The organism is Erythrobacter sp. RANMB8 (assembly GCF_056848235.1).
The window spans coordinates 164,140-394,825 of sequence record NZ_JBREHG010000001.1; the positions used below are offsets into that span (position 1 = coordinate 164,140).

Annotated in this window: 170 protein-coding genes (1 of these 170 cut by a window edge); 90 read left to right on the top strand and 80 right to left on the bottom strand. The window is 66.6% G+C overall.

Annotated elements, in window-relative coordinates; genetic code table 11:
• The 11 genes from ACU0AG_RS00880 to ACU0AG_RS00930 all read right to left on the bottom strand — a co-directional run.
• A protein-coding gene (locus tag ACU0AG_RS00880) for a UDP-N-acetylmuramoyl-tripeptide--D-alanyl-D-alanine ligase (RefSeq protein ID WP_482780368.1) crosses the window boundary here: on the bottom strand, positions 1 to 83 show its 5' portion. The gene continues 1,393 nt to the left of window position 1, outside the view; 83 of the gene's 1,476 nt are visible here — the first part of the coding sequence; it begins with the start codon at positions 81 to 83; the stop codon falls past the left edge of the window.
• Positions 84 to 1,559 carry a UDP-N-acetylmuramoyl-L-alanyl-D-glutamate--2,6-diaminopimelate ligase gene (locus ACU0AG_RS00885; RefSeq protein WP_482780369.1) on the bottom strand — a complete coding sequence of 492 codons (1,476 nt, stop codon included), beginning with the start codon at positions 1,557 to 1,559 and terminating at the stop codon, positions 84 to 86.
• The gene (locus ACU0AG_RS00890) at positions 1,559 to 3,274 is read right to left on the bottom strand and encodes a peptidoglycan D,D-transpeptidase FtsI family protein (protein ID WP_482780779.1); all 1,716 of its coding nucleotides are present in this window, start codon (positions 3,272 to 3,274) and stop codon (positions 1,559 to 1,561) included. The genes ACU0AG_RS00885 and ACU0AG_RS00890 overlap by 1 nt, the downstream gene beginning before the upstream one ends.
• Before the next feature lie 5 nt (positions 3,275 to 3,279).
• The gene (locus ACU0AG_RS00895; protein ID WP_482780370.1) at positions 3,280 to 3,828 is read right to left on the bottom strand and encodes a hypothetical protein; all 549 of its coding nucleotides are present in this window, start codon (positions 3,826 to 3,828) and stop codon (positions 3,280 to 3,282) included.
• A complete protein-coding gene (rsmH, locus tag ACU0AG_RS00900; RefSeq protein ID WP_482780371.1) occupies positions 3,825 to 4,769 on the bottom strand; it encodes a 16S rRNA (cytosine(1402)-N(4))-methyltransferase RsmH in 945 nt (314 codons plus the stop codon). Before rsmH ends, ACU0AG_RS00895 begins: the two co-directional genes overlap by 4 nt.
• Positions 4,769 to 5,263 carry a division/cell wall cluster transcriptional repressor MraZ gene (locus ACU0AG_RS00905; RefSeq protein WP_482780372.1) on the bottom strand — a complete coding sequence of 165 codons (495 nt, stop codon included), beginning with the start codon at positions 5,261 to 5,263 and terminating at the stop codon, positions 4,769 to 4,771. Before ACU0AG_RS00905 ends, rsmH begins: the two co-directional genes overlap by 1 nt.
• A 383-nt stretch (positions 5,264 to 5,646) precedes the next feature.
• Complete coding sequence (locus ACU0AG_RS00910) at positions 5,647 to 6,414, bottom strand: hypothetical protein (RefSeq protein WP_482780373.1); 768 nt, start codon at positions 6,412 to 6,414, stop codon at positions 5,647 to 5,649.
• The gene (locus ACU0AG_RS00915) at positions 6,395 to 6,796 is read right to left on the bottom strand and encodes a hypothetical protein (RefSeq protein WP_482780374.1); all 402 of its coding nucleotides are present in this window, start codon (positions 6,794 to 6,796) and stop codon (positions 6,395 to 6,397) included. The genes ACU0AG_RS00910 and ACU0AG_RS00915 overlap by 20 nt, the downstream gene beginning before the upstream one ends.
• Before the next feature lie 32 nt (positions 6,797 to 6,828).
• Positions 6,829 to 7,845: a cysteine synthase A gene (locus ACU0AG_RS00920; protein ID WP_482780375.1), complete on the bottom strand. Its 1,017-nt coding sequence runs from the start codon at positions 7,843 to 7,845 to the stop codon at positions 6,829 to 6,831.
• A 175-nt stretch (positions 7,846 to 8,020) separates the two neighbouring features.
• Entirely contained in the window at positions 8,021 to 8,389 is a 369-nt protein-coding gene (locus ACU0AG_RS00925; protein WP_482780376.1) for a DUF1905 domain-containing protein, read from the bottom strand.
• 22 nt (positions 8,390 to 8,411) lie between these two features.
• Entirely contained in the window at positions 8,412 to 8,729 is a 318-nt protein-coding gene (locus ACU0AG_RS00930) for a 2Fe-2S iron-sulfur cluster-binding protein (protein WP_482780377.1), read from the bottom strand.
• A 108-nt stretch (positions 8,730 to 8,837) separates the two neighbouring features.
• Between ACU0AG_RS00930 and ACU0AG_RS00935 the strand changes: the two genes are divergently transcribed.
• Complete coding sequence (locus ACU0AG_RS00935; protein ID WP_482780378.1) at positions 8,838 to 9,455, top strand: DNA-3-methyladenine glycosylase family protein; 618 nt, start codon at positions 8,838 to 8,840, stop codon at positions 9,453 to 9,455.
• Between the two features lie 8 nt (positions 9,456 to 9,463).
• Here ACU0AG_RS00935 and ACU0AG_RS00940 read toward each other — a convergent pair whose 3' ends face one another.
• Genes ACU0AG_RS00940 through ACU0AG_RS00950 form a run of 3 tightly spaced genes read right to left on the bottom strand, consistent with a single transcriptional unit; the run spans position 9,464 to position 11,288 of the window.
• Entirely contained in the window at positions 9,464 to 9,871 is a 408-nt protein-coding gene (locus ACU0AG_RS00940) for a c-type cytochrome (protein ID WP_482780379.1), read from the bottom strand.
• On the bottom strand, positions 9,868 to 10,359 hold the full coding sequence (locus tag ACU0AG_RS00945; protein ID WP_482780380.1) for a group I truncated hemoglobin: 492 nt from the start codon (positions 10,357 to 10,359) through the stop codon (positions 9,868 to 9,870). The genes ACU0AG_RS00940 and ACU0AG_RS00945 overlap by 4 nt, the downstream gene beginning before the upstream one ends.
• A 26-nt stretch (positions 10,360 to 10,385) precedes the next feature.
• Positions 10,386 to 11,288: a DUF3034 family protein gene (locus ACU0AG_RS00950; protein ID WP_482780381.1), complete on the bottom strand. Its 903-nt coding sequence runs from the start codon at positions 11,286 to 11,288 to the stop codon at positions 10,386 to 10,388.
• A gap of 412 nt (positions 11,289 to 11,700) precedes the next feature.
• Between ACU0AG_RS00950 and ACU0AG_RS00955 the strand changes: the two genes are divergently transcribed.
• Entirely contained in the window at positions 11,701 to 12,513 is an 813-nt protein-coding gene (locus tag ACU0AG_RS00955; protein ID WP_482780382.1) for an SDR family oxidoreductase, read from the top strand.
• A gap of 115 nt (positions 12,514 to 12,628) precedes the next feature.
• Here the strand turns inward: ACU0AG_RS00955 and ACU0AG_RS00960 are convergent, their stop codons facing one another.
• The gene (locus tag ACU0AG_RS00960; RefSeq protein WP_482780383.1) at positions 12,629 to 12,934 is read right to left on the bottom strand and encodes a 4a-hydroxytetrahydrobiopterin dehydratase; all 306 of its coding nucleotides are present in this window, start codon (positions 12,932 to 12,934) and stop codon (positions 12,629 to 12,631) included.
• A gap of 68 nt (positions 12,935 to 13,002) precedes the next feature.
• Here ACU0AG_RS00960 and ccmA point away from each other — a divergent pair, with 68 nt between their 5' ends.
• The 3 genes from ccmA to ACU0AG_RS00975 all read left to right on the top strand — a co-directional run bounded on the left by ccmA (position 13,003) and on the right by ACU0AG_RS00975 (position 14,683).
• A complete protein-coding gene (gene ccmA / locus ACU0AG_RS00965; RefSeq protein ID WP_482780384.1) occupies positions 13,003 to 13,623 on the top strand; it encodes a heme ABC exporter ATP-binding protein CcmA in 621 nt (206 codons plus the stop codon).
• Positions 13,620 to 14,270 (top strand): heme exporter protein CcmB, encoded by a 651-nt coding sequence (locus ACU0AG_RS00970; protein ID WP_482780385.1) that lies wholly within the window; start codon positions 13,620 to 13,622, stop codon positions 14,268 to 14,270. The genes ccmA and ACU0AG_RS00970 overlap by 4 nt, the downstream gene beginning before the upstream one ends.
• 113 nt (positions 14,271 to 14,383) lie before the next feature.
• Positions 14,384 to 14,683 carry a GIY-YIG nuclease family protein gene (locus ACU0AG_RS00975; protein WP_482780386.1) on the top strand — a complete coding sequence of 100 codons (300 nt, stop codon included), beginning with the start codon at positions 14,384 to 14,386 and terminating at the stop codon, positions 14,681 to 14,683.
• Positions 14,684 to 14,791: 108 nt separating this feature from the next.
• On the opposite strand, the gene map is transcribed toward ACU0AG_RS00975, so the two are convergent.
• Together map and ACU0AG_RS00985 are read right to left on the bottom strand one after the other, a co-directional pair.
• Entirely contained in the window at positions 14,792 to 15,619 is an 828-nt protein-coding gene (gene map / locus ACU0AG_RS00980; RefSeq protein WP_482780387.1) for a type I methionyl aminopeptidase, read from the bottom strand.
• A 33-nt stretch (positions 15,620 to 15,652) separates the two neighbouring features.
• Positions 15,653 to 16,453 carry a PdaC/SigV domain-containing protein gene (locus ACU0AG_RS00985; RefSeq protein ID WP_482780388.1) on the bottom strand — a complete coding sequence of 267 codons (801 nt, stop codon included), beginning with the start codon at positions 16,451 to 16,453 and terminating at the stop codon, positions 15,653 to 15,655.
• A 187-nt stretch (positions 16,454 to 16,640) separates the two neighbouring features.
• On the opposite strand from ACU0AG_RS00985, the gene ACU0AG_RS00990 reads away from it, so the two are divergent.
• The 5 genes from ACU0AG_RS00990 to glnA all read left to right on the top strand — a co-directional run bounded on the left by ACU0AG_RS00990 (position 16,641) and on the right by glnA (position 21,465).
• The gene (locus ACU0AG_RS00990; RefSeq protein WP_482780389.1) at positions 16,641 to 18,026 is read left to right on the top strand and encodes a leucyl aminopeptidase family protein; all 1,386 of its coding nucleotides are present in this window, start codon (positions 16,641 to 16,643) and stop codon (positions 18,024 to 18,026) included.
• A gap of 92 nt (positions 18,027 to 18,118) precedes the next feature.
• Entirely contained in the window at positions 18,119 to 18,481 is a 363-nt protein-coding gene (locus ACU0AG_RS00995) for a hypothetical protein (protein ID WP_482780390.1), read from the top strand.
• Between the two features lie 4 nt (positions 18,482 to 18,485).
• The gene (gene argC / locus ACU0AG_RS01000) at positions 18,486 to 19,415 is read left to right on the top strand and encodes an N-acetyl-gamma-glutamyl-phosphate reductase (protein WP_482780391.1); all 930 of its coding nucleotides are present in this window, start codon (positions 18,486 to 18,488) and stop codon (positions 19,413 to 19,415) included.
• 233 nt (positions 19,416 to 19,648) lie between these two features.
• Positions 19,649 to 19,987 carry a P-II family nitrogen regulator gene (locus ACU0AG_RS01005; protein ID WP_054119870.1) on the top strand — a complete coding sequence of 113 codons (339 nt, stop codon included), beginning with the start codon at positions 19,649 to 19,651 and terminating at the stop codon, positions 19,985 to 19,987.
• Positions 19,988 to 20,055: 68 nt separating this feature from the next.
• Positions 20,056 to 21,465: a type I glutamate--ammonia ligase gene (gene glnA, locus ACU0AG_RS01010; RefSeq protein WP_482780392.1), complete on the top strand. Its 1,410-nt coding sequence runs from the start codon at positions 20,056 to 20,058 to the stop codon at positions 21,463 to 21,465.
• Between the two features lie 60 nt (positions 21,466 to 21,525).
• Here glnA and ACU0AG_RS01015 read toward each other — a convergent pair whose 3' ends face one another.
• Positions 21,526 to 22,539 (bottom strand): hypothetical protein, encoded by a 1,014-nt coding sequence (locus ACU0AG_RS01015; RefSeq protein WP_482780393.1) that lies wholly within the window; start codon positions 22,537 to 22,539, stop codon positions 21,526 to 21,528.
• Between the two features lie 216 nt (positions 22,540 to 22,755).
• Here ACU0AG_RS01015 and ACU0AG_RS01020 point away from each other — a divergent pair, with 216 nt between their 5' ends.
• From ACU0AG_RS01020 to ACU0AG_RS01030, 3 genes are all read left to right on the top strand, one after another.
• Positions 22,756 to 23,715 carry a calcium/sodium antiporter gene (locus ACU0AG_RS01020; protein ID WP_482780394.1) on the top strand — a complete coding sequence of 320 codons (960 nt, stop codon included), beginning with the start codon at positions 22,756 to 22,758 and terminating at the stop codon, positions 23,713 to 23,715.
• 127 nt (positions 23,716 to 23,842) lie between these two features.
• Positions 23,843 to 27,181: an autotransporter domain-containing protein gene (locus ACU0AG_RS01025; protein ID WP_482780395.1), complete on the top strand. Its 3,339-nt coding sequence runs from the start codon at positions 23,843 to 23,845 to the stop codon at positions 27,179 to 27,181.
• Positions 27,182 to 27,323: 142 nt separating this feature from the next.
• Positions 27,324 to 27,914 carry a lysozyme gene (locus ACU0AG_RS01030; protein ID WP_482780396.1) on the top strand — a complete coding sequence of 197 codons (591 nt, stop codon included), beginning with the start codon at positions 27,324 to 27,326 and terminating at the stop codon, positions 27,912 to 27,914.
• Positions 27,915 to 27,992: 78 nt separating this feature from the next.
• Here ACU0AG_RS01030 and ACU0AG_RS01035 read toward each other — a convergent pair whose 3' ends face one another.
• The 4 genes from ACU0AG_RS01035 to ACU0AG_RS01050 all read right to left on the bottom strand — a co-directional run bounded on the left by ACU0AG_RS01035 (position 27,993) and on the right by ACU0AG_RS01050 (position 36,872).
• Positions 27,993 to 32,213: a translocation/assembly module TamB domain-containing protein gene (locus tag ACU0AG_RS01035; protein WP_482780397.1), complete on the bottom strand. Its 4,221-nt coding sequence runs from the start codon at positions 32,211 to 32,213 to the stop codon at positions 27,993 to 27,995.
• Positions 32,213 to 34,486: an autotransporter assembly complex protein TamA gene (locus tag ACU0AG_RS01040; protein WP_482780398.1), complete on the bottom strand. Its 2,274-nt coding sequence runs from the start codon at positions 34,484 to 34,486 to the stop codon at positions 32,213 to 32,215. Before ACU0AG_RS01040 ends, ACU0AG_RS01035 begins: the two co-directional genes overlap by 1 nt.
• A complete protein-coding gene (locus ACU0AG_RS01045; RefSeq protein ID WP_482780399.1) occupies positions 34,455 to 35,300 on the bottom strand; it encodes an arginyltransferase in 846 nt (281 codons plus the stop codon). Before ACU0AG_RS01045 ends, ACU0AG_RS01040 begins: the two co-directional genes overlap by 32 nt.
• A 309-nt stretch (positions 35,301 to 35,609) precedes the next feature.
• The gene (locus ACU0AG_RS01050; protein WP_482780400.1) at positions 35,610 to 36,872 is read right to left on the bottom strand and encodes a threonine ammonia-lyase; all 1,263 of its coding nucleotides are present in this window, start codon (positions 36,870 to 36,872) and stop codon (positions 35,610 to 35,612) included.
• Between the two features lie 139 nt (positions 36,873 to 37,011).
• Between ACU0AG_RS01050 and ACU0AG_RS01055 the strand changes: the two genes are divergently transcribed.
• Positions 37,012 to 38,667, top strand: a complete 1,656-nt coding sequence (locus tag ACU0AG_RS01055) for an amidohydrolase (RefSeq protein ID WP_482780401.1) — start codon at positions 37,012 to 37,014, stop codon at positions 38,665 to 38,667.
• A 16-nt stretch (positions 38,668 to 38,683) separates the two neighbouring features.
• Here ACU0AG_RS01055 and tatC read toward each other — a convergent pair whose 3' ends face one another.
• The 9 genes from tatC to ACU0AG_RS01100 all read right to left on the bottom strand — a co-directional run bounded on the left by tatC (position 38,684) and on the right by ACU0AG_RS01100 (position 46,096).
• A complete protein-coding gene (tatC, locus tag ACU0AG_RS01060; RefSeq protein ID WP_482780402.1) occupies positions 38,684 to 39,478 on the bottom strand; it encodes a twin-arginine translocase subunit TatC in 795 nt (264 codons plus the stop codon).
• Positions 39,465 to 39,818 (bottom strand): Sec-independent protein translocase protein TatB, encoded by a 354-nt coding sequence (gene tatB, locus ACU0AG_RS01065; protein ID WP_482780403.1) that lies wholly within the window; start codon positions 39,816 to 39,818, stop codon positions 39,465 to 39,467. The genes tatC and tatB overlap by 14 nt, the downstream gene beginning before the upstream one ends.
• A gap of 36 nt (positions 39,819 to 39,854) precedes the next feature.
• Positions 39,855 to 40,094: a twin-arginine translocase TatA/TatE family subunit gene (tatA, locus tag ACU0AG_RS01070; RefSeq protein WP_482780404.1), complete on the bottom strand. Its 240-nt coding sequence runs from the start codon at positions 40,092 to 40,094 to the stop codon at positions 39,855 to 39,857.
• Between the two features lie 77 nt (positions 40,095 to 40,171).
• On the bottom strand, positions 40,172 to 40,816 hold the full coding sequence (scpB, locus tag ACU0AG_RS01075; protein ID WP_482780405.1) for an SMC-Scp complex subunit ScpB: 645 nt from the start codon (positions 40,814 to 40,816) through the stop codon (positions 40,172 to 40,174).
• Complete coding sequence (locus tag ACU0AG_RS01080; protein WP_482780780.1) at positions 40,813 to 41,592, bottom strand: segregation and condensation protein A; 780 nt, start codon at positions 41,590 to 41,592, stop codon at positions 40,813 to 40,815. Before ACU0AG_RS01080 ends, scpB begins: the two co-directional genes overlap by 4 nt.
• A gap of 38 nt (positions 41,593 to 41,630) precedes the next feature.
• Positions 41,631 to 42,665, bottom strand: coding sequence for a beta-N-acetylhexosaminidase (nagZ, locus tag ACU0AG_RS01085; protein ID WP_482780406.1), 1,035 nt, complete (start codon positions 42,663 to 42,665; stop codon positions 41,631 to 41,633).
• Between the two features lie 82 nt (positions 42,666 to 42,747).
• On the bottom strand, positions 42,748 to 43,458 hold the full coding sequence (locus ACU0AG_RS01090; protein WP_482780407.1) for an SPOR domain-containing protein: 711 nt from the start codon (positions 43,456 to 43,458) through the stop codon (positions 42,748 to 42,750).
• A 21-nt stretch (positions 43,459 to 43,479) separates the two neighbouring features.
• Positions 43,480 to 45,228 (bottom strand): arginine--tRNA ligase, encoded by a 1,749-nt coding sequence (argS, locus tag ACU0AG_RS01095; protein ID WP_482780408.1) that lies wholly within the window; start codon positions 45,226 to 45,228, stop codon positions 43,480 to 43,482.
• Between the two features lie 217 nt (positions 45,229 to 45,445).
• A complete protein-coding gene (locus ACU0AG_RS01100; RefSeq protein WP_482780409.1) occupies positions 45,446 to 46,096 on the bottom strand; it encodes a hypothetical protein in 651 nt (216 codons plus the stop codon).
• A 73-nt stretch (positions 46,097 to 46,169) separates the two neighbouring features.
• Here ACU0AG_RS01100 and ispH point away from each other — a divergent pair, with 73 nt between their 5' ends.
• From ispH to rnhA, 3 genes are read left to right on the top strand one after another with little or no spacing between them, the layout of a single operon-like run.
• Positions 46,170 to 47,147: a 4-hydroxy-3-methylbut-2-enyl diphosphate reductase gene (ispH, locus tag ACU0AG_RS01105; protein ID WP_482780410.1), complete on the top strand. Its 978-nt coding sequence runs from the start codon at positions 46,170 to 46,172 to the stop codon at positions 47,145 to 47,147.
• 16 nt (positions 47,148 to 47,163) lie between these two features.
• Entirely contained in the window at positions 47,164 to 48,135 is a 972-nt protein-coding gene (gene thrB, locus ACU0AG_RS01110) for a homoserine kinase (RefSeq protein WP_482780411.1), read from the top strand.
• Positions 48,136 to 48,162: 27 nt separating this feature from the next.
• Positions 48,163 to 48,621, top strand: a complete 459-nt coding sequence (rnhA, locus tag ACU0AG_RS01115) for a ribonuclease HI (protein ID WP_482780412.1) — start codon at positions 48,163 to 48,165, stop codon at positions 48,619 to 48,621.
• Positions 48,622 to 48,735: 114 nt separating this feature from the next.
• On the opposite strand, the gene ACU0AG_RS01120 is transcribed toward rnhA, so the two are convergent.
• From ACU0AG_RS01120 to ACU0AG_RS01130, 3 genes are all read right to left on the bottom strand, one after another.
• Positions 48,736 to 48,912: a YegP family protein gene (locus ACU0AG_RS01120; protein WP_081095341.1), complete on the bottom strand. Its 177-nt coding sequence runs from the start codon at positions 48,910 to 48,912 to the stop codon at positions 48,736 to 48,738.
• 64 nt (positions 48,913 to 48,976) lie between these two features.
• Entirely contained in the window at positions 48,977 to 50,092 is a 1,116-nt protein-coding gene (locus ACU0AG_RS01125; RefSeq protein ID WP_482780413.1) for an NAD(P)/FAD-dependent oxidoreductase, read from the bottom strand.
• Positions 50,089 to 51,054 carry an alpha/beta fold hydrolase gene (locus ACU0AG_RS01130; RefSeq protein ID WP_482780414.1) on the bottom strand — a complete coding sequence of 322 codons (966 nt, stop codon included), beginning with the start codon at positions 51,052 to 51,054 and terminating at the stop codon, positions 50,089 to 50,091. Before ACU0AG_RS01130 ends, ACU0AG_RS01125 begins: the two co-directional genes overlap by 4 nt.
• Positions 51,055 to 51,175: 121 nt before the next feature.
• On the opposite strand from ACU0AG_RS01130, the gene ACU0AG_RS01135 reads away from it, so the two are divergent.
• From ACU0AG_RS01135 to ACU0AG_RS01165, 7 genes are all read left to right on the top strand, one after another.
• A complete protein-coding gene (locus ACU0AG_RS01135; RefSeq protein WP_482780415.1) occupies positions 51,176 to 51,664 on the top strand; it encodes an A24 family peptidase in 489 nt (162 codons plus the stop codon).
• Positions 51,665 to 51,752: 88 nt separating this feature from the next.
• Positions 51,753 to 52,868, top strand: coding sequence for a Flp pilus assembly protein CpaB (gene cpaB, locus ACU0AG_RS01140; protein WP_482780416.1), 1,116 nt, complete (start codon positions 51,753 to 51,755; stop codon positions 52,866 to 52,868).
• Positions 52,869 to 52,935: 67 nt separating this feature from the next.
• Positions 52,936 to 54,588: a type II and III secretion system protein family protein gene (locus ACU0AG_RS01145; RefSeq protein WP_482780417.1), complete on the top strand. Its 1,653-nt coding sequence runs from the start codon at positions 52,936 to 52,938 to the stop codon at positions 54,586 to 54,588.
• Between the two features lie 19 nt (positions 54,589 to 54,607).
• Positions 54,608 to 55,324, top strand: a complete 717-nt coding sequence (locus ACU0AG_RS01150; RefSeq protein WP_482780418.1) for a CpaD family pilus assembly protein — start codon at positions 54,608 to 54,610, stop codon at positions 55,322 to 55,324.
• A 3-nt stretch (positions 55,325 to 55,327) separates the two neighbouring features.
• Positions 55,328 to 56,608, top strand: coding sequence for a pilus assembly protein CpaE (locus tag ACU0AG_RS01155; protein WP_482780419.1), 1,281 nt, complete (start codon positions 55,328 to 55,330; stop codon positions 56,606 to 56,608).
• A gap of 91 nt (positions 56,609 to 56,699) precedes the next feature.
• Positions 56,700 to 57,671, top strand: a complete 972-nt coding sequence (locus tag ACU0AG_RS01160) for a type II secretion system F family protein (protein ID WP_482780420.1) — start codon at positions 56,700 to 56,702, stop codon at positions 57,669 to 57,671.
• An 18-nt stretch (positions 57,672 to 57,689) separates the two neighbouring features.
• Complete coding sequence (locus tag ACU0AG_RS01165; RefSeq protein ID WP_482780421.1) at positions 57,690 to 58,688, top strand: type II secretion system F family protein; 999 nt, start codon at positions 57,690 to 57,692, stop codon at positions 58,686 to 58,688.
• Between the two features lie 16 nt (positions 58,689 to 58,704).
• Here the strand turns inward: ACU0AG_RS01165 and ACU0AG_RS01170 are convergent, their stop codons facing one another.
• The 4 genes from ACU0AG_RS01170 to ACU0AG_RS01185 all read right to left on the bottom strand — a co-directional run bounded on the left by ACU0AG_RS01170 (position 58,705) and on the right by ACU0AG_RS01185 (position 62,250).
• Positions 58,705 to 59,166 carry a MarR family winged helix-turn-helix transcriptional regulator gene (locus tag ACU0AG_RS01170; protein ID WP_482780422.1) on the bottom strand — a complete coding sequence of 154 codons (462 nt, stop codon included), beginning with the start codon at positions 59,164 to 59,166 and terminating at the stop codon, positions 58,705 to 58,707.
• Entirely contained in the window at positions 59,159 to 60,031 is an 873-nt protein-coding gene (locus ACU0AG_RS01175) for a crotonase/enoyl-CoA hydratase family protein (protein ID WP_482780423.1), read from the bottom strand. Before ACU0AG_RS01175 ends, ACU0AG_RS01170 begins: the two co-directional genes overlap by 8 nt.
• A gap of 235 nt (positions 60,032 to 60,266) precedes the next feature.
• Positions 60,267 to 61,052, bottom strand: coding sequence for an SDR family NAD(P)-dependent oxidoreductase (locus tag ACU0AG_RS01180; protein ID WP_482780424.1), 786 nt, complete (start codon positions 61,050 to 61,052; stop codon positions 60,267 to 60,269).
• A gap of 25 nt (positions 61,053 to 61,077) precedes the next feature.
• Positions 61,078 to 62,250: an acetyl-CoA C-acetyltransferase gene (locus ACU0AG_RS01185; protein ID WP_482780425.1), complete on the bottom strand. Its 1,173-nt coding sequence runs from the start codon at positions 62,248 to 62,250 to the stop codon at positions 61,078 to 61,080.
• 338 nt (positions 62,251 to 62,588) lie between these two features.
• On the opposite strand from ACU0AG_RS01185, the gene ACU0AG_RS01190 reads away from it, so the two are divergent.
• The 6 genes from ACU0AG_RS01190 (at position 62,589) to ACU0AG_RS01215 (ending at position 72,244) form a co-directional block, all read left to right on the top strand.
• A complete protein-coding gene (locus ACU0AG_RS01190) occupies positions 62,589 to 65,708 on the top strand; it encodes a TonB-dependent receptor domain-containing protein (RefSeq protein WP_482780426.1) in 3,120 nt (1,039 codons plus the stop codon).
• A 70-nt stretch (positions 65,709 to 65,778) separates the two neighbouring features.
• On the top strand, positions 65,779 to 67,293 hold the full coding sequence (locus ACU0AG_RS01195; protein WP_482780427.1) for a putative 2OG-Fe(II) oxygenase: 1,515 nt from the start codon (positions 65,779 to 65,781) through the stop codon (positions 67,291 to 67,293).
• Positions 67,294 to 67,297: 4 nt separating this feature from the next.
• On the top strand, positions 67,298 to 69,166 hold the full coding sequence (locus ACU0AG_RS01200) for a tetratricopeptide repeat-containing sulfotransferase family protein (RefSeq protein ID WP_482780428.1): 1,869 nt from the start codon (positions 67,298 to 67,300) through the stop codon (positions 69,164 to 69,166).
• Between the two features lie 89 nt (positions 69,167 to 69,255).
• On the top strand, positions 69,256 to 69,807 hold the full coding sequence (locus tag ACU0AG_RS01205) for a hypothetical protein (protein WP_482780429.1): 552 nt from the start codon (positions 69,256 to 69,258) through the stop codon (positions 69,805 to 69,807).
• Between the two features lie 16 nt (positions 69,808 to 69,823).
• Entirely contained in the window at positions 69,824 to 70,555 is a 732-nt protein-coding gene (locus ACU0AG_RS01210) for a 2OG-Fe(II) oxygenase (RefSeq protein ID WP_482780430.1), read from the top strand.
• Between the two features lie 6 nt (positions 70,556 to 70,561).
• The gene (locus ACU0AG_RS01215; RefSeq protein WP_482780431.1) at positions 70,562 to 72,244 is read left to right on the top strand and encodes a tetratricopeptide repeat protein; all 1,683 of its coding nucleotides are present in this window, start codon (positions 70,562 to 70,564) and stop codon (positions 72,242 to 72,244) included.
• An 82-nt stretch (positions 72,245 to 72,326) separates the two neighbouring features.
• Here the strand turns inward: ACU0AG_RS01215 and ACU0AG_RS01220 are convergent, their stop codons facing one another.
• Positions 72,327 to 75,341: a TonB-dependent receptor domain-containing protein gene (locus ACU0AG_RS01220; protein ID WP_482780432.1), complete on the bottom strand. Its 3,015-nt coding sequence runs from the start codon at positions 75,339 to 75,341 to the stop codon at positions 72,327 to 72,329.
• Between the two features lie 232 nt (positions 75,342 to 75,573).
• Between ACU0AG_RS01220 and ACU0AG_RS01225 the strand changes: the two genes are divergently transcribed.
• A complete protein-coding gene (locus ACU0AG_RS01225) occupies positions 75,574 to 76,143 on the top strand; it encodes a hypothetical protein (protein ID WP_482780433.1) in 570 nt (189 codons plus the stop codon).
• Positions 76,144 to 76,213: 70 nt separating this feature from the next.
• Here ACU0AG_RS01225 and ACU0AG_RS01230 read toward each other — a convergent pair whose 3' ends face one another.
• The 3 genes from ACU0AG_RS01230 to clpB all read right to left on the bottom strand — a co-directional run bounded on the left by ACU0AG_RS01230 (position 76,214) and on the right by clpB (position 84,726).
• Positions 76,214 to 78,208: an alpha/beta hydrolase family protein gene (locus tag ACU0AG_RS01230; RefSeq protein ID WP_482780434.1), complete on the bottom strand. Its 1,995-nt coding sequence runs from the start codon at positions 78,206 to 78,208 to the stop codon at positions 76,214 to 76,216.
• 144 nt (positions 78,209 to 78,352) lie between these two features.
• Positions 78,353 to 81,787 (bottom strand): TonB-dependent receptor domain-containing protein, encoded by a 3,435-nt coding sequence (locus ACU0AG_RS01235; protein ID WP_482780435.1) that lies wholly within the window; start codon positions 81,785 to 81,787, stop codon positions 78,353 to 78,355.
• Positions 81,788 to 82,149: 362 nt separating this feature from the next.
• Entirely contained in the window at positions 82,150 to 84,726 is a 2,577-nt protein-coding gene (gene clpB / locus ACU0AG_RS01240) for an ATP-dependent chaperone ClpB (RefSeq protein WP_482780436.1), read from the bottom strand.
• Positions 84,727 to 84,928: 202 nt separating this feature from the next.
• On the opposite strand from clpB, the gene ACU0AG_RS01245 reads away from it, so the two are divergent.
• The 6 genes from ACU0AG_RS01245 to ACU0AG_RS01270 all read left to right on the top strand — a co-directional run bounded on the left by ACU0AG_RS01245 (position 84,929) and on the right by ACU0AG_RS01270 (position 96,360).
• Complete coding sequence (locus tag ACU0AG_RS01245; RefSeq protein WP_482780437.1) at positions 84,929 to 87,139, top strand: acylase; 2,211 nt, start codon at positions 84,929 to 84,931, stop codon at positions 87,137 to 87,139.
• A gap of 45 nt (positions 87,140 to 87,184) precedes the next feature.
• Positions 87,185 to 90,034, top strand: coding sequence for a M16 family metallopeptidase (locus ACU0AG_RS01250; protein WP_482780438.1), 2,850 nt, complete (start codon positions 87,185 to 87,187; stop codon positions 90,032 to 90,034).
• Between the two features lie 116 nt (positions 90,035 to 90,150).
• A complete protein-coding gene (locus tag ACU0AG_RS01255) occupies positions 90,151 to 90,450 on the top strand; it encodes a lipocalin/fatty acid-binding family protein (protein ID WP_482780439.1) in 300 nt (99 codons plus the stop codon).
• A 152-nt stretch (positions 90,451 to 90,602) separates the two neighbouring features.
• Positions 90,603 to 91,043: an META domain-containing protein gene (locus tag ACU0AG_RS01260; protein WP_482780440.1), complete on the top strand. Its 441-nt coding sequence runs from the start codon at positions 90,603 to 90,605 to the stop codon at positions 91,041 to 91,043.
• Positions 91,044 to 91,175: 132 nt separating this feature from the next.
• Positions 91,176 to 92,846, top strand: a complete 1,671-nt coding sequence (locus ACU0AG_RS01265) for an MFS transporter (protein WP_482780441.1) — start codon at positions 91,176 to 91,178, stop codon at positions 92,844 to 92,846.
• A gap of 124 nt (positions 92,847 to 92,970) precedes the next feature.
• Positions 92,971 to 96,360 carry a hybrid sensor histidine kinase/response regulator gene (locus ACU0AG_RS01270; RefSeq protein WP_482780442.1) on the top strand — a complete coding sequence of 1,130 codons (3,390 nt, stop codon included), beginning with the start codon at positions 92,971 to 92,973 and terminating at the stop codon, positions 96,358 to 96,360.
• Here ACU0AG_RS01270 and ACU0AG_RS01275 read toward each other — a convergent pair.
• Positions 96,330 to 96,968: a LuxR C-terminal-related transcriptional regulator gene (locus ACU0AG_RS01275; protein WP_482780443.1), complete on the bottom strand. Its 639-nt coding sequence runs from the start codon at positions 96,966 to 96,968 to the stop codon at positions 96,330 to 96,332. The two genes, ACU0AG_RS01270 and ACU0AG_RS01275, sit on opposite strands and share 31 nt — an antisense overlap.
• Before the next feature lie 7 nt (positions 96,969 to 96,975).
• Positions 96,976 to 98,907: an acetate--CoA ligase gene (acs, locus tag ACU0AG_RS01280; RefSeq protein ID WP_482780444.1), complete on the bottom strand. Its 1,932-nt coding sequence runs from the start codon at positions 98,905 to 98,907 to the stop codon at positions 96,976 to 96,978.
• Between the two features lie 144 nt (positions 98,908 to 99,051).
• Here acs and ACU0AG_RS01285 point away from each other — a divergent pair, with 144 nt between their 5' ends.
• Entirely contained in the window at positions 99,052 to 100,491 is a 1,440-nt protein-coding gene (locus tag ACU0AG_RS01285; RefSeq protein ID WP_482780445.1) for a DcaP family trimeric outer membrane transporter, read from the top strand.
• A gap of 182 nt (positions 100,492 to 100,673) precedes the next feature.
• Here the strand turns inward: ACU0AG_RS01285 and ACU0AG_RS01290 are convergent, their stop codons facing one another.
• Positions 100,674 to 101,351: an OmpW/AlkL family protein gene (locus ACU0AG_RS01290; protein ID WP_482780446.1), complete on the bottom strand. Its 678-nt coding sequence runs from the start codon at positions 101,349 to 101,351 to the stop codon at positions 100,674 to 100,676.
• A gap of 147 nt (positions 101,352 to 101,498) precedes the next feature.
• Here ACU0AG_RS01290 and ACU0AG_RS01295 point away from each other — a divergent pair, with 147 nt between their 5' ends.
• From ACU0AG_RS01295 to ACU0AG_RS01355, 13 genes are all read left to right on the top strand, one after another.
• A complete protein-coding gene (locus ACU0AG_RS01295; RefSeq protein ID WP_482780447.1) occupies positions 101,499 to 102,242 on the top strand; it encodes a Crp/Fnr family transcriptional regulator in 744 nt (247 codons plus the stop codon).
• Between the two features lie 76 nt (positions 102,243 to 102,318).
• A complete protein-coding gene (gene ccoN / locus ACU0AG_RS01300; RefSeq protein WP_482780448.1) occupies positions 102,319 to 103,986 on the top strand; it encodes a cytochrome-c oxidase, cbb3-type subunit I in 1,668 nt (555 codons plus the stop codon).
• Between the two features lie 24 nt (positions 103,987 to 104,010).
• A complete protein-coding gene (gene ccoO / locus ACU0AG_RS01305; protein WP_482780449.1) occupies positions 104,011 to 104,775 on the top strand; it encodes a cytochrome-c oxidase, cbb3-type subunit II in 765 nt (254 codons plus the stop codon).
• Positions 104,772 to 104,936, top strand: coding sequence for a cbb3-type cytochrome oxidase subunit 3 (locus ACU0AG_RS01310; protein WP_482780450.1), 165 nt, complete (start codon positions 104,772 to 104,774; stop codon positions 104,934 to 104,936). The genes ccoO and ACU0AG_RS01310 overlap by 4 nt, the downstream gene beginning before the upstream one ends.
• Positions 104,926 to 105,864 (top strand): cytochrome-c oxidase, cbb3-type subunit III, encoded by a 939-nt coding sequence (ccoP, locus tag ACU0AG_RS01315; RefSeq protein ID WP_482780451.1) that lies wholly within the window; start codon positions 104,926 to 104,928, stop codon positions 105,862 to 105,864. The genes ACU0AG_RS01310 and ccoP overlap by 11 nt, the downstream gene beginning before the upstream one ends.
• A 127-nt stretch (positions 105,865 to 105,991) precedes the next feature.
• Positions 105,992 to 107,419, top strand: coding sequence for a cytochrome c oxidase accessory protein CcoG (gene ccoG, locus ACU0AG_RS01320; RefSeq protein ID WP_482780781.1), 1,428 nt, complete (start codon positions 105,992 to 105,994; stop codon positions 107,417 to 107,419).
• Positions 107,419 to 107,871 carry a FixH family protein gene (locus ACU0AG_RS01325; protein ID WP_482780452.1) on the top strand — a complete coding sequence of 151 codons (453 nt, stop codon included), beginning with the start codon at positions 107,419 to 107,421 and terminating at the stop codon, positions 107,869 to 107,871. The genes ccoG and ACU0AG_RS01325 overlap by 1 nt, the downstream gene beginning before the upstream one ends.
• Positions 107,868 to 109,994, top strand: a complete 2,127-nt coding sequence (locus tag ACU0AG_RS01330; RefSeq protein ID WP_482780453.1) for a heavy metal translocating P-type ATPase — start codon at positions 107,868 to 107,870, stop codon at positions 109,992 to 109,994. Before ACU0AG_RS01325 ends, ACU0AG_RS01330 begins: the two co-directional genes overlap by 4 nt.
• Entirely contained in the window at positions 109,991 to 110,152 is a 162-nt protein-coding gene (gene ccoS, locus ACU0AG_RS01335) for a cbb3-type cytochrome oxidase assembly protein CcoS (RefSeq protein WP_482780454.1), read from the top strand. The genes ACU0AG_RS01330 and ccoS overlap by 4 nt, the downstream gene beginning before the upstream one ends.
• A complete protein-coding gene (locus ACU0AG_RS01340) occupies positions 110,149 to 110,379 on the top strand; it encodes a hypothetical protein (RefSeq protein ID WP_482780455.1) in 231 nt (76 codons plus the stop codon). Before ccoS ends, ACU0AG_RS01340 begins: the two co-directional genes overlap by 4 nt.
• A 25-nt stretch (positions 110,380 to 110,404) precedes the next feature.
• Positions 110,405 to 111,715 (top strand): radical SAM protein, encoded by a 1,311-nt coding sequence (locus ACU0AG_RS01345; protein WP_482780456.1) that lies wholly within the window; start codon positions 110,405 to 110,407, stop codon positions 111,713 to 111,715.
• A 105-nt stretch (positions 111,716 to 111,820) separates the two neighbouring features.
• Positions 111,821 to 113,188, top strand: coding sequence for an NADP-specific glutamate dehydrogenase (gene gdhA / locus ACU0AG_RS01350; protein WP_482780457.1), 1,368 nt, complete (start codon positions 111,821 to 111,823; stop codon positions 113,186 to 113,188).
• Between the two features lie 152 nt (positions 113,189 to 113,340).
• Positions 113,341 to 114,357 carry a phosphatase PAP2 family protein gene (locus ACU0AG_RS01355; protein WP_482780458.1) on the top strand — a complete coding sequence of 339 codons (1,017 nt, stop codon included), beginning with the start codon at positions 113,341 to 113,343 and terminating at the stop codon, positions 114,355 to 114,357.
• A gap of 3 nt (positions 114,358 to 114,360) precedes the next feature.
• Here ACU0AG_RS01355 and ACU0AG_RS01360 read toward each other — a convergent pair whose 3' ends face one another.
• On the bottom strand, positions 114,361 to 115,308 hold the full coding sequence (locus ACU0AG_RS01360; protein ID WP_482780459.1) for a tetratricopeptide repeat protein: 948 nt from the start codon (positions 115,306 to 115,308) through the stop codon (positions 114,361 to 114,363).
• 110 nt (positions 115,309 to 115,418) lie between these two features.
• Between ACU0AG_RS01360 and ACU0AG_RS01365 the strand changes: the two genes are divergently transcribed.
• The 4 genes from ACU0AG_RS01365 to ACU0AG_RS01380 are packed head-to-tail and all read left to right on the top strand — an operon-like array spanning position 115,419 to position 121,429.
• Positions 115,419 to 117,872: a cyclic nucleotide-binding domain-containing protein gene (locus ACU0AG_RS01365; RefSeq protein ID WP_482780460.1), complete on the top strand. Its 2,454-nt coding sequence runs from the start codon at positions 115,419 to 115,421 to the stop codon at positions 117,870 to 117,872.
• A complete protein-coding gene (locus ACU0AG_RS01370) occupies positions 117,872 to 118,732 on the top strand; it encodes a hypothetical protein (RefSeq protein ID WP_482780461.1) in 861 nt (286 codons plus the stop codon). The genes ACU0AG_RS01365 and ACU0AG_RS01370 overlap by 1 nt, the downstream gene beginning before the upstream one ends.
• 10 nt (positions 118,733 to 118,742) lie before the next feature.
• Positions 118,743 to 120,539 (top strand): cytochrome c3 family protein, encoded by a 1,797-nt coding sequence (locus ACU0AG_RS01375; RefSeq protein WP_482780462.1) that lies wholly within the window; start codon positions 118,743 to 118,745, stop codon positions 120,537 to 120,539.
• A 2-nt stretch (positions 120,540 to 120,541) separates the two neighbouring features.
• Complete coding sequence (locus tag ACU0AG_RS01380) at positions 120,542 to 121,429, top strand: phosphodiesterase (RefSeq protein ID WP_482780463.1); 888 nt, start codon at positions 120,542 to 120,544, stop codon at positions 121,427 to 121,429.
• Between the two features lie 4 nt (positions 121,430 to 121,433).
• On the opposite strand, the gene ACU0AG_RS01385 is transcribed toward ACU0AG_RS01380, so the two are convergent.
• From ACU0AG_RS01385 to ACU0AG_RS01430, 10 genes are all read right to left on the bottom strand, one after another.
• Complete coding sequence (locus tag ACU0AG_RS01385; protein ID WP_482780464.1) at positions 121,434 to 125,561, bottom strand: LVIVD repeat-containing protein; 4,128 nt, start codon at positions 125,559 to 125,561, stop codon at positions 121,434 to 121,436.
• Positions 125,561 to 127,417, bottom strand: coding sequence for a hypothetical protein (locus tag ACU0AG_RS01390; protein ID WP_482780465.1), 1,857 nt, complete (start codon positions 127,415 to 127,417; stop codon positions 125,561 to 125,563). Before ACU0AG_RS01390 ends, ACU0AG_RS01385 begins: the two co-directional genes overlap by 1 nt.
• Positions 127,418 to 129,379: a heme-binding protein gene (locus ACU0AG_RS01395; RefSeq protein WP_482780466.1), complete on the bottom strand. Its 1,962-nt coding sequence runs from the start codon at positions 129,377 to 129,379 to the stop codon at positions 127,418 to 127,420. It abuts the gene before it with no gap.
• Between the two features lie 2 nt (positions 129,380 to 129,381).
• Positions 129,382 to 130,767: a multiheme c-type cytochrome gene (locus tag ACU0AG_RS01400; protein WP_482780467.1), complete on the bottom strand. Its 1,386-nt coding sequence runs from the start codon at positions 130,765 to 130,767 to the stop codon at positions 129,382 to 129,384.
• A gap of 115 nt (positions 130,768 to 130,882) precedes the next feature.
• A complete protein-coding gene (locus ACU0AG_RS01405; protein ID WP_482780468.1) occupies positions 130,883 to 131,629 on the bottom strand; it encodes a hypothetical protein in 747 nt (248 codons plus the stop codon).
• Positions 131,616 to 133,670 (bottom strand): CHASE2 domain-containing protein, encoded by a 2,055-nt coding sequence (locus ACU0AG_RS01410; RefSeq protein ID WP_482780469.1) that lies wholly within the window; start codon positions 133,668 to 133,670, stop codon positions 131,616 to 131,618. Before ACU0AG_RS01410 ends, ACU0AG_RS01405 begins: the two co-directional genes overlap by 14 nt.
• Before the next feature lie 8 nt (positions 133,671 to 133,678).
• Positions 133,679 to 136,723, bottom strand: a complete 3,045-nt coding sequence (locus ACU0AG_RS01415) for a CHAT domain-containing protein (protein WP_482780470.1) — start codon at positions 136,721 to 136,723, stop codon at positions 133,679 to 133,681.
• A gap of 1 nt (position 136,724) precedes the next feature.
• Positions 136,725 to 142,976, bottom strand: coding sequence for a beta strand repeat-containing protein (locus ACU0AG_RS01420; protein ID WP_482780471.1), 6,252 nt, complete (start codon positions 142,974 to 142,976; stop codon positions 136,725 to 136,727).
• Positions 142,977 to 143,007: 31 nt separating this feature from the next.
• On the bottom strand, positions 143,008 to 144,831 hold the full coding sequence (locus ACU0AG_RS01425) for a ShlB/FhaC/HecB family hemolysin secretion/activation protein (RefSeq protein ID WP_482780472.1): 1,824 nt from the start codon (positions 144,829 to 144,831) through the stop codon (positions 143,008 to 143,010).
• Positions 144,832 to 145,083: 252 nt separating this feature from the next.
• Positions 145,084 to 145,941, bottom strand: coding sequence for a hypothetical protein (locus ACU0AG_RS01430; protein ID WP_482780473.1), 858 nt, complete (start codon positions 145,939 to 145,941; stop codon positions 145,084 to 145,086).
• A 159-nt stretch (positions 145,942 to 146,100) separates the two neighbouring features.
• On the opposite strand from ACU0AG_RS01430, the gene ACU0AG_RS01435 reads away from it, so the two are divergent.
• The 4 genes from ACU0AG_RS01435 (at position 146,101) to ACU0AG_RS01450 (ending at position 152,820) form a co-directional block, all read left to right on the top strand.
• Positions 146,101 to 146,751: a DUF1826 domain-containing protein gene (locus ACU0AG_RS01435; protein ID WP_482780474.1), complete on the top strand. Its 651-nt coding sequence runs from the start codon at positions 146,101 to 146,103 to the stop codon at positions 146,749 to 146,751.
• Positions 146,752 to 146,840: 89 nt separating this feature from the next.
• Complete coding sequence (locus tag ACU0AG_RS01440; protein WP_482780475.1) at positions 146,841 to 148,979, top strand: S46 family peptidase; 2,139 nt, start codon at positions 146,841 to 146,843, stop codon at positions 148,977 to 148,979.
• A gap of 86 nt (positions 148,980 to 149,065) precedes the next feature.
• Complete coding sequence (locus tag ACU0AG_RS01445; RefSeq protein WP_482780476.1) at positions 149,066 to 150,061, top strand: glucokinase; 996 nt, start codon at positions 149,066 to 149,068, stop codon at positions 150,059 to 150,061.
• Positions 150,058 to 152,820 carry a phosphoenolpyruvate carboxylase gene (locus ACU0AG_RS01450; protein WP_482780477.1) on the top strand — a complete coding sequence of 921 codons (2,763 nt, stop codon included), beginning with the start codon at positions 150,058 to 150,060 and terminating at the stop codon, positions 152,818 to 152,820. Before ACU0AG_RS01445 ends, ACU0AG_RS01450 begins: the two co-directional genes overlap by 4 nt.
• 207 nt (positions 152,821 to 153,027) lie before the next feature.
• Here ACU0AG_RS01450 and ACU0AG_RS01455 read toward each other — a convergent pair whose 3' ends face one another.
• Positions 153,028 to 154,053: a LacI family DNA-binding transcriptional regulator gene (locus ACU0AG_RS01455; protein ID WP_482780478.1), complete on the bottom strand. Its 1,026-nt coding sequence runs from the start codon at positions 154,051 to 154,053 to the stop codon at positions 153,028 to 153,030.
• Positions 154,054 to 154,204: 151 nt separating this feature from the next.
• On the opposite strand from ACU0AG_RS01455, the gene ACU0AG_RS01460 reads away from it, so the two are divergent.
• From ACU0AG_RS01460 to eda, 4 genes are all read left to right on the top strand, one after another.
• The gene (locus tag ACU0AG_RS01460; protein ID WP_482780479.1) at positions 154,205 to 155,494 is read left to right on the top strand and encodes a sugar MFS transporter; all 1,290 of its coding nucleotides are present in this window, start codon (positions 154,205 to 154,207) and stop codon (positions 155,492 to 155,494) included.
• A 225-nt stretch (positions 155,495 to 155,719) separates the two neighbouring features.
• The gene (zwf, locus tag ACU0AG_RS01465) at positions 155,720 to 157,159 is read left to right on the top strand and encodes a glucose-6-phosphate dehydrogenase (RefSeq protein WP_482780480.1); all 1,440 of its coding nucleotides are present in this window, start codon (positions 155,720 to 155,722) and stop codon (positions 157,157 to 157,159) included.
• Positions 157,152 to 158,954 (top strand): phosphogluconate dehydratase, encoded by a 1,803-nt coding sequence (edd, locus tag ACU0AG_RS01470; protein WP_482780481.1) that lies wholly within the window; start codon positions 157,152 to 157,154, stop codon positions 158,952 to 158,954. The genes zwf and edd overlap by 8 nt, the downstream gene beginning before the upstream one ends.
• Positions 158,955 to 158,956: 2 nt before the next feature.
• On the top strand, positions 158,957 to 159,568 hold the full coding sequence (gene eda, locus ACU0AG_RS01475) for a bifunctional 4-hydroxy-2-oxoglutarate aldolase/2-dehydro-3-deoxy-phosphogluconate aldolase (protein WP_482780482.1): 612 nt from the start codon (positions 158,957 to 158,959) through the stop codon (positions 159,566 to 159,568).
• 93 nt (positions 159,569 to 159,661) lie between these two features.
• Here the strand turns inward: eda and ACU0AG_RS01480 are convergent, their stop codons facing one another.
• From ACU0AG_RS01480 to ACU0AG_RS01495, 4 genes are all read right to left on the bottom strand, one after another.
• Positions 159,662 to 160,573 carry an alpha/beta hydrolase gene (locus ACU0AG_RS01480; RefSeq protein WP_482780483.1) on the bottom strand — a complete coding sequence of 304 codons (912 nt, stop codon included), beginning with the start codon at positions 160,571 to 160,573 and terminating at the stop codon, positions 159,662 to 159,664.
• A 53-nt stretch (positions 160,574 to 160,626) separates the two neighbouring features.
• Complete coding sequence (locus tag ACU0AG_RS01485; protein WP_482780484.1) at positions 160,627 to 161,490, bottom strand: ROK family protein; 864 nt, start codon at positions 161,488 to 161,490, stop codon at positions 160,627 to 160,629.
• Positions 161,490 to 162,575 (bottom strand): glycoside hydrolase family 68 protein, encoded by a 1,086-nt coding sequence (locus ACU0AG_RS01490; protein ID WP_482780485.1) that lies wholly within the window; start codon positions 162,573 to 162,575, stop codon positions 161,490 to 161,492. The genes ACU0AG_RS01485 and ACU0AG_RS01490 overlap by 1 nt, the downstream gene beginning before the upstream one ends.
• Positions 162,576 to 162,671: 96 nt before the next feature.
• Positions 162,672 to 165,137 (bottom strand): TonB-dependent receptor domain-containing protein, encoded by a 2,466-nt coding sequence (locus tag ACU0AG_RS01495; protein ID WP_482780486.1) that lies wholly within the window; start codon positions 165,135 to 165,137, stop codon positions 162,672 to 162,674.
• A 177-nt stretch (positions 165,138 to 165,314) separates the two neighbouring features.
• On the opposite strand from ACU0AG_RS01495, the gene ACU0AG_RS01500 reads away from it, so the two are divergent.
• The 7 genes from ACU0AG_RS01500 to ACU0AG_RS01530 all read left to right on the top strand — a co-directional run bounded on the left by ACU0AG_RS01500 (position 165,315) and on the right by ACU0AG_RS01530 (position 172,796).
• Positions 165,315 to 166,643, top strand: coding sequence for an MFS transporter (locus ACU0AG_RS01500; RefSeq protein ID WP_482780487.1), 1,329 nt, complete (start codon positions 165,315 to 165,317; stop codon positions 166,641 to 166,643).
• 8 nt (positions 166,644 to 166,651) lie between these two features.
• On the top strand, positions 166,652 to 167,674 hold the full coding sequence (locus tag ACU0AG_RS01505) for a LacI family DNA-binding transcriptional regulator (protein WP_482780488.1): 1,023 nt from the start codon (positions 166,652 to 166,654) through the stop codon (positions 167,672 to 167,674).
• A gap of 101 nt (positions 167,675 to 167,775) precedes the next feature.
• A complete protein-coding gene (locus tag ACU0AG_RS01510) occupies positions 167,776 to 168,729 on the top strand; it encodes a hypothetical protein (protein ID WP_482780489.1) in 954 nt (317 codons plus the stop codon).
• The gene (locus tag ACU0AG_RS01515) at positions 168,726 to 169,601 is read left to right on the top strand and encodes a HesA/MoeB/ThiF family protein (RefSeq protein WP_482780490.1); all 876 of its coding nucleotides are present in this window, start codon (positions 168,726 to 168,728) and stop codon (positions 169,599 to 169,601) included. The genes ACU0AG_RS01510 and ACU0AG_RS01515 overlap by 4 nt, the downstream gene beginning before the upstream one ends.
• Positions 169,598 to 170,734, top strand: a complete 1,137-nt coding sequence (locus tag ACU0AG_RS01520) for a hypothetical protein (RefSeq protein ID WP_482780491.1) — start codon at positions 169,598 to 169,600, stop codon at positions 170,732 to 170,734. The genes ACU0AG_RS01515 and ACU0AG_RS01520 overlap by 4 nt, the downstream gene beginning before the upstream one ends.
• Positions 170,731 to 171,822, top strand: coding sequence for a GNAT family N-acetyltransferase (locus tag ACU0AG_RS01525; protein WP_482780492.1), 1,092 nt, complete (start codon positions 170,731 to 170,733; stop codon positions 171,820 to 171,822). Before ACU0AG_RS01520 ends, ACU0AG_RS01525 begins: the two co-directional genes overlap by 4 nt.
• Positions 171,819 to 172,796, top strand: a complete 978-nt coding sequence (locus tag ACU0AG_RS01530; RefSeq protein WP_482780493.1) for a hypothetical protein — start codon at positions 171,819 to 171,821, stop codon at positions 172,794 to 172,796. The genes ACU0AG_RS01525 and ACU0AG_RS01530 overlap by 4 nt, the downstream gene beginning before the upstream one ends.
• Here ACU0AG_RS01530 and ACU0AG_RS01535 read toward each other — a convergent pair.
• The gene (locus ACU0AG_RS01535) at positions 172,793 to 175,081 is read right to left on the bottom strand and encodes a putative bifunctional diguanylate cyclase/phosphodiesterase (protein WP_482780494.1); all 2,289 of its coding nucleotides are present in this window, start codon (positions 175,079 to 175,081) and stop codon (positions 172,793 to 172,795) included. The genes ACU0AG_RS01530 and ACU0AG_RS01535 overlap by 4 nt on opposite strands.
• Positions 175,082 to 175,162: 81 nt before the next feature.
• The gene (locus ACU0AG_RS01540; protein WP_482780495.1) at positions 175,163 to 176,923 is read right to left on the bottom strand and encodes a FecR domain-containing protein; all 1,761 of its coding nucleotides are present in this window, start codon (positions 176,921 to 176,923) and stop codon (positions 175,163 to 175,165) included.
• A gap of 171 nt (positions 176,924 to 177,094) precedes the next feature.
• Between ACU0AG_RS01540 and ACU0AG_RS01545 the strand changes: the two genes are divergently transcribed.
• The 3 genes from ACU0AG_RS01545 (at position 177,095) to ACU0AG_RS01555 (ending at position 180,938) form a co-directional block, all read left to right on the top strand.
• Complete coding sequence (locus ACU0AG_RS01545) at positions 177,095 to 178,708, top strand: ShlB/FhaC/HecB family hemolysin secretion/activation protein (RefSeq protein WP_482780496.1); 1,614 nt, start codon at positions 177,095 to 177,097, stop codon at positions 178,706 to 178,708.
• An 18-nt stretch (positions 178,709 to 178,726) separates the two neighbouring features.
• Positions 178,727 to 178,987: a hypothetical protein gene (locus tag ACU0AG_RS01550; RefSeq protein WP_482780497.1), complete on the top strand. Its 261-nt coding sequence runs from the start codon at positions 178,727 to 178,729 to the stop codon at positions 178,985 to 178,987.
• 172 nt (positions 178,988 to 179,159) lie between these two features.
• Positions 179,160 to 180,938 (top strand): DEAD/DEAH box helicase, encoded by a 1,779-nt coding sequence (locus tag ACU0AG_RS01555; protein ID WP_482780498.1) that lies wholly within the window; start codon positions 179,160 to 179,162, stop codon positions 180,936 to 180,938.
• A 6-nt stretch (positions 180,939 to 180,944) separates the two neighbouring features.
• On the opposite strand, the gene ACU0AG_RS01560 is transcribed toward ACU0AG_RS01555, so the two are convergent.
• Complete coding sequence (locus ACU0AG_RS01560; RefSeq protein ID WP_482780499.1) at positions 180,945 to 182,414, bottom strand: porin; 1,470 nt, start codon at positions 182,412 to 182,414, stop codon at positions 180,945 to 180,947.
• Positions 182,415 to 182,619: 205 nt separating this feature from the next.
• Here ACU0AG_RS01560 and ACU0AG_RS01565 point away from each other — a divergent pair, with 205 nt between their 5' ends.
• Both ACU0AG_RS01565 and ACU0AG_RS01570 read left to right on the top strand, forming a co-directional pair.
• Complete coding sequence (locus tag ACU0AG_RS01565; protein ID WP_482780500.1) at positions 182,620 to 183,027, top strand: low affinity iron permease family protein; 408 nt, start codon at positions 182,620 to 182,622, stop codon at positions 183,025 to 183,027.
• Between the two features lie 4 nt (positions 183,028 to 183,031).
• Positions 183,032 to 183,643: a LysE family translocator gene (locus tag ACU0AG_RS01570; protein WP_482780501.1), complete on the top strand. Its 612-nt coding sequence runs from the start codon at positions 183,032 to 183,034 to the stop codon at positions 183,641 to 183,643.
• A gap of 66 nt (positions 183,644 to 183,709) precedes the next feature.
• Here ACU0AG_RS01570 and ACU0AG_RS01575 read toward each other — a convergent pair whose 3' ends face one another.
• The 7 genes from ACU0AG_RS01575 to ACU0AG_RS01605 form a co-directional block, all read right to left on the bottom strand.
• The gene (locus ACU0AG_RS01575) at positions 183,710 to 186,343 is read right to left on the bottom strand and encodes a TonB-dependent receptor plug domain-containing protein (protein ID WP_482780502.1); all 2,634 of its coding nucleotides are present in this window, start codon (positions 186,341 to 186,343) and stop codon (positions 183,710 to 183,712) included.
• A 177-nt stretch (positions 186,344 to 186,520) separates the two neighbouring features.
• On the bottom strand, positions 186,521 to 187,651 hold the full coding sequence (locus tag ACU0AG_RS01580; RefSeq protein ID WP_482780503.1) for an acyl-CoA dehydrogenase family protein: 1,131 nt from the start codon (positions 187,649 to 187,651) through the stop codon (positions 186,521 to 186,523).
• A gap of 22 nt (positions 187,652 to 187,673) precedes the next feature.
• The gene (locus ACU0AG_RS01585; RefSeq protein ID WP_482780504.1) at positions 187,674 to 188,867 is read right to left on the bottom strand and encodes an acyl-CoA dehydrogenase family protein; all 1,194 of its coding nucleotides are present in this window, start codon (positions 188,865 to 188,867) and stop codon (positions 187,674 to 187,676) included.
• 283 nt (positions 188,868 to 189,150) lie between these two features.
• Positions 189,151 to 190,236, bottom strand: a complete 1,086-nt coding sequence (locus tag ACU0AG_RS01590; protein WP_482780505.1) for an LLM class flavin-dependent oxidoreductase — start codon at positions 190,234 to 190,236, stop codon at positions 189,151 to 189,153.
• Between the two features lie 46 nt (positions 190,237 to 190,282).
• Entirely contained in the window at positions 190,283 to 191,197 is a 915-nt protein-coding gene (locus tag ACU0AG_RS01595) for an aldo/keto reductase (protein ID WP_482780506.1), read from the bottom strand.
• Between the two features lie 2 nt (positions 191,198 to 191,199).
• Positions 191,200 to 192,204, bottom strand: a complete 1,005-nt coding sequence (locus tag ACU0AG_RS01600; protein WP_482780507.1) for a LacI family DNA-binding transcriptional regulator — start codon at positions 192,202 to 192,204, stop codon at positions 191,200 to 191,202.
• A complete protein-coding gene (locus tag ACU0AG_RS01605; RefSeq protein WP_482780508.1) occupies positions 192,201 to 194,189 on the bottom strand; it encodes an alpha-glucosidase in 1,989 nt (662 codons plus the stop codon). Before ACU0AG_RS01605 ends, ACU0AG_RS01600 begins: the two co-directional genes overlap by 4 nt.
• A gap of 150 nt (positions 194,190 to 194,339) precedes the next feature.
• Here ACU0AG_RS01605 and ACU0AG_RS01610 point away from each other — a divergent pair, with 150 nt between their 5' ends.
• The 8 genes from ACU0AG_RS01610 (at position 194,340) to ACU0AG_RS01645 (ending at position 203,441) form a co-directional block, all read left to right on the top strand.
• Positions 194,340 to 196,649, top strand: a complete 2,310-nt coding sequence (locus ACU0AG_RS01610; protein ID WP_482780782.1) for a TonB-dependent receptor — start codon at positions 194,340 to 194,342, stop codon at positions 196,647 to 196,649.
• Between the two features lie 97 nt (positions 196,650 to 196,746).
• Complete coding sequence (locus ACU0AG_RS01615) at positions 196,747 to 198,009, top strand: MFS transporter (RefSeq protein WP_482780509.1); 1,263 nt, start codon at positions 196,747 to 196,749, stop codon at positions 198,007 to 198,009.
• 115 nt (positions 198,010 to 198,124) lie between these two features.
• Entirely contained in the window at positions 198,125 to 199,219 is a 1,095-nt protein-coding gene (locus ACU0AG_RS01620; protein ID WP_482780510.1) for a YeiH family protein, read from the top strand.
• A complete protein-coding gene (locus ACU0AG_RS01625; protein WP_482780783.1) occupies positions 199,216 to 200,712 on the top strand; it encodes a glycerol-3-phosphate dehydrogenase in 1,497 nt (498 codons plus the stop codon). Before ACU0AG_RS01620 ends, ACU0AG_RS01625 begins: the two co-directional genes overlap by 4 nt.
• Positions 200,709 to 201,281, top strand: coding sequence for an NADPH-dependent FMN reductase (locus tag ACU0AG_RS01630; protein WP_482780511.1), 573 nt, complete (start codon positions 200,709 to 200,711; stop codon positions 201,279 to 201,281). The genes ACU0AG_RS01625 and ACU0AG_RS01630 overlap by 4 nt, the downstream gene beginning before the upstream one ends.
• Positions 201,278 to 201,895 carry a 3,4-dihydroxy-2-butanone-4-phosphate synthase gene (locus tag ACU0AG_RS01635; RefSeq protein ID WP_482780512.1) on the top strand — a complete coding sequence of 206 codons (618 nt, stop codon included), beginning with the start codon at positions 201,278 to 201,280 and terminating at the stop codon, positions 201,893 to 201,895. Before ACU0AG_RS01630 ends, ACU0AG_RS01635 begins: the two co-directional genes overlap by 4 nt.
• On the top strand, positions 201,892 to 203,118 hold the full coding sequence (locus ACU0AG_RS01640) for a molybdopterin-dependent oxidoreductase (protein WP_482780513.1): 1,227 nt from the start codon (positions 201,892 to 201,894) through the stop codon (positions 203,116 to 203,118). Before ACU0AG_RS01635 ends, ACU0AG_RS01640 begins: the two co-directional genes overlap by 4 nt.
• Positions 203,115 to 203,441, top strand: a complete 327-nt coding sequence (locus ACU0AG_RS01645) for a cytochrome c (protein ID WP_482780514.1) — start codon at positions 203,115 to 203,117, stop codon at positions 203,439 to 203,441. Before ACU0AG_RS01640 ends, ACU0AG_RS01645 begins: the two co-directional genes overlap by 4 nt.
• Before the next feature lie 226 nt (positions 203,442 to 203,667).
• Here ACU0AG_RS01645 and ACU0AG_RS01650 read toward each other — a convergent pair whose 3' ends face one another.
• The 8 genes from ACU0AG_RS01650 to ACU0AG_RS01685 form a co-directional block, all read right to left on the bottom strand.
• Positions 203,668 to 206,706: a TonB-dependent receptor gene (locus ACU0AG_RS01650; protein ID WP_482780515.1), complete on the bottom strand. Its 3,039-nt coding sequence runs from the start codon at positions 206,704 to 206,706 to the stop codon at positions 203,668 to 203,670.
• Between the two features lie 97 nt (positions 206,707 to 206,803).
• On the bottom strand, positions 206,804 to 207,877 hold the full coding sequence (locus tag ACU0AG_RS01655; protein WP_482780516.1) for an Rv3169 family protein: 1,074 nt from the start codon (positions 207,875 to 207,877) through the stop codon (positions 206,804 to 206,806).
• On the bottom strand, positions 207,878 to 208,927 hold the full coding sequence (locus ACU0AG_RS01660) for a phosphotransferase family protein (RefSeq protein WP_482780517.1): 1,050 nt from the start codon (positions 208,925 to 208,927) through the stop codon (positions 207,878 to 207,880). It lies immediately after the preceding gene.
• Positions 208,928 to 209,013: 86 nt separating this feature from the next.
• Entirely contained in the window at positions 209,014 to 212,802 is a 3,789-nt protein-coding gene (locus ACU0AG_RS01665; RefSeq protein ID WP_482780518.1) for a DUF4132 domain-containing protein, read from the bottom strand.
• 46 nt (positions 212,803 to 212,848) lie between these two features.
• Positions 212,849 to 214,027, bottom strand: a complete 1,179-nt coding sequence (locus ACU0AG_RS01670; RefSeq protein WP_482780519.1) for a M14 family metallopeptidase — start codon at positions 214,025 to 214,027, stop codon at positions 212,849 to 212,851.
• A 13-nt stretch (positions 214,028 to 214,040) separates the two neighbouring features.
• On the bottom strand, positions 214,041 to 217,094 hold the full coding sequence (locus tag ACU0AG_RS01675; RefSeq protein ID WP_482780520.1) for a TonB-dependent receptor domain-containing protein: 3,054 nt from the start codon (positions 217,092 to 217,094) through the stop codon (positions 214,041 to 214,043).
• Between the two features lie 2 nt (positions 217,095 to 217,096).
• Positions 217,097 to 218,050 carry an alpha/beta hydrolase gene (locus tag ACU0AG_RS01680; RefSeq protein ID WP_482780521.1) on the bottom strand — a complete coding sequence of 318 codons (954 nt, stop codon included), beginning with the start codon at positions 218,048 to 218,050 and terminating at the stop codon, positions 217,097 to 217,099.
• On the bottom strand, positions 218,047 to 219,435 hold the full coding sequence (locus tag ACU0AG_RS01685; RefSeq protein WP_482780522.1) for a dicarboxylate/amino acid:cation symporter: 1,389 nt from the start codon (positions 219,433 to 219,435) through the stop codon (positions 218,047 to 218,049). Before ACU0AG_RS01685 ends, ACU0AG_RS01680 begins: the two co-directional genes overlap by 4 nt.
• 207 nt (positions 219,436 to 219,642) lie before the next feature.
• On the opposite strand from ACU0AG_RS01685, the gene ACU0AG_RS01690 reads away from it, so the two are divergent.
• The 7 genes from ACU0AG_RS01690 to ACU0AG_RS01720 all read left to right on the top strand — a co-directional run bounded on the left by ACU0AG_RS01690 (position 219,643) and on the right by ACU0AG_RS01720 (position 228,189).
• Positions 219,643 to 221,346, top strand: a complete 1,704-nt coding sequence (locus tag ACU0AG_RS01690; protein WP_482780523.1) for a sensor histidine kinase — start codon at positions 219,643 to 219,645, stop codon at positions 221,344 to 221,346.
• Positions 221,343 to 222,698 carry a sigma-54-dependent transcriptional regulator gene (locus ACU0AG_RS01695; protein ID WP_482780524.1) on the top strand — a complete coding sequence of 452 codons (1,356 nt, stop codon included), beginning with the start codon at positions 221,343 to 221,345 and terminating at the stop codon, positions 222,696 to 222,698. The genes ACU0AG_RS01690 and ACU0AG_RS01695 overlap by 4 nt, the downstream gene beginning before the upstream one ends.
• Positions 222,699 to 222,773: 75 nt before the next feature.
• Positions 222,774 to 224,504 (top strand): copper resistance system multicopper oxidase, encoded by a 1,731-nt coding sequence (locus ACU0AG_RS01700; RefSeq protein ID WP_482780525.1) that lies wholly within the window; start codon positions 222,774 to 222,776, stop codon positions 224,502 to 224,504.
• Entirely contained in the window at positions 224,501 to 225,403 is a 903-nt protein-coding gene (locus tag ACU0AG_RS01705; RefSeq protein ID WP_482780526.1) for a copper resistance protein B, read from the top strand. Before ACU0AG_RS01700 ends, ACU0AG_RS01705 begins: the two co-directional genes overlap by 4 nt.
• Before the next feature lie 23 nt (positions 225,404 to 225,426).
• A complete protein-coding gene (locus tag ACU0AG_RS01710) occupies positions 225,427 to 225,813 on the top strand; it encodes a copper resistance protein CopC (RefSeq protein WP_482780527.1) in 387 nt (128 codons plus the stop codon).
• A gap of 113 nt (positions 225,814 to 225,926) precedes the next feature.
• The gene (locus ACU0AG_RS01715) at positions 225,927 to 227,081 is read left to right on the top strand and encodes a tetratricopeptide repeat protein (protein WP_482780528.1); all 1,155 of its coding nucleotides are present in this window, start codon (positions 225,927 to 225,929) and stop codon (positions 227,079 to 227,081) included.
• Positions 227,082 to 227,094: 13 nt separating this feature from the next.
• Entirely contained in the window at positions 227,095 to 228,189 is a 1,095-nt protein-coding gene (locus ACU0AG_RS01720) for a tetratricopeptide repeat protein (protein ID WP_482780529.1), read from the top strand.
• A gap of 45 nt (positions 228,190 to 228,234) precedes the next feature.
• Here the strand turns inward: ACU0AG_RS01720 and ACU0AG_RS01725 are convergent, their stop codons facing one another.
• A complete protein-coding gene (locus ACU0AG_RS01725; protein ID WP_482780530.1) occupies positions 228,235 to 230,646 on the bottom strand; it encodes a S9 family peptidase in 2,412 nt (803 codons plus the stop codon).
• Between the last annotated feature and the right edge of the window lie 40 nt (positions 230,647 to 230,686).

Sequence of the window (230,686 nt, forward strand, 5' to 3'; positions counted from 1 at the left end):
GCGCTCCACAGCGCCATCGGCAGGGTGTCGCGGGTGGTGACCGGCCAGGCGTGCAGCATCGGATGGGCGATGGCCATGTTCATCTAGCACTGCCCTCCGGCGCATTCACGCGCCACTTCGACATCGTCGAAAGCTTCGATCCGCATGTTCTCTCCAGACCCGAATATCTGACCCTGCTCGTGGCCTTTCCCGGCGATCAGCACAATGTCCGCCGCCCCGGCTTCCCCAATTGCGGCAGCAATCGCGGCGCGGCGGCCCTCTACCTCGCGGGTGTTCGGCCCTGCCCCTGCCATGATCGCGGCGCGGATGGCGGCGGGGTTTTCGCTGCGGGGGTTATCGTCGGTGACGATGGCGATATCGGCGGCCTGCGCGGCGACGGCGCCCATCTGTGGACGCTTGCCCGCATCGCGGTCTCCGCCCGCGCCGAACACCACGATCAGCCGGCCTCCGGGCGCCACATGCGGGCGCAGCGCGGCAATCGCCGCCTCCAGCGCATCGGGGGTGTGGGCGTAATCGACATAGGCCGGCGCGCCCGCCTGATTGAGCGCTGCCCGCTCCAGCCGGCCGCGCACGGGTTGCAGGCGGGTGAGCGCATCGAACACGGCCGAAGGCGCAACGCCGGTCGCCAGCGCAAGGCCTGCCGCAACCAGCGCATTGGCCGCCTGATAGGCCCCGATCAGCGGCAGGCTGACCTTGCGGCTCTCGCCTTCATAGCCGATGTGAAGAACCTGTCCCAACTGTCCGGGTTCACGCGAAACCAGCCGCAGGAAGCTGCCGCCCTCGCCCACGGTGCGCACATCGAGGCCTCGAGCGGTGGCGGTCGCGATCGCCTTTGCCGTCCATTCCGACCCGTCGCCCGCATCATGGATCACCGCAGGCGAGCCGGGGGCGGCGACTTCGGTGAACAGCCGCATCTTGGCGGCGAAATAGGCGTCCATCGTGCCGTGATAATCGAGGTGATCGCGGCTGAAATTGGTGAAGGCCGCCGCGGCCAGCGCCGGTCCCTCGCCGCGATACTGGTCAAGCCCGTGGCTCGATGCCTCGTAGGCAACGTGGCTTACACCCTCGCGCGCAAGGCCCGCCATGTTGGCGAGGAAGGTGACGATATCGGGGGTGGTCAGCCCGGTCGAAACCGAACCGTCGGGCGTGGTCACGCCCAGCGTGCCGATGCTGGCCGCCCGCTCGCCCGCCATGCGCCAGATCTGGCGCGTCATTTCGACTGTGGAGGTCTTGCCGTTGGTGCCGGTCACCGCAACGATGGTGGCAGGGTAAGGAGAAAAGAAGCCCGCGGCGAGGCGCGCAAAGGCGCGTCGGGGGGTGACGTCGGAAATGTGCAGCGCACCTTCGACGCGGGCTTCAGGGCGGGCGACGACGGCAACCGCGCCCGCGGCTATGGCGGGGCGGATGAAGTCCTCGCCATTGACGGTGGCGCCCTGAAAGGCGCCGAAGATGGTTCCGGGGGCAACCTTGCGGTGATCGATGGCAAAGCCGGTCACAGGCGTGTCGCCCGCGCCACTTGCATCCATGCCCGCGAGGGCGAGAAGATCAGCCAGCCGCATCAGTGCTTGTCCACCAGATAACGCAGATCGGAGATATCGACATCGCGGCTCTCGTCGGGCTGCACGCCCAGCATCGGCCCGATGCGCGGCACCAGCTTGCCCACCACCGGCGCGGCGGTGTAGCCCGCCGTGCGCTGGAAGCTGCTGGCGACAGTGCCCTTCGGCTCGTCGAGCACCACCACCACCACATAGCGCGGCGCATCGAGCGGGAAGGCCGCCGCGAAGGAGGATACCAGCGCGGTCTTGTTGTAGCCCCCGGCGGTCGCCTTTTCGGCCGAACCGGTCTTGCCACCCACGCGGTAGCCGGGCGCATCGGCCTGCTTGCCGGTGCCGTAGAGCGAAATCATCCGCAGCATCTGCCGCATCCGGTGCGAGGTCGATTCCTTGAACACCCGCCGCCCGCGCGGCACATCGACCGGATCGAGCTTCATCAGGGTCGCCGGACGCCAGATCCCGCCATTGACCATCGCGGCATAGGCGCTGGCGAGATGCAGCGGGGTCACGGCGAGGCCGTGGCCATAGCTGACCGTCATGTTGGTCACGCGGCTCCATTCGCCCTTGGGCCAGATCGGCTTTCCGCGTGCGGGCAGTTCGATATAGGGGCGGCTGTCCATGCCGAGGTCCATCATCGTGCGGCGCAGACGTTCGGGGCCGAGTTCGTCGGCCACCCGCGCAGTGACGGTGTTGGAGGAATAGACCAGCGCCTGCGGCACATTGAGAGTGGCGCCCTTGGGCTTGAGATCCTTGATCGTGCGGCGGGCGACTTCGACCGGTGCGGCGTTCCACGGCTTCGAAAGATCGCGCACCACGCCCGCATCGATCGCGGCGGCGATGCTGATCGGCTTGAAGGTGGAACCGAGTTCGTAAACCCCGTTGGTGACGCGGTTGAACACGTTCTTGGCCCCGCTGGCACCGGCGGTGTTGGGATCGAATTCGGGCAGGGAAGCCAGCGCCATCACCTCGCCGGTATCGGCATCGAGCACCACGCCCGCCGCGCCCAGCGCGTTGGTCGCCAGCATCCCGCGCCGCAGTTCATCCTCCAGCGCGCCCTGCACCCGCACATCAATGGCGAGCGCCACCGGCTCGGCCCGCCTGACCGGATCGCTGAGCCGCGCTTCGAGCACCTGCTCCATCCCGATCTTGCCGCCTTCATCCTCGACCACATAGCCCAGCACATGCGCAGCCAGCGTGCCCTGCGGGTAATAGCGATCGGTCTCACGCGGGATTTCGAGCGCGATTTCGCCGAGCGCGAAGACCCGGTTCGCCTCTTCCGGCAGCAGACGGCGGCGCAGGTAGCCCGAACGGCCCGAGGCCAGGCGGCGGGCCATGCGCGCTTCGTCGATATCGGGGAAGATCGCTTTCAGCTCGCGCGCGACCTCTTCCGCAGAGCGCACCAGCGGGCTGCCATTGTCGCCCATCGCCTTGGGGTTGAACCACATGGCATAGGCGGGGAAGGCCCGTGCAAGCGGTGCGCCGTTGCGATCGGTAATCTCGCCGCGCGGGGGCAGCAGGGCATCCTGCAGGCTGGTGCGCTCCGGCGCGTTGCCGCCAAAGCCGAGCGAGACAATCCGCAGCAAGGCCAGCAGCGTCACCACCGCAAAGCCCAGCGCCACCACCAGCAGCCGCAGCCTTGCGGTCAGCAGCAGCTCGGCCCGCAGCTGCACCAGACGGACACGGCCTGCCGGGATCGAGGGGACAGCCGCGTGGGCCGCCATCCCGTTCATTCGCCAGCCCCCGGCATCGCGGCGGCGGCGGTCTGGGCCCGCGCCGGACGGATCGGGGAGGCTTCGATCAGGAAGTCACCGAAGGCATCGCTGAACACCTCGCCTGCGTCCTTTTCGCTCGATGTCGAAGCCAGCGTCACCGTCGCGCCCGAAACGGGCGAGCGCATCGGCGCGGCAGGCGCAGCAGCAGCGGCGGTATCGCTGGCATCGGCGCGGGCCAGCCGGATCGGCGAAGGCGCACCGGGCGCGGGCAGCTGGCCAAGGCTCGCCAGCTGGCGCTCGCCATCGAGGAACTGGCCGGCACGCGGCGCCTCGTAACCGAACTCGACGCTGTTCCACGCGGCCAGCTGGCGCTGGCTGGCGCGGGTCTGGAACTCGGTTTCCAGCAGGATCGTCTCGCGCTGCAAGGCGATCACCTGCCGTTCGGCCAGCAGCACCTCGCTTTTCACGGCGTGCACCTTGAAGCTGAGGATCACCACCAGCGCAAAGCAGATCGCAAGCACTGCCATCCACCCCAGCGAACGGGCCTGACTGCTGCTCATCATGCGGCTTGGCTCCTTGGCTGGGCGCCGGTGCGGATCGCGTGGCGCAGGGTGGACGAACGGGCGCGGGGGTTGCGGGCGATTTCGGCTTCGGTCGGGCGGATGCCCTTGGATACCTGCGCAAACGCGGGCGGCGGGCCGGGGATTTCGCCGGGCAGATGGCGCGATACGGCGCGCCCTGCGCCCGATGCCTCGCGCAGGAAGTGCTTCACGATCCGGTCTTCAAGGCTGTGGAAGCTGACCACCGCCAGCACCCCGCCCTCGGCCAGCAGCGCCTCGGCCGCGGCAAGACCGGCTTCCAGCTCGCCCAGTTCGTCGTTCACATGGATGCGCACGGCCTGGAATGTGCGGGTGGCGGGGTCTTTCTTGTCGTGCGGCTTGTGGCCCAGCGCACGGCGCACCACGCGGGCAAGTTCCCCCGTGGTCGCCAGCGGGCGTGCGGCAACGATGGCGCGGGCGACGCGGCGCGACTGGCGTTCCTCGCCATAGCGGTAAAGCACGTTGGCGATGGCTTCCTCGTCAGCGGTGTTGAGGAAATCCGCCGCGCTCTCGCCCGACTGGCTCATACGCATGTCGAGCGGGCCGTCGTGCATGAAGGCGAAACCCCGATCACCCTGATCGAGCTGCATCGAGGACACGCCGATATCCATCACCACCGCATCGACCGTGGTCACGCCCGCCGCCGCCAGTTCGGCGCGCATCTGCGAAAAGCGCGCCGGGTGCAGGGTCAGGCGGCCATCGTAACGCGCAACCATCACCTGCCCGGCGGCGATCGCGTCGGGATCGCGGTCGAAAGCGTGGACGGTCGCGCCCGCATCGAGCAGCGCGGCGGTGTATCCGCCCGCACCGAAGGTGGCATCGACGATGGTCATGCCGGGGCGCGGGGCAATCGCGGCGATCACTTCATCGAGCAGCACGGGGATATGCGGGGCTTCGGGCGTCATCACGCGGCCCCCTTCTTTGCGGCGGCGATCAGCTTGGCACAGGCGGCCTGTGCACCCTTCCACGCGGCATCCATCCGGCCCAGTTCATCAGGGTTCCAGACGAAGAAGAAATCGCCCGCGCCCTGGAAGTAGAGGCCATCACCCACCTTGCCGAGATCGCGCAGGTGTTCGGGCATGACGAAGCGGCCACTGTCGTCGAAGGGCAGCTGTTCGAAGCCGAACAATTGCTGGGCGCGCACATCGCGGTCGAAGTTCGCATCGGCCAGACGGATGGCGCGCTCTTCCTCGCGTTCGAGCTGTTCGGAGAGCTTTTCGGTGCGCGACAGGCCGAAGCCGATCAGGCAGTCGAAGCGGTCATGCGCGGCAAGGCACAGGATGCGGTTGCCGCCGGAGCTTTCCTTCACCGCCTTGCGGAAGGCGGGCGGCAGGACAAAGCGGCCCTTGTCGCCGGCTGGCGAGTAGGCTTGTCCGCTATATCCTCCAAAAGCAGACACGTGCCTGCGATCCCCTCATGCCCCGCCGATCTTCCCCGCGAAGACCGCTCGATCAGCAGACATGCCTTCCCCGTCTCCGGCAGCGCGCAAGCGAGGCCGGTGCGCCGACCCCACCAGCCGGACACGCATGCAAACAGGCATATCTGATGGACCCCGTTATTATCGGGGAAGGCACGGGGATGCTAGGGAAATTTCGGGGAATTTACGGGAAAACTTGCTAAAAATCTGAATCTCTTGAATTTTCTGTCTATAAGCACGAACACCTAGGCTGCGGCGGGCCGGCGGAATCGGCCTGTCCGGAGCGGCAAAACGGGCGAATTCCCGTGATTTCCCGCAGCCCCGGCGACTCCGAGTCCCCCGCTTCCCGCATTTTCCCGTGCCCGTCAGTTGAGGCTGGCGACGAGCAGCGCGCGCAAGGTTTCCCCGCCCTCGCCCGCCAGTTCGGGGTGTTCGAACACGGCAGCATCGGCGACAAGCGTGACCTTGCCCTTGCCCACCCGGCAGGTGGCGACCGCCCCACCGGCCAGCAGCGCGCACACGGCCGCAGCGGGATCGGTGATCGTGATCGTCCCTGCCAGCGCCAGCGGCAGCTGCGCCTTGCCCAGCGCGGCGCGCTTCACCGCGGCATCCTGCGCCTCGTCAAAGGCGACTGCCAGCCCCCAGCGCGCCACCACCGGCGGGATCAGCGCGGAATCGACCGGGCGACGCGGATCGCCCAGCGGCGCTTCGTATTCGCCCGTCAGCGCCGGATCGAGCACCAGCAGCAGCCGTCCCCCGCCGCGCACCCACTGATCGAGCGCGACGTTATCGGCCGGCGAAAGCCCGCGCGGCTGGATCACCGCCAGTCGTTCCAGCCCCGCCAGCGGATCGGTGTCGGGCGCATCGGGGGACAGCGCGGGAACGGGCGAGAGCGTGTCGAGCGGTTGCAGGGTGTAACGCGCCTCGATCACCCCGCGCTGCCATGGCGGCGGGCGGCGTCCGGCGGCCAGATCGGCAATCTGCGCATTATCCGCCCAGTAAAGCGGCAGGCTGGTCATCAACCCCAGCGGATAGCGCTCGCCCGGATCGGCGGCTGGCGGCGCATCGGGAGAGCATCCCGCCAGCGCCAGCAGACCGCAAGCCAGCGCCAGCCTATTGCGCGGGCGCGGCATTGCCTGCGGGGCGCGGCGGCGGCGGCAGATCGAGCGGGGCGGGCGACGGCGAAGGGCTGGGTTCGGCGGCAATATCGGGCACCACGCCCGCATCGGCGAGCGGGTTGGCCTGCGAGGGGGCAGGCGAAGGCTCGGTCGTCGGCGCGGCTTCGGGCACGGCAGCCTCGTCGGTCAGATCGGCCTGGCTGCCGATGATGCTCGCCAGCCCCACCAGCAGCACCATTGATCCGATCCCGAACAGGCCGATCTGGATGCGCTGCACCGCTTCGGCGCGCCCGGCATCGGGGGGCGTCATCCCCTCGCCTGCACTGGCGCTGGCACCGGCGCTGTCAGGGGTCGTGCTGTCGGGGTCGGCGGGGCCGAACAGGCTGCGCTGGTTCATGCGCCTCAGGCGATCCATCAGCGAAGGGCCGCTCATGCGCCCGCCGCCAGCCAGTCGAACACCGGCAGGCCCTTGGCCGCCAGCCATTCGGGGTTGTAGAGCGTCGAGAGGTAACGGAAGCCGGTGTCGCACAGGATCGTCACCACCTGCGGATTGGGGCGCCCTTCGGCCACCAGCTCGCGGCCCAGCATCACCGCGCCCGCCACGTTGATCCCCGATGACAGGCCGAGGCACAGCCCCTCCTCGCGCAGCAGACGGGCGACCCAGCCGAGGCCTTCCTCGTCCGAGATGCGGTATTGCGTGTCGATCGCCGCGCCTTCGAGGTTGGCGGTGATGCGCCCCTGCCCGATGCCTTCGGCGACCGATGATCCTTCGGCCTTCAGCTCGCCATGGGCATAATAGTTATACAGTGCTGCGCCGTGCGGATCGGTGAGCGCGATGCGGATGTTCTCGTCGAAGGCCTTGAGGCCAAGACCCACACCCGCAATCGTCCCGCCGGTGCCCGCCGCGCAGGTGAAGCCATCCACCCGGCCGCCCAGCTGTTCCCAGATTTCAGGCGCGGTGCCTTCGATATGGGCGCGGCGGTTGGCGATATTGTCGAACTGGTTGGCCCACACCGCGCCCGGCGTTTCCTGCGCGATGCGGCGCGAAGTGTGGACGAAGTGGCCTGCGTCGGCAAACTTGGTCGGCGGCACCAGCACCAGCTCGGCGCCCAGCGCCCGCAGCGTGTCCATCTTTTCCTTGGACTGGTTGTCGGGCATGACGATGATGGTCTTGTAGCCGCGCGCATTCGCCACCAGCGCGATGCCGATGCCGGTGTTGCCGGCCGTGCCTTCGACCACCGTGCCGCCCGGCTGCAAATCGCCACTCGCCTCGGCATCACGGATGATCCACAGCGCGGCGCGATCCTTCACCGAGGAGCCGGGGTTGGCGAATTCGCACTTGCCATAGATGTCGCAGCCAGCCGCTGCACTGGGTCCGGCGAGCCGCACCATCGGCGTGTTGCCGATCAGCGCGAGCGTATCGCCAAAGGGGCGGGTGATGTTCATGGGGGATGAATTAGGCGCTCTGCCAGCGCGGGGCAACGGCGAAGGTGACGTCACGCTGGCCCTTCCCTCGTCATTGCGAGGAGCCGCAGGCGACGTGGCAATCCATGGATCGCTGGTGCACAATGCGGAAGGCCAGTCCATGGATTGCTTCGCCTGCGGCTCGCAATGACGAAACCTAGGCAAGACCGAGAATGACCTCCACCACCGCCCCCTCGGCAATCTTTTCCGCCTTGCGCACCGCCGCCTTCAGCGGGAGCAGCCAGCCGCCCGCCTGTTTCGACGGGAACAGCGAGGTACGCCATGTGGTCGCGCCGATCGTCGCCTCGACATAGACCGATCCCCACGCCGCGGCATTGCTGGCATGGGCGCGGATCGCCTGCGCCGTGTCGCCATCGACGGTGAGGAAATACCACGAGCCCTTGGCCGGCGCGCCGTCGCTGCCCTGCCACAGCCACACCGGCCCGCTGACACGCCACGGCCCGGCGGCAATATCGGGCACATGGCCCAGTTCGTCACGCAGGAACCGGGCGAGATCGGCGTCCACCGGCTCGCCCTCCCGCGCGCGATCAATCTTCCGGAGCGATGGTGACGTGCAGCCCGTCAAGCTCGGCGGTCAGGGCGATCTGGCACGACAGGCGGCTGGTCGGGGCGCGGTGATCGGAGGATTCGAGCAGATCGTCCTCGTCCTCGCTCATCTTCGGCAGCTTGTCGGCGAAGGCGGGATCGACATGGACGTGGCAGGTCGCGCACGAACAGCACCCGCCGCACAGCGCCAGCAGTTCGTCAAAGCCATTGTCGCGGATCGCTTCCATCACGGTCAGGCCATCGCCGACCTCGATTTCGCTGGTGGCGCCTTCGCGGTTGGTGACGACCAGTTTCGGCATGGAGCGGTATTCCTTCTGTGGCGGTTGCGCGCAAGAACCTGCGCTGTGACAGTGCGTGAGCGGCTGCTAAGATAGTCTGCGGATCAAGGCAAGATAAGGAAAGTGGCAGTGGGGCTGACGGCGGAAAGATTGCGCGAGGATCTGGACGCGCTGGCCTTGCGCGAGCCGCGGCTGGAGGCACAGATCGCCCGCATCGGCTATCCCGAAGCGCGCATCCGGACACGCGGCTACAAGACCCTGCTGCGCACCATCGTCGGCCAGCAGGTTTCGGTCGCGGCCGCCGCGTCGATGTGGCGCAAGCTGGAGGCGGAACTGGGGGAGGATTTCACCCCCGCCTGCCTGCTGGCCCGCGATTTCGAACGCTTGCGCGCCTGCGGGCTGTCGCGCCAGAAGCAGGGCTATGCGCGGTCCTTGTGCGAACTGGTCGCGGCGGGCGACCTCGATTTCGAAAACCTCCCTGCCGATGACGAGGACGCCATCGCCCTGCTGACCCGGATCAAGGGGATCGGGCGCTGGTCGGCGGAAATCTACCTGCTGTTCGCCGAAGGCCGCCCCGATATCTGGCCGGCGGGCGATCTGGCGGTGCAGGAAGGCGTGAAGCGCCTGCTGGGCCTTGCCGAACGCCCGTCCGAAAAAGCCACCCGCACGCTGGCCGGAGACTGGTCACCCCGGCGCGGCAGCATGGCCATCTTCACCTGGCATTTCTACGCCAACCCGGCGCTGTGAGGCGCGGGCTAACGCGCAGCATCGGACTGCAGGTAAGCGATGATGGCTGCCCGCTCGGCAGGATTGGCGACCACCAGATACATCTTCGACCCCGGCGCCAGCTTCTGCGGGCCCTGCAACCACTGGTCGAGCGTCTTCGCATCCCAGGCAAGGCCTGATTTGCGCAAAGCGGGCGAGTAGTTGTAGCCTTCGACCATGGCTGCCTTGCGCCCGAAAACGCCCTTGTGCGCGGGCCCGATCCTGTTCGCGGTCAAACTGTGGCAGCTGCCGCATTTTGCCTGATAAAGCCGCGCACCATCGGCACTGCCGGATGCACTGGCCGATTGCGCACGCCCGTCGGCAGGCGGCAGGGCAGCGGCGGCGATTATAGCCGCCGCTGCAACTGTCGCCAGAACCGGCTTCGACACAATTGTCACTTGTCGATGATATCGCGATGCATCGGCGCAAGCGCCGCGATCAGGCGGTTCTGGGCAGCAAAGGGCACCTTCTTCGCATTGAGCGACAGCTGAAGCTCCTCGACGAGCGCGTAGAATGCCCCCTCGCTGACATTCATGCCGCGATGCGCCTCGGCCATCGTCCGGCCGGAATATTCGCAGGGGCCCTTCATGATGACGCAAAACTGCTCGACAAGTTGCAGCTTGATGCGGTCCTGATCGGAGTTCTCGAAAAACGGCCGGGTGCGCGGGTTGCGCAACCAGCGCGGCATCACATCGTCCATGATCGCCACCAGACCTTCACGCCCGCCGAAGGTGTCGAACAGGTTGGTGTCGTCGGTGATCACCGGCAGGGTCGGCGCGGCCGGTTTGATCGAAGGATCGGATACAGCCGGTTCGCCGTTATCGGCAAATGCGGGTTGGGCGGTCATGATCATCGCGACAGCCGAGGCGAGAAGTGCGTAACGCATGGAATTCTCCTTGAGCGAAATGGGAATCAGAAGCCGATCTGGACCGAAGCATAGGCGCCATCCTGCCGCCGCAGCGCGATCTGGCCGAGGCGCGCATAGGCCACCGTGAGCGAGACATTCCGGTTGAGGGCGTAGGCGGCAAACACATCCCACGCGTCCTCTTCGCGGAAGCTGGTTCCGCCCAACGCGCCTTCGAGGCGGTTCGACTTGGTCCGGTATTCCCCGCCAACCGCCAGCTTGCGGGTGACCAGATAGGCGACCGAGCCTTCGAACTGCGCTTCGTAATCCTGATCGGCATCGCCGAACCCGCCAAAGCCCAGAATGCCGTATTGGTTGGCCTTGGTCAGCCGCACGGTTCCGTTGACCAGCAGGCTTTTGGAAAGGATCAGCTTGGTCGCCGAAAGATAGAAATCGACCCCCTTGCGTTCGAGACCCAAGGCCCCGCCGACCACGCCTTCATCGTCGTTGATCTTGTACTGCATTCCGACCGCAACCTGCGGCAGGAGGCTGTCCTGTTCGAGGATCGCATCGCCGAACAACCGCACCTTCGCGCCGAGGATGGTCTGGCTGATGGTGTAACGGTTCCCCAGCGCCAGCGCGTTGCCCACTTCGCGCAGGTTGAAATTCTGCCGCGCCGCCGAAAGCTCGACGCGGTTGGCGATGTTGACGCTGGCGCCGTAGGACGCGAGCGTGAAGTCGCGGGTATCGACGCCGGTCGCATAGGCATTGATGCCGAACTCGTCGCGCGTGCCGTAGCCCCCGATCAGAGCCCACGGCACCAGCCCCCCGCCCCCGGCGCCTTCGATCGTCGATACTCCGCCTGTCAGCAGCAGGCGGCCACCGCTCGGCAGAAGGTCGTGCCGTCCGTTATGGTCTCCGCTGACGTCCGCGGCCTGATCGTCTTCCATCTGCGCCGTGGCGGCAGCCATCCCGGCTTCCGCGTCACCTGCCCCCTCGTTCGCAAGCGCGGGACAGGACAATCCTGCGGCAGCAGCCAGCAATGCAACCGTCTTCACGCCAGCCGGCGATCGCGAACATTTTCTCATTACGCTTGTACCCTTTGCCCAGATTGATCTGTCGAGCCGCAGTCTTGCGGTGCGCATGGAAGCTACGACGATGTTTTGCCGAATGGATGCGGCGGCCCGGCGCACGCATAATTTTATGCAGCTGGCCCCTCTGATCGGCCCGAAACCTGTCCCTTGCCGAAGCAACGGGCGATCGCGATGGCGACCCGGATGGCGGAGCCGGTGCGGCGCTGTGAACGGATGCGCCTTGCCTGCTGACAAGCGGGCCGGTCCGCTCTAATCAAGTTGCAAATAGCAATCGGGAAGAGGGATCACCATGGCCACACAGCGCAGCATTTTCATCACCGGCGGGGGTTCGGGCATCGGGCGGGCGACGGCGTTGCATTTTGCCGCGCAGGGCTGGTTCGTGGGCGTGACCGACATCAACGAGGCGGGGATGGCCGAAACGCTCGGCCTCATCACCAGCGATGCCAAGTGGTCAGGAAGGCTCGATGTGCGCGACCGGGCTGCGTGGGATGAAAGCCTCGCCGCCTTTGCCGCTGCTGCCGGGGGCCGGATCGATGTGATGGTCAACAATGCCGGGATCGGCACCGGCGGCGCGCTGGCCGAGCTTTCCAGGGACGAGATCGACGCCTGCCTCGACATCAATCTGCGCGGGGTGCTCTACGGGGCGCAGGCTGTCTATCCCTACCTCAAGGCCGCAGGGCCGGGATCGGCGCTGGTCAATATCGCCAGCGCCGCGGGGCTGACCGGCGGCAGCGGGATGAGCGTCTATTCCGCCACCAAGTTCGGCGTGCGCGGAATCGCCGAAAGCCTCGATGCCGAATGGGCGGCGGACGGGATCAAGGTCTCCTCGATCTGTCCGGGCTTCATCGACACGCCCCTTCTCGACGGCACCGGCAACCGCAACACCAACGAGAATATCCGCACCCGCGTGACCGCCGCCGGGCTGGAAATCACGCCGGTGAGCGAGGTCGCCCGCACCATCTGGAACGCGGTGCACGGCGATGATCTGCACTATCTGGTCGGGCCGACCGCGCGCCGCCTCGCCTTTGCCAAGCGCTGGCTGCCGGGCAAGGTGCGCAAGCAACAGCGCGCCGCCGGGCGGCAGGGCTTGCTGGGGAGATAGGTTTTTTGCGTCCGCATCGCCTCCGCGATGCGAAATCCTCGCTCACGCGACCTGAAGGTCGCATCGCTGCGGGCGGCCGGTCGGCCTTGCGGCTCTTCGGGCCGAATTGGTGCGTCTAGGCAGCCACTATTCCATCGATCGCCCGCGCCATTTTCACGTCGCGCTGCGACAGCCCGCCGCTGTCGCCCGCGTCGTGGGTGGTGAGCGTCACTTCCACTCTGGCGTAGACGTTGAACCATTCGGGATGGTGGTCCTGCGCCTCGGCCAGCAGGGCAACGCGGGACATGAAGCCCCAGGCTTCGGAGAAATCCGCAAACTGGAAGGTCCGCGTGATCGCCTTGCCCTCCCGCGCCAGTTCCCATGCGGGGTGCTGGCCGAGCAGTTGCTGGACTTCGGACGCGTCGAGTTCGGGGACAGGCATGGGGCACTCCGGATGAAAGGGGTCGCTTGTTTGCGTTGCTTGTTTGATGGCCCGCTTTTCCCTAACGCATGGCCGCAATGCAAGCCTCCCCGCCCTCGCTGACCGCCGATAATCTCGCCTGCCGCCGCGGCGAGCGGCTGCTGTTCCGGCGGCTGTCGTTCCGGCTGGAGGCAGGCGCGGTGTGCCATGTGACGGGCGCGAACGGGGCGGGGAAAACCACGCTGATCCGCGCCGCTGCGGGGCTGACGACGCCGTTCGCAGGCGAAGTCCGGCGCACCGGCACGCTGGCGCTGCTGGATGAACGCACGGGGCTTGATCCCGAACTGCCGCTGGGCCGGGCGCTGGCCTTCTGGTTCGCCATGGACCGCGCTGCCGATGGCCATGCGATCATGGCGCGCCTCAGGCTCGACCGCCTCGCCGAAGTGCCGGTGCGTTACCTCTCCACCGGCCAGAAGAAGCGCGCCACGCTTGCCCGCGTGCTGGGGCAGGCAGCGGACGTGTGGCTGCTCGACGAGCCGCTGTCGGGCCTCGACACCGCCAGCCAGGGCGTCGTCAGCGAACTGGTGCGCGAGCATTGCGCGGCCGGAGGCATCGCGCTGATCGCCTCGCACCAGCCATTGGATGTGCCGGGGATGACCGCCTTCGCCATCGAGGATTTCGCGCCTGCCGAAGCAGAGGAGGAGGCATGATCGCCGCCCTGCTCCGCCGCGATCTGGCGCAGTTCTTCCCCTTCACCGGAAGCGGCGCGGCGCTGCCGGTCGTGTTCTTCGTTGCGGTGGCGATGCTGTTCCCCTTCGCGGTCGGGCCGGATGCCAACCTGATGGCGAAAACCGGCGGCGGGGTGGTGTGGATCGCGGCGCTGCTGGCGGCGATCCTGCCGCTCGAAAAGCTGGTGGCGCGGGATATCGAACTGGGCTTCTTCGACCAGCTGAAACTGCGCGGCATGGCCGAGGAAATGATGATGGCGGTGCGGCTGCTGGCCCACTGGCTCAGCTTCGGCCCGCCGCTGGTGCTGGCGACCTTTCCCGCCGCCGCGCTGCTGAAGATCGAGGGCGCGACGTTCGAGATCCTGCTGCTCGGCCTCCTCGCAGGCACGCCGGGTCTGGCCGCCATCGGCTTGATGATCGCCGCGCTCACCGCATCGCTGCGGGCGGGCGCGGCGCTGTCGGGGCTGCTGCTGATCCCCCTCGCCCTGCCGATCCTGATCTTCGGCGCAGGTGCGCTGGCACGGGTGGACGCGGCCAGCATCGGCTTCGTCGCCGCCATCAGCCTCGCGCTGGTGGCGATAGCGCCGTTTGCCGCAGGGGCCGCGATAAGGGCTGCGCGGGAGAATTAGGTTTCGAAGCAAGCTGGGTCCCGGATCAAGTCCGGGACGGGGTTGAGCACAATTTCAAACCTTCTCCCCGTCCCGGGCTTGACCCGGGACCCAGCTTCCTCGTAACTCATTGCATGGAAAGAGAAACGCGAGGCGGCTGGGTCTATATGATGGCCAACCGTTATCGCGGCACCATCTATGTCGGATCGACCACCGATCTTGCTGCGCGGGTCACGGCCCATCGCGAAGGACGCGGTTCGGATTTTTGCGCAGAGCACCGTCTGACGCGGCTTGTCTGGGCGGAGCGGGCCGAAACGATCATCGACGCAAAGCATCACGAACAACGCATGAAGCGCTGGCGACGCGAATGGAAGTTTGCGCTGATCGAAGAGGCCAATCCCGATTGGGGCGATCTGTTTGATCAGATCATCTGAACCGCCCCCGCCCCGGACTTGATCCGGGGCCCCGCTTGCTTTGGGCCGAGAAGAAGAAAAGCTGGGTCCCGGGTCAAGCCCGGGACGGGGGACAAGCTTCTCACCTCATCACACGTAAGGCGGGCAGTCCCGTCCCGTCGGGCTCTTGGTGAAAATCTCGTTGCCCGTTTCCGTAATCGCGATCGAATGCTCGAACTGTGCCGAGAGCGATTTGTCGCGAGTCACCGCGGTCCAGCCGTCGCCCAGCACCTTGGCCCAGGGCTTGCCGAGGTTGATCATCGGTTCGATGGTGAAGAACATCCCCGGCTTCAGTTCCGGCCCCGTGCCCGCCTTGGCCGCATGGACCACTTCGGGCGCGTCGTGGAACAACCGGCCAAGGCCGTGCCCGCAGAACTCGCGCACCACGCCGTAACGGAACTGGCTGGCATGGGCTTCGATTGCCGCGCCGATATCGCCGAGCCGTGCGCCCGGCTGCGCGGCGGCGATGCCCAGCATCAGGCATTCATAGGTCACCTCGACCAGCCGCCGCGCTTTCAGCGAAGGCTCGCCCGCGTAGAACATCCGGCTGGTATCGCCGTGCCAGCCATCGACCAGCGGGGTCACGTCGATGTTGAGGATGTCGCCATCCTTCAGCACCTTGTCGCCCGGAATGCCGTGGCAGATCACATGGTTGATCGAGATGCAGGACGAGTGCGCATAGCCGCGGTAGCCGAGCGTCGCGGGGATTGCGCCCGCATCCAGCATCATGCCGCGGATCGCGTCGTCCAATGCGCCGGTCGTCACCCCCGGCTTGACCATGTCGGCCAGCGCATCGAGGATTTCGGCGGCCAGCCGCCCGGCCTTGCGCATGCCTTCGAAGCCCTCTGCGGTGTGGAGCTTGATGGTGCCATCGCGGTAGACGGTCGTATCGCCGTCAACGAGTTGATAATCGTGCATGGCGCTGCACATAGCGACAGCAGCGGCAAAAAGCTACTTCGGCAGTGCAAAGGCCGCCTTGTATTCGGGCTTCACCGCCGCCAGCACCTTCGGTGTCACCGGCAGCGTCACCTCGTAAGGCCCTTCGGCATAGGAACCGGCGACATAGGCCGCGGCGATCAGGCCGATGCGGTTGAACGCCTGCTTGTCCGATGATCCCACCAGCACCGTCAGATCGCTGACCGGCGGGCACGGGAAGAAGCTGTCGTCGGGGGAATAATCCTCGCCCATGCGCTCCATCTTTTCGGCCTTCAGCGCCTTGCACCACGCCGCGCCCAGCGCATCCTGCATGGCCGCATCGGAGCGGAACATGTCCTTGGGATCGAAGGCCTTGCCTGCCTCTCGGTCCCACACCAGCGCATCGAAGGCCCCGTTGCCATGCGCCCCGCCGGTATAGGCGTAAAAGCTGGCGGACAGCGACAGGAAGCGCGGCAGATCGGCGACCACATCCCAGCTCTTTTCGAACGAGCGGTTGATGCAGGCCACGCAGTCCTCGCCCGCGAATTCGCGCTTGGCTTCCTCCCATTCGGCCTTCTGTTCGGCGAGGATTTCGGTGCGTTCGGCCGTGAAGCGTTCGACCAGCGCGGGGATGGCGGAGACTTCTGCGGGCCAGCTGTAGGAAAATTCGCGCGCGGCATCATCCTTGCCGGCATTATCGGTGAAGGCGACCGCGACAGGCTTGGGGGATTCGGCAGTGGCGGTTGCCGTGGCGGTAGCGGCATCCGGAGCCGTGCCGGTTTCGGCGGCGATTTCATCGGGTGATGAACAGGCCGGAAGGCTCGCCAAAAGCGCCATGGCGGCGGCTTTGAGGGCAAGGCCAGACCTGTCTAGACCCCCTCTAGGTCCGTCCAGACCCCGTTTAGGCCCCTTTTTGCCTGTCATTGGCCGATGTTTCGCGTGAAACATTCCTGCATCCCGCATCGCTTTTCCCCATCCCCGAATCTGCTGGTGACAATCGCCCTTGCCGCATTATGGAACAGGCATGAGCGAACCCAAAGCATTGATCCGGCCCGATCGCGGCGAAGCAGCCATTGCCATCCATCTCGTGAACAAGGACGGGCTCGAAGCCTTTGCCAAAGGGCTTTCCGCCAGCCAGCGCGCGAGCCTTGCGGCGCAGAAGTTCGAGGGCGCGGGAAACAGTTACGCGATCGTTCCCGAAGGAGATTCGTGGTTCGTCGTCAGCGGGGTGGCGAACCCCGAAAGCCTGTCGGCATGGTGCCTCGCCAAGCTGGCGGACGAGCTGCCCGAAGGCGTCTATCGCCTCGCCAGCGGGGAACCGGGCGCGGCGATGTTCGGCTGGGTGACCGGGCAGTATCGCTTCACCCGCTACAAGAGCGAGGACAAGTCGCAGGGCCCCCGCATCCTGCTGACCGCGCAGGCGGGGCAGATCGAGGGCTATCTCGCCGAAGCCGAAGCGGAATGTCTGGTGCGCGACCTTGTCAACGCCCCGCCCGAAGACATGGGCCCCGCCGCGCTGGAGGCGGAGTGCGAAAGGCTCGCCAAGGCGCACAAGGCCGAGCTTTCGGTGGTGCGCGGCGATGCGCTGGAACAGGGCTATCCGATGGTCCACGCGGTGGGCCGCGCCGCCGCCCGCCACCATGCCCCGCGCCTGATGCACCTGACCTGGGGCAAGGACAGCGATCCGGTGCTGGCGATTGTCGGCAAGGGGGTGTGCTTCGACAGCGGCGGGCTCGATATCAAGCCGTCCTCGGGCATGCGGCTGATGAAAAAGGACATGGGCGGCGCGGCGCACGCCATCGCGCTCGCCGGGCTGGTGATGGGGGCGCGGCTGAAGGTGCGGCTGCACCTGCTGGTTCCGGCGGTGGAAAATGCCATTTCCGGCAGCGCCTTCCGCCCCGGCGATGTGCTGAAAAGCCGCAAGGGGCTGAGCGTGGAGATCGACAACACCGATGCCGAAGGCCGCCTGATCCTCGGCGATGCGCTGACCCGCGCCTCGGAGGAAGGCCCCGATCTGATCGTCGATTTCGCCACTCTGACGGGCGCGGCCCGCGTGGCGCTCGGCCCCGATCTGCCCGCGCTGTTTGCACGGCGGGACGAGACGGCCGAGGCCTTCCTCACGGCGGGCAAGGCGAACGACGATGCCGCATGGCGCCTGCCCCTGCACGAGGCCTATCGCGAATACCTCGCCTCCGATGTGGCCGACATGGCGAATTCGGCGAGCAATCCCTTTGCCGGAGCGAGCGTCGCCGGCCTGTTCCTCGACCGGTTTGTCGGCGAGGGAATCGACTGGGTGCATTTCGATACCTTTGCCTGGACACCCGCACCCAAGCCCGGTCGCCAGAGGGGCGGGCGCGGGCTGGGCCTGAGGGCGGCGTGGCACGCGATCCGTGCGCGATACGCGGGGTAAGCTTGCCCCGCGCCGCGCTTGTCGCTAACGGGCCTGCCACGCGGGCGCGGGGGCGCGTGCGGCAACACCTGCCAAGGACTGATTGAACGCAGATGAGCGGCGCTGAGGGCGATCACGGGGAATATGCGGTGCCTGCGGGCGTGCTGGGTCTGAAAGGCCCGGTGGAAAAGCCTGCGCCCGGCACCCTGCCCCTGCGCGGCGATCTGGCGCATATGGCGCTCGCCGGAAGCCATCTGGCCGCGCACTACGTCATCCCCCATGTCCACGCGGTCGGCAGCGCGGGCGCAGGGCTGCGGCTGAACCCGCGCGGCGATGCCGAAGTGTTCGTGACCCTGCCTGCCGGAAGCCGGTTCGAACTGCTCGATGTGGCGGGCGAATGGGTATGGGGCTGCCCCGGTCCGCAAGGGCCGAGCGGCTGGTGCCGGGCGAGCGAACTCGCCCCCTCGGATAGCTGACGCAGTGGCGATCCGCCTGTTCATCGACGGAGCCGCAGGCACCACCGGCCTCGAAATCCGCGAGCGTTTGCAGGGGCGTGACGAGTTCGAATTGCTGGTGCTCGATGATGCCCAGCGCAAGGACGAAAGCGCCCGCCGCGACGCGCTTCACGCTGCCGACATCGCGATCCTGTGCCTGCCCGACGAAGCGGCCAAGGAGGCGGTCAAGCTGGCCGAGGGGGCGGACACCCGCATCATCGATGCGTCCTCTGCGCACCGCGTGGCCGATGGCTGGACCTATGGCTTTCCCGAAATCATCGGGCGCGAGACAATTGCCAATGCGCGTTTCGTGAGCAATCCGGGGTGCTATCCCACCGGCTTCCTCGCCCTCATCGCGCCGCTGGTGCAGGACGGGCTGCTGCCTGCCGACTGGCCCTATACCGTCAACGCGGTGAGCGGCTATTCGGGCGGAGGCAATGCGCTGATCGACCGGTTCGCGGCTGACACGAACATCGCCTTCCGCGCCTATGGTCTCGCCATGGGCCACAAGCATCTGCCCGAAATGCAGACCTATGCCGGGCTGGCCAACGCACCGGTGTTCTCGCCCAGCGTGATCCCCGCGCATCGCGGCATGGTGGTCGATGTGCCGCTGACACTCGGCGCGATGGGGTCAAAGCCGCAGGGCGAGGCGCTGCATGCCGCCCTCGCCGCACACTTCGGCGGGAGCGCGGTGGTGACGGTTGCATCTTACGGCGATGTGCCATCGGAACTGCTGCTGACCCGCGATGCCGCCCCGTGGGACGGGTTGCAGCTGCACGTGTTCGCCAGCGCCGACGGCACGCAGGCCCGCCTGATCGCGGTGCTCGACAACCTCGGCAAGGGCGCTTCGGGGGCGGCGATCCAGAACCTCAACATCATGTGCGGCCTGCCCGAGACCACGGGCCTTCGCCTATAATCCCCGCACGCTTGCTTAAAATTTAGGCAAGCAGCGATCAGATGCTGTGCACCCATTGCGCGCTGCACCATAATGTTGCTAACCGCCCCCTATCGGTGAAAGACATCCGCTCCCTTGAGTCTTCAAGCGGCAAGGATTGTTCGCAGCCACACCTTAAAGCTTGGCACGATTCTTGTTACGCAAGTGCCAGCAATCCAGCCGGGCGCGGATGGGCCTAACCGGACGGGGACGACGTGAAAAAGATCGAAGCGATCATCAAACCCTTCAAGCTCGACGAGGTGAAGGAGGCGCTGCACGAAATCGGCGTGTCCGGCATCACCGTGACCGAGGCGAAGGGCTTCGGCCGCCAGAAGGGCCATACCGAGCTTTATCGCGGCGCCGAATATGTCGTCGACTTCCTGCCCAAGGTGAAGCTCGAAGTGGTCGTCGCCGACGATCAGGCCGAGCGCGTGGTCGAAGCGATCGCCGCCGCCGCGCAGACGGGCCGCATCGGCGACGGCAAGATTTTCGTCACCGCGATCGAAAGCGCGCTGCGCATCCGCACCGGCGAAACCAACGACGACGCGATCTGATTTTCCACCCTCTCCGGCCTTGCCAGACCAACTGGCCGGCCTGAATTTTATCCGGAGGCACTACCAAAATGTCGAAAGCAAAAGACGTCCTGAAGCTGATCAAGGACGAGGAAATCGAGTGGGTCGATCTGCGTTTCACCGATCCCAAGGGCAAGTGGCAGCACCTGACCATGGTCGCCAGCGTCATGGGCGAGGACGAGCTTGAGGACGGCCTGATGTTCGACGGTTCGTCGATCGCAGGCTGGAAGGCGATCAACGAATCCGACATGATCCTGAAGCCCGACCTCAGCGAAACCTGGGTCGATCCCTTCAGCGCCACGCCGATGCTGATCATCAACTGCGACATCGTCGAGCCTTCGACCGGCGACTGGTACAGCCGCGATCCGCGCACCACGGCCAAGCGCGCCGAGGCCTATCTCAAGTCGACCGGCATCGGTGACACCGTCTATGTCGGCCCCGAAGCCGAATTCTTCATGTTCGACGACGTGCGCTTCGAAGACGGCTACGCCGGATCGGGCTTCGCGATCGACGATATCGAACTGCCGGGCAACACCAGCAAGGAATATGAAAACGGCAACATGGGCCACCGCCCGCGTGCCAAGGGCGGTTACTTCCCCGTCGCGCCGGTCGACAGCGCGGTGGATATCCGTGCCGAGATGGTTTCGACCATGCTCGAAATGGGCCTGCCCTGCGACAAGCACCACCACGAAGTCGCCGCCGCCCAGCACGAACTGGGCCTGACCTTCGGCACGCTGGTGCAGACCGCCGACCGCATGCAGATCTACAAGTATGTGGTGCACCAGGTCGCCCATGCCTACGGCAAGACCGCGACCTTCATGCCCAAGCCGATCAAGGCCGATAACGGTTCGGGGATGCACACCCACATCTCGATCTGGAAGGATGGCAAGCCGATGTTTGCCGGCAACGAATATGCCGGTCTGTCGGAAACCTGCCTCTATTTCATCGGCGGCGTGATCAAGCATGCCAAGGCGCTGAACGCCTTCACCAACCCGACCACCAACAGCTACAAGCGTCTGGTGCCGGGCTTTGAAGCGCCGGTGCTGCTGGCCTATTCGGCGCGCAACCGTTCGGCATCGTGCCGCATTCCCTACGGCAGCGGCGACAAGGCCAAGCGCGTGGAATTCCGCTTCCCCGATGCGATGGCCAACCCCTACCTGTGCTATTCGGCGCTGCTGATGGCGGGACTCGACGGGATCGAGAACAAGATCCACCCGGGCGAGGCGATGGACAAGAACCTCTATGATCTGCCGCCGGCCGAACTCGCCGAAGTGCCGACCGTGTGCGGTTCGCTCCGCGAGGCGCTGGATTCGCTGGCCGCCGATCACGAATTCCTGCTCAAGGGCGACGTGTTCACCAAGGACCAGATCGAAGCCTATGCCGAGCTGAAGTGGGAAGAGGTGATCCGCACCGAAACCACCCCGTGCCCGGTCGAATTCGACATGTATTACTCGATGTAATCGGGCTTACAGACCGACACCGAAGGGGGCGGGAGGAGCGATCCTCCCGCCCTTTTTTCGTTAACGCGAGGCGGCGGCCGGGTTGGCTGCGACCGTGCCCGTCAGGATCCGGTGGGCGGCCTCGGCGCCGTCGCGGCACACCTGATCGAGCAGCGCCGGATCGACGCGGTACTGGTAATTCGAGTAATCATAGGCCCGGCTCGGCCGGCCGGGCTGCGCGCCGCCGGGCTGGGTCCACCAGGCATTGCTGGCGGCATAGGAATTCCAGCGATCAACCTCCTCGCGGTTGTTGAAGCTGCCGGTCTTGATCATCTCGCCCGCCTGCCCCAGCGCCACCCGATCCTCCAGCCGCAGGTGCCCGATGTCGCCCGCCAGCGCGATCTTGGCATGGTAGAAGCCGAAGCTGGTGAGCACCGGAACCAGATACATGCCGGGCTGGATGCCGACCGAGGCCGTGCCGCCATAGACCTTGTGCCCGCTCCCGGTCAGCGCGGCGAAATCGAACACCACCCGCGGCAGCATCACCACCGACTTGGTCTCGACGCTCAGCGCGTTGACCGCGCGCCAGTTGCCGAGCGATGCCGGCCCCTGATCTGAAAGCGGCGCATCGATGTGCATGTTGATCAGCGGCTGGTATTCGGGCGTGACCACCGCAATCGTCCGCGCATCGGCAAACGGCTTCTTGACGAAGGGATCGGGCGTCACGGTGAATTTCTGCATGGCCTTGGCCGCCATCAGTTCGTCCCCGGCGATGACGGTGCGCCCGCTGGCCTGCAATTGCGCGACCAGATCGCGGAACATCCGGTCAGCAATCCCGCGCAGCATGGCGACATCCACCCCGACCAGATCGGCGGCAGCCTCCATCTGGACATTGCCCGCATCGCCGGTGGCGCTGATGCCGCTGCGCACCACCAGACCAAAGCGGTAGGAAGGGATCGCGATGCGATTGGTGCGGGCGAGCACCTTGGCCATCGCCGCATTGAAATTCTGCGAGCCCATCGCGCCCACGCCGATCATCTTCGGCGCTGCGCGGGCTGCGCCAGCCGCAAACCCGCCTGCCGCAAGGACGCCCATGGCCCCCAGGGCGGTATGCAGAACCGACCGCCGGTCCCACCCTGTATCGCGCATCCTGCCCCTCCCCCGTTGATGGCCCGCAGGCGAGCGTAACACCGCCCCTGCCCGCATGAATTGGCAGAATGCGACAGCGCTGTGCAGGAGCCGTGCGGCGCTGCTTCACCCCGCTGCGCCAAGCCGCTAAGGGTGTGCGCCATTGCCGTTGCGGAGCATCCCATGACCCAATCGATCCTGCTGGTGGCCGGAGGCCTCGTCCTGCTTGCGCTGGGCGGCGAATTGCTGGTGCGCGGCGCGGTGGGGATGGCCGCAAGGCTGGGCATCTCGCCGCTGCTGGCTGGCCTCACCATCGTCGGCTTCGGCACCTCGACGCCCGAACTGGCCACCAGCGTGCAGGCGGCGCTGGCGGGATCGCCGGGGATTGCGGTCGGCAATGTGGTGGGATCGAACATCGCCAACATCCTGCTGATCCTTGGCGTGTCGGCGCTGATCCTGCCGTTGGGGGTCAACCCTGCCTCGTTCAAGCGGGATTCGCTCGCGATGGGCGGTGCTGCGGTGCTGTGCACCGGCGCGGTGCTGCTGGGGGTGATCGGCGCGCTGACGGGCCTGGTGCTGCTGGCGAGCCTCGTCGGTTACGTCTGGTATGCCTACAAGTCCGAAAGCGCGACCCACGATGCCGAGGCGCAGCGCCACGAGCACGAAGCCGAAGACCGCCCGGTTCCGCCCGATACCGGGCCGGCGGTGCTTGGCGCGATGATCGTCGCCGGGCTCGCTGCGGCAATCTTCGGCGCGGGCTGGCTGGTTGACGGAGCCACCGTGCTGGCGAGCGCCGCGGGCGTTTCGGAAAGCGTGATCGGTCTCACCGTGGTCGCCGTCGGCACCAGCCTGCCCGAACTGATCGCCTGTGTCGTCGCGGTGATCCGCAAGCATGAAGACGTGGCGCTGGGCAATGTCGTGGGGTCGAACATCTATAACATCCTCGGCATTCTTGGCGGCACGGCGATCATTACCCCGATCGCGGTGCCGGCCGAAATCGCGCAGATCGATATCTGGGTCTTGCTCGGCGTGACGGCGCTGCTGATCGTGCAATTGCGCAGCGGCTGGCGGCTGTCGCGCATCGAAGGCGCGGTGCTGCTGGCGCTCTATTGCAGCTACACCGCTTTCCTCGCGATGCGGTGAGGCCTTTTCGCAACAAAATTTAACAAGCCGCCGATGTGGCGGTTTTTTCAATTGAGATAACGGGTTGGGTCGATAATCTCCGCGGTCCTGCTGGTCTTGCGCCAGCCCCCCTAAGTGAGAGGTTATCATGTTTGGCTCGAACGCTCCCCGTACCCGCCTGCTGGCGGGCAGTGCCCTTTGCGCCCTTTCGCTCGCAGTTGCCGCTGCGCCCGCGAACGCCGTGGTTCCCAACGAGACGCAGACCCCTGCCGACATCGTCGACACCAATGACGAATTTCGCGGCGTGGGCATGTTCTTCCGCGCTGACGGATTCGTCTGCTCGGGCACGCTGATCAACCCGCGCACCGTGCTGTTCGCGGCGCACTGCGTCAACGATGTCCCCGAAGAGGCCTATAACGCCGACGGCATCCCCGCCGCATGGTCGTTCAACGTCAACGCCCTGCCCGGTTTCCAGAACTGGTTCGCTAACAACTTCGCCAGCAACCCCAACCTCGGCGTGTTCAACGTCAACCGGATTTTCTGGGATGCCCGTTCGACCCAGGATGCGCTGGGACTGGGCTTCATCGAAGCCGACATCGCGCTTGCCAGCCTCGATACGCCGGCCGCCGGCATCCCGACCTGGGCGCTGCTGTTCAGCACCCTGCCCGCCCCCGATGCGATCGATCCGGTGACCGGCACCGGCTATCACGTCAACATCGTCGGCTATGGTGGCACCGGCAATGCCGCGCAGGGCGCGGTCAACGGGATCGACTGGCGCCGCCGTGCGGCCGAGAACATGCTGGGCGGGTTCTTCTCGCTGGATGATCGCGACAACATCATCTTCGGCCCCGACGTGCCGACCTTCCCGCAGAACCTCTACCAGCTCGATTTCGATTCGCAGAACCGCAACTTCGCGCGCGATATCAACATCTACCGCGACGATGCCCTGCCCAATGAAGGCACCACCGCAGGCGGGGATTCGGGCGGGCCGCTGATCCTTGATGCGGCCAACAACACGCTGACGAACGAGGATCTGGTGATCGGCGTGCTTTCGGGCGGGTCGCGCTTCTTCAACGGTCAGGCGTTCAGCTCGATCGGCACCACCAGCTTCTACCAGCCGCTGTCGCTCTACTGGCAGTACATCGTGGAGAACAACCCCTACCGCTATGTCGGCGCGCGCGCGGGCAACGGCAACTGGGAGGATGCGAGCCACTGGACCACGCTGCTCGATCCCAACTACCGCGTGATCAACGCACAGGGTCAGGTCGTGAACGGCCTGCCGACCACGCCGGAACTGGGGCCGAACGGCACCGAAGGCGATTTCGGCGCGATCTGCGTCGAGTTCGAAACGCCGAACGATTTCTGCGTCGATCTGGCCACCGGAGAGTTCGAGAACACCTCGGCTCCGGCGGCGGCCAGCCTGACCAACAGCCGCGCGCAGGTTTCGCTGGAGGATGTGACCGGCGCGGAAAATACCGCGCTGCCGGGCGAGATTGCCGCGCTTGAAGTCGGGCTGACCACGCCGGTGGAAGGCCGCTTTGTTCTGACCGCCGAACAGGCCCCGCAGAACGGCGCAGCGACCCTGCCCGCACCGACGCTCGCCAATGGCCTGCCGGGCGCGACCGGCTTTGTGCCGAACAATATCGATGCCGTCACCACCGACACGGTGCGCGTCGATCCGCGCTACTACGACGTGACCCTCAGCCAGAACGGCACCACCACGCTGAGCAGCGATGTCACCATCGACCGGCTGACCGTGCGCGGCAATGCCGGGCTGACCGTGGCGGCGGCGGGCGATCTCACCTCGCTGATCGACGTCAACCAGTTCGGCGGTCGGGTGAACGTCAATGGCGGGATCACCTCGGTCGGCGATTACACGCTGTTTGCAGGGATGCTCGAAGGCACCGGCACGGTCACCGCGCCGTTCCTGACCAGCATCACCGGCATCTTCAGCCCCGGCACGATGGGCACTACCGGCACGCTCAACATCGCCGGCAATCTGGTGATGTCCTCGGGCACCACCTTCATGGTCGATATCGGCAGCAACGGCGCGTCGGACCGGCTGGCGGTGGATGGTCTCGCCAATGTCGGCGGGATCGTGAATGTCGGCAGCGGCGTGACCCAGCAGGTCAACGGGCAGGGCCGGCAATACACCATCGTCAGCGCCACCGATGGCGTTTCGGGCACCTTCACCGCCCGTTCGCTGTCCTCGATCCTGCGCCAGTCGTTCACCTATCAGCAGAACGCGGTGCTGATGGAGATCCAGGCGGCCAGCTACAACACCGTGATCGATGCCAATGATCCGGTGCAGGCCGCCTATGCCCAGCTGTTCGACCAGAACCGTTCCAACGCGGCACTGGCAGGGCTGTACGGGCTCGATTTTGCCTCGGCCGATACGATCCGCAGCACCTTCACCGGGCTGGCACCGGTCAACGAACAGGCGGTGCGCTCGCTTTCGGGCCAGACCATCAACCTGCTCCAGAACTTCAACGATGCCCGCCTGCGCGAGGCGGACAAGAGCAAGGCGGGCGGCACCATTGCCGTGCGCGGCGCTCCGCTGAACGTGATGCAGGCGAGCCTTGCGCCGATGGGCCAGCCCTTGGGCAGCGAGCTGATGGCGTTGCAGGATGAGGGCGATGCCACCGTCACCCAGGCCAATCTGCCGGACAATGTCGCGATCTTCCTGTCGGGCGGCTATGTCACCGGCGATATTGGCGACCTGCCGGGCTTTGCCGAACGCCGCGATATGAACGGCCTGTTCGTGGCTGGCGGGATCGAGTTCTATCCGGGCGAGGCGACCATGGTCGGCGTGTCGGGCTATTACAGCGCGCTCGATGCCAACACGCCGCTGGGCCAGCGGGTGGACAGCGAAACCTTCGCCGCATCGCTCTATGCCCGCCACAAGTTCGAAGGCGGGCCGGTGATCGACGGGCAGTTCAGCATGGGCAGCATGGGCTTCGACACCCGCCGCACCGTGCAGTTCCTGGGTGCTGCGCAGACGCTCGAATCCGCATCGGACGATCTGCTGGTGTCGGGTGCGCTGGGCATTTCCTATGATCTGGAAAGCGGCATCGGCACCTTCTCGCCGGGGATCGAGGCACGCTATGCCAGCGTCGATCTGGGCACTGTGCGCGAGGATGGCGGGATCACCGCGCTCACCGTGGCGCGCGAGAAGTTCACCAGCACCCAGGCCCGCGTCGGCTTCGATTACGAAAAACAGGGCCAGATGGTGGCGATCAACGCCAATGCCCAGCTGGTGTGGGAGTTCGAGGACGGGCCGCAGCTGCTCGCCGCCAACTTCGCCAGCGGGATCGGCCCCAACGCCAACTTCGTGCTCGACAACGCGGACCACACCTGGGGCGAAGTGGGCGTGACCGCGACCTTCGGCACCGGCCCGTTCCAGATGAGCGCAGGCTTCGACACCACCATCGGCCGCGAAAACGCCGATGCGCAGGTGCTGCGCGCCACGGCGACCTATCGCTTCTGATCGCGCCGCAGGGCAAAAAACGGGGGCGCTCGCAGCGATGCGGGCGCCCCTCTTTTCTGGCCGAATACCGCAGCGTTTTCCTACTCGCCCGGATTGTGCCTAATCCGTTTGCCTCTCCCACTTTCCGTCACGAGGCCAACCGATGCTGCACCAACCCCCTTCCCCGCTCCTTGCCCTTGTCCGCCGCTTGATCGGCGGCGAAAGCGCCGCGCCCGCCCCCGCCCCCGCCCCCGCAACACCGCAGCGCCCTGTCCGCACCATCGGTAACGAGGGGATCGCGCTGATCAAGCGCTTCGAAGGCTGCGCCCGCCTGCGCCGCGACGGCCTGGTGGAAGCCTATCCCGATCCCGGCACCGGCGGCGAACCCTGGACCATCGGCTGGGGCGCGACCGGCCGCGATCATGTTGGCGGCGGCAGGATCGCGAAGGGCACCGTCTGGACTCAGGCGCAATGCGATGCGCGGCTTGAGAGCGATCTGGCGCGCTATGCCGCCGATGTGGCGAAGGCGCTGGGCGATGCGCCGACCACGCAGAGCCAGTTCGATGCCATGGTCAGCTTCCATTACAACACCGGCGCGATTGCGCGCGCCACGCTGATCGCGAAACACATCGCCGGCGACCATGCCGGTGCCGCGCGCGAATTTGCCCGCTGGAACCGCGCGGGCGGGCGGGTGCTCAAGGGCCTGATCCGCCGCCGCGCCGCCGAGGCCGCGCTTTACATGCGCGAAGGTTAGAGGGATGCGCTGCAACGGCGGCGCAAGCCGCCGCAAGCGCGAGGACACCGCAAGCCAAATGGCTTGCGCAAAGAAGCGTCAATAATCCCGGCTGACCTCGGCCAGCACGCTGTCTCGCCCGATGGTCGATACCGTGCCGAGCAGCGATAGCCAGCCGGTGATGCGGTATTCGACCTGCGTGGCGCTGTAACCGCGCCCGTCGGTCACCAGTTCGACATAGATCTTGCGGGTGATGTTCTTGCCGATGGCAATGCCGGTGCCGCGCCCGATCAGCGGGTCGGCGCTGATGATCCGCAGCTGATCGAGCCCGATCGAGCGGCGCAGTTCGCCGATCGGATCAAGCCCCCCGCCCCCGCCCTGCAAGGCCGCCAGCGCGGCTGCCAGCTGCACCGCATCGGTGGCCGACAGCGACGTCACAGATCCGCCGAACAGCAGCCGCGAGAGGATCTCCTCCTCCGGCAGTGCCGGGTCCGACGAGAAGGCAATCGCGGGCGACTGCGCATTGCCGGTGATCGCGATATCGACATTGGTGCCGTTGCGCGCCGTCTCGGCCAGAATGTCGAGCCGCGGGTCGATCGGCTCGCTGGCGTCGAACAGGATGCGCCCGCGGGTCAGTTCGAACCGCGTGCCGGCAAAGGTGTAATCGCCCCGCACCAACCGCGCCGTGCCGCCGATGCGCGGATCATTGACCGTGCCGCGCAAGGCGATGTCGATGCCCCATTCGCTGTCCAGCCCCATGCCCTCCACCGCCACGCGATTGGGCGCGGTGGCATTGACGAGGTAGCGCCACGCCGTGTCGCGGGCAGAGACCTGCGTGCGGCCACGGGCGGTCTCGCCGTTGATCTCGCGGGTGGCGATCTGCGGCAGGGCGAGGTCTTCTGCCGCGATCCCCAGCGCCCAGCGCGCCCGGTCCACCGTCACCCGCCCGGCAATCGTGCCGCCCATCCCGTTCGAGACAATCCGCAAGGGTCCGGTGATCGTCGCCTCCAGCCCGTTGGCATCGAGGATCCGCGCATCCTTCACCGCTGCCCGCAGATCGAGGCCCGGCCCGCGGGTCCCGCTCATCCCGCCAAGGTCGATGGTGCCGCTGCCCGACACCGTGCCGCCGCCCGGCGTTGCCCCGGCAAAGCGCGTCAGTTCGAGCCGCGATCCGGCAAACCGCCCGCGCGCGCTGATATTGTCGATCCGCGTGCCGGTGAGCGCGCTGGCAAGCCCCAGCTTGTCGCTCGCCACAGTGCCGGCAATGCGCGGCGCGGCGAGCGTGCCGGTGGCGCGGGCGGCAATGGCGACGGGGCCGGTGAGATCGAACGCCTCGATGGCGGCAAGCCGCCACAGCGTCTCCGCCGCACCGTCAAACGCCAGCCGCGCATCCAGCCGCCCGCGCATCAGCCGGTCGGCGAGCGCACCGTCTTCGGCCAGACCGGTGATCCGCAGCATCACATCGCCGCGCCGCGCATCGCCCTCGAGCAGGCGTCCGGCGGCCTTCAGCCCCTCTGCCGAAAGCTCGACCACACCCAGCACGTTGATCGGCTTTGACGACAGCACCAGTCCGGCGCGGCTGAAACGGTCGATCCGCACGCGGGCCGTAGCCGAAGGCGCGGCGCGGCCCTGCTGGCGATAGTCGATGGTGCCCGACAGACGCCCGCCAAGGCCAAGGTCTGCCCCCGCCAGATCGAGCACCCGCAAAGGCATCCGCGCCAGCTTGGCCGAAAGCACCGTCTCGCCCCCGCCCAAAGCGCCCTCGGCAATGGCATAGCCGCCGGCAAAGCCCACCTGCGTCGGGGCCAGCCGCCAGCCGCCATCCTCCTCGGCGGTCAGCACGGCGCGGCGCGGCATGGTGATCTCGGCCCCGGCATATTGCCCGCGCGCCACCGCCGCGATCCGGCCCGGCGCGACATCGGCATCGAAATTGAGCGCGAAGCGGTCGGCCCGCCGCCCCGCTATCGCCCCGTTGACCTTGCCGCGCCCGTCATCGATCGCCGCCTTGGCGGTCAGATTGGCGATGCTGAGGCCGCCATATTCGAAGCCGCTGGCGCTGATATCGGCATCGACCCGCGTCCGGCCATCGGCATAGCGCCCCGTGGCGGCGATATCGGCGCGGGTCAGGGTGATCGGGGTCGCTCCGCCAAAGCTGGCATTGCGGGCCGCCAGATCGACCGCAAAGCCGGTCGCCCCGCTGCCTTGCGGCTGGACATTCACTGTCCCGTCGATCCCGCCGCCCGCCAGCCGCAAATCGCCCGAAACCCCCGCCTCGCCCAGCACCACCGTGCCGGTGACATTGGTGCGATCAACCGTCAGCCGGTCAATCGCGATCCGGGTGGGCGCATTCTGGGGCAGAACCAGTTGCAGCGCGCCTTCGAACGGGCCGAGCAGCGATCCCCCCGCGACATCCAGACCGAACCCTTCGGTGGCCGGTGCCAGTGCCACCCGCACATCCTTCAGGCCCGCCGCCGGATAGGGATCGGCCAGCACCAGCACCGCACGCGGGCCGTCGGCGGCGAGTTCGGCATCGATGGTGAAGGGGCCATATTGCGCCTGCCGCCCGCTTCCGGCCAGCGATGTGCGGGTGCCGCCGGTGCCGGGCACCACCTTGCTATCCAGCCGCGCATCGAGCCGCGCCGACGAGATCACCGTATCGCGCAGCACAATCGGCTGCCCTGCCCCCATGCCGAGCGCGCCGTTGAAGCGGATCTGTTCGCCCGCAAGATTGACGATGGTGGCATTGCCGATCCGGCCCAACACCCCTGCAAGATTGGCGCGCAGGCTCCACGGCACGGCGGGGCCGAACTTGGCGAGGATCTTGGCCGTTGCCGTCACCTCTCCGGCCCCGTCGACCGCAAGGCGGCTGGCGGTGACCGGCCCGGCCAGCGCATAGGCCCCCGCGCCGATATCGCCGCGCAGCGCCAGCGTTGCGGCAAGGCCGGGGAAGGTCACCTGCGCCCGGTCCGCCGCGAGCCGCTGGCGGGCAAAATCATAGGTCAGCAGGCCGGTGAGACGGCCCTTCACCAGCCTTGGATCGGCCAGCGCAAGACCGGTCGTCACCCGCTCGGCCGTGACCGCCATCGGCAGCGACAGCACCGCGCCATCGAAACGGCCCGCGCCTTCCTGCACCAGTGCGCCCGCTTCCACCCCGTTGCTCGCCAGCCGCGCCACATCGATGCGGTGGCGGATCGCCAGATCGTCAAACGCCCCGCTGACATTGGCGGCAATCTTTGCGCCCTCCAGACGCAAGCCCGGCCCGAACAGGTCGGGATCGCGCAGGGTCAGCATCACGCGGGCGCCGTCCACCGCCTTGTCGGCCAGATCGACCACCCCGCCGCTGCGCCAGTCGAGCGCGCCCGTCACCACCGCCGCCCGCCCTTCGGCCACGCTGTCCTCAAGCGTGAAGCTGGCCGCAATCGCGGTCTTTTCGCCCAGCGCCCGCCCGGCAAGGCTCCCCTTGCCGAGCCCGGCGCGCAGATTTCCGAGCACGCCGTAGGTGCCCGCATCATTGCTGATCCTGAAGGCTGCCACCGGCGGGGCATCGGCACCGATCCGCCGCGCCACGCCGCTCCCGCGCCAGCGCGTCCAGGTGCCGTCGCCCGCAATCCTCGCAGTGTAGCCCGCGCTGAACCCTGCCAGCCCCGCCAGCACGCCGCCGGCAGGCGCGCGGTAATCGGCTTCCAGATCGAAGCGGTCGCCATCGGGCTCGGCATCGAGCAGCAGCGCGATCCGGTCCTGCGCGCCCAGCCGCGCCGTGGCATCGACCAGCGCGCGGCCCTGCCGGATATCGACCTTGGCCAACAGACTGGCGCGTTCGTCCTGCGCGGTGGCTACGCCCTTGGCGATCACCAGATTCTCCACCGCCAGCCGGTCGACCCGGATATCGAAATCGGGCAGCAGGGGCGCATCGGGATCGCCCGGCAAGAGTTCAGGCAGGCGGGTCAGCCGGCCGCGCCTTGCGGTGATCTCGCGGATATCGAGCCCGCTCCAGAGCCAGCTGAGCGGTCGCCAGTCGAGCTCGACTTCGGGGATGGTCAGGAACACGCCCCTGGGATCGCTTACCTCGACCGCGCGCAAAGTCGCCTTGCGGTAGATATCGCCCTCGATCCGGCCAACCTTGAAGCGCAGGCCCGATGCAGGCGCCACCGCAGCAATCTGGTCGGCAACCACGCGCTTGCCGATGGGGGTGGCAAGGAAGCCTGCAACCAGCACCAGCGGAGCCAGCAGCAAGGCCAGCGCCCAGCCCAGCCGCTTGCCCCAGCGGCGTCGGCGGGTGGCGGCATCGGGCGCGGCGGGAGAAACGGGCGCAGTGTCCATCAGAACGCCTGCCCGAGACTGACATAGACCACCACCGGGCTATCGAAGGCGGTGGGGTTGATCGGGGTTGCCACATCGACGCGGATGGGGCCGAAGGTGGTCTTGTAGCGGATGCCGACGCCTGCGCCCCAGCGGATATCGGCAAAATCCGGCGTCGATCCGCGCCCGACCGAGCCCGCATCGATAAACGGCACCACCTCCACCGCGCCGCCCATCAGCGGGGTTTCCACCCGCGCCTCCAGCGCGAATTCGACCAGCGAGGCCCCGCCTTCCGGATTGCCGACCGCATCGCGCGGGCCGACACCCTGAAAGCCGTAACCGCGCACCGATGCCCCGCCGCCGCCATAAAGCCTGCGCGAAGGGGCGATATCCGCCGCCGAAGCCCCCTGGATCGTCGCTGCCCTCAGCCTGCCCGCCAGCACAGTCGAACCGAACGACTGGTAGTAGCTCGCATCCGCCTGCGAGCGCAGGTAAAAGGTCTCTGCCCCCTGCGTGCGCGAGACTTCGGGCGCCATGAACAGCGTGGCGCGATAGCCCTGCGTGGGATCAAGCAGATCGTCGCTCTCATCCAGCGTGAGGCTGCCGAACAGCCCGCCGATGAGGAAGGCCTGACGCGGCACCGGCCCGCCGGGAGCAATGCGGACATTGCGATTGCGTTCGTCGGTGTAGAGCAGCTCGGCGCCGGTCTGCCAGCTGATCGGCTTCTGGAACAGGATGTTCGACACCTTCTCGAAGGTGGCGCGCAGGCCGAACCCGCGGGAATCGACCGCCTGCGTGGTAATGTCGCTGGCAAACAGATCGACATTGAGCACCTGATCGCGGCCGCGGAAATTGTTGCGCCGCACGCCCACGCTCGCCAGCGCCTCGCGGGTGCCGAGGATGCCGCGCAGCCGCAGCGCGCCTTCGGGCGGGAACAGGTTGCGATGTTCCCAGCGGGTTTCGAGCTTGAACCCGTCTTCCGTGCCGTAACCGATGGCGCCCGCAATGGTGCGCAGCGGCGCGCGTTCGAAGGCGACATCCATCGCCACCTCGCCCGGCTGGCCACCCTGGGGCGCACGGGTTTCGCGCGGGGTGACCGTGACGCTGGACACCAGCCCGGTGGCAATGATCGCACGGCGCAGATCGGTTTCGAGGCTTTGCCGGAAGATGTCGCCCTGATCGAAACGGGCAATGCGGGCGAGGTGCCGGCCGGACAGGAAGCGCGGATCGCTGCTGACGACCTCGCCGAACACATACTGGCCTCCGGGCTGCACATCGAGCGTCAGGTCGCCCTCGGCCCGCGCATGGTCGATCAGCAGTTCCGGATCGCCCAGCGCTGCGAAGGGATAGCCGCTTTCGCCCAGCGCCACGCGCAGTTCGATCTCGCGCTCGACGATGCGGTCGGCATAGAGCGGATCGCCCGGCTTGGTGCCGAAGGCGGCGATCAGGCGGCTGGCGTCAGGCTCAGGCAGATCGGGCAGCGCGCCCAGACCGATCCGTCCAAAGCGGTAGCGCGTGCCGGGGATGATATCGAACCGCACGCTGGGTTCTGCGGCAGCGTCGGACGTATCGCCATCATCGTCGTCCCGCGCCCGGCGCCCGCCCGAAAGCTGGCGCACCACATCGCCGCTGTAATAGCCATAGGTGCGCAGGATATCGCCGAGCAGCGCCTCGTCCGCCCGCGCCCGCGCTGCCACCTGCGGCGCGGATTCGCCCGCCTCGTCGAGCGCCCGCAGCGATGACAGCTCCCTGAAGCGGGCAACGAATTCCTCCTTTTCGGGGAAGGCGTCCGCAGCCACGGGCAAGGCCAGAACCAGCGCCGTGCCGACCTTCGTTTCGGCCAGTTCGGGCAGGTCTGCCAGCACCGGCGCTTCGATCGCAGCCAGCGCTTCCAGTTCGGGATCGGGCGGCAGGCGTTCGGGAATGTCGAGCGCGAAACCGGCGAAAAACGGATCGGAATCAATCGCCAGAGCGGGATCGGGGGCGAACAGACCAGGCTCTGCACCGGCATCGACGTCGGCAGGGGCCGGGGCCGGATCCGCGACACCCTGCCGCGCCCATTCCTCGGGATTGGCGACCGCTTCAGCCGGAATCAGTTCGTCGAGCGACTGCGGCACGGGCGCAGGGTCGGGCGCGGCATCGTCGGCAGGCGGTGCGTCCTGCACCGTCGCATCGGCCAGCACCTGCGCCGCCACCGGCGAGGCTCCCGGCAAACCCAATCCTGCGGCAATGGCGAGACCGAGCGTCAGAATGCGGCGCGGTTCAGCTTCCCGGAAACTTGACAGGCTGGCCATCCTTGCCCCGGGCGCCGGCCAGCGCCTTGTCCTGCGGCTGGCGCGGCGCGGTGGCCGCGGCGATCAGCCGGTGCTGTTCCTGCGGGTCCATCGCCTGCCAGCCTTCGCGGGTCAGCCGTTCGAGCGGGCGATAGCGCACCTTGTATTGCATCCGCGCACTGCCTTCGACCCAATAGCCGAGATAGACATAGGGCAGGCCTTCCTCGGCGGCGCGGCGGATGTGATCGAGGATGATGTAATTGCCCAGCCCCACGCGGCCCGCGCTGTCGGGTTCGTAGAAGGAATAGATCATCGACAACCCGTCACCCTGCCGGTCGGTCAGGCAGGCGCCGACCAGTCGGCCGGGACGTCCGCCGACGCCGGGTTCGCGATATTCGGTCACCACGCTGTTAACCGGCGTGTGTTCGATCATGTCGGCGTAATCGAGTTCGTCCATCGCCGACATCCCGCCATCGGGGTGCCGCGCGCCAAGATAGCGTGAGAGCAGCGCGAATTGTTCGTCGGTCGCCCACGGACGGCATTCGGTGACAACCAGATCGCCGTTGCGCTTCAGATCGCGCTTTTGCGTGCCCGAAGGCTGGAACTGGCCCGCCACCACCCGCACCGAGACACAGGCCTGACAATCGAGGCAGGACGGGCGATAGGCGACGGTCTGGCTGCGGCGGAACCCGATGCGGCCCAGCGCTTCGTTCAGCTGGTCGGCGTGCGGGCCCTTCAGTTCGGTGAACACCTTGCGTTCGCTGCGGCCCGGCAGATAGGGGCACGGCGCGGGGCTGGTCACGAAAAACCGGGGGAAGCGGATCGGTGCCGTCACGGGTGGGGCCTGTCCTTTTGCGCGCCTGAAGAAGCCGATGAATCGCGGGTGCGAAGCGTTAAGAAAATCTTATGCCTGCACTGGTGCGCCGGTAAAAGTCCCTTAACCATGAATTCTCGCGAATTATGCGCAAGGGAGCACGGCCTGCCGCACAAACGGCAGGCGCGCTGGCGCAAAGCGGGACGTTATACCAGCGCGCTAAGATGCTGACGCATCACGCGCTGGAAATGCTCAGACGCCGCACAGGCTTAACCAGAGGGCGATGAGACAAGCTCATCGCCCTCTGCCATTAGCGATAAGGTTGTGCGGTCAGCCCAGCTCGACCAGCTGCACCGTGTAGCCCTTGGCGCGCAGGCCCTCGACCAGCCGCTCGACCTGCTCGGCATCGCGGGCCTCGCATTCGATATCGGTGATCAGGCCCTTGGCCGGCAACGTGGTGAAAATGCGCTGGTGATAGATTTCGATGATGTTGACGTTGTGTTCGTCGAACAGGCGCATCACCTTGAACAGCGCGCCGGGGCGATCCTGCAAGGTGATCCGCAGGCGCGCCAGCCGGCCTTGCCGCGCCAGATCGCGCAGCAGCACGTTGGCGAGCAGGCGGGTGTCGATATTGCCGCCGCACAGCGCAAGGCCGATGCTCTTGCCCTTGAACCGCTTGGGGCTGCCCAGCACCGCCGCCAGCCCCGCCGCGCCCGCGCCTTCGACCACGGTCTTCTCGATCTGGAGCAGCAACGCCACCGCCTTCTCCAGCGCGGGTTCATCGACCAGCAGGATGTCGTCCACCTTCTCGGCGATCACCTTGGCGGTAAAATCGCCCGGAACCTTGACCGCGATGCCTTCTGCGAGGGTATCCCCGCCGCACGGCAGGCTACCGCCCTTGATCCGGTCGAACATCGAAGGGAACAGGCCCGCCTGCACACCGACGACTTCGATATCCGGATTGAGCGCCTTGGCCACGGTCGCCATGCCCGAAATCAGCCCGCCCCCGCCGATCGGGGTGACGATGCAATCGAGATCGGGCTTCACCTCCAGCATCTCGAGCGCGACGGTGCCCGCGCCGGCGGCGACATCGGGATCGTCGAAGGGGTGAACGAAGGTCAGCCCCAGCTCGATTTCCAGCTTGCGGGCATGGGCATAGGCTTCATCGAAAGTCTCGCCCTCCAGCACCACCTTGCCGCCGACGCTTTCGGTCTGCATCACCTTCACCGTGGGCGTGGTGCGCGGCATGACGATGGTGACCGGCACGCCGAGCCGCGTCCCGTGATAGCTCAAGCCCTGCGAATGGTTGCCGGCCGACGCCGCAATCACGCCGCGGCTGCGCTGTTCATCATTCAGCAGCAGCAGCGCGTTCAGCGCCCCGCGTTCCTTGTAGGCGGCGGTGAACTGGAGGTTTTCGAACTTCAGCCAGATATCCGCGCCGGTAATCTCCGACAGGGTGATCGAATGCATCATCGGGGTCTTGACCACCGCGCCTGCAATCCGCGCAGCAGCGGCGCGGACCGTGTCGAGGGTGAGATCGGCCGGGGTGGCGGCGGCGCCCTTGGGGCTGGGGGTTGCGACGTGCGATGCCATAATGCGGCGGCGGATAGAGCCTTGACGCCGTAAGGGCAATTTCTTTGCGCGCCGATTTCCTGCGCAGCGCCGATTGGCAAGCGCGCGGCAAGGCGATAGTCACCGCGCAACTTCCGATTTCCCCTCACCAAGGATGATCATGCTGCGCACCCTTTCGACTGCCCTTGCCGCTGCCTCGCTGCTGGCGCTGGCCGCCCCTGCCCTTGCCGATACGCTGATCGACAATGTCGATGGCGTGACGATCGACGAAAACGGCAAGGTCAAACGCTTCACCGGTCTGGTGGTGGGCGATGACGGCAAGGTCGCGGCGGTGCTCGAACGCGGGGACAAGCGTCCGCAGACCGATTTCCGGCTGGATGGCGAAGGGCAGGTGATGCTGCCGGGCATGATCGATGCCCATGTGCACGTGATGGACATCGGCTTTGCCGCGCTGACGCTCGATCTGTCGGACACCACCTCGCTTGAGGACGCGCTGGCGAAGATCAAGACCTTTGCCGAGGAAAATCCGGGCCGTCCGTGGATTCTGGGGCGCGGGTGGAATCAGGAAAAGTGGGGGCTGGGCCGCTTCCCGACCGCCGCCGAACTCGATGCCATCGTGCCCGATCGTCCGGTGTGGCTGGAACGCGCTGACAATCACGCCAACTGGGGCAACACCCTTGCCATCACCACCGCAGGCGTGACCGCCAAGACGCCGGACCCTGCGGGCGGCAAGATCATCCGCGATGCCAAGGGCGCGCCCGCCGGCGTGTTCGTGGACAATGCGGTGCAGCTGGTGGGCAAGGTTGTCCCCCCGCCCCGCCCCGAAGACCGCGATCTGGCCTTCAGCAAGGCGCAGGACGTGCTGCTGGCCAAGGGCGTGACAGCGGTGGCCGACATGGGCACCGAAATGGCCGACTGGGGCACCTTCCGCCGCGCCGGCGATGCCGGTCGGCTGACGATCCGCATCATGGCCTATGCCGATTCGTTCGAAACGCTGGAAGTCGTCGCCGGGCCGGAACCTTCGGGCTGGCTGTATGACGACCGCCTGCGGATGGGCGGGATCAAGCTCTATCTCGACGGCGCGCTGGGTTCGCGCGGGGCGGTGCTGAAGGCGCCCTATCACGACGATCCGGGCGCCAAGGGCCTGCCGCTGCTGACCCCGGCGCAGCTGCGCAACCTGATGAGCCGCGCCGCGATGGACAATTTCCAGACCGCCGTGCACGCCATCGGCGATGCCGCCAATGCCGAGGTGCTGGCCGCGATCGGCGAGCTTTCGGAAAGCTACAAGGGCGACCGGCGCTGGCGGATCGAGCACACCCAGATCGTCGATCCGGCCGATCTGCCGCTGCTGGGCCAGCACGGCATCATCGCCTCGATGCAACCGCTCCACCAGACGTCAGACCGGCTGATGGCCGAAGCGCGGCTGGGGCCGGACCGGCTGGACGGCGCCTATCCCTGGCGCAGCGTGATGACAGTGGGCGGCAGGCTCGCCTTCGGGTCGGACGCGCCGGTGGAGCCGGCCGATCCCTGGGCCGGGATCGCCGCCGCTGTCAGCCGCACCGATGCCAGCGGGCAGCCGTTCGGCGGGTGGTTTCCGGAAGAAACCGTCAGCCGCGAAGCCGCGCTGGCAGGCTTCACCTCGGACGCGGCCTTTGCCGGTTTTGCCGAGGGGCGCTTTGGCCGGCTGATCCCCGGCGAGCGCGCCGATTTCCTGCTGGTCGACCGCGACCCGCTGCTCGCCTCGCCCGACGAAATCCGCGCAACGCAGGTGAAGCAGGTGTGGATCGGCGGGGTAAAGGTAAGGGACGCGCAGTAGAGCGCTGCGAGGCTGCCTACTGCGCCGCTTCTTCCGCCGCGCGTGCGGCCTTGTCGGCCTCGACCGCCTTTTCCTGCAGGCGCATCAGCAGCAATGATGCCTCGAACAGCAGCAGCAACGGGATCGCAAGGATGATCTGCGATCCCGGATCGGGCGGCGTCACCACGGCGGCCAGCGCAAAAATCGCCACGATCACGTAACGCCGAGCGCCTGCCATCTGCGCACGCGTGATGATCCCTGCGCGGTGCAGCAGAAGCAGCAGCACCGGCAGCAGGAAGGTCATCCCGAAGGCGAGGATGAACTGCATCACCAGCCCCAGATATTCGCCCGCGCTCGGCAAGGCCTGCACCTGCAAGCCGCCCGCTTCCCCGCCATAGCCGAGGAAGAACACGAAAGCGGTCGGCATCACCACGAAATAGGCCAGCGCCGCCCCGCTCAGGAACAGCACGGGCGTGGCCAGCAGAAACGGCAGGAACGCCTTCTTTTCGCGGGCATAAAGTCCCGGCGCGACAAACGCCCACAGCTGGTTGGCGATCACCGGAAAGCTGACCATGAAGCCTGCAAACAGCGCGACCTTCAGCTCGACAAAGAACACCTCGGGCAGTTTGGTGAAGATCAGCTGCCCCTCGCCATCGGGAAAGGCCTGTTTCAGCGGCCAAACCAGAAAGCCGAGGATGTCGTCCGCGAAATAGAGGCACACGCCAAACCCCACCGCCAGCGCCAGCAGGGCGCGGATGATGCGGGTGCGCAGTTCGATCAGGTGATCGAGCAGCGGGGCGCGGGTTTCGTCGAGGTCGTCAACCTTGAACATTGTCGCTGCCCTTGGGGGGAGTTTCGGCGGGTGCGGCTTCGTCAGCGGCAGGGGGCGGCCCTGTCATCACTGCGGGCGCTTCGGCGGCGGCCTCATCGGTCAGCGCGGCGGAACGGCGCATGATTTCCTCGTTCTGCGCCTTCCACTTCTTTTCCATTTCCTCCAGCTCGGCCTCGCGCACCATGGTGTCGATCCCGCTGCGGAAATGGGCGGAAATGCGCCGCATCTTGCCGATCCAGCGGCCCGCCACGCGCATGGCAAGCGGCAGGTCTTTCGGCCCGATCACCACGACCGCGACGATGATGATGACCAGCAGTTCTGCGGCGCCGATATCGAACATTCTGGGTGCGGCCGCGCCGCCTCCTTCAGGCGCGGATCAGGCGCCGGTGCTGTCGGTCTTGTCGGCCGGCGCGGGGGTTTCCGCAGGCGCGGGGCCGGCAGCGGGCGGCTCGATCCGGGGCTTGGGCGCGGCAGGCTCGTCCGCTTCGTTCATGCCCTTCTTGAAGCTGGAGATGCCCTTGCCGAAATCGCCCATCATCTCCGAAATGCGCCCGCGCCCGAACAGCACAAGCACGACCAGTGCGACGATGAGGATTTGCCAGATACCGATATTCATGGGCGAGACTCGCGATAGGGGTGTGCGGGCTATATAGGGGCCTTGGCGCAAGGATGCCACCCGGCTGACACAGGGCATCAACGTGCGGTGTCTTCGTCCCCTTCGGCATCGCTGTCATCGGCGTCGTCTTGCCCGTCAGGCTCGAAATTCATCGCGGCCTCCATCGCCTCGTCGACCGGATCGAGCAGGCCTGCGGCGCGCAATTCGTCGATGCCGGGCAGATCGCGGCGGCTGGCGAGGCCGAAATGGTCGAGGAATTCGGGCGTGGTGGCATAGATCACCGGACGGCCCGGCACCTCGCGCCGCCCCGCCAGCCTGATCCAGCCCGCCTCCAGCAGCACATCGAGCGTCCCCGCGCTGGTCTGCACGCCGCGGATCGATTCGATTTCGGCACGGCTGACAGGTTCGTGATAGGCGATGATCGCCAGCACTTCGGTGGCGGCGCGGCTCAACCGGCGCACCTGCTCCTTCTCTCGGCGCAGCAGGTGCGCAAGATCGGGCGCGGTTTCGAAATGCCAGCGCTTGCCGCGTTCGACCAGATGCACCCCGCGCAGCGCATAGGCGGCAGACAGCGCCTCCAGCGCCCCGGCCACGTCGGCCGGTTCCAGCCCGCCGAGATGGGCGGCCAGCGCCTCGATGCTCATCGGCTCCTCGGCGGCGAACAGCGTCGCTTCGACCGCCCGTTCGAGCGTACCAGGTTCATCCTTCGCCGCTTCGCTCACGCAGCAACCTCGGCCTTGAGGCGGCGGATGCGCAGCGGAGCGAAGGCGCCATCCTGCTCCAGTTCGGCCCGCCCGCGCTTGGCCAGTTCAAGCGCCGCGACGAAGCTTGATGCGAGCGCCGAACGCTTCAGTTCGGGCGAGGCGTGGGGCGGCAGGAAATCGCGGATTTCCATCCATTCCAGCGTCACGCCAAGCATCGCCGAAACCCGCTCCAGCGCCGAATCGAGCGTCATCACCGGGCGGTTTGCCACATGATAGATGCGCGGGGCGGTGCGCGCCTTGACCTGTCCATAGGCCTGGATGAGGCTGAACATGTCGCTGCGCCACACGGTCTTGCGGTCGGTGCGCAGCCCTTCGGGGGCGCCGCGCAGGAACACATCGCGTCCGATCCGGTCGCGCCCCATCAACCGCGCCGCCGCCTCGCGCATCGCGCCCAGCCGTTGCAGCCGCAGTTGCAGGCGCAGGGCGAGTTCCTCTGGCGAGGGGTCTTCCTGCTCGGCCTTGGGCAGCAGCATCGCCGATTTAAGGTAAGCCAGCCACGCCGCCATCACCAGATAATCGGCGGCCAGTTCCAGCTTCAGCGCGCCCGCACACTCGATATAGGTGAGATACTGATCCACCAGCGCGAGGATCGAAATCTGCCGCAGGTCGACCTTCTGCCGCCGCGCCAGATCGAGCAGCAGGTCGAGCGGCCCTTCCCAGCCATCGAGTTCGAGATAGAGCGCATCCGCATCGGGCTTGCGCGGCTGCACCAGCGCCGCCTCTGCGGGGTTCATCTCGGCATCGGGGAACATGAAGGGCGCGTCGGTGCCGGTCATGCCGGAACCCCTTGGCGCGGGCCGGCCAGCGCCAGCAGCGCATCGCGCTTGGCCAGCAATTCAGCCTGTTCGGCAGCCATGGCAGGGGCAATGCGGGTGCCTGCCAGCGCCCGGTCGAGCCGTGCGGCGGTGGCATCGGGCATGGCAGGCAGCACATCGCAGATGCCCTGCATATCGTCCATCTTCGCCCAGCAATTGAGGATGATGTCGCACCCCGCCGCATGGGCACGGGCGGCGCGTTCGGGGATCGATCCGCCGAGCGCTTCCATGTCGATGTCGTCGGTCAAAAGCAGGCCGTCAAAGCCGATCTGGCCGCGGATCACGTCGCGGATCACGGTTTCCGAGAGGGTGGCAGGGTTTTCTGCATCCCATGCGGTGAACACCAGATGCCCGGTCATCCCGATCAGCGCGTGACCAAGCGTGCGGAAGGGGGCAAGATCGGCCTCCAGCTCCTGCGCCGAAGCGGTGACCGTGGGCAGCGCCTTGTGGGTATCGACGTCCGTCCGCCCGTGACCGGGCATGTGCTTGACGCAGCCGGTCACGCCGCCCGCCGCCAACCCTTCGAGCGTGGCGCGGCCGAGTGCTGCCACCTGCACCGGATCGCTGCCGAAAGCGCGGTCGCCGATCACATCATGCGCGCCGGGAACCCGCAGATCGAGCGGGGGATGGTAATCGACCGTGATCCCCATAGACGACAGCTCCAGCGCCATCGCGGTGGCATTGGCCCGCGCCGCCTCGATCGCGCTGGCCGGAGCAATCTGGTAGAGCGCATCGAAGGCCGCCCCGCTGGGGTATGGCGACCACAGCGGCGGGCGCAGCCGCGCCACCCGTCCGCCTTCCTGATCAATCGACACCAGCAAGTGCTCGCGCCCGTGGATAGATCGCAGGTCATCGGTCAGCGCGCGCAATTGCTGCGGATCGATGCAGTTGCGCCCGAACAGGATGTAGCCCGCCGGATCGGCATCGCGGAAAAAGGCGCGCTCGTCTGCGGTCAGCTGCGGGCCGCCAAGGCCGAAGATTGCGGGAATCATGCCGACAAATTCGCACTCTGGCGAGGGTCTAGCAAGGGCAAGGGGTCGTCTGGAGCGGGGAAAAGCCGCCCCGGCGCTTGCCTTACTTGATCTGGCAATCCAGCCCGTCACCCTTGAGCGCGGCGCACAGGCGTTCGGCCTCGGCGCGGCTGCCGGTGACGGCCTGCAGGCGATAGACCGTGCCGATATCGACCTTGCCCTCGACGATCCGGTATTTCACGCCCGCCAGCTTGTCGGTGCGGCGCGTGATGTCGCTCCACCCCTGTTCGGCGCGGGCGCGGGTGCCATAGGCGGCCAGCTGCACGCCGACGCCCGAAAGATCGGCAGCGGGAGCGGGAGCGGTGGCGGTTGCAGGGGTTGCAGCGGCAGGCGCCGGCTTGGCTGCGGGCAGCGGGGTTGCGGCAGGTGCGGGCGCTTCGGCCACCACCGCCGGGCGCGAACCGCCCTCGCCCACCACGGGCGCGACGTTGCCGGTGCCGGCAAATTCCTTGCCGCCGGGGTCTTCGGGGCGTTCCTTGATCGGGCCTGCGGGCGCTTCGATCACGCTGCCATCGGCCACGGCTTCGGGACCGGCGGCCTTGTTGGTGATGTACCACACCCCGCCCACGAAGGCGGCAAGCAGCGCCAGCAGGCCGAGGCCGAAACCGATGAACTGCGCAACATCGAAACCGCCCGCGTCCTCGTCGTCCTCGTCGGCTTCGAGCCAGGGCAGGCTGTCGGTGCTGGCCAGATCAAGCTCGTCACCCAGCTCGCCGGCACCGTCGTCCAGTTCCTCGTATTCGGCATCGATCATCGCGAACCCCCTGCGGGCAAATCACATCGTTTCGACAGCCTCGACGCCCAGCACGGCGAGACCGTTGCGGATCACTTGCCCGATTGCCGCCCCGAGGAAAAGCCTTGCCGCTGTCAGCTGCGCATCCTGTTCCACGATGAACCGCTTTTCGGGCCGGTCATTACCGAGGTTCCAGTAGGAATGGAGGTCTGCCGCCAGATCATAGAGATAGAAGGCGATCCGGTGCGGTTCGCGCGCGCGGGCCGCGGCCTCGATCTCGCGCGGGAACTGCGCGGCGCGGGCGACCAGCGCCAGCTCTTCGGTGCCGAGCCGGTCAAGCGCGGCATCGGACGGGGCGATCCCCGCCTCCGCCGCCTTGCGCAGCGTCGAACGGATCCGGGCGTGGGCGTATTGCACGTAGAACACCGGATTGTCCTTCGAGGCTTCGACCACCTTGTCGAAATCGAAATCCATCTGCGCATCGGGCTTGCGGGTGAGCATGGTGAAGCGCACCACATCCTTGCCCACCATCTCGACCACATCCGCCAGCGTGACGAAATTGCCCGCGCGCTTGGACATCTTGAACGGCTGCCCGCCCTTCATCAGCTGCACCATCTGGACCAGCTTGACTTCGAAAGGCTTGGGGGCAGCGCCATCCGCGCTAGTGAGCGCAGCGACCGCGGCCTTGATCCGCTTGACCGTCCCCGCATGGTCCGCACCCCAGATATCGACCAGCGCATCGGCGGATTGCGCCTTCTGGAAGTGGTAGGCGAGGTCGGCGCCGAAATAGGTCCATGCCCCGTTCGACTTCTTGATCGGGCGGTCCTGATCGTCGCCGAACTTGGTCGAGCGGAACAGCGGGAGCGAGACCGGCTCCCAGTCTTCCGGCGGGGCCTTGCCCTTGGGTGCTTCGAGCACGCCGTCGTAAACCAGATCATGGTCGCGCAGCCACTGCTCGGCGGCATCGACCTTGCCCGACGCCTGCAATTCCGCCTCGGAGGAGAACAGGTCGTGGGCAATGCCCAGCGTCGCGAGATCGGCGCGGATCATGTCCATCATCGCGGCAACGGCGCGGGTGCGGAACGTGATCAGCCAGTCCGCCTCGGGCGCGGCGGCATAGCGGTCGCCGAATTCGGCGGCGAGCGCCTGACCCACGGGAACGAGGTAATCGCCGGGATAAAGCCCCTCGGGGATAGTGATTTCTTGCCCCAGCGCCTCAAGGTAACGCATGTGCACCGAACGCGCGAGCACATCGACCTGCGCGCCGGCATCGTTGACGTAGTATTCCTTGATGACCTTGTGGCCCGCAAACTCCAGCAGGCCCGCGAGCGCATCGCCCACCACCGCGCCGCGGCAATGGCCCATGTGCATCGGGCCGGTGGGGTTGGCCGAGACATATTCGACATTGACGGTCGCGCCGCCGCCCATGCCCGAACGCCCGTAATCGCCGCCCAGCTGCGCAATCGCGGCAAGTTCCTCAAGCCACGCGACAGGCGCGAGCCGCAGGTTGATGAAGCCCGGCCCGGCAATGTCGGCGTTGGTGATCGCCGGATGCTGGCCGAGCTTTGCCGTGATGGCCTCGGCCAGCGCACGCGGGTTCATCCCCGCCCCCTTGGCCAGCACCATCGCGGCGTTGGTGGCAAGATCGCCGTGCGAGGGATCGCGCGGCGGTTCGAGCGTGACATTGGCGAAGGAGGTGCCCGCAGGCAGCACGCCTTCGGCGACCAGTCCGGTCAGCACGGTTTCGATCAGCGCAGTGTAGGCGGCGTAAAGGGTCTTGGGTGCGGTCATGGTTGTCTCGTGCGATCAGCGCGATTGTGCGCGCTTGCAAAGAAGGAAGCGGGGCCCCGGGTCAAGCCCGGGGCGGGGAAGAAAGGACACAAACGCCAAGCGGACGTAGCGCTGGAACGACGCCAACGGCGTCGCAAGGCCGACCGGCCGCCCGCAGCGACGCGGCCCTAAGGCCGCATGAGCGAGGATTTCGCACGCCGGAGGGCGTGCGGAACACCTACCTCGTCACGTTATACTTCAGCTGGTCCTCGGTCAGCTGGAAGCCGACCAGCATTTCGAAGCGGGTGCGGGCAATCGCCGCCTTCACTTCGGGATCGGCCAGCGGATCGAGCGCGGCCTCGGCATCGCCGGCGCGTCGTCGCTTGGTGATCTTCTGGCGGATATCCTCCGGCAGGGCCGCATCGGCGCGGTTGACGTAGGAGCCGACCTTCGCGCTGCCGCTCGCCCGCTCCTGCCCGTCGGCGAAGGTCAGCGTGACCTGCCCCACGCGCTTCGAAATCACCGCGCTGCCGCCGCGCAGGACCGTGACGAAATACGGGAGCTGCACCGTGCGGCTGCCGCGCGTATCGGTGCGGCGGGCGTGCACATCGAAGGTCGCTTCGGAATAGATCCTGTCGGTGGTGTCGTTGCAGGTCGGGCGCAGGTTGGTCATCGCCGCGCTGATATCGATCCCGGCCGCGGTCTGGTCTGCGGCGGAACGGAAGATGGTGACATCGCCGGTATAGTCGGGAATGCCGACCGCCGGGCACATCGACAGCACGCTGGAAATCCCGACGCCCTGATCGATCACCAGCTCGCCCTTCTGGCTGCAAGCCGAAAGGGCCGCCACCAGAGCCAAAGCCGAAACAGCGCGTGCGCGAAGCATCATCAAAACCCGTCCTCGAAAATTCCGATCCCGTGCGCCCTAGCGAGGACGCGCACAAAGCGCTAGGGGGGAGGACATGAACGCGCCCTTTCCCGCATCCGGTGCCACCACCGCCGAACGCCCGCCCCTCAACCTGCTGATCGCTGCCCCGCGCGGCTTTTGCGCCGGGGTCGACCGGGCGATCGAGATCGTCGAGAAGGCGCTCGAACGCTATGGCTCGCCGGTCTATGTCCGGCACGAGATCGTCCACAACAAATACGTGGTCGAAGGCCTGAGAGCCAAGGGCGCGGTGTTTGTCGAGGAACTGGACGAAGTGCCCGATGATGCGCCCGTCGTGTTCAGCGCCCACGGTGTGCCCAAGGCGGTCCCGGCAGAGGCGAAGCGGCGCAAGCTGCTCTATGTCGATGCCACCTGCCCGCTGGTCAGCAAGGTCCACCGTCAGGCCGAACGCCAGATCGAAAAGGGCCGCCACATCATCTTCATCGGCCACGAAGGCCACCCCGAGGTGATCGGCACCATGGGGCAGGTCGAGCCGGGCCAGATGACGCTGGTCGAGACGATCGAGGATGTCGACAAGCTGCCCTTCGATTCTGACGAGGAACTCGCCTACCTTACCCAGACCACCCTGTCGGTGGATGATACCCGCGAGGTGATCCAGGCGCTTGAATGGCGGTATCCGAACATCTCCGGCCCGCGCGCCGAGGACATCTGCTACGCCACGTCCAACCGGCAGGCGGCGGTCAAGGAACTGGCGCAGGATTGCGATCTGGTGCTGGTGATCGGCTCGCCCAATTCCTCCAACGCGCTGCGGCTGGTGGAGGTCGCCGAACGGCTCGGCACGCCGGCCAAGCTGATCCAGCGCGCCACCGAGATCGATTTCGCCTGGCTCGACGGGGTGGAAACCCTGGGGTTGACCGCGGGTGCATCGGCGCCCGAAATCCTCGTGCGCGAAGTGGTCGATGCGCTGGCGGCCTATCGCCCGATCAGCGAAAAGACGATCACTGCGGCGGAAGAAAAGATGGTGTTCAAGCTGCCGCGCCAGCTGACCGAGTAGGCATCGGGGGGCTCAGGTGGCGGTTTACACCCATCTCGGGGCGGAAGACCTCGCCCGGCTGATCGCGCAATATGATGTGGGCGATCTGGTGATGGCCAAGGGCATTGCCGAGGGCGTGTCCAATTCCAACTGGCTGGTGGAAACGACCGGATCGGGCAAATCCGGCACCCGTTTCATCCTGACGCTGTATGAACGGCGGATCGACTATGCCGATCTGCCTTACTTCCTCGGCCTGCTCGATCATCTGGCAGAGCGCGGCTGCCCCGTGCCGCGCACCATCCATGACCGCAGCGGCGCTTCATGGCGGATGGAGCATGGCAAGGCGGCGGCGCTGATCGAATTCCTGCCCGGCGTCTCGCCCACCCTGCCCACGCCTGCGCAGGCGCGCAGTGTCGGCGCGGTGCTGGCGCAGCTGCACCTTGCCGCGAAGGATTTTCCGATGACCCGCGCCAACGCGATGGATTTCGCCGCGAGCGCCGCGATCCTCGATGCCTGCGGGGCAGACGCGCTGGCGACGATCCATGCCGATCTGCCCGCAATGCTCGGCCACGCCCGCACCGCCGCCGCGCTCGATCTGGAAGGCCTGCCGCAATCCCAGACCCACACCGATCTGTTTCCCGATAATGTGCTGATGCTGGGCGATGCGGTCACCGGCCTCATCGATTTCTACTTCGCCTGCACCGGGCCGATGGTGCTCGATCTGGCGGTGACCCATGCGGCGTGGTGCTTCGGGCGCGACAACCGCTTCCTGCCCGATCTGGGCGCGGCATTGATCGCGGGTTACGAAAGCGTGCGCCGCCTCGAACCGGCCGAGCGTGCGCTGTTCGCCGATGTTGCCAAGGGGGCCTGCCTCAGGTTCGTGGCGAGCCGCGCCGAAGACTGGCTCGACACCCCCGACGATGCTCTCGTCACCCGCAAGGACCCGATGCAATTCGCCCAACGCTGGCGGTTTTATGACGATAGCGGCGCAGGGCTGCTTGCAGGCTGAGGCCGCCCGGCCCATGGCAGGGCCGCAATGAAACAGGTCGATATCTTCACCGACGGCGCCTGCAAGGGCAACCCCGGCCCCGGCGGCTGGGCCGCGATCCTGCGCAGCGGCGGGCACGAGAAGGAACTGGTCGGCGGAGAGCCGGAAACCACCAACAACCGCATGGAAATGACCGCGATCCTGCGCGGGCTTTCGGCGCTGAAGGAACCCTGCAAGGTCACCGTCCACACCGACAGCCGCTATGTCATCGACGGCATGACCCAGTGGATTTTCGGCTGGCAGAAGCGCGGCTGGGTCAACGCGGCGAAAAAGCCGGTCGCCAACGAGGATCTGTGGCGCGAACTGATCGCCGCGGCGCGCCCGCACACAGTCTCATGGGAATGGGTCAAGGGCCACGCCGGGCATCCGGAGAACGAACGCTGCGATGCGCTGGCAAGCGAGGAGGCGGTGCGGCAGGCCGATCCGAAATCACGCTTTCCGCATTAGGCCATTCCCGTCATTGCGAGCCGAAGGCGAAGCAATCCATGGTCTGATGTTCCCGCGTGTGGCGCGGTTCTGCCATGGATTGCTTCGCTACGCTCGCAATGACGAGCAATATGATCAGCTGTTGTCTTCAACCTCGGCATCGGGGCCGTTCTTCTTGATCGAATCGATCGCGTTCTGCGCGCTCGCCTTGCTCGAATAGCCCTGGGTCGAGAACATCACTTCCGAATTGTACTTGAACCGCACGCGGAACTCGCCGGCATTGTCCTTGTAGATTTCAAACTTGTGGGCCATCGGATTTCCCCTTCCCTTTGTGGTTGATAGGCCTTGCAAACCTGCCAGATCGTGCAGGCATTGGCTAGAGCGTTAACGCCTCGGCCGCCACCCTGAACCGGGCGGGCGCATAGGCCGCAGCATCGATCCGCGTCGTCATGGCATCGGCGCTTTGGCCCAGCAGCAATTGCGCGCCCAGCCGTGCGGCGGCAGGCGCGGTCTGGATGCCGAAGCCGCCCTGCCCTGCAAACCAGAAGAAGGCTTGGGCGCGGGCATCGAAGCCATAGACCGGCAGGCGATCGGGCGCAAAGCTGCGCAAGCCCGCCCAACGCCGCTCGACCGCGGCGATCCGCCAGTCGGTGACAGCCATGAAGCGGTCGATGGCGATGGCAACGTCGATCTCCTCGGGCGCGGCATCGCAGGGGGCCGAGGGGATTTCGTCATGCGGGGACAGCCACAGACGTCCGGCATCGGGCTTGAAATAGAAGCCCCCGTTGATGTCGAGCACCAGCGGCAGATCGGCTGGGGCCTGCGGTTCGACCCGCAGCACCGCGACCGTGCGGCGGAAGGGGGCGATGCCGATGGGTGCGACACCGGCAAGCGCCGCGACCTGATCGGCCCAGGCACCCGCCGCGTTGACGAGGGTTGCCGCCTGCCATGTCTCGCCGCGTTCGCTGGTGATCGTCCACACACCGCCCGCACGGCTTACCGCCGCCACCCGCGCGCGGCAGGCGATGGTGACGCCGTGCCGCCTTGCGGTGCCAAGGTAATGCTGGTGCAGCCCTGCCACATCGATATCGGCGCAGGCGGGCTGGTGCAGCGCCTCGCTCCATTCGGGGCGGATCTGCGGCACCATGGCGGCGAGCGCGTCGGGGGAGAGGCGCCGGGTGACCACGCCCGTTCCGGCGAAAGTGGCCACATGCGCGTCCATCGCCGCACGGTCTTCCCCCCGCCCGACAAACAGCGCGCCGCGCGGGGTGAGAAAGCCGTGTTCGGCAAGATAGGCGCCCGAAGCCAGCGTCAGCGGCACCACGCCGGGGCCGCCATAGGTTTCCTCCCAGAAGGCGGCGGAACGCCCGGTGGAATGATATCCCGGCGCGTCCTCGGCCTCGATCACCACCACGCTCGCATGGGGGGCGAGTTCAGCCGCAAGGCTCGCGCCGGCCATCCCGGCGCCGATGATGGCGATATCGTGGATCATGGCGTCAGAGTTTCGGGCGGCGCGGCCTTGTCGAGGAAGGCGGCAATCGCGTCCATCGCACGATCACGCACCGCATCGACCTCGCGCAGGATTTCGTGGTGCGCCTCGCCGCCGAAGGCGACCATCTCGCCGTGCGGCAGGCGGGCGGCGGCGCGCAGGTTGGCCGGGTGGCTCACCAGCTTGTCGGCAGCGGTGGAAAGGAACAGCACCGGCGTAGCGACGCTTTCAAGCGCGCCCGCCTGTTCCAGCCGCCGCCACGAGGCATAGGCCCGCTCGACCCAGCGCCAGCTTGCCGGGCCCATCACCAGCTGCGGGCGGTGTTCGCGCCACCACACCTCGTCGGCATAGCGGTTGGCATCGTGGGTCAGCAGCGTGGCGCGGCCCGAGGGCAGCTCGCCCGGCTTCTCGCTCCATTTCCATGCCTGCCGCAGCGGATCGCCGATGGTGCACATCAGTTTGGCAACGGTATGGAGCACAGGTAGCGGCAGCGGCGGGCCGTTCATGCCGGTCATCGGCGCGCTCAGCACCACCGCATCGGGGGCAAGGCGGGCATCGGCCAGAGCGCGCAGGATGATGTGCCCGCCCATCGAATGGCCCGCCAGCACGTGCGGCCCCGGAGTTTCGGCGATCCACTGCGTCCAGAAATGCGCCAGATCATCGGTCCAGACGGTGAAATCGGGGATGTGCCCCGTCACCGCATCCCCGCCGAGCCGCCCGGAACCCGCCTGCCCGCGCCAGTCTGCCGCTGTCACCCGCCAGCCGGCGCGGTGCCACTGTTCCAGCGTTTCGAGATATTTCTCGTAGAAATCGCCGCGTCCCGGGAAAAACAGGATCGATCCGCGCGCAGCATCCCCCGCGCCCGGCCAGTCGATCCGGCGGATCGCGTGCCCGTCGGCAGCCTGCCATACGCTCTCGCGCGCATGCGGCGGGATCGCCCGGCGGTCGATCACCGCGCCTGTCACCGTATCGTGAATCGCAAGCCTCCGGGTTTGGTTACTTTTTGGTAAGTCATAGCCTGTAGCACTGTCCCGAAGTTGGACTGGCCGCGCCTCCCGGCACGGCACCTTCGGGGGCTTAAAGTCGATGAGTTTCATTTCCTACGGTCTGCTGATCGCCTTGGCAATCGCACTGGTGGTGGCCGCTTTCACCGATATCCGCCGCCGCCAGATCGACAACTGGCTGAACGGCGCGATCGCGCTCGGCGCGCCGCTGTTCTGGTGGGCGAGCGGGCTGGACCTGTGGCCGGGCGTGGCGCTGCAACTGGGGGTCGCGCTGCTGGCCTTTGCCGCCTTTGCGGCGATGTTCGCGCTCAAGGTGATGGGCGGCGGCGATGTGAAGCTGCTGACGGCGCTGGCGCTGTGGATCCCGTGGGACGAATTCCTGCAGATGCTGTTCGTGATGGCGCTGGCGGGCGGCGTGCTGACCTTTGTGATGGTGCTCTGGCACACGGCGCGCCGGCAGAAGGACCGGCTGGCGATCCCCTATGGCGTGGCGATCGCCTTTGCCGGGCTTTTCGTGCTGCTGCCGAAACTTGCGCCGCAAGCAGCGCAGCTCGCCTCTTCGGCAGCATAACCCGATTTTAACCAGTCAGGACTTACGCACTGCAACCATACCTGCCCGCTGACCAAACCAAGGGCGATTACGAGGGGGCTTTTTAGCCATGGATAGGAAGAAACTGGTTCTGCTGCTCGGCGCGCTGATCATCGCGATCGGGACGGCCTTTGCCGCACGGAGCATGTTCACCGGAGGCGCTGCCCCCGAAGCCGAAGCTGCCGCCCAACCCACCGGCCCGCGCGTGCTGGTGGCCAAGCGGGCGCTGACCGCCGGCACCATCATCACCGCCGATGCGCTGGGCTTCCAGCCCTGGCCCAAGGAACTGGTGCAGGACGCCTATTTCATCGACGGCGAGGCCGACATGAACAAGCTGATCGGCACCGTGGTGCGTTACCCGATCACCGCCGGTGAACCCGTGACCCAGGGCTCGCTCGTCAGCCCCGGCGACCGCGGCTTCCTTGCCGCAGCGCTCGGGCCGGGCATGCGCGCCGTGACGGTGCCGGTGTCGGCGATGACGGGGGTTGCGGGCTTCGTGTTCCCGGGTGACCGCGTCGATCTGGTGCTGACCCAGGAGGTCAAGGGCGAAGGCGACGGCGCCCCGCTCAAGACCGCCGAGACCGTGCTGCGCAACCTGCGCGTGCTCGCCACCGACCAGACCACCGAACAGACCACCGACGAAAACGGCAAGACCGTGGTGACCGAGTTCCGCACCGTCACGCTCGAAGTGACGCCCAAGATCGCGGAAAAGGTCGCCGTGGCCCAGACCGTCGGCACGCTCAGCCTGGTGCTGCGCTCGATCGCCGACAGCCAGTCGGAACTGGAACGGGCGATTGCCTCGGGCGATGTCCAGCTGCCTGCCAACGCCACGCCGGAACAGGAAGAAAAGCTGCTCAAGGCGGCCATGGCCCGTCCGATCGACAAGGGCACCACCTTCACCACCGGCGGCGATGTGTCGCGCTTCCAGCGCACCAGCGTGCCGGCCAAGGCCCCGCCCGCGCCCTCGCCGAACTATGCTCCGGCACCGGCACAGAGCGGCCCGTCGATGGGCAACCCGGCTCCGGCCTACACCGGCCCGAGCGTGCGGGTGACCCGCGGCAAGGAGACCGAGGAAACCCCGGTGAGCGCCAAGGCCAACAGCACCGCGATCATTTCCAGCCAGTCGCGCGGCACCCGCCGCACCGGGGGAGCCTTCCCCGCGACCGGCACGGTCGTGACGAACTGACCGGAAGGACCAACCCATGCCGATCACCATTCTGCGCCAGCCGCATCCGACCCAGGGGGGCAAACCCATGAAACGCAACTTCAAGACCAAGCTGATGGTAGCGGCCCTTGCGGCCGTGCCGATGGCGGCGATGCCTGCCACCACCGCCATCGCCCAGCAGGTCGTCAGCCCGTCGCAGGAAATCGTCCTGTCGATCGGCAAGGGCGAACTGGTGACGGTGCCCGGCACCATGGCCGATGTGTTCGTCGCCAATGACGAGATCGCCGATGTGCAGGTGAAGTCGCAGCGCCAGCTGTATGTGTTCGGCAAGGCGGGCGGGGAAACCACCGTCTATGCCAGCAACGAACGCGGCGATGTGATCTTTTCGGCCAACATCCGCGTCGGATCGAACATCGGCAGCATCGACCAGATGCTGGCGCTGGCGATGCCCGATGCCAAGGTGAGCGTGGCGACCATGGGTTCCAACACCGTGCTGCTGACCGGCACCGTGAGCGCGCCCGAAGATGCGGCCGAGGCCGAACGTCTGGTGCAGGCCTTCCTTGGCGAAGAAGCCAATGTGATCAGCCGCCTCAAGACCGCGACCCCGTTGCAGGTCAGCCTGCACGTGAAGTTTGCCGAAGTCAGCCGCTCGCTGCTGCGCGAAATCGGCGGCAATGTGCAGACCTTCGATGCGGGCACCGGCGGTTTCCGCGGCGGGATCGGCACGGGCCGCGCCTTCACTGCGCCCGAAACCAATTTCGGCGGCCCGCTGGCTGCCGGCAACGGGGCGGCCCAGCCGTTCCTGCGCCGCCGTGTTCCGGTGCTGCGTCCCGACGGTTCGATCGCCACCGATCCGACCACCGGCGCGGCCCTGTTCGAACAGATCGACATCCCCGGCATCGGCATCAACAGCAACGGCAACAACACGCTGTCGGGCATTGGCCGCCTGTTCGGGGTCGATGTGCTCGGCGCGCTCGATCTGTCGGAACGCCTTGGCCTCGTCACCACGCTGACCGAGCCCAACCTCACCGCGCTTTCGGGCGAAACCGCCACCTTCCTGGCGGGCGGTGAATTCCCGATCCCGATCGCACAGGGTCTGGGGCAGGTGACGGTGCAGTTCCGCCAGTTCGGCGTGAGCCTGGCCTACACCCCGACGGTGCTTTCGAACGGCCGCATTTCGATGCGCGTGCGTCCGGAAGTGTCGGAGCTTTCGAGCCAGGGCTCGATCACGCTCAACGGCTTTCAGGTCCCGGCGCTGACCACGCGCCGCACCGAAACCACGATCGAGCTGGGTTCGGGCCAGAGCTTCATGATCGCCGGCCTGATGAGCGCCAATTCGCAGAACGTGCTCGACAAGGCACCGGGGCTTGGCGACGTGCCGATCCTTGGCAACCTGTTCCGCAGCCGCGAGTTCCGCAAGGGCGAGACCGAGTTGGTGATCGTGGTCACCCCCTATCTGGTCAATCCGGTGGACGCCAAGGACATCAAGCTGCCGACCGACGGGTTCCGTTCGGCTGACGAGTTCCAGCAGCTGCTCGGCTATCAGGCCCATGCCGGTGTGACGGGCGAAGAGCGCCCCGGCCCGACATCCTCGCAGCCCGAAGCGCCCGCGCCCAAGGTGAGCGAGGCCGATCCCGCCGCCATCGTCCCGAGCAGCGGCGAAAAGCCGCGCCGCGCCGACAAGAAGAACCGCAAGAAAGAACGCGAGGCCAGCGCAGCGGCCCCGGGCTTCAGCCTCTAAGCCGAGAAAGGTGAACACGATGCTTTTCGCACGACACAAATCGCTGGCCAAAACGATGGGCCGCACACCGGCCCTCGCCCTTGCGCTGTCGCTCGGCTTCGGCCTGACCGCCTGCGGCGGGATGCCGACCAACACCTCGCTTTACAGCACCAAGCAGCCGGTGGTGGAACGCACCAACTTCACGCTCGATGTGAAGACCGGCGCTTCGGGCCTGCCGATTTCGGAACAGCAGCGCCTGAACGGCTGGTTCGAGACGATGGACCTGCGTTACGGGGATCGCATCGCGATCGAAAACCCCGGCCAGAACCCGGCGGTGACCAATGCGATCCGCGATCTGGCGGGGCGTTACGGCCTGATGATCAGCGATACCGCGCCGGTCACCAGCGGCTTTATCGAACCGGGTTCGGCGCGGGTGGTGATCACCCGTTCGACCGCTTCGGTGCCGGGCTGCCCCGACTGGTCGGCCAAGTCCGACATGAATTACACCCACGGCCTCAGCCCCAATTACGGGTGCGCGGTGAACAGCAATCTCGCCGCAATGGTGGCCGATCCGCAGGATCTGCTGGAAGGCAAGAAGGGGGCGAGCGAAACCGTGATCGCCACCTCGAACAAGGCAATTTCGACCTATCGCGACACTGAACCGACCGGTGCGGCCGGGCTGATGAATGCATCGGCTGGCGGCGGCAACGGCGGCGGCGGTGGCGGCGGTGGCGGCGGCGGCGGTGGAGGTAACTAAGCCATGAATGCTCCCTGGAAATCGGGCTTGCCCGGCAATCGCGATCCCTTTGCGGCCTATATCTGCGATGACAACGCGCTGGATGTGATCCGCCCCGTGGTGATCGAACTCGGCTGGCAGCCGGAAAAGTGCAACAAGGGCGGCCTGCGCAACGCGGTGCAATCGCTCTCGGTCAGTGCCTCGCCGGCGATCCTGCTGGTCGACCTGTCGGAAAGCGGCGATCCGCTGAACGACATCAACGCGCTGGCCGAAGTGTGCGAACCGGGCACGGTGGTGATCGCCATCGGGCAGGTCAACGACGTGCGGCTTTACCGCGACCTCCTGTCGAGCGGGATTCATGACTATCTGCTCAAGCCGCTTTCGGCCCAGGCGGTGCATGATGCGCTCAATCAGGCGCTGGCGGTGTTCATGTCGCCCAAGGCGGGCGATGCGGATGGGGCCAAGCGTCACATCTCGACCGCTGTCGTGGGCACCCGCGGCGGGGTTGGCGCCTCGACGCTGGCGACCTCGCTGGCGTGGCTGTTTTCCGAACAGCACAAGGCCCCCACCGCGCTGCTCGATCTCGACGTGCATTTCGGCACCGGCGCGCTGGCGCTCGATCTCGAACCGGGCCGCGGCCTGACCGACGCGATCGAGAACCCCAGCCGTATCGACCCGCTGTTCATCGAACGCGCCATGGTGCGCGCGGGGGACAACCTGTCGATCCTGTCGGCGGAAGCCCCGATCAACCAGCCGCTGATGACCGATGGTTCGGCCTTCGTGCAGCTGGAGGATGAATTCCGCCAGGCGTTCGAGATGACGGTGATCGATCTGCCGCGCAACATGCTCATCAACTTCCCGCAGCTGCTCGCTGACGTGAATCTGGTGGTGCTGACCTGCGAGCTGACGCTGGCTTCGGCGCGCGACACGATCCGCATCCTGTCGTGGCTCAAGACCAATGCCAGCCACGCCCACCCGATGGTGGTGGCGAACAAGGTGCAGCCGAGCCTCGCCGAAATCAGCAAGGCCGATTTCGAAGCCTCGATCGAACGCAAGGTCGATTTCGTCGTGCCTTACGACATCAAGGCGGCCTCCAACGCGGCCAAGCTGGGTCAGGTGTTCGTCGACGCCAACCGGTCGAGCAAGGCCAGCGCGGCGATCCGCCAGATTGCCGAGCGCGTGATGGGTGTCAGCGCCGACGATCTGTCGTCGGTCAGCGGCGAGAAGAAGTCGCTGCTCGGCGGGTTCGATCTCAAGGCGCTGCTGGCCAAGAAACCCAAGGCCGAAGCCGAAGTGACCGAATAAGCCCGCGGCGCCGGGGGGCTATCGGCCACCCCGGCGCGCGGCACAGAACCAAGCCCGCCGGTATGCGGCGGAACAGGCAGGAAGCGTAGCCATGGACTTTTTCCAAACCCTGCTGATCACGCTGGTGATCTTCGCCGTGCTGGTCATGGGCTATCTGCTGGTGTCCGGATCGGGGGTCGCCAAGGCGCAGAAGCGCCGCATGGAAGCGCTGCGCTACCGCCATTCGGAAAGCCTTGAAGCCAAGGTCGACGCGCAGTTCAAGCGCGCCATCGCCGCCCGCAAGCCCAAGACCTACAAGGTCAAGGGCGCCGGTTCGCGCACCGAGGCGCTCGCCGCCCGGCTCGACCGCACCGGCAAGGGCTGGACGGTCTCGCAATATCTCTACACCACCATCGGCCTGGTGCTGGCGATCGCGGTGGTGATCTTCGTGATGAGCCGCGCGCCGATGCTGTCGCTGGGCGTTGGTCTGGTGATCGGCGCGGGCCTGCCGCATCTGGTTGTCAACTACCTGATCGGCAAGCGCACCAATGCCTTCATCACCAAGTTCCCCGACGGGATCGAACTGCTGGTGCGCGGCCTGCGTTCGGGCCTGCCGGTCACCGAAACGCTGGGCATCGTGGCGCAGGAAGTGCCCGGCCCGGTCGGCCTCGAATTCAAGGGCGTGATCGACCGCATCAAGGTCGGCAAGACCATGGAAGACGCGCTGCAGGACACCGCAGACCGGCTCGCCATCCCCGAATTCAACTTCTTCACGATCACGCTGGCGATCCAGCGCGAGACCGGGGGCAACCTTGCCGAAACCCTGTCGAACCTCGCCGACGTGCTGCGCAAGCGCGCCCAGATGAAGCTGAAGATCCGCGCGATGAGCTCGGAATCCAAGGCCTCGGCCTATATCGTCGGCGCCCTGCCCTTCATCGTCTTCGGCCTGATCTTCTACATCAACCCCGATTACATGGGCGGGTTCTTCAGCGATGAGCGCCTGATCGTCGCCGGGCTCGGCGCGATGGGGTGGATGAGCATCGGCGTGTTCATCATGGCCAAGATGGTCAATTTCGAAATCTGATCCGAAGGGCAGCAGACCATGATTGACCAACCCGCCGGCCCGACGCTTCTCGGCTTCGATGTCATCCTTGTCGGCACCATGCTGGCCGCCGTTGCCGCCTTTGCGGTGATGCTGGCGATCTATGCCGCGGTCACCATCCGCGATCCGATGGCCAAGCGCGTGCGCGCACTGGAGGCGCGGCGCGAACAGCTGAAGGCGGGGATCGTCACCTCGTCATCGAAAAAGCGCGCCAGCCTCGTTCGCCGCACCGACACCACCGACAAGGTGAAGGACGGCCTTGGCAAGCTCAACGTGCTGCAGGAAAGCCAGCTGAAGGCGGTGCAGCAGAAACTGGCCCACGCCGGCTATCGCAACAAGGAACTGGCGGTCATCATCATCGGCCTGCGCGCGATCATGCCGATCGTGCTGGGCGGGCTGGCCGCGCTGCTGATCTACGGGGTGGAACTGTGGCCCGACATGGGCCCGTTCAAGCGGCTGGCCGCCTTCGCGGGCACGCTGTTCCTCAGCTACAAGGGGCCGGAACTCTACATCAGCAACCAGGCGACCAAGCGCACCAAGGAAATCCAGAAGGGCCTGCCCGATGCGCTCGATCTGCTGGTGATCTGCGCCGAAGCCGGTCTGACCGTGGACGCCGCCTTCAACCGCGTCGCCAAGGAACTGGGCCGCGCCTATCCCGAACTGGGCGAGGAATTCGCCCTGACCGCGATCGAACTGTCGTTCCTCAACGAACGCAAGCACGCCTTCAACAACCTCGCCTACCGCGTCGATCTGGAAGCGGTGAAGGGCGTGGTGACCACCATGATCCAGACCGAACGTTACGGCACCCCGCTGGCATCCGCGCTGCGCGTGCTTTCAGCCGAATTCCGTAACGAGCGCATGATGCGCGCCGAGGAAAAGGCCGCGCGTCTGCCCGCGATCATGACCATCCCGCTGATCATGTTCATTCTGCCGACGCTGTTCGTCGTCATTCTTGGCCCGGCGGCCTGTTCGATCTCGGACAACCTCGTCGGAAAGTAATCGCCAAAAGGTCTGTCTATACAGAAACCGTGCGGGCCAGCCGGTCTGCGCGGTTTCGCATATCTGCCAGCAGGCGGCGCAGCAGGGCTTCTTCGGCCGGATCCAGCCCATCGAGCAGCTCGCGTTCGGTCGCGCGGGCCAGCGGCATGACCTCGGCATGGATCGCCCTGCCCTCGCCCGTCAGTTCGAGCAGGTGGGAACGGCCATCGACCGGATTGGGCACCCGCCCCACCAGCCCGCGATCCTCCAGCACCTTGACCGCACGGTTGACCGCGACCTTGTCCATCACGGTCGCCGCGGTCAGATCGCGCTGGGTCATGGTGCCCGCATCGCCGAGCACCGCCATCACCCGCCATTCGGGGATTTTCAGCCCGAACCGCTTGCGATAGCGTTCGGCAATCAGCCCGCTGACCGCGTTGGATGCGACCGACAGCTGATAGGGCAGGAAACCCGCAAGTTCGCCGCCGCCGTCACTCATAAGGGCGCGCATCCCACCAGGGGTAGAAATCGGGCATGTCGGCGCTGACCTTGCCGGGATACATGGCGCGGCGCTTTTCGAGGAAGCTGGCGATGCCTTCCTTCGCATCGACCCCGCGGGACAGGCGATAGATGGCGCGGCTGTCGATCTTGTGCGCTTCCATCGGGTGATCGGCCGCCGCCAGCCGCCACATCATCGCCCGCGTCATGGCGACCGAAATGGCCGAGGTGTTGTCGGCAATTTCCCGTGCGAGGCCTTGCGCGGCGTGGATCAGGTCTTCCGGCGCGTGAACCGATCGCACCAGCCCGCCCGCCTTGGCCTCTTCGGCATCGAAGACGCGGCCGGTGTAGCACCATTCGAGCGCTTGGCTGATCCCGACGATGCGCGGCAGGAACCAGCTCGATGCGGCCTCGGGCACGATCCCGCGCCGGGCGAAGACGAAGCCGTAACGCGCCGTGGAGCTGGCAAGGCGGATGTCCATCGCCAGCTGCATCGTCGCGCCCACGCCCACCGCCACGCCATTGCAGGCGGAAATCAGCGGCTTTTTGCTTTCGAACAGCCGCAGCGTCAGCAGGCCGCCGCCGTCGCGCACTTTGGGATCGGACAGGCTTTCCACCTCGGTCGGATCGGAAAACACATGGCCCCCGCCTTCAGGCGTCAGGTCCGCGCCCGCGCAGAAGGCACGTTCTCCGCTGCCGGTGAAGATCACGGCGCGCACCGCATCATCGGCGTCGATATCGTCCATCGCCGCCATGATCTCCTCGCCCATGGTGCGGGTGTAGGCGTTCATCTTGTCGGGGCGATTGAGGGTGATGGTGGCAATGCCATCGGCCTTGGTGGCGATGATCTGGGTGTAGGTGGTCATGCGAAGTCTCTCTCCTGTGTTGGAACAGTGATGCCATGGCGCACGCAAAAGAAAACCCCCGCAAAAGCGAGGGCTTTCCTTGCCGGGTTTCGACGGGAGAATGGCGGGGTTTAGGTCGCCCTAGACCCCCTCTAGACCCCTTCTAGACCCCTTCTAGGCCTGTTTTGCGCAATGTTTCACGTGAAACATTGGCGGGCTTCGCCTTAGCGCAGGGCCATGCGGCCACCCCTCGCGGTCAGCGTGGGGCCATGCGAATGCCGCCGTCGAGGCGCACGTCCTCGCCGTTGAAATAGCCGGTCTCGATCATGGTCATGGCGAGCTTGGCATATTCCACCGGCATCCCCAGACGCTTGGGGAACGGCACCGAAGCAGCCAGCGCATCGCGCACGTTCTGCGGCGCGGCGGCGAGCAGCGGGGTGTCGAAAATGCCCGGCAGGATGGTGTTGACGCGGATGCCCTCGTTCATGAGGTCGCGCGCGATGGGCAGGGTCATGCCGATCACACCGGCCTTCGAGGCCGAGTAGGCTGCCTGGCCGATCTGGCCGTCTTCGCCGGCCACCGAAGCCGTGTTGACGATCGCCCCGCGCTCGCCGAACTCGTCGATCGGATCGAGGGTCATCATGCCCGCCGCCGACTTGGCGATGCAGCGGAAGGTGCCGATCAGGTTCACCTGAATGACGAAATCGAAGGCCGAGATCGGGAAGTGCTTGATCGAGCCGTCTTCCTTGCTGCGGCTGGCGGTCTTGATCGCGTTGCCGATCCCGGCGCAGTTCACAAGGATGCGCTCCTGCCCGTGGGCGGCGCGGGCCTTGGCGAAGCCGGCATCGACGTCTTCATCGCTGGTCACGTTGACCTTGCAGAAGATGCCGCCGATTTCGGCAGCGAGGGCCTCGCCCTTTTCCTCGTTCATGTCGAAGATCGCGACCTTGGCGCCCTTGGCGGCCAGCGCGCGGGCGGTCGCCGCGCCGAGGCCCGATGCGCCGCCGGTGACGACGGCGGGGGTATTGGCTGAAACTTCCATGTTCGTCTTTCCTCTCAGATCAAAATCAAAGGCTTTCGATGATGGTCACGTTGGCGACACCGCCGCCTTCGCACATCGTCTGCAGACCGTACTTCTTGCCGTGGCGCTTCAGCGCGTGAACCAGCGTCGCCATCAGCTTCGTGCCCGAAGCGCCAAGCGGGTGGCCCAAGGCAATCGCGCCGCCATGGACGTTGAGGCGCTCCGGGTCAGCGCCGGTGTGCTTGAGCCAGGCGAGCGGCACCGAGGCAAAGGCCTCGTTGACCTCGTAAAGGTCGATGTCGTCGATGGTCAGGCCTGCGCGCTGCAGGGCGCGGTCGGTGGCGAACAGCGGCTCTTCAAGCATGATCACCGGATCGCCCGCGGTGACGGTGAGGTTGTGGATGCGCGCCAGCGGGGTCAGTCCATGGGCCTTCAATGCCGCTTCGCTGACCACCAGCACCGCCGAGGAACCGTCGCAAATCTGGCTCGACGAGGCCGCGGTGATCGCGCCATCGGGCGACAGCAGCTTGACGCCCGCAATGCCTTCGAGCGTCGCATCGAAGCGGATCCCTTCGTCAACCGTGTGCAGCTGGGTGCCTTCGGGTGTCTCGACTTCCACCGGCACGATCTCGCGCTCGAAGGCGCCTGCCTTGGTCGCGGCAATCGCACGCTCGTGGCTGGTAAGCGCAAAGCGGTCGAGATCGTCCTTGGTGAAGCCGTGCTTCTTCACGATCATCTCGGCGCCCATGAACTGGCTGAACTGGATGCCGGGATACTTCGCCTGCAGCTCGGGCGACATGTAGTGGCCGAGGCCTTCCTTCATGTGGAAGGTCGCGTTCGAGCCCATCGGCACGCGGCTCATGCTTTCCACGCCGCTGGCGATCACCACGTCCTGCACGCCGCTCATCACAGCCTGCGCGGCAAACTGGATCGCCTGCTGGGACGAACCGCACTGGCGGTCGATAGTGACGGCAGGGGTCGATTGCGGGAGCAGCTTCGACGCCAGCACGCCCATGCGTCCGACCTGCATCGCCTGTTCGCCCGCCTGGGTCACGCAGCCGGTCACCACATCGTCGATCGCCTTGGGGTCGATGCCCGACCGCTCGACAATTGCATCCAGCGACTTCGCCAGCAGATCGACCGGGTGCACTCCGGCCAGACGCCCGCCACGACGGCCGCCCGCGGTGCGCACGGCTTCGACAATGTAAGCTGTGGTCATCTCTCTCTCCTTGTTTCCGGCCCGCCAACGGGCGGCGTGCGGCGGCAATCAGTTTCGCTTCGCCACTCGCTTGCCCTCCGCCTATTGAAGGCCCGCCCCCAAATCAAGCGATCAAAATGATCGGTCATTCATCGCAGGATTTGCACGGATCACCTGCCAAGTGTTGCAGATATGCTACGCCGACTGCGCAAGCGCCTGATCCGGATCATATTGCGTTTGCACTGTATCTGGGGTTGGCCGAAGGAGCAGGCTCGGAGGGGGATATGTGACGTTTGCCGCATGCCCTTGACGTTTGAAGTGTCAATTGACCTGGTCAAACCTAGAGGAGGAAGACCACCATGAAGAAGCACTCGCTTCTGAAGGCCGGTGCGGCAACCGCCGTCATCGCGCTGACCGTGGGCGCCCCTGCCTTTGCGCAGGATGCCGACGTAACCACCGAAACCGCAGCCGAAACCGAAACCGCTGGCCAAGCCATCGTCGTTACCGGCACCCGTCTGCGTTCGCCGAACCTCGAGTCGGCCAGCCCGGTCACTGTGATCGGTGCAGAAGAATTCGCCATCACCGGCACCACCCGCGTGGAAGACCTGGTGAACTCGCTCCCGCAGGTCTTCGCCGGACAGGGCGGCAGCATTTCGAACGGTGCCACCGGGACCGCGACGCTGAACCTGCGCGGCCTGGGTGCCGAGCGCACCCTGGTGCTGGTCAACGGCCGCCGCATGATGCCCGGCACGCCGAGCACCTCGGCTGCTGACATCAACGCCATCCCCGCCGCTCTGATCGAGCGTGTCGACGTGCTGACGGGCGGTGCATCGTCGGTGTACGGTGCCGACGCTGTGGCCGGCGTTGTGAACTTCGTTCTCGATACCGATTTCGAAGGCTTCAAGATCAACGCCAACTACGGTTTCTACAACCACAACAACCGCGCGTCGAACGACGTGCGCGGTGCGCTTGACGCGCGCGGCTTCGGCTATCCGACCGGTTCGGTCACCGATGGCGGCAGCTTCGACGGCACCATCGCCTTCGGCAGCAGCTTCGACGATGGCCGCGGCCGCGTGACGGCCTATGCCGGCTACCGCAAGATCGATCCGGTGCTGCAGGCCCGTCGCGACTACTCGGCGTGCGCCCTTTCGGCCAACTCGCTGGCGTCGGTGACTGCCGGCGGCCGCCAGTACAACTGCGGCGGCTCGGCCACCTCGGCCACCGGCACGGTGTTCTACTTCGACGATTTCGACAATCTGACCGATGCGAACGGCGACGGCGTTGCCGACTCGCTGACCTCGACCATCGCGCAGTTCGGCCCGAACCGCACGCTGCTGGGCGGCTTCACGCCGTTCAACTTCGGTCCGCTGAACTACTTCCAGCGTCCGGACGAGCGTTACACCGCCGGCCTCTTTGCCGATTACGAAATCTCGCCGGCGATCAAGCCGTACATGGAGTTCATGTTCATGGACAACCGTACGGTTGCCCAGATCGCTCCGTCGGGTAACTTCGGCAACACCCTGTCGATCAACTGCGACAACCCGCTGCTTGGCGCTGGCCAGCGTGCGGCCATCTGCGACGACGAAAACCTGCTCGTCAGCCCGCTGCCGGGTGATGCGTTCACGGTTGTCGGCAACGTGGCTGCCGAAAACGCTGCACGTGCCGCACGCGGCCTGGGCGAACCCCAGCTGCCGACCACGCCGTTCAACTTCATCGATCCGCTGACCGGCAACAGCTACAACCGTGCGTTCCTGCAGCCGCTGCGTCGTAACGTCGAAGGTGGCGCGCGTCAGGACGATCTCCAGCACGTCAGCTATCGCGCCGTCATCGGTGTGAAGGGCGATCTGTCGCCGGCATGGTCGTATGATGCGTTCTACCAGTATGGTCGCAACAACTACTCGCAGACCTACCTGAACGACTTCTCGATCGCGCGTCTTGGCCGCGCCCTCGACGTCGTGACCGGCCCCGGCGGCACCCCCGTCTGCCGTTCGACGCTCGACGGTTCGGATCCGAACTGCGTGCCGTGGGACATCTTCTCGCCGGGCACTGTCACCCCGAGCGCCGCTTCGGTTGCCTACCTTTCGACCCCGGGCTTCTCGCGCGGCGTCGTGAGCCAGCAGGTCGCCAACGCGTTCCTTTCGGGCTCGCTGGGTGAATATGGCCTCAAGACCCCCTGGGCCGACCAGGGCGTCGATATCGTGTTCGGGACCGAGTACCGCAAGGAAAAGCTCGAGTTCTTCTCGGACACCGCGTTCAGCACCGGCGACCTTGCCGGTCAGGGCGCGCCGACCCTGCCGGTTTCGGGCAGCTTCGACGTGACGGAATTCTTCACCGAAGTCCGTATCCCGATCGCGCAGGACAGCTGGGTGCATAACTTCACCGTCACCGGTGGTTATCGCTACTCCGACTACAGCACCGGCGCGAACACCGACACCTACAAGATCGAAGGTGAATTCGCACCGATCCGCGACATCGCTTTCCGTGGCGGTTACAACCGGGCCGTTCGTGCACCGACCGTGCAGGATCTGTTCGCACCCAACCGGGTTGCTCTGGACGGCTCGACCGATCCGTGCGCCGGTTTCGTGATCACCGCAGCCGATCTCGGCTGTCGTGCCCAGGGTCTGAACGTCGGCCAGTTCGTCGCTCCCAACCCGGCCGAACAGTATAACGGCTTTGTTGGCGGCAACATCAACCTGCAGCCGGAAGTGGCCGACACCTACACCGCCGGTGTGGTGCTGACCCCGACCTTCCTGCCGGGCTTCAGCGCGACCATCGATTACTTCAACATCGAAGTGAACGGTGCGATCCAGGGCATCGGCGCCGACCTGATCGTGCAGCAGTGCACCGACACGGCGGATCCGTTCTTCTGCGGTCTGGTGAATCGTGACGGTTCGGGCTCGCTGTGGCGTTCGAACGCCGGCTTCGTGGTCAACCTGCCGCAGAACATCGGCTCGCTGAAGACCTCGGGTGTCGACATCAACGCGACCTACCGCACCGAAATCGGTGACCTCGGCACGCTGAACTTCAACTTCATCGGGACCTACCTCGATGAGCTGAGCTCGAATGCCGGTGTCCCCGGTTCGCCGGACGTCGAGTGCGTTGGCCTCTACGGCAACCTCTGCGGCACGCCGAACCCCGAATGGCGCCACCAGGCCCGCCTTGGCTTCGATTTCCGCAACGGGATCGGCACCTCGGTGCGCTGGCGCTACTTCGACGCGGTCGTGTTCGATGGTCTCAATGCCAATACCCAGCCGGGTATCCGTGGCTTTGACGCCGTCAACTACTTCGACCTGGCGCTGACCTTCGATGCGGGAGACAACTTCAACTTCCGTCTCGGTGCGAACAACGTGTTCGACAAGGCGCCGCCGGTCACCGGCTCGCAGGCCTGCCCTGCCGGTCCGTGTAACGGTAACGTGTTCGCCCAGGTGTATGACGCACTTGGCCGCTACATCTACGCCGGTGTGACGCTTGATTTCTAAGCGTCCCAATCGCTAGACAACGAATGGCGGGCCGCAAGGCCCGCCATTTTCGTTTGGGGAACCCGTCAGCTTGCAGCACGCCGAAGCCCTCGCCCGGATTGCGCAATTTCCGCTGGCAGACCCCGCCGCCGCGCTGGGTCAGGGACTGGCGCTGATCAATGGCGGCTATCCCGAATTGCTGCTGCCACACGCGCGCAAGCTGGCAGAGCGGCACCCTGCCAGCGCTCAGGCCCGGCAATTGCTCGGCCTTGCCGCCCGCGCCTGCGGCGAAAGCGTCGAGGCCTTCTTGGCGTTTCAAGCCGCCGCGCGCCTCGCTCCGCGCGATCCGCTGATCGCCCATTCCCAAGCCCGCACCGCGCTCGAAGCCGGATACCCGGCCGCGTCGCTGTTCGCCGCCGCAGCCCCGCTTGCCCCGCAGGACGGGGGCATCCTGACCGGCCATGCGGCGGCCCTGTTGCAGGAGGGGCGCCCGGCCGAAGGGATTGCGCTGCTTGAACGCATCCTCGCGGCCAACCCCTTGTGGGTGGACGGGCACCGCAGCCTTGCAGGCATTCGCGGTCAGGTGGGCGAAGATCCCCTTGCCAGTGTGGCGCAGGCGCTGTCGCGCCACCCCAAGGCGCCGGAACTGCACCACCTCGCCATTTCGCTCGCCCTGCAAGCCCGCGACCTCGACCGCGCGGGCATAGCCGTAGCAACCGCCCGCGCCGCGATCGGCACGCCGGCATGGCTCACCCGGCTCGCCGCCCACATCGCCTCCGAAAGCGGCGCGCTGGACGCGGCCGACGCACACTTTGCGACCGCAGGAAAAGTCAAAGCTTGCGACGAGGCATGGCCCCTCGCCCGCCACCTGATCCGCAAGCGCCAACCCGCAGATGCCGCCGCGCTGTGCGAGGCATGGCTCGGCCAGCCGGGCGACCACGTGCTGTGGCCCTATCTTGCGCTCGCGTGGCGGATGACCGGCGACCCGCGCCATGCCTGGCTCGAAGGCGACCCCCGGCTGGTTGGCGCCTATGACATCGGCCTCGCTCCTGCCGAACTCGCGGCGCTCGCCGATCACTTGCGCGCCCTCCACACCGCCACCACCGCCCCGCTCGACCAGTCGGTGCGCGGCGGCACCCAGACCGATGGCAACCTGCTGCTGCGTGCCGAGGCGCCGATCCGCGATCTCAGGGCGCGGCTGCTCGCCACCGTGGAGCGGCACGTCGCCCAGCTTCCTTCACCGCAGCCCGGCCACCCCACCCTGCTCCAAGGCCGCGCCCCGCTCAGGATCGCCGGATCATGGTCCGTCCGGTTGCAGGACGCGGGCTTCCACACTGATCACGTCCACCCGCAAGGCTGGTTCAGTTCCGCGCTCTATGTCGCACTGCCCGAGACGCTGGGGCATGGCGAGGCGAACCACGCCGGCTGGCTTTCGCTTGGCGAGGAACGCGACCTTGTCCCCGATCTTGCCCCCGTGCGACTGGTCGAACCTAAACCGGGACGGCTGGTGCTGTTCCCCTCGACCATGTGGCATGGTACGCGCCCCTTCCCCGCGGGCGAGCGGCTAACGGTCGCTTTCGATATTGCCCGCCCCCGACAGGAATGATGCCATGACCGATACCACCCTTTCCCCTGCGCTGGCCGAAGCGATCCGGCTGCGGCAGGAGGGCGATGCCCGCGGGGCGCTGTTGTTGGCCGAGGCGCGCAGCACCGATCCTGTGGATGGCCCTGCGTTCCTCGCCATTGCCGGGCTGGCAGCGCTCGAAATGGGCGATCCGGCGCGGGCGGTGCTGCACTTCCAGCGGCTGGCCGCACTGTTCCCCGATGACACCGAAATCCGCGCCGATCTGGCCCGCGCGCTGCTGGAGGCTGGCCGCGATGACGAGGCGCTGGGCCTCGCCATGGGTTCACCGCTTCCCGCCCTTGCCCGGATCGAGGCATGGGTAATGCAAAAGCGCGGCGCAGACCGGCAGGCGGTCGCCGCCTATGCCCGCGTGTTGCAGGCCGAACCGGGCGATGCGGCCAGCTGGAACAACCTTGGCAATATCCACGCCAAGGTCGGCAACATCGACCGCGCCATTGCCGCCTTCGAATATGCCATCACCCATGATCCGTCCGAACCGGGCATGTATCTCAACCTTGCCGATGTGCTGCGCCGGGCGGATCGCGGCGCCGCGCGCCTTAAGGTGGCCCGCGATGCCGCCGCCATTGCGCCCGATAACCGCGCCGTGCAGACCGAACTGGCGCTGGCGCTCGCCCATGTCGAGGAGCTGGACGAGGCCATAGCCGTGCTGGAAACAGCGGTGAAACGCTGGCCGGAATTCGGCGAATCCCATCTCGAACTCGGGCGGCTTTACGAGGCGACCAATCGCACCGAGGAGCTGGCGGCCTTCCTTGCCGGGCTTGACCCTGCCGATTGCCCGCCGGAGGTGTCGTTCCTCCACGCCTGGCTCGCCCAGCGCGAAGGCCGCTTCGAGGAGGCGGCGGCCCATGCCGAGGCCATCCCGCCGACAATCCATCCGATGCGGCGCGAGGCGCTGATCGGCAACATCGCTGAACGCATGGGGGACACCGCCCGTGCCTTCGCCGCCTTCGAACGGATGAACGCCGCCGCGCTGGCCGATGCGCCGCCGCAACGCGGGGCCACCTTCCGCCAGACCATCGTGGCCACCATGGACGGATGGAGCGAAGCATGGGCGGCGAGCTGGTCGCCCGCGCTCGCGCCCGATCCGGCGCGGCGCGATCCGGTGTTTCTCGTCGGCTTCCCGCGTTCGGGCACGACCCTGCTCGATACGATGCTGATGGGCCTGCCCGAATTGTGCGTGCTGGAAGAACGCCCGATGATCGCCGAATTGCTGGCCGCAGTGGGCGGCGAGGATCTCGCCATGCTGGGCGAAAGCCGTCTGGCCGAACTGCGCGATGCCTATTTCGCCTCTGCCGTCAGCCATGGCTGGCAGGAGGGGCGCTGGCTGGTCGACAAGCACCCGCTCAACATGGCGCGCGCGGTGCAAATCCACCGCCTGTTTCCGGAGGCGCGCTTCATCATGGCCGAACGCCATCCGGCCGATGCGGTGCTGAGCTGTTTCATGGCCAATTTCCAGCTGAACCACGCGATGCGCAGCTTCACCGATCTGGCCGAGGCGGCGCACACCTATGACACTGCCTTCACCGCCTGGCACCGGGCGAAGGCGCTGTTTCCGATTGCCTCGCACGCAGTGCGGTACGAACGGCTGGTCGAGGATCCGAGGGCCGAGCTGGAGCCGCTGGTCAGCTGGCTCGGGCTGGAATGGAACGACCGCCTGCTCGCGCACGAGGAAACCGCCCGAAACCGCACCCGCGTGCGTACCGCCAGCTATGCCCAGATCGGGGAAAAGCTCTACACCCGCGCCGCTGGCCGCTGGCGTCGTTATGCCGATCATCTTGCCCCGGTGATGCCGGTGCTGGCGGCGTGGATCGAACGGATGGGGTATGACAGCTGACAGCCGAGGATGTTTGCCTTGGCACAGGCGCGGCGGTAATCAGGACGACAGGGACCGGGCCTGAAGGGCCATTCGGGGAGAGGATGATCGTGACCCACTACCGCGCTGCCACCACAGCCGCCTTTGCCATTGCCGCAAGCGCGCTGGCTTTCGCAGCACCGCTCGCCGCGCAGAACGACAAGGGCGAAAGCAGCTATGTCGCCGCGCTGCGCGCCTGCCAGCCCAAGACCGATCCGGCCGAACGCCTCGCCTGCTACGACGCTGCCGTTGCTGCGATCGTATCGGCCAGCAGCGAAGGCGATGTGCGCGTGGTCGACCGCGAGGAAGTGCGCCAGACCCGCCGCAAGCTGTTCGGCTTTGCGCTCCCCGATCTCGGCATCTTCGGCAAGAGCGACAAGGACGATGCCAAGCAGGCCGAGGAGTTCGTGGCGCTCGAAACCACCATCACCGGCGTGCGGGCGGTGAATGGCACCTATATCCTGATCACCGAAGAAGGCGCGGAATGGCAGCTGGATGAAGTGCCCAATCGCCTGATGCGACCCAAGCCCGGGCATTCGCTGGAGATCCGCAGCGGCGCTTTCAGCAGCTATTTCCTGCGGATCGACGGGCAGAAGGGCGTCAAGGGACGCCGGATCCGATAGGCGCACCGCGATTGCCATGAAAACGCTGTTCGAACTCAACCCCGCGCTTGATGTGCCCGCACTCGCGGCGCGGTTTGCAGCGACAGGGCGCGTGCAGGTGCGCGATGTGCTGACGCCGGAAAGCGCGCGCGAATTGCTGCTGGTCCTGACACGGGGCACCGATTGGGGCATGGCGATCGGCGCAGGCTCAGGGCGTCCGGAGAGCTTCCGCGGCGTGCAGACCCGCACACCGCAAGGCCAGCAAGCCGTGCAGCAGGCCGCCCGCACCGCCGAACAGCACAGCGCCCGCGGCGAATACGGTTTCCGCTTTGCCCATTACCCGATCCTTGAAGCGCTTAAGGAAGGCTGGGATCCGGACGGCCCGCACGAGGTGCTGATCGAGCATCTCAATGCCGAACCCTTCCTCGATCTGGCGCGGGCGGTGACCGGGCTGGACAGCCTGTTCAAGGCCGACGCACAGGCAACCCTGTTTGCGCCGAACCACTATCTCGGCCGGCACAATGACAGCCACGTCGCCGAGGGGTGGGAGGTTGCCTATGTCCTCAATCTCGCCCGCGAAGACTGGCATCCCGACTGGGGCGGTTATCTGCTGTTCCTCGACGGGGATGGCGATGTGGTGGAAGGCTTCCGCCCGCGGTTCAACGCATTGAACCTGTTCCGCGTGCCGCAATCGCACCTTGTCACCTATGTCCCGCCCTTCGCGCCGCTGGGGCGGCTGGCGGTGACGGGGTGGCTGCGCAGCAAGTAAGCGCCGATGGCGGACAGCGCGCAATCACTTGCCCTTGCGGCCAGCCAATTGGCGGCGCAGGGGCGGGATGCCGAAGCCGGCGCTCTGTTTGCGCGGGCGCTGGCCGATTTTCCGCAGGACGCGCGGCTCGTCAACAGTGCGGGCAATTTCCACTTCAAGGCGGGACGGGCAGAGCAGGCGCTGGCCCTGTTCGAACGGGCGCTGGCGCTGGCACCCGGCCTGGTTGAGGCAGGCATCAACGCCGCCATCGCCTGCGGGCGCCTCGATCGGCCCGGACAGGCCGTTGCCATACTCGCTCCGCTGGAACAGGCCGCTGGCGGGCAGGCGAATTACTGGCGTATCCGGGCCGATAGCGAGCGGCAGGCCAAGCGCTTTGCTGCTGCCAGTGCGAGCATGGCAAGAGCGCTCGCGCTCGCCCCTGCCGATCCGCGCACCGCCCGCAGCCGTGCCCGCCTGTCGCTCGAACGCAGCGATCCCGAAGCACTGGGCCACATCGAGCAGGCACTGACCCTCAACCGCGGCGACCCCAATCTGCTGTTCGATTACGCGCAAGCCCTCGCCGTGGCAGGGCGGATGGCCGAGGCGCTGGAGTGCACCACCACGCTGGTCACGCATCTGCCGGGATGGACCGACGGGCTGAAGCTTCACGCCGAACTGCGCTGGGCCGCGGGCGAGACCGAAAGGTTCGCCGATCATTTCGAGACGGTGAGCGCCATGCCGCAGGCCGGGCCGGCGATCTATCTGGCATGGTGCGATGTGCTGGACGGGGTCGACCGCCCGCAGGAAAGCGCCGCGATCCTTGCCCGCGCACGGCAGAGCTGGCCCGAGAATCCCGATCTCGCGCTGGCGCAGGCGATTGCCTTGGGTGAAGCCGGAGAGGCGGCCGAAGCGCAGCGCGTGCTCGAAGCATTTGCTGCGATCGATACGCCGGAATGGGCCACGGCGCGGGGTCGCAACCTGCTGCGGATGGGCGCGCTCGCCGAGGCCGGGCGGGAACTCGCCAAGGTGCTTGCCGCGCGGCCCGGCGATGTCGTTGGCTGGGCGCTGACCGACCTGTGCTGGCGGCTCGGCGCCGATCCCCGGCATGAATGGCTGCATGGACAACAGGGGCTGGTGCGTCAGATCGCGCTGCCGCTTGATCATGGCGAACGCGCCACCATCACAGCGCTGCTGCGCGAACTGCACCGCCATTCGGCCATGCCGATCGGGCAATCGGTCAAGCAGGGATCGCAGACCAAGGGCGCGCTGTTTGCCCGGATGGAGCCCGAACTGGCGCGGCTGCAACAGGCGCTGGAAGCGGCGATGGCGGAGTATCGGGCCGGCCTGCCCGCCCGCGACACGGCCCACCCCCTGCTTTCGCGGAGGGATGATCCGTGGACGATCACCGGCAGCTGGTCGATCCTGCTGGATGGTCAGGGGCACCATGCCGCGCATATCCATCCGCGCGGGGTGCTGTCATCGGCGAGCTACTGGCTGGTTCCGGGCGAAGTCGACGCACCGGGGCAGCCGGGTTGGCTTGAGCTGGGCAATCCGCCGCCGGGTCTGGCCGACGGGCTCGGCAGCCTCCACACGGTTCGCCCTCAGGCAGGCACGCTCGTGCTGTTTCCCAGCACGCTCTATCACGGCACCCGCCCGATCACGCAGGGCACCCGCATGACCGTGGCCTTCGACGTGACCGCCAGCGTCTGACACAGCGTTCCTGCAGACAAAGGAAAGGGGCGGCGGATCGCCTGATCCGCCGCCCCTTCCTGATTTTCAGCTCTGATCAGGATCAGAAGCGGAAGTTCACACCCACGAAGAAGTCGCGGCCGAGGACGTCGAAGAAGCTCGGCAGGGTATTCGCCTGTTCGGCCTGCGCACCCAGAACCGGGGGCTGCTTGTCGAACAGGTTGTTGACGCCCGCGTTGATCGTCATGCGCTCGTCGATATCGAAGCTGGCTGCCAGATCGATATAGTTCCAGGCGCCGATCGAACGCAGCGGCAGAGTGTTGTTTTCAACGCGATCGTTACCGCTGAAGGTGTTCTGCACGCGGAAGTCTTCCGTCGGGCCTTCATGACGCCAGCGGACCGAGAACAGCGCCGGACCCTGCGTGTAGGTAACACGCATGTTGTGGCGGTATTCCGGCAGCCCGTAGGTGCCTTCGACAATGTTCTCGCGCAGCGGCAGCAGGGCCACCGGGGTGTTGCGGAACTTGTCGAGATAGGTGGCGAGGAAGAACAGGCCGAGCTCACCCTTGAACAGCGGCATGCTGTAATCGACCTGGAAGTCGATACCGGAGGTTTCCAGCTTGCCGACGTTGTCCTGCACCAGAATGGGGTTCTGCCCGCCCGAGTTCAGACCCAGCGCGCCGGTGCCGGTGTTACGACGACCGACGAAAGCCGAACAGGTGGGATCCTGCAGGTTCTGCACGGTGTTGAAGCACAGCGACAGCGCGGTGGCGAGACCGCCCAGACGGGTGTTGATGGTGTCTTCGACGGTGATGTTGAAGTAATCGACCGTGACGTTCAGGCCGGGCACGAAGCTCGGCTGGAACACAACACCGACGGTGTAGGTGTCGGAAGTTTCTTCCGCCACGTTCGGGTTGCCGCCGAAGTCCGACTGGATCTGCGCGTTGGGCTGGACCCCGCGGGTGAACACGGCAGCAGCCGGCACGCCCGAAGCGATACAGAAATCACGCAGCGCCTGGGTGCGTTCCGCTGCCGGACCACGATCCGAGCAGGGATCGGTCGCCGCCGGGAAGCCTGTCGATGCACCGCCGAACAGGTCCTGCACGTTCGGTGCACGCACCGCCCGCGAGTACTGGCCACGGAAACGCAGACCTTCGACCGGAGCGAATTCGCCGCCGAAGTTGTAGGTCCAGTTGCCGCCGACGCGATCAAGCGAGTAATCCGAATAACGGAACGCGCCGTTGAGTTCGAGCGCGTGGATGAAGCCTTCCTCGATGATCGGAACGCGGACTTCGCCGAACACTTCCTTGACGTCATATCCGCCGCTGGTCGGCTGACCGGCGTTGAAGCCGAGCACGTCGCCCGAAGCGAGGAAAGTGTCAGGGATGAAGTTCGAGTTCATCTTGCGGTATTCGACACCGGCCGCGAAGCCGACATCATCCGCACCCGTGCCGAGGTTGAACAGCGTGCCGCTGACCGAAGCCACCGCGTTGGTCAGTTCGGATTCGGTGATGTTGGTGGCGTTGATCGACAGGTAGTTCAACGCACCCTGGCTGGCGAGGCCCGTCCCGAACACGTTGAGCGGCACACAGCCCGCAGCCCGCGCGGCAGCGTCACGACAACGCTGTTCGGTGGTGCTGCCCGGCACGAACTCGGTGGTCAGCGCGTTGATGAAACGGCTGCGCGAGATGTTGCCACGCTGGATGTTGGTGTTGGTCGTGCGCGAGTACGAGTAATACGCATCGAAGTTGATGTTGTCGGTGATCCCGCCGCGAACACCGCCGAGGATGCGGAACGCCTCACGTGCGAACGACGAGTTACGGCTGCCGATGTCGTTGAAGCGGAAGTTGACCTGCGTGTTGCGGTAATCGGCACCGAGCGTCGCGTTCGCCGGGTTCTGCAGCAGCAGAGCGCGGGTCTGGTCGTTGAAGAACGGGCTGTTCACGAACAGCGGCGCGTTCACGCCGGCCGGGGTCGGGGCCAGTTCCTGGTCAACGTCGTTACGGACGAACGAGAGTTCCGAATAGGCTTCGATGCCGTCGGTAAACTCATAGTGGCCGTAGGCACCGATCAGGTAACGTTCCTGCGGCAGTTGCAGGTAGTTGTCGGGCGCGAAGTTATAGAGATCCTGCGGATCCTGGAACAGACGCGAGCCGCCACCGGTATCGTTGAAGATATAGGTGGACTGCGCACCCGTCGGACCAGCCACGAAGGTGCCGGTCGGCGTGGTGGCCGAACCCTGGGGAACGAAGCCGAGCTGGCCGCCTGAACGCGCGCCAGTTCCGCAAAGCACGAAGTTGGGGTTGGCCGCAGTGCCAAGGTTTGCGTTCGGCGAAATGCCTCCCGGCCCGGAGAATGGCGTACCGATGCCACCGCGGCCGGTGGTGCCGGCATTGATACAACCGTCACCGGCTGCACGCTCGGCGAACACGCGGGCGTCCTGGAACAGCGGATCGCGGCGGGTGTAGTTGGCGAACATGGTCACAGCGCCGCGACCATCGTCGAACGCCGAGCCGATGGCTGCGTTCACCTGGTAGCGGGCCGCATCGCCACGATCGGTGACCGAGTAGCTGCCGCCCAGTTCGAGGCCCTCGATGTCGCGCAGCTTGAAGTTGACGACGCCGGCAACCGCATCCGAACCGTAAACGGCCGAAGCACCGCCGGTCACGACTTCGACGCCGCCCAGCAGGAACTGCGGGATGGTGTTGAGGTCGACGATCTGGTTGGTATCGTAGAACATCCAGCGGCGGCCGTTGACCAGCACCAGGGTGCGGGTCGCGCCGAGGTTACGCAGGTTCAGCGTAACCGCGCCGTTGCCGGGGTTGTTCGAGAAGCCGGTAACGCCGGGAAGCACCTGCGGCAGGGTGTTGAGCACCTGCTCGACGTTGACCGCACCGGTCAGACGGAATTCTTCGGGCGAGACAACTGCGACCGGGCTGGTCGAGTTGAGGTCGGTGCGCTGAATACGCGAACCGGTCACGAGAATGGCGTTGGTTTCGTTCGCCTGTGCGTTGGTCGAAACGTCAGCCGCCTCGTCCTGTGCGTAAGCGGGCGTGGCGATCATGGCACCGGCCATGATGGTGCCCGCCAGCAGCGAAGCCTTGTTAAAGCGTTGCATATGCGGTTCCCCTTGTAGTGGGCGCGCGGCGATCCGCAGCGCGGCCATGAGAAGCGCGTTACGTTATCTCCCCCGACTGCGGCAATCCGGCCTGTGGAAGCGACGAGCGGTTGCAAGCGCCTTGTTGCATTATGGTGACACCTGTTGCGCCACAGGCTTTCACACCTTGCGCGTTCCACTTAAAGGAGGGGCAAGCGGCATGGCGCGAGAGGGACGGGAGATGAAAACTACAATGGACAAGGCAGTCAAGACAGGCAGCTGGAAAAGGCAGCGCATCACCCTCACCACGATGGCGCTCGGCCTTGGAGCGGCAGGCGGACTGGCGGCGCTGGCACAGTCCACTCCGACACCCTCGGCAACCCACATCGCCGATCTCAAGGCCTGCCGCGCCTTGGCCGGGGAAATCGAGCGGGTGCGCTGCTATGATGCCAAGGTCGGTGCGTTGCTCGGCGCGTTCGAGGCAGGCGATGTGCGGCTGGTTGACCGGGCCGAAGTGCGCAAGACCAAACGCCAGCTGTTCGGCCTCACCATGCCCGAAATCGACATCCTCAAGGGCGATGAAAAGGACGAACAGGAATTGTCCGACCTGTTCGAGACCACCATCACCGAAGGACGCCAGACGGGCCCGGCCAGCTGGCGCTTCACCACTGCCGAAGGTGCGGTGTGGGAAATCAACAACCCGCCCCGCAAGATCGCGCCGATCAGGCCGGGCGACAAGGTGGTCTTCAAGAAGGCCTCGCTCGGCTATTACTTCATCCGCATCAACGGGCAGATCGGCGTGAAGGGACGGCGTGTGTCCTGAAGGCTTTGACCAATGAAAAAGCCCGGCGATCGCGCGCCGGGCTTTTCCGTTTCAGCACCGCTGGCAGAGCCTATAGCCCGCCGGGACCGCAATCATTGGCAAGGTAATCGAGCATCTTGGTATAGAACTGCTGCTGATGCGTATACATCAGCGTGGGGTAGAAGTGGTCCGCGTTTTCAAGCGTGACGAACTCCCCTGTCTTGCCCGCAGCTTCGAACTTCTTCTTGTAGTCCTTGAAGTGGTAATACAGCACGCGGCGGTCGTCCTCGCCGTGGACCATCAGCACCGGGATGTTGACCTTGTCGACTTCGTTGATCGGGTTGATGCCGATCGTACCGCGACGCTTTGACCATTCATCCAGCGCCTTGAGATCGGGGTTGCGGCGGCCGAGATACTGCTTTTCTGCATCGGCCACAGCGGCGCCGGCGATGACGCATTGGTAGATTTGCGGATCACGGCTGGCAGCGACAAGCGCCGCATAACCGCCATAGGACCAACCGAACATCGCCATCCTGTTCGGATCGACGAGACCCTGTTCGACGAGGTAAAGCGCCCCGTCGTCCTTGTCGTCCTGCATCTTGCCGCCATGTTCGCCATAGGCCGAGTCGAAGTGGTCCTGCCCCCAGCCCACCGACATCCGGTATTGCGGCTGAAGCACCATGTAGCCTGCGTTGGCGAGCAGTTGGCCCCATTCATCGAAGGTGATGATTTCGTTCACCTGCGGCCCGCCGTGGGGCAGGACGATCAGCGGGAACGGCCCCTTGCCCTTGGGGATCGTGACATAGGCCGGGATGACCCGGCCATCACGCGCCTTGTAGCGGATGTATTCGACATCGGCGAGCTGCTCGGGATTGAGCAGCGGATTGCGGCTGCCCAGCTTGGCAAGCTTGCCATCCTTGACCAGCCAGAACGAACCCGGATCACGCGGGCCGCGGTTGGTCACGATCATCGATGAGCCATCAAATGATCGGCTGGTGATGCTGATCTGGTAGGAATAGGGGATCTGCTGCTGCAACGCCTCGTAGAGCGCCTTTTCTTCCTCGTCGAACCAATGGCGCTCCATTGTCTTGCCCGAATAGCGGGCCGCCACCAGCTTGTTGTTGCCGGGGATCGAATGCAGCTGGATACCCATCACATCGGCGTCTTCGGCCTGGAACAGCTTCTTGCCGATCTGGCCGGTGGTGAAGTCGAACTCGTAGAGCCCGGCCTTGTCCTCACCGTTCGGATTTTCGATCAGATAGCCGATATTGGGGTTGTTCGGATCGAACCCGGCAATCCCGTGGAACCCGCCAAGAATGCGGTAGAGGTTCTTGGGATCATTGAGATCGAATTCCTGAAACTTCTTCCACTGGCTGTCACCTGGCAGGCGATAATATGACGTCACCATGCCCGTTGCGACGTCCTGAACCTGCGTGAAGCGCGGATTGCCTTCGTTGTCCCAGCGATCGACCACCGGGAACTTGCCCCCGCCGCGCAGCACCAGCTCGCGCGCACCGGTCTTCAGGTTGAACTTGTAGTAGGACCGCGGACGGAAGGCTGCAAACGGATCGACCCCGGTGCCGTCCCCGACCGTGGTTCCGGTGCTGACAAGCACGGTGTCGGGATCGCCGGGCAGCAGGTTGACGATGCCGAAATTGCCGTCGACGCTGGTGAACTTGTTGGCCGAAAGGCTGTAGGAATAGGTCTTGTAATCGCGGACGTCCTGCTCCGGACCCTTCACCGTGGCGCGGTTGACCTGCCATGCGGTGCCAAAAATCACATCATTGCTGACCCACTGCGCGGCGATGATCTCCATCGGATCGGCATTGAGACGGCGCAGCGGTTTCGACAGGTCGGAGGTGCTGTAGATTTCGAGGATGTAATCACCCTCGCGGCTTTCCACCTTGTGGACCAGCAGGTGCTTGCCATCGGGCGAAATCTGCACCTGATCGACGACATCGCGCAGCGCCCAGACGTCGACCGGGATCGTGGATTGCGCCAGCGTCGGCGCGGGCGCGGCCATCACGAGGCCAATAGCGGAAGCGCCGATCAGTGCGGCGGTAAGCGAGGCTTTGAGCAGTTTCATGATCCGTGCTTTCCAGGGTCTCACAAAGGAGGGGGCTGATGATGAGCGCCTGTCGAACAGCCCGCCCATCGTGAAACGAAAAATGCGGCCTCCTGGCATTTGCCGGGAGGCCGCATTGTTTCAGGTATTCAGATCATTCGTCAATCAGAAGCGATACAGCAGCTGACCGAAGAACTCGCGGCCTTCCAGATCGTAACCGTTCCCGATCGGGGTGTTCGAGATCTGCAGCACGCCCGAGCGCGACGAGACCTGCGGCGGCGCGGTGTTGAAGATGTTCCGGACACCGAGGATCAGACGCAGCTTGTCACTGTCGAAACGCACCGAAGCGGTGTGCTCGAAGTACTCGTCAGCCGTACCGACCGGGCGACAGAAGACGCCGTCACCGGCAACCACACCGTTGGCCGAACCGCGACCAAGGCAGGTCGGCGAGAAGGCCGGCACGCCGCCCACCGGACCGCGCGAGAAGGCATCACCAAAGGTGATACGGTCACGCCAGCCCACGCCGTCCACCGAGTTCCCGATCGCGTCGATGTAACGCACCTGGTAGGTGAACAGGAAATCGTCCCAACGCGCACCGAAAGTCGCACGGCCCGTCCAGTCGGGGAAACCGAAGCGGTCGGTGAAGTCCGTGGTCACGAAGGTGTCAACGCCGGTGCGCTGGATGTTGGAACGCTCCAGCAGCTTGTTGGCCACGACATTCAGCGACAGGTCGATGGTTTCCTGACCGATCTGCAACGGATAGCCGAAGGTGGTGTTGAGGTCGATCCCGCGCACCGCTTCGACGTCGCGGTTGAGGAAGCCTGCACGCACACCGCGGATCAGCTGACGATCGGTGTTGTTGACGATGATACGGTCGCAGAATTCGCTGCGGGCCGTGTCTTCACGCAGATAGCAGTCGTTGACGATGAACGCCCCGGTTGCTTCGACGATCGCACCCTTCACCTTGATGTCGTAGTAGTTGAAGTTGAAGGCGAAACGGAAACCGCTGGCCCAATCTTCCTCGAACGCAAAGCCCGTGGTGATCGAACGCGAGGTTTCTGCACGAATGTCGAGCGAACCACCGGTCGAGACTTCCGCGCTCACCAGCTGCTGCGTGTTGAGGTTCTGACCGTCAATCCCGACACGGGTCGGATCACGGCCTTCACGACGGCAATTGGCAAGAATGAACGGCTCACGCTGGTCAAGCGAAGGATCATACTGGAAGTTGACGAACGCCGCAGTGGGAACCGCGCAGGGGTCGGCAATCTGGGCGAAGCCAGACTGCGCCCGCAGGAAGTTCTCGCGCAGGTTCGGCGCACGGAACGAGGTGCCGTAGCTAAACTTGAGCAGCAGCGGAGCCACCGGACGCCAGCCACCCTTGAGGGCGAAGGTGCCGTTGGTGCCGTAGAACTCTTCGTCGGTCAGACGGCCCGAGATGTTGACGTTCAGCTCTTCAACCAGCGTCTCGCCCGCCATCAGCGGAAGATCGAGTTCGCCGAAGAGTTCGCGGATCCACTTCGAACCATTGGCGCCGCCGTCAGCGAAGAAGCCCCAGAACAGACCGTTCGAAGCCACGAAGCTGGGCTGCGAATCGATCTTGTCCTCGCGCCATTCGCCGCCGAGCACGATGCCGACCGGACCGGCCGGCAGCTCGAACAGATCGCCGGTGACGTAGGCCGACAGCATCTTCTGTTCGTAGATCGTGTTGAAGTCACGGCTGCCGAACAGGTAGTCACGCTCGGCCTGGGTGGCGAAATCGCCCACGGCGCCGGTCAGCACGCTCGGTGCGAACAGGTTGACGGGGACGCAGCCCGCGACGAGGTCGGGAGCAGCAAGACCGGGGTTGCGAAGGCCAGCCGCGTTACATTCACCGATGTAGAGCGGGTTGCCGACGCCGACCTGAAGGCCGTTGTTGTAATCGTCGGCAATGCCGTCACGGTCGTTGTCGACCACGCCGTCGCCGTTGTAGTCGCCCGTCGGGTCGAGACCCAGAGCAAGCGCAAGACGGTCTTCACGGATACCGAGGCGCGAGGACTTGCCTTCCGAACGCGAATAGCTGCCCGCGACTTCGAAGGTCCACGACGAACCGATGAAGGGCAGGTCGCCGCGCACACCGAGCACGCCGCGGTACTGTTCCTGCAGAACTTCGAAGTTGTTACGGTCACCGACGATCGAAACGATCGGCTGCACCGCAGTGCGCTGACCGGTCGAAAGGGCCGGAGCAACACCATTGGTCAGCCCGTTGATCGCGTTGTCGACCGAGCGGCAGTCAACGCCGTTCGGGTTGGTGACAAAGTTACAGGGGTTGAAGATGTTCTGCGCCGGAACGAACGGGAACAGCTGCGGGTTGCCCGCGCCGGTGTTGGTGATTTCCGAACGGGTGTACTGCGCTTCGAAGAAGGGCGTGATGTTCGCTTCGCCCGGGAAGGTGTATTCCCCGTAGGCAAAGACGTTGATCAGGTCTTCACCCGAAACGATCGTGCGGTTCAGTTCCTCGACGCTGCCGTTGATGTTGACGTTCTGGAAGTCGACATCGTTGATGCCGTCGTTGTTGACGTCGAGGTCGACACCGAAGGCGTTGGCGTTGTCACCGAAGTTGAACGGACGACCGGTGATCGGATCATTCGGGAAGTTCCGGATGTTGCCGTTGGCCGGGAAATAGATCGAACCGGCGCGCATGTTCGGCACGAACACGCGGCCCGAGATGCCCGAAACGATACATTCGCTTTCCGACGCACCGACGCGGTTGTTGGTGCGCGAACGGATCAGCTGGTTGTCCGAGATGCCGAGGCGATAGATGTTGCCATCGGCGTCTTCTTCAAGGTTGGTGGTACAGCCGCGCAGGAAGTCGCGATCGCGGGTCTTCCACTCTTCACGCTTCCGATATTCGGCAGCGATACCGAACACGGCGCGGTCGGTGTTGAAACCCCACGCACCGCTGACCGAGAAGTCTTCGCCCTGGCCCTGCTGGTTGATGTCACCATTGGCCTGCAGTTCGAGACCGTCGAAGTCCTTGCGAAGGATGACGTTGATCACGCCCGCAACCGCGTCCGAACCGTAAACCGACGAGGCGCCGTCGGTCAGGATGTCGTAACGGTCGACGATGGTGGCCGGAATCAGGTTGATCGACACGCTGGTCGGCGCGCCTTCCACACCGGCAGGCGCAAGACGGCGGCCGTTGGCGAGCACCAGCGTACGGTTGGCGCCGACGCCGCGCAGGTTGATGGTCTGCGAACCCGGACCGTTGTTGAGCACGAAGCCCTGGAAGGTGGCGTCGATCTGGGTACCGGCAGCAGCTTCCGAACGCTGAAGGATCTGCGCGGGGTCGAACGCGCCGACCGCCTGCTGGTTCTCGGTGGTCAGCACCTGAAGCGGCGAAATCGACGAGTAGGTGTCGCGAACGATACGCGAACCGGTCACCGTGATGTTGCCACCCTGGGTACGGCCCTTGGCGTCAGTCGAGACGTCAACCTGCTCTTCCTCTTCGTCCTGCGCGGGCGCTTCGGCGTCTTGCGCATAGACGGGACCGGCGACTGCAAACGCAATCGCCGAAGCGGAAAAGGCCAGCGCCTTGATCGAATTGCTCTGTGATTTCTTCATGGTCACTCCAGTTGCCCAACCGGAGAATGACGAACAGCCTTCACGCCGGTCACATAATTGCCCCATGTGACAGGCGTACGTTCAGATGGTTGCCCGCGCAGTCCCCGCAGTGACCGTTTTGTGCAATAGCGAAAGTTTGATGTCAAAGCGCCCTGCCGCAGGGCCGAAGTTTTCCGGGGGGTGTTGCGTTAATCCCACATTCAGCCGGAGCGCAGCGTTCGTTCGGCAATTTTGTTACTTCATGCCTTTGCAGATATGAAAAGAAAGGGCGGTTTGCACGCAACAAACCGCCCCCGTTGTCAGATCAAACGAATTCCGGAAACTTTATTGCCCGGCACTTCGCAGCGCGCTTTTCGCCTGCCTCAGCGAATCGTCATGCTCAGCTTTCCGTCGCCCTCATCGATGGCGAGCGTGCTTCCGCCGGGCAATTTGCCCTCAAGCAGCATCTCGGCAAGCGGATCCTGCAGATAGCGCTGCACCGCACGCTTGAGCGGGCGCGCGCCATAGACCGGATCATAGCCCACCCGCCCGAGCCAGCGCAGTGCAGCATCGGAAAGGTCCAGCGTGATCTTGCGGTCGGCGAGCAGCTTCTGCACCCGTCCCACCTGGATCTGCACGATCGGCGCCATGTGTTCCTGCCCCAGTCGGTGGAACAGGATGATCTCGTCCAGGCGGTTCAGGAACTCGGGCCGGAAATGCCCGCGCACCACATCCATCACGTCCTTCTCGACGGTCGCAACATCGGCGCCATCGGGAAGGTTGGCGAGATACTGGCTGCCAAGGTTCGAGGTGAGGATGATCAGCGTGTTGCTGAAATCCACCACCCGGCCCTGCCCGTCGGTCAGGCGGCCATCATCCAGCACCTGGAGCAGCACGTTGAACACATCCGAATGCGCCTTCTCGACCTCGTCGAACAGCACCACCTGATAGGGGCGGCGACGAACGGCCTCGGTCAGCACCCCGCCCTCTTCATAACCGACATAGCCCGGAGGCGCCCCGATCAGGCGGGCAACCGCGTGCTTCTCCATGAATTCGCTCATGTCGATGCGCACCATCGCGCTGTCATCGTCGAACAGGAACCCGGCGAGCGCCTTGGTCAGCTCGGTCTTACCGACACCCGTGGGGCCGAGGAACAGGAAGGAGCCGAGCGGACGGCCCGGATCCTGCAGCCCCGCCCGCGCGCGACGGACGGCCTTGGAGACCGCCTCGATCGCTTGGCTCTGGCCGATCACCCGCTTGCCAAGGATATTCTCCATGTCGAGCAGCTTCTCGCGCTCGCCCTCCATCATCTTGTCCACCGGCACGCCGGTCCAGCGGCTCACGACCGAGGCGATATCCTCTTCGGTCACCTCTTCGCGCAGCATGGCGTTGGCAGCCTGTCCCTGCGCTTCGGCGAGTTGTTTTTCGAGTTCGGGGATACGCCCGTAGGACAGCTCGCCCGCCTTGGCGAGGTCGCCCTCGCGCTGGGCCTGCTCCAGCTCCAGCCGTGCAGCATCGAGCGCTTCCTTGATCTTGCCTTCGGCCTCGATCTTGTCGCGCTCGTTCTGCCAGCGGGTGGTGAGTTCCGCGCTCTGCTGTTCAAGGTTCGCCAGTTCTTCGCGCAGGGCGACCAGACGATCCTTGGAATTCTGGTCGGTCTCTTTCTGGAGCGCCTGTTCCTCGATCTTGAGCTGGATGATCCGCCGGTCGAGCGCCTCGATCTCCTCGGGTTTGGACTCCACCTCCATGCGGATGCGGCTCGCCGCTTCGTCCATCAGGTCGATGGCCTTGTCGGGCAGGAAGCGGTTCTGGATGTAACGGTCCGACAGCTTCGCCGCGGCGACAATCGCGCCGTCGGTGATACGCACGCCGTGGTGGAGCTCGTACTTGTCCTTGATCCCGCGCAGGATCGAGATCGTGTCCTCGACCGTCGGTTCGGCAATGAACACCGGCTGGAACCGCCGCTGGAGCGCGGGGTCCTTTTCGACGTATTTCTGGTATTCGTCGAGCGTGGTCGCGCCGATGCAGTGCAGTTCCCCGCGCGACAGGGCAGGCTTCAACAGGTTGGAGGCATCCATCGAGCCTTCCGATGCGCCCGCACCGATCAGGGTGTGCATCTCGTCGATGAACAGGATGATCTGGCCTTCGGCTGCCTTGACCTCGTCGAGCACGGACTTCAGCCGCTCCTCGAACTCGCCACGATACTTCGCGCCCGCGATCAGCGCGCCCATGTCGAGCGACATGAGCGTGCGGCCCTTGAGGCTGTCAGGCACGTCGCCATTGGCGATGCGTAGCGCGAGGCCTTCGGCAATCGCGGTCTTGCCGGTGCCGGGCTCGCCGATCAGGGCGGGGTTGTTCTTGGTGCGGCGGGCGAGGATCTGGATCGTGCGGCGGATTTCCTCGTCGCGGCCGATCACGGGATCGAGCTTGCCGTCGCGCGCAGCCTTGGTCAGGTCGCGGGCGAATTTCTCCATGGCGTCGTAATTGGCCTCGGCATTGGCGCTGTCGGCCCGCTTGCCGCCGCGCAGCGCCTCGATTGCCGCGTTCAGTCCCTGCGGGGTGATGCTGGCGGCCTTCAGAGCCTCGCCTGCGGCCGTCTGGGACAGGGCAAGCGCGACCAGAAGGCGCTCTACGGTGACGTAGGAATCGCCCGCCTTGTCGGCAATCTGCTCCGCCTGGTCGAGCACCCGCACCGCATCATTATCAAGCCCCGGGGTGGCCTGCGCCCCGCTGCCGGTGACCGCCGGGATCTTCGCAAGCCCGGCATCGACTGCACCCACGGCCAGTGCCGGCGTGCCGCCGGCCCGCTGGATCAGGCCCGATGCCATGCCCTCGCTGTCTTCCAGCAGCGCCTTCAGGATGTGCAGCGGCGTGATGCGCTGGTGGTTCATGCGGATCGCGACCGTCTGCGCCGCTTGCAGAAAGCCCTTGGCCCGATCGGTGAACTTTTCGAGATTCATATTGCCTAACCCCTCCAAAGGTTACCGTCGCAAGATAGTGTTGCATATTGGCAACACAAGCCCCGCGCTGCAAATTTCGCAAACAGGTGTGTTACCCGACTAGGTGGGTCGGCCTGCCCGCTTCGACAAGGGGTGCGTTGCCTTGACCTGATGGCGGTGCCAAGCGATGGAGGCGCGGGCGGTTTTTGGGAGAGACAGCGCGATGAATTGGGTGAAAGGCGCGGTGATCGCGCTGGGCGGACTTTCGGCTGTGGCGGTCGCGGGTCTCGCCACGTGGGAACCGTTCTTTGCCAGTGCAGCCAATGCTACGGCAAGCCAGCAGACCTATTCGGCCGAGATCATCCGCGACAGCTTCGGCGTGCCGCACATCTACGGCAAGACCGACGCCGATGCCGCCTTCGGGGTCGCCATTGCCCATGCCGAGGATGATTTCTTCACCCTGCAGGATGTGATCGCGATGAGCCGCGGGCGGTATGGCGCGATTGCCGGCGAGGAAGGGGCGAAGGTCGATTACGTCTATCACCTGATCGACGCGCGCGGCACGGCCGAGCGGCAATACCCGCAGCTTCCCGCCGATACCCGCGCCCTGTTCGAAGCCTATGCCGCGGGCCTCAACCACTATGCCCAAACCCATCCGCAGGAAATCAAGCTGGCGAACCTGTTTCCCGTCAGCGGAATGGATGTGGCCGCCGGTTTCGCGCTGCGCCAGCCGTTCTTCTTCGGGCTCGATGGCGTGATCGGACCGCTGGTGGCAGGCGAGGAATTGCGCCGCGAACATGGCCCCGACATCCCCGGCTTCCCGCGCCCGCCCTTACCGGGTGCATCCCCTGCCGAGGCTGCCGCAACGCGGCAGCAGGCCCGCACACTGGTCTTGCCGCTGGGCGAGGATGGCGAGCACCTCGGCTCCAACGCCTTTGCGGTGGCGCCGGAAAAATCGGGCGGGCCGACCACTCTGGTCTCCAACTCGCACCAGCCCCTGCGCGGCGGGGTGGCGTGGTATGAACTGGTGGTCGAAAGCGGCGAAGGCTGGCACTTTGCGGGCGCGAACTTCCCCGGATCGCCCTTCCCCTTCCTCGGCCACAACGAACATCTGGGCTGGACCAACACGGTCAACACGCCCGACATGATCGACATCTACCAGCTTGAACTGGACGAGACCGGCACCCGCTACAGGCTCGATGGAGAATGGTGGTATCTGGAAAGCGAATGGGTAACGCTGCCGGTCAAGGTCGGCCCCGCCGTCCTGCCGATCCGGCGCGAAGTGCTGCGCAGTGTGCACGGCCCTGTGATCCGCAACGACAAGGGGGCCTTCGCCATCCGTTACGGCGGGATCGGCGAGCTGCAACAGCTCGATGCCTATTACCGCATCAACAAGGCCACCAGCTTTGCCGAATGGGAAGCGCAGATTGCCCGGATGGCAATCCCTTCGACCAATTTCATCTATGCCGACAAGGACGGCACCATCGCCTATGTCTACAATGCGGCAATCCCGAACCGGCCCGAAGGGGTGAAAGCCGACTGGCGCAATATCCTGCCGGGCGATCGCAAGGACCTGATCTGGCAGGGCGCGGTCGATTATGCCGCCCTGCCCAAGATCGTGAACCCGGCCAGCGGGTGGATCTACAATGCCAACAACGAACCCTTTACCGCAGCCGGTGCCGGGAGCGATCTGTCGCCTGATGCGTTCTCGCCGGTAATGGGCATCGAACGCAAACAGACCAACCGCTCGCGCCGGGCCTACAAGCTGCTGTCGGAAGCGAGCGTGCTTGACCGGGCGACGCTGGAGCGGATCAAGTACGACACCGGCTATGAACGCGAAGGCTATGTCGCGCGGCTGTTCGATGCGCTGGCGGCGATGAAGGCCGAAGGCGAGCTGGCAAAGGCCCGCGATCTGCTGCTGTCGTGGGATTTCACCGCTGATGGCAAAGGCGAGGCCGATGCCATCGCACTGCTGATGATCCGCGACTTCATGTCGGCCGATTACAACAACAAGCCCTTCCCCGATGTGGCCGCGAAACTGCAAGCTGCCGCCGATCACCTGACAACCCATTTCGGGCGGCTCGATCCGCCGATGGCCGATCTGCTGCGCCTCAGGCAGGGCGGGCTCGATCTGCCGCTCGATGGCGGATCGGATACGCTGCGCGCCTCGACCACCTGGGACGTGGACGAGGATGGCCGCCTCAGCCTCAAGCACGGGGACAGCTTCATCATGTGGATCGAATGGCAGCCGGGACAAAGGGTTGCCTCGCGTTCCGTCCAGCCCTTCGGCGCGGCAACGACCCGCCCGAAGAGTCCGCATTACACCGACCAGATGCGGCTGTTCGTCGATCACAAGCTGAAACCGGTCTATTTCTGGCGCGATGATTTGCTGGCGAATGCCAGCAACCGGCGCGTGGTTTCCAATGCGCGCTGACCGGCGCAATTCCTGACGTCCTTCCTTTCAACGGAGCCTTCACTGATGACCCATCGTTTTGCTGCCGCCAGCCTTTCGGCGCTCGCCCTTGCGCTCGCCGCGCCGTTCTCTCCGGCGCTGGCCGACAATCACAAGGCTGCCGCAGCCGCGCCGCAGGCGACCGCCGATCTGCCCGCGCTGGTGGCGCAGGTGCAGATCCCCTACGAGAAATTCCAGCTCGACAACGGGCTGACAGTGATCGTCCATGAAGACCGCAAGGCCCCCGTTGTGGGCGTCGCCGTGTGGTACAATGTCGGATCGAAGGACGAACCCAAGGGCAAGACCGGCTTTGCCCACCTGTTCGAACACCTGATGTTCAACGGATCGGAAAACGCGCCGCAGGATTACTTCCAGTACCTCGCCGAAATGGGCGCGACCGATTACAACGGCACCACCAATTTCGATCGCACCAATTATTTCCAGACCGTGCCCCGCCCCGCGCTGGAACGCGCGCTGTGGCTGGAAAGCGACCGCATGGGCTATCTGCTCGGCGCGGTGACGCAGGAGAAGCTCGATAACCAGCGCGGCGTGGTGCAGAACGAAAAGCGTCAGGGCGACAACCAGCCCGGCGGTCTGGTGTTCTACGAACTGCTGGCAACGATCTTCCCCGAAGGCCACCCCTATCACCACTCGGTGATCGGCTCGATGGCGGACCTTGATGCCGCGTCGATGGACGATGTGCGCCAGTGGTTCACCGACAAGTACGGCCCCAACAACGCGACGCTGGTGATGGCGGGCGATGTCTCTGCCGCCGAGGCAAAGGTGCTGGCCGAAAAGTATTTCGGCAGCATCAAGCGCGGCCCGGTCAACACCCCCGCCGCAGCCGAAGTGCCGACCCTCGCGCAGGATGTGCGCAAGGTGATGAAGGATCAGGTCGCCGCAACCAGCATCACCCGTTACTGGCCGGGGCCGGGCATCACCGATGCCGATCTGACCGCGCTGAATGTCGGCGCGGCGATCCTCGGCGGGCTGGCGTCGAGCCGTCTTGATGAAGTGCTGGTGCGCGACGAGCAGCTGGCGGTCGGCGTGTCGGCCAACAGCAGCAATTTCCAGCGCGTCGGCCTGCTTTCGGTGAACGCCACCGCCAAGCCGGGCGTCGATCTGGCCGTGCTCGAAAAGCGGCTGGATGAACTGGTGGCCAAGTTCATCGCCGAAGGTCCGACCGAAGACGAAGTGCGCCGGGCCGCAACCAGCAGCCTTGCGCGCACCGTGCGCGGTCTGGAACAGGTCGGCGGGTTCGGCGGCAAGGCCGTGACGCTGGCCAATGGCGAAGTGCTGGCGGGCGATGCCTCGTTCTACGCCACCCAGCTCGAGCAGCTGGCCAAGGTCACCCCGGCCGACGTCAAGGCCGCGATGGCCAAATGGATGACCCGCCCCGCCTTCACGCTGGTGCTGGAACCGGGCGAGCGCGATGCGACCTATCAGGAAGCCGCCTCGGTCGGCGGCGGAGCCAATGCCAGCGAGCGCGACCGTGCTGCGGAAACGCTGACCGTAACCATGGAGCGGCCCAAGCCGGCGATCGACACCACGGCTGAACTCGATTTCCCCGATATCGAGCGCGCCACGCTCAAGAACGGCATGAAGGTCACTTATGCCCGCCGCACTGCGGTTCCGGCGACCTATGTCGCGATGAGCTTCAACGCGGGCAGCGCCGCCGATCCGGCGGGCAAGGCCGGGCTGGAAGGCCTGACCATGAACCTGTTCACCGAAGGCACCGCCAATCTGACCGGCCAGCAGATCGCCGAAGCGAGCGAGCGTCTGGGCGTCAGCATCAATGCCGGCGGCGGCGATGACCGTTCGACCTTCACCATGTCGGCCCTGACCGCCAACCTCGCACCGTCGCTCGACCTGATGCGCCAGATCATGCGCGAGCCTGCCTTCAACCAGGCCGACCTCGAACGCGTGCGCACCCAGACGGTCACCGGCATCCGTCAGGCGATGAAGTCGCCGCAGGGCATCGCCCAGCGCACGATCGCGCCCGAACTGTTCGGGGCAGACAGCGCCTATGGCGGGGTCAACACCATCGCCAGCGTCAGCAGCATCACCCGCGATGATCTGATCGCCTTCAAGGACAGCTGGATCCGCCCCGACAATGGCGAGGTGTTCGTGATTTCGGATCGCCCGCTGGCCGAGATCGTCAAGGCGCTCGATGCCAGCTTCGGCGACTGGAAGGCACCCAAGACGCCCAAGGGCGCCAAGCAGGTCACCGCCGCGCAGAAGGGCGAAGGCAACCGGATCATCCTCGTCAACCGGCCCAACTCGCCGCAGAGCTTCATCCTCGGCGCGCAGGTCACGCCGCTGGACGCCGGCGATCCGGCCTTCATCGCCTTCAACAGCGCCAACAACTCGCTGGGCGGCAACTTCCTTGCCCGCCTCAACATGAACCTGCGCGAGACCAAGGGCTGGAGCTATGGCGTGCGCGGCGGGACGCAGGCGCGCGAAAACGCGGTGGTCTATGCCATCTCGGGCGGCGTGCAGGCTGACCGTACCGGGGATTCGCTGGCAGAAATGCTGCGCGAGACGAAGGAGTTCCTGACCGAAAAGGGCGTGACCGCAGACGAACTGGCGCGCAACATCGCCAGCGAAGTCGGCGCGCTGCCGGGCCGGTTTGAAACCTCCCCCGCAGTGCTCGGCGCGATGCAGAGCAACGCCCTGTTCGGCCGCCCCGACAATTATCAGGAAACGCTCGCCAGCGTCTATCGCGCGCAGACTGCCGAAGCGCTCGATGCCGTCGCCCGCTCGGCCATCGACACCGACAAGTTCGTGTGGGTCGTGGTCGGCGATGCCACCAAGGTCCGCGCCCAGCTCGAACCGCTTGGCCTGCCGATCGAACAGCGCGAGATGGAAGGCGAATAAGGAGTTGCCGGTGCGCTTCGGCCCGAAGCGGGTTGAAGCGCACTGACATAAGTGTAAATAGCGTGACCTGACATCACGGCCCGGCGCACCGCGGGGCCTAGCGAGGGAGTGGAATTATGTCTGTTGCTGGAACCTACAAGACCACCGTCAAGAGCCCGATGGGCGACCAGACCGGCACCCTCACCGTGGTCCCCGATGGCGACACCTTTTCGGGTTCGCTGATCGGCAGCCTCGGTTCGATGGACATTGCCGGCGGCACCATCGAAGGCAACACCATCAAGTGGAAGATGAACATGGTCGTGCCGATGCCGATGACGCTCGATTGCGAAGCGACCATCGATGGCGACACGCTGACCGGTTCGGTCAATGCCGGTGCCTTCGGCGCCATGCCGCTGTCGGGCACCCGCGAAGCCTGATCGCTTCGGCCATACCAGGGCACACAAAGGCCGCCGGAGTTCGCGCTCCGGCGGCTTTTTCGTGGCGCCGGGCCAGTCCGGATTGGCCGCCGGTTTGCGTCTGTTCAGGAAAGCGGGTGCATAGCCCGCCCTGCACCAACGGAGACCCGCCGATGAAGCCCTTTGCCGCTGCCCTCGCCCCGCTCGCCGCCGCCGTCGCGCTGGCCGGCTGCGTGACCCTGCCGGACACCCACCCCCTGACCGGGACCGACTGGCAACTGGTCGCGATCGACACATCGGGCAGCACCACCACGCTCACCCCGGCACTCCAGCGGCAGCACACGCTGGCCTTTGTCGACGGCGGCGAGGTGCAGTTGCAGCTCGATTGCAACCGCGGGCGTTCCACCTGGACGGCGGGGCAACCCGCCAATGGCGCAGGCACCATCAGCTTCGGACCGGTCGCCAGCACCAGAATGCTCTGCCCCCAGCCCAGCTTCGGCGACCAGCTGGCGGGCGGAATGGAAGGCGCGCAGCGTTTCCTCACCACGCTCGACGGACGCCAGCTGGTGATCGAGACGCCGGACTTGCGGTTCACCTTCGAAGCCATCGAGTAACGCCAGCAACGTCGTCCCATGCGACCAAGGTCTAGCTTTCGCGCAGCGGCGCAAAGCGCGACCATGCAATCCTCGACATAGAGCGGCCCCGTGGGCTGCCGGGGGATCGAGCGCACAAGCGGGAGACGGACAATGGCGACGACTTATGAAAGCGCCCTGCCCAAGCACCACGAGGTTACAGGGACGGAAAAGCGCGTCATCCTGGCCTCGTCGCTGGGCACGGTGTTCGAATGGTATGATTTCTACCTCTACGGCCTTCTGGCGACGATCATTTCGGCGCAATTCTTTTCCGGGGTGAACGAGACCACCGGGTTCATCTTCGCACTGGGCGCCTTTGCCGCGGGCTTTGCGGTGCGTCCGTTCGGCGCGCTGGTGTTCGGGCGGCTCGGCGATCTCGTGGGCCGCAAATACACCTTCCTGGTGACGATGGGCCTGATGGGCTTTGCCACCTTCACTGTGGGCGTGCTGCCGTCCTATGCCAGCATCGGGGTGGCTGCCCCGATCATGCTGGTGGTGCTGCGCCTGCTCCAGGGCCTTGCGCTGGGCGGGGAATATGGCGGGGCGGCGACCTATGTTGCCGAACACGCGCCGAACAACAAGCGCGGGCTGTACACCAGCTTCATCCAGACCACCGCAACGCTCGGCCTGTTCGCCGCGCTGCTGGTGGTGATCGGCACCCGCACGGCCATCGGCGAAGAAGCTTTCAAGGACTGGGGCTGGCGCGTGCCGTTCCTGATTTCGGTGCTGCTGCTGGGCGTGTCGCTGTGGATCCGCATGCAGTTGCAGGAAAGCCCTGTCTTCCAGAAGATGAAAGAGGAAGGCACCAATTCCAAGGCCCCGATTTCGGAAGCCTTCGGCAACTGGAAGAACGGCAAGTGGGCGCTTATCGCACTGCTGGGCGCGGTCGCGGGCCAGGCGGTGGTGTGGTACACCGGCCAGTTCTACGCGCTGTTCTTCCTCGAGAAGATCCTGATGGTTGACGGCGCGACGACCAATATCCTGATCGCGGTCGCGCTGGCCATCGGCACGCCGTTCTTCATCTTCTTCGGCTGGCTGTCGGACAAGATCGGGCGCAAGAAGATCATCCTCACCGGCTGCGCGCTGGCGGCGGTGACGTTCTTCCCCGCTTTCCACGCTCTGACCGAGGCGGCCAATCCGGCGCTGGCACAGGCGCAGGCGAGCGCACCGGTGAGCGTGATCGTCAACAATGACGATTGTTCGGTGCAGTTCGACCCGATCGGCAAGAACAAGTTCGACAGCAAGAGCTGCGACATCGCCAAATCCTTCCTCGCCAAGAGCGGTGTGAGCTACACCAAGGTCGAGGCAGAGGCGGGCACGATCGCGCAGGTCAAGATCGGCGGGACAACCTTCACCGCGCCCGATCCGGCCAAGGTGACGGGCGATGAACGCAAGGCCGCAATCACCGCCTATCAGGACGAGGTGAAGGCCGCACTGGTCGCTGCGGGCTATCCTGCCAAGGCCGATCCGGATGCGATCAATACCCCGGTGGTGATCGCGATCCTTACCTACCTCGTGCTGCTGGTGACGATGGTTTACGGCCCGATCGCAGCGCTGCTGGTGGAACTGTTCCCCACCCGCATCCGCTACACCGCGATGAGCCTGCCCTATCACATCGGCAACGGCTGGTTCGGCGGCTTCCTGCCGACCACCGCCTTCGCGATGGTGGCGGCCACGGGCAACATCTACTTCGGCCTGTGGTATCCGGTGGCGATCTGCGCCGCGACCGTGGTGATCGGGCTGTTGTTCCTGCCCGAAACCTTCCGGCGCAATATCGACGAATAATCCGTCCCCAACGGGTCGCAAGCAAAGGGCGGTGCCGCAAGGTGCCGCCCTTTCGCTTTGTGCGGGCGCGCTTGCACATTTGCCTGATTGCGGTAGCTTTTCACCCGAGGGAGAGGGCGGGATCATGATGCTGGGCGCGGCGCTTGCTGCCGCTGCAATCTATCTGGGCGCATTGTTCTGGCTGGCGGCCCATCGTGACAGGGTGGAGCGCGATCGCGCAGGTGGCGGCGGGGCGCTGCAACGCCATGCAGGCACGATCTACGGGCTCAGCCTCGCGGTGTACTGCACCAGCTGGACGTTTTTCGGAGGGGTCGGCACGGCGGCGAGCGCCGGGCTGGATTACCTGCCGATCTACCTCGGCCCGATCCTGGTCTTCGCGCTCGGCTTCGGCCTCGTGCGCAAGATCCTCGCGCAGGCGCAGGCGCAGCATTCCACCTCGATCGCGGATTTCCTCTCGGCCCGCTATGGCAAGAGCGCGAGCCTTGCGGCGCTGGTCACCGTGATCGCCGCCTGCGGCACCCTGCCGTACATGGCCTTGCAGCTGGAATCGGTGGGCGCGTCGATCCTGACGCTCGATCCCACCTTGCGCGCACAGGTCGCGGCAGACGAGCTGGTGCTGATCGTTGCGGCGCTGATGGGGCTGTTCGCCATCCTGTTCGGTTCGCGCCGGGCAGACCGGGCAGGCGACAATGCCGGGCTGGTGCTGACCATCGCGGTGGAGGCCGTGGTCAAGCTTGCCGCACTGCTGGCGGTGGGTGCGCTGGCGCTGTGGCTGCTGCTGTCGGGCGAGGCTCCCGCACCTGCCGCCCCTGCCCTGTTTGCTGCAGACCAGATCGATGCGCGCTTTGCCACCCTGACCCTGATCGCCGCTGCTGCCGTGCTGTGCCTGCCGCGCCAGTTCCACATGAGCTTCATCGAAGCCCCCGGCGAACGCACCACGCGCGCGATGCAGTGGGTGTTCCCGGCCTATCTCGTTCTCACCGCAGCGGTGATCGTGCCGCTGGTGCTGGCGGGGCTGGCGGTGCTGCCCGCAGGCACCGATCCCGACACCATCGTGCTCGCCCTGCCGCTGGCGACCGACAATGCGGCGTTGGCGGTGCTGGTGTTCCTCGGCGGATTCTCGGCGTCGGCAGGGATGATCGTGGTGGCGAGTGTGGCGCTGTCGATCATGATCACCAATGATCTGATCGCCCCGCTGCTGCTGCGCCGTGCACTGGCGGGCAAGGGCGATCGCAGCCGCGTGCCCGCGCGCCTGCTGCTGATCCGGCGGGTGGTGATCGCCGCGCTGCTGGCGGCTGCCTATGCCTTCTATCGCGGCTTTGCGGGGATCACTAATCTGGCGGGCCTCGGCACGCTTGCCTTTGCCGCCGCCGCGCAGTTTGCCCCGGGGCTGGTGCTGGGGATGGTGAGCCAGCACGGCAACCGCGCCGGGATGCTGGCAGGGCTGGCGAGCGGCTTTGGCCTGTGGCTGGCGCTGCTGATCGCCCCTGCAGCAACCGGCACCGTGCCCTTCATCAGCATCCATCCCGATCCGCTGGTGTCGGGCGTGGCGATCAGCCTTGGCGTCAATCTGCTGCTTTACTGGTTCGGCTCGGCGCTGGCGATCCCCTCGCTGCTCGATCAGGCGCAGGCGGCGGCGTTTGTCGGCACTCCGATGCCGGGCAGCCCGCCGCGCCGCGCCACGGCCAAGCGGGTGGGCGATGTGCGGGTGCTGCTCGCCCAGTTCGTCGGGCGCGAGCGGGCCGATGCCGCGCTCGCCGCGCAGCCGCTGCGCAACGGCGATCCCGCCGATCCGGCGGTGCTGGAACTGGCCGAGCGGGTCATTTCAGGCGTGATCGGCACATCATCGGCACGGATGCTGGTGGGATCGTGGGCAGGCGGCGATCCGATCCCCCTGCCCGAAGTGGTCGCCATGTTCGGCGAGACCGGCCGCCGCCTCAGCTTTTCCGGAGAACTGCTCCAAACTGCGATCGAGAGCATCGATCAGGGCGTGGCACTGGTGGATGGCGACATGCGCCTGGTAGCGTGGAACAGCCGTTACCAGCAGATTTTCGACCTGCCCGACACGCTGGTGCAGGTCGGCACGCCGATTGCCGATCTGATCCGGTTCAACCTTGAACGCGGACGCCTGCCCGAGGCCGAGATTGCCGAACAGGTCGCCCGCCGCCTCGCCTATATGCGGGCCGGGACCGAGCACCGGATCGAGCGCGAGCAGCACGATGGCCGCGTGCTGCGGATCGTCGGCGCGCCCACGCCCGGCGGCGGCTACACCACATCGTACACCGATATCACCGCCGACCGGCGGGCCGAACAGGCGCTGGAGGAGAAGGTCGCCGAACGCACCCGCCAATTGAGCGCCGCCAATGAGGCGCTCGCGCAGGCGACCCGCTCGAAGACCCGCTTCCTCGCCGCGGCTAGCCACGATCTGATCCAGCCGCTGAACGCTGCACGCCTGTTCGCCTCGGCCTTGGGAGAGGAGGTCGCCGGCAGGCCGCAGCTGGAAAAGCTGGTCGCCGACCTCGATGGTTCGATCATCTCGGCCGACCGGCTGATCCGTGCGCTGCTCGATATCTCAAAGCTCGACAGCGGCGGGGTGGTGCCCGTGCCCGAACCGGTCGCGCTCGACCAGCTGTTCGAGGATGTGGCGCGCGAATTCGCGTTGCAGGCGCAGGCCAAGGGGCTGCGGCTGCGGCGGGTGCGGACGAGCGCATGGGTGATGGCCGACCGTGCGCTGCTCACCAGCGTGCTGCGCAATCTGGTCAGCAATGCCGTGCGCTACACCGAACGCGGGGGCGTGCTGATCGGGGTGCGGCGGCGGGGCGAGCGCCTGCTGGTCTGCGTGGCTGATACCGGGCGCGGGATCGCGCCGGAGGACAGCGAGCGCATTTTCGGCGAGTTCGAGCGCGGCACCTCGACCGACCGCGAAGGGCTTGGGCTCGGGCTTGCGATCGTGCGGCGGGCGGCGCGGTTGCTGGAATTCGAGATCGAGACCCGCTCGGCTGTCGGGCGCGGCAGCAGTTTTGCCTTTGCCATGCCGGTGCTGCGGCGCGAGGCGGCTGCGGCAGCCCCGATGCCCACCCCCCGCCGCCAGTCCGGCCAGCTCGGCGATGCGCGGGTGCTGGTGGTGGAGAACGATCCCGCCGCGCTCGCCGCGCTGGCGACACTGCTCGGCAAATGGGGCCTGCAGGTGACGGCTGCGGGCAATCTGGCAGAGGCGCTCGCCCTGACGCCGGACGCGCCCGACATGGCGATCATGGATTACCGCCTCGACGGGGACGAGCGCGGGGATGCCGCCTATGCCGCGCTGTGCGAGGTGTGGGGCACGCGCCCGCCGGTGATCCTGCTGACCGCCGAAAGCGCCGAGGAGACCGAGGCGGCCGCTGCCCGCATGGGCGCCAACCGCATGCTCAAGCCCGCTGCCCCGGCCGCGCTGCGCGCCCTTATCGCCAATGCCCTTGCGCAGGGCCGGGCCGGCAAGGCGGATCAGGCTTTCGCCGAATCCGCCACCGGCTGATCGACATCGAGCTTGGCTGCCAGCAGCACCGCCTGGGTGCGGCTATTGACCCCCAGCTTGCGCAGGATCGCGGTGATATGGGCCTTCACCGTCGCTTCGCTGATCGCCAGTTCGTAGGCGATCTGCTTGTTGAGCAGGCCTTGCCTGATCGCTGCGAGAATACGCCGCTGGGCCGGCGTCAGGCTGGCGATGCGGGCCAGATCATCATCCTCGCCCTCGCCCGTATCGGGGAACCAGCCATCGCCATCGCGCACCGCCGCCAGCCCTTCGCGCATGGCATCGAGGCTTGAGGACTTGGGGATGAACCCCGCCGCCCCCAGCTGCGCCGCCGCCGCCGCGACCCGCGGCTCCTCGCTGGCAGAGACAATCACGATCGGCAGCGCGGGGTAATCCTGCCGCAGGTCCATCAGCACCGACAGGCCGCTGGAATCCGCCATGTGCAGGTCGAGCAGCAAGGCTTCGGCAGCGCCTTCGGCCAGTGCGGCCCGCGCCTCGGCAGCGCTGCTTGCCTCGATGATCGCCGCGCTGTCCCACACCTTGCCGACCGCATGGGCCAGCGCGCTGCGGAACAGCGGGTGATCATCGGCAATGACGACGCGGCCGGTCATGCGCGCCTCAGCGGTTCTGCCTGCCTTCGATCAGCCGGTCCACCAGCGAAGGATCGGCCAGCGTCGAGGTATCGCCCAGCGCGCCGAAATCGTTCTCGGCGATCTTGCGCAGGATGCGGCGCATGATCTTGCCCGAACGGGTCTTGGGCAGGCCATCGGTGAAGTGGATCACATCGGGCGTGGCGACCGGGCCGATTTCCTTGCGCACCTGTGCCTTCAGATCGGCCAGCAGCGCGTCGGTCCCTTCCTCGCCCACGTTCAGGGTGACGTAGCAATAGATGCCCTGCCCCTTGATATCGTGGGGATAGCCCACCACCGCCGCCTCTGCCACCTTGGCGTGGAGCACCAGCGCGCTTTCGACCTCTGCGGTGCCCATGCGGTGGCCGGAGACGTTGATCACATCGTCCACGCGGCCCGTGATCCAGTAATACCCGTCCGCGTCGCGCTTGCACCCATCGCCGGTGAAATACTTGCCCGCATAGGTGCTGAAATAGGTCTGCACGAAGCGGTCATGATCGCCATAGACCGTGCGCGCCTGCCCCGGCCAGCTGTGGGTGATGCACAGGTTGCCCTCGGTGGCGCCCTCCAGAACGTGCCCCTCGTTATCGACCAGTTGCGGACGGATGCCGAAGAACGGCAGGCCTGCGCTGCCCGGCTTCATGTCGTGCGCGCCGGGGAGCGTGGTGATCATGCAGCCGCCGGTTTCGGTCTGCCACCAGGTGTCGATCACCGGGCAGCGGCCCTCGCCCACCACATCGAAATACCAGCGCCATGCTTCGGGATTGATCGGCTCGCCGACGCTCCCCAGCAGGCGCAGCGAGGCGCGGCTGCGGCTCGTTACGTGGTGATCACCCTCGCGCATCAGCGCGCGGATCGCGGTGGGGGCGGTGTAGATGATGTTGACCTGATGCTTGTCGACCACGTCCCAGAACCGCCCGTGATCGGGATAGTTCGGCACGCCTTCGAACACCACCGCGGTCGCCGCGTTGAACAGCGGGCCATAGACGACGTAGCTGTGCCCCGTCACCCAGCCGATATCGGCGGTGCACCAGAACACCTCCCCCGGCTGGTAATCGAAGATGTAGTGGAAGGTCGTCGCCGTCCACACGCCGTAGCCGCCGGTGGTGTGGAGCACGCCCTTGGGCTTGCCCGTCGATCCGGAGGTGTAGAGGATGAACAGCGGGTCTTCCGCATCCATCACCTCGCAGGGGCAATCCTCATCGCTGGCGAGGCTTTCGAGCCAGTGGTCGCGGCCGCCCTGCATCGCGATGTCGCCGCCGGTGTGGCGGATCACCAGAACGCCTTCGACCGGCGTGGCGTGCGCGGCAAGGTTCAGCGCGGCATCGACATTGGCCTTCAGCGGAATGTGCTTGCCCCCGCGCAGGCCCTCGTCTGCCGTGATGACAAAGCGGCTGCCGCAATCCTCGATCCGGCCCGCCAACGCCTCGGGAGAAAAGCCGCCGAACACCACCGAATGCACCGCGCCAAGGCGGGCGCAGGCGAGCATGGCGATGACCCCTTCGAGGATCATCGGCATGTAGATCGTCACCCGGTCGCCCTTGGCAACGCCCAGCTTTTTCAGCGCATTGGCCATGCGAACCACTTCCTTGTGGAGCGCGCCATAGGTGAGGCTGCGGCTTTCCTCGGCCGGATCGTCGGGTTCGAAAATCAGCGCGACCGTTTCGGCATGGGTGGCAAGGTGCCGGTCAACCGCGTTGTGGCACAGGTTCAGCTGCCCGTCCTCGAACCACCTGATCGCCACCGGATCATAGGACCAGTCGCCGCCGATGGTGGGCTGCCTGACCCAGTCGAGCCGCTGCGCCTGTTCCAGCCAGAAGGCATCGGGCGTCTCGACCGATGCGGCATACATCGCGGCATATTGTTCGGGCGTGCAATGGGTGGGCGTGTGGGCCTGGGGCCGCTCGACGGCGTGGATCATCTCGACTCTCCCTTTTCTGACCCCGTATTACAACAGGCTACCAGCCCCGCGCCCTCAGACAAAGGTCTTACGACCATCGGCTAGCTGTCGCGCATAGCGGCCCTGCTGCATTCTCGCCGCCATAAGAGAGGATGGGAGGGTCTTATGGTTCACACACGCACGGGGCGCGCGCTCCGGCTGGCCTTGCTGGCGGCCACCGCGCTGTCGGCCACGCCGGCGCTGGCGCAGGAGGCGAGCGTTGATCAGCGCCTCGACCGGCTGGAGCGGCTGGTCGAAGGGCTGATTGCGCGGCTCGACAAGGAAGCGGGGGACACCCAGCAGCAGACCGAGGCGATTGCCGCGATCCGCGCCGAAACGGGGGCGCTGCGGGCCGAGCAGCAGGCTCTGCAAGCCAACGCCGCTGCCACGCAGGAAACCACCCGCACACTCGCCGCGCGTCAGGCCGAGATGTCGGACAAGCTGATCGATTTCGCCATCCCCTCGGGCGAAGGCTTCCGGATGGGCAAGACACGGGTCACCTATGGCGGCTATGTCAAACTCGATGCGACCAGCCAGCGCACCAGCGGCGGGCAGTTGGCAGGCAATTCGATCCTGCGCGATTTCCTGTTCCCCTCGTCGATCCCGGTGGGCGGCAATCCCAGCGGGTTCGACACCGATTTCTCCGCTCGCCAGACGCGGTTCCTGTTCAAGACCGAGACTGACGTTGGCACCGATCACAAGCTTTCGAGCCTGATCGAGCTTGATTTCAACGTCACCGAAGGCGGCAACGAACGGGTGACGAACAGCTTTGTGCCGCGCATCCGCCATGCCCTGATCAATTACGACAACTGGACCTTCGGGCAGGGCTGGTCGACCTTCCAGAATGTCGGTGCGCTGCCGGATTCGCTTGATTTCATTGGCGTAACGCCAGGCACGGTGTTCGATCGCCAGCCGCTGATCCGCTACACCAAGGGCGGGCTGCAACTTGCGGTCGAACAGCCCGAAACCGTGGTCACCGCCCAGAACGGCGCGATGGTCACGCCCGGCGACGACCAGATTCCCGACATTGTCGGCCGGTACAACTGGAGCGGCGACTGGGGCAGTTTCACCGCCGCCGGGATCCTGCGCCAGCTGCACGTTTCGACCGACGATCTGATGGGGGTGGACGATGCCGCATGGGGATACGGCCTCAGCCTGTCGGGCAAGCTCAAGGTGGGCGAGAAGGATGACCTCAGGTTCATGGCCACGGCGGGCGACGGGCTGGGCCGCTATATCGGGCTGAACATCGTCAACGATGCCGCGATCAAGCTCGACGGGACGCTCGATCCGATCTTCACCTGGTCGGGCTTTGCCGCCTATCGCCATGTCTGGTCGGACCGGGTGCGCTCCAACCTCGGGGGGGCCTATTTCAAGGCGGACAACCCCGTGCGGCTCACCACCAATCAGGTGACCGATGAAAGCTGGAACGCCTTTGCCAACCTGATCTGGAACCCGGTCGGCCCGCTCAATGTCGGGGTCGAACTGATGTATGCCAGCCGCACGCTGGAAGACGGGCGCAGCGGCAATCTGCAACGGGTGCAGTTTTCCACCCAGTACAATTTCTGACCCGCCGCAGCCGATAACCGATATGGCAATGTTTCACGTGAAACATTGCCATTTTGGCACCCGAAACAGGCCTAGAAGGGGTCTAGAGGGGGTCTAGAACGACCTAGACGGGGTCTGAACCCCCACAAAAAACCCCGCCGGAGCGCTTCCGGCGGGGTTTTTGCAGGTCAGGCCGATGCCTCTCAGAAGCGGTAGGCAAGCCCGGCGCTGATCACCCAGGGATCCAGCTTGTGTTCGGTCTCGATCGCCAGCGTGTTGCCGACAAACCAGCGCGCGGTGGTGTCGATGAAATAGCGCTTCACATCGACGCTGATGCCGAGCCCCTTGTCGTTCACCGGCACATCGAAGCCGGCCTGCAGCGCCACGCCGAATTCGTTCGACAGGTTGGTTTCGGTCACCCCCAGCGGCAGGGTTGCCGCACCCGGCTTGTCACCCACCCACAGGAAGTAGGACGGCCCCGCCCCGACATAGGGCTTCACCCCGCCCAGATCGAAGTGCAGCTTGGCCGTGACAGTCGCCGGAATCAGCTTGGCGTTGGACACCAGTTCCGCGCCCACCGGCAGGCCTGCCGAGGCATCGACATCGTGCTGGGTCATGCCCGCGATGGTTTCGATCGAGACATTGTCGGTGACGAAATATTCGATCGCGATGGTCGGCGTGACGTTGTCGTTGGCCTTGGTCTGCGTGGTAGCAGGCAGGCCCGGCAGGTTCACGTTGATATCGGTGATCTTGCCATCGGGCAGCACAGCGGTGCCCAGCACCTTGAACTGGATCTCGCCCGCACGGTCATCGTCCTGCGCCATCGCAGGCGTCGCGGCGAGCGCCAAAGTCGCACCGGCAAGCATCAGAAGAGTCTTCATTTCATCCATCCTTCGCGGCAGCAGTGGCCACCCTCCGTGGCCCAGGATTGTTGCTGCCTGTGGCCGCCCGATAGCCCGCAGAATGCGCGATGCTCATTGATCAGGATCAAAGACCATTGCGCGTGCCTGCGCCAGAAGCACACCATCATGGCGACAATCAGCACATCATTCGGGCAGGAATGCATGGAGGCTTTCCGTGACGCGCTGCCGCCCGGCACGGGCGATGCGCTGACGGCGGACCGCCTGTGCGAAATCGGCTATTGCCTGCATCTGGCCAAGGGCGGAGAACTGCCGCCCGATCCTTATGAAGACCGGCTGGTGTTCCTCGCCCGCGGTTCGGCCAAGCTGGCCGCCCAGACCGGCGGCGGCGCGGCGCCTTCGGGGCAGGTGCTGGCCTTCCATTTCGCCGGCGACGTGATTTCGGTGCTGCGCCAGAGCGACGGGGATTTCCGCCTGATCGGCCTCACCGATTGCGATCTGGTGGTGTTTCCCGCCGACCGTTTTCTCGACATTGCCCAGGGCGATCCGGCGGTGCTGCGTTCGGTGCTGACCCGCTCTCTTCAGGCGCTGCACCGCAGCCGCACGCGGATGATGCAGATGGGGCACAAGTCCGCAGGCGCGCGAATCGCCGATTTCCTCGTCTCGATGGCAGAGCGGCTGGCGGATTGTTCCTCCGGCCCCTGTGCCTTCTCGCTGCCGATGAGCCGCCGCGACATCGGCGACAGTCTGGGCCTCACCATCGAGACGGTCAGCCGCCAGCTGACCGAGCTGCGCGAGGCCGGTCTGGTGACGACCGAGGGCCGGTCAAAGGTCTGCCTTTCGGACGTTTCCGCGCTGGCGAAGATCGCCGGACGGCAGGCCGGACACAGCGGAACATCATCCAAAAACTGAGTGAAATTTGATCTGGATCAATAACCGGAAGACCGGGGCAAGCTAAACAGCGGGCCGACGGAAGGGATAAATCAACATGGAAGCAGTCGTGAAACGGCTGGGGGTCTGGGCTATCGTCCTGCTCGCAGCCATTGCCGCTATCGCGCTGACCCCGGACAGCGGGTTTGCCATCCACATGGGGATCGTCGGCCTTGTTGCCGTGATCCTGATCTTTGCCACGCTGGGCAGCTACGACCCGCTGGCCAAGGCCCAGAGCATTTTCAGGATGCCTCCCGGGCCGAGCCGCTACGACGATGATGTCGTGCGCTGGGGCGTGATTGCCACCATGTTCTGGGGCCTGGCGGGATTGCTGGCGGGCGTGTTCATCGCGCTGCAGCTGGCTTTTCCCGATCTCAACCTCGAACCTTACCTGAACTTCGGCCGCGTCCGCCCGCTGCACACCAGTGCGGTGATCTTTGCCTTTGGCGGCAACGCGCTGCTGGCGACGAGCTTCTACGTGGTGCAGCGCACCTGCCGCACCACGCTCGCCTTCCCCGGCATGGCCCGTTTCGTGTTCTGGGGATACCAGCTGTTCATCGTGCTGGCCGCGACCGGATACCTGCTCGGCATCACCCAGTCGAAGGAATATGCCGAACCGGAATGGTATGTCGATCTGTGGCTCACCATCGTGTGGCTGGCCTATCTGGCGGTGTTCGTCGGCACGCTGCTGCGCCGCCATGAACCGCATATCTATGTGGCCAACTGGTTCTACCTCGCCTTCATCATCACCATTGCCATGCTGCACGTGGTCAACAATCTGGCGATCCCCGTCAGCCTGCTGGGCACGAAGAGCTACAGCGCCTTTGCCGGTGTGCAGGATGCGCTGACGCAGTGGTGGTATGGCCACAATGCGGTGGGTTTCTTCCTCACCGCCGGCTTCCTGGCGATGATGTATTACTTCGTGCCCAAGCAGGCCGGGCGGCCGGTCTATTCCTACCGCCTGTCGATCATCCACTTCTGGTCGCTGATCTTCCTCTACATCTGGGCAGGTCCGCACCACTTGCACTACACCGCGCTGCCCGACTGGGCGCAGACGCTGGGCATGGTGTTCTCGATCATGCTGTGGATGCCCAGCTGGGGCGGGATGATCAACGGTCTGATGACGCTGAACGGCGCATGGGACAAGGTCCGCACCGATCCGATCATCCGCATGATGGTGCTGGCGCTCGCCTTCTACGGGATGAGCACCTTCGAAGGCCCGATGCTGTCGATCAAGGCGGTGAACTCTCTGAGCCACTACACCGACTGGACGATCGGCCACGTGCACTCCGGCGCGCTGGGGTGGAACGGGATGATCACCTTCGCCTGCGTCTATTACCTCGTGCCGCGCCTGTGGAAGAAGGAACGCCTCTACAGCCTGCGGATGATCAACTGGCACTTCTGGCTCGCGACGCTGGGGATCGTTTTCTACGCCTCGTCGATGTGGGTTGCCGGGATCACGCAGGGCCTGATGTGGCGCGAATACGGGTCTGACGGTTATCTGGTGAACAGCTTCGTCGATACCGTCGCGGCGCTCCACCCGATGTACATCCTGCGCGCCGTGGGCGGGCTGATGTACCTCGCCGGTGCGGTGATCATGGCCTGGAACATCTGGATGACCATCGCCGGTCACCTGCGCGACGAAGCCCCGCTGGGCGACACCGCGCACGATGAGGCCAATGACCGCCCGATCCTCCCCGAACCGCAGGCCCAGCCCGCCGAATAAGCGGCCACGCCAAGGAACGCGAACATGACTGATACACAACGCAAGGAACCCTTCGAGGGCCACAAGCGCCTCGAAAAGAACGTCACCCTGCTTTCGGTCGCCACGCTGCTGGTGGTGGCGATCGGCGGGATCGTGGAAATCGCGCCGCTGTTCTGGATCGACAACACGATCGAGAAGGTGGAGGGGATGCGCCCCTACACCCCGCTGGAGCAGGCGGGCCGCGATATCTATATCCGCGAAGGCTGCTACACCTGCCACAGCCAGATGATCCGCCCCTTCCGGGACGAGGTCGAACGCTATGGCCATTACAGCCTGGCGGCCGAGAGCATGTATGATCACCCCTTCCAGTGGGGCAGCAAGCGCACCGGGCCGGATCTGGCGCGGGTGGGCGGGCGCTATTCGGATGAATGGCACGTCCAGCACCTCAAGGCCCCGCGTTCGGTGGTGCCGGAAAGCATCATGCCCAATTACAGCTTCCTTGCCGAAGCCGATCTGAAGGTGCCCGATCCGGCGGCCAACCTCACCGCACTGCGGCGGGTGGGCGTGCCCTATTCGGATGCCGATATCGCCGCAGCAGAGGCCGATCTGATGGCGCAGGCCAATCCCGATGCCGATGCGGGCGATCTCGCTACGCGCTATCCCAAGGCGCAGATCCGCGATTTCGACGGGGATCCGAAGCGCGTGACCGAAATGGATGCGCTGGTGGCCTATCTCCAGATGCTCGGCACGCTGGTCGATGTGAACAGCGCCGCCGCGCAGGAAGCGCTGACCAGGGAGAAGGGCCGGTGAGCTTCTATGAAACCCTGCGCCACTTTGCCGACAGCTACGGGCTGGCGGTGATCGTCGCGCTCTATCTCACGCTGTGCCTGTGGCACTTCCGCCCCGGCGCGAAGCCCCATGTGGCCGCTGCCAAGCACTCGATTTTCAAGGATCAGGACGATGGCGAATAAACGTATCGACCAACCCACCGGCACCGAGACTGTCGGCCATGAATGGGACGGGATCGAGGAACTCAACACCCCCCTGCCGCGCTGGTGGCTGTGGACCTTTTACGCCACCATCGCCTTTTCGGCGGTCTATGTGGTGCTCTACCCCGCCTGGCCGATGATCGAGAAGGCGACCGATGGCACGCTGGGCTGGTCCAGCCGCGGCGATCTGGCCAAGGAAATGAGCGCCGCCGAAGCCGCCCGTCAGGGCGTGGTCGCGCAAATCGCCGCGACCGATATCGAGGCGCTGCCCGCCAATCCCGATCTGATGCAGGCGGCGGTCGCAGGCGGCGCGGCGGCGTTCAAGGTCAACTGCGTGCAGTGCCACGGCGCGGGGGCTGCGGGATCGAAGGGCTACCCCAACCTCAATGATGACGACTGGATCTGGGGCGGCACGCTGACCGATATCGAATACACCCTCAACCACGGCATCCGCTGGGCCGGGGCCGACCAGACGCGGGTCAATTACATGCCGGGCTTCGACGGGATGTTCCAGCCTGCGCAGGTGAACGCTCTGACCGGCCATGTCCTGTCGCTGTCGGGCAAGGCCAGGCCGAACGCGGCCGGCGCGACCCTGTTCGCGGAAAACTGCGCTGCCTGCCACGGGCCTGCGGGTGCAGGCATGCCGGAAATGGGCGCGCCTGCATTGAATGACGCGATCTGGCTGTTCGGCGGGACCGAGGCCGAAGTGCGCCAGCAGATCCTCAAGCCCCGCCACGGCGTCATGCCCGCGTGGAAGGACCGGCTCGATCCGGTGACGATCAAGATGCTGGCGGCCTATGTCCACTCGCGCGGCGGCGGCCAGCAAGCGGCGACGCCTGCCGCCCCCGCTACCCCCGAAGCACCCGCCGGCGATGTCGCCAGCACCACCAAGGCCGAAAACGATGGCTGATCCCACGGAACACGAGCGCAGCAACCAGCAGCAGGGCCAGCCCCGCGACTGGGCGGCTGCGCTCGGTTCCACCCCCGCACCCGCCGCCACCCCTGCCGCCTCTGCCGCTCCGGCAGAGGTCGGTTTCATGGGCAGCACGCTCTATGAAAAGGGCAAGACCGTCCACAACAAGCGGATCGACGGCCCCTTCCGCCGGTTCAAGTGGCTGGTGATGCTGGTGACGCTGGCGATTTACTACATCACCCCGTGGATCCGCTGGGATCGCGGGCCTTACGCGCCCGATCAGGCGGTGCTGGTCGATCTCGCCCACCGCCGTTTCTACATGTTCGACATCGAAATCTGGCCGCACGAATTCTACTTCGTCGCCGGGCTGTTGATCATGGCGGGGATCGGCCTGTTCCTCGTCACCAGCGCCGTGGGCCGCGCATGGTGCGGCTATGCCTGCCCGCAGACGGTGTGGACCGATGTGTTCCAGCACGTCGACCGCTTCTTCGACGGGGATCGCAACGCAAGGATGCGCCTCGACAAGGCGCCGTGGACCGCATCCAAGATCGCCCGCCGCCTTGCCAAGTGGACGGTCTACGCGGCCATCGCCTTCTGGACCGGCGGGGCGTGGATCATGTATTTCGCCGACGCGCCCACCCTCACCCGCGACTTCTGGACCGGCAACGCCGCGCCGGTTGCCTATGCCACGGTCGCGATCCTCACTGGCACGACCTTCTGGCTCGGCGGGTTCATGCGCGAGCAGGTGTGCATCTACATGTGCCCCTGGCCGCGCATCCAGACCGCGATGCTCGACGAGAAGTCGCTGATCGTCACCTACAAGGACTGGCGCGGCGAACAGCGCGGCAGCCTCAAGAAGGCGGCGAAGAACCCCGACCAGTTTGGCGACTGCATCGACTGCAACATGTGCGTGGCGGTGTGCCCCACCGGGGTCGACATCCGCGAAGGCCAGCAGATCGGCTGCATCACCTGCGGGCTGTGCATCGACGCCTGCGACCGCGTGATGAAGGACATCGGCCGCCCGCGGGGCCTGATCGATTACGCCACGCTTGACCAGTGCAAGGCCGAAGCTGCGGGCGCGCCTGCCACCCCTGCGTGGAAGGCGCTGCTGCGCCCGCGGGTGTTCATCTATTTCGGCGTCTGGGCGGCGATCGGCGCTGCGCTGCTGTTCGCGCTCGGCACCCGCACCCACACCGATCTCACCGTCTCGCCCGATCGCAACCCGCCCTTCATGCTGCTGAAGGATGGTTCGGTGCGCAACGCCTACACCCTGCGCCTGCGCAACATGGAAGCCCGCCCGCGTGACATGGAAGTGGCGCTGACCGGCCTGCCCAAGGGCGCGGTGATGTGGACCGACGCGGTCAGCATGGAAAACGCCGCACCGCTTCAGGTGATCACGGTCAACGCCAACGAGACCAAAGTCGTGCGCGCCTATGTCATGCTGCCTGCGGGCGAGCAGGCCCAGAATTTCACCTTCCGCCTCACCAGCATCGACGAACAGCGCGAGACCGATCTGGCGGACACAACCTTTGCCATGCCGGGGAACGAATAATGGCCAGCAAAAGCAGTTTCACCGGCAAGCACATGGCCGCCGTGTTCGTCGGCGGGTTCGGCATCGTGATCGCGGTCAATCTGGTGATGGCGAGCTTCGCGGTCGGCAGTTTCCACGGCACGGTGGTCGATAATTCCTACGTCGCCAGCCAGAAGTATAACGGCTGGCTGGACAAGGCCGCCCATTCGAAGGCGCTGGGCTGGCAGGCGGCGGCGCAGCGGCGGGCGGACGGGCGCGTGGTGCTGGAAACGCTTGGCGTGCCTGCGGGCGCGACTGTCACCGCCACCGCCGAACGCCCGCTGGGCGCGCGCGATACCGCCACCCTCGGTTTTGCCGATCAGGGCGGCGGGCGCTGGGTTTCGGACAAGCCGCTGGATGGCGGGCGCTGGAAACTGCGCATGGCGATCCGTGCCGGCGCGCAGGAATGGGCCGGAGAAAGCGAAATCCGATGAACGCCCCTGCCCCCGTCCTGCCTGCCGAAGGCCAGCCATTCGTCACCACCCGCTTTACCGTGCCGGGGATGAAGTGCGCAGGCTGCATCGGCAAGATCGAACGCGAGCTGCCCAAGCTGGACGGGATCGGCTCGGCCCGCGCCAATTTCTCGGCCAAGCGTGTCGCGATCAGCCACGATCCGGGGCTGGATGAAGGCGCGCTCACCGCCGCGCTGCTGGCGCTGGGGTTTGAAGCGCAGCCGGTGGCCGACAATCCCCTCGGTGTCGAGGCGAAGGAACGCAAGGCGCTGAACCGTGCGGTCGGCGTCGCGGGCTTCGGCATGATGAATGTCATGCTGCTGTCGGTCAGCATATGGTCGGGCGCGGACGGGGCGACGCGCGAACTGTTCCACTGGCTTTCGGCGCTGATCGCCCTGCCGGTGATCGCCTATTCGGGCCGACCGTTTTTCGCCAGCGCATGGATGGCGCTCTCTCACAGGCGCACCAATATGGATGTGCCGATCAGCATCGGGGTGATCCTCGCCACCGGGCTTTCGATCTACGAGACGGTCACCGGCGGCGGGCATGCCTATTTCGAAAGCGCGGTGATGCTGCTGTTCTTCCTGCTGGCGGGCCGCGCGCTCGACGCGGAGATGCGCACGCGCACGCGGGCCGGCATCGGCGCGCTGCTGGGGCGGATGGGCAAGAGCGCATCCGTGATCGCCCCCGATGGCACCACCCGGCGGGTGGCGGCGAACAAGCTCGAACCGGGGATGCTGGTGCTGGTCGCTGCCGGAGAGGCGCTCGCCGCCGATGGTGACATCGTGGAAGGCACCAGCGCGATCGACAACGCCATGCTCACCGGCGAAAGCGCGCCCGAACCCGTCGGGCCGGGCAGCATCGTGCACGCGGGCGCGATCAACCTGTCCGCGCCCCTGCGCATCCGCCTGACCCGCGTGGCAGAGGATACCGCGATTGCCGAAATCGCCCGCCTGATGGACGAGGCGGGGCAATCGCGCAGCACCTATGTCCGCATCGCCGACCGCGCCAGCCGCCTTTACGCGCCGGTGGTGCATTTGCTTGCCGCGCTGGCCTTTGCCGGATGGATGATCGCAGGCGCAGGCGTGCACCAGTCGCTCACCATCGCGATTGCGGTGCTGATCATCACCTGCCCCTGCGCCATGGGCCTTGCCGTGCCAGCCGCGCAGGTGGTGGCGAGCGGCGCGTTGCTGCGGCGCGGCCTGCTGGTCAAGGACGGGAGCGCGCTGGAACGCCTCGCCGAATGCGACATCGCGCTGCTCGACAAGACCGGCACGCTCACGCTCGGCACCCCGCGGGCCGATATCGCCGCGCTGGACGCCGAGGCGCGTTCGGTCGCGCTGGCGCTGGCCCAGACCAGCCGCCACCCATTGAGCCGTGGCCTTGCCGCCGCGTGCTTGCGTGAAGGCGCGGTGCCCGCTGCTGTCACCGATGTGCGCGAGGCAAGCGGCGCGGGGCTGACCGGGCGCTGGCGGGGGCTCGATGTGGCGCTGGAGCGGCCCGACGACGGCGCGCAGGCACTCGCCACGCGCCTCAGGATCGGGGCGCAGGCGCAGACCATCACCTTTGCCGATCCGCTGCGCGCCGATGCCGCTGCGACCCTCGCCGCGCTGCGCGATCAGGGCATTACCGCCAGCATCCTGTCGGGCGACCGCGCCGCGCCGGTCGCCGCGCTCGCGCAGGAACTGGGGCTGGAGGCCACCGCCGAGGCCAGCCCGCAGGCCAAACTCGCCGCGCTGGAGGCTCTGAAGGCCGAGGGCCGCCGCCCGCTGATGGTGGGCGATGGCCTCAATGATGGCCCCGCGCTCGCCGCCGCCCACGCCTCGATCGCGCCCGGCACCGCGTCCGACGCGAGCCAGCAGGCCGCCGACGCGGTGTTCATCGGCGATGGCCTGATGCCGGTCGCGCTGGCGGTGCGGGTGGCGAAGGCCACCATGCGGATCGTGCGCGAGAACTTCGCCTTCTCGATTGGCTATAACGTGCTGGCGGTGCCGCTGGCGCTGATGGGGATGGTCACGCCGCTGATCGCCGCGATTGCCATGTCGGTCAGCTCGCTGGTGGTGGTCGCCAATTCGCTGCGGCTGGCACGGGCGGCGCGCGCATGACCGGCCTTGCTTTCCTCATACCCATCGCGCTCGGCATGGGGCTTCTGGGCCTTGTCGCCTTCCTGTGGTCGATGCGCGACGGGCAGTATGACGACATGGACGGCGCGGCCAACCGCATCCTGATCGACGACGAGGAACCTGGGGAGGACGAGGCATGAAGCCCCCGCTCGCCTTCGCGCTGGCCGCGCTGGTGCCGGTGATGGTCGGGCCTTTGCCCGCGCAGGCCGAAACGATCACGGCCAGGCTGTGTAACGGCGGCACGATCACCATCCCGCTGGGCGATGATGCGCCCGCGCAGGATGAAAACTGCCACCCCAAGGGCTGCCATGCGGGCAGTTGCCGCGAGGATAAGCTGGGCAAATTGATCTCGCGCAAAGACGGGTAGCCACGCAGGCGCTCTAAGCGCACTCATGTGGCAATATCATCCAGAACTTCTCGCAACGCCGGTGCCGCGTTACACCAGCTATCCCACCGCCGCCGATTTCGGCCCGCTGGAGGCTGGCGCGATCGAAAGCGCGATTGCGGCGGCGGATGGCGATGTCTCGCTCTATCTCCACATCCCGTTCTGCGAGCAGATCTGCTATTACTGCGGCTGCAACACCGGCGCATCGGGCAAGCGGGCGCGGGTGGAGAGCTATCTCGCCGCGCTGCATCAGGAAATCGCCACCGTGGCGAGCCTGCTGCCCGCCACCGCCCGCGTGCGGCGCATCGCCTTTGGCGGGGGCAGCCCCAACGCGATCCTGCCGGGCGAGTTCATGGCGCTGGTCGATAGCCTCCACGCGCACTTCCCGCTGTTCGCCCCGCAGTGGTCGATCGAGCTCGATCCGCGCAGCCTCACGCCGGAATGGAGCCGCGTGGTCGGCGCGGTCGGCATCACGCGGGCGAGCATGGGGGTGCAGACCTTCGCGCTGCATTGCCAGAAGGCGATCGGCCGCGAACAGCCCACCGCGATGATCTGCCGCAGCGTCGACTGGCTGCGGTCGGGCGGCGTCACCTCGATGAATTTCGATCTGATGTATGGCCTGCCGCACCAGACCACCGCCGATCTGGTCGAAAGCCTCGAAATGACCGCAAAGCTTGGCGCGGACCGGGTGGCGGTGTTCGGCTATGCCCATGTGCCGCACATGGTGCCGCGCCAGACGATGATCCCGGAAAGCGCTCTGCCCGGCGCCGAAGCGCGCTTTGCCATGGCGGCAGAAGCGTTCGGCTACCTGACCGCCCATGGCTATGACGCGGTCGGCTTCGATCACTTTGCCCTGCCCCACGATCCGATGGCGCGGGCGGTGCGGACCCGCACGCTGCGGCGCAATTTCCAGGGCTTCACCGATGATCCGGCAGAGGTGCTGATCGGCATGGGATCGACCGCAATCAGCGGCTTTCCCGCGCTGCTGGCCCAGAACGACAAGCACAATGGCCGCTATCGCCAGCTGTCGGGCGAAGGGCGGCTTTCGGCCAGCCATGGCATCGCCCGCAGCCCGCAGGACATGCTGCGCGGCGGCGTGATCGAGGCGCTGCTGTGCCGCAACGAGGCGACCCTGTCGCCCTGCCTGCTGGCGGGCGTGGAAGACCGGCTGGAACCGTTCATCGCGGCGGGCCTCGCCAGCCTTGCGGGCAACACCCTGCGCATTGCGCCCGGCGGCCTGCCCTATGCCCGCGTGATCGCATCGCTGTTCGATTCCTACCGTGCGGTCACCCAGCGCAAGTTCTCCTCGGCGATCTGACCGCATCCGGCGCGCCGCCCGGCGCGCGGGGCGCGCACTTTGCCGCAATTCGACAATCACCCCGCCCCCGACGTGCCTATGCTCGCCGTGGAGGGGGGAATCATCATGGCAGTCACCGATCACGTCGACCTCAATGGCTTCATGGAGGGCGTGAAGAAGCGCAATCCGCACCAGCCGGAATTCGTGCAGGCCGTGCAGGAAGTGGCCGAAGACATCTTCGATTTCATCGCGGACAAGGAGGAATACCACGCCCAGCAGATCCTGCGCCGCATCGCCGAGCCGGACCGCGTGGTATCCTTCCGCGTGTGCTGGGAGGACGACAAGGGCAATATCCGCGTGCAGCGCGGCTGGCGCGTGCAGAACAACAACGCCATCGGCCCCTACAAGGGCGGCATCCGCTTCCACCCCAGCGTGAACGAAAGCGTGCTGAAGTTCCTCGCCTTCGAACAGACCTTCAAGAACGCGCTCACCGGCCTGCCGATGGGCGGCGGCAAGGGCGGATCGAACTTCAATCCGAAGGGCAAGAGCGTGCGCGAGATCATGCGCTTCTGCCAGTCCTTCATGACCGAGCTTTACCGCCACATCGGCGCCGACATCGACGTTCCGGCAGGCGATATCGGCGTCGGCGGGCGCGAGATCGGCTTCATGTTCGGCCAGTACAAGCGCATCACCAACAACTTCACCGGGGTGCTGACCGGCAAGGGGCTGGAATGGGGCGGCAGCCTGATCCGCACCGAAGCGACCGGATACGGCGCGGTCTATTTCCTTGAAAACATGCTGGCGACACGGGGCGAGAGCCTTGAGGGCAAGACCGCCGTGATCTCCGGTTCCGGCAACGTGGCGACGCACGCGGCGGAAAAGATCGTCCAGCTGGGCGGCACAGTGCTGACCCTGTCCGACAGCGGCGGGTTCATCCACGATCCCGACGGCATCGGTCAGGACAAGATCGACTGGGTGAAGACCCACAAGACCCATCGCCGCGGGCGGATCGAGGAATATGTCGAGGCCTTCCCCACGGCGACTTTCCACGCGGGCAAGACCCCGTGGGGCGTGCCCTGCGATGTCGCCCTGCCCTGCGCCACCCAGAACGAATTGCTGGGCGAGGACGCCAGGACGCTGGTCGCCAACGGCTGCATGGCGGTGTCCGAAGGCGCGAACATGCCGACCGACCTTGCTGGCGTGCACATCTTCAAGGACGCCAAAATCCTCTACGCGCCGGGCAAGGCCTCGAACGCGGGCGGGGTTGCGGTGTCGGGCCTCGAAATGAGCCAGAACTCCGAACGCCGTTCGTGGAAGGAGGAGGAATTGCAGCAGATGCTGACGGACATCATGACCGGCATCCACGACCGCTGCATCCGCTATGGCGATCAGGGGGCCAAAGGAGGCGAACGCTATATCGACTATGTGAAGGGCGCGAACATCGCGGGCTTCAAGAAGGTCGCCGATGCGATGCTGGCCTTCGGGGTGGTGTAAGCTGCGGAGCAGGCGGGCCCTGCCCGTTTCTGCGGGCAGCGGATTTGCTTTGGCAGTCGGTCATTTTTCCGTCATGTGAGGGTCGCGGCGGCTCCGGCCCCTGATCTGTTGCCGGTTCCCCCGGCGCCACCTCACATGAAGCGCAATCGTCCATGAATGTCACCTCCGCGATTGCCTTGAACCCGCCGGAGGTTTCCGACGAGCCGCTGCGCGCCAGGCTGCTGGTTTACGCGCCCCTGCCCGAATTGCTGCTGGCGCTGATTTTCCTGTCGATCGGCCTCGCGCTGTCATGGGGGCTGGAGATCGAATTCTCGCTTCCGGCCAGCAATGCGCTCGAATTCACCGGCATGAGCTATGCCGTGCCGCTGTCGCTGATTGCGTTCCTCGGCCTGTTGCTGGTGCTGGCAAAGCAGACCATGCGGCTGCTCTATTACACGGCTGCCGGGATCGCCTATGGCATGATCCTCGTCACCCATTTCAACATCAAGCTGTGGATGAGCGTGATCAATCCCGTGCTGTGGGACGGGTTCTACTGGCAGACCGACCAGATGGTGCGCCCGCTGGTCGAGGCTGCCTTTCAGGTGCATCATGCCACCGACTGGGTGATGCCCGCGGGCAACCACCTTTACCTCTTCGCCTTTCTGGCGATGTTCGCCGGCAGCATCATCGTCCATTCGATGCAGGCCTTCATCGTGTTCCGCAAAGTCATCTTCAGCGCGATGCTGGTGCATGTGCTGGGGGCGCTGGCCTATCTGGTGATGCCCGCTGTCGGCCCGTTCCTTTATGAACCCGGCGTCAATGCGCTCGAAACGGCGCGGCAGGTGCATATGTTCGGCGGCTATCAGGCGCTGGCAACCGGCGGCAGGCCGTGGATCGCGATCGAGGGCAGCGCGTTCATGTTCGCCGCCGTGGCAGCTATGCCTTCGCTCCACGTCGCATCATCGGCGGTGTTCGTCCATTACGCCTGGCATCACGCCCGCTGGCTCGGGGTGATCTATCTGCCGCTGTTCGTGTTCATCATGTTCGAAGCCGTGGCGACCCGCTGGCATTACTGGATCGATGTGGTGGCCGGGCTGGCGCTGACGGCGCTGGCCATCGCCATCACGTCTGCGGTTTTCCGCCCGATCGAGGCTTACGGGAAGACACGGCAGCCCGCCGCCAGCGACTGACCCCTATTCCACCCCCAGCGCCGCCGCCTGCGAGCGCAACTGGGCCGCAGCACCGGGGTTGGCCTTCACCGCCGCTTCAAGCGCGGCTTTGGCCTTCGCCGGTTCGCCCAGCGTCATGCGGCTGCGGATCAGCATCACCCAGCCATCGATGTTCTTCGGTTCGCCCTGAAGCCGCGCTTCGAGCTGGGCGACCATGCCTTCGGCCATCTGGCGCTGCTCGGAAGGCTTCATGCCGCTCGCCGCTGCGACATCCGCCGCGCTCGGCCCGCGCACATCGGGGCTGGCGGCATCACCCGCGACGCTGCCCGATCCCGGCGCGATCAGCGCTGGCTTGCGCGCCGCCTGCGCCTCGGCGATCCGGCTGGCGACCGCGATGCTGTTCATCTGCCCGACCTGTTCGATAGTGCGCACCAGATCGGCCTCCCACGGCGCGCCTTGCGGGCTGTCGGCCAGCAGATCGAGCCATGCGGCAATCGCGCCTTCGTGATCCTTGTCGATATCCTTCTTGGCGGCGAGGAAATAGCGCGCGCGCGGATCGCTGGCATCCAGCGCCAGCGCCTTTTCAAAGGCCGCCAGCGCTTCGGGCGGCAGGGGATCGCGCTTGCTGGCCAGCACCAGCGCCTCGCCCAGCGCCGACCACAGCACCGCCTCATCGGGGGCGATCGCAATCGCGCGGCGCCAGGCATCGGCCGCCCCGGCATAGTCGCGCTGCTGGAACAGGGCGAAGGCAAGGTCGCTCCACGGCCCGGCATCATCCTGCGATGCTTCCGCCGCGGCGCGCAATTGCTCGATCGAAAGCGGCGCGCCCTCCGCAGGCGCAGGGACGGCATCGCCCGATCCCTGATAGACGTTGTAGCCGATCGATCCCGCCGCCAGCAGCAGCGCCCCGCCGAGCAGAACCCAGCCCGCTTTCGATGTTCCGCCCGCAGGCGCCTGTCCGTCCGAAACCATGCCAGGTGCGCTAGCATCCCCTGCGAAATCGGGCAATTCGCTCTGGCATCAGGGGCGCTTTTCACTATGGTGAGCGCTTGCGTGCAACCTATCCGATAGGGGGAGGATAGTTGGCCGGGACTTACGCCGTCGCCATTGTCGGATCGGGGCCAGCCGGCCTCAGCGCGGCTGCGCGGGCGGCGGCGCTGGGCATGAGCCACGTGCTGCTGGAAAAGACCGATCACCTCTCGGACACGATCTTCAAATACCAGAAGGGCAAGCACGTGATGGCAACGCCATCCAATCTCGTGCTGCGCAGCGATATCGACTTCGAAGCGGGCAAGCGCGAGACGATCCTCGGCCTGTGGGACGAACAGATCGCCGGTCATAAAGTCAACGTGAAATACCACGCCGAAGTGGCTAAGATCGAAGGCGAAAAGGGCGCCTTCGCCATCCATCTGCGCAATGGCGAGGTGGTGGCGGCGGCTGCAGTGGTGCTCGCGATCGGCACGCAGGGCAACCCCAACAAACTGCGCTGCCCCGGCGCGGATTCGCCGCTGATCCAGTACCAGCTCGACGATCCCGGCGAATATTACGATGAACACATCACCGTGATCGGATCGGGCGATGCGGGGATCGAGAACGCGCTGGGCCTCGCCGCCGATCCGGCGCAGCGCAATGTCGTCACCATCCTCAACCGCTCCGCCGATTTCGCCCGCGCCAAGCCCGCCAACGTCGCCCTGCTTGAGGAAGCCGAGCGCGAGGGCCGCCTGATCGTGCGGCGCGAGACCGAGCCGGCGGAAGTGAAGGACGGCGAGCTGCTGCTCAACACCCGTGACGGGCAGGAAGCGATCCGCTGCGACCGGATCATCGCGCGCACCGGATCGCAGCCCCCGCGCGGCTTTGTGGAAAGCATGGGGATCGAGTTTTCCAGCCCGGAACCCGGTGCCTTCCCGAAACTCTCCCCCGTGTTCGAAACGACCAAGCCCGGCATCCATGTGATCGGCGCGCTGGCGGGCTATCCGCTGATCAAGCACTGCATGAACCAGGGCTATGACGTGATCGAGTTCCTGAACGGGAACACCGGTCTCAAACCCGCCGACGAACCGATCCTCGCCGAGAAATTCGGCGCCCTGCCGGGAGGCCGCAGCGTGGAGGAATGGCTGGCGGTGTTCGGGCAGAACATTGCGATCCTGCAGGACCTCTCGACCCTCCAGCTGCGCGAACTGATGCTGGACAGCGCGTGCCACGCCTATGAACCGGGCGATGTGATCTTCCGCCGCAACGATCCGGGTTCCTCGATGTTCGCGATTGCCAAAGGTTCGGTCGCGGTGGAGATCAATCCTGCCGATCCCTCGGTCACGGTGGGGATCGAACAGGGTTCGATCTTTGGCGAGGTCGGCCTGATTTCGGGCCGCCGCCGCGGGGCGACCGTGCGCGCGGCGGAACCGGTGATCGCGCTCGAACTGTCGCGCACGGCGGCGCTCAAACTGCTCGCCACCTCGCCCGGCGCGGCGCGGGCGGTGAACGCGATTTCGATCGAGCGGCAATTGCTCCAGATGTTCGGATCGGGGCTGACACGCGCGGATGTTGCCCCGCTGGTCGCCAGTGCCGAGGTGGTGCAGGCGCGGGCCGGACAGGTGATCGTGCAGGAAGGCGCGGACGACAAGGACGTGTTCATCATCCGCCGCGGGTCGATGATCGTCGAAAAACGGATCGGGGATCGTCCGGTGTTCCTCTCCTACCTGCCCGCCGGTTCCTATTTCGGCGAAATGGCGGTGATCGACGGGAGCGCACGCACCGCCACGGTGAAGGCGGCGATCAAGTCCGAGGTGATCCGCCTGCCGGGCGAAGGCTTTCTCGCGCTGCTGGATGCCAACCCCGCGCTGCGCGAGAAAGCTCTCAAGGACATGGCGGGCCGCCGCGCCACCAATGCCTTCATCGAAAGCCGCAAGGACAGCTTCGGCGGCGCGGTCGATCTCTATTCGCAGACCGCGCAATTCCTGGTCGATAACGGCATCGGCGAGGCGACCGATGTGCTGCTGATCGACGAGAAGCTCTGCATCGGCTGCGACAATTGCGAGAAAGCCTGCGCCGACAGCCACGACGGCCTCTCGCGCCTCGACCGCGAGGCGGGGCGCACCTACGCCCACTTGCACGTGCCGACATCCTGCCGCCATTGCGAACACCCGCATTGCATGGCCGATTGCCCGCCCAATGCAATCAAGCGCGGACCGGATGGCGAGGTGTTCATCGATGAAACCTGCATCGGCTGCGGCAATTGCCAGCGCAACTGCCCCTATGGCGTGATCCGCATGGACGCCAAGCCGCCGAAAAAGCCGTCGCTGCTCCAGTGGATGCTGTTCGGCACCGGCCCCGGCCCGGGCGAGGCCCCCTATAGCTGGCGCAAGAAAGCCGCCGAAAAGGAAGGCGCAGCCAAGCCCAAGCAGGCGATCAAGTGCGACATGTGTTCCGGCATCGATGGCGGCCCCGCCTGCGTGCGCGCCTGCCCCACGGGCGCCGCCATCCGCGTTGCGCCTGACAAGTTCCTGACCTTCACCAAACTGGCCGAGGACGCCGGATAGTGGCCCCGGCAGCGAACAACCGGTTCTCGCAGGACGAAAAGCGGCGCGATTCCGATCACGTCAGCTTTCTGCGGCACAGGGGTTTCCGCTGGCTGTGGGTGGCGCTGGCGCTGTGCGCGGTCAGCATCGCGGGCTATGCCCTGATCGACCAGCAGCCGCGTCCCAATGGCGGAAGCTGGTATGGCTATACCCTCGGCACCATCGGGCTGGTGCTGATCGTCTGGCTGTCGCTGCTCGGGGTGAGGAAGCGGCGGATCAATCCGGGCGCGTGGAGCCTCAAGGCGTGGACATCCGCGCATGTCTATCTCGGCCTGTCGCTGGTGGTGGTGGGCACGCTGCACACCGGCTTCCAGATCGGCTGGAATGTCCACACGCTGGCCTATGTGCTGATGCTGCTGGTGATCGCGACGGGGATTTACGGCGTGGTGGTCTATGACACCCTGCCGGCCAGCCTTTCGGCCAACCGCCGCGAAATGACCCGCGCCCAGATGCTCGACGCGCTGACCGCGATCGACCGCCAGCTGGAAAGCGCCGCGCAGCCGCTGGAGCGGGCCGGGGCCGATCTGGTGATCGCTGCGCTGGCGCAGGACACCTTCCACGGCGGCGCGCTGGCGCGGCTGACGGGTCGCTATCCGCGCTGCGCCACTGCGCGCGCCATCGCGGGCATCGGCGGCGCATCCGAGGCGGCGGTGCGGGTTGCCGCGCTGCTCGAAAAGCGCCGCGACCAGCTGGCGCAAATCCGCGAGGCGCTGCGCATCCGCGCCCTGCTGGAAGTGTGGCTGTTCATCCACATCCCGCTCACCATCGCCCTGATCGCCGCGCTCGCCGCGCATGTGATCAGCGTGTTCTATTACTGGTGAGGGCGGCGCGATGACCTTCCTGATCCGCACCATCGATTTCACCGCCGCCGGGCGCGAGATCATCCGCGACCGCGTGGTGGAGCAGGCGAGCCTGACGGTCGGGCGGGCGGCGGAGAATGACATCCACCTGCCCGATCTGGCGGTGGAACAGCGCCACGTGCGGATCGACCTGAAAGCGGACGGCACGCTGACAGTGGCAGCGCTCGGCACGCTGGGCTTCGGGCTTGACGGGCGCAGTGTCACCGAAGGCGAAATCGACCCGCGCACCGGCGGCGAAATCGCGCTGGGCGCGGCGCGGCTGGCCGTGGCGCAGGACGGCGAAGCGGTGCTCGTCACCATCCGGCAGGCAGTCGCCGATGAAGGCGCGGGCGATGCCCTGCGGGGCTTTGCGCTCGCCAGCGTGCTCCCGTCCAAACGCGCGGCAAGCTGGGTGCTGGCGGGCGCGATCCTGCTGCTGTTGCTGATGGTGCCGGTGGCAAGCCACCTGATGCGCACGCCGGTGAAGAACGATCCGACGGGCAAGACGCCGGGGCAGGTGGTGCTGGACGCCGCGTGGACCACCGGAACGCTCTCGCTCAAGCATCACAGCCTCGAAGACAATTGCGAAAGCTGCCACGTTGCCGCCTTTGAAAGCGTGCAGGACACCACGTGCCTTTCCTGCCACGCCGACACCGGCGATCATGCCGCTATGCCCCGCCTTGCCGCCGGGATGCCGCCGCTTTCCCCCGGCGATGCGATCCAGTGGCGGATCGGCACGGCGCTGGGCAAGGAAGGGCCGCTGGGCTGCGTTGCCTGCCATTCAGAACACGAAGGGCCGGTGCGCACGCCTGCGGGCGGCGAGGCCTTCTGTTCGGATTGCCACGACAGCCTCGACACCCGCCTCACTGACACCGCGCTCGGCAATGCGCATGATTTCGGCAAGGGCCACCCGCAATTCCGCCCGGTCTATTTCGCCAGCTTCGGTGCGGCGAGGCCAGTGCGCGCTGCGGCGGGGAGCACGCCGGTGGAACGCTCCGGCCTCAAATTCCCGCATGATGTCCACATGGATGCCAAGGGCGGTGCAGCGCGCATGGCGGTGAGCCTGCCGCAATATCGCGCACCGCTCGAATGCAAGGACTGCCACACCCCCGAAGACAGCCGGATCGGGTTCACGCCCGTGAAAATGGAGGACGCCTGCGAGAGCTGCCACAGCCTCGTGTCCGGCCGCACGGCGGCAGGCGGGTTCAGCAAGCTGCGCCACGGCGATGTGAAGGATCTGGCCGAGGATCTCGCCCGCATTGCCTCCGGCCCGCGCCCGCCGCCCGTTGCCCCCGCCCGCCAGCGCCCCGGACAGCTTGGCACCTACCGCGCCGATTTCGGACGGCCCGTGCGCGCCTATATCGGGCTGTCGAATGCGCTCTCTGCCGGCGGCGTGTGCACCGAATGCCACCTGCCCGCCCGCGGCCCGACGGGGCGGGCCGATCTGGTGCCGGTCAACCTGCCCGACCGCTTCCTTGCCAGCGGCTTCTTCAGCCACGAAGCCCACAAGAAGGAAGAATGCACCGATTGCCACGCGGCGGACACCTCGAGGGCGGCGAGCGATCTGCTGATCCCCGATCTCAAGTCCTGCCGCGATTGCCACCTTGGTGCGAGCGCGGTGAAGACGAAGAAAATCGTGCCGTCCGATTGCGCGATGTGCCACGCCTATCACCTGCCCGCCGGGCAATGGCAGCCCGAAGGCAAGGGCAAGCCGCCCCACTACAAACCGCCGCCTGCGCCGGCTGCAAAAACCACAGTTGCGGCGGTTTCCGGTGCGGCTAGGAGATAGCGATGAACCGGGTCGCTCCATCTGCAACAGACGCCGTGCTGATTGCGCAGCTGACCGATATCCATGTCGGCTTTGCCCCCGGTGACGGGCCGGACGAGCTGAACCTTGTCCGCCTGCGCGCCGTGCTTGACCGGTTGATGCACGGCCCCAACCGCCCCGATTGGCTGGTGCTGAGCGGGGACATCACCGATCGCGGCGATGCAGAGAGCTTTGCCAAGGCCGCAGCGCTGGTGGCGCAATGCGAGTGCCCGGTGCTGCCGCTGGTCGGCAACCACGATAGCCGCGCCGCGCTGCAGGGCGCCTTCCCGCAGGTGACACCTGCCGAGGGCGGCTTTCTGCACTATGTCGTCGAGGCTCCGCTGGGTCTCAGGATCATCTGCCTCGATACGCTGGAGGATGGCCGCCACGGCGGGGCCTTCTGCGATGCCCGCGCCCGCTGGCTGGCCGCACGGCTGGCCGAGGCGCCCGATGCCCCGACGCTGGTGTTCATGCATCACCCGCCGATCATCGCCGGGATCGACTGGATGGACCCCGCGCCCGGCGAGGCATGGATCACCCGGCTGCGCGACGTGCTGGAGGGTCAATCGCAGGTGCAGGCCATCCATTGCGGGCACCTGCACCGCCCGATCACCACCCGCTTTGCCGGGCTGCCGCTGGGGGTCACCCCCTCGGTCGCGCCGCAGGTGGCGATGGCGCTTTCGCCGATCGACAAGGATGCGCCCGACAACCGCGAACTGATCACCGCAGAACCACCGGCCTATGCCCTGCACCGCTGGGACGGGCAGAACCTTGTCACCCATTACGAAAGCGTGGGCGACTGGCCGGTGCTGGCGCGGTTTCATGCCGGCCTGCAACCGATGATCGAAGGCATGTTTGCCGAGCGGGCGTGAAGCTCTACTTCCGCGCCGCCCTTTGCGCGCCCGCCGGTGCCACCCCGACCCAGCGGTTCATGTCGACATCGTCGCTGACCTTCCACGGCACCCCGCTGCGGGTCATGAACAGGCGCTCCATCTCGGCCCGCGTGAAGGGGCGTGAACCCAGCCTGCCGAACACCGCCATCTGCCCGCCGGTCTCGTCCACTGCACGATCACGGTCGAGGCCTTTGGACAGCGCAATCGCGGGCGTCGGGGTTTTCGCCCAGGCGATCAGTTCGGGCACGGGTGCGGGGGAAAAGCCGTAGAAATTGCGCTGGCTGTCGGGGCTGGTGAGTTGCAGCACCTTCATGCCGTTGCGCCCGTCCGCCACGTAGGCGAACAGCGAGGCATTGGTGGTGGCGACGATCACATCCTCGGCATCGTCAAGCGCCCCGTCCAGCGTCACCTTGCTGAAGACCCTGGGGCTGCGCGGGTTCTTCACATCAAGGATCACCAGCCCTTCGGCCTTGGCCGCGACATAGGCATAGGTGCGCGCGATATAGATGCGCCGGGCATCGGCGAGCGGCACTGTGGCTTCGGGCACGGCGACCGGATCGCGCAGGGCGGTGATATCGAACAGCTTCACCCCGTCCGCGTCCGAAACCCACAGGTAACGGAACTGCACCGCGCTCGCCCGCGCATCGCGCAAGGGTCGCACCGCCGCCAGCCGGGGCGTGTCGGGATCGGCCAGATCGACCACCACAAGCCCCTTGTCGGCGGTGATATAGGCGACCTCGCCCGCCAGCGTGATGTGCCGCGCGCCGGCCAGCACGCCATCGGGGTTCCACGCTGTGCGCCCGTCGACAAAGGTCTTGCGGCGCAGCTGGTTGTTGCGGAATTCGCCATCGGCCAGCGTGTTGACGTTGACGAGGATCAGGCCCTCCACCGCATCGGTCACCACCGCATAGTTGTAGATCGGCAGGAAGGCCTGTTCCTGATTGGCGGCGCGCATCGCCTCGGTGTTGCGGTGCGGCGCGATCGGCTGGTTGGTGGCCAGCGCCATGCAGGTCGCGTTGCTGGTCTTGACCTGCGTATCATGGCCGAGCGCGGAGAACGGCCCCTTCAGGATCCGCTCCGAAGTGCCCTTGTTGGCGATGCTGGCAACGTCATAGGCAACGAAACCGCCCTTGCCCGTGGCCGCAAACATGTATTCGCCGCGCAGTTGCAGACACCCGACGCGCCCGCTGGTGCCTTCGTGGATGTTGACGAATTCCTCAAGCGGCTGGGTCTCGCCCGAAAGGTTCTTGTCGAAGGTCTTGCCCCGCACCCAGTTCTTCAGCTCGCGCCCGTTCTGCTCGACATGCAGCCCCCAGTAATCTGGGTAGGCATAGCGGTGGAGGTAGGACCCGATCACCGCCTGCGGTTCATCATATTCGGTCACGCGGGTGGCCTGAAACCCGCCTTCAAGGCCCGTCCATGCGTTGAGCCCGACGAAATTGACGTAATTGGTCCCCAGCAACAGCAGCTGCGCCATGATCGCGTTGTTATCCTCGGCGGCGGACAGGTGGCAATCGGTGCAGGTCTTGGTTTCGGTCAGTCGCACCGTATGGGGGAAATGCGGCGCGAAAGCCTGTGACGAGAAGCCGATCGCCGAAATCGGCGGCTGCTGCACATAGATCCGCTCGCGGTTGATGTTGGTGGAAGACAGCACCAGCGCCGAGGACGAACGCACCGGGGCGACCTGATTGCCCTTGGTGGTCTGGTGCTTGCCGAGCTGGAACATCTCGTCACGCGCGACCTGCGGGTTGTAGGTGGCGAAATTGCGCGTCTCCCCGCCTTCGTAGCGGTGGCTCTTGGTCTTCCAGTTGGCCTCGATCGGCAGGTGGCACCCGCCGCAGCTGGTGGTCCATGAAAGGTGGCAGGTGAAGCACGCCATGTCCGGATCGCGGTGGGCGCGGTCGCTTTCGGCAATGCCGGTGCCGAATTCGAAATTGCCCGTTTCCGCGCCATAGCGGCTGACCAGCTTGGCGCGCGCGGCCTTGGCGTTGAAGGCGGGGGTGGCGGGATCGACCGAGTCCCTGACGAGGCTCATCTCCCATTCGAGATCGGGGTCGATGATCGAACGCTGCACCAGCTTGCGGCGGCCATCCGCGCCCTCCAGCCATTCGAACCGGCGCTTGCCATCCGGGTTGCGCAGCAGGGCGAGGTTGTGGCCTTCGGGCGGCGCGGCGGGGCCGCTGGTGCGCAGGGTGGGATAGGCATCGGGGGTGCCGTGGCAATCCTTGCAGGTGATCTCGATGGCATTGGCGACCTCGCCATAGATCAACCCGTTGCCGTGGCTGTCCTGCTCGAAATGGCAATCGGCGCATTGCATCCCCTTTTCGGCGTGTATGTCCATCATGTGGACCGCCTTGCCGGGGTTGGTGCCTGCGGGGACGAACTTGCCCTCGCCCTGCTTGCGCCATTTTTCCGGATCGTCGGGATCGACGATCTTGCCTTGTGCATCGAGCAGATTGCCCTCGCGGTCACGCTTGAAGATCGCGCGGAAGTTCCAGCCGTGGCCATGATAATCGGCGAACTGGGTGTCCTTCAGCTTGGGGTTCAGATCATAGACATTGCGCAGGAAATCGACATCGGCCCACTTGCCCTTGGGCGCCGCGCCTTCGGGGTTGCGGTCGGTGACGGCGCGGACTTCGGCGGCGGTGGGGTATTTCTGCTTTTCGGGCCACATGTGCGGCGCGTCGCTCTCGTAATCCCACATGGTGTAGCCGAGGAAGGAATTCAGGAAGATGTTGGGCTGGTGCATGTGGCAGTTCATGCACTGGCTGGTGGGAATGGCGCGGGTGAACACGTGCTGGAGCGGGTGGCCCTTTTCCTTGACCTTGCCATCAGCCGTCAGCAGCGCGCCATCGGCGTCTTTGGCTGCGCTACCGCTTCGCTGCTTGAGCGCGTCGCCGTGATCGGCATGGCCCGGTTCCTTGACCGCACCATGCTTCTTACCCGCATAGCCCGCCGCGTGCTCGATCTTCTCCGCAATCGTCGGATCGACCGTGATCGTCTGCCCGTCGCGACCATATTGCGCATAGGTCAGCGAATGGCGCGGTTCGCGGTCGTTGGCATAGACCACATGGCAGCTCGCGCAGCCCGAATGGCGGTAATCACCTGGCTGGTCGTTCGTCCCCATGAACCACGTAAAGGGATCATTGAGGCGGGTCTTGTGGATGTTGAGCGCGGGGATCGCCACGCGCAGGCCGGTGCCGGGGCCGCGGTTGGATTGCTTGAGATCGGGCCGCCCCGGCTCCTCCAGCCGCTGGATCGCGCCTGACGGGTTGGGCAGGCCGATTTCAGGGAACTGCGAATTGATCGTGCGCCCGCCGCGTTCGAACACGCGGAACACATCGCCCGGCGGGATCACGTGCCAGGTGGGCAGCGGATACATCTCGGCCAGCACGCCGCGGGCCACCTGATCCTCCGACAGCTTGCCCCCCGGCCCGGCGCCGGGCGAGGTGATCTTCGCGGGCAGCCCCTCGCGGGTATAGGCCTCGCCCAGCAGGTAGTTCTTGTAGGGCAGGATCCCGTTATTGTAGCTCGCCCCGCCCCACAGCATCGCGCCCGATGCCATGATCGAACGCTCCGCCGCCTCGATCGCGCCGATGTGGCACGCCCCGCAGGCATCGCGGGCTACGCGGTAGTCCGAAGGGTTCACGAACTTGATGAACTCCGGCGCTTCCTTGTTGAGCAAGGCGTAAGACCGTTTGGGATTGGCGGACGAGGGGAAATGCCAGCTGTCGGGATATTTGGGCAGCACGTGGGCGGTGTCGCGGGCGGCGATGTAATCGGGGTGATCGTGCGGCAGCTGCGCATTGCCGCGCACCTTGGGATTGCCTCCGTGGCAATCGGTGCAGCCCAGCCGCACGGCGGGCGAGAGGTGCATGGTCGGCGCGTCGGACTTCGTATGGCAGGTGAGGCAGCCTTCGGACTTGGCGTCCATCTCCGCCATCGATTGCCGCTGCGGCGCGGGAGCTGCGAAAACGGCGGAGTAATCCCGCTTCACCGGCTTTTCCTTGTCCGCGGCCTGCGTGTCGCGGGCGAACATCAGCGCGGCCAGCACCAGCGCCGCCAGCAGCAGCGCAATGTGGCGGGTCAGGGGGCGGATCAGCGCGGCCATCAGTAGGTCAGCAACACATTGGCGAGGATCGAGACGAACTCCCGCCCGCCGCCGCGTGCGGTGAACAGGTCGCGGAAGCCGTCCCCCGCCAGCAGCGTGGCGGCGGACAGGCGAAAGACGAGGTTCTGGTTGGCCTTGGGCCGCCAGATCGCTGCGGCGGACAGGTCAAATCCGATCTCCTTCGGGATCGATCCTTCGTTGCGCAGCGCCTGCAAGGTCGCGGTATTTGCGAACCACAGGTGGTTGGCATTGGCCGAGAGGCGGAATTGCGGGGTAAGGTCGAAATCCGCGCCGACACCCAGCAGCATCAGCCCCGGATTGTTGAAGTTGCTCTGCCCCTGCTCCTTCGAGCTACGCAGCGAATTGAGGATGCCGTTGCGCCCGTTGACCGCAATCGCACGCCCGCCGCCGGCGAAGGGAATGGTCTGGCGGATCCAGTAGGAAGTGTCGGCCCCTGCAAACACCGGGTTTTCGAAGATCGCATCGAACCCGCCTTCGGTATCGTCATAGGGATCCTCGTCCCCGCTGGCATAGGCGGCGGAGAGGCGGAAGCGCATCCAGTCGCGATCGTAGCTCGCTTCGACCGCCGCGAACTGAGCGTTGATATCGGCCGGGCGGTCGGTGAAAAAGCTGTTCCGGTCCTCGCCCAGCGCCCAGTAGAAGCTGCCCGTCAGGTTGACCCGCCCGATCCGCCCGTCGGCATTGTAGCCAAGGTAGACCACATCATACTCCCGCCCCCTGAGCGTGCCGAGCAGCGCGGGGCGCACCGGGAAGCCGTTGGTGTCGATCTGGATGTCGTCAGCCTCGCGGTTCATGTTGTAGACCACGGTGATCTGGCTGGTCAGCGCCGGGATCAGGAAATCCTGCCGGTAGGCATTGGCGACGAACACGAAATCATCGCGCAGCGGGCGCAGGATCGCGTTGAGGCCCGAATTGGTGTCTTTCTCCAGCCGCCAGAACGCGCCGAGGTTGAACTGGAAGCGGTTGTTGTCACGCGATCCGAACAGGCGCACGCCCAGCTGCTGGTCGTTGAACAGGAACCCGCGGAAGTCCGACTGGAACGGCTGGATGCCTGCCCGGATCGAGATGAAGTCGAACCGGTCATTGTCGAACTGGCTGAAGTGGTAATCGACGAAGGCTTCCTGCACGCCAAGGAACTGGTCGAGCCGGTGCGAGGGGCGCGATGGTTCGACAAACAGCACGCGCCGTTCGGGCACATCGACATAATTGACGTTGTAGGCCAGCGTGACACGGTATTCGACCGTCGGCGGCTTGAAGGTGGTCGATCCTTTCAGCAGCGCGAAACCGGCGATGAAGGTCTGGCTGAACACCTGCGAGAAATCATTGCCGAACACATCATTGCGGTCGGGGTCTTCGGTGGTCTGCACCCCCACAGGAATGGGGAAGGTGCGCGGTTCGTAGACGCTGTCGGAGATCAGGTTGGCGACGAAGAACCAGTCGTCGCCCGTGATCGGCAGCCACGGCACCTTGGCGCGGTTGATCGGGCGGTCGCCCTTGTAGGTGTTCTGGTTATAGGGATCGAACAGGTTCTCCTTAACGAGGCCCAGGCTTTCGATCAGGCGCCAGCGATCGGGGATCGGCAGCTGGTCGGTCGGGAAGGCCTGCGGCGGCGGTGCGCGGACCGCGCCTTCGTTGGTCTGCTCGATCCGCTCCGGCAGGGGCGCGGTATAGCCGGGGCGCTGGCGGCCTTCGATGATGCCGGGATCGACGGGGGGAATGTCCTGTTCCCAGTCGTTCGGCGGCGGAGCCTCGCCCGGCGGGGCTGGCGGCGGCTGCACCTCCTCCGGCGGCGGCGCGGCCTGTAGCAGCAGCAGCGCGGGGAGCAGCGGGCCCATCTACAGCCCCTCGCACACGTTCTGCGCCGCGCTGTCCAAGAACGGCGCGAAGGGGCAATTGACATAGCGCAGCCGCACCTGCCGGCTGCCGACCTGCACCACGATCCTGTCGGCGCGGCGATCGGCCGGGGCATTGCCGATGCCGCCGCCTGTGCGCCCTGCGGCATTGCCGAGGCCGAGGAAGCTGATCATGTCGTCCTGATCGATCCCGTCGCCCGAAACCCCGATGCCGCCGACCAGTTGGCCATTGCGGTAGATGGGCACCGATCCGGGAAAGATCTGGATGCCGTTGTCCAGCCGCGTCGCGCCCGGCGTCACCTGAGGCAGGCCGGTGCAGTTCCTCGGCGTGTCGGTGCTGCTCGCGCCGGTGACGAAGTTCAGATGCTGCGCCAGATTGCCCACCACCAGCGCGCTTTGCAGCCCGGTGGAGAAGGGGTTGAACTGCCCGATGGGGCGCGACAACGGCCCGTTTGGCTGCCCCACCTCGCCATCGGGGAAATAGGGGCGCGACAGATTGCCACCCGCCCTGTCCGAGAACGCGAAGGTCCCCGTCAGCGCCGCCGGATCGCCCAGAAAGCTGCGCGTGCGGGCTACGAATTGCGGCACTTCTCCGCCGGTTGCCAGCAGATCGCTGGCAGCAAAGGCACCGGAGAAGAAATTGGCGGTGCGCGCCTTTTGCAGGGAGACATCGATGCCGAAGATCGGCGCATCGGGCGATCGCACGATCCCCAGCACGCTCCCGCGCGTATCGACCAGGCTGATCGTCACCTGCGCGCGGCTGTCCAGCGGCTGGCGGATCTGGGCGCGGGCGCGGCTCATCACGGTGAAGGCTTCTTCAAGGATCACCCGCGCCTCTGCCGCGGTGATCGGCGCGGCCACATCGCCCGCATCGGTCCCGCCGCGCACCGGATAGCGGTTCACCCCCGCGCCGTTGGTCAGCACGAAGGCATCGCGGTTGGCGAATTCGGCCGCCGTCGCGGCACGCACGCCCGAAGCCTCGGTGCCATAGGCCGCGCCAGCCAGCAGCGCGGTGCCCATGTAATAGCCCGTCACCGGCACCAGCGCCCCTGCGGTGGCGGCAAAGCTCGCGCCGCCCACGGCGCTCAGTTGCGGATATTCGATATCGGTGTAGCGCAGCGAGGTGCCATCGGCCGTGATCCGGTCGGCGCGGATCGCCACGGGAGCCTCGAACCCGACGGTGCCGGCCAGCGCAATCGCCTCGTCGAGATCATTGTCGCGGTCGAGCACGTTGGGGTCGAAGCCATAGACCCCGTCGGCAATCACCCCCACCCCGCCGATGACCACGCCATTGCGATAGAGCGGGAAGCCCCCCGCATCCGCCGCAAGGCCCAGTGGCGAACGCTTGGGGCCGATGAAGCCGTCACTGGCGCGGGCGGCAAGGTCGCTGCATGGCAGCTGGCTGAACTGCACCCCGAACAGCGGGCCGCTTTCCAGCCCTGCCGTGGTCGGCGCCTTGGGGAAATGCTCCTGCACGATGAAGCTCGCCGTGCGGGTGGAGAAGGCATTGCCCCCGCTCGACAGGTAAGCGCCGGTGATCGCCTTGGCGATGGCGGCACCTGCGGCGGGGATGGTCAGGCCCTGCGCATCGCTGTTGCTGCCATCTGGGGCCGAGGGAATCCGCGCCGTCGCCCCTGCCCCCGGCATGGCGAACACGCCCAGCACATTGCCCACGCGGTCGGTCACCGCAATCGTCGCCGCCGCGCCCCGCGCCCGCGCCTCGGCAGCGGCCTGCGCGATGATGGTGCCGACTTCGGCGCTGGAGAGGCTGACAGCGGGCGGAACCGAATAGAGATTGCCCGCAGGCGGCGGCGGTGGCGGGGTGGTGCCGCCGCCGGTCGCGCCGCCATTGCTGGTCGGGCTGTCGCCGCCCCCGCAGGCGGCAAGCAGCAGCGCGCCGGTCGTCACCCAGAATGTGGCCCGCGATGTCGACTTTTGGCGCATCGCTATTGCAGCCGCCCGATCGCGCCCGCCGCCGATTTCAGCGCGGCGCGGAAATCCGCCGGGCGATAGGCGTTGGGCTCGTCCACCGCCTTGTAGGCGCGGGCGATATCGGCGCGGATGCCTGCCGCCGCGCCCTGCGTCACCCGCCCTTCGCGCACCAGCGCATTGAGCAGCGTATCGACCGCCATCACCGCCTGCACCGATCCGGCATAATCGGTAAAGCGTGGGCTCGTCGCCTCGCCCGCAATCGTCGCGATCACGCGGAAGGCATCGGCACCGCTATAGCTGCGGGCCGCAAGCGCATCCGACAGCGCGCCTGCGCGGGTGGACAGCGCCTGTGCGGCGGCCCGCGCCTCGCCCGGCCCGGCGCCCATCGCCTTGTGAAAATCGCGCGCGGCCGCCTGGAACGCTCCGGCCTCGCCCGGCACCAGTGCGCCTGCGACAGCCGAGAGCATGATGATGTTCTCGTCATTGAAGGGCGGGTTGCCGAAGGGAATCGGGCGGCCCGGATTGGGCTCGAAGGTGAGCTTCCTCTGCGGCCCGTCGGTGATGGTGCGGTGGCACGAATGGCAGTCGTAGAAATAGAATTGCGGGAAGGCGCCTTCCATCGCGAATTTGGGCTGGGCGAACAGGGTGGTCGCCCGCCGCACCGCCTCGGCCTGACCCACCGCCCACAGGCGCAGGCCATCGGGCGCGGCTTTGCGCGCCGTGTAATCGCCATCGACTGTGTGATGCTGCTGGAGCGCGCTGAACAGATCGAGCTCGAACGACACCCGCGGATGGCCTGCCGCCATCATCGCATGGGTGACGAACTGCCCCTGCTTCGATGAGCCATAATGGCAATCGAGGCACACATTCGCCCGCGCCTTGGGGTTATCGAGCGGGGTCAGCCCTGCCGCCACGTTCGAGGCATGGGTGGCGGGCAGCGCGTAGTGCTCCGCCAGCCACCGGCCGCCGGACGCGCCGTGGCAGCTTTCGCACCCCACCCCGTCGGTCAGCGTGAACTTCGCCCCGCGCTGGCCTGCGGGTGCAAAAGTGGAATGGCAGCCGAGGCAGGCGGGCGCGCTTTGCGCATTGCCGAGCCCGAGGCTGGCGGCGATCTGCTGCCCGCGCCGCCCGCCGAGCACGGCATAGGCGCGGGAATGCGCGCCCGAAAGCGAGGACGGTTCCTGCCAGGTGGCGATTTCGTCCTGCCGCACCACCGCACCATTGCCCTCGGCGCGGCCATGACAGGTCGATCCGGCGCAGCTGGCGACCCCTTCGAAGGTGCCGCTGCCGAACGCGGTAGAGACGGGATAGAGCGCGGCAAGGCCGATCACGGCGATCACGCGGACAGCCTGCGGCCTGCGGGCCAGACCGCCGATCCATCCTGTCCAGAATACCGTCATCCCATCCCCCCCGAGATGCCCGAATGTGCCCGCCGAGTCCCCCGCAGGCCGGCTGCGGCTGTTGTCCCAAGCCTGACCCCGCGATGCAACAGCCAATCCGCCGAAACGGGGCAAATCAGCCGTCAGAACCTTCCGCCGAGGCTTCCAGACTGCTCGCCAGCTGTTCAAGCTGCACCGTGCAGCCCTTGGCGATCAGCGCCTCGGCCAGGGCATCGGGTGCCTCATAGTCCTCGCCCAGCAGGGCAAAGCTGATCTGCGCGCTGGCAGCGTTGTCCGGCCCGGTGATGGTGTAGGGCGCGCCCTCGACAATCGGCAGGCGGGCCGGATCGAGCGCGGCGATCATCACCGCCTCGTCGAAGGTGACATCGACCGCGGCGCCGGTTTCGCGGTTGAACATGCGGTAGGTGCTGGTGCCTTTGGTCCCCGGACGCCACAGGCGCACGGTGGCAAGGTCATACAGGCAGACCGTGCCCGAGCGGGTGACATCGACATACCACAGGCTGGGATTGGTCACCGCCTCGTCATTCACGTCGCGCACGGCCCCGGTGCGCACGCGGGTGGCGGCGCGCTTGCGGGTCAGCGAGGCGAAGCGGTCGGCAGCGACCTGCGGCCGGTCGCCCACGCGGAACGTGCCCGCCCCCTTGATCACCCGCGTGCCATCGGATGTCAGCACCGTGATCACATCGCCCGCCTTCAGGGTGATCGAGGCATTGTCATCGATCTTCTTGCCGACCGGATAGGCGGACGCCGAAGGCCCGGTCGATTTCACCACCACCCCTGCCATGGCGGCAGCGGGCAGCACCATCGCCGCGCCTGCCAGCGCCAGCGCCGAAAGCCGTATCCTGAAGCTATCCGAGAACATAGGTCCCTCCCTCGTCGAGATTATCGATGCGCCGGACGAGATTGCCCAGCGCTGAATCATCCGGATGGCGATCAGCCACGGTCTGCGCCAGCCGCACCGCTGCGGCGCGATCAATGGTCGCCATCGCCAGCGCCTGCACCAGCAGGGCCTTGTCTTCCGCAGGAAAACCGGGCGCAGGCTCGCACAGATCGACCGGACGGGCGCGGCCGCGCAGACGCACCCGGCCCATCGGCCGCCACCAGTCCAGCCCCGACCTTTCGGCGAATTCGCTGCTCGCCATCACCGCCGAATCGAGCGCCTTGTTGGCCGCTTCGAGCCGCGCGGCGGTGTTCATCGAATCGCCCAGCGCCGTGTACTGGATGCGCGTGGCCCCGCCGAAATTGCCGATCACCGCCTCGCCATAATGCAGGCCCACGCGGGTCTTGCCGATTGCGGGAAGGCTGGCGTCCATCGCCGCCACCTCGCGCCGGAACGCCTCGCCCGCCTGCCACAGGGCATAGCCTGCCCGCGCCGCCCGCGTCCCGTCATCCTCCCGCGCAATCGGCGCGCCCCAGAAGGCCACCACCGCATCGCCCACGAACTTGTCGATCACCCCGCCATGATCGAGCACCACCTGGCTCAGCATGTCGAGATAGCGATTGAGCAGCTTTGCCACCATTTCCGGCGGGATCGCGTGGCTCATCTTGGTGAAGCCCTCAAGGTCGCTGAACAGCACGAAAATGCTGCGCTTTTCCCCGCCGAGGTTGAGCAGTTCGGGCCTGTCGATGATCGCCTGCGCAATGTCGCGGGGGATGTATTTGCCCAGCGCCCCGGTGGCGAAATTGCGCTGCACCGCGCCCGATGCGCGCATGGTCGAGGTGACCGCACCGAAGACAATGATCCAGCCGACCAGCCCGCCGACCGCCGGCAGGCCATAGGTGTCGAAGTTCTGCACCTGCAACACGAACGGCATGCCCTGAAAGAACGCCCCTTGCGCGATGCCGAACAGCGCCAGCTTGCGCGCGGGCCATTCGAGCAGCGCGGTGACGATCCCGGCAAGGATCGCCAGCACCGCCATTGCCCAGATCACCCAGTCCGGGATCGGGGTCAGCACGCGGTTATCGAGCATCTGGGCGATGATCTCGGCATGGACGTTGATCCCGGCGGGCACTTCGCCATTGATCGAGGTGAAGGTCGTCTCGACCCGGTCGTAATCGACGATATCCCCGCCGATCAGGATATACTTGCCGGCATATTGCTCCTTGAGGAACGGCAGGATCTCCGGATCGGGATCGACGAAGAGGTCGATCTGGGCCGGGGGAAACAGCACCGAATCCTGATATTTGGGCCGCCGGTAATCAATCGCGCCCTCGTAGGCGGCAAAGGCCTTGGGCTGTTCGCCCGCCTGCTCCAGCATCACCCGCCCGAGCAGCGGCGGCAGGCCTTCGCGGATGTCGGGCCACAGCCGGGTCGCGCCGAAGGTGTTGTCGAGCCGGATGCTGGCGGGGCGCGCCCCGCTGCCCTCCAGCCGCGCCATGAAGGCTTCGAGGAACTGCTGCTGTTCGTATTCGATATCGTCGGGGTTGGTCGCCTTGGCGGCATAGGCGACCGCGACCGGGGTCTTCATCCCCCGCAGCGTGGCGACCAGTTCATCATCCTCGTCCTGCGGCTGATCGAACAGGATGTCGATGCCGATCGCCTTGGGCTCGAAGGTGTCGAGCGTGCGCAGGGTCTCGGCGAGCAACCCGCGGTCGAGCGGCGAGCGTTTGCGCGCCTTGATCAGCGTCTGGTCGGTATAGACCACCAGCACGACCCGCTTGTCCTCCTCGACCAGATCGGCGGAGTAATAGGCCCTGAGATCATAGAAGGCGCGCTCGGCCTCGCTGGTCAGCGGGGTGGGCACCTCGCCATCGGGCAGCACCCAGCTGTAGCGGGCGATGAACAGCGCCACGCATATCAGGAAGACGGTCAGGGCCAACTGGGCGTTGCCCGCCTCGCGCAGATTGCGCCAGCCGCGCCGCAGCCAGCCGAACAGGGGTGCGCGGGGCGCGGCCTCGGTCATCGCTGCGGTCAGCGCGAAAGGCCTGCCGCGCCGTCGCCCACCACCGCAAAGGCCGACCAGTAGAACGGGTGCGAGGTCTGGGCATCGTCCATCAGCGCCTGTTGCGAGGTCTGGAGCGCCGCCGCCGTGGCCGTGCCGTCAGCGGCGAACAGCCCGCCGATCAGGCGGCCGGTGGCGTTGAAATCGTCCGGCACCGGCCAGTGGCTCGCCAGCACGGTGCGCCCGCCCGCGCCCACAAAGGCGCGCACCAGCCCGTCGAGCGCGAATTCGCCGCCGCTGGTCACCCCCGCCTCGCGGGTAGCGCCGATCGTGGCGCTGCCCGCCGTGTCGCAGGCCGAAAGGATCACGAGATCGGCGTCGATCCTGAGGCCGAAAATCTCGGCAAAGCTCAGCAGGCCATCCGATCCCTCGCCCGCATCGAAACTGGTCAGCAGCGCGGGGCGCGGCGGGCATTCGGGCTGGGGCGCGGTGACCAGCCCGTGGGTGGCGAAGTGCAGGATGCGAAATTCGGCCAGATCGGGCAGGCTTGCAATCGCGCTGTCGGTGAAGTCCGCGCCGGTCAGCACCTGCGCGGTGCCGCCAAAGCGGGTGGCAGCCTGTCGCAACTCGTCCGCCTTGATCGGGTTGGCCCAGATGTTGGGTGACCACTGGCACCTCTCGCCCGCCTCCAGCGCTGCCCGCGTGCGCGCAGCACCGGGAGAACCGGTGCCGACCGGCGCATTCTCGCCAAGGCCGAGATAGGCGCGCTTGCCATCCGAAGGCCGCGCCGCGCGCACATCGCGGAACGCCGCTGCCGCCACCGAGGTGCTGATCCGCGTGCTGCGCCCCAGCCATGCGGTGCCGCGGAAGTCATATTCATCGGCATCCTTGCCCGCCATCCGCGCCTGATAGGCGGCAACGCTGGCATCGTCGGTGACGAGCAGGTTGATCGGCAGCTTCAGCAAGGCGCCATCGGGTTCGAACACGATATGCGTGGCGCCCGGCAGCTGATCCGCCACCGGCGCGAACAGGCGCACGTAAAGCTCCCGCGCACGGACGATGTCGAAGGGATAGGTCAGCACCTGCCCGCCTTCGACCACGGCGATGCTCTCGCGGATCTGGCTCACGAGGCTCTCGAGCTGCTTCGGCGTCGCATCGGCGCGCCATGCCTTCGCCGCATCGCGGGTGGCGTAAACGACATAGGCATCCCGGTCGAGCGTCACCAGCTTCACATAGGCCTCGCCCTCGCCAAGGATCGCCTGCAATTCGCCGAGCGTGATCGCATCGCCCGATACCGCACGATAGCGCGGAAAGGCCGCCAGCCGGTCGAGCACCTCGGCCTGTTGCAGCTGCAACTGTTCCAGCTGCGTGCGGCGTTCTTCGAGCATCGCGGCCATGCGGCTGTCCGCCGCTGCAGCGCCTTCCAGTTCGAGCAGGGCGAGCCGCTGCTGTTCGATCCCGCGCCCGAGATTGGTGGCGGTGCGGAACAGCTGCGCCGCCTCGTCGCTCCCGCCGGAAAGTTCGCGGGCGAGCACGGCCTGCGTCTGGGCCAGGCCGGGGCGGCTGAGCAGCTGGCTGGCGGCGAACAGATCGGCAGCTGCTGTGTCGCCTGCGCCTTCGGTGAGCAGCGCGAAGTAGGGCGTCAGCAGCCCCCGCAGCGACGGCAGCGGCCGTCCGCCTGCATCGGCGATGATGTCGCGATACAGCGCCAGTGCCGCGTCGCGCTGGCCATCGCGGGCGTAAAAGCCTGCCAGCTGCGCCCGGGCGCTGCCGAGCGCGGGCGAGCCGGGATAGGTCACCTCCAGCAAGGCAATCGCATCGCCGTGCAGCCCGGCGGCGCGGGCCTTGTCGCCCGCCCGCTCGGCCGCTTCGGCCAGTTCGCCCAGCACCTGTGCCCGCAGCCATGCCACCGACACCACCCGCCCGCCGCGCACGTCGCCAAAGGCCGCTTCGGCGGATTGCAGCAGACCGGTCGCCTCGGCAGAGCGGCCCAGCTGGCGCAGCGCGGTGGCCTTGAGATAGGCGTGCTGGCCGTCAAGCAGCCGCGCGCGTTCGAGCGGGGTCAGGCTGAGCGAATATTCGCCCGTGATCCGCCCGCTTTCGCTCGCCAGCTGGCCCGCCAGCGCGGGGCCGATCTGCAGGCTGCGGATCGCATCGCCATCGGCAAACTCGCTCGCCAAAGGCGCATCGAGGATCGCCAGCGCACGATCGGGCTTGCGCTGGTTGAGCGCGTCCATCGCCTCGTAATTGCGTTGCAGGCGGGCCAGCACCGGGCTGGTCGCCCCCGCATTCCGGCTTTCGCCAAACAGGCGCCGCGCCTCGTTGAAATTGCCGAGATTGGATTGCAGCAGCGCCTCGTTGAGCCGCGCTTCGGCGGCGCCCTTGCCTGCCAGCGCGGCAGACGAGGCCGCGAAGAACTCTGCCGCCTCGGCGAAATTGCCCGCGTTGCTGCGGCGATAGGCCTCGATCAGCGCCTGATCGGCAGCGATCGCTTCAGCCTGCTGGCGGGCAAAGGCGAGAGCATCGGTCGCGCTGGTGATCGGGATTTCGACCTTGCCGGGCACCACCGCATCGCTGGCGAGCGAGGCGATCCCCAGTTCCAGCGCCTTGCCATAGGCAGCCAGCCCGCTTGCGGCATAGGTGCGCCCGCCGCGGCTGCCGATCAGCACATCGGTGCGCAGCACGCTGTCGGACCGCGCGCAGGCAAGCCGCTGCGCGGTGCCGAGGCCCGGCAACTCGCCCGTGCCCTGCGCGCTGCCCGAACAATTCGCCCCCGCCCCGGCAAAGCGCGCCGGAGCGGCCTTTTCGCCCCCCTCGCCCTTGATCACCCACAGCGTGCCGACCGGCGCGGCAGCATCGCGGCAGATGACCGAATAGCGCCGGTCGAACAGCCCTGCCCCCGGTTCGGGCGCAAGGATCTGCGCCTCGCACAAGCCGTTGCTGCCGATCGGAAAGGTATCGCGCAGGCTGAGGCTGGTGCCCTGCCCGGTCTGCGCGGTGACAGTGGTTGCGCACAGCACCGCAGCGGCAGCGACCGCGGCGGCGAGGCGGGCATGGCGTTGGCGCATCGTCATCTCACTTGCCTCCCGCAGGCGGCACGGCGCTGCTGCCGTAGAGCGAGGCATCGCCGCCGCTGGTCACCGGATCATCGAGCAGCGGGTCTTCGGAAATCAGTGGAGCCTCGGGCCGTTCGGGGAAGTCGATGCCGAACCGGTCATCATCCTCGCCCGCCACAGCCGGTGGATCGCCGCCGATCACCAGGGGCGGCTCGAACAGGGTGGGGTTGTTGATTTCGGGCGGTGCCACCACCGGCGGTTCGGGCGGCGGGGGCGGCTGCGGACATTCGCCGGTGTTGATGATGCAATCGTTGAAGGCGCTCGCCGCCAGATAGGTGCTGGTGCCCGGGGCGACGCGGTTGAAATTGACCTCGTCGAAGAACGCCTCGCCCACCACGAACACGCCCGGCGCGGTCTGGCGGCGGCCATAGGCGAACACATCCAGCCCGCCGCCGGGCGATTGCTGGCCGCTGGCGGCGATCGAAAGTCCCCCGCCCCCGACCAGAATGCCGCCGCCCGCAAGCGCCACGCCGGTGTTGCGCACCAGCAAACTGTCGGCTGCGGTGATGCTTACGCCGCCGGCACGGATGTAGCCGAGCGGATCGTCGCTCCCGCTCGCTGCCACAGCCAGCTGCGCGTCACGCCCGGCAAAGCTGCGGTCCTGCTGCAATTGGGTGATCGTGGCTGCGTCCGCTGCCCAGATATCCCTTGCCGTCAGCCGCAGGTTGCCGCCGGGCGCATTGTCCGTGCCCTCAACCCGGATGCTGCCGGGCGTGACAAGCTCGATCCGCCCCGCCTCGATCTGCAAGACATCGGCAGTGGCGGCGCTGATCAAGGCAAGGTTGCCTTCGATCCGCATGACGCCCGATGGAATGTCGCTGCCGACGCGCAGGCGCACCGCGGCAAAGCCGTTGTTGCCCGATCCGGTCAGCGACAGGTCGCGCACCAGCACCGATGGCGGCACGGGCGTGGTGGTCACGTTGATCTGGGGCAGGTTGATATCCAGCTCGCGCGCGCTGATCCGGCCCAGTTCGTCGCCGGTCAGACTGAACCCGTCGCCCTCGCTCGTGCCGCCGAGGATCGCGGTCGCTCCGCGTTCGAGCGAGGTCAGGATCACCCGGTCGGCGCCGATGCGGGCGCCCTGCGCAATGTCGATGTCCCGCGCCGAAAGCCGCACGACATTGCCGCCCAGACCGACGGCGGCGTTGTTGTCGCCTTCGACGATGATCACGCCATCGGAGATGATGTCGACGCTGGTGGTGGTCGCCGCCGCACGCGGCCCGCCGATAATGCCGCCCTGCCCGGTGCGCACGAGGATATCGCCGAAGGCCGAGGCCGAAAGTTCATTGGCGACATTGAGATTGCCGCCGGAAGCGACCAGTTCGGACGCTGACGGATCGCCATCAATCGTATCGCCGGTGGCGCGGGCGGTCAGAGTGCCGAGATTGACGTTCCCGCCGCCGATATTGACGAAGAACTGCCCCGCCGCGTTGTCCCGCGCCGCCGCATCGGCCCCCAGAGCATCGGCGAACAGGCCGAGGCTGGCGATATCGGCCACAGCCGCGCTGCCCGATGCAACCTGGAAGGACGCGGTGCCGCCGAAGCTCGCCCCGCCGGTCGATGTTATCGCGCTGGCGTCAATCTCGACCAGAGCGGCGTCGATCGTGGAGGCGCCGGACAACGTGACCAGCCCCTGCCCGCCCCGCGCCGATCCGCCGGTCTGCCCCGCGCTGCGCGCAGCGGCAAAGGCACGGGCATCGAGCAGGATATCATCGGCATCGAGCGACGATCCCGCAAGGCTCAGGAATGTCCGGCCGCTGGTGGCATTGCCGGTTGTCGCCCCCCCACCGGCGCGGGCCTGCGCCACAAGGCGCAGATTGCGAGCGCCCGTCTGCCCCGCCGCCACCGTCAGGCTGGCATCGTCGAGCAGCATGTCGATCACGCCGCTGGTCGCATTGCCGCCGCGACCGCCGCTGCCGTCCCCGCCATCGCCGCCTTCGGCATTGGCAGTGATCAGCGTCTCACCCGCCAGCGCGACCGTCGATCCGGTGATCGCGATATTGACCGCGCCCGCCGTGGCATTGCCGCCCTGCCCCGCGCTAGCCGCTGCAACACCGCCCTGTGCCAGCGGATCGATCCGCAGGAAACCGCCCGACAGATCGGTATTGTCGAGCCTGAAGGAAACCCGCGCAGCCGTGGCATTGCCGCCGCTCGCGGTGCCTGCCCCGCCTGCAAAGGTGCCGCCGATGGCAATCCCTGTCTCGCCCTGCGCCGAAGGGATGAAGTTGACGGTGGAATCGGTCGCGAGGAACGCCAACCCGCTGCCCTCGCCGCCACCGAAGACATCGCCGCCCGCTGCGCCGTTGCCGCCGGCAGACTGGTCGTTGATGGTCAGCACCCCGACGATATTGAGCGTGCCGTCGATCAGTTCGACCACATTGCTGCCCGCCGTGGCATCGCCGCCATCGGCGCCGCCGGTGGCATTGCCGCCCTGTGCGCCCGAAACACCGCCGATCAGTTCAAGCGTCGCCGCCCCGCCGTTCAGCACGCGGATGCGACGCACCCCGCCAATGGCATTGCCACCAGCCGTGTTGTTGGCCGAGACCACACCCGATCCGCCCTGCGCAAACACCGAGAAGATCGCCGCGCCCATGATGATGGACGAGCCATCGCCATCGACCTCGATCGTGCCGGTCCCCCCGCGGCTGAACCCGCCCGCACCGCCCGCGACGGTGGAATCGCCGCCGAAGCCGCGTGCCAGCAGGCGGATTTCGCCCACGCCATTGGGATCGGCAAGCGGATCGACCGGCAGGGCAATGCTGCCCCCGCCCTGCGCCAGCAAGGTGATCCCGCCGCCAGAGCCGTTGCCGCCAATGCCGGCGCCGCCCGTGGTAACCCCGCCGAAGCCGTTGGCGGCGAGGATCGCGCCGAGGTTCATGTCATCGGCAAAATCGGTCGGCGTGTTGCGCTCGACAATCAGGCGGCTGCCCGTGCCCGCAGAAAAGATCCGCGCATTGCCGCCGCTGGCATCTCCGCCGACAAAGGCTTGCGTTTCCGCGACACCGCCGCGCGCGCTGGCCGTGACCTGCAACGATCCGGCCTGCACCAGCCCGCCCGCCTGCACCTCGACCGAAGCCTCGCCGCCCGCGCCGTCTCCGCCAAAGCCGGACGTGGCGATATCGGCAGGCCCGCCGAAGCCGTTGGCGACGACCGCGGCATTACCGGCGATCGTGCCGGTGCCGGAAACCGGCCCGAGCACGCCAAGCCGGACAATGCCGCCAAAGCCGTCACCCCCGTTGCCATTTTCCGCGCCGCCGCCAAAACCGCTCGCCTCGGCACGCACATCGCCATTGACGGTGACATCCAGCCCCTGAAAATCGAAATCTACCGCGCCGCCGCGCCCCGTTCCGCCGCTGATGCCGATGCCCGATCCGCCGAACCCGTCGGCCCGCAGTTCGATCGTGTCGAGCGTCAGCGTGCCGCCCTGTCCGCCAAAGGCTGCGGCCGTGCCGCCAACCGCTGCGCCGCCGCTGCGTCCCAGCCCGCCGAACGCGAAGGCGATGATTTCGGCAGAGGCGGCCGTGACGTCGCCGGCCCGAACCGTCAGCACCGATACGCCGCCGGTGGCATTGCCGCCATTGCCGGTCAGATCGGGATCGGGCGCATCGCCCGCATCGCCCGCGAAAGCGTCGCTCTGCGCCAGCACATCGCCAAACTGCGCCGACCCCAGCCCGACCGAGCCGTTCTGGCCGAGCAGCGCAAGGCCGACCTGCGCCAGACCGCCGGTGGCATTGCCGCCATCGCCGCTGCCGGTTCCGCTGCCGCCAATGCCCCCGCGCCCGCCCACCGCGCTGGCCACCGCCACCGCCTCGCCGCTGACAGTGATCGTGCCGTTGTCACCGCCGGCAAGGATAAAGGCACCGCTGCCGGAAGCCGGATCAGCCTGATTGGGCACTGCGAACTGCCCGCCAAAACCGTCTCCGCCGCGCCCGCCTGCGATCTGGCTGTCACCCGCGCCGCCATTCCCGCCCACGCCTTGGGCAAAGGCAATCGCATCGCCGCCGATGGTAAGCAGGGCTGTTTCGGTGAGCGTGCCGTCCGCCTGGAAGAAGGAATTGCCGCCCCGGCCAAGCCCGCCATTGCCGCCATTGCCAAAGGTAGCGCTGCCGCCCACCGCTTCGCTGCCGGCAAAGGCGCGTCCGGCGATGGTGATCTCGCCGATAACGGCATTGGCCCCGGCGATCCCGCCAAAGGCATCGCCGCCGGTCTGGCCGTTGCCGCCCTGCGCCAGCGTATCGGCATCGAACCGCCCGCCGATCGCGATCCGCCCGCCGCTGAAGGTGGTGGCCGAAGCCCGCCCGCCCAGCGCCAGCCCGCCGGTGCCCCCGGCATTGGTGCCGCCGCTCGCTTCGGCATCGAGCCTGAGCTGTCCGGTGATGGTGATGTTGCCCGGCCCGGTGATCGAGGCCACCGCCTCCCCCGCATCGGCCAGCGATCCCGCGCCAGCGGTATTGGCGGTTCCGCCGCGTGCATTGGCGCTGGCTTGCGCAAACCCGCCGACATTCACTGTGCCGCCGCCGCCGAAAACCGTGATCAGCGCCTGCCCGCCAAAAGCGTCCGACGCGGTCGAGGGGCCGAACAGCGATCCGTTGGCGCCAATTGCATCGGCGCTGATGATCAGGTTCTGCCCGATGCTGGCGCTGCCGCCCAGCGTGGCAAACACCTCCGCGATCCCGCCGCGCGCCTCGGCCCCGGTCTGGATATCGGGCAAGGTCGTGCCGAGCCCGCGGGCGCTCACCGTCGCCGCGCCATCGATGATGACCTGCCCCCCGCGCGCGCCGATCAGCGCCGATCCGCCGCGTGCCGTGCCGGCAATGCGGTTGAGATCCTCTGCCCCGCCGAAGGCATCGGCAGTCACCAGCGCGTTGCCGCCCACTCTGATCACCGCGCCTTGCGAGGCATCCACCACCGCCACGCCGCCCTGCGCATTGATCGCATCGAGCGTTTGCAGGCTGGAACTGACCACGCCGAAATCGCGCGCATCGACCAACAGGTCGCCGGTGACGCTGAAATTCTGCCCGCCGCTCGCGAACACCTCGGCATTTTCACGCCCGACCAGCAGCAGATTGCCCCGCACGGTGCTGGCGGAGTTGACCGCGATGGCCTGCACCCGGTGCGAACCGATCGCCAGCAGGCTGCTGGTGGCGGTGAAATCCTGAATGAAGATATCGGCGCGCACCGCGGAAAGCGCGGAATTGGCCCCGAAGGTGGCATTGATCCCGTCAGCGATCGAACTGCCATCGACGCTGCGGCCGAACACGTTGTGATTGGCCGACAGGATGATCTCGCCATTGACCACATCCGCGCCCTGCGCCGGATCGAAGCCGAGATTGCCGCGAAACAGCATGGAAATCGGGTCGTTCTGCGCGACCGCGACGCCATAGATCATGTGATTGTCGCCCGCGCCGGTGCTGGCAGGACCGCCGACCGTGCCGTCAACCGTCACCACCTCGCCCGCAGCCGCGGTGCCGACCGGCACGGATATGTCGAACAGCCCGTTCGAAAAGCGCAGGTTCACCACCTCGCCCGCGACATAGGCGTGGCTGCCGTTGACCCGCGCAATCCCGCGCATCTCGACATCGGCGGCAACCACCGCGAAGAACGAATTTTCCGCCAGCGCAGAAATCTGCGCGCCGGGGCTGATGCTGATCCGGGCCGTCGATCCCTGCTGCCCCGCCAGCGTCAGGAAGCCCCCATTGGCAAAATTGTCGAAGTTGTCGGGCGAGGTGTCGAGCGTCGTCAGCAGCAGCCGCCCGACATCGAAGGTGGCATTGCTGCCGACCAGAATGCCGGTGGGCGAATAGAAGGCGACAAAACCGCCCGTTTCGGGAAGCCCGGCGGGGCCGAAAATCTGCGAGATCACCGCGCCATCGATCACCGCAATATTGCCATTGGCGGTGGGCAGGATGCGGTTGAGCACCGCGAAATCGGGAAACTGTCCGGCCTGGAAGATCGCGGTCGCGCCGGTCCGCAGGAAATCCAGCGCATCGCCGTTGTTGTCGACCTGCGGCGTCCAGTCGATCACCACCGTGGGCGAGAAAATCTCGACCTGCGTGGTGGTGGCATCGACATTGAACACCTCGGCCGAACCGAACGTCACATCGGGGCTGGCCTGAATGCCTTGCGCGCTGGCCTGCTCTGGGGCGAGCATCAGCGCGAGAGCCATCGCCGCGCTGCCGCATCCGGCCATCAGCCGCGATCGCTTGCCCATGACGTCTCGGTTCCGGTGCGGGTGGGTCATGTCAGTATCTCCACGGGAACAGGCGGGCGGTCAGCGTGAACAGGAAACGCACATCGCCTCTGGTGGCGGCCAGATCGGGCCGTTCGAGCGGCACGGCGACAAGGAAATCGCCTTGCAGCCCCGGCCCCCACGCCATCCTCAGGCCGCCGCCTGCCGACCACAGCCGGTCGGGATTGGCGGGCCTGCGGCTGGGGTCCTCGTTCCACATCACGGCGACATCGGTGAACAGGTAAGGCTGCCATGCCACGCCGGAGAGGCCCGGCGGCGTAAGCGAGCCGTAACGCATCTCGAAGGCGCCCATGATCCCGCTGTCACCCAGCACCGCGCCCGGATCATACCCGCGCCCGATCGAGAAACTGCCCGCCGCCAGTTCCTCGAAGGCGGGCAGGGCATCGCCGGTGATCTGCGCCCGCGTGTCGAGCGCGAAGGTCAGCAGCGGATCGGGGCGGTATTCGATCCCGGCATCGATCCGCGCCAGCAGCGGGGTGGGATCGGCCTCGATCCGGCTTGGCGGCGCGATCCCGCCGATCACGCAGCCGAGCAGGTTGGCCCGGCAATCGGGACTGGCACCGAACACATCCAGGCCCTGCCGCGCCTCGATCGCGTAACGCAGGCGGACCTTCGGCTCGAACGGTGAATAGCCGCCGCCGCGCAACACCGATTGCCGGTCGATCCGCTCGCCCGCCAGCCGCGCATAGACCATGCGCACGCGGTCTTCGGTCAGGCCGACAGTGTTGATCGTCACATCCTGATCGACATAATCGAAGCCCGCGCTGGCAAACAGGCTGTGCGCACGGCTGCGCACCAGCGGGTAGCTGGCATTGAGCCCGGCAAACACCGTCTCCGCCTCGACATCGAAGCCCGCCAGCCCGACCGAGGGGTTCGCCGTGCTGTAGGTAAACTGCCCGCCGATCCGCAGCCCTTCGCTGCCAACGCGGAAATCGTGGCCGATCTGGAATGTGTGCTGTTCGGCGAAATCGAGCGTGCTGAACAGGGCCACCGAGGTGCGGTCGCCAAGTCCGGTGAGATCATAGATCTCGCCGCGCAGCACGCCCCCGAACCGCCCGATCGATTCCGATCCGAGGTTCTGGACGTTGAGGTCGATCATGCCTTTCTGGCGCAGCACCGCAATCTCGCCGACCAGATCGCCCGGCGCCCCACCCGCGGCAGGGCGCAGCGACAGGCGCACATCCAGCCCCGGCAGGTCATCGGCCAGCAGCAGGTAACGTTCGGCCGTGTTGGTGTTGAACACCGCCTGCGTCGTCAGCTTCTGCAGATAGCCTTCCACCAGCCGTTCCGAAGGCCCCGCCTCGCCGCGCACCCGCACCGCGGTGAGCCGTCCGAACACCACGGCGAAATCGGGAATGCCGTCCGCCAGCGACTGTTCGGGGATTTCGACCGTAGCGAGATAGCCTTGCCGCCGCAGGATCGCGTTGGCATCGGCGCGTATGTCGCACAGCACCGAAACCGGCAGTTCGCGGCCCTGATAGGCGCTCCATGCCGCATCGAGCGACAGGCCCGGCACCCGGTCCAGCCCGGCAAACTGCGCGCCCTTCACGGTGAAACGGATATCGGCAAACTGCGGCTGGTCGAGTGCGCATGGCGCGCGTTCGAAATCGCCGTCAACCGTCAGCGTGACGGCGCGATCATCGCGGCGCTGGTCGGGCGGGATCAGATCGCTGCGGTTGGGCGGGGTGATGGCAAGCTGCTGCGCCTGTGCAACATCTGCATGGCCCGCCAGCGCTGCGGCCAGCGCCGCGGCGCAGATCAACCGGCGCGGCTTGGCACCGCGCAGCACGTGCAGGCTGGATAATACGTGCGGCAAGGCTTTCCCCCGAAGCTGCCACGCCCGCACCACCATGTCAGGCAGCGCGGCGCGATGTGCCTTTCCCCAAGGCTCTGCTGCATTGTCTGCAACAGCGCCCGCGACCCCTCGTCGCCGCAAAGACTACTCCCGCACCGCGCAAACACAAGCGCGCAGGCGGCTTTGCCCGCGCCTGCGGGTCACTTTGTCGCGTTTGCACAAATGGCAACCGGGATCAGCTGCCCGATCGTGCCAGGGTGGGGGTTGGCGAGATCAGCCCGCCGCGGCCAGCATCACCTTGGACGAAGCCGCAGACAGCGCACCCGGTTCAACCGGCAGCTTGGCCGGGCGGGTCGCGGCCGGGTAGGCCTGCTTCAGCACGCCGAGCGCTTCCACGATCCGCGCATGGGCGGCGGGGTTTTCCGCCTTGATCGCCGCGCCCGAGGTCGCAAAGGCGCTCTCGGCCACCCTGGCAAAGCCATAGCCGTCGAGATAGGGTTCGTAGCGGTCGTCTTTCGCGATCATGCGATACATCGCGCTGGCACGCTCGATCTGGTCGACGATCACGCCCATCGCGACCTTGGCCTCTGATGCATCGCTCGCCGGTGCCTTGCCCGCCGCACCGCGCAGCGCAGCGATGATCTTGTCATAGGCCTTGCCGACGTCCGCCACGCTCTTGCCTTCGGATGCGGCGACCGAGGCTTCGGTCAGCAGCGGCTTGAAATCGGCCACGCCCAGCTTGGCGAACACCGGGTCCATCTCCACCAGCACTTCGGCCGCCGGGTGCGCGAACATTTCCGCAGCCGCGTCCTTCTTGCCCGCCGCATAGGCATCGCGCGCGGCGACGACGTGGGCCTCGGTCACGGCAAGGGCAATGCCATAGGCAACCGGATCGGTGGCTGCATCGGCGACCGCAACGCCGCCCTCGCCCTCGCCGCCGGCAGCCTCGCCGCCAGCCCCTTCGCCGCCGGCGCCGCCTTCGCCCTCACCGGCAACCGCCGCGCTTTCGCCGCCGGCTTCGCCGCCAGCCGCGCCCTCACCCCCCGCCTCACCGCCGCAAGCGGCAAGCAGCCCGCCCGCAAGCGCGGTGCCGAGGCCAAGCTGGGTCCAGAGTTTGAGCGTGCTGTTCATGGGAGGCGGAATCCTTTGCGGGTGAAGCGATCAGGCCGACGCAATGGCCGAACTGATAATCATTCGCAAGATGCTTTTGCGCCCCCTGCCTTGCACAACCCCGCACATCGGCATATCGGTATGTTACAACGTTACACATTTCCGAGGCCGATGCTTCCGATGACCGACCTGTTGACCCGCTCCGCCCGCTGCGCCGCGACGCCCGCCGTGCTGGCCGCAATCCGCGACGAGGCATGCAATCTCGCGATCTGGCAGCGCGCACCCTTTGCCGATTTCACTCCGCTGACCGAAGGCGATCCGCAGGACCTGCGGTTCGAAAGCGGGCTGGACGATCTGCCCGCGACGCTGCGGCGCGCCCTTCGGGACAACGGCTTTGCCGGGACGGGGCTGCACGAGACCCTGATCGCCGATGCCGCGATCCTTGCGCGCCTGTTCTGCGAGGCGATGGATCTCGCCCGGTTCGAGCTGCGGCTGGAGGTGGTGCGCACCGATTCCTGCCGCAAGTTCCACGCCGATTACGTCACCGCCCGCCTGATCACCACCTATGCCGGCGAAGGCACCGACTGGCTCGACGATGCCGATGCCGCACGGGTCGCCGCCGGGCAGGAACCGCGCCGGATCAACCGCCTCTCGGCCTTCGATGTCGGACTGTTCAAGGGCAAGCTCGCGACTGCGCGGCCTGCCATCCACCGTTCCCCGCCGATTGCCGCAAGCGAGGGAATCAGGCTGCTGATGGTGCTCAACCCTGCCAGTCGGTCGTTCGTCGATGGGCCGGATTCGGCCCTTTCGCCGGTCGTCCAACTGTCTTAAACGCCGCGCCATGCGCCCGCGCGGGCGCGGTACGGACATGACCGCCGCCCGATCCCGGGCCGCCGGTCTTTTGCATGAGGTTGCCGCCAATGAAGAAGTTCCTGCTCGCCGGGGCCAGTGCCCTGATGGTTGCCGCACCTGCCGCAGTGCAGGCCGATGAAGGCATGTGGCTGCCGAGCCAGACCGGCGCTCTGGCCGAACAGCTCAAGGCCGCAGGGCTCGAACTCGATCCGGCCACGCTGGGCGATCTGAACCGCCCGCCGCTGACTGCCATCGCCTCGCTCGGCGGCTGTTCGGCAGCGTTCCTGTCGCCCGAAGGTCTGGTTGCCACCAACCACCACTGCGTGGTCGGCTCGCTGCAATACAATTCCTCGCCCGAGGCCGATTACCTCACCGACGGCTTCCTCGCCAAGACGCTGGCCGATGAACTCCCCGCCGCCCCCGGCAGCCGCATCTACGTGATCGAGGACCTGCGCGATGTGTCCGCCGCGATGCTCAAGGGCACCGAAAAGCTCGAAGGCCGCGCCCGGTATGACCGGTTGCAGGCCAACCGCCAGGCGCTGATCGAGGCGTGCGAGAAGCAGGCCAACCGCCGCTGCGATGTGCGTGCCTATTTCGGCGGCGCGCAGTACTGGTTGCAACAGCAGCTGGAGATCAAGGACGTGCGCCTCGCCTATGCCCCGGCCGCGGGCGTGGGCAATTTCGGCGGCGAGAAGGATAACTGGATTTGGCCGCGCCACACCGGCGATTTCGCCTTCTACCGTGCTTACGTGGCCCCCGACGGCTCTTCGGCGCCCTTCAGCAAGGACAACGTGCCGTTCAAGCCCAAGGCCTTCCTGCCGATCGCCAAGACCGGCGTGAAGGACGGCGATTTCATCATGGTCGCCGGTTTCCCCGGCACCACCGAACGCCTGCGCACCGCCGAGGAAGCGCGTTTCTATTACGAAGAGCTCTACCCCTACCAGCAGCGCATGCTGGCCGAATATGGCGACCTGATCGAAGCCCAGACCGCGGGCAATCAGGCCGCCGTGATCGCCTATGCCGCAACGCTTCAGGGCGTGGAGAATTACGAAAAGAAGATCGCCGGACAGATGGCCGGGGCCGATGCCATCTCGCTGGTGGAAAAGAAGCAGGCCGAGGAAGCCGGCTTCCGCGCATGGATCGCGGCCGATCCCAAGCGTCAGGCGCAATATGGTGCGGCGCTGGCCGAATATGACCGGCTGGTGGCCGAAAGCAACGCCGAGGCGCTGGCCGATGCCAAGCGCGGGATGCTGGGCCGCGGGCAGCTCTACGGTGCCGCCCGCCAGCTTTACCGCTGGGCCAACGAACAGGCCAAGCCCGCAAAGGACCGCGAACCCGGCTATCAGGAACGCGACCGCGCCTTCATGACGCAGGGCATGCAGCGCATCGAGCGGCGCTTTGTCGCCGAAATCGACAAGGCCCTGTGGGAAGACGGCATCGCCGAATACCGCACCCTGCCCGCCGACGCCCGCAGCGCCAGCTTCGATGCCTTCATGGAAGGCCGCGATCTGGCAGCGATGTATGCCGCGACCGAACTCGGCAACACCGCCAAGCGGATGGAGTGGATGGGCAAGACCCCGGCCGACTTCAAGGCATCGAGCGATCCCTTCATCCAGCTCGCAGTGGCCACCTATGACGAGGCCATGGCGGACGAGGCGAAGGAAAAGGAGCGTTCGGGCATTGTCCAGAAAGCCCGTTCCAAGGTGATGGAAGCGCGCCTTGCCTATGCCGCCTCTCAGGGCAAGGCGATGTATCCCGATGCCAACGGCTCGCTGCGCTTCACCTATGGCAAGGTGACGGGCAAGGCGGTTGACGGGCAGATCTGGACGCCCTTCACCACCGCCGAAGGGATCGTCGCCAAGCACACCGGCCGCGGCGAGTTCGATGCGCCGGACAAGATGATCGAACTGATCAAGGCGAAGGATTACGGGCGCTATGCCGCACCCGAACTCGGCACGCTGCCGGTCGATTACCTTTCGACCGTGGACATCACCAACGGCAACTCCGGCTCCTCGACGCTCAATGCGCGCGGCGAGTTCGTGGGGCTGGCCTTCGACGGCACGATCGAAGGCGTGGTCAGCGACTGGATGTATGATCCCAAGATCAACCGCACCATCCACGTCGACAGCCGCTTCATGCTGTGGACCATGGAAAAGGTCGACGGCGCGGATCGCCTGCTCAGGGAAATGGGCGTCAGCGCCGAGTAAAATCTGAATAAGTATGCGGCGCGTGGGATTCCCGCGCGCCGCCTGCTAATGCTTGCCCCGTCAGAGGTGTCATCGGGGAGAGTGCAATGCAGGATGTGGTGGTGGTCGATATCGGCGGGACCCATGCCCGCTTCGCGATTGCCAGCATCGGCGCAGACGGGGCGATCAGCCTCGACGAGCCCGAAACGCTCCACACCGCCGATCACGCCAGCTTCCAGACCGCGTGGGAAGCCTTTCGTGCGCGCAAGGGCGGCACGCTGCCTGCGGCGGTCAGCATGGCGATTGCAGGGCCGGTGGGCAGCCCCGGCAACCCCAATCCGGTCATCCGTTTCACCAACAACCCGTGGATCATCCGCCCGGCGCTGATCAACGAGAAGCTGGAGGTGGAACGCTTCACCCTCGTCAATGATTTCGCCGCTGTCGCCCATGCCGTGGCGCGGGCGGATGACAGCCAGTTCCTGCACCTTGCCGGGCCGGACGAGCCGCTGGGCAGCGAAGGCACGATCAGCGTGATCGGCCCCGGCACCGGGCTTGGCGTGGCGCACCTCTATCGCTGCGCCGCCGGTTACCGCGTGCAGGCGACCGAGGGCGGGCATATCGACTTTGCCCCGCTCGATTCGATCGAGGACGCGATCCTCGCCCGACTGCGCAGCCGCCACAACCGCGTGTCGGTGGAACGGGTGGTGGCAGGCCCCGGCATTGTCGACATCTATCACGCGCTCGCCGCACTCGAAGGGCGTTCGGTGCCGGAACGTGACGCCATCGAAATCTGGAGCCTCGGCACCAGCGGCGAAGGCAGTCTGGCCGCCGCCGCGGTGGACCGGTTCTGCCTTTCGCTCGGCTCGGTCGCGGGGGATCTGGCGCTGGCACAGGGCGGGTTTGCAGGCGTGGTGATCGCCGGCGGGCTCGGCTACCGCATCCGCGATACGCTGCTGGCATCGGGCTTTGCCGCGCGCTTCCGCGCCAAGGGCCGGTTCGAAAGCCTGATGGCGAGCATCCCGGTCAAGCTGATCGTCCACCCCCAGCCCGGCCTGTTCGGCGCGGCAGCGGCCTTTGCCTCGGAACACGGAGGCGCGGCGTGAGGAGCATCGCCGCTCTCGAAGCGCGCCTCGGCGAATTGCACCAGCGCACGCGGGAAACCCCGCTGTTCAATCCGGTGTTCCAGCTTTCGCTCGATCTGTCGCGGGCGATCGAGGCGGGCGAACTGACGCTGGATGATGTCACCGCGCTGGTGGCCGAGCTGGAGTGCGACGGGCTGAAAGCACGGGCACAGCGCCTGCGCAGCCTGCTCAGCCCCCCGGCCGCGCCCGCTCCGCTGGTGGCAGAGGAGGAGGATTTCGAAGCCTTCCGCACTCGCTGGGAACGCCCGCAACTGCACGCGGTGTTCACCGCCCACCCGACCTTCCTGCTCGCCCCCGCGCAGGCCGAAGCGGTGGCGGCGGCGGCATCATCGCCCGATGCGATCGGCGATGCCGCCTGCGCCGTGACGGCAGAGCGCGCTGCCGTAACACTCGATCACGAACACCGCGCCGCGATGGCCGCCATGGCCCGTGCGCAGGACGCCCGCGACGTGATCGTCGCCCGCCTGCTCGAAGAAGCCCGCACCCGCTGGCCAGATCACTGGCGTGCCTTGCGCCTCCTGCCGTTCCGTTTCGCCAGCTGGGTCGGATACGACATGGACGGGCGCACCGATATCGGCTGGCACACCTCGATCGCCTTCCGCCTCGCCGAAAAGGCGGAGCGGCTGGCGCGCTATACCGCCGCGCTCGAAGCGATCGATCTCGCCCACCCGCTGCTCGGCACGCTGCGCCCCGCAACCGCCTTTGCCGCCGCGCGCGCTGCCGATTTCGCGGGCGATCTTTCGGGCGGGAGGGCGCTGGCCGATGCCGCCAACCGGCTGACCACGCACAGCCCCGACAACCTGCTCAGCCTCGCGCCGGTGATCGCCGGCCTCGAAGCCGAGGCCGAAACCGCTGCGCCCGAACGCGCCGTCGCGCTGCTGACGCTGGCCGCTGCGATGCGGGCCGACGGGCTGGGAATGGGCTGGATCCATTTCCGCGTGAACGCCAAGCAGCTGCACAACGCCATCCGCCGCCGCCTCGCCGATGATGCCGCCATCGACCTCGCCAGCAAGGGCGCCATCGCCACCTTGCGCACCATGGTCGACGAGGCCCGCCCGCTGCGCACCAATTTCGCCGCGCTCGCCACCGAAAGCTCGACCGCGATCCGCCAGTTCATCGCGATGGCGCAGATCCTCAAGCACATCGATGCGGATGCCCCGGTGCGGATGCTGGTGGCTGAATGCGAACAGCCCGCCACGGTGCTCGCCGCGCTCTATTTCGCCAAGCTGTTCGGGGTGGAGGACAAGGTCGATGTCTCGCCCCTGTTCGAGACCGAGACCGCACTGGAACACGGCGGCAGGTTCCTCGATGCGCTGCTGGCAGAGCCTGCCTACCGTGCCTATGCGCGGGCGCGGGGCCGGGTGGCGGTGCAGACCGGCTTTTCGGACGCCGGGCGGTTTGTCGGGCAGATCCCGGCGAGCCTCGCGATTGAACGCCTGCAAGGCCGCCTTGCCGAGGCGATGGCCGCCAACGGGCTTGGCGATGTGGCCGCGCTGGTGTTCAACACCCACGGCGAAAGCATGGGCCGCGGCGCGCACCCTGCAAGCTTCCGCGACCGGCTCGAATGGCCGCTTTCCCCCTGGGCACGGCGCAGGTTTGCCCGCGCCGGCATCCGGCTGGAGCCCGAGGTCAGCTTTCAGGGCGGCGACGGTTACCTGTTCTTCGCCACCCCCGAACTGGCACTGGCGACGCTTACCCGCATCGCCGAACTGCGTCCGGCCGAGACAGACCTCGCCGCGCCCGCCGATGCCTTCTACCACCGCACCGACATCAGCCTCGATTTCTATCGCGCCATCAAAGAACATCAGGGCGATCACCTCGCCAGCCGCACCTATGCGCGGGCGGTGACGGCCTTCGGCCTCGGCCTGCTCAACCCCACCGGCAGCCGCGTGTCGCGCCGCCAGAGCGACATCAACGCCGACCGCGAGATGAGCCTGAGGCAGATCCGCGCCATTCCGCACAACGCGATCCTCCAGCAGCTGGGCTACCCCGTCAACGTCATCGCCGGGATCGGCAGCGCGGCGGATACAAACCGCGAGGAAATCGCTGCGCTGCTGACCGACAGTCCGCGGGGGCGGCAGATCCTGCGGCTGGTGCGCGCTGCCAATGCGCTCGCCAGCATCAAGACCGTGGCGGCCTATGGCGAGCTGTTCAATTCCGCCTACTGGGCGAGCCGCACCTATCGCGGGACCGAGGATCACCTGGCGGGGGCCTGCGCCGCGCTGGCGGAGTATCTCGTCGGCGATGACCGCACCGGCGTGTTCCGCCGCCTCGCCTCGCGCCTCAGGATCGACGCGCTCAAGCTGCACCGCCTGACCGACCTCATCCCCGACGAAGCGCCCGATCCTTCACGCGAGCATGTGCGCCGCCGCATTGGCGTGTTGCAGGCGCTGCGGCTGGCGCTGCTCCAGCACATGTTCCTCAAGGCTGTCTCGGTCCCCGCCTTCAGCCGCGCCAACGACATCAGCCGCCGCGACGTGATCGACATGGTGATGACCTTGCGGGTGGACGAAGCCCTCGCCCAGCTGCGCCGCGCCTTCCCGGTGCGGGTGCCGGGGCCGCGCGATTTCCCGCTAGATGAACCCTCCGATTACCCCGATGGCGGCGAGGAAGGTTACGGCGCGATTGAGCGCGATTGCATCACCCCGATCGCCCGCGCCCACGCCCTGTCGCTCAGGATCACCACCGCCATCGCCAACGAATTCGGGGCGCATGGATAACACCGGAAGGCGATGAGATTGACTCATCGCCTTCCGGTTAAGCCCGTGCGGCGCCTGAGCATTTCCAGCGCGTGATGCGTGAGCATCTTAGCGCGCTGGAAGGGAGCAATGTTTCACGTGAAACATTGCGGAAACAGCACGGAAAACAGGCCTAAAAGGGGTCTAGAGGGGGTCTAGACGGACCTAGAAGGGGTCTAGCCGCTCCTGTCAGACCCGCGCCGTGCTGCCTCTTGCGATCAGGCTCACCGGCACCCGACTGCGCGCCTTGGAGCCGCCTTCGTCCAGCACCGCTTCGACCAGCGCGGCGCCTGCTTCTGCCGGATCGGGGGCAATCGTGGTCAGGGCCGGGCGGCTGAAACGGCCCGCGAGCAGATCGTCGAACCCCATCACGCCCATGTCGTGCGGCACGGCAAGGTCGGCCGAGGCAAAAGCCTCCATCGCGCCCAGTGCCATCGCATCGCAGGCGGCGAACACCGCATCGACATCCTCCCCGCGCTCGATCAACCGGCGCGCGGCGCGGCGGCCCTCCTCCTCGCGGGTTTCGGCGTTGACGGTGGGGGCAAGGCACGGCTCCAGCCCGGCAGCGCGCATCGCTTCGGCATAGCCTTCATAGCGTTCGGTGAACTGCACCTGCGGCGTACCCAGTGCACCCAGGAAGCACGGGCGGCGGTATCCGGCAGCCAGCAGATGTTCGACCGCGAGCCTTCCGGCAGCGCGGTTGTCTGACCGCACCCAGTCGAGATCGTCGAACGGCGATCCCCAATAGGCGACCTTGCGCCCTTCGCTTTCCAGCCCGCGGAAATATTCCCACGCATGGGTGTTGGTGGTGGTGCCGATCACCACCAGACCATCGGCGCGGCCCTGTTCCTGATAATGGCCGAAGAAGGCTTCGGGACGCGCCTGAAAACTGACCAGCGTTTCGAACCCGCGTTCCGACGCCGCCACACAGACCGAGCCGAGCAGCGCATAGGCAAAGGGATTGATGCTGGCCGCGCTGTCGCCTTCGCGGCAGATGACCACCACGGCGAGCGTGCCGGTGGAACCCCGGCGCAGGCGGGCGGCGCGTTCATCGACGAAATAGCCCAGCGCCTCGGCCGCCTCGATCACCTTGCGGCGGGTCGCCTCGGCAATCGCCGGGGAACCGGACAGCGCACGGCTGACGGTCGGCTGGCTGACGCCCGCCCGTTCCGCCACATCGAAGGATGTCGGCCGTCTTTTGGGTCCCCCGTTCATGGTGATCTGCTTCTAGGGCGGGAGAGCATCAGGGCGCAAGCTGATGCTGCATTGCTATTCGCAGTGGATTTGTGCGCAAGCCTCTTGCAAATCAGGGAGAGGCGGCGGATTGTGAACGTTAGCAAAAACGCCGGAGAGGGAGAGAACGGCAATGGCTATGGCACCGGGCGGCAGCGCGGCGGGGGATTTCGGGCACGCAGCAGGCGACAAGCCGCAGGTTGATGCACCGGGGCTCAACTATTTCGTTTTCGCGCTGTTCTTCATCTTCGGCGGGATCACGTCGCTGAACGATGTCATCATTCCCAAGCTCAAGGAGCTGTTCACGCTCAGCTTTTTCGAAGCCAGTCTGGTGCAGTTCTGGTTCTTCATCGCCTATGCCGTGGTCGGCATTCCGGGCGCGATGCTGGTCAAGAAGCTGGGCTACATGCGCGGGGCCGTGGCCGGTCTGACAACGATGATGGCGGGGTGCCTGTTGTTCATCCCGGCCAGCCAGACGGCGGCTTTCCCGATGTTCCTGTTCGCCTATTTCATCCTCGCCACCGGCGTGGTGCTGGTGCAGATCGTCGCCAATCCGCTGATCAGCCTGCTGGGGCCGGAACGCACCACCCACAGCCGACTGACCTTCGCGCAGGCGTTCAATTCGCTGGGGACGACGATCTTCCCCTATTTCGGCGCGATCCTGATCCTCGGCAGCCTTGCCAGTGTGACCGCCGCCGAATTGTCCGGCGCGGAGCTGGCTGCCTATCGCACCGCCGAAAGCCAGGCGATCGTCAACGGCTACCTCGGCCTAGCCGCCGCGCTGGCCGTGGTCGCGGGCGTGGTGTGGTTGTTCCGCAACCGGCTCAAGGGCGAAAAGCACGAACAGACCAGCCTTGCCGACGGGCTTGCCCTGCTGAAGCGCCCGCGCTTCGGTTACGGCGCGGCGTGCATCTTCCTCTATGTCGGTGCGGAAGTCGCGATTGGCACCTTCATCGTCAATTACCTGATGCAGGCCCATGTGCTGAACATTGCCGAACAGGATGCGGGCAAGCTGATCTCGCTCTACTGGGGCGGCGCGCTGGTGGGGCGGTTTATCGGCTCGGCTGTGCTGCGCGTCGTCAGCCCCGGTCTGACGCTGATGACCGTGGCGGCGGGCGCGATCACGCTGATTGCCATTTCGGCCAACACCACCGGCGTGGTGGCGGGCTACACCCTGCTTGCGGTCGGCCTGATGAACGCGATCATGTTCCCCACCATCTTCAGCCTCGCCTGCGAGAAGCTGGGGCCGCGTGCGGCGGACGGATCGGGGATCATCAACGTGGCGATCTGCGGCGGCGCAATCATCCCGCCGATGTATGGCGCGCTGGCCGATGCGACGAGCCTCGCCTTCGCGCTGGTGCTGCCTGCCGCGTGCTATGCGATTATCGCAGGGTTCGGGGTGTTCGCCAGAAAGCCTGCGTGATTTTGCAGCCACCTTCGGTGGCGCAGACGCTCCCGATCTCTGGCCGCCCCGCCTCCCCACCCGGCCACCAATGATACCATCAGACTATGGTGGCCGGGTGGGGAGGCGGGCGGGTGGTCTGCATCGCGCGAGAGCGCGATCCCGCTTGAATAAGTATGCGCCGGGGTGGCAGGCGGGGGCGTGCGCGACTAGGTAGAGCGCACGCCACAAAAGGGCCATTCCTGCATGAGCTTCACTGCTGACCGCCTGCTGCTGTTCGGAGCCACCGGCGACCTTGCCCAGCGCATGCTGCTGCCGAGCCTGTTCGCGCTCGATGCCGATGGCTTGCTGGCAAGCGGCCTCAAGATCATCGGCACCGCCCGCAGCGCGATGACCGACAGCGAATACCGCAACTTCGCCCGCGCCGCGCTGGAGAAGTATCTGCCCGCCGACCGGCGCGGGCGGATGGCGGATTTCCTCAACCGGCTGAGCTACCAGACCCTCGATGCCACCACGCTCGAAGGCTATGCCGATCTCGCCGCAAAGGTCGGCACGCCGAAGCACGGCCTCGCGATCTTCCTCTCGACCGCGCCGAGCCTGTTCGAACCCACCATCAAGGGGCTGCAATCGGCCGGGCTGACAGGCGACAATGTCCGCATGTGCCTTGAAAAGCCGTTGGGCACCGATCTCGCCTCCAGCCGCGAGATCAATGATGCGGTGGCGGGCGCTTTTCCCGAGAGCCGCATTTTCCGGATCGACCACTATCTCGGCAAGGAGACGGTGCAGAACCTGCTGGCGCTGCGCTTTGCCAACATCATGTTCGAACCGCTGTGGAACGCGGCGCATATCGACCATGTGCAGATCACCGTGGCGGAGACCGTCGGCCTCGAAGGGCGGGTCGCCTTCTACGACGATGCCGGCGCGATCCGCGACATGGTGCAGAACCACATGCTCCAGCTGCTGGCGCTGGTGGCGATGGAGCCGCCTGCGCATTTCGATGCAACCGCGGTGCGCGATGAAAAGGTCAAGGTGCTGCGCGCGCTGCGCGGTGTCGATGCGGGCGAGACTGTCACCGGCCAATACCGCGCCGGGGCCATCAATGGCGCGGCGGTGCCCGGCTATGACGAGGAGCTGGGCAAGGAAAGCGGCACCGAAACCTTCGTCGCGATCAAGGCCCATGTCGATAACTGGCGCTGGAAGGGCGTGCCCTTCTACCTCAGAACCGGCAAGCGCATGCCAAAGCGCGTCACCGAAATCGTGATCCAGTTCCGCTGCGTGCCGCACTCGATCTTCGCCGGAAAGGGCGCGACGATGCAGCCCAACCGGCTGGTGATCGGCATCCAGCCGGAAGAGAACATCACCCTCTCGCTGATGGCCAAGGTGCCGGGGCTGGACCGTGAGGGCATCCGCCTGCGTCAGGTCCCGCTCAACATTGCCATGCCCGATGCCTTCACCGGCGCGGTGCGGCGCATCGCCTATGAACGCCTGCTGCTCGATCTGGTCGAAGGCGACCAGACGCTGTTCGTGCGGCGCGACGAGGTGGAAGCGCAGTGGGAATGGATCGACGCGATCCGTGGCCAGTGGGAGACGGAGGGGCTGACCCCCAAGACCTATACCGCCGGCAGCTGGGGGCCGAGCGCGGCCATCGCGCTGGCGGAACGCGACGGAGTAACCTGGCATGAATGACACCCTGCACAAGGTGACGCAGCGGGTGATCGAACGCTCGCGCCCCAGCCGCAGCGCCTATCTCGATCTGATCCGCCGCGAAGGCGACACCATGGGCGAGCGCAGCGCGGTATCGTGCTCGAACCTCGCCCACGCCTATGCCGGCGCGCTGGAGGATCAGGCCGCGCTGGTGGCGGGCAGAGGCGCGAACATCGGCATTGTCACCAGCTACAACGACATGCTTTCGGCCCATCAGCCCTATGGCCGCTATCCCGACCGCCTCAAGATCTACGCCCGCGAGATCGGTGCCACCGCGCAGGTGGCCGGCGCCACGCCCGCGATGTGCGACGGGGTGACACAGGGCGAAACGGGGATGGAGCTGTCGCTGTTCAGCCGCGATGTGATCGCGCTGTCGGCCGCCGTGGCGCTGTCCCACGCGATGTATGACGGCGCGCTGATGCTCGGCATCTGCGACAAGATCGTGCCGGGCCTGCTGATGGGGGCGCTGCGCTTCGGCCACCTGCCTGCGATCTTCGTGCCATCAGGCCCGATGCCCACCGGCATTCCCAACAAGGAAAAGCAGCGCGTCCGCCAGCTTTACGCCGAAGGCAAGGCGACCCGCGCCGAATTGCTGGCGAGCGAGATGGCGTCCTACCACTCGCCCGGCACCTGCACCTTCTTCGGCACGGCCAATTCCAACCAGATGATGATGGAGATGATGGGGCTGCACATTCCCGGCAGCGCCTTCATCCAGCCCGGCACGCAGCTGCGGCAGGCCCTGGACCGCGAGGCGGTGCACCGCGTTGCCGCACTGGGCCGCAAGGGCGATGATTACCGCCCGCTGGGGCTTTGTGTTGACGAAAAGGCGATCATCAACGCCGCCGTCGGCCTGCTGGCAACCGGCGGATCGACCAACCACGCGATCCACCTGCCCGCCATGGCGCGCGCGGCGGGCGTGATCTTCGACTGGGACGATCTGTCGGAGCTGTCGGGCGCGGTGCCGCTGATCGCGCAAGTCTATCCCAACGGATCGGGCGATGTGAACCAGTTCCACGCCGCGGGCGGCATGGGTTACGTGATCGGCGAGCTGCTTGCCGCTGGCCTCGCCCACGCCGACATCCTGACCGTCGGGCGCGGCGACTTCAGCGACTACGCCCGCGAACCCGGCCTCGATGGCGAACAACTGGTGTGGCGCGAGGTTGGCCCCAGCATGGACGACACCATGCTCCGCCCGGTCACCAATCCGTTCAAGCCCGATGGCGGGATGCGGCTGGTCGCGGGCAATCTCGGCCGCGCCTGCTTCAAGACCTCGGCGGTCGATGAAAGCCGCTGGACGATTGAAGCGCCGGCCCGCGTGTTCGAGGATCAGGCCAGCGTCAACGCCGCCTTCAAGGCGGGCGAGCTTGATCGCGATGTGGTGGTGGTCGTGCGTTTCCAGGGCCCGCGCGCCAACGGGATGCCCGAACTCCACAAGCTGACCCCGGCCCTGGGCGTGTTGCAGGATCGCGGCCACAAGGTCGCGCTGGTCACTGATGGCCGCATGTCGGGCGCGAGCGGCAAGGTGCCCGCCGCGATCCACTGCACGCCCGAAGCGCTCGGTGGCGGCCCGCTGGCGCGCCTGCGCGATGGTGACATGGTGCGCCTGTGCGCCAAAACCGGCACGCTGTTCACCGACGCCGATCTTGACTCCCGCACCCCTGCCCCCGATCCGCTGCCGGACAGCGGCACGGGCCGCGAAATCTTTGCCATGATGCGCCGTTTCGCCGATGGGGCGGAACAGGGCGCAAGCGCCATGCTGGCCACCGGAGGGTTGTGACAATGAATATCGACGCCATCATGCGCACCGCGCCGGTCATTCCGGTGATCGTGATCGAGGATGTCGCCCACGCTGTCCCGCTCGCCGAGGCGCTGGTGGCAGGGGGGCTGCGGGTGCTCGAAGTCACCCTGCGCACCCCCGCCGCGCTGGATGCGATCCGTGCGATGAAGCAGGTCGAAGGCGCGATTGTCGGCGCGGGCACTGTCACCAACCCCCGCGATCTGGACGCGGCGCTGGCAGCGGGGAGCGAGTTCATCGTCTCCCCCGGCCTCACCGAAAATCTCGGGCGTGCGGCCGTGGCGGCGGGGGTGCCGTTCCTGCCGGGCATCGCCAATGCGGGCGACATCATGCGCGGGCTGGACCTTGGCCTTGATCGCTTCAAGTTCTTCCCCGCCATGGCAGCAGGCGGCCTGCCCGCGCTGAAGGCGCTCGCCGCACCCTTCGGCAACGTGCGTTTCTGCCCCACAGGCGGCATCAGTCTGGAAAACGCGCCCGAATGGCTGGCGTTCGATCCGGTGCTGTGCGTCGGCGGCAGCTGGGTCTCGCCCAAGGGCGCGCCGGACAAGGCCGTGGTGGAGAAGCTGGCGAGAGAGGCTTTCGGTTTGCGTAAATAGCCCGCTGTCATCCCAGCGAAAGCTGGGACCTAGGGCGGCAAGCGATGCACTTCGAAGCCCTGGACCCCAGCTTTCGCTGGGGTGACGATGAACTCAATCCTTCGCCAGCAGCCACCCGAAAATCTCGGGCAACCTTGCTGCCCAGGCGTTTTCCTCGTGCTCGGCGCCGTCATAGACGCGGCTTTCCCAGTCACGGCCCTTCTGCCAGCCGGCGGCGGCAAACCGCGCATCGACCACCTGCTGATAGGGCGCGTAATACTGGTCGAGCGTTGCGGTGCCGTGGTCCAGCCACACGCGGCGGCCATCGGGCGCACCCAGCCTTGCAGCAAACCACCCGTCCCACAGCGCCTTGACCGCCGCGCTCTCGCCTTCGACCACCCGCGGATCGACCGCGGGCCAGTGCGACGAGACGCAGCCCGTCCGCCCGAACACCTGCGGCGCTTCGAGGAAGGCATAGCAGCTCATCAACCCGCCCATGCTCGACCCGACAATCGCGGTATCGTCGCGCCCCGGACGGGTGCGGAAGCTCGCATCCACCCATGATTTCAGCGGGCCGGTGATCCATGCGAGATAGCGGTCGGATACCACCGCGCCGCCATTCGCCATGGCATCCATCTGCGCCCGCAGCCCGCCGCCCGCCGCGTCATAGGCGCTGCGGGGCAGGTATTGGCGATAGCGGTCCGGCCCCGGCGCCCAGATGCCGATGATGATATGCGGCTCCACCCTGCCGGTCTCCATCGCCGCCAGCATTGCCTTGTCGGCGGCCCAGATCTTGTTGAAATTGCTGTTCTTCAGCTCGAACAGATTGTGCCCGTCATGCATGTAGAGCACCGGATAGCGCTGCGCGGAGCCGTCATAGCCGGGGGGCAGCCAGATCGTCAGGCGCTGGTCGGGCAGGCCTGCGGCGGCAATGCGTTCATATTCGATCAGGCGTCCGCTATCGGCGGCCGACAGCGGGGCGGACAGACCCAGCAGCGCCAGCAGCGCGGCAAGCACACGGAACATCGGCGACCCTCCTCCTTCTCCCCGCAACCTTATCGCGGGAAGCGGCAGGCGGCTCAAGCCCCGGCTGCCCTTTCGGCCAGCATCAGCGCGCCGGTGATCCCCGCATCCCCGCCGCAGCGCGGGCGGATGATGGCGTGGCGCTTGCCGCCGGGCAGGTAGCCATTGTCGAGCGCGCGCGCGCGGTTCTGCACCTTTTCGGCCAGACCCGGCGTGTTGGCGACCCCGCCGCCGATCACGATCTGCTCCACCGCCAGCGAAGCGAACAGCATGTGGCAGGCCTGCGCGATGTAATCGGCGATGATGGTGTGGCCGGGGTGATCGGCGGGCAGCTGCGACAGCGACATGCCCCAGCGGGCGATGATCGCAGGCCCGCAGGCAAGCCCTTCAAGGCAATCGCCGTGGGCGGGGCAGATGCCGGCAAAGTCAGTGTCAAGCGGATGGCGGCGCGGGTAGATATGGCCCATTTCCGGATGGGCCGCGCCGTGCACCGGCTGGCCATCCAGCACCATGCCGCCGCCGATCCCGGTGCCGATCGTGAGATAGGCGAGCGAGCGGCACGCGCCCCCTGCTGCGGCATATTCGGCGAGGGCCGCGGCGTTGACATCGGTATCGAACCCCACCGGCGCGCCGAACCTGCGGGCAAAATAGCCTGCGATGTCGCAATCGGCCCAGCCGGGTTTGGGGGTGTTGGTGATGAAGCCCCAGCGCGGGGATGCGCGGTCAAGCTCCACCGGGCCGAAGCTGCCGATGCCCAGCGCGCCGATGGCCCCTTGCGCAGCGAACCAGTCTGCCGCTTCGCCCAGTGTGGTGTGCGGATCGCGGGTGGGGATGGTGTGGCGGGCGGTGATCGCACCGGGCGCGTTCCCCACGGCCAGGACGAATTTGGTCCCCCCCGCCTCGATCCCGCCCAGCAGCATCAGGCCGCGCTTTCGGCGTGCAGGCTGCGCAGGCTGGCCCGCGCGCCATCAAGCTCCAGCTGCATCAGCGGGGCCGGCACCCCGCCGAAACTGCCATCAGGCAGCACATCGACAAAGCTGCACACGGTCAGCGCGGCGTCGACAAACCAGCTATAGGTCTGCTGCGGACGGTCAGCCGGATTGGCAAGGACGAGCCCGGTGCCGTTCAGCGGCTCCCACGGCCCCGCCATGCTGTCTGCCACCATGCCGTAAAGCCCCCCCGGTGCGTGGCGCAGTCCGGGCGCGAAGGTCGCGGTCTGGGTCGACCAGAAGGCGTAGTAATGCCCGCCGTGATGCACCAGATGGGCGCGCTCCAGCTCGTTGTTGACCCCGGCCGCGGTAAAGCACGGCGGTTGCAGCACCCAGCCCGACGCGGTCAGGCGGGCGATGCCGAAGGCTCCGTTGAAGGGATCGTCAGTGTCCGCCAGCGAGGCGGTGAAGGCGAGGTATTCCGCACCGTCGGCGGGATCGCGGAACCAGGCCGGATCGCGGAACGCCTTGATGGTGCCGGGCGCACCCTCGTGGGCATCGGCGGCCATGTAATGCGGGCCATAGCCCTTCACCAGCGGCGCAGGCGGCGACCATGCGCCGGGCATCCCGTCAGCGCCGACAGGGGCCTGCGATTGCCACAATTCCTGCTGGTATCCGCCCGCCCTGTCAGCGGTTCCGGCGGCGGTGAAGAACAGCGTCAGCACGCCCTTGTCGAGCAGCGCGGAGCCGGCCCATTCGCGTTCATAGGCAACCGCAAAGTCGGGCAGCACCGGCCCGCAATCGATCCATGCGCCGTCCTTGCGCTCGATCCAGCGGATCTTCGCTTCGAAATGGCGCAGCGCGGGATCGCCGCGGTCGGGCGCGGTCAGCGCCATCCACAGCTCGCGCCCGGCGAGCCTTGCGCGGTGGCCCTGCGCATCCTGCACCGGCCACATATCCCAGTAATAGCGCGCCGGGTCGAGCCGCGAGCGATCAGGGGTGACCACTGCGGCAATCTGCCCGCCTGCATCCGGCGCGATCCGGCGCACGTGTTCCGCAGTCCAGCTGCTGGTCATGGCTTCGCCTTTCGCGATCCTGAAATCTTCAAAAAAGGGGGCTGGCCGCCTTGGGGGGAGAGATGGCGGCCAGCCCTTGTGCTTGCGCTGCGTCCGTCAGAAGTCGAACCGCACCGACGCGAGCACAGTGCGCCCTGCGATCGAACGTGCACGCACGATCCGGTTGGCGGGGATCGAACCTTCTTCCGCCTCGGTAAACCCGGTGGCGTTGAAGAGGTTCTGGGCGTTCAGCCCGATTTCGACACGGTCGATCGGACGCACCGCAACAAAGGCGTTCACCTGCGCGAAGGCCGGCAGGACGAGGTCGTTGTTGTCCTGCGTGAAGCTTTCGGTGGTGCCGACGATGTTGGCGCCCAGCGTGAACATGTCGCTGTCGTATTGCGCGGTCGCCTGATAGACGAGATCGGCCTGACGACGCGGCTTGTTGCCGATGGTGGCGGCGTTGAGCGCGTCCTTGATTTCGGCATCGGTCCAGGTCGCACCTGCCGTCAGCGTGAACGGACCGGTGCGATAGGCGCCTTCCAGTTCGATCCCGAAGGCTTCGTAGGTGGTATCGAACAGCACCAGCGGCGCGATGTCGACGTTGGTTTCAGCCGTCTTGGCGAAGAAGCCGGTGGCGAACAGCGACACGCCGTTGCCCTGATACTTCAGGCCCGCTTCCAGCTGATCGACCTGCGCGACCACGCCCGCATCGCCGCCCGGCAGTCCGCCGGTGGTGGTGCTGACAGCGGGCGAGAACAGGCTGCGGTCAGCCGTGTGGCGGCCGCCCTGGCTGTAACGTGCAAACACGCCCAGATCATCGGTCAGCAGGTAGTTCGCACCCAGCGAGAAGCTGAAGTAATCGAACTCGTAATTGACCGGACGCGCATTGCCGAGCGGCAGCACCGCGGTCAGCTGTTCGGCCGGGCTGATCGTGCCGTTGCGGTTGATGTCGACCGAAGCAATCCCCGCACCAAAGCCCGAATCCGATCCGGTGATCGTGCCGCTGGCATCGCCATAGTCATAGCGGATGCTGGCATCGATGGTCAGGCGGTCGAGTTCCAGCGAGAGCGATGCGAAGGGCGCATAGGTGCTGTAATCGACATCGTAGTTCCGGCGGCAGCAATTGCCGAAGAAGCTGGCGCTGTAACCGACCGTGCCGTTCTGGGTGACCAGCTGGCCGCCGGCATTGCGGATATCGACCAGCACGGCCTGCCCGTCGCCCTGCACCGTCTGGACGTGGCTGGTCCACAGCCAGTCGGTATCGATGGTCTGGCGCGAAAGGTAGAAGCCGGTGGTGAAATTGGCCGAACCGCCACCGAAATCGAATTCCTTGTTCACGCGGAAATCGTTGGTGACATTGTCGAGGCTGTTGAGGCGGGTGTTGAACACCACCACGTTGGTCAGCAGGCCGTTGCCGCCGATGGTCGCGGCATTGGCGGTCTGCCCGGCATTCGGCCCGCTGGCGAACACGATGCTGGAACCCGCGCCGCCGATGCTGTTGGCCACCGCCTGCGCGCTGTCGGCGCCCGCCGGGAAGGGCGACATGAAGCTGCCCGAATTGTCGGCAAAGCGGAACCGGTTGGTCAGCGTCCACCCGCCGCCCACGTCGATTTCGCTTTCGATCCCGAAGGCGAGGCTCTTGACCGACAGGCCATCGCGGAAATCATAGCTGGCGATGTTGTTGGCACCGTCCAGCGACACCGCCGGGGTCAGGAACGGGCTGTAGAGCGAATCGGTGCGCGGATCGAAGCCGGCAATCGCCTGATAATCGGGGTTGCTGCCCGTGCCGCCCACCAGCACCGGCTGGGGCAGGATGGTCGGGGTGCGATCATCCAGATACTTGGCGGAAAAGCGCACATAGCCGCCATCGAATTCCTTGGTGATGTTGGCCTTGATCTGGCCGCCGTCATAGCCGTTGTAGCCGATGTCGCGCGGGCCTTCGCCGGTGCGGTAGAAACCGCCGACATGGAAATAGAGATCATCGGCAAGCGGCGCGCCGTAATCGAAATCGAGGCGGTAGCTTTCGAAATCGAGGCCGACCGAACCCTGGATCGCGCCGCCTTCCTGTTCGCCGGTCTTGGAGATGAAGTTGATCACGGCGCCCGGCGCGTTCGAGGCGAAGGTCGAGGCCGAACCGCCGCGCACCGCTTCGACGCGGGCGACCGAGCGGTCGGCGCGCAGGAAGTTGTCGGCGTTGCCGAAGATGATGTCGCCGAATTCGAGGATCGGCAGGCCATCTTCCTGAAGCTGGATGTAGCGCGCACCGCCGGTCGAAACCGGGATACCGCGCACAGCGATGTTGGCATTGCCTTCACCGCCCGAAGCTTCCGAACGGATGCCGGGGATCTGGCGGATGAGGTCGGCCGAAGACGGCGCGGCGAGATTGGTCAGGGTGTCGGCGCCGATGGTGCTGACCGAGACCGAGCTTTCGATCCGGTTCTGCCCGCGGGCGACCGCGGTGACGATGATTTCATTGCCTTCTGCTTCGGCAACATCACCGGCCACTTCGTCCTGGGCGAAGGCCGGGGTGCCAAAGGCGCAAAGGGCCACACTTGCGCAAAGCGCGGTACGCAATTTCATGGTAAATCTCCTCTCGAATTCGCGCTTCTCTGGCGACGACGATGCGATGCCTAGCCAAATTGCAAACGATTGCAACCGGAATCTTGCAATCGTTTGCAATCAGGTTCGATTCGTGTCACTTCCATGCCACAGCACGGCGCAGACACGTGCATATACAGAGGATCGGAACAGGCGCACATGACGGAAAAGCCCCGCCTTTCGCTGCTGCGAATCATCGAGATGAACATCGGCTTCTTCGGCCTGCAGTTCAGCTTCGGCCTGCAACAGGCCAATATGGGGCCGATCTACGGCTTCCTCGGCGCGGACGAGGCAACCATGCCGCTGTTGTGGCTGGCCGGCCCCATGACCGGGCTGATCATCCAGCCGATCGTCGGCGCGATGAGCGATCGCACCAACACCCGGCTGGGTCGCCGCACGCCCTATTTCCTGATCGGCGCGGTGATCTGTACCCTCAGCCTGTTCGCCATGCCCTATTCCAGCGCATTGTGGATGGCGGCCAGCCTGCTGTGGATCCTCGATGCCGGCAACAACATCACCATGGAACCCTACCGCGCCTATGTCGCCGACCGGCTGGCGGCGAGCCAGCGATCGGTCGGGTTCCTGACCCAGAGCGCCTTCACCGGCCTTGCCCAGACGCTGTCCTATCTGGCCCCCTCGCTGCTGACCGCCTTCGTGGCGCGCGATGTGCTGGATGCCAACGGCATTCCGGTGATCGTGCGGATCGCCTTCGTGATCGGCGCGATCCTCTCGATCTCGACGATCGTGTGGTCGGTGCTGCGGGTGCCCGAACTGCCGCTGGATGCCGCCGAGCAGGCCGAACTCGAGGCCAAGCCGCTGACGGTGCGGGCCACCTTCGCCGAAATCGCCGATGCGATCCGCGAAATGCCGCGCCCGATGCGCCAGCTGGCAGGGGCGATGCTGTGCCAGTGGTATGCGATGTTCGCTTACTGGCAGTATATCACCTTTGCCGTGGGCCGCAGCATCTATGGCACCAGCGATCCGGCCAGCGCGCTGTTCCGCGAAGCGACGCTGACCACCCAGCAGGCGGGTGCGCTCTACAACTTCATCGCCTTTGCCGGCGCGCTGGCGCTGATCCCGGTGGTGGCGCGGTTCGGCGCACGGCATGTCCACGCCGTCTGCCTTGCCGCATCGGGCGCGGCGATGCTGATGATCCCCGGCGTATCGACCCCTGCCGCGCTGTTCGCGCTGATGCTGGGCATCGGCATCGGCTGGGCGGGGATGATGGGCAACACCTATGTCATGCTGGCTGATTGCATCCCGCCGCAGCGCAACGGCATCTACATGGGCATTTTCAACCTGTTCATCGTCATTCCGATGCTGATCCAGACACTTACCATGCCGCTGATCTACCGCCCGCTGCTGGGCGGCGATCCGCGCAATGTGCTGATGCTTGGCGGAGCCTTGATGCTGGCGGGTGCAGTGGCTACGTTGCTGGTGGATGCCGGGCATCGCAGACCCCGCGAACAGGAATTGGCCACACATTAGGAACAGTCATGCCGGATCGGGATACCAAGGGCGCGGTTCGCACCATCACCGATCTGGCGCGATTGGCCGGGGTGTCGGCCGGCACGGTCAGCAGGGCGCTGGCGGGCAAGAGCCTCGTCAATGCCAAGACCCGCGAGAAAATCGTCGCCATCGCGCGCGAACACGGCTTTCGCCCCAACCAGATGGCGAGCGGCCTGCGGCGCCAGAAAACCGGCGTGATCGGCGTGGTGATCCCGCTGGGCCATGACACCCGCCAGCAGATTTCCGACACCTTCTTCATGACCCTGCTAGGCTTTCTGGCCGACGAACTGACGCAGCATGGCTATGACCTGATGCTGCGCCGCGTGGTGCCCGATACCGACCCCGACTGGCTCGACCGTTTCATCGGCTGCGGCATGATCGACGGGGTGATCGTGATCGGCCAGTCCGACCAGTTCGACCGGATCGAGGATGTCGCCGATGGCTATGGCCCGATGGTGGTATGGGGCAACCACACAGAGGGGCAGATGCATTGCGTGGTCGGCACCGACAACCGGCTGGGCGGCCGGCAGGCGGCCGAACGCCTGATCGCGGCAGGCGCGACGCGGATTGCCTTTGTCGGCGATACCACCGCGATCGAATTCGCCGCCCGTTTCGCAGGCGCGCAGGATGTGGCGCAGCGCATGGGCCTGCCGCCGGTCATCGCGCTGCCCACCCATGTCTCGCCCGAGCGCGCCGGTGTCGAAATCGCGGCGCACCTTGCGGCCCATGCCGGCAATATCGACGGCATTTTCGCCGCAACCGACACGCTCGCCGCGCTGTGCCTGACAGAGCTGCGCCATCTGGGCATCGCGGTGCCCGATGCCGTCAAGCTGGTCGGGTTCGACGACCTGCCGATCGCCCGCCAGACAGTGCCGCCGCTGACCACCATCCGGCAGGATATCGCCGCAGGCGCGCGCGCCCTTGTCGATCTGCTGCTGCGGCGGCTGGCGGGAGAGAGCACCGAAAGCCTCGTCATGCCGCCCGAACTGGTGATCCGCGAAACCGCCTGACACCGGCGGCACATTGGCGCGGCACGCTGGCAGACAGTTGTCCTTTAACCACTTTGCGCTAGGTTCCCGCAAATGGGCGCAATGCCGGTGGGGTCGCGTTGGTGTTTCATCTGTTCAGGGCCATTGCCGGTGACACGCTGTCGGTGCGCTTCAACGCCAGCCGCGAATACCGCGTGTGGATTGTCGAGCGGCCCGGCGCGACCCTGCCTGCCGATGCACTCGCGAGCCTCAAGCAACAATGCGAGGCTGTGGTGCGCGCCTGCCTTGGCGGAGAGCTGCTCGATTACGGACTGTTCGCCGCTGGCAGCAGTGCGTGGGATCGCAGCGTCATCACCCTCGTCACCCGCACCGCCGATGGCGCGCCGGTGGCCTTCAACGCCATGCCGCTGCTCGATGTCATCCGCGGCGGCGGGCGCGAGGCGGTGCTGCACCTTGGCCTCGTGATGGTCGATCCGGCAGAGCGCAGCGGGGGGCTGAGCTGGATTCTCTATGGTCTCACCTGCTTTGCGCTGTTCCTGCGGCAGGGAATGCGCCCCTTGTGGATCAGCAGCGTCACGCAGGTGCCCGCCGTGGTCGGGATGGTGGCCGAGACTTTCAGCAACATCTATCCCGCGCAAGAATCGACCGCGCAATCCTTCACCCACCGCCACATCGCGCACCAGATCATGCGCCATCACCGCGCAGCCTTTGGCGTGGGCGAGGATGCGGGCTTCGATGCCGACCGGCAGGTGATCACCAACGCCTATACCGGCGGGTCGGACAACCTCAAAAAGACCTTCGACATCGCCGCCAAGCATCGGCACGCGGCCTACAACGCCTTCTGCGAGGCCGAGCTGGATTACGCACGCGGCGATGATGTGTTGCAGATCGGCACGCTCGATCTGGCCGCCGGTGGCCGCTTCCTGTCGCGCAGCGTGCCGCGCAGCGCCCTGCCGCAACTGGCGGTGCAGGGCCTGCTGCTGCTGACCGGCGCATTGCTGGTGCCGCTGATCCAGTGGCTCGATCCCGCCCGTCCCTATGGCCGCCTGAGAGCACTAACGCGAGGTCGCACATGACCGCATTCACCTATGCCGAAATGACCACCCGCAACCGCGGCTTCGTGACCGAGGCGGAGCAGGCGCGCCTGAGGGAGGCCTGCGTGTTCATCCCCGGCGTCGGCGGCATGGGCGGCGCGGCCTTCATGGCGCTGGTGCGGGCGGGCGTGGGACGCTTCATCATCGCCGATATCGACGTGTTCGAGGTGTCGAACCTCAACCGCCAGCTGTTCGCGCGCGCCGACACGATCGGCGAACTGAAGGCGCAGGCCGCCGCCCGGCTGGCGCTGGAGATCAATCCCGAAGCGCAGATCGAGGTGCTGGGCGCCGAATGGACGCAGGCCCTGCCCGGCATTCTCCCCCGTGCCGATGTGGCGATCAACGGCACCGATGATGCGGCGGCAGGCGCGGAATATTACCGCCAGTGCCGCGCCCATGGCGTGACGCTGATCGATGCCTATGCCTCGCCCCTGCCGTCTGTCACCGTGGTGCGCCCGCAAGACCCGCGGCTGGAGGAACGGCTGGGCTATCCCACCATCGGCGTGCCCTGGCAGGCGATCACGAAGGATATGGGCGTGGAATGCCTGATGCGCGAGATCGAATATGTGCTCGTCCATTCGTCCAGCCACAAATATGTCGATCTCGATGTCGCGGGCGAGGTGGCGGCGGGCAAGCGGTCGCGCTTCAGCTTCTCGACCATGGTGACGATGGCGGGCACGATGATGGCGGAAGAGGCGATCCGCGTGATCCTCAAGCGCCCCGGCGGCACCGATTATCGCGGCTATTTCTTCAACGCCCATGCCATGAAGGCCGAACGCCCGCTGCCGGCCCCGCTGGCGGCGGCGAAGCGCGTGATCGTGCGCCGCTTCATGGCAAAGCTGCTGGCCGGATGACCGCGACCGGCGCCCTGCTGACAGCCATCGGCATGCTCGCCGCGCTGGTGGCGCGGGCGGGCGTGGCGGCGGCAGCGCGCAGCGGCGGAGTGGCAGGGCATCTGCGGCGGCTGCTGACCCTGATCGCGCTGCTGCTGGGGCTGCGGCTGCTGAACAGTGCCCTGCCCTCGCCCGTGTTTGTCGCCTGCACCATGGTGGTCGCCGCGTGGCTGCCGCTCGCCACGCTGCGCCTTGCCGAGGAACTGGTGCGCCGCCACGCCGCGCGCTGGCTCAAGCTGACGGCATTGGCCGGCGCGGGGGCCTTTTCGGTGCTGGCGGTCACCTTCGGGCTGGTGTGGACCGGCCCTGCGGTGATCGCGCTGGCGGTGTTTCAGGCGGTGGTGATGGCGGCGGTGCTGCTGCACCTGCTGGCAGAGCGCGCCACTGTGTCGCTGGCAGAGCGGCGCGCGGCGGATATGCTGGCGCTGGCGTTTGCGCTCGCCGTGCCGCTGCTCGCCACCGATTTCGAGCGGCTGTTCCCCGGCCTGCCGTTTCGCGGCGGGCCGTTTGCGGCGCTGGTCTTCGTGCTCGCCTGTTCGCGGCTGGCGGGCGCGGCGAGCCGTCCCTTGCGGCTGCTGGGCGATATCGCCATTGCGGGCGGCGCAGGCGGGATCGTGGCGATGGGGGCATGGCTGATGGCCGCGCCTGCACCGCTCGCGCTGGCCTTGACCGCGACCGCCGCCGCTGCCGCCGCGCTGGCGCTGCTCGCGGAACGCTTCGCCGATCCCGCCAGCCGCGATGACGGCCTGCTGCGACAGGTCAGCCGCGCCGCGCCCGAAGAAGCCGCGATCCTTGCCGCGCACCCGCTGCTTGCCAGCGGCGTGCCGCTGACCGCCGCAGCCCTCGCCGATCTGCCCGATGATCTGGTCGGCGCGCTGGCGCTTCAGCCGGTGGTCTGCGCCAACGGGGCAACGGGCAACGCCACGCTCGACGGGGCGGCCCGCGAATTGCTGGGGCGCTACGGGGCGAGCCACCTGCTGCGCCTGTCGCAAAGCCCGCCGCGCTTCCTCGCCGTATCGGGCGGCGCGCTCGACACCGATCGCCTGACGGGCGACCTTGCCATCATTGCCCGCCTGCTGGAGCGTGCCCCATGACTTTGACCTTGCGCGAGGGCGACGTGCGCGCCTTTTTCGACGTCCCGTTCAACGCCTATCCCGACAGCGTCGGCTATGTCTCGCCATTGAAGGGCGATATCGAAAAGATGCTCGACCCGGCGAAAAACCCGCTGTGGCTGGCGGGCAATCCCTATCGCTTCTGGACAGTGCACCGCGATCGCCGACCGGTGGGCCGGATCATCGCCCATATGCACCGCGCATCCAACGAGCGATGGGGCTGGAACCGGATGCAGTTCGGCTTTTTCGACTGTGCCGACGACCCCGAGGCAGGCCGGATGCTGCTGGAAGCGGCGGAAGGCTTTGCACGCGAACATGGCGCGGCAGAACTGGTCGGCAATTTCAACCTCACCGCGATGCAGCAATGCGGTGTGATGACCGGCGGCTTTGGCGAGCAGGCCTATACCGACATGATCGTCGGCGCGCCGTGGCTGCCCGATATGCTGGAGGCGGCAGGCTTTGCCCGCTTCTTCCCGATGACCACCTTCGAGGTCGATCTGACCCGCGCCAGCGTGCCGGTGCCCCCGCTCGATCCGGCGCGGTTCGAATTCGCGCCGGTCAAGACATCGACCTTTCCCGAACGGATGGAAGAAGCCCGCCTGCTGCTGAATGACGGGTTTTACGACAACCCGATGTTCGTGCCGCTGACGCCGGAGGAGTTCCAGTTTCAGGCAGGCGAGCTCAGCACCATTCTCGACCCGCGCCTGTCATCGGTGCTGAAACGCGATGGCGAACCGGTGGGGGTGATCATCGCCATTCCCGATTTGAACGGCTTTCTCAAGGCCACCCGTTCGCGCTTCGGCATCACCACGCCCTGGCATTTCCTGCGCTACCGGATGAACCGCAAGCGTGCGGTGCTGATCTTCTATTCGGTGGCGCGCGCGGCGCATAGTCAGGGGATCATGGGCGCGATGATCGCGCATACGCTGGTGCGGGTGAAGGCTGCCGGTTACGAAAGCGTGGGCGGCACGTGGATCGCGGACGAGAATCCCGCCAGCCTCAGGCAGGTCGAAAAGCTCGGCGGGCGCAGCCTGCACAAGCTCCACCTGTTCCGCAAGGAACTGGCATGACGGCGCCCGCTCTGCTGCGCCAGCTGGTCGCCGCTGCGCTCGCCTCGCCCAGTGTCCACAATGTCCAGCCGGCGCGCTGGCGGATCGAGGGGGAGACGCTGGTGCTGCTGGAGGATACGGCGCGGCGGCTGGCGGTGGGCGATCCGCACGGCCATGACGCCGCGATCAGCCTTGGCGCAGCCGCCGAAGGGCTGGCAATCGCCGCATCGGGCGAGGGGCTGGCAACCGCGATCGAACCGCTGTCGGGCGAGCATGAGGGGCTGCGCCTGGTTGCGCGTTTCCGCTTCACCCCCGGAGCCTCCCCCGATCCCTTGCTGCCGGTGCTGGCGACGCGGGCATCGTGGCGGGGCGGCTTCCTGCCTCCTTCCCCCGAAGATCACGCCAACGCCGCCGCGCTGGCGGGCGCGGACCGCACCATCATCACCGATCCCGCCGCCATTGCCGCCATCGCCGCCGCCTATGACCGGGCGAGCTTTGCGATCATGCGCGGCGGCGATTTTCGCGGCGAACTGACCCACTGGATGCGCCTCAAACCCGCGCACCCCGATTGGGCGCGGGACGGGCTGAATGCGGCGGCGATGCAGCTTTCGGGGCTGGAGGCGATGGCGGCGGGCGCGGTGCTCGGCCCGCTGTTCCGCCCGCTCGCCGCGGTCGGGCTTGCGCCTGCCCTGCTGGCCGAGGCGAAAGGCTTTGCGCAGGCTGCGGGCGTGGCGCTGTTCCATCGTGCCGCAGGCGAAGACCCGTTCGACAGCGGGCGCGCCTTCCACCGGCTGTGGCTGGAAGTGGATGCCGCAGGCTTCGGCGGCAACGTGCTTGCAGCGCTCGCCGATCACCGCGATACCGCCGCAGCGCTCGCCCGCGATCATCACATCGGCGAGGGACGGCGGCTGGTCAGCGCCTTGCGCATCGGGCGGCGCGACGGCAAGCCCTTCCCCCGCGCCCGTCTGCCGCTGGACGAGGTGCTGCTGCCCTAGGCCGCGACAGCTTCCGGTTCGCGCACCAGATCCGCCAGCGCGTCGGCAGTCAGCGGGCGGCCGACGAAGTATCCTTGCGCGTAATCGCAGCCGATGGTCTTGAGGAAGGCGAGGCAGTCGGCATCCTCGATCCCTTCGGCCACCACCTTGATCCCCAGCTCGTGCGCCAGCTGCACGGTCGATCGCACCAGCATCGCATCGCCGTGATCAATATGGGCGTGCTGCACGAAGCTGCGGTCGATCTTCAGCTCCGACACCGGCAGCGCCTTGAGGTAATTGAGCGTGGACTGGCCGGTGCCGTAATCGTCCATCGAGATATTGATGCCTGCCGCCCGGAAGGATTCGAGCATTGCGATGGCCTTGTCGATATCCTCGAACTGCGCGCTTTCGGTCACCTCGAAGGTCAGACGGTGGGCCGGTGCGCCGGCCCGCGCGACCAGCGCCAGCGCCTTGCTCGCAAAACTTTCCGAAGCGAGCAGCCCGGCGGAGATGTTCACCGCCACCCCGATCACCAGCCCCTGTTCGCACCAGCGGCGCATGTCGCGGATCGATTGGGCGAGCACGCCCAGCGTCAGATCCTCGATCCGTCCGGCTTCCTCGATCACCGGGATGAAGCAATCGGGCGGCAGCATCCCGCGCGACCGGTGCTGCCAGCGCACCAGCGCCTCGACCGAATCGATGGTGCCGGTCGCAAGGTTGACCTTGGGCTGGTAATGCACGCGGATATCGCCTTCGCGCAGCGCATCGTCGAGTTCGCCCAGCAGCGAGAATTGCTGCGCGGCGGTTTCGCCCTCGCCATCGGAATGGAGCCGCCACGCCTTGCCCGAACGCTTGGCCTGGCTGGCGGCATGGGCGGCATTGGCGGCAGCATCGGACGCATCGGCCCCCGCCACCCCGAAAGTCAGCGACACGCCAAGGCGGCGGCCAGCCACTTCGAACGGGCTGCGCATGATCGCCCTGAGGCCCGCCATCAGCGGCTCCAGCTCGCTGATTTCCAGCGGGGTCAGCCACACCAGCGTGCGGTCTTCGGTGCGGTAGATCGTGTTGGCGCCAGTCGCCACGGTAAGCCGTTCAACCAGACGGCGCAGCAGTTCGCCGGTGTGATCGCCGCCGACCGCCAGCTTGAGCGAATCGAAATCGTCGATCTGCGCCGCGATCACATAGCGTCCCTCGGCCTCCTTGCGGCCCGCATCGAAAGCAAGACGGTTGGGCAAGCCGCTTTCGGCATCGATCCGCTGCCGCAGCACCTGCGCCCGGTGGGTCAGGATAACCAGCCGCAAGGCCGCCGCAGCCGCGAGCAGCGCCAGCGCCGGCATGAATTCGAGCCAGACCGATGCGGTCATCCGCACCCCCAGCCAGACCGCGACCAGCAGCAAGGCGCCTGCCGCGCTGCGCTGGACGACGAACAGGCGCCGCCGCGCCGCACCCGCGAGCAGTGCAAACACCGTCGCCAGCCCCAGCAGCACGCCCCAGCCGCCGCGCGAGGGCACGGTATCGATCAGCGTTTCGGCAGCCAGAGCCTGCACGATCACGCCGGGGATCACGCCATGGCGCGGCACGTTGTAGCGGTCGCCCATCTCGATCGCGGTCGCGCCGACGATCACATCCTTGCCCCGCAGCAGTTCCGGCCGGAACAGCCCGCGCTCGATCGCGATGAAGCTGTGGCGCGGGATGGTGGCCGGATCGACCGCGTAATCGATCGGAAAATCCTGCCCCGCCGCACCGGCGCGCCCGGCCACAAAGGTCGAGATCGAAGGGCGGGCGGTGTTGGCGGTCATCGTGCCGAGCGGCATCTGCCGCACCAGACCATCGCGGTCGGGCGCGACCGAGACCGATGCCAGCGCGGCATGTTCCCTGAGCGGCGCAATCGGCAGGGTATCGAGCAGGCGGGTCTCGTTGAACCCGGCCTTTTGCGCGAAGGTCGGCAGGGCGACCGGCGCCTCGGCCGCCGCAATCGCATCGGCAAAGGCCTGATCGCGCAGCGGATCGCCCGCGCCTGAAAAATCGACATCGAAGCTGATCGACCGCACGCCTGCGGCATCGAGCTGCTGCACAAGGCGCGCATAGTGATCGCGCGGCCAGGGCCAGCTCTGGATCGCGGCCATGCTGGCGGCGTCCATTTCAACCACGTGCACCCGCCCGGATGCGGGCCGTTCGAGCGCGGCGAAGGTCAGTTCTTCAAGCTTGTGCTCGACCGCGCGGAACGAGCCGGTCAGCGCGGCCAGCACCACCAGCAGGGCAAGCGCCAGCGTGCCTGCGGCTCTCAGCCACAGCGAATCCGGCAATTCCGGAAGAGAGGGGCGAAAGGTGCTCAAGACGCTATGCCGGATAATCCATCGGGGGGCTGGATGCGTGGCGGTGCCCGATCAGGGACGACCGCCACCACGCGGCGAACCACCGCCACCATTGCCGGAGCCGCCGCCGCCATCATTGCCGCCGCCGTTGCCAGCACCGCCACCACCGCCGCCGCCCGCGCCGCCGCCATCGTCCTGCCCGCCGCCGTTGCCAGCGCCGCCGCTACCTGCGCCCGCGCCGCCGCCATTGTCCTGACCGCCGCCGTTGCCAGCACCGCCGCTGCCTGCACCCGCACCGCCGCCATTGTCCTGACCGCCGCCGTTGCCAGCACCGCCATTGCCGTTGCCGTTGCCGTCATTGCCATTGCCGGAACCGCCGCCGTTGCCATTCCCGTTGCCGGAGCCGTCATTACCATTGCCGGAACCGCCACCGTTGCCGTTCCCGTTGCCGGAGCCGTCATTGCCGTTGCCGGAACCGCCGCCGTTGCCGTTCCCGTTGCCGGAGCCGTCATTGCCGTTGCCGGAACCGCCACCGTTGCCATTCCCGTTGCCGGAGCCGTCATTGCCGTTGCCGGAACCGCCACCGTTGCCGTTTCCGTTGCCGGAGCCGTCATTGCCGTTGCCGGAACCGCCACCGTTGCCGTTCCCGTTGCCGGAGCCGTCATTGCCGTTGCCGGAACCGCCACCGTTGCCGGATCCGTTGCCAGAGCCGTCATTGCCGTTCCCGGAACCGCCGCCGTTGCCGTTTCCGTTGCCGGAGCCGTCATTGCCGTTGCCGGAACCACCGCCGTTACCGGATCCGTTGCCAGAGCCGTCATTGCCGTTCCCGGAACCACCGCCGCTGCCGGAGCCGCTGCCGTTGCCTGTGGGATTGCCGTTGCTGTTGCCCGCACCGCCATTGGCATTACCATTGCCGCTTCCCACCGCATTGCCGCCGCCTGCCGTGCAGCTGCCCTGGAAGCACACGGTTCCGTCGCCGTTGCGGCCGCCATTGCTGCCGAAGGCGGGGGCCGATCCGCGATTGGTGTTTTCCGAAACCACCACCGCCGCGATCACCGACACTTCGCCCGAAGCAAAGCCACCGGTGTAGCTGCGGACATCGCCGGGGCTGCTGGTGATCACCTCATCGATGCGGTTGGCGCGGTTTTCCGTGGCCGCTGCGGGCTCGATCCGTGCCTGAACCGCGTTCGGTGCAGCCACAGTCGATCCAGAAGCCGGTGCCGCTGCCGCAGGCGCGCTGGCCGGACGTGCGGGCGAATCGATCACCTTGCGCCCCTCGCCCTCGACCACCAGTCGCATCGTATCGCCCGAAGCCACCATCGCCACCGCACCCGGCAGGATCAGATCGCGCGCGCCGCCATCGGGGGTCGACGCCTCGACCGCGCCTTCGGTGACTTGCAGGGTCGCTCCGTCAGAGCCGACCGTGATGACAAAGGTCGTGCCTTTCACAACGGCCGCAAGATAGGGCGTCTGCACGCCGAAATGCGGATCGGGCCGCTTGCCGATATTGAACAGCGCGCTGCCGTAATCCTGAATCACCTGCACCAGCGAGCGCTCTTTCGACGCCGCAGGAATGCGGATCTGCGCATTCTGGCGCAGCGTCACGAATTCGCGCCCGCGCACCAGCACTGCGGTCGATTTGGCTGCCGTGCGCACTGTTGCGCCCGGTGTCACCGCCACGCCGGCGGTCGCCGGACGTTCGCCGCGGGCGTCGATCACGATCACGCTGCCCTTGGCCTCGCTGATCGTCCAGCCGCCATCCTGCGCAAGCGCAGGCGCACCGCTGAACAGCAGCAAAACCATCGGCATGAAAAGGCGTAGCAGCAGGCGCATAGATAACTCCTTGCCTGCCCAATAGTTTAACAAGTCTGCCCTTCACGTTCACAGTCATGGTAAAGGAAAGGTTGCACGAAGTTTTGCTTAACCATTTGGCGCTAGGCCCGAAGCCGATTCTCGGGGAGTATGCGTCCTTTGCGCCGGATCGGGTTAACAGGATTGGGGCTGTTGCTGTTCGCCGGCTGTCCGCTGGCGGCGCAGGATGCGCTCGACCGCACCAATCCGGTGCAGCAGGTGGAACGCGAACGCCCGCTGGCCGAAGTGCAGCAGGGCATCCGGATCGAAGTGCAACCGGTGCTCGATGAGCCCGAAAGTGCCGGAACCGGCGGCTCGCTGGATGTCGGGTCGATCGTGATCGACGGGCTCGAAGCCATGAACCGCAGCGATTTCGCGGCCGTGATCGAACCCTACTTCGGCCGCAACCTCGATCGCGGGGAATTGCGCAGGCTGACCGATGCCATCGCAGAAGCGGCGCGGCAGCGCGGCTACATCCTCGCCACGGCCTGGATTCCCGAGCAGGCGCTGGTCGGCGGGATGCTGCGGGTGCGGGTCGATGAAGGCACGATCGATGCGGTGCGGGTCGAAGGGTCGGACGATCCGGCCATCCGCGCCCAGCTCGAACGGCTGGTCGGGATGCGCCCTGTCACCTCTGCCGCCTTGCAGCGCGAGGTGCTGCTGGCCGACGATCTGCCCGGCGTGTGGATCCGCTCCACCCGCTTTGAAAATGATGGCAACCGCCGCGTGTTGGTGGTGGATGCCCGGCGGCAGGATTTCGGCGGATCGGCGCTGGTGGCGACCGACGGCACCAAGCCGGTCGGCCCGATCCGGGCGCGCATCGATCTGGATGCCAACGGGTTGATCTCGCCCACAGACCGGGTCGATCTCAGCTACACCATGTCGCCGCTCGATCCTGACGAGCTGGCGTTTTTCAGCGCACGTTACAGCGTGATCGTGAACGGCGCGGGGACGCAGGTGAGCGCGTTCGGCAGTTATTCGCAGACCGAACCGGGCGCCTATCTCGCCAACCGCCAGCTCGAAGGCGAGGCCTGGGCGGGCGGCATCCGCCTGCGCCACCCGCTGATGCGCACCCAGAAGCGCAGCCTGTGGCTGGAAGCGAGCGGCGAATTGCAGGACCTGCGGCAGGACAGTTTCGGCACGCTCGCCCGGCATGACCGGATCGCGCTCGCCCGGGCAGGCTTCTACGCCTACGGCCCGCTCGCCGGCGGCACCTTGCAGGGCCGCGCCACGGTGAGCCGCGGGTTCGAAATTCTCGGCGCGACCCGTCCGGGCGATCCGCTGGCCTCGCGCAGCGATGCCTCCTCGCAGTTCACGACGCTGTCGTGGTGGATGAACTGGCGGCGCGGGCTGGCGAAGCGGGTCAGCCTGTCGCTGGCAGCGAGCGGGCAATTCTCCACCGATCCGCTGCTGATCGGCGAAAGCTTCGCGCTCGGCGGCAATGCCTTCCTGCGCGGTTACGACTTTGCCCAGCGCGTCGGCGATCAGGGCATCGCGGGCGTGGGCGAGCTGCGTTACGACTGGCCCGATGCGCTGGGTCTGGTGCGCAATGTGCAGCTTTACGCCTTTGCCGATGGCGGGACGGTATCGAACCTCGATGGCGGGCTGGGCGGCGGCACGCTGGCATCAAGCGGCGGCGGTTTCCGCGCCGATCTCACCCGCAATCTCGATCTCGATTTCGAAGTCGCGGTGCCGCTGACCGAAGACCGTTACGACACCGCGGACAAGACCCCGCGCCTCAACCTCAGGGTGGTGCAGTCGTTCTGAAGCGGCTAGGCCTGCGCCATGGACATGGCCGACCTTCTGCAACGCTATTTCGGAACCCGCGAGCTTGAAGGCATCGCGCCTGCCGCCCTGCCTGCCGGGATCGAGCGGATGCGGGTCGATTTCGGCATGACGCAGGACCGCGGCCCGCGCTTTGCGCTGTGGACGCTGCTGCTGGTGCTGGGCGATGCCCCCGATCTGGATGTCGCCTTCGAGCAAGAGGACGACCGCGAGGCCGCGCGCAATCTGATGGACCTGCTCGCCGCCGCGCCGCCTGAATAGCTATGGCGCAAGGCCACCCGATTTAATCGCAAGCCAAACACCGGCAAAGTGTGTATGGGGCGCCGGATGACGCGCTGTGCGAACGGGCTTGTTGCCTGCTCCGCGCCCCGCCGTTCCCCGTTTCCCCGCCCGCCCGCTGTGGCCGGCGCACCTGCCTGAAAGCCTTCTCCCCATGCCATTTCCCGATCTTCCCGCTGGCCTCGCCGAGGCCCTGACCGCACGCGGCTATGACGCGCTGACCCCGGTGCAGGCCGCCGTGCTGGAGCCTGAGGCGCAAGGGCGCGATCTGGTCGTCTCGGCGCAGACCGGTTCGGGCAAGACGGTCGCTTTCGGCCTCGCCTTTGCCGATCAGGTGCTCGCCGAAGATGGCCGCGTGCCGCGCCCCGGCGCACCGCTGGCGTTGGTGATCGCCCCGACCCGCGAACTGGCGCTGCAAGTCGCGCGCGAGCTGGACTGGCTCTACAAATCCGCCGGAGCGCGCATCGCCACCTGTGTCGGCGGCATGAACCCGCAGGCTGAACGCCGCACGCTGGCGGGCGGTGCGACCATCGTGGTCGGCACGCCCGGCCGCTTGCGCGACCACCTTGAACGCGGCGCGCTCGACCTGTCGGCGCTCGCGGTGGTGGTGCTTGATGAAGCCGACGAGATGCTCGACATGGGCTTCCGCGAAGAGCTGGAGGAAATCCTCGACGCAACGCCCGACAACCGCCGCGTGCTGATGTTCTCGGCCACCATGCCGCGCCCGATCGAGGCGCTGGCCCGCCGCTATCAGCGCGATTCGCTGCGGATCGAAACCGGCGGCACCGAACGCGGCCACGGCGATATTGCCTATCAGGCGGTCACCGTCTCGCCTTCGGAAATCGAGAACGCGGTGGTCAATCTGCTGCGCTTCCACGAAGCGGAAACCGCGATCCTGTTCTGCGCCACCCGCGACAATGTCCGCCACCTGCACGCGACCTTGCAGGAGCGCGGGTTCGGCGTCGTGGCGCTTTCCGGCGAGCATTCGCAGTCGGAACGCAATCAGGCGTTGCAGGCCCTGCGCGACCGCCGCGCCCGCGTTTGCGTGGCGACCGATGTGGCCGCACGCGGGATCGACCTGCCTTCGCTGAGCCTGGTGATCCACGTCGAAATCCCCCGCGATGCCGAAACGCTCCAGCACCGTTCGGGCCGCACGGGCCGTGCGGGCAAGAAGGGGATCGCCGCGATCATCGTCCCCTTCCCGCGCCGCAAACGGGTGGAATCGATGCTGCGCCACGCCCGGATCAACGCCGAGTGGATCAACGCCCCGGGCCGCGAAGACATTATCGCGCAGGACAAGGTGCGCCTGCTCGACAAGCTGATGCAGCCGGTCGAGGTGACCGATGCCGACCGCGAGCTGGCCGACAAGCTGCTCGAAACCCGCTCCCCGCAGGACATCGCCGCGATGCTGGTGCAGGCGCACCGCGCCGCGATGCCCGAGCCTGAAGAGCTGCTGGCGCAAAGCCACGAGGCCCAGCGCGAGGCGCACAAGGCGCGTCACCGCGAAGGGTTCGAGGATACGGTGTGGTTCCGGATGGATATCGGCCGCCGCCAGAACGCCGATCCGCGCTGGATCATGCCGCTGATCTGCCGCCGCGGGCATATCACCCGCAATGAAATCGGCGCGATCCGGATCGCCCATGCCGAAACCTATTTCCAGATCCCCCGCACCATCGCGGGCAAGTTCGCCGAAGCGGTCGCGGCGACAGCGGGCAGCGAGGAAAACGGCGGCTACATCGCCATCGAACATTCGCAGGAACCGCCGCGCATGGCCGCACGCGAGAACGCCCGGCGCGGCAAGCCCAATGATGGCCCTGCCCCGCAGCGCCCCTTCAAGCCAAAGCCGCAGGCCAGCGCCAAGCCCTATGCCGGCGCCAAGCCCAAGCCGTTCGTCAAGGGCAAGCCGAAACCCAAACCCAAGGGCCGCGGCTGACGCGGATCAGTAATTCCACTGGGCCTGAAGGCGCAGGATCTGCCCTTCGGCCTGCCCGAAGCGGCGCTCGTCGGCTTCCTTGCGCGAGGCAAAGCCGTAGGTCGCGGTCAGTTCCAGCGCGGGGGTCGGCAGGAATTCGAAGCCGAGTTCCAGCTCCTCGGTCTCAAGCCGCGGGGCATTGACCGCCGCCTTGAAGCCGCCGCGATAATACTGCCAGCGGGCAAAGGGATAGAACGGGCCGAGCGGGGATTCCTTGACGCGGCCCATCAGCTGGACATAGCCGCCGTTGAGCGGGCGTTCCTCGATGCGGCCCGTGGCGGGATCGAATTCCGGCCCGGTGCCCCAGTTCCATTCGGCCTGAACGCCGATGGGCTGCGGATAGAGCACGGCGTGCACGCCCACGCGGTTGTCCTTGTAGCTGATCGGGCTGACGCCGCCGGTGCGCACTTCGGGGTTGATGCGGTTGCGCATCACCGACCCGCCGATTTCGAACACCTGCCCGTCCAGGCCCAACCCGTCGAGTTCGAAGGGCGAAGTCACCATGCCCACCAGCATCAGGTTGTCGTTGGTCTCGGTCCGGTTGAGGCCTTGTCCGTTGAACACGCCCAGCCCGACAGCACCGTAACTGCCGAACAGCTTCTGCCCGTCAGCCGAAAGGCGGTCCCAGATCGTCTGCACCCGCGCCGGGGTGTAATAGGCGACGACGCCCATATCACGCTCGCCCGAGGCGGCGGAGTTGATGGCATCGGTACGGTCCAGCGCCAGACGGTTGGACGATGATTGCAGGTTCTCCCAGCCGAACGGCACCTTGGATTGCCCCAGCCGGATGCGGAAGCTCTTGTCGCCGGTGGGGAAGACATCGGCATACATGTCGCGCAGCGAAGCCGTGCCCTCGCGCCGCTCGCCGACCGACTGGTTGGACACCGAAGCGGCAAAATCGGGCTGGAAATAGACCGAGACATAGTCGTTCAGGTCGCCCTGAAGCACCAGACGCAGCCGCCGGAAGCTGACCCCGTTGTCGGCGCGCACATCGCCGTCGCCGATGGTGCGCAGGCGTGAAATGCCGGCGGGCGCGGTGGCATCGCCGTTGACGATGTGGTTCATCCGCATCTGGGTGTACCCGCGCAGCGACAGCTTGTCGTACCATGCCTTGCGCTTGGGCGGCGCAGCTGGTGCGGGCGGCGCGGTATCGGCCTGCGCCAGCGCCACCGGCTGCGGCCCTGTGGCCACTGCGGGCGCGACTGGCGGTGCCTGCTGCGGCTGGGGCATCGCCACCACCGCCGGAGCGGCCGGCGCGGGTTGCGCTGCCTTCAGCGCTTCGACCACCGCCTTCAGTTCGTCGATCTGGCGTTGCAGATCGGCGATGGTGCTCGCCTGATCCTCACCTGCCGATTGCGCGGCAACAGGGGCATGAAGCCCTGTTGCGGCAACGATGGCGACAAGGCTGACAGACAGGTGGCGGATTGCATGCGGCATTGATGCGGCCTTTGACCAGCGCCCGCGAAGATGCGCGGGCTCGGCGGGGCCACTATGTCTGTTTTGTGTCAGTCAGGTGACAAATGCGACCGCAACTTATCAACATGGACAAAAACCGGTCATACCCGAAACCGCGTCCGGAGCGGTGGATCGGCGGCCCGCAAGGTGCCATGCTGGGCGCATCACATGTCACCGGAGTGACCGCATGGACCGCATCTTCACCCTCGTCGCCTCGCGCACGGCTCTGGCAGCGGGGCAGCCCAAGGCCTTTATCCTCGCGGTGCTGATCATTGCCGGCTGGGGGTTGAGCGGCCCGCTGTTCGGCTGGTCGGACACCTGGCAGCTGGTGGTCAACACCGGCACCACCATCGCCACCTTCCTGATGGTGTTCCTGATCCAGAACTCCCAGAACCGCGATGCGGCAGCGATGCAGGCCAAGCTCGACGAGCTGATCCGCGCCGCACAGGACGCGCGCAACGAATTCGTCGGGATCGAACATCTCACCGACCGCGAGATCGAGGAAATCCGCGCCGCGCTGGAACGATCGGTCGCCGCGGTAGAGCCGGACGACGGCAGCCACGAAAGCATCCGCCGCCTGCTCGGGCGCAGGTGACCGGGTGGACATTCTCGGCTTTGCCCTTGCCGTCCTGCTGATCGAACTCACCCCCGGCCCGAACATGGCGTGGCTGGCGGGGCTGGCAGCTGTCGAAGGCCGCCGCGCCGGCATGGCGGCGACGGCAGGGGTGGCGATTGGCCTGCTGCTGAACGGGGTGTTCGCCGCGCTGGGGCTGGCGACGCTGCTCCAGACCATGCCGGGGCTGCTGACCGGCCTCAGGCTGGCTGGCGCGGCGATGATGGTGTTTCTGGCGGTGGAGACATGGCGGTCCGCCGGGCAGCCGGTGTTTGCCGCGAGGGCATCGGCCAGCAGCGCACAGCGTCCGTTCTATACCGGCGCGCTGATCAACCTGCTCAACCCCAAGGCCTATATCTTCTTTGTGGTGGTGGTGCCGCAGTTCCTCGGCACGGCTGCGCTCACCCTTGCCAATGCCGTGCTCTTGGCGCTGGTCAGCACGGTGATCGCGACGATCATCCACCTCGCCATCGTGCTTGCGGGGAGCAAGGCCCACGCCTGGCTTTCGGACCCGGCGCGCACCCGCGTGACCCGCCGGGCCTTTGCGCTGGTGATGCTGGGGGTCGCCGCCTCGTTCCTGCTCGCCGACCTCGGTTGAGAATCAAAAAGGGCGCGCCAACCGGTCACAACCGGCGGACGCGCCCCTTTCAGATTGGCGGCACGATCAGAAAGCGTAGCTTACCCGTGCATAGAGGAACCGGCCGTTGAACCCGAAGGGCGAGAAGCTGGAGAACGGCAGGAAGTAGTTGTTCGCCGAGTTGGTGCGGGGATTTCCGGTCGCCGGATCGGTGGTGATCCCGGTCGGGTTGGCGGTCGGATACTTGTCGAACAGGTTGTTCGAACCCACGGCCAGTTCCAGCCCGTCGAGCGGCTTCACCCGCACTTCGGCGTCGATCACCCATGCGGGCGCGATCGGCAGGTCAGTGAACAGATCGTTGCCCGGTGCCAGCACGCGGCCAAAGCGGTTGGCGCGCAGCGTCAGTTCGGCCCAGTCCTGCGAGTAATCGAGGCCGAGGTTCACGCGGTCGCGCGGCTGCCCCTTTTCGATCCGCAGCGATTCGAGCCGCCCGAACAGGTTGATCCCCGGCACCTGGTTAAGCGCGCCGGGCACATCGTTGCGACCGGTGATGCGGTTCTGCGTCCAGTTGTAGCCCGCGGTGAGGTTCAGCTTGCCCGAGCTGCCGACATCCATGCCGTAGGTGGCAATCGCGTCGATCCCGCGGGTGCGGGTGTCGATCCCGTTGATGAAGAACCGCGCTGCCGAAATGGTGTTGAACCCGGCATCGTTTAGGATCTGGGCAATCGCCCGCTGGGTGGCATTGCCGCTGGGGTTGCCGTTGGCATCGCGCGAGGCGGTGAGGTTCTCGGTCAGCACGATTCGGTCATCGATATCGACCTGGAACCAGTCCACCGTCACGTTGAGGCGCGGAACGGGGTTGAACACCGCGCCGACCGACCAGTTGACCGCGGTTTCGGGCTTGAGCGGCGAGGAGCCGAGCGCCTGTGCCACCGGGTTGCCCACCGGCAGCGTCACCGCATCCACCAGCACGCCCGCGACGTTGTTGGTCGCGGCGGCAGCGAAGAACTGCTGGGCCACGCCCGGTGCGCGGAAACCGGTCGACACCGCACCGCGCAGCGCCAGCCAGTCGGCCAGTTCGAAACGGGTGGCGATCTTGCCGTTAAGGTCGCTGCCGAAGTCGGAATAATCCTCGAAACGACCGGCCAGCTGGACATTCCAGCGTTCGATCACGTCGATATCGAGCTCGACATAGGCCGAGAAGTTCTCGCGCGCATTCACGCCGACGACCGAAACCCCGCCGATGGTCGGCTGGAAGCCGGGGAACACCTGCGATCCGGGCGCGGCGCCCGCGGTGCTGGTGTTGAGCGGGTTGTTCTGGTTCACACGCACGCCGCCGAAGCGGAAGCTGTCCGGCTCGCCCGGGCTGACCTGGAAGGTCTCGCGCCGGTATTCGAGGCCGAAGGCCAGCGTGGTGCGATCGAACAGGCCGTCAAGATCGCGGCTGACATCGAAATTGTTGACCCACTGGGTATAGGTCAGCCCGCCCGCCTCGAACTCGGTCGGGCTGGCCGCGCCGAGCGAAGCGTTGAGCGAATTGACGACGCGGTAATCGATGCTGTTCTGGCCGTATTGCGACGAAATGTCGAAATCCCAGCCGCCCAGCTCGCCGCGGATGCCGCCGGTGATCGCCCAGTCTTCCGACAGTGACGAGATCTGCGGCAGGAAGCCGTCAGGATAGATCGCCAGCACGTTGCGGGCGTCAGACGCGATGCGATAGAAGCCCGCCGAATTGCCGCGCCGCTCGCCATAGCCGCCGAAGGCGTAGAAATCGACCTGATCGTCCAGCGGGATGCCGACGTTGGCGAACAGCGAGAAATCCTCCGTGCGCGCATCGCCATAGCGGTGCGAGCGGCGGTCGAAGGTCGCCTCGCGCGCGTCGCGCAGGCCGCCGACAATGTTGTATTGCGTGCGCCGGTCATAGCCGGTGCGGTTGGTATCGTCGCGGTCGCGATATTCGGCGGTGAGGTTGATGAACCCGCCATCGCCGAGCGGCAGGCCGAAATTCGACGACAGCGTCAGCACGCCGCCATCGCTGACCTTCAGTTTCTTGCCCGTGTCGTTGACCGCCAGCGTGCCATCGGCGGCAAGGGTCGGCTGGCCGTTGGCACCGATCACCAGCCCGTCGATCTCGTTCACCCCGTCAATCGCGGTGACATAGCCGCCGTAGGTGGCCGAAAAGCGTGCGCCCTCGCTGGCATTGTTGAGCTGGAAGTTGATCACCCCCGCGATCGCATCCGAACCATATTGCGCCGCCGCGCCATCGCGCAGGACTTCGATCTGGCCGATCGCCGAGGCGGGGATGAAGTTGATGTCGACCGCCTGCGTGCCGCGACCGACCGAGCCGTTGATGTTGAGCAGCGCCGAGGCATGGCGGCGCTTGCCGTTGATCAGCACCAGCGTCTGGTCCGCGCCGAGGCCGCGCAGGGTCGCGGGGCGGATCACGTCGGTGCCATCGGTGATCGACGGCTGCGGGAAGTTGAGGCTCGGCACCAGATCGCGCAGCACGCGCGCGGTTTCGGTGAAGCCGGTGTTGTTGATCTGCTCGGCACCGATGACGTCGATCGGCACGGTGCTGTCGCCCACCGTTCGGTCGGCACGGCGCGAGCCGGTGACGATGATCGCCTGGCCGGTTTCCTCTACCGAGGTTTCCGCATCCTGCGCGAAGGCCGGAGTTGCGGGCATGACGAGGCTGGCAAGGAGAAGAGCGCGAAGTCGCATGGTGACCACCTTTTCTGGTTTATGCTGCGTTGCGCAATAAAACGCGCCAGCGTCAGAAAGGTGCAATAAAAATTCAATCTTCGCGGAATTGGCTGCGCTTATGTTGCGAAAGGGTCACACTATCACGCCGCAGCAGCAAGGGGGCTCGCCCGGCACTGCGCCGGGCGAGCCGCCGTATCATGACAGCGCGACGTGGCGCTTCAGGTGGTGATCGACATTGCCGAATTCCGAATCGAAGATCGTCAGCCGCTTGAAATAGTGACCGATGGCATATTCGTCGGTCACGCCGTTGCCGCCGTGGATCTGCACCGCTTCCTGCCCGATCAGGCGGGCCGCCTGCCCGACGCCGACCTTGGCGGCGGAAACCGCCTTCTTGCGCTCCACCTCGTCAGAGCCAAGGCGCAGCGTGGCAAGATAGGTCAGCGACAGCGCCTGTTCGTAGGCGGTGTACATGTCGACCATGCGGTGCTGGAGCACCTGGAAGCTGCCGATCGGCACGCCGAACTGCTTGCGCTGGCGGCTGTATTCGACCGTCATCGCGTGCGCGACCTTCATCGCACCGCATGCCTCTGCACACAGCGCGGCGATGGCTTCGTCGGTGACCAGCTCGATCAGCGCCAGCCCCTCGCCCTCGGCCCCGATCAGGGCTTCGGCGGGGAGCGCGACGTTCTCGAAATAGACTTCCGAGGCGCGGCGGCCATCGACAGTCACATAGTCGCGGGTGGTGACGCCTGCGGTGTCCTTGGCGAGCACGAAGACCGACACGCCGCTGCGATCCCGCCGCTCGCCGCCGGTGCGGGCGGTGACGATCAGGTGGCTGGCCCAGGGCGCACCGATCACGACCGCCTTGTGGCCATTGAGGACATAGCCCGCGCCGTCCTTTTTCGCGGTGGTTTCAAGGTCGGCATAGTCATAGCGCCCGCGCGGTTCGGCATAGGCAAAGGCGAACACCGCAGTCCCTGAAACGATCCCGCCGATATGCTCTTCCTTCTGCGCCGCGGTGCCGCCGTGCTTCAGGAAGCCGCCCGCGCAGACCACGGTGGGGACGAAAGGTTCGACCACCAGACCCTTGCCGAACTCTTGGCAGATCACCATCGCATCGACCGCGCCGCCGCCGAAACCGCCATCGGCTTCGGAGAAGGGCATGCCGAGGATGCCGAGTTCAGCGAGCTGCGCCCACACTTCCGGACGCCAGCCGGCTGCCGAAGCAATCGCCTTGCGCCGGGTTTCCCAGTCATACTGCTCACGAACGAGGCGCGAGAGGCCGTCGCGCACCATGTCCTGTTCTTCGGTGAAGTTGAAATCCACGTAATCTCTCCCGTCCCGAGTCTTAAAGACCGAGGATCATCTTGGTGATGATGTTGCGCTGGATCTCGTTCGATCCGCCATAGATGCTGGTCTTGCGCATGTTGAAATAGGTCGCCGCGGCATGCTGGGCATAGTCGGGGCCGACCGGATGTTCGTTCGAATTGTCGTTCGAAACCCCGCCCATGAAGGGCGCGCCATAGGTGCCGACCGCTTCCAGCGTCAGCTCCGTGAGGCGCTGCTGGATTTCGGTGCCCTTGATCTTGAGGATCGAGCTTTCCGGCCCCGGTCCCTTGCCCGCCTGCTCGCCCGCAAGCGTGCGCAGTTCGGTGATTTCCAGCGCGGCGAGATCGATTTCGAGCTGGCTGACCTTCTTGGCGAAGTCGAAATCCTTGATCAGCGGTTCGCCATAGGCGGTCTCGTTCGCGGCGATTTCACGCAGCTTTTCAATGCCGCGCTTGCTGCGCGCCACGCCGGCAATCCCGCTGCGTTCGTGGGCGAGCAGGAACTTGGCGTAGGTCCAGCCCTTGTTTTCCTGACCCACGAGATTTTCGACCGGCACGCGCACGTCGGTCAGCCAGGTTTCGTTGACCTCGTATCCGCCGTCGAGCAGCTTGATCGGCTTCACTTCCACACCGGGCGTCTTCATGTCGACGAGGATGAAGCTGATGCCTTCCTGCGCCTTGGCGGTGGGATCGGTGCGGCACAGAAAAAAGCCCCAGTCGGCGTGCTGGGCGAGCGTCGTCCAGGTCTTCTGGCCGTTGATCACGTAATGGTCGCCATCACGCACTGCGGTGGTCTTGAGGTTGGCAAGGTCAGAGCCCGCGCCCGGTTCCGAATAGCCCTGACACCACCACACTTCGCCGCTGCGGATGCCGGGCAGGTGGCGGGCCTTCTGCTCTTCGTTGCCGAAGGTGTAGATCACGGGTCCGACCATCGACACGCCGAAGGGCAGCGGCATCACAGTGCTGGCGCGGGCGTTTTCTTCCGACCAGATGTAGCGCTGGGTCGGGGTCCAGCCGGTGCCGCCATACTCCACCGGCCACGCGGGGACCGACCAGCCCTTCTTGCCGAGAATCTTGTGCCAGGCGAGAAAATCCTCGCGCTCCATATCCTCGCGCATGCCGAAATCGGCGAGATGCTTGGGATAGTTCTCGGCTATGAAGCTGCGCACTTCCTCGCGGAAGGCCTGTTCTTCGGGGGTGAACTCAAGGTTCATGGGTCTCTCCTGTCAAATCGGTTTCGATTTGCCATACGTCTTGTCACGGCGCGCGGACGCGGAAAAGAGGCTTTTGAACCACCTGCGCAAACGCCAGCCGCAAAGCCGCAGTGCAGTAACGGAATGTTTCACGTGAAACATCGGCTCTGCACCCCCAAAAGGGGGCTAGAGGGGGTCTAGAAGGGGTCTAAACGGACCTAGAGGGGGTCTAAACGGGGCAGATTCGGGCGCGGCGTGCCCTTCCGGCGTCACCCCAGCGAAAGCTGGGGTGACGAGATTGGCCTCACATCACCAGCGGGCCGTGCTGGATATGCGGCAGCACGTGGCGGGCGAACAGGTCGGCTTCCTGCGCATGGGGATAGCCCGACAGGATGAAGGCCTCGATCCCCTCGGCCTGATAGGCGCGCAGCTTGGCGAGCACCTGATCCGGCGTGCCGACGATCGCCGCCCCGCAGCCTGACCGCGCCCGGCCGATGCCGGTCCACAGGTTCTCTTCCACGAAGCCGTCACCATCAGCCGCGCCGCGCAATTCCTGCTGACGCTGCACGCCGTAATTCTTGGCATCGAGGCTCTTCTCGCGGATCGCCCGGCCTGCCTCGTCGTCGAGTTTGGAGAGCAGACGGTCGGCGTAGAGCCGCGCTTCCTCTTCCGTCTCGCGCACGATCACATGGACGCGGTAGCCGAACTTGAGGCTGCGGCCATATTTCGCGGCGCGTTCCTTGAGGTCGGCGATATTCTCGCGCACCTTGTCCATCGTGTCGGGCCACATCAGGTAAACGTCCGCCGCCTCTGCCGCGCATTCGCGGGCCTCGTGGCTGAGGCCGCCGAAATAGAACGGCGGGCACTTGCCCGACAGCGTGGTGATGCGCGGCGGATCGAGCTTCAGGTTGTAGAACTCGCCCTGAAAATCGAGGTGCTCGCCGTTCAGCAGCGTGCGCACGATCTTCATGATCTCGGTGCCGCGGCGATAGCGCGGGCCGCTCTCGATCTTCTCGCCCGGCATGTCGGACGAGATGATGTTGACGTTGAGCCGCCCCCCGGTGCCGGAAGCATTGGGGCCGAGGATGCGGTCGAGCGTCGCGATCCGGCGCGCCAGCTGCGGCGGCCAGTCTTCACCCATGCGGGTCGCCCACAGCAGCTTGATGCGCTTGACCTGCGTGGCGACGGCTGCGGCAAAGATCGTGGTATCGACGCCGAGCTGATAGCCCGAAGGCAGCAGGATATTGTCGAACCCGCCCTCTTCGGCCCGCAGCACGATGTTGCGGCAATGCTCCCAGCTGGATTGCAGATAGGGATCGGGGACGCCGAGGAATTCGTAATCGTCGTCACACAGCGCGGAAAACCACGCGATTTCGCATTGCTGGGTCATTGTTCCGGTTCCTCGTCCAAATCTCGTGTTCTGCTGCGGTGTCCGCTCAAGGCAAAGGCACGCCCCGCGCCGCGACCAGCACGGCGTACCAATCGGTCCGCGTCCAGCGCACCGAAAGCGCAGCCGCACCCTCGGCGATGCGCGCAGGATTCTGCGATCCGATGATCGGGATGATCCCCGCCGGGTGCGCCATCAGCCAGCTATAGGCCGCCACCGTGCGCGAGACGCCCTGCGCCTCGGCCACCGCATCCAGCGCGGCAGCCACGGCCTTGTCCCGCGCGGTTTCCGGCGCGGCGAGACGCCCGCCGCCCAGCGGCGACCATGCCAGCGGGGTGAGCCCCAGCATCATCGCCTGATCCAGTTCGCCATTCTCGAAGCAGTCGATCCGCAAGGGGCTGATTTCGGGCTGGGTGGTGACCAGCTTGTGCCCAAGGAAGTGGTTGAGCGCGGCGGTCTGATGGATCGTGAAGTTCGACACCCCCAGCGCCTTGATCTTGCCGCTCGCCACCGCATCATCAAGCACGCGGGCGACCTCTTGCGGGTGGGCGAGAATATCGGGGCGGTGGATCTGCCACAGATCGACGCTGTCCACCTTCAGCCGGGTGAGCGAGGCGTCGATCGCGGCGCGCAGGTAATCCGCGCTCTGGTCGTAAGGCAGCGGGGGCAGGATGCCGCCCTTGGTCGCCAGCACCATGCGGTCGCGCAAGGCAGGTTCGCCCGCCAGCACCTCGCCCAGCAGCGCCTCGGCATCGCCAAAGCCCTTGGCCCCGTCAAAGCCGTAGATGTCGGCGGTGTCGAGGAAGGTGATGCCGGCATCCAGCGCGGCGTGCACCAGCGTGGCCGCTTGCGCCACGGTGCGGCCGTCCTCGGCCAGCCGCCACATCCCCCAGGCAATAGGGGATACGGCAATGCCGCTCGCACCAAGCGTGCGGGTGGCGGGAGGCAGGGGCAGTTCGCTCATTGTCAGTTCCTCTTTGGCGGAGCGACCGAGGCGCGCTCCACAAGCGTATGGGGCAGGCGTTTGTGGGTGATGTCCCCGCCTGCAATCAGGATTTGGGTGGCGGTGCGCGCCAGATCGGCCATCGGCTGGCTGATCGTGGTCAGCGGCGGCCAGACGGTGCGCGCCAGCGTGGTATCGTCGAAGCCCGCCACCGACAATTCGGCGGGCACATTGATCCCGCGATCATGCGCCACGGCGAGCACGCCTGCGGCCATATCATCGTTCGAAGCGAAGATCGCGGTGGGGCGTTCGGGCAGGTCGAGCAGCGCCTTGGCCCCCGCAACGCCGCTGTCGAAATCGAATTCGCCATCGACCACCAGCCCCGGCTCGAACGGGATGCCGACGCGGTCGAGCGCACGGCGGTATCCGAACAGGCGATCGTCCGAGGCCATGTGGTTCGAATGGCCCTTGATGAAGCCGATGCGGCGGTGTCCGGCGTTGATGAGGTGGGTGGTCATGTCGTCGGCGGCCTGCGCGTCGTCCATGAACACGCTGGAGGTCAGCGCGTGGTTGGTCCCCGGCGATATGCGCACGAAGGGCACGTCCATCCCCTCCAGCGCCCGCAGCACGGGGTCGCAATCGGTGACGGGAGATGACAGGATAATGCCGTCCACATGCGTCTCGCTCACCAGCCCGCGCACCTGATCGCCGACGCGGGAGTCCGCCACATCGACCGGCTGCGCCAGCAGGCGGATGCCGTTTTCGTGGCACACCTCCCAGCAGCCCTTCTGGATCTGGAACATGTAGTAGGGGCTGTGATTGTCGTAGATCAGCGCGATCTGGTTCGATTTCGCGCCCGAAAGGATGCGCGCCGCGATGCTGGGGCGGTAATCGAGTTCGGCCATCGCCGCCTCGACCTTCTGGCGCAGCGCATCGGAGACATAAGGGTGCCCGTTGAGCACGCGGCTGACGGTTTTCACCGCCACGCCCGCACGGGCGGCGACATCGCGGATGTTGGCGCGGCTCATCGGGCTACTCCCGCAAACAGGGCCGCGAAGGCACTTTCGGGGCGGTAGAATACCGGTGGCTGACCGATCGGCGCGGGCACGTCATGCCAGCCGGGGGCGTAATCGGCCCCGCTCCAGATGTGCCGCCATGTGCCTTCAGGCAGATAGACGCGCCGCCCGGCTGCGCCTTCCTCGATCACCGGTGCCACCATCATGTCCGCTCCATAAAGGAACTGGTCCTGAATGGTGAAGGTCTCGCGGTCTTGCGGATAGTGCAGGAACAGGGCGCGCTGGGCGGGCAGCCCGGTGGCCTGCGCCTCGGCGACGAGGTGCTGCACATAGGGCGCAAGGCCGGCGTGCACGCGGCTCCAGCGGACGAAGCCCGCGACCAGTTCCGGCGTGGAATCGATCTGGAGATTGTCGTCCGGGCGGTTGCCTTCATGCGTGCGGAACACCGGGCTGAAGGCGCCGAGTTCATACCACCTGAGGATCAGCTCCGCGCTGCGCACATTCCCGAACAGGCTGGTATAGCCGCCGACATCCGAATGGCTGAAGGCATTGCCGACGAGGCCCGATGACAGCGCGGCGGTGATCACCGTGCCGATGCCGTCATGGCGGCTGAAATCGACCGACTGGTCGCCCGCCCACAGCAGCGGGCAATGCGCCTGCACCCCGGTGTGCCCGGCGCGCATAAACCACAGCACGTCCCCCGTCCGCCCCCTTGAGGCGACCGCACGGGCGTTGACCTCGGCCCAGCGCACCGGCCAGCGGTTGTGCTCGCGCATCGGGTCGCCATCGAACAGGCGCATGTCGGTGGGGAGATATTCGCCGAAATCCGCCATCCAGCCATCGAGCCCGAAATCGAGCATCCGCTTGCCGATCACCTCCTCGGCGAACCAGTGGCATGCGGCCGGGTTGGTGAAATCGACCACACCGGCATCGAACTCGCCGAAATCGACCAGATAGGGCGCATCGCTGTCGAGGCGCTTGGCGAAGAAGCCCTGCGCGGCAGCCTCGGGATAAAGCGGGCCGTCGACCGCGAGATAGGGGTTCACATAGCCGAGAAAGCGGATGCCCCGCGCCTTCAGGCATGCGATGCGCGCCGGAAGATCGGGGTAGCGCGCAGCGTTCCACTGCCAGTCCCAGAACAGGCGGCGGCCGAAGCTGGTCTCGCGAATGCCGACCCAGTCTTCGCACCACAGGCCGGAGACTGCCGCGCCAGCGTCGATCAGCGCTTCGAGCCGGTCGAACGAGCGCTCGCCCTGCTTGAGGCCCACTACCGCCCCGCCCAGCGCCCATTCGGGCAGGGCCGCGCGCGGGCCGAAGCGCGCGCCGAGCTGGCGGACGAGATCGGCCGGCGCGCCTTCGAACAGATCGATCGTGATCTCGCCCGACCAGACATGCACCCGCAGCCGCCCCGCCACGCTCGCGTCCAGTTCGGCATATTCGGCATTGGCGAGGGAGAGCGCCCATCCGGCTGAGCACAGCACGGTGGGTTCGGGATAGTTGGTGGTCCAGTAATCCCCGCCCGCGAAGGAGCCATCGGCGCTGGCCTGATCGGTCAGCGGCGTGCCGGGCTCGCGCCCCACCCCCGGCTCGCTGGTCCAGATCGGGAATGTGCGGCCATTGAGCGCAAGGTAGCTCATCTGCTCGCCCCCGCCCCACAGCACATCATCCCCGCCGAGCGCGAAATCGAGCGTGATCCGGTCGAACGGCGCGGCGGCGGTGGCGATCAACCGCCCGGCATCGGGATTGATGCGCAGCACGCAAGATTCGCGGCCCTCCGCATCCGCCAGCACCCATGCGCCGCCTGCGTCCTGACGGGCGCGGACGAGCGGCGCGGCGGGGGCAGGATGATCCGCAAGGCGGAAATTGCCGCGCACCATCGTGACCTGCGGATCGCCACAAGCCACCGAAATCGCGGAATTTTCGGGCCGCTGCCGCAGGATCGCGCGCCCGCCGATCAGCAGGTCGAACCCCTCATCCCGTGCAGCACACTGCAACATTTATGCAACAACCCCCAGCCTCTCGTTCTCTGACACCGCTTGACATATCGGGACAGAAAGCGCAACCCGATGGCCGAAAGATCGACCGGACGGGCGGCCAAAAAGCACGCCGCTGCAAGAGTCGATCACATCGCAGGGGAGAAAATCACGATGTCTGCCACCACCCGTATTGCGCTCAAGGCGCTGGCCGTTTCCGCCAGTTCGCTCGCGCTGATGTACACCGCTCCGGCCATGGCGCAGGTCGAGGAAATCATCGTCACCGCGCAAAAAGTCGAAGAAAATGTGCAGGATGTGCCGATTGCCATCACTGCCGTTTCGGGCGACCGGCTGAATCAGGCGGTGGTCTTCAGCCTCGAAAACATCTCCACCGTGATCCCCTCGGTCACCTTCCGCAAGGGCACCACCAGCGCCAACAGCGCGATCGTGATGCGCGGCGTCGGCACCATCACCTTCTCGGTCGCGGCGGAACCCAGTGTGTCCACCGTTGTCGATGGCGTGGTGCTGTCGCGTTCGGGGCAGGCCTTCATGGATCTCGTCGACATCCAGCGCCTCGAAGTGCTGCGCGGCCCGCAGGGCACGCTGTTCGGCCGCAACGCTTCGGCCGGTCTGGTCAACATCGTTTCCAAGGGCGGGACCGACGATTTTCAGGCCGAAGCCAGCGTCGACTGGTTCGAAGGTGACGAATACCGCCTGCGCGCGGCGCTTTCCGGCCCGATCGGGGAAAACCTCTCGGCCCGTCTGACCGGCTTCTACGGCAGCTTCGATGGCAACATCACCAACATCAACGGCGGCCGCAACAACACCGTCAACGGCTACGAACGTTACGGCGTGCGCGGGATCATGGATTATGATGACGGCGCCAACAAGGTCCGCCTGATCGCCGATTACTACAAGGCCGATGACGATTGCTGCGCCGACGTGACCGGCGTCAGCCGCGGCGCGGTGCTCGATGCCGAACTCGGCTTGCCCGGCGGTCCGGCACAGGGCGAAGACCAGCGCTTCATCAACCACAACCTCGTCACCCGCACCGAAGACGAACAGTGGAGCCTGACCGGCACCGGCGATTTCGAACTCAGCGACACCCACACGCTCAGCGTCGTGCTCGGCTATCGCAACTGGTTCAATCGCGAGCTGCGCGAAGGCGACTTCCTGCCCCGCGCCATCGTCGGCACGGGCGAGCTGCATGACGATGGCGTGGTGCGGACCGAACAGGTCTCGCTCGAAGCGCGCATCGCCTCCGATCCGACCGCGCCGTTCTTCTATCAGGCGGGCGTGTTCGCGTGGCAGTCGAACAACACGCAGGTCTTCACCCGCCGCAACATCACCTGCAACAGCTCGACCCTGCCGGTCGGCCCCAGCGGTGCGCGGCCCTGCAACGTGACCGACACGGTCAACACCCTGTTCCCCACCGCGACCTCGTTCAGCGATGTCACCTCGCAGAACTTCGCGGTGTTCACCCAGGCGACCTACCGCTTCACCGAACAGCTCTCGCTGACCGGCGGCCTGCGCTACACCTGGGATGATCTGGAATACACCCACACCCGCGCACCGGGCGTCAACGCCGCCACCGGCCTGCCGGCGACCGGCCCGGGCGTTTCGGGCAACCCCGCCGGCGGCACCATCGCCAGCGGCGGCAACGGCACCAACACCAGCCGCGGCGCGACCACCAACGGCAACCTTTCGGGCAAGGCCGTGCTCCAGTTCGAGCCGACCGAAGACGTGATGCTCTACGGCAGCTACACCCGTGGCTACAAGGGCCCGGCCTTCAACGTGTTCTTCAACCACACCGCCCCGACCAATTCGATCCCGATCGACGAGGAGCTGTCGGACAGCTTCGAAGTGGGCGTGAAGTCGCAGTTCCTTGATCGCCGCGTGCAGCTCAACGTTTCGGCCTTCTCGGTCGAATACAAGGGCTTTCAGGCCAACAACTTCGTGCTGCTCAACGGTGCGGTGGTGTCGAACCTGACCAACGCCGGGACGGTCAAGAGCGAAGGCTTCGAAGCCGATCTGGTGGTTGCGCCGACCGGCGGGCTGAACCTGCGCGCCAGCGCGGCCTATGCCGATGCCCGCGTCAAGGAGTTCAACCCCAACCCGCTGACCAACGCGCCGAGCGCGATCAACGGCACCCAGCTGCCGCTGGCACCGAAGCTGGTCTATACCATCGGCGGCGATTACACGACCGATCTGGGTGATGCGGCGGTGCTCTATCTCAACACCGATTACCGCCACACCAGCCGGCAGTTCTCCGATCTGGGCGAGGCCGGGCCAATCGATCCCTATGGCATCTGGAATGCCAGCATCGGGTTCTCCGATCCGGACGACAAGTATCGCGTGACCTTCCACGCCCGCAACATCACCGATGAAAGCTACGTGCTGCTCAACGTGTCGGCGGGGCAGCGGCTCCAGATCCCGCGCGATGCCGACCGTTACTTCGGGATCAGCCTGCGCGCCCGCATGTGATGGCGGCCCTTCGGTTCGCACGATAACAAACGGGGGCCGCCGGAGCGATCCGGCGGCCCTTCTTGTCTGGACTTTCCGGTAGCTTTAGGAACCCGTGATGGACGCCAATCCCTCGCCCCTGTCCGCGCGCCTGCGCTGGTCGCTGTTCACGGTGCTGTGCATCGCGGGCGTCTTCAACGCGATGGACCGCCCGATCATCGCCATTCTGAAACCCGACATGATGGCCGATTTCGGCTGGACCGACAGCGACTTCGGCGATCTGGCGGCGGTTACGCAGTTTTCCGCCGCCTTTGCCTTCCTGTTCACCGGCTGGCTGGTGGACCGGCTGGGCGTGCACCGTTCGATGCAGGTGGGCGCGACCGCGTGGAGCCTTGCCGCAATGGCGCATGGCTGGGCGCTGACGACCTGGCAGGTGGTGGCGGCGCGCATGGGCCTTGGCGTGACCGAGGCGGTGCAGACGCCGCTCACCATCAAGACCGTGGCAAGCCTGTTCCCGCCCGACAAGCGCAGCTTTGCCTTCGGCTTTGCCACCCTGCTGGCCGGCGCGGGGACGATTGCCATGCCCTTCGTGATCCCGGCGCTGGCGCTTGCCGTGGGATGGCGCGGGGCGCTGGTGGCGGGCGGGATCGGCGGGCTCGTGTCGCTGGCCGCGTGGATGTGGCTGGCCCGCGGCCTTGCCCAGCTGCGCGAGAGCACGGTGGCAGACAGCCCGGCGGCAGACGAAAGCGCGGCCGCCTTCGGCCCGATCCTCGCCAATCGCAAGACCTGGGCGATCGTCGTCGCCAAGGCGCTGTCGGACATGACTTGGTGGTTCATCAATTTCTGGCTGGCCGATTATTACCGCAAGGAATTCGGCCTCTCGACGCTTGAACTGGCGGTGCCGCTGGCGATTGCCTTTGCCGGATCGGGCCTCGGCGCGTTGCTGGCGGGCTGGGCTTCGACAAGGCTGCTGGAGGCCGGGTGGAGCGTCAACCGCGTGCGCAAGGGCGTGATGCTGGTCTCTGCACTGATCGTCGCGCCGCTGCCGCTGGTGTTGCAGCTCGATTCGTTCTGGCCGGTGGCGGTGATGATCGGGGTGGTGATGGCGGGCCATCAGGGCTTTTCGCTTTCCCTGTTCTCGACCATCACCGATGTCGTGCCCAATGCGAAAGTCGGGCGGGTGACCGCGTTCGGCGCCTTCATGGGCAATATGGGCGGGGTCGCGATCAGTCTGGTCGCGGGCCGCGTGCTCGATGCGGGGCTGGGCTTCGTGCCGCTGTTCGTGTTCGCCTCGACCTCCTATCTGATCGCATTGGGGTGGTTCCAGTGGCTGCTGCCGGTGATCCGGCGGGACGAGGGCGCGCTCGCTGTCGCCACCTGAAAAGGGCGCGGGCGGTTGCAATGGCGCGGCGGGCGCGATAGGGTTATGACACCGTAAGACAGAAAACGCGACAACAGAGGTTTTTGCAAGGCGCGATGGGCAAGGCTGACACCCGATGAAGGGCAAACCCGCGCCCGATTTCGATGCCTTCGCGGGCGATCTGTTCGGCGAGATGATGCTCGCCGATACCGAAGCGGCCGCGGCTGCCAAGGCAGCGCGCAAGCCGTTGTCGCGCTTCGTGCCGGGCCTTGCGATCTGCGCGATCGCAGCGGCGGCGGCGGCGTGGTTCAGCCAGAATTACGCTGTGCCGGTGATCCTTGCCGGATTGCTGCTCGGCCTTGCGCTCAATTTCGCGGCGGGCGATCCGCGCACGCATGACGGGCTCGATGCGGTCTCGCGCCATGGCCTTCGCGCCGGGATCGTGCTGCTGGGGTTTCAGGTTACCGCCATGCAGGTCGCCAATATGGGCGCCGTGCCGTTCCTTGGCCTGGCACTGGTGATGGCCGCCGCGATCCTCGCCGCACTGCTCGCCGCGCGCGCCACCGGGCAGAGCGTTTCGGCAGGGCTGCTCGGCGGCGGGGCGACCGCGATCTGCGGCGCATCGGCGGCGCTGGCGCTGTACGGCGTGATCGGGCGGGAACGGATCGATCAGGCGCAATTCACCCTGACGCTGGTGGTGCTGGCTGCGGCGAGCGCCATCGCGCTCACCACCTATCCCGCGCTCACCCAGATGCTCGGCTTCACCGATGCGCAGGCGGGGTTCCTCGTCGGCGCATCGATCCATGATGTGGCGCAGGCGATCGGCGCAGGCTTCGCCGTATCGGACAGTGCCGGTGCGCAGGCGACTGTGGTGAAGCTGACGCGGGTGGCGCTGCTCGCCCCGCTGGTGACGCTGGCAGCGCTGTGGATTGCGCGGGCCGAACCGCTGGCCGATGCCGGCGGCACAGCGCGGGTGCCGCTGCTGCCGGGCTTCATCCTCGCCTTCCTCGCGCTGGTCGGGGTAAATTCGGTGATCACCCTGCCCCCCGCGCTCGCCGCCCATGCGCTGACCGCGTCCAAGACCCTGCTGCTGCTGGCAGTGACGGCAACCGCGATGCGCACCCGCACTGACTTGCTGCTGCAACTTGGCTGGCGTTCGGTGATGCCGGTGCTGGCGGCGACGTTGGCATCGCTTGGCGTGGCGATCGGTTTTGCGTGGTGGATGGTATGATGGGGCAGGTGTACGATCTGGCGGTGATCGGCGGCGGCGTGAACGGCGCCGGGATCGCCCGCGACGCTGCCGGACGCGGCGCGAAGGTGCTGCTGCTGGAACGCGGCGATCTGGCAGAGGGCACCTCGTCCAATTCCACCAAGCTGATCCATGGCGGGCTCAGATACCTCGAACATTACGAATTCGGCCTCGTGCGCGAGGCCCTGACCGAGCGGGAGGTGCTGTGGGGCATCGCGCCGCATATCATCTGGCCGCTGCGCTTCATCCTGCCCCACCGACCGGGCCTGCGCCCGCGCTGGCTGCTGCGGCTTGGCCTGTTCCTTTATGACCATATCGGCGGGCGCAAATACCTGCCCGCCGCGCAGAGCGTGGATCTGGCGCGCCACGCCGCCGGTGCGCCGCTGAAGCCCGAATACACCCGCGCCTTCGCCTATTCGGATGGCTGGGTGGATGATGCGCGGCTGGTGGTGCTGAACGCGCGCGATGCTGCCGATCACGGGGCCGAGGTGCGCACCCGCTGCGAGGTGACCGCGCTGGAACGCGAAGGCACCGGCTGGCTGATCACCACGGCGGGCGGCGAGCAGTTCCGCGCCCGCGCCATCGTCAACGCCGCAGGGCCACGGGTGCTCGACCTGCTCGGCAAGGCGGGGGAGCCGACCACGCAGCGGATGCGGCTGGTGCGGGGGTCGCACATCGTGGTGCGCAAGCTGTTCGATCACGATTATGCCTATTTCTTCCAGCTGCCCGACGGGCGGATCTTCTTCGCCATCCCCTACGAACAGGATTTCACCCTGATCGGCACCACCGATGTCGATCACACCGGCGGGCTGGACGAAGTGCGCGCCAGCCCGGAGGAAATCGCCTATCTGTGCGCAGGCGCCAGCGAGTATTTCCGCACGCCGGTGACGCCCGATGATGTGGTGTGGACCTATTCCGGAGTGCGCCCGCTGGTGGATGACGGATCGGGCCGGCCTGAGGCCGCGACGCGGGGCTACCGCTTCGAACTCGACGGCGGGACTGACGGGAATGCGCCGCTGCTGTCGGTGTTCGGTGGCAAGATCACCACCTACCGCGAACTTGCCGCCGCCGCGCTGCGCCAGCTGATGCCGTTCTGCCCCCCGCTTGCCCAGCCCGAATGGACCGGCAAGCACCCGCTGCCCGGCGGCGATTTCGGCCGGAGCGAGGCCCCTGCCAAGGCGCGGGAACTGGCGGCGCGCTATCCCTTCATCGGCGAGGCCGGGGCCGCCCGCCTGATCCGGCTTTATGGCACCTGCGCGTGGGACATCCTCGGCGATGCCGCGTCGGCAGCCGGGCTTGGCGAGGATTTCGGCCACGGGCTGACGGCGGCAGAAGTCGATTACCTTGTCACCCGCGAATGGGCCCGCACCGCCGAAGACGTGCTGTGGCGGCGCACCAAGCTGGGGCTGCATTTCACGCCCGCAGAAACGGCGCGGCTCGAAACCTATCTCACCGAAAGGACACCTGCCCAATGACCCGAATCGTAGCCCTTGGCGGCACGGTCAACCCCGGAAGCTCGACCGAACAGGCGCTGCGCCTTGCCGCCAGCGTCGCGGCCGAAGGCGGGGCCGAGGTGCAGGTGTTCGGCGGGGAATATCTCACCGCCCTGCCCCACTATCTCGGGCCGCAGCACGATCCTTCGCAGGGCGCGGAGATGGTCGCCGCGGTGCGCGAGGCCGATGGCCTGCTGATCGCCGCGCCCGGCTATCACGGCACGATTTCCGGCGTGGTCAAGAACGCGCTCGACTATCTCGAAGACCTCGCCCGCGATGAACGCCCCTATCTCGATGGCCGCGCCGTGGGGCTGATCGCCACCGCTTTCGGCGATCAGGCTTCGATGAGCACGCTGCTGACCATGCGCGCCATCACCCATGCCCTGCGCGGCTGGCCGACCCCGATGGGGGCAACGATCCGCACCTATCGCGGGCTGTTCTCCCCCGATGGCGAATGCCTTGACGAACGGGCGCGGGGCCAGCTCGAACTGGTCGGGCGGCAGGTGGTGCTGGGCGCGAAGAGCTTTGCTGCGGGAAGGGATCTGGCGTGAACGCGGCCGCCGCTCTCGACGAGGCGCTGGCCCGGATTGCCGCCGGGCGGATCGTGGTGATCGCAGGTGACCGGCTGCGCGGCGGCGACATCGACCTGATGTGCGCGGCCCGCCATGTCACGCCCGAGATCGTCAACTTCATGGCCACCCACGGGCGCGGGCTGATCTGCCTTGCGGTAACCCCGCAGCGCGCCGCGCAGCTGGGCCTCACCCTCGTCAACCCCGGCACCGAGCGCCAGACCGGCCGCCCCTTTGCCCGCTCGATCGAGGCGGCGAGCGGCGTTTCCACTGGCATCTCCGCCGCCGACCGTGCGCATACCGTGGCGGTCGCCATTGCCGAAGGGGCGAGCGCGGCAGACATCCATTCGCCCGGCCATGTCTTCCCGCTGATCGCGCAGGAAGGCGGCGTGCGGGCGCGCCCTTCGGCCTGCGAGGCGTCGATCGATCTTGCGCGGCTCGCCGGGGCGGGCGATGCTGCGGTGATCTGTTCGATCATGCGCGACGATGGCGAGATGGCGCGGCTGGAGGATATCGGCGATCTGATCGCAGCGCACGGGCTGGCGGTGGCCGATATCGGCGCGCTGACCGCGCGGCTGGAAGGGGAGAGGGTGTGACGACCAATAGCAGGGGCGAAAGCAAGCAGGTCTCGCGGCGCGCGCTGCTGGCCGGGGTCGGCGGCGCGGCGCTGGCTGCACCGGTGCTGGCCAAGGTGGCGCAGAGCGGGATGATCGACCTCGGCCTGCCCGGCGGGCCGAGCCTGCGCCCCACCGCCCCCGCCTTCCCCGGCAAGGGCGAAATGATCGTCCAGCGCATCCGCCCGCCCTTGCTCGAAGCGCCGATGAGCGTGTTCCGCGAAGGCGTGATCACCCCCAATGACCGGATGTTCGTGCGCTGGAACTGGGACATGCCGACCAGCGTGAAGGCCGCCGATCACCGTGTCGCGGTGGGCGGCGCGGTGAAGCGGGCGGTGTCGCTGACGCTCGACGAAATCGCCGCTGCCGGAGAGCATGTCTCGGTCGTCGCGATCAACCAGTGCGCGGGCAACGGGCGGGGCCTCTCCGAACCGCGGGTCACCGGCACCCAGTGGGGCAACGGCGCGATGGGCTGCGCGAAGTGGACCGGGGTGCGGCTGAAGGATGTGCTCGCCAAGGCGGGCGTGGCCGAAGGGGCTGCCCGCGTGCGTTTTGCCGGGCTCGACGTGCCGATGATGGAAGGCGCGCCGCAGTTCATCAAGTCGATCCCGCTCGACATCGCCAATCGCGACGATGTGCTGGTCGCCTGGGCGATGAATGACGAACCGCTGCCGATCCTCCACGGCTTCCCGCTGCGGATCGTGGTGCCGGGGTGGTTTTCGACCTATTGGGTCAAGATGCTCGCCACCATCGAGGTGCTGACCGGCGCGGATGACAGCTATTACGTCGCCAAGTCCTACCGCATGCCCGCGCAGCCGATCACGCCCGAGGACAAGGATTTCCCGACGGTCGAGATCACCGCGATGCCGCCGCGGGCATTCATCACCAGCCATGCTGACGGGGACGTGGTGGCGATGGGCCAGCCGCTGACCCTTGAAGGGATCGCGATGGGCGGCGATGCCGCGCTGGAGCGGGTCGATCTGGTCGGGAAGGGCTGGGAGATTCCCTGCGAACTGGGGCCGGACGAAGGACCCTATGCCTTCCGCCGCTGGCGCGTGAACCTGCCGCAAGTGGCTGGCGATTTTGAACAAATCGGCGTGCGGGCGAAGAATGCCAAGGGCGCGGTGCAGCCCGAAACCCTGAACTGGAACCCTTCGGGCTATGCCCGCAACGTGATCGAACGCATCACCCTGAGGGCACGATGAAACGCCTCGCCATACTCCTCCCCGCGCTGCTGATCGCCGCGTGTGACAGCCAGCCGGAGGTCACCTTTGCCGATGCCAGCATCACCCTGCCCGACGATCCGATGGACCTGCCCGATCTGCCGGGGCGCGATGCGGTGATCGCCAATTGCACCGCCTGCCATTCGCCTTCGACCATGCTCCAGCAGCCCAAGGTTTCCCGCGAAAATTGGGAGAAGCAGGTGGCCAAGATGGTCGAGGTCTACAAGGCCCCGATCGACCCCGCAGCGATCCCCGCCATCGTCGATTACATGGTCGCCGTGCAAAGCGATGTTTCTACTCCGTAGAGCTTCGCTTCCACGTGAAACATCGCCGTAAACAGGCCTGAAAGGGGCCTAGAGGGGGTCTAGACGGACCTAGAGTGGCCCTAGGCTGTATCGACATTCAGATGATGACGAGCCGAAAATGGTGCGATTTTCCGGACCCGGAGCGCAGCGGCCTTATTGGCCGTGAGCACCGGAATGCCGGAAAGCGGGCCATTTGCAGGCCGTCAGCGCTGAATGTCGGTGCAGCCTAGAACCTGTATCCCAACCCGAACTGGAACTGCCGCGGCGGGCCGGCATTGCGCTGCACGAGGGGCGCCCCGCCGCCCAGCTGGATCTGGTTCGATGTGGTCGCGGCATTGGCAAAGCCGCTCTGGTTGTTGGCGTTGAGGATGTTGAACACATCCGCGCTCGCCTCGATCCGCCCCCCGAACACCGGCAGCGCGTAACGCACCCCCACATCGATGCTCGCCGACCACGGCAGGCGCGCCGAATTGCGCCCCTCGCCCGGATAGCGGTCCGAATTGCCGAGGAAGTTCTCGCCGAAACTCGCCCCGTCGCCGTTCAGATCCTGCGTCCCGAAAATCGCCGCATCGGGCACCAGATTGACCGGCTGGCCCGACTGGAACAGCCCCGCCAGCGTCAGAGTCAGCCCTTCTGCCGGATAGAGGTATCCCACCGCCGAAATCACGTGCCGCCGGTCATTCGCCGATGGGCCCCATTCGGTGCTGAAATCATTGGCGTTCGCAGCGCGGAAATTGATGTCGTCGGTATCGTTCTTCAGGCTTGAGAGCGTGTAGCTGACGCGGAAGGCGTAATCATCATCGCCGCGCGCCTTGTTGGCTTGCAGGATCAGCGCGAGATATTCGGCCTCGCCTTCGGTTTCGGAAACGGTGATCTGCCGCGCTCCGCCCGCCACCAGCGCCACCGGGCGGGAGGCATCGGCAGCCGCCTGCGAGCGCACCAGACCAAGGCTCTGCGCCAGCGCAAACCGCGCCGCATTGTCGGGCAGGGCGCGCAGGGCCGCGATGTTGGCATCGGTCAGATTGGCAAGGTTGGGCGAGAAGGGCGCAGGGGCGTTCAGATCGCGCAGCCGCACCAGATTGCGCGAGCGGCTGTAGAGCGCATCGACCGACAGGGTCAGCGTGCCTGTCGCCTGATACTGGTATCCGCCGCTGACCTGCACGCTCCATGGATTGTCATAGCCGGTGGGGCTGAGAATCCGCCCCTCCCCCAGCGTCGCCGTATCGCGCAGCGCCTGCACCTGTGCAGGGGTCGGGCAGGCGGCCACGGTGGCGCAGGGCGGGGTAACGGTGAGGTTGCCGTCGAAGGTCAGATCATCGAGATCGACCCCCGCCGGAATCGCGCCTGCCGCCTGCAATTGCGCAAGCTGCGCGCGGAAACCCGGCGCGGTGGTGTTCCGCTGGAGCGCGTCCGACACCACCGCATAGGACAGCTTGCCGGTGAAAATCCCCGCGCCGAAGCGCACCGATGATCGCGCATCGGGCTGCCAGTTGAGCGCGAGGCGCGGCGCGATATTGTCGGCATCGCCATTGCCGCCGCCCTGTTCTGTCAGGGTGTCGTAATCCCAGCGCAGGCCCAGCGTCGCGGTGAGCGTGGGCGACAGCTGCCATTGGTCCTCAAGATAGAAGGCCAGCAGCGTCTGCCCCGTGCCAAAGCTTTGCGGGCGCAGTTCGACCGCGTAATTCGCCACCACGGGATTGAGCGCCAGCACATCCTGCGCCCCCAGCGCAAGGCCCCGCCCTGCAAGGCTGGCGAGCTGCGCGGCGGTGAGATCAACCGTGAAATTGCCCGCCGGATTGCCCCCGCCCAGCAGCGCGAAATCGGACCGGATGACATCTGCGCCCAAGCGCAGGGTGTGCGCCCCGAAGGCGCGTTGCAGCCGGTGGGTGGTCTGCCATGTCTCTTCAAGATTATCGAACACGAAGCCGGGGTTGCCGACCACCGCGGCGACCAGCCCGCTGGGGTCGCGCACCACCACCTGCGGCCCCGGCGCGCCCGCCGCCTCGCCATAATCCCAGCGGAAGCGGCTGAACTGCACCGCCCCGTCGTAAGACCAGTCATTGCCGGCATAGCTCGCGGTCGCAGCCAGCAGCGTGGAGAACCGGTCCTGCGTGGACCCTGCCGAAGGGAAGGTGGCATTGCCCCCGCCCAGTCCGCCGCCGGGCCGGTCGATGGTGACGCGGCCAATGTTGCCGCGCAGGCCCAGCGTCCAGTCCGCGGTCAGCCGGTGGTCGATCCGCAGCGAGGCGAGGTGGAAGGTGTTGTTGCCGGTGACGGTGTCGACAATCCCCAGCGTCGGCGCATCCACCACCTGCGTGTTGCGATCGCGGGTATATTCGTAATTGGCGTAAAAGAAGGTCTTGTCGCGGGCAATAGGCCCGCCCACGGCGAAGCCTGCCTGATAGCGTTCGAAGCTCTCGCCAACGGGGTTGCCCGACAGGTCGCGGCGGGGGAAGGGCGATCGGGAGTCGAGCGGCCTGCCGGGTCGGATCAGGGAATAGACCTCGCCGGTAAATTCATTGCTGCCCGAAGGGGTGGTATAGTTAACTATGCCATTGGCGGTGCGCCCGTAAGCCGCCGAGTAGGAATTGGCCAGCACGGTCACTTCGCGGGTGAAGCCCAGCGGCACGGGGAATTTGATCCCGCCCAGAAAGTTCTCGTTATTGTCCAGCCCGTCGATCAGGTAATTGGTATCGAGGCCGTTGGATCCGTTGATCGCAATCGAGGGCGCTTCGGGGAAGAACCCGGTGGAGGGGACAACATTGGGCAGGCGCACCAGCGCGCCCAGCACGTCGCGGCCCTCGATCGGCAGCGCGACCAGCTGTTCGCGGCCCAGCGAGGCGGAAATTTCGGCATTGGCGGTGTTGAGCCCGGTAATGGCGCGGGCGGCGGTCACGGTGATGCCGGCACCGTCAGCCGGCGCGAGTTGCAGGATCACGCTGCGGGCGAAGTTGGCGCGCAGTTCCACCGGCTGCGCGGCGAGCGCGGCGTAGCGATCCGACGCGGGGACCGAGACGAGATATTCGCCCGCCGTGCTCAACCCGTCCAGCCGCGCCGTGCCGCGCGCATCGGTGCGCAGGGTGCGGGCAAGACCGATGGCGGGGTTGGCAATGGCAACCTCGGCCCCGGCGACCGGCGCGCCTTCGGCATCGACCACCACGATCTCGATCCCCGCCTGCTGCGCCATGGCAGGCGCGGCGGGCAACAGGCTGGCGGCGGCCAGCACGGCGGTGGCGGTGCTGATCCGCAGGGCGGCGGCGATCATGGTATTCCCCTGTGTGTTGGTGCGGCACGCAGCGACATGCCGCGCGCGTTTGCGCGTCATTCGTGCGGGCGCGGCGAAAGGTTACGGCTGCTTCGTGTCAGGGCGCATCGGCAATGCCCGTCAGCCCCAGCGGCGCGTAATCGCCGATGGCAAGCTGTTCGAACACCCCCATGCCGCGCTCGCCCGCGCTGGTGGTGACACGGCACAGCAGCTGCACGTGGAGGTTGTCGGGCCGGGCGGGGTCGATGGTGGCAAGGTCGATATCCTCGCGCTCCACCGCCAGCGTGCCGTGGTCCATGCCGTGACCCCACTTGGGCGAGGTATAGCCCAGCCCGCGCATCTGGAACCGGCTGACGGGTTCGAGCGTGATCGTCTCCCCGCCGATGGCGAGCGTGCTGGCAGCGGGCCAGCGGGTGCCGGGGGCAAGCTGCGTGGCAAGGTGCGGCGTGTGGCTTTCGGTGAAGGCTTCGGGGCCGTTGCCATCGGGTGCGATCACGGCGCGGGTGTTCCACGGCGTCCCATCGGCATGGGCATTCAGGTGGAAGAAGATGCTGCGGGCGGGCAGGTTGATCGGGGTCCATTGCCAGAAGAATTGCGGCACCCGCGCCGGCGCCTGCGGATCGGCCGCGCCCACCGGCCGCACGCCCCAGCTGCGGTCCCGCGTGCCGGCTGTGCCGGGGGCGAGCACCGTGCGCACCCCGTCAACTTCGATCCAGCCTTCGTAATGGCCGTTCTGGGTGAGGCGGGTGTAATCCATCACCGTGCGCGGCCCGATGCGCCAGGTGAAGCGCGGCTCCTCGATCGGGAAGGCGCGCCCTGTAAAGGTGATGTCGGCGGCCAGCCCCTCCCCTTCCACGATCACCCGCAGGCGGTGGAGCGGCTCGACAATTGCGATCCGGATCGGCCCGCAGGCCAGTTCCATCCGCTCCATGCCCAGGCGGCGGCTGGCGTGGAGGCAGTGCTGCACGCCGCCCCGCACCACGCAGAAATGCGCGTCGGCCACGTCAAGGTGCGGATAGACCCCGAAGGCGACCGCGAAAAACCCCTCGCCATCGGGCGCGTAGCCGTTGAAGAAATAGCGGTCGTAGAAATTGCGGTCCGTGCCCGCATAGGCAACCGGATCGGGCGTCTGGTGGAGCGGGTAATCATCGCCGCGGCTCAAAGCCATCATCTATCCCTTCGTCATCAGATCAAGGCTGCCGTGTTCCAGACACAGCGCGCAGGCGCCGCGGGCCATCGACAGGAAATTGGCATCGCCCCGCTCGGTGCGCACCACGAAAGCGGCGCTGAACACCGCGGTGGAAACGCCGTGGAGCGCGCCCAGCACATAATCGCGCCAGATCGCCTCCACACTCAGCGGCACGCCCCGTGCGGTCATTTCGGCGCAGTAAAGCTCCAGCAATTCGCGCTCATGCGCGCGCCGCAGCGTGTCGCCGATCCCGCAGCCGAGGAAATAGCCCACATCGGTGAGGCCATTGCCGATGGCGAGCGTCTGCCAGTCGAGCACCGCCACGCCTTCGGCCCCGCCCTTGATGTCGAACAGCACATTGTCGAGCCGGAAATCGCCATGGACGAGGCTGACCTTGTCGTGCACGCGCTCGGTCGCGGCGGTGACTTCGGCCAGCGCCTCGCACAGGGCCATGTATTCAGGCTCCAGCACGCCGGCATAGCGTTCCCGGAACACCGCCTGCGCTTGGGGATAGAGCGCCCTGACCTGCGCGGCGGCGGCGGGATCGGGTTGCAGCCAGTCGAGATCGAGCATCGCCGGATTGTGCCAGCTTGGCGCATGGAGCGCGGCGGCCTGCCTGATCACGGCGCGGGCATCGGCCAGCGAACAGCCGGCAATCTGGTTGCCCCCTCGCGCCGGGCCCAAATCCTCGAACAGCAGGAAGAAACTGCCGCCATCATCGGCCATGCCGGCAAACAGCACTTCGGGCGTGCGCACCGGCAATTGCGGGGCGAGTTCGCGGTAGAAGCGCACTTCTTTCGCATAGAGCCCCAGCATCGCCGCCGTGCCGCGGCTGGTGGGATCGGCAGCGGCAAACTTGCCCGCCAGCGTCGGCGGCCCTTCCCCCCCGTCCCAGTCAAAGGTGAAGCGCACCGAATCGCCCACCTGCCCGGTGCCGATCGCCTCCCACCGCCACGCGGCAGGCGCACGCCCCAGCACGCTGGCCCAGAAGGCGGGCGTGATCGCGTCCGGATGCTCCGGAAATTGTGGCATATCTCTCTCCCGCCGCCGACGATAGCAGCGGCGGGCAGCACGGCAAGGCGCAGAATGGGTGGTCGGATCAGCCGTTCAGCCGCGCCTCACCAAGGGCTGATTTTCTCCCATTCGGGATCGAACGCGCCCTTGGCTGCCACCGCGTGATAATCCGCCCAGCACTCCGCCAGCATCACCGGCGGCACGTGTTTCAGCAGATAGTCGCCGCGGTGCCCGGCCTTGCTGAAGGTCAGTTCCTTCAGCGCCAGCGGCAGGTTCTCGTCCACCGCATAGGAACCGGTGTGCCAGATCGTCGCGGTGATCCCGTGCGAGGGGAAGGACTTCACATATTCGTGGCACCCGCCGCTGTCGCGCATCACGCGCTGATAACCGCGCTTTTCCGCCGCGCCGCGCATGGTCAGGCTGTCAGCCGCCCAGCCCTGCCGGTCGGTGATCGCTGCGGCTTCGGCAAGCTCGGCGGTCAGGGGCGCGCGCACAGTATCGAACTGGGCGATGAAGGGCCTGATCTCGTAATCCGCAAGGTGCGCGATCCACGCCTTGCAGGTCACATCGTCCACCAGCGCACCATGGGCGAGGCGCACGGCGGCGAAGGCGTCGATATCGACATCATTGTCGGCAGCGTCGGTGAAATCGCCTTCCTGCGTCGGGCGGAACAGGCCTTGCGGTGCGCCGTCTGCATCCAGCCCCTGCCACACCAGCCGTTCGACCAGACGGCGCATCACCGGATGCTGGTGGAAGGCCAGCCGCCAGTCGGCCACCGGCCATTGGCGTTCGACGCACATCGCCTCGAACAGGCGTTCGCCTTGCAGGGTGATGATCTGCGCCAGTTCCTTTTTGGCAGCGGCAAAGGCTTTCTTCGATTCCTTCGTATTCTCGTCATCGCCCGCAGGCAGGGCCTTCACCGGCTTGCCATCGGGGTTGAACAGGTGGATCGCCAGCGCCGCATCGAGCCGCGCCACATAAGGCTTTGCATCCTCGCCGCAGGGCAGCTCAAGCTCGCCGTCATCGTCGAACCCGGCAGCGGGCACGGTGCGGTCGGCCAGTTCATCGACGCTCCAGCCGCGATCCTCGGCAAAGCGGGCGGCGATTTCGGCGGCGCGGGCCTGCGTGCTTTTCTGCTTCAAGCGGGTGGAAGCGGCGATCACCACCTGCAAGGCAGCGGGCGCGCCGGTCCCCGCCAGCGCCTCCAGCAGCGCCATCGCCTGATTGGAACGGCGCCCGTGCTTCTTCAGGAACCAGCGCACGCGGCCCGCCGCCCACACCGGATCGGCGCGGCAGGCGAGCGCCAGCAGGCCCTTGGTGTCGGCGCCGGAATTGACCAGCTCACCCATTTTCTGGCGGGCGATCATGGCGATCAGCGCGGCCTGACCTTCGGGCGGCATGTCATCGCCGCGCAGATAGCGGCCCTGATACATGGCATAGTGGCCCATGAAGGTCGCCTTGGCATAGGCGGTCGCCTCGTCCAGCGTGGCGGCGGCGGTATCGTAGGCGATCCAGCTTTCCAGCACCCAGCCCGACAGCGCCTTGGCATCTTCGGGCACAAGCTGGTCGAGATAGATGCCGAACTGCCCGTGCGCGCCGGGGTCTTTCAGCCGGATGGCCAGCGCCAGCCAGTATTCGACCACCGCCAGCGGCACGGTGGCCCCATCCCTGAACCGCAGCTGCGGCAAGCCGCGTGTCACCAGCCATTCGGGCAGTTTGGGCGGGGTCTTGGCATTGGCCTTTTCCGCCTCGGCAATCAGCGAGGCCGGGCCGATCACGTCCGAAAGATCGGCCCCCAGCCGTTCCAGCGCGATGATCAGCGCGGCGCGGACGGGATCGGATTTCTCTTTCTTCAGCCGCGCCCGCAGCGCCTTTTCGCTGCCGGTCGAGCGGATATCGGCAAGCCAGCCTGCGGCATTGATCCGCACCGGCTGGCGCTTGTCATCCAGCAGCGGCTCGATCCGCTTGGGCAGGTCTGTCGCAGCCCGCAGCAGCGCCATGGCTTGCAGGCGCAGCGGGCGCTTTTCGGCGACCGCGATTTCGATGAGGCGCGGCAGATAGCGCTGCGGCACCGCTGGCAGCATCGCCAGCACGGTCAGCGTGCGGTCCAGCGGGACAGGGCGCGGCGCGGGGCGCAGGCCGAGCGCCTCGTCGAACACATCCATATTGTCCGCCAGCCACGGCCACACCGCATCGCCCGCCAGCGCATCAAGCGCGGTAAAGGCGCGGTCGGGGCCATAGCTGTCGGGCGAACGGGTAAGGATCGCCCGCAAGTCTTCTGCGGTGGCGAGATCACGCAGGTCGAAGCGGTTTTGCGCGCTCCATTCGCGCAGCAATTCAGGGCCGAACTGTTCGTGCGGATAGGTGGCATAGCCCAGCCCCAGCAGCGCGCGCACATCGCCATAGGCCGAGGCATTGAGAATGCGCAAGCCCGCCGCCAGCGGCAGCGGCTCCAGCACGCTGCGCAGCCATTTGCGCCCTTCGGGATGGGCGCGCACTTCCTGAACCAGGATCCGCACCGGATGAAGCCTGCCCGCCTCCGACGCTTCCCGCGGGATCGGCGCGGCTGCGGTGAGCGTGGCAAAGGCGCCCTCGATCTCGTCGCGGGTAAAGGGCGGCGGCGGCGGGTTGGAACGCGAATAGCGCTGGTTGTAATCCTCGGTGCGCTGCCGGCGGAAGGCCTCGATCACCTCCATCAGCGCGACAAAGCCGATGCAGGCTTCATCCGATGGCGCGGGGATGGTGTCGCTGCCGGTGTCGCGGCGCGGCGGCACGGCGATGGCCTCGCCGGTGATCGCCAGATAGCCGCCCTCCCCCACCTCGACCTCGTCCGAGACAGCCTCGATCTCGATGATCGCGGCAATCGCGGCCTGCACCTTGGCGGCCTTTTCCACCCTGGCGCGGGCTTCCAGCAGGGCGATGATCTCAGGCGCTGCCGCGCGCCCCGCCGCCTCGACCAGCGCGTGGCGGGTGTCGATGTCGCCGGTGGCAAGATGCCGTTCGAGCACGCCGGGCAGATGCGCCGGATCCAGCCGGGCCAGCGCCGATGCGGCATGGGCGCGGTCGGTCTTGTCGAAGGGCTTTGTCAGCATGGCCACCAGCAGCGCCTCGATCTCGGGCACATCGGCGACCTTGTGGTGTTCGATCAGGTTGATGGCGCCCGCGCGGTGATTGGGCTGGGCCTTGCGCACCGCTTCGGCCAGCGCGGCGGGATAGGTGCGCAGGTATTTCGCGCAAGTCTCGCTTGCCGCCCAGCTGTCGGTGAGAGTCGATACGAACCGGGTGTCATCGCGCATCAGCAGCATGGCGAACAGATCGGCCATGGTCCCGCCCGCGGCACGGACATGGGCAAATGCGGCCTCCAGCGGGATCGCCGCGGCCCAGTCGATCCGGTAATTGATCATCAGCTTGTGCAGCCCGCCGCCGAGCATCGCCGAAAGCCCCTTCAGCACCAGTTCGCGGGCATCGGGTTTCTGGTTCCACGCCACATGGATCTGGCGGGCAGCGGCGCGGATTTCGAGAAGGCGCACGATCTGCACGCCATCGGCGATCTCGCCCCTTGCCACCGCCAGATTGGTCGCGCCCTGCATATCGTGGATCGAAGGCTTGGCCATCTGGTAGGCCGAATTGCCGCGCAGGTTCTCCTGCGCCAGCGGGGCCATCGCAGCGAGCAGTTCGCGGTCTTCGCCGGTGGTGACAAACCGCAGGGCGCGGCGGCCGAACCCGCGGGCGTAGAATTCCAGCCGCTGCAATTCTGCCACGAGGGCGGGATGGAGTGCGGTGGTATCGACCGGCGGCTGCGCGGCTTCGGTCAGTGCGGCCTGCACCGCCTCGCCGATCGCCGCCAGCCCCTTGCGCCCGAACACCTTGCGGAACACCCCGTCTGCAACCATTGCTTGCCCCTTTTTCACAGAGGCCCTGCCAATAGGCTGAAAAGGGTTAATTTTTCGAGGTATCGAGCACCGTCAGCAGCCGCCCGGCGAAGAACCGCGCCGCATCGCGGGTGGCGGCGCGATCGGCATTGTCGCCGACTTCGTAGGTGTAGGCGGGGATCGCATAGGTCTGGTGAAACCAGTTCTTGGTGGTCCCGCTGCCGGGGTTGGCATTGCGCGGTTCGAGCGTGAAGGGATAGCCCGGCACCGCCCCCTCCTGCCCGCCCAGCCATGCCGCAAGGAAGGCCTGCTGCGCCGCATCCGCTTCGCCCGGCCCCTGCACGTAGAACAGGTTGCGCGATGTGGAGTGGAAATCCACCATCAGCACCGGGCGCACACCCTGCGGCAGGGCATCGAGCCATGCCTTGACGGCGCGGGTTTCGGGCTGGGTGAAGCTGCCCCAGTCGCGGTTGAGATCCACCGCGCCGCGATTGGCACGCCAGTGGCCGCGCGCGGTGCCATCGGGGTTGAGCATCGGCACGATCAGGAACTGCACATCGTCAGGCACCCGCCCCGCCGCCTGCACCAGCGCATCGACGAAGGCCTGCATCGCGACCGCGCCGGTCACTTCGGGCGGATGCTGGCGGCCGATCAGCACCACCAGCCGCGATGCATCGGCCCGCCCCAGCCGGATCGCCTCGATCGGGCGACCATCATGCGAAGCCCCCAGCGTGAACACCGGCGCGCCGCTCGCCGCGCTCCAGCGGGCAAGGCTTTCCCGCGCCAGCTCCGGCGTCAACAGCTCCTGCGCGGCAACGACACCGCCCCGCCCCGGCAGCGAAATCCGGGCGCTGGCCCCATCATCGCCAACCTCTGCCGGAAGGGTGCGCCAGTTGCCATCCTGCGCGAATTTCGGCGCATAGCGGTGCCGCCCGCCAAGATAGCGCAGCGTCACCGTGACCGGCGCATCGCCCTCAGCCTGATAACGGAAGGCATACCACGGGCTGGGATTGATCGGGGGGGCATGTTCGGGGGTGACGAGCACGGTAAAATCGCGCTCCCCCGTCACCGCGCAGGCCGAGGCCGAAGCGCCCTCGAAATCGAAATGGAGGCTCGCCGAAGCCGTGCGGCAGGCCATGCCTGCAACAATGGCGGAGGAAGGCGCCGACGGGGGAGGCGGGGTCGCGACGCACGCCCCCGTCAGCATGGCGAGGCCGGCCCACAGGTATCGCGCTGCAATTCCCATGGGCCGGACCCTATCAGAAGTTCTTGCGAATCTCGAACCGCACCACACGCCCGCGCGGCGAATGCAGCGCGCTGAGGAAGCCGTAGGTTTCGTCAGCCAGCGGCGGATCCTTGTCGAACAGGTTGTTCACCCCCACCCGCAGGCGCGTGCCATCCAGCGGGCCATCGGTGTCGTCGATGGTGAAGGTGAAGGTGGTGTTGATCGTCAGCATGTCGTTCACCCGCCAGAAGTTGGCATTGGGATCATCCGACACGATCGGCACATCGCGGGTCACGCTGGTGTTCCACACCTCGCCCACATATTGCGCGAAGATACCGAGATCGACCGGGCCGCTGCCCCAGTTGACCGCGCCGCTGAAGCGCCACTTGGGCCGCCCGTCGAGTTCAAGCAGCTCGCCCAGACCTTCGATCCGCACTTCGGGCGGCAGCGCGCCGCTGGCCACCGCATCGAGCAGGGTCTGCCCGTCGGCGCCCGCCGACTGGACAAAGCCTTCCAGCCGCGCCGCGTTGAAGCGCAGGCGGAACTTGCCCATCCCGAATTCGGGGACGTTATAGGCAAGCCCGAAATCCCAGCCCTTCGAAACGCGGCTGTCGAGGTTGAGATAGGGGTCAAGCACGCGGATGATGTCGCCCGCAGCGGCAAGGCCCGTGCCGGCATAAAGATCGATCTGTTCCTGCGTCGGATTGGCGCGGATCACGTTCGGGTTGCTGCTGCCGTTCTGGCGCAGCAGCAGATCGAGCGCGATGGCGTTGTCATCGCCGAAGGTGCCGACAAGGCCGGTCTGCTTTACGCGCCAGTAATCCGCCGTGAGCGTCAGGCCGGGGATGAAGCGCGGTTCAAGCACGGCGCCCAGATTGATGCTTTCGCTTTCTTCGGGGCGCAGCTGGTCGGTGCCCGAGCGGAAGCTGATCACGCCTTCGCCCGGACACACGCCAAGGTTGGCAAGCTGCCCGCGGATGACCTGCGCCTGACAGCGCACGAAATCGTCGCGGGTGTTGGACCGGGTGGTGCCTTCGTCGTTGACCTGCACAAGGTTGGGGGCGCGGAAGCCCTGCGACCATGCGCCCCGCAGCATCAGGCCGGGCACCACGCTCCACGATGCCGCGGCACGCGGGACGATGGCGGTCTCGTCGATGTCCTTGAAATGCTCCATCCGGCCCGCGAGCTGGAGGTTGAGCGCGTTGATCAGCGGGATATCCATATCCTCGCTCACCAGCGGGACGAAGCTTTCGAGGAAGGCCGAATAGACCTCGCGCACGCCGCTGGTATCGGGCGATGCGCTGGTGCCGACCACGTCGCTGCCGTCGAACACGCCGGTGACGCTGTCGGTCCAGGTGATGGTGCCGTCAAGCCGCGGGTCGCGATCGTCGAAGAAGGTTTCGCGCCGCCATTCGATCCCCGCTGCAACCCCGACATCGCCGCCGGGCAGCTTGAACACATCGCTGCGGCTGACCTTGAAATCGGCGAGCGCCAGCGACGTGCCGCCGGTGCGGAACACGCTGATACGGAACGGATCGATCGACGACGCCGGGTTGGGCGTGCAATCGCCGTTGTTGGGATCATCGATGCAGCCGCCGTTGAAGGGGTTGTAGGCATCGGGCGTCGAACGGTTGATCGCCTGCTGCAACAGGGTCAGCGACACGCGGTTGCCTTCAAGATCGGTGCTGCGCGCCTCGGAATAGACGAAGCCCGTGTCGAAATCCCACGCGCCGAAATTGCCGCGCAGGCCCGCAACGAGGCGGTAGGAGTCCTTGTCCACATCCACCGTGCGGTTGCCGGCATCGACGAAGCGGTAACGCTCCATGATCACGTCAGCCCCGCCAGCCGGAACCGTCAGGCCCGGCAGGCGGTTGGGGTTGGCCGCGCCACCGGGGAAGGTCACCGGGCCGAACGGGTTCCAGTAGGCGTTGCGCGAAATCCCCACCGGCACCGCGCTGAGGATCGCCGCCGGGGTGATGTTGCGGTTGCTTTCCGAACGGTAATAGGTGCCTTCGAAATAGCCTTCGACGCTGTTGCTGAATTCGTAATTGAACAGCATCGCGGCGTTGATGCGGGTCTTTTCGCTGATCAGCGTGGTGCCGAAGGCGCGGTTGTAACGCACATCGACCGCCGGGTTGTCGCCGTTGCGGGCGCAGATCCCGTTGCCAAGATCCAGACGACAGCCGGGGAAGGATGAAGGCTGGATGTAGAAATCGTCATCGCGGATCGGGGTCTGGTTGTTGTTGGTGATCTGGATGTCGAACTGGCCGAACGGGCCGAAGGTGTTGCGGTTGTTGAACTGCGTATCGCCTTCGAAATCGGTGCCGACCAGCAGCGGGCGCTTGTCATCGTCAGCCGAATAGGCCCGCGCCGAGGCGGGGGTGCCGCTTTCGTAGAAATAGCCGCCATAGACGGTGAGGTTCGCCCGCCCGTCGGCGAAATCGAAGCCGTATCCGCCGTTGACCTGCGTCGTGTACATGCTGGTGCCGTCCGACAGGCGCAGTTCGCCTTCGACAAAGCCGCCCTTGCGGTTGCCGCGCAGCACGGTGTTGACCACGCCCGCCACCGCGTCCGCGCCGTAGATCGCCGAAGCGCCGTCGCGCAGCACTTCCAGCCGCCGCACCGATCCCGGCGCGATTTCGTTGGTGTCGGGGCTGACGACGGGCACCAGCAGCTCGGTCTGGAAACCGGGGTTCAGCACCATGCGCCGTCCGTTGATCAGCAGCAGGGTGTTGCCCGTGCCCAGATCGCGCAGGTTGATCGAGGCGGCATCGCCGCGCGCGTTGTTCGAGGTGACATCGTTCTGTTCGTTGAACGCGACCCCGCCCGCCTGCGGGATGGCGCGGAACAGCTCGTCACCCGACGTCGCGGCGACGTTGGCGATATCGACTTCATCGACCACGGTCACGGGCAGCACATCGTTGATCTTGGCGCCCTGGATCTGGGTGCCGGTGACCACGATCTCGCGCTCCGGTTCGGCGACGGTGGCGGCGGTCGTGACATCCGCCTCCTGCGCGTGGGCGGCGCTGGCGGCGATGATGCTGCCGCCGCACATCAGGACGAGCCTGCTCAGCTTGGTGATCGACATTGCTATTCTCCCCGTTGTTCAATGATTTTGAGTGACCGCGCCCAGTGCGCGAAAAGTTCGGGCCATTGGCTGATGACCTGTTCGGGCTTGCCCAGCCCCCAGCCGTGTCCGCCGTCGCGGAACAGGTGCAGTTCCGCGCTGGCACCCGCAGCGGTCAGCGTCTGGAACAGCAGGATGCCGTGGCCGGGCGGCGTGGTTGTGTCGTCCGCCGCAGCGAAGATGATCGTGGGCGGCGCATCCTTGCTGGCGTAAGTATCCAGCGACCATGCGTCTTCCGCCTTGCTGCCCGCCTTGTCGCCGATGATCTCGCGCCGCGTGCGGGTGGTGTCATAGGGCTTGCGCAGGGTGACGACCGGAAACAGCAGCACCGCGAAATCGGGCCGGGCCGAGACATGCTCGAACCGGTCGGCCCCGGCATAGAGCGGGCGGGCGGGCTGGTAGGCGGTGAAGCCCGCCAGATGGCCCCCTGCCGAAAAGCCCATGATCCCGATTTTGCCGGGATCGACGCCGAATTCGCCCGCGCGGGTGCGGATGATCTTCATCGCCCGCTGCGCATCCATGAAGGGCGCGGTCGAATCCCAGCCATCATTGGGCAGGCGGTAGATCAGTTCGAACACGGTGAAGCCCTGCGCGGCAAGCCATTCGGCAGCGGGCGTGCTTTCCTTCCACAGCTGGATGCGGAAATAGCCGCCCCCGCCTGCCACCAGCACCGCCGCGCCGTTGGGCGTGGCCGGGCGATAGACGCGCATCCGCGGGACCGAGACGTTGGAGACCGCGCCGAAACCTGCGCCTTCTGTGCCGATCTTTTCCGGCCCCGTCACCTTGCCGTTGCCCGGCATCGAACCCGGCCACAGCAGGATTTCCTCGGGAATGGTGGTGGTTTCCTCAGCGACCGCGAGCGCGGGCGTGAGCAAGGCCAGCAATACGGCAAACGCGGCGAGCACGCGGCGCATCATGCCCGTTCCTCAAGCACTTCGGCGATCTTCTCGCTGATCGGGCCGCTGCGTTCATGGCGTTCGATATCCTCTTCGGGCAGCGGCATGGGATTGCCCGCCAGCGCGGCGTTCAGCCGCTCGCGATCCAGCGCGCCTTCCCAGCGCGCCACCACGATGGTCGCCGCGGCATTGCCGATGAAGTTGGTGAGTGCGCGGCATTCGGACATGAAGCGGTCGATACCGAGGATCAGCGCCATCCCCGCCACCGGCACGCCCGGCACCACCGAAAGCGTCGCGGCAAGGATCACGAAGCCCGATCCGGTGACACCCGCCGCGCCCTTGGAACTGATCATCGCCACCAGCACCAGTGTCAGCTGGTCGGCTAGGCTCAATTCCACCCCCACGGCCTGCGCGATGAACAGCGCGGCCAGCGTCATGTAGATATTGGTGCCATCGAGGTTGAAGGAATAGCCCGTCGGCACGACCAGACCGACCACCGCCTTGCGGCAACCGGCGATCTCCATCTTTTCCATCAGGCTCGGCAGCGCGGCTTCGGAGGACGAGGTGCCCAGCACCAGCAGCAGTTCCTCGCGCAGGAACCGGATCAGCGCGACAATCGAAAAGCCGTTGAACCAGCCCACCAGCCCCAGCACCACCAGCACGAACAAGAGCGAGGTGAGGTAGAAGGTGGCGATCAGCGCGGCGAGGTTGGCAAGGCTGCCGATGCCGAATTCGCCGATGGTGAAGGCCATCGCCCCGAAGGCCCCGATTGGCGCGAGTTTCATCAGCATGTGCACCAGCCGGAACACCACCTCGCTGAACGATGCGAGCACATCGGTCACCAGATCGCTCGCCGGACGGGTCATGGCAATGGCCACCCCTGCCAGGATCGCCACCAGCAGCACCTGCAAAATCTGCCCGTCGGTCATGGCGCTGAACAGGGTGTCGGGGATGATGTTGAGCAGGAAGCCGGTGATCGACTGTTCTTCCGCCTTGTCGGCATAATCGGCGACGGCAGCGGTATCCAGCGTCGCGGGGTCGATGTTCAACCCCTCGCCCGGACGCACCACATTGCCCACCACCAGCCCGATGATCAGCGCCAGCGTGGAGAACGTGATGAAATAGGCGAAGGCCTTGCCCGCCACGCTGCCGACTGCCTTCATGTCGCGCATTCCGGCGATGCCGGTGGCAACTGTCAGGAAGATCACTGGCGCGATAATCATCTTCACCAGCTTGATGAAGCCATCGCCCAGCGGCTTCAGGCCCGCACCGAATTCGGGAAACAGGTGGCCGACGGTTGCGCCCAGCGCGATGGCGGTCAGCACCTGCACGTAAAGCTGGCGATAGAACGGCTTTTTCGCCGGAACGGGCGCGGCTTCAGGTGTTATCGCGGCATGAATGACCATCGCGGCCCGCGGCCTCCCCCGGCATTGAACTCTCCAACGGGCACAATCGGGCGGGATGCGGGCGGAAACAAGCGCGTCCGCGCAGTTTGACAGGATCTTTTCTTTTCAGCGCCTTGCTTGCAATGCGGCGGCAGACTGTGCGGAAATCCGCACAAAATCCTTGCCCCCTGTGCGAAAAAGCGCACAGGTGTTCGCAGGAGAGAGGTTTTGACCAACGGGCAGGACAGGCGCAGCCGCTGGCAGCTGGCGACCATCGGGCTGATCGCGGCAGGGCTGATCGCCGCGCTCGCGCTGCTCGGGCTGGACCGCGCCCTGCGGGTGCGCGCGATGGACGAAACCCGCGCCGCCGCCACCAGCCAGGCCGCAATCCTCGCCGCGGGGCTCGAAAGCGAGCTCAACAAGTTCACCCTCGTGCCGCAGGTGCTGGCGACCGATCCCGAAGTCGCCGCGCTGCTGGCAGGCGATACGGCGCGGCGCGATGTGCTCAACCGCCGCCTTGCAGCGCTGGCGCGGCAGACCAATGCTGCGGCGATCTATCTGATGGATGCGCGGGGCATGACACTCGCCGCCAGCAACTGGGACCGGCCCGACAGCTTCATCGGATCGAACTACGGTTTCCGCGACTATTTCGCCGGTGCGCTGAAGGACGGCACCCGCACCGAATTCGCGCTGGGCACGGTCAGTCGCCGCCCCGGGCTTTACCTGGCCGAACGGGTCGGCCCGGCCTCTCGCCCGCTGGGCGTGGTGGCGGTGAAGGTCGAATTCGACAGCCTTGAGGCCAAGTGGCGCAACGCCGAAGACGGGGTGTTCGTGACCGATGCGGGCGGCGTGGTGCTGCTCGCCAGCAATCCGGACTGGCGGTTCCGCTCCGCCGCGGGCGGGGGAACGGCCCGCGATCCGGGCAGAGACCCGGCACGCGACCCGGCACGCGATGCGCTGCGCTTTGGCGTGCGCGAGATCGAGCGGTTCGATCCGCTGGCGGCAGGCCGGGGTGCCTCGCCGGTGCGGATGATCGAGAAGATCCAGCCGATCGCCCCGATCGGGTGGGAGCTGCACCTGCTCGCCGATCCAGCGCCGCGCCTGTCGGTGGCGCTCGCCAACGGGCGGCTCGCCGCGGTCGCGCTGCTGGCGATGCTGGTGGTGGCGGGCGCGGGGCTGTGGGTGTGGCGACGCCAGCGGCAGGCGCGCGCCGCGGCCGAAATCGCCGCCCAGACCGCAACCTTGCGCGAACAGCTGCAACAGGCCAACCGCCTTGCCACGCTGGGCCAGATCACCGCTGGTCTGGGCCACGAAATCCGCCAGCCGCTTGCCGCGATGCGGGTCTATGCCGAAAACGGCCAGCGCCTGCTGGAGGCCGGACGCAAGGGCGAGGCGGCGGAGAATTTCGACCGGATCGCGCAGCTCGCCGGACGGATCGGAGAAATCACCGCCGAACAGCTGCACTTCAGCCGCCGCAGCGCCGACGAGCCGCGCCTGATCACGCTGGGCGAGGTGATCGACGGGTCGCTGCTGCTGCTGCGCGACCAGATCCGCCAGAACGGCATCGTGATCGACCTGCCCCCGCCCGAAGCGTCCGCCACCACCGTGCGGGCGCGCCATGTCCAGCTGGAACAGGTGCTGGTCAACCTGCTCCAGAACGCGGTGCAGGCGTGCGGCGCGGGTGGCGGGCAGATCGCGCTCGCGATCACCGCAGGCGGGGGCATGGTGCGGCTTGCGGTCAGCGACAGCGGCCCGGGCGTGCCGCCGCACCTGCGCGACAGCCTGTTCCAGCCCTTCGTGACCTCGCGCACCGAAGGCATCGGCCTTGGCCTTGCCATTTCGCGCGACATCATGCGCCAGCTGGGGGGCGAGCTTTCCCATGACAGCGGCCCGCAGGGCGCGACCTTCACCATGACGATGCCCGCCGCATGAGTGCCCCCGCGCCCCCTCCCCCTCCCCCTCGCACGCCGCTGCATGTCGCGCTGGTCGAGGATGATCCGCCGCTGCGCGATGCGACAGTGCAGATGCTGACGCTGGAAGGGGCCGAGGTGACCCCCTTCCCCGATGCCCGCGCCGCGCTGGCATGGCTCACCCCCGATTACCCCGGCGTGGTGGTCAGCGATGTACGGATGCCGGGGATCGACGGGATCGCCTTCTTCGCCGCCTTGCGCGAGATTGATCCCGAACTGCCGGTGATCCTCACCACCGGCCACGGCGACATCGCCATGGCGGTGGCGGCGATGAAGAACGGCGCGGCGGATTTCCTGACCAAGCCCTATGCCTCCGCCGATCTGCTGCGCGCCGTGCGGGGCGCGGCCGAGCGGCGGGCGCTGGCGCTCGAAAACCGGGCCTTGCGCGAGGAAGCGGGGCGCAGCGCGGGCAGCGCGATCCCCGGCTCCTCGGCAGCGGCAGAGCGGCTGCGTTCGGTGATCGAAGGCGTCGCACGCTCGGAAATCGATGTGGTGCTGACCGGCCCGGCAGGCACCGGCAAGAGCCATGCAGCGCGGCTGATCCACGATCTCAGCCCGCGCCGCAGCCGGCCCTTCGTGGCGGTCGATGCCGGCGTGCTGGCGCACGAGGATGCCGAACTGCTGCTGTTCGGGCGCGATCCGGCCGCCGGCGCTGCAGGCGGCGGGGGCCTGTCGCGCACCGGCCTGATCGAGCGCGCCAATGGCGGGACGCTGTTCCTCGACGATATCGCCGCTGCCAGTCCGGTGCTGACCGCCAGGCTGCTGGCCGTGGTGGACAAGCGGCAGGTGCTGCCCATCGGTGCAAGCGCCGCGCGCAGGCTGAACCTGCGCATCATCATCGCCCGCCTGTCCGAAGGCGGCGCAGGCACCGACCGCGACCCCGTGTGGCACCGGCTCGGCGCGGTGCAGATCGCTTTCCCGCCGCTGGCCGAACGGCGCGAGGATGTGCCCGAAATCTTCCGCCTGTTCGTGGCCCGCCACGCCCGCGAGCTCGATCTGCCCGCGCCTGCCATCGGCGCGGCGCAGTGGCGTCATGTCCAGTCGCACGACTGGCCGGGCAATCTGCACGAGCTTGGCGGCTATGCCCGCGCCTTCGTGCTCGGCCTGTCGGAAATGGGCGCACCGGCCGGCCTTGCCGCGGGGCAACGCTCGCTCCAGCAGATGGTCGCCGATTTCGAACGCACTGTGCTCGAAGACGCGCTGCGCCAGTGCCGGGGGGATGTCGCGAAGGTGCAGGCCATGCTGCAGGCCCCGCGCAAGACGATCTACGACAAGCTGGCGCGCTACGACCTCAAGCCGGCACGATTCCGGTAAGGCGGGGTTGCGGGCTAAGGCGCAAGGCGATAGCCCCGCCGGATCCACAGAACGCCCCCTTGCGTATAGAGTAACATGACCTTTGCCCCCGTCTCCCGCCGCCATCTTATCGCCGGTCTCGGCAGCGCCGCCGCACTCGCCAGCGTTCCGGCGTGGGCGCAGGGGCACAGCATGCATGGCAGCCGCCATGGCCGCGGCGGGCCGCTGATCCCCGCAGGCTTCGGCGAATTGCGCGGCGATGTGATCGACCTTGCGGTGGGCAGCGGACACCGCATCGTCGAAGGGCGGCGCGGGCCGGGGATTGCGGTCAACGGGTCGGTGCCCGGCCCGCTGATCCGGCTGCGCGAGGGGCAGGATGTCCGCCTCAACGTCACCAACCGGCTGGACAGCGATACCTCCATCCACTGGCACGGGCTGCTGGTGCCGTTCCACATGGACGGGGTGCCGGGCATCAGCTTTCCCGGCATCAGGCCCGGCCAGACCTTCACCTACGAGTTTCCGGTCCGCCAGTCGGGCACCTACTGGTATCACAGCCATTCGGGCCTGCAGGAACAATCCGGCCATTTCGGCCCGCTGATCATCGATCCGGCGGGTGATGAACCGGCGGCGTATGACCGCGACTATATCCTGCTGCTGAGCGATTTCACCCCGCACGATCCGCATTTCATCATGGACCGGCTGCGCAAGGGCGAAGGCTATTTCAACTACCAGCAAACCAGCTGGAGCGATGATTACGCGCTGTCTGCTCAAGAGCGCCGGATGTGGGCGCAGATGCGCATGCCCGCGACCGACATCGCCGATGTCAGCGGATCGACCTACACCTATCTCGCCAACGGGCGCGGGCCGACCGAGGGGCTGGAATACCTGTTCCGCGCCGGAGAGCGCATCCGTCTGCGGATCATCAACGGCGCGGCGCAGACCTTCTTCAATGTCCGCATCCCCGGCCTCGCCATGACGGTGATCGCGGCGGACGGCCAGAACGTGCAGCCGGTCGAGGTTGACGAATTCCAGATCGGCACCGCCGAAACCTATGATGTGATCGTGACCCCCACCGCCGAGGCCTATGCGATCGTCGCCGAAAGCATGGACCGCTCCGGCATGGCGCTGGCCATGCTCGCCAGCCGCCCCGGTGCGCGGGCCGCTGTCCCGCCGCTGCGCAAGCCGCCGCTGCTCGACATGGGCGACATGGGCATGAACCATGGCGGCGGCGGGCATGGGGGGGCCGGGCACAGCATGGCGGGCATGAGCATGCGCGACACCCTGCTGCTGCCGCCCGACGTGAAGGTCGGCCCCGGCATCGACATGGTGGCGATGGAGCCGGTCGACAAGCTGGGCGATCCCGGTCTCGGGCTGCGTGACGTCGGCCACCGCGTGCTCAATTACCGGATGCTCGCCGCGCTGGAGCCGAACCGCGACACGCGGGTGCCCTCGCGCCTGCTCGAACTGCACCTTACGGGCAATATGGAACGCTACATGTGGTCGTTCGATGGCGAGATGTATTCCGCCGTCCACGACAAGCCGATCCGGTTCGCGTGGAACGAGCGGGTGCGGGTCAAGCTGGTCAACAACACCATGATGGCCCACCCGATCCACCTGCACGGGATGTTCTTCGAACTGGTGAACGGGCAGGATGCTGCCCGCCAGCCGCGCAAGAACATCGTGATCGTGCAACCGGGCGCGAGCGCGCAGTTCGATCTTACCGCCAATGAACCGGGCGACTGGGCGTTCCACTGCCACCTGCTCTACCACATGCATGGCGGGATGATGCAGACCGTGACGGTGATGGGGCCGGAGGCAGGCAGGTGAAGCTTCCGTTCGCTGCCCTTGCCGCGATGCTGGCGACCCCCGCGCTGGCGCAGCACCAGCACCAGCACCATGACATGCCCGTGCAGGAACCCGATCCCCACGCAGGCCATGACATGGGCGACATGGCGCAGCCCGATGCCTCCCCCGGCCCGACCATGGAAGCCCCGCCCCCGCCCGAGGCGGGCAGCGGGCCGCCGCGGGCCGCCGATGCGATCTGGGGGGCAGAGGCCATGGCCGCCTCGCGCGAGGATCTGCGCCGCACCCATGGCGATTTTCCGGTGTTCTGGTTTCAGGGCGACCGGATCGAGACGCAGCTGCGCGATGGTGCGGACGCCTACCTGTGGGACATTCGGGGCTATTACGGCGGCCCGACCAGCCGCCTGTGGTTCAAGAGCGAGGGCGAAGGCGACCGGGGCGCCGCGCCCGATGATGCGGAAGTGCAGGCGCTTTATGCCAAGGCGTTCATGCCGTTCTGGGATGTGCAGGCCGGTATTCGCCATGACATTGCCGGGCCGGATACCACCCATGCGGTGATCGGCGTGCAGGGCCTTGCGCCCTACATGTTCGAAGTGGACGCCGCTCTGTTCGTCAGCACCCGCGGCGATATCACCGCCCGCATCGAAGCCGAGATCGACCAGCGCATCACCCAGCGCCTGATCCTCCAGCCGCGCATCGAGGCCAATCTGTCCGCGCAGGACATTCCCCTGCTGGGCATCGGTGCAGGGCTTGACCAGATCGAGGCAGGGGCGCGGCTGCGCTACGAAATCCGGCGCGAATTCGCTCCCTATATCGGTATCGAGCAATCCTTGCGCACCGGCAATGGCGCAGATTTTGCCCGCTTGCGCGGCGAGGCGACTTCCGCCACCAGCCTCGTTGCCGGTATCCGTTTCTGGTTCTGACCCCGCAAAGGACGTATCCCCTCATGCGTATCCCCGCCGTTTTCGCCGCCCTCGCCCTTGCCGCGATCGCGCCTGCCGCGCCGCTGCTGGCCCAGGTGAAGCTCGCCGCATCGACCCCTGTGGCAGGCAAGGAAGCCAAGGCCCCCAAGGCCGTCACGCTCACCTTCGACCAGCCGGTTGATGCCGCATCCGCCTCGGCCAGCATTGTGATGACCGCCATGCCGGGGATGGACAATCACGGCGAGATGGTGATCCGCAACTTCACCGCCAGCTGGTCTGCCGACCGCAAGACGCTGACACTGGCGCTGAAGAAGCCCTTGCCGGCTGGCAGTTATGACGTGCGCTGGCAGGCTGCTGCCGCCGCCGATGGCCGTGCGATGCGCGGCACGGTGACCTTCGACGTGCGCTGACCGGCTAACCCCGCTGCCCCACCTGAACAGGGGGTGTCGGCTGGCAGGGTTCCACTGTATCATCCCCAGCACCCGGCCGGTTTGTCCGGTCTGGCTTCGCGGGGGAGGTCAGGATGCTGCGTCTTTGGTCGGTTCTGTGCGCGGCGGCGTTTGCAATCGCCGCCCCTGCGCAGGCGAACGAGCCTGACAAGGATGCCCAGAAGGCGTGGGACGAAGGCAGCAAGACCTATCGCGCGGGCGATATGCCCGCCACCCGCACCCATTTCCTGAAAGCCTGTGACGGCGGTCATGCGCGGGCCTGTTTCAATGTCGGGGTGATGCTGCGCGACGGCGTGGGCGGCCCGGTCAATCCGTCCGATGCCCGCTGGCGCTTCAGCCGCGCCTGTGCCTACGGCTCTGCGCCCGGTTGCTACAGCTTCGGCAACATGGCGATGGAGGGCCTTGGCGGCGACCGCAACGATCGCGACGCCCGCGAGGCGCATGAACGCGCCTGCAAGGACGGGCTGAACCAGGCCTGCAACAGCCTTGCCGTGCTGGTCGAAGCCGGGCGCGGCGGCAATGCCGATCCGGCGCGGGCGCGCGGGCTTTACAAATCGGCCTGCGATGCGGGCGAGAAATCGGCCTGCACCAATCTCGCCAAGCTGGCAGCGGGCGCGCCGCCTGCCGCCCCTCCACCGTCACAGTCTGCCCGCAGTCAGGCCGATTACCGCATGGGGCTCGATTACTTCAACCGCAGGCTCTACCCCAACGCCTATCAGGTGCTGCGGCCCTTTGCGGATGAAGGCGACACTGCCGCGCAATATGCCGTCGGCTTCATGCACGCCTATGGCGAGGGCGCGGGGCGGGATTATCTGGAGGCGGCCCGGTTCCTCGTCCCTGCCGCCCGCAAGGGGGACAGCAAAGCCGAGGAGCTGCTCGCCCTGATCGGCCCGAACATCCAGCAGGCGCAGTTCGTCTACATGATCGACACCGAAGGGCCGGACATGTCGAGCCTTTCGAGCTTCAGTTACGATGTGGCGGTCTATTGCCAGTTCCGCGGGCCCAACTGCACCACCTGGCGCAGCCGCTACAAGCAGGCCGAACGCGCCAACAACCAGCGCGCCTTTGCCGAACAGATGGCGCGGGCATGGCGGCAGGGCGCGCCCGATGCCCGCTTCGGCAATGATCCGCGGCGCGGCGGGGAAACCTTCGGCGCGTGCCTGCGCCGCCAGATCCGCACCCGCGGCGTGACGGCGGGCAGCACGGTGCTGGATTACGATTGCTTCTGAAAGGGGACACGGCATGGCGAAACGACTGCTAACCGCAATCACGCTCGGCGCAGCGGTGCTGGGGCTGGCAGGCGCGGGCTGGGCCACGGGCAAGCTCAACGGCAGCTTTCCCGATCCGGGCCGCAAGCATTACCAGCGATCCAACTGCCACGGGGTCTATGATCTGCTGGTCACCCGCAACCAGAACGGTGTGAAGCTGTCCTTCGAGGAAGCCAAATTCGCCGACGCCTACGAAGCCAATGCCGAAGCCGGGCAGCCCTGCCCGGTGCCGGACGAGACGCTGCTGTCATGGGCGATCAACCGCGACATTTCGACCGATGCGGCGTTCTACCAGATGACGCGTTATGTGCAGCAAGGCGATCCGGCGGCGCATTACGAACTGGCGCTGGCGGCGATGAGCGGGCGGGTGCCGGAGGTTGACAAAAGCGTCGGCGTGGCGACCCTGAAGGAAGCGGCGCGGCTGGGCGATCCTTCGGCCAACTACCTCGCCGGAATCCTGCGGATGCAGCAAAGCGGGCTCGGCCCCAAGGACGAAGCGGCCGCCATCGCCCATTTCCAGACCGCCGCAAAGGCCGAACATGTCGATGCGCTGTTCATGCTGGGGCTGATGCATGTCGAAGGCATGGGCATCCGCAAGGACCCGGCCAAGGGGCTCGCCTACCTCAAGCAGGCGGCCGAGCGCGGCCATGTCCATGCAACCTTCAGCGCGGCTGATCTGGTCAACCGCGGCGCAGGGGTGAAGGCCGATCACGATCTCGCCTACCGGCTGGGGCGCAACCTTGTCGATCAGGGCGAGGTGGTCGGCGCGGTGATCGCGGCCAGCGCCCTGCTCCAGCGCAAGGACGTGAAGAAGCATCAGGACGAAATCCTGCACTGGATGAAAATCGCCGAGACCCATGGCGATGCGAAGATCAGGGCCGACATGGGCCGCTTCCGCCCGCAGGTGGTGAGCATCTTCGACCGGATGAACGCCCCGCCCGCCTATCGCCCGCGCGAGATCCGCGTCTGCCCGCAGCGCAAGGTCTGCTATGTCGACCGGTCGACAGGGGCGCGCAATTCGTGCCACACCTATGTCGATTACTGGAACGACTGCAACACCAACCCCTGACGCGCCGCCCCGCCTTTGCGGACGCGGCGCATCGGGGCGGTGCGGTTACTCTCCGGCAGCCGGTGCCCTGGCGTTCTTCACATGGGTATCGAACCACGCGAACATTTCATCGAGCGTGTGCAGCACCGATTCCCGTCCGCGATAGCCGTGGTCTTCATGCGGCAGCATCACCAGCCGCGCCGTGCCGCCGGTGCCCTTGACCGCCGCGAACATCCGTTCCGACTGTTCGGGGAAGGTGCCCGAATTGCTGTCGTTCTGGCCGTGGATGAACAGGATCGGTTCCTTGATCTTGTCGGCCGCCATGAACGGGCTGAGGCGGTAATAGGTTTCCGGCGTATCCCAGAACACCCGCCTTTCCGACTGGAAGCCGAACGGGGTCAGCGTGCGGTTATAGGCGCCTGACCGGGCAATCCCGGCGCGGAAGATGTCGCTGTGGGCGAGCAGGTGCGCGGTCATGAACGCGCCGTAGCTGTGGCCGCCCACGCCAACGCGCACCCCGTCGCCGAAGCCGCGCTCCACCGTGAAATCGACCGCGGCCTGCGCGCTCGAAACGATCTGTTCGATGAAGCTGTCATTGACCGTTTCAGGATCGGGGCCGACCACCGGCATCGCTGCCCGGTCGAGCACGGCATAGCCCTGCATCAGGAAGAACAGGTGCGAATAACCGCCCACGCGGGTGAAGCGCCACGGGGAATCGCGGTTCTGCCCCGCCGTTGCCGCGTCGTTGTATTCCATCGGATAGGCCCAGACGACCACCGGCAGCTTGTCCCCCTGCTTGTACCCCGGCGGCAGATAGAGCGTTGCGGTGAGGTCCACCCCGTCGGCGCGCTTGTAGGTGACAAGTTCGCGCTTGATCCCGGTCAGTTCGGGGTGGGGGTCGGGAAAGGCGGTCAGGAACCGCGCTTCGCCGCCTGCCTGAAGGCGCACATTGCCGGGGTTGGACGGGCTTTCGTAAAAGGTGACAAAGCTGCTGCCATCGGCGGCCAGCACATCCAGCACGGTTTCGAAACTTTCGCCCGTATTGCGCCACAACTCCTCGGTCTGGAGTGTGGCGAGATCGAAGCGGCGCAGGAACGGGCGATAGCCTTCGGGCGTCGCGCCGAGCCCGGACAGCAGCAGCTTGCCATCGACCTTGCGCGCCACGCTGTAACCGGCAGGGGTGGTGGTGGTGAGCGGGCTGCCGGGATCGGCATAGGCATCCTGCGAATTGCGGATCGCCAGCTGGCGCGGGGCATCGCTGCCGGTCACATCGACCAGCGTCTGGCGGATTTCGCGGGTGTCGCGGTCGTAATCGAAGGCGATGAGATCGTCCGTCCCCTCGATCCCGATCACGCCCGAAGCGCGGTCTTCCATCCGCGCCAGCACCCGCGCCTCGCCCTTGAACGGCGCGGCGAGCGCCAGAAGATTGTCGCGGTTGGTGCTTTTGGTGCGCGGATCGCCGCCATCCTGCGCCTCGGTCCACAGCAGCAGCGCCGGCTCGGTCGGATGCCACTGGATGTTGCGCCGACCGGTCACCACACCCTGCACCGGCAGGCCATCGGCCAGTGGCTGGCGGGCGATGTCCTGCACCAGCTTGCCATCCATGGTATAAACCGCACTGGTCTGCGGGAAGCGCGACCACGGCACTTCATAGGAAAACGGCTTTTCCAGCCACTCCATCAGCAGATATTTGCCATCGGGCGAGGCGGTGACCGAGGTGTAGAGCCGCGGTTCGCCCACGGCCTTCGTGCTGCGCCCGTCGGCGGACACCACCACCGGCTGCGACGTGGCGAGCCAGCTGAACATCGCCTCGTCACGCGGGTTCTGGAGCAGGTCCTGATAGGTGCGGTTCTGCGCCTGCTGGCCGCCCGCCGCCTCCTGGATGGCAGGCCCGCTGGGGGTGAGCGAGCGTTCCGGCATCGGCCCGCGATTCTTCGGCACGGTCAGCACCAGCAGCGACCCGTCCGGCAGCCAGCGCGGCGACTGGAAGATCGGGTTGACCCCGCCCGTCATCACCTTGCGCGCCTGCGCGCTCGCAGTGTCGAGCACGTGGAGATCGATCCCGTCGGCGCGGGTGTTGGTGAAAGACACCTTCGCACCGTCCGGCGACCACGAGACATGCGACAGGTCGGCATCGGCAGGCAGAGCGACCGCGCGCACCGCGCCGCTGGCAATGTCCTGCAACGACAGGCCGACCAGCGTGCGCGGCCCGTGCCGGTCGTTGATCGTCGCATCCAGCCGCATCCCGGCGAGCTTTTCCATCGGCTTGGCAAGATCCGCCACCGGCGGCAGCGCCTCGCGCGTGAGCAGCAGCAGCTGGTCCCCGTCGGGCGAGACCGAGACCCCCGGACTGGGCGCGCGGGTGACGATGTCGGCGACCACGGCAGGCGGGGTGCGGTAGCCTTCCTCGGCCGCCAGCGGCGCAGCAAGCGCAAGGACAAGCCCCAGAGCAGTGGCGGCGCGGATCGAACGATGCATGTGTTTCTCCCTTGATCGGGATGTGATGGCCGACTGCTGC

Coding starts and splice junctions, on each gene's coding strand:
- ACU0AG_RS00885 (WP_482780369.1), bottom strand. CDS start 1,559: ATGCGGCTGGCTGATCTTCTCGCCCTCGCGGGCATGGATGCAAGTGGC.
- ACU0AG_RS00890 (WP_482780779.1), bottom strand. CDS start 3,274: ATGGCGGCCCACGCGGCTGTCCCCTCGATCCCGGCAGGCCGTGTCCGT.
- ACU0AG_RS00895 (WP_482780370.1), bottom strand. CDS start 3,828: ATGATGAGCAGCAGTCAGGCCCGTTCGCTGGGGTGGATGGCAGTGCTT.
- rsmH (WP_482780371.1), bottom strand. CDS start 4,769: ATGACGCCCGAAGCCCCGCATATCCCCGTGCTGCTCGATGAAGTGATC.
- ACU0AG_RS00910 (WP_482780373.1), bottom strand. CDS start 6,414: ATGCCGCGCCCGCGCAATAGGCTGGCGCTGGCTTGCGGTCTGCTGGCG.
- ACU0AG_RS00915 (WP_482780374.1), bottom strand. CDS start 6,796: ATGAACCAGCGCAGCCTGTTCGGCCCCGCCGACCCCGACAGCACGACC.
- ACU0AG_RS00920 (WP_482780375.1), bottom strand. CDS start 7,845: ATGAACATCACCCGCCCCTTTGGCGATACGCTCGCGCTGATCGGCAAC.
- ACU0AG_RS00930 (WP_482780377.1), bottom strand. CDS start 8,729: ATGCCGAAACTGGTCGTCACCAACCGCGAAGGCGCCACCAGCGAAATC.
- ACU0AG_RS00945 (WP_482780380.1), bottom strand. CDS start 10,359: ATGCGTTACGCACTTCTCGCCTCGGCTGTCGCGATGATCATGACCGCC.
- ACU0AG_RS00950 (WP_482780381.1), bottom strand. CDS start 11,288: ATGGCTGCCGCCACGGCGCAGATGGAAGACGATCAGGCCGCGGACGTC.
- ACU0AG_RS00955 (WP_482780382.1), top strand. CDS start 11,701: ATGGCCACACAGCGCAGCATTTTCATCACCGGCGGGGGTTCGGGCATC.
- ACU0AG_RS00960 (WP_482780383.1), bottom strand. CDS start 12,934: ATGCCTGTCCCCGAACTCGACGCGTCCGAAGTCCAGCAACTGCTCGGC.
- ccmA (WP_482780384.1), top strand. CDS start 13,003: ATGGCCGCAATGCAAGCCTCCCCGCCCTCGCTGACCGCCGATAATCTC.
- ACU0AG_RS00970 (WP_482780385.1), top strand. CDS start 13,620: ATGATCGCCGCCCTGCTCCGCCGCGATCTGGCGCAGTTCTTCCCCTTC.
- ACU0AG_RS00975 (WP_482780386.1), top strand. CDS start 14,384: ATGGAAAGAGAAACGCGAGGCGGCTGGGTCTATATGATGGCCAACCGT.
- map (WP_482780387.1), bottom strand. CDS start 15,619: ATGCACGATTATCAACTCGTTGACGGCGATACGACCGTCTACCGCGAT.
- ACU0AG_RS00985 (WP_482780388.1), bottom strand. CDS start 16,453: ATGGCGCTTTTGGCGAGCCTTCCGGCCTGTTCATCACCCGATGAAATC.
- ACU0AG_RS00990 (WP_482780389.1), top strand. CDS start 16,641: ATGAGCGAACCCAAAGCATTGATCCGGCCCGATCGCGGCGAAGCAGCC.
- ACU0AG_RS00995 (WP_482780390.1), top strand. CDS start 18,119: ATGAGCGGCGCTGAGGGCGATCACGGGGAATATGCGGTGCCTGCGGGC.
- glnA (WP_482780392.1), top strand. CDS start 20,056: ATGTCGAAAGCAAAAGACGTCCTGAAGCTGATCAAGGACGAGGAAATC.
- ACU0AG_RS01015 (WP_482780393.1), bottom strand. CDS start 22,539: ATGGGCGTCCTTGCGGCAGGCGGGTTTGCGGCTGGCGCAGCCCGCGCA.
- ACU0AG_RS01020 (WP_482780394.1), top strand. CDS start 22,756: ATGACCCAATCGATCCTGCTGGTGGCCGGAGGCCTCGTCCTGCTTGCG.
- ACU0AG_RS01025 (WP_482780395.1), top strand. CDS start 23,843: ATGTTTGGCTCGAACGCTCCCCGTACCCGCCTGCTGGCGGGCAGTGCC.
- ACU0AG_RS01030 (WP_482780396.1), top strand. CDS start 27,324: ATGCTGCACCAACCCCCTTCCCCGCTCCTTGCCCTTGTCCGCCGCTTG.
- ACU0AG_RS01035 (WP_482780397.1), bottom strand. CDS start 32,213: ATGGACACTGCGCCCGTTTCTCCCGCCGCGCCCGATGCCGCCACCCGC.
- ACU0AG_RS01040 (WP_482780398.1), bottom strand. CDS start 34,486: ATGGCCAGCCTGTCAAGTTTCCGGGAAGCTGAACCGCGCCGCATTCTG.
- ACU0AG_RS01050 (WP_482780400.1), bottom strand. CDS start 36,872: ATGGCATCGCACGTCGCAACCCCCAGCCCCAAGGGCGCCGCCGCCACC.
- ACU0AG_RS01055 (WP_482780401.1), top strand. CDS start 37,012: ATGCTGCGCACCCTTTCGACTGCCCTTGCCGCTGCCTCGCTGCTGGCG.
- tatC (WP_482780402.1), bottom strand. CDS start 39,478: ATGTTCAAGGTTGACGACCTCGACGAAACCCGCGCCCCGCTGCTCGAT.
- tatB (WP_482780403.1), bottom strand. CDS start 39,818: ATGTTCGATATCGGCGCCGCAGAACTGCTGGTCATCATCATCGTCGCG.
- tatA (WP_482780404.1), bottom strand. CDS start 40,094: ATGAATATCGGTATCTGGCAAATCCTCATCGTCGCACTGGTCGTGCTT.
- ACU0AG_RS01080 (WP_482780780.1), bottom strand. CDS start 41,592: ATGAACCCCGCAGAGGCGGCGCTGGTGCAGCCGCGCAAGCCCGATGCG.
- nagZ (WP_482780406.1), bottom strand. CDS start 42,665: ATGATTCCCGCAATCTTCGGCCTTGGCGGCCCGCAGCTGACCGCAGAC.
- ACU0AG_RS01090 (WP_482780407.1), bottom strand. CDS start 43,458: ATGATCGATGCCGAATACGAGGAACTGGACGACGGTGCCGGCGAGCTG.
- argS (WP_482780408.1), bottom strand. CDS start 45,228: ATGACCGCACCCAAGACCCTTTACGCCGCCTACACTGCGCTGATCGAA.
- ACU0AG_RS01100 (WP_482780409.1), bottom strand. CDS start 46,096: ATGATGCTTCGCGCACGCGCTGTTTCGGCTTTGGCTCTGGTGGCGGCC.
- ispH (WP_482780410.1), top strand. CDS start 46,170: ATGAACGCGCCCTTTCCCGCATCCGGTGCCACCACCGCCGAACGCCCG.
- rnhA (WP_482780412.1), top strand. CDS start 48,163: ATGAAACAGGTCGATATCTTCACCGACGGCGCCTGCAAGGGCAACCCC.
- ACU0AG_RS01120 (WP_081095341.1), bottom strand. CDS start 48,912: ATGGCCCACAAGTTTGAAATCTACAAGGACAATGCCGGCGAGTTCCGC.
- ACU0AG_RS01125 (WP_482780413.1), bottom strand. CDS start 50,092: ATGATCCACGATATCGCCATCATCGGCGCCGGGATGGCCGGCGCGAGC.
- ACU0AG_RS01135 (WP_482780415.1), top strand. CDS start 51,176: ATGAGTTTCATTTCCTACGGTCTGCTGATCGCCTTGGCAATCGCACTG.
- cpaB (WP_482780416.1), top strand. CDS start 51,753: ATGGATAGGAAGAAACTGGTTCTGCTGCTCGGCGCGCTGATCATCGCG.
- ACU0AG_RS01145 (WP_482780417.1), top strand. CDS start 52,936: ATGAAACGCAACTTCAAGACCAAGCTGATGGTAGCGGCCCTTGCGGCC.
- ACU0AG_RS01150 (WP_482780418.1), top strand. CDS start 54,608: ATGCTTTTCGCACGACACAAATCGCTGGCCAAAACGATGGGCCGCACA.
- ACU0AG_RS01155 (WP_482780419.1), top strand. CDS start 55,328: ATGAATGCTCCCTGGAAATCGGGCTTGCCCGGCAATCGCGATCCCTTT.
- ACU0AG_RS01160 (WP_482780420.1), top strand. CDS start 56,700: ATGGACTTTTTCCAAACCCTGCTGATCACGCTGGTGATCTTCGCCGTG.
- ACU0AG_RS01165 (WP_482780421.1), top strand. CDS start 57,690: ATGATTGACCAACCCGCCGGCCCGACGCTTCTCGGCTTCGATGTCATC.
- ACU0AG_RS01170 (WP_482780422.1), bottom strand. CDS start 59,166: ATGAGTGACGGCGGCGGCGAACTTGCGGGTTTCCTGCCCTATCAGCTG.
- ACU0AG_RS01175 (WP_482780423.1), bottom strand. CDS start 60,031: ATGACCACCTACACCCAGATCATCGCCACCAAGGCCGATGGCATTGCC.
- ACU0AG_RS01180 (WP_482780424.1), bottom strand. CDS start 61,052: ATGGAAGTTTCAGCCAATACCCCCGCCGTCGTCACCGGCGGCGCATCG.
- ACU0AG_RS01185 (WP_482780425.1), bottom strand. CDS start 62,250: ATGACCACAGCTTACATTGTCGAAGCCGTGCGCACCGCGGGCGGCCGT.
- ACU0AG_RS01190 (WP_482780426.1), top strand. CDS start 62,589: ATGAAGAAGCACTCGCTTCTGAAGGCCGGTGCGGCAACCGCCGTCATC.
- ACU0AG_RS01200 (WP_482780428.1), top strand. CDS start 67,298: ATGACCGATACCACCCTTTCCCCTGCGCTGGCCGAAGCGATCCGGCTG.
- ACU0AG_RS01210 (WP_482780430.1), top strand. CDS start 69,824: ATGAAAACGCTGTTCGAACTCAACCCCGCGCTTGATGTGCCCGCACTC.
- ACU0AG_RS01215 (WP_482780431.1), top strand. CDS start 70,562: ATGGCGGACAGCGCGCAATCACTTGCCCTTGCGGCCAGCCAATTGGCG.
- ACU0AG_RS01220 (WP_482780432.1), bottom strand. CDS start 75,341: ATGCAACGCTTTAACAAGGCTTCGCTGCTGGCGGGCACCATCATGGCC.
- ACU0AG_RS01225 (WP_482780433.1), top strand. CDS start 75,574: ATGGACAAGGCAGTCAAGACAGGCAGCTGGAAAAGGCAGCGCATCACC.
- ACU0AG_RS01230 (WP_482780434.1), bottom strand. CDS start 78,208: ATGAAACTGCTCAAAGCCTCGCTTACCGCCGCACTGATCGGCGCTTCC.
- ACU0AG_RS01235 (WP_482780435.1), bottom strand. CDS start 81,787: ATGAAGAAATCACAGAGCAATTCGATCAAGGCGCTGGCCTTTTCCGCT.
- clpB (WP_482780436.1), bottom strand. CDS start 84,726: ATGAATCTCGAAAAGTTCACCGATCGGGCCAAGGGCTTTCTGCAAGCG.
- ACU0AG_RS01245 (WP_482780437.1), top strand. CDS start 84,929: ATGAATTGGGTGAAAGGCGCGGTGATCGCGCTGGGCGGACTTTCGGCT.
- ACU0AG_RS01250 (WP_482780438.1), top strand. CDS start 87,185: ATGACCCATCGTTTTGCTGCCGCCAGCCTTTCGGCGCTCGCCCTTGCG.
- ACU0AG_RS01255 (WP_482780439.1), top strand. CDS start 90,151: ATGTCTGTTGCTGGAACCTACAAGACCACCGTCAAGAGCCCGATGGGC.
- ACU0AG_RS01260 (WP_482780440.1), top strand. CDS start 90,603: ATGAAGCCCTTTGCCGCTGCCCTCGCCCCGCTCGCCGCCGCCGTCGCG.
- ACU0AG_RS01265 (WP_482780441.1), top strand. CDS start 91,176: ATGGCGACGACTTATGAAAGCGCCCTGCCCAAGCACCACGAGGTTACA.
- ACU0AG_RS01270 (WP_482780442.1), top strand. CDS start 92,971: ATGATGCTGGGCGCGGCGCTTGCTGCCGCTGCAATCTATCTGGGCGCA.
- ACU0AG_RS01275 (WP_482780443.1), bottom strand. CDS start 96,968: ATGACCGGCCGCGTCGTCATTGCCGATGATCACCCGCTGTTCCGCAGC.
- acs (WP_482780444.1), bottom strand. CDS start 98,907: ATGATCCACGCCGTCGAGCGGCCCCAGGCCCACACGCCCACCCATTGC.
- ACU0AG_RS01285 (WP_482780445.1), top strand. CDS start 99,052: ATGGTTCACACACGCACGGGGCGCGCGCTCCGGCTGGCCTTGCTGGCG.
- ACU0AG_RS01290 (WP_482780446.1), bottom strand. CDS start 101,351: ATGAAGACTCTTCTGATGCTTGCCGGTGCGACTTTGGCGCTCGCCGCG.
- ACU0AG_RS01295 (WP_482780447.1), top strand. CDS start 101,499: ATGGCGACAATCAGCACATCATTCGGGCAGGAATGCATGGAGGCTTTC.
- ccoN (WP_482780448.1), top strand. CDS start 102,319: ATGGAAGCAGTCGTGAAACGGCTGGGGGTCTGGGCTATCGTCCTGCTC.
- ccoO (WP_482780449.1), top strand. CDS start 104,011: ATGACTGATACACAACGCAAGGAACCCTTCGAGGGCCACAAGCGCCTC.
- ccoP (WP_482780451.1), top strand. CDS start 104,926: ATGGCGAATAAACGTATCGACCAACCCACCGGCACCGAGACTGTCGGC.
- ccoG (WP_482780781.1), top strand. CDS start 105,992: ATGGGCAGCACGCTCTATGAAAAGGGCAAGACCGTCCACAACAAGCGG.
- ACU0AG_RS01325 (WP_482780452.1), top strand. CDS start 107,419: ATGGCCAGCAAAAGCAGTTTCACCGGCAAGCACATGGCCGCCGTGTTC.
- ACU0AG_RS01330 (WP_482780453.1), top strand. CDS start 107,868: ATGAACGCCCCTGCCCCCGTCCTGCCTGCCGAAGGCCAGCCATTCGTC.
- ccoS (WP_482780454.1), top strand. CDS start 109,991: ATGACCGGCCTTGCTTTCCTCATACCCATCGCGCTCGGCATGGGGCTT.
- ACU0AG_RS01340 (WP_482780455.1), top strand. CDS start 110,149: ATGAAGCCCCCGCTCGCCTTCGCGCTGGCCGCGCTGGTGCCGGTGATG.
- ACU0AG_RS01345 (WP_482780456.1), top strand. CDS start 110,405: ATGTGGCAATATCATCCAGAACTTCTCGCAACGCCGGTGCCGCGTTAC.
- gdhA (WP_482780457.1), top strand. CDS start 111,821: ATGGCAGTCACCGATCACGTCGACCTCAATGGCTTCATGGAGGGCGTG.
- ACU0AG_RS01355 (WP_482780458.1), top strand. CDS start 113,341: ATGAATGTCACCTCCGCGATTGCCTTGAACCCGCCGGAGGTTTCCGAC.
- ACU0AG_RS01360 (WP_482780459.1), bottom strand. CDS start 115,308: ATGGTTTCGGACGGACAGGCGCCTGCGGGCGGAACATCGAAAGCGGGC.
- ACU0AG_RS01375 (WP_482780462.1), top strand. CDS start 118,743: ATGACCTTCCTGATCCGCACCATCGATTTCACCGCCGCCGGGCGCGAG.
- ACU0AG_RS01380 (WP_482780463.1), top strand. CDS start 120,542: ATGAACCGGGTCGCTCCATCTGCAACAGACGCCGTGCTGATTGCGCAG.
- ACU0AG_RS01385 (WP_482780464.1), bottom strand. CDS start 125,561: ATGGCCGCGCTGATCCGCCCCCTGACCCGCCACATTGCGCTGCTGCTG.
- ACU0AG_RS01390 (WP_482780465.1), bottom strand. CDS start 127,417: ATGGGCCCGCTGCTCCCCGCGCTGCTGCTGCTACAGGCCGCGCCGCCG.
- ACU0AG_RS01395 (WP_482780466.1), bottom strand. CDS start 129,379: ATGCGCCAAAAGTCGACATCGCGGGCCACATTCTGGGTGACGACCGGC.
- ACU0AG_RS01400 (WP_482780467.1), bottom strand. CDS start 130,767: ATGACGGTATTCTGGACAGGATGGATCGGCGGTCTGGCCCGCAGGCCG.
- ACU0AG_RS01405 (WP_482780468.1), bottom strand. CDS start 131,629: ATGTTCTCGGATAGCTTCAGGATACGGCTTTCGGCGCTGGCGCTGGCA.
- ACU0AG_RS01410 (WP_482780469.1), bottom strand. CDS start 133,670: ATGACCGAGGCCGCGCCCCGCGCACCCCTGTTCGGCTGGCTGCGGCGC.
- ACU0AG_RS01415 (WP_482780470.1), bottom strand. CDS start 136,723: ATGACGATGCGCCAACGCCATGCCCGCCTCGCCGCCGCGGTCGCTGCC.
- ACU0AG_RS01420 (WP_482780471.1), bottom strand. CDS start 142,976: ATGGGCAAGCGATCGCGGCTGATGGCCGGATGCGGCAGCGCGGCGATG.
- ACU0AG_RS01430 (WP_482780473.1), bottom strand. CDS start 145,941: ATGAACAGCACGCTCAAACTCTGGACCCAGCTTGGCCTCGGCACCGCG.
- ACU0AG_RS01435 (WP_482780474.1), top strand. CDS start 146,101: ATGACCGACCTGTTGACCCGCTCCGCCCGCTGCGCCGCGACGCCCGCC.
- ACU0AG_RS01440 (WP_482780475.1), top strand. CDS start 146,841: ATGAAGAAGTTCCTGCTCGCCGGGGCCAGTGCCCTGATGGTTGCCGCA.
- ACU0AG_RS01445 (WP_482780476.1), top strand. CDS start 149,066: ATGCAGGATGTGGTGGTGGTCGATATCGGCGGGACCCATGCCCGCTTC.
- ACU0AG_RS01455 (WP_482780478.1), bottom strand. CDS start 154,053: ATGAACGGGGGACCCAAAAGACGGCCGACATCCTTCGATGTGGCGGAA.
- ACU0AG_RS01460 (WP_482780479.1), top strand. CDS start 154,205: ATGGCTATGGCACCGGGCGGCAGCGCGGCGGGGGATTTCGGGCACGCA.
- zwf (WP_482780480.1), top strand. CDS start 155,720: ATGAGCTTCACTGCTGACCGCCTGCTGCTGTTCGGAGCCACCGGCGAC.
- edd (WP_482780481.1), top strand. CDS start 157,152: ATGAATGACACCCTGCACAAGGTGACGCAGCGGGTGATCGAACGCTCG.
- eda (WP_482780482.1), top strand. CDS start 158,957: ATGAATATCGACGCCATCATGCGCACCGCGCCGGTCATTCCGGTGATC.
- ACU0AG_RS01480 (WP_482780483.1), bottom strand. CDS start 160,573: ATGTTCCGTGTGCTTGCCGCGCTGCTGGCGCTGCTGGGTCTGTCCGCC.
- ACU0AG_RS01485 (WP_482780484.1), bottom strand. CDS start 161,490: ATGCTGCTGGGCGGGATCGAGGCGGGGGGGACCAAATTCGTCCTGGCC.
- ACU0AG_RS01490 (WP_482780485.1), bottom strand. CDS start 162,575: ATGACCAGCAGCTGGACTGCGGAACACGTGCGCCGGATCGCGCCGGAT.
- ACU0AG_RS01495 (WP_482780486.1), bottom strand. CDS start 165,137: ATGAAATTGCGTACCGCGCTTTGCGCAAGTGTGGCCCTTTGCGCCTTT.
- ACU0AG_RS01500 (WP_482780487.1), top strand. CDS start 165,315: ATGACGGAAAAGCCCCGCCTTTCGCTGCTGCGAATCATCGAGATGAAC.
- ACU0AG_RS01505 (WP_482780488.1), top strand. CDS start 166,652: ATGCCGGATCGGGATACCAAGGGCGCGGTTCGCACCATCACCGATCTG.
- ACU0AG_RS01515 (WP_482780490.1), top strand. CDS start 168,726: ATGACCGCATTCACCTATGCCGAAATGACCACCCGCAACCGCGGCTTC.
- ACU0AG_RS01520 (WP_482780491.1), top strand. CDS start 169,598: ATGACCGCGACCGGCGCCCTGCTGACAGCCATCGGCATGCTCGCCGCG.
- ACU0AG_RS01525 (WP_482780492.1), top strand. CDS start 170,731: ATGACTTTGACCTTGCGCGAGGGCGACGTGCGCGCCTTTTTCGACGTC.
- ACU0AG_RS01530 (WP_482780493.1), top strand. CDS start 171,819: ATGACGGCGCCCGCTCTGCTGCGCCAGCTGGTCGCCGCTGCGCTCGCC.
- ACU0AG_RS01540 (WP_482780495.1), bottom strand. CDS start 176,923: ATGCGCCTGCTGCTACGCCTTTTCATGCCGATGGTTTTGCTGCTGTTC.
- ACU0AG_RS01550 (WP_482780497.1), top strand. CDS start 178,727: ATGGACATGGCCGACCTTCTGCAACGCTATTTCGGAACCCGCGAGCTT.
- ACU0AG_RS01555 (WP_482780498.1), top strand. CDS start 179,160: ATGCCATTTCCCGATCTTCCCGCTGGCCTCGCCGAGGCCCTGACCGCA.
- ACU0AG_RS01560 (WP_482780499.1), bottom strand. CDS start 182,414: ATGCCGCATGCAATCCGCCACCTGTCTGTCAGCCTTGTCGCCATCGTT.
- ACU0AG_RS01565 (WP_482780500.1), top strand. CDS start 182,620: ATGGACCGCATCTTCACCCTCGTCGCCTCGCGCACGGCTCTGGCAGCG.
- ACU0AG_RS01575 (WP_482780502.1), bottom strand. CDS start 186,343: ATGCGACTTCGCGCTCTTCTCCTTGCCAGCCTCGTCATGCCCGCAACT.
- ACU0AG_RS01585 (WP_482780504.1), bottom strand. CDS start 188,867: ATGAACCTTGAGTTCACCCCCGAAGAACAGGCCTTCCGCGAGGAAGTG.
- ACU0AG_RS01590 (WP_482780505.1), bottom strand. CDS start 190,236: ATGACCCAGCAATGCGAAATCGCGTGGTTTTCCGCGCTGTGTGACGAC.
- ACU0AG_RS01595 (WP_482780506.1), bottom strand. CDS start 191,197: ATGAGCGAACTGCCCCTGCCTCCCGCCACCCGCACGCTTGGTGCGAGC.
- ACU0AG_RS01600 (WP_482780507.1), bottom strand. CDS start 192,204: ATGAGCCGCGCCAACATCCGCGATGTCGCCGCCCGTGCGGGCGTGGCG.
- ACU0AG_RS01605 (WP_482780508.1), bottom strand. CDS start 194,189: ATGTTGCAGTGTGCTGCACGGGATGAGGGGTTCGACCTGCTGATCGGC.
- ACU0AG_RS01610 (WP_482780782.1), top strand. CDS start 194,340: ATGTCTGCCACCACCCGTATTGCGCTCAAGGCGCTGGCCGTTTCCGCC.
- ACU0AG_RS01615 (WP_482780509.1), top strand. CDS start 196,747: ATGGACGCCAATCCCTCGCCCCTGTCCGCGCGCCTGCGCTGGTCGCTG.
- ACU0AG_RS01620 (WP_482780510.1), top strand. CDS start 198,125: ATGAAGGGCAAACCCGCGCCCGATTTCGATGCCTTCGCGGGCGATCTG.
- ACU0AG_RS01625 (WP_482780783.1), top strand. CDS start 199,216: ATGATGGGGCAGGTGTACGATCTGGCGGTGATCGGCGGCGGCGTGAAC.
- ACU0AG_RS01630 (WP_482780511.1), top strand. CDS start 200,709: ATGACCCGAATCGTAGCCCTTGGCGGCACGGTCAACCCCGGAAGCTCG.
- ACU0AG_RS01645 (WP_482780514.1), top strand. CDS start 203,115: ATGAAACGCCTCGCCATACTCCTCCCCGCGCTGCTGATCGCCGCGTGT.
- ACU0AG_RS01650 (WP_482780515.1), bottom strand. CDS start 206,706: ATGATCGCCGCCGCCCTGCGGATCAGCACCGCCACCGCCGTGCTGGCC.
- ACU0AG_RS01655 (WP_482780516.1), bottom strand. CDS start 207,877: ATGATGGCTTTGAGCCGCGGCGATGATTACCCGCTCCACCAGACGCCC.
- ACU0AG_RS01660 (WP_482780517.1), bottom strand. CDS start 208,927: ATGCCACAATTTCCGGAGCATCCGGACGCGATCACGCCCGCCTTCTGG.
- ACU0AG_RS01665 (WP_482780518.1), bottom strand. CDS start 212,802: ATGGTTGCAGACGGGGTGTTCCGCAAGGTGTTCGGGCGCAAGGGGCTG.
- ACU0AG_RS01670 (WP_482780519.1), bottom strand. CDS start 214,027: ATGGGAATTGCAGCGCGATACCTGTGGGCCGGCCTCGCCATGCTGACG.
- ACU0AG_RS01675 (WP_482780520.1), bottom strand. CDS start 217,094: ATGTCGATCACCAAGCTGAGCAGGCTCGTCCTGATGTGCGGCGGCAGC.
- ACU0AG_RS01680 (WP_482780521.1), bottom strand. CDS start 218,050: ATGATGCGCCGCGTGCTCGCCGCGTTTGCCGTATTGCTGGCCTTGCTC.
- ACU0AG_RS01685 (WP_482780522.1), bottom strand. CDS start 219,435: ATGGTCATTCATGCCGCGATAACACCTGAAGCCGCGCCCGTTCCGGCG.
- ACU0AG_RS01695 (WP_482780524.1), top strand. CDS start 221,343: ATGAGTGCCCCCGCGCCCCCTCCCCCTCCCCCTCGCACGCCGCTGCAT.
- ACU0AG_RS01700 (WP_482780525.1), top strand. CDS start 222,774: ATGACCTTTGCCCCCGTCTCCCGCCGCCATCTTATCGCCGGTCTCGGC.
- ACU0AG_RS01710 (WP_482780527.1), top strand. CDS start 225,427: ATGCGTATCCCCGCCGTTTTCGCCGCCCTCGCCCTTGCCGCGATCGCG.
- ACU0AG_RS01715 (WP_482780528.1), top strand. CDS start 225,927: ATGCTGCGTCTTTGGTCGGTTCTGTGCGCGGCGGCGTTTGCAATCGCC.
- ACU0AG_RS01720 (WP_482780529.1), top strand. CDS start 227,095: ATGGCGAAACGACTGCTAACCGCAATCACGCTCGGCGCAGCGGTGCTG.
- ACU0AG_RS01725 (WP_482780530.1), bottom strand. CDS start 230,646: ATGCATCGTTCGATCCGCGCCGCCACTGCTCTGGGGCTTGTCCTTGCG.